Origin of the sequence: Mycobacterium sp. MS1601 (genome assembly GCF_001984215.1) — a bacterium.
Lineage (GTDB): Bacteria > Actinomycetota > Actinomycetes > Mycobacteriales > Mycobacteriaceae > Mycobacterium.
Genome location: NZ_CP019420.1, coordinates 743995 through 974025 on the forward strand (window position 1 = coordinate 743995; position 230031 = coordinate 974025).

The window sequence follows — 230031 nt, forward strand, 5'->3', positions numbered from 1 at the left end:
CGTCGACGTGAACCGGGATGTCCGGGCCTCCGTCGGCGGCCAGCTTGTCCAGCGCGGAGCAGATCTCGGCGATGGGTTCCAGCTCGCCGGTGTACGTGGTGCCCAAGATGCCCACGACGCCGATGGTGTCCTCGTCGACGTGGTCGCGAACCTGCTCCGGGGTGATGACGTACCGGCCCTCCTCCATGGGCAGGTAGCGCGGCTCCACGTCGAAGTAGCGGCAGAACTTCTCCCACACCACCTGGACGTTGGACCCCATCACCAGGTTCGGGGTGCGGCCTCTCCAGTTCTTGCCGACGCGTTCCTTCCACCGCCACTTCAGCGCGAGTCCGCCGAGCATCACGGCTTCGCTGGACCCGACGGTAGAGACCCCGATGGCACTGGACGGGTCGTCGTCACGCAGGTTCTCGGCATGGAACAGGTCCGCCACCATGCAGACACACCGCTGCTCGATGGCGGCGGTGGCCGGGTACTCGTCCTTGTCGATCATGTTCTTGTCGAACGTCTCGGCCATCAGCTTCTCGGCCTCGGGATCCATCCACGTACTCACGAACGTCGCCAGGTTCAGCCGGGAGCTGCCGTCGAGCATCAATTCGTCATGGATGAACCGGTAGGTCGCGGTGGGTTCCATCGACTCGTCGGGCAGGCGCAGCGCCGGAATCGGTGCGGTGAACATCCGTCCGGTGTAGGCCGGAGTGATGGATGACGACGCGCGATTGATGTGCGGCATGGTGTCCTTTTCTCTAGAGGCCGGCGATCGACGTACGAAGGTGAGCAAGGATGCCCGACGCCGAGGTGGGCGCGGGTTGTGGACCTGGATCAGCGGCGGAAAGCCCGGCGGCGCGGGCGTGAACGTACGCGCCTGCGGCGGCGGCCTCCCCCGGCGGCAGGCCCGATGCCAGCAATGCGCCGATGACGCCGGACAACACGTCCCCGGAGCCGGCGGTGGCCGCCCAGGACTGACCGGCCGGGTTGAGGTACACCCGTCCCGCGGGTTCGGCGATGACGGTGACATTGCCCTTGAGCAGCACGGTGACACCCAGCTGCTCGGCCAGCCATCGGGCGGCGCCCATGCGGTCCTCGCCCGGGGCACGGCCTGCCAACCGTGTGTACTCCCCGGCGTGCGGGGTCAGGACAGTCGGGGCGGTGCGCCCCGCAACCAGCTCCGGGTGCGCGGACAGGATGGTCAGCGCGTCGGCGTCGGCGATCACCGGCAGGTCGGTCTCCAACGCGAACATCAGGGCTCGCGCCCCGTCCTCGTCGGTGCCCAAGCCCGGGCCCACCACCCAGGACTGGACCCGCCCGGCGGAGGCCAGGTCCTTGGTGGCGATGACTTCCGGCCAGTGTGAGACCACCTCGGCCGCAGCGGTTCCGGCGTAGCGCACCATGCCAGACGTGGCCGCCACCGCGGCGCCGGTGCACAGGATGGCCGCTCCGGGATAGGTGGCCGAACCGGCCAGGATGCCCGTGACACCCTGGCTGTACTTGTCGTCACTGCGGCCGGGGATGGGCCACCGCTGTCGGACGTCGGCGGCCTCCAAACCCAGGATGTCGGTGTCGGGGAGGTCCAGACCGATGTCGACGAGGTCGACCCGGCCGCAGTCGGCCAGCGCGTGCACGGGTTTGAGGCCGCCGAACGTCACGGTGAGCGCGGCGTGGACGTACGGTCCCGAGGTGGCGCCGGTGTGAACATCGACGCCACTGGGGATGTCCACAGCGACGATCGGCACGGTCACGGTGTCGAAGATCGCCGCGGCGTTTTCCCGCAGCGGGCCGGAGCCGGAGATGCCGACTACCCCGTCGATCACCAGATCGGTTGTCGGCGAGATGGTTTCGACTGTTCTTCCGCCAGCTGCCCGGAACGCCCGCAAACCCTTGGCGTGGGCCTTGTCGGGGTTGAGCAGAATGGCTTCGGCCGCGACGCCGCGCCTGCGCAACAGCGCTGCCGCCCACAGCGCATCGCCGCCGTTGTCCCCGGAGCCGATGACCGCGCTGACCTTGCGGCCCGCGACACCACCGGTACGCCGGCGCAGCTCCCTTGCGATCGCGACGGCCAGCCCGGTGGCGGCCCGGCGCATCAACACCCCGTCGGGCAGGGCGGCCAACAACGGCGCCTCGGCGGCACGGATCGCCTCAGCGGGGTAGTAGTGCCGCATCATCCTCAGTCTCGTCGGCGAGTTCCTGCTCTGATCGGCTCAGATTACGTCCTCGATGTGCGTGACGTCCCGAAGGCATGTCGAACCGACGCCCCGAAAGGTTCACCCGCCGCGGCGGGATCCGGCACGGTGGATCAGCAACCGATGCTCATATCGCTCGGTGGCGTACACCGTGGTCGCAATCTCCAGTGGCACGCCGTCGATGTTGCGGTAGACCCTCTCGACCCGTAGGGTCGGGCGCCCGGCCTGGGTGTACAGCAAATCGGCAAATGATTCAGGCAGTGCGATGGCCGTCACCGTCTCCTCGGCACTGGCCACCGGACCGGCAATCTCTCCCACCGAAGCCACGATGGTTCCGGGCACCCGGCCATGCGGAATTCTGTCCTCGGACACCAGCATGTTGCCCAAGTCGGGCGGCAGGATGATCTCGGTCAGAGCAAATGGGTTGGTATCGACCCACCGGCGCACTGTCAGCCGGGCCACCACGGGAGTGGCGAGCTCGAGACGGTCGGCGTCGTCGGGCGCGCGGGTCAGTGCCAACGGCGTCACGACCTCCATCTCGGTACCGCTCCACTGTTCCAACGCCTCGATCGAACCCGTGGACCGCACCACCCGGCCGGCCCGCGGACGGCTGGTGGGGAATGTGCCTTTGCCGCGGACCCGGTAGACGAGGCCGTCTCCCACCAGCTCCTGGAACGCCCTGCGCACGGTTTGCCGGCCCAGCCCGTACTTCAACATCAGTTCGGTATCGGTCGGTAGAGCCTTCTCCGCTCCGTACAGTCCCGCTTCTATTTCGGCAGCCAGCGCCAACGCGAGCCGACGATATCCCGGCAAGTCGGCATCGCCCTGGAATTCGCCAGCGGTCACGGCTGCGAGCCTAGCTGAACACAACGGCGATGAGGGCAAATAGTCGGCACTTTTATCAAACTTGGCCTCGCGCCACGGCTCTCCGGCGAACGCTCGAAGCCTGGGAGAGTGCGGGGACCGCTTAAGTGCCGACTCTTTGACCCCACAGCGTCGGCCATTTTTCACCAGTAAGGTCCTTCACCAACCTGCGTAAATGCCCAGCTCATCGGGGATTTTTGGAGAATCTGACACATCATCGCTGTGCCTCATGACACTCTTCTATCACCAGGTGAGTCTTGCCATAGTCAAAGTGCCGTGCATATTGTGTGGCCTGGTTTGCATCCTCGAAGACGAGATCACACAGGGAAGGTGCGCGCGTGGACACAACAAAGACAGGGGCACCGCCGAGCCGCGCCCGCGTCGCCGTCGCCGTCGGGATCGGCAACTTCATGGAGTGGTTCGATTTCGCGGTCTACGGGTTCTTCGCGGCGATCATCGGCCAGCTGTTCTTTCCCCCGGACACCTCGCCGTTCGTCGCACTGCTCTCGTCTCTGGCCGTCTTCGCGGTCGGATTCGTCATGCGCCCGCTCGGCGGTTTCGTCCTGGGGCCACTCGGTGACAGGTACGGTCGCCGTACGCAACTGGCTGTCTCGGTTGTGGCCATGGGTGCGGCAACAACACTGATCGGCGTACTGCCGGACTACGCATCGATCGGAGTGGCGGCACCGGCCCTGCTGGTCGTGTTGCGCTGCGTGCAGGGTCTGTCCGCCGGCGGCGAGTGGACAGGTTCGGCGGCCTTCCTCGTCGAGTCCACCCCGGCGAATCGGCGCGGCATCTTCGCAAGTGTGGTGTCCGGGACCGCAGCGCTGGCCACGATTGCCGGCAGCCTGTTCGCACTGTTCCTGAACTCGACACTCACCGAGGCACAGATTCTCGACTGGGGCTGGCGGGTGCCGTTCCTGATGGCCGCACCACTGGCAATTGTCGGTCTCTACATCCGGTCCCGGCTCGACGAGACACCGGTGTTCCAACATCTCAAGGCGCAGAAAGAGACTCAGAAGACTGACCGCCTCGAGCCGTTCCGCGGATTTCGCCGCAATCTCAAGCCCATCTTGTTGACCTTGGCGATTGCCGCCGTCCAAGGTCTCGGCTTCTATTACCTGGCAACCTATGTCGTCAACTATCTGGTCGCGACCGTGGCACTCGACCGCGGCACCGCTCTCGGCCTGGCCGCCGCCGGCCTGGGCGTCTACATGTTCTTGTGCCCCGTCGCCGGCGCACTGTCGGACCGGTACGGCAGGCGCAAACTCAACATCCTCGGCACCGTCGGCTACATCATCCTGCCCTTCCCGGTGTTCATGATGATGTCGGGCGGGCAGAGCCTTGCCGTCGTCGCCGGGATCAGTATCCTCAGCCTCGCCCAATGTCTGGTCAGTGTCACCACTGTCGTCATGCTGGTGGAGCTGTTCCCGGCATCGACCCGGGCTTCCAGCAGCGCACTCGGCTTCAACTTCGCGCTGGCATTCATCGCCGGACCGGGGCCGTTCATCGCAGCCTGGATCGCCGGAGCCACCGGTAGCGCCGTGGCTCCGGCCGGCTACCTCGTACTCGTCGCGGCCATTGCACTGGTGTTCATCGTCAAATGGCTGCCCGAGACGGCTGGCCGCGACATCGCCGCCGACCACGATCATGCAAATCCCGGCGGCTCCGGCAACTTAGCCGCTGAAACGCTTGGGACGAAAGGGCACAGCTGATGACCTCAGACCTCTACACGGTGACCATCGTCAAGTACGGTGAGCGGTCCACGGTGCGCTCGGACGTCTACCTGAATCACCACATCTACGGCGAGGCCGACGGTCCGATCGGCATGGACTACTTCTTCTGGGTGGTCCAGAACGCCGAGCGGACGATCATCGTCGACACCGGCTTCTCGAAACAGGGAGGCCAGATACGCAACCGCACCTTCGGTATCGAGCCGGCGCGCGCCTACGCAGCGCTGGGCGTGGATCCCGCTACCGCACCCGACGTCGTGGTGACCCACGCCCACTACGACCACATCGGCAATCTCGACATCTTCCCAAGATCGCGAATCCTGATCTCGCAGGAGGAATTCGACTTCTGGACAGGCCCACTGGCCGCCCGCAAACAGTTTCACCACTCGGTTCAGGACGAAGAGATCTCCGCTCTGGTCGCGGCCGAGAAGCAAGGACGGGTGACGACGTACTCGGGGACCCTGGAACTGGCACCCGGGGTCAGTCTGCTCGAACTCGGCGGCCACACACCGGGTCTGAGCGTCGTGCTGGTCGCGACGGACGAAGGAACCGTGCTGCTGGCATCCGACGCCCTGCACTACTACGAGGAACTCGAGGCCGATATGCCGTTCGCGTTCGTCGCCGATCTCCCGGCGATGTACACAGGTTTCGATACCATCAACGAACTGGTGTCCTCGGGGCGTGTGGCACATCTGGTGTCCGGTCACGACCCCGACACTCTGTCAAGATTCAAACCTGTCACCGCCGGAGAACTCGCTGGGATCGCGGCCACGATCGGGTCACCCGCATGACGGCCGTGCCCGCCACCGCCGGACGGTTTGCCGGTCGCACCGCCGTTGTCACCGGGGCCGCATCCGGTTTGGGTCGCGCATCCGCGCAACGCCTTGCTGCCGACGGCGCCAACGTCATCGCCGTCGACCTCGACGGTGCCGCAGTCGAAGAGCTGGCCGCCACGCTGCCCACCGAGTCCATCGGCGTCCGAGCGGATATCTCCCAAGCCGCCGACGTCGAAACATACGTCAGCGCAGGACTGGAACGATTCGGTCACATCGACTTGCACCATCTGAATGCCGGCATCTTCGGTAGCTTTGCCGAACTCCCCGATCTGCAGGTCGAGGATTTCGAGCAGGTGATGGCAGTCAACGTGCGCGGCCAATTCCTCGGGCTGCGAGCAGCATTTCGCCTCTATCGCAGCCAAGGCACCCGCGGATCGATCGCGGTGACAGCATCGATTGCCGGACATACCGGTTCGGCCGACCTGTTGCCTTACCAGACCTCGAAACACGCCGTAGTGGGGCTGGTTCACGCAGCAGCGGTCTACGGCGGGCCACTCGGCATCCGCGTCAACGGCGTGGCACCAGGGATCGTGCCCACCGAACTGTTCGCGTCGGCCGCCGCCGCCTCGGGCGGCAAGAACGACATGGTGCGCCGCGCCTCGACCACGCCGCTGCGGCGCGCAGGAACCGCAGCCGAGATCGCCGGCGTGGTGTCGTTCGTGTTGAGTGACGACTCCTCGTACATGACAGGTGAAATTCTCGCGGTCGACGGCGGCGCCTCGATAGTCAACACGGTGCGCCCATCCGGAGGCGCCGGCGCGTGGGACACCGTGGCCGTCGATGGCAATCTCTACGGGAAGGAGTGGGGCCGATGAGCACCAAACCGGCGAGGGTCGGCTTCATCGGGCTGGGAAACATGGGTGGTCGTATGACGGCGTGCCTGACCCGCGCGGGTATCGACGTACTCGGCTTCGACACCCGGCCGGGAGCTGCCGAGGAAAGAGGTGCCACCAGCGCAGCCACCGCAGCCGCAGTGATAGCCGGATCCGGTATTGTGATGCTCTCTCTTCCCGACAGCAAAACCGTTGAGACAGTGATCTATTCAGATCCAGATCTCCTCGCATCGGTGCGCCCCGGGCAAGTGGTTGTCGACCTGTCCACGTCGGCACCGGAGTCGACCCGAAAAATCGCCGCGGACTTCGACTCCCGCGGAGCACGCTACCTCGATGCCGGAATCTCAGGTGGCGCAGCAGCAGCCGAGAAGGGCACCCTCACACTGATGGTCGGAGGGGACACCGACGCACTCGATGTTGCTCGTCCCACACTGGAACTGTTCGCCACCAAGATCTTCTGGTGCGGGGACAGCGGCGCCGGGCACACCGTCAAGCTGCTGAACAACTTCCTCAACGCGGTGACGCTCTCGGCGACAGCCGAAGTCATGGTCGCGGCCAAGAAGGCCAACCTGGACCTCGAGACCGTCCTGGACGTCATCAACGCCAGCTCGGGGGTGAACTTCGCGAGCTTGAATCGCTTCCCGAAGATCATCCACGGCGACTATCTCGAGGGCGGTCTGACCAACACCCTGATGCTCAAAGACGTTGCGCTGTATCTCGATCTGGTGGCGAGACTCGGTGTCGCCAGCCTGAACGCGCCGGGCCCGGTAGCCGCCTTCGGTCTGGCTCGCCAACTCGGCTACGCCGATCAGATCAGCAACACCGTCGTCGACGCCATCGGCGACGTCTCAGGAGGGATCCGACTACACCAACCCAAGGGAGACCCTTCGTGATCATCACGACACCCCAATCACAGGCCGGCAACACAGGCAAGCCGGGTTCGCAATTCACCGGTACCGCGTATCCGTATCTGACCATGCCGGCCACCGACGGCGTCACCATCAACACCGTCAACTTCACCCCAGGAGCCCGGACCCACTGGCACTCCCACGAGCGCGGCCAGATTCTCCAGATCCTGGCCGGCCGCGGCCTCATCCAGGCCGCGGGTGGACCCGTGCACGAACTGCGTGCCGGGGACACCGTATGGGCGCCCCCGGGGGAACGGCACTGGCACGGCGCCGCACCCGACAGCTACATGGTGCACACCGCGATCTCTCTCGGTGTCACCGCGTGGGAAATCCCGGTGACCGACGACGAATACACGACACCCGACAACCAGGAGACACAACAGTGACAAGCGAAGGCTCCCATGAAGCCAGCTACCAGCGCGGAATCTCGATCCGGAAGGCGGTACTCGGCGAAGCCCACGTCCAGAAGTCGCTCGACGCGGTGAGCGACTTCTCCCGGCCCATACAGGAATTGGTGTCGGAGTACTGCTGGGGTGAGGTCTGGTCACGCGAGGGCATCGACCGTAAGACCCGTTCCATGCTGAACCTCGCGATGCTGACGGCACTCAACCGTGGACACGAACTGGGAGTGCACGTCCGCGGAGCGATCAACAACGGTGTGACACCCGCCCAAATCCAGGAGGTGCTCATCCAGTCCGCGATTTACGTCGGAGTGCCGGCCGCACTCGAGTCGTTCCGCGTCGCAGAACGAGTGTTGAAAGAGATGGACATCGATGTCTGAGGCCTCCGCGGAAACGCTGACGATCGGGTTCATCGGACTCGGCAAGATGGGCGGCCCGATGGCTGCACTGCTGGTCGGCGGCGGACACCGGGTTCTCGGTTTTGATGTCTCTGCCCACGCACTCGGGCTCTTGGCCGAGGCCGGCGGCACGGCAGTGCATTCCGCAGCCGAGGCAGCGGCCGCCGATGTGGTGGTGTTGATGCTGCCGGATTCCGATGTCGTCACGGCCGTGCTCCATGACGACGCGGTACTCGCCGCCCTGACCGTCGACAGCATCGTCGTCGACATGAGTTCCTCCGAGCCGCTGCGCACCCGGGAACTCGCCGAGGAACTGGCCAAACACGGCGTCCACCTCGTCGATGCCCCCGTCTCGGGAGGTGTCCGCGGCGCGGAAACCGGTCAACTCACCATCATGGTCGGCGGCGAGATCGACATCGTGGAGCGGATAAAGCCAGTGCTGCAGCTACTCGGCAAGCCCACCCGGGCCGGTGCTGTCGGGGCGGGCCACGCAGTCAAGGCGCTCAACAACCTGATGTCGGCTACCCATCTATGGGTGACGAGCGAGGCTGTCATCGCCGGACGCGAGTTCGGCCTGGACCCCGAGGTGATGCTGGCGATGTTCAACACATCCAGCGGACGCAGCGGGTCGACCGAGAACAAATGGCCCAACTTCATCCTGCCGGGCAGCTTCGACTCCGGATTCGGCCTGCAGCTGATGCTCAAGGACATGAGAATCGCGACGGCGCTGGCCAAGGCAGTCGGAATCGAATCACTGCTGGGCGACAAGGCCGTCGAACTGTGGAGCCGAGCTGCCGACGATCTCGAATCGACCGCAGACCACACCGAGATCGCTCGGTGGATCGCAGCGGCCTCACACGCCACCGATCACTGAGCCCGAATACAACCGCGAGGAACCGCAAGATGGCACTGACACCACACCAACAAGAAGTCAAGGACGAGTTCATCCGCGTTCGCGGCACGTGGAGCGATCTCTGGGAGAGCATCCTGCGACTCGACCCTGCCTTTCTGCAGGCCTACACCACCTTCTCGTCCGTGCCGTGGCGCAGCGGCCACAATCACCTCGACGACAAGACCAAGGAACTGATCTTCATCGCGGTCGACGCCGCCGCGACACACATGTACGCCCCAGGGGTACGACAGCACATCAAGGCCGCCTTCGTCGCCGGCGCGACTCCAGCCGAGATCATGGAGGTCATCGAATTGACCTCCACGCTGGGTATCCACGCCATGAACATCGGTGTGCCGATCCTGGCCCAGGTACTCCTCGAGAAAGGGCTGCGGACCGGACCCGGGCCGCTGGATGCCAACCAGGAACGGATCAAGACCGAGTTCACCGAAAACCGCGGCTACTGGCATTCCTTCTGGGACGAGATGCTCGAACTCGATCCCGACATGTTCGAGGCATACACCAACTTCTCGAGCGTGCCCTGGAAAACCGGGACACTGTCGCCCAAACTCAAGGAGTTCGTCTACATCGCATTCGACACCGCAGCCACCCACCTGTACGTCCCAGGTTTGAAATTGCATATCGAGAACGCGATCGGATACGGCGCGACAGCAGGCGAGATCCTGGAAGTGATGGAGATCGCGAGCGTCATCGGCATCCACGCCGCCACCACCGCGGTACCGATCCTCATCGAGGAAGCCGAGGCAGCGGGGATCGCACTCACCCCGCCCGGCTCCGGTCAGCCGGCGTCCGACCAGAACCGGCGCGCACGCTCGGCGATCTGACACGGATACTCGCCGTTGATCGCATGTGAGGCATCCGGCCACACCTCGATTTCGCCCTTCCGCAACAGCTTTCGTGCATTACTGGCGGCGCGCTCGGCCCGCACGACCACGCTGCGGCCACCCAGCAGCGCCAGCACCGGGATATCCAGGCCCCGCAACTGCGCATCGGTGAACCTCGTGGGCGCCGGAAGCCTCAGCACAAAGTCATTGGTGGCGGCGCTGATCAAGTCGGCCGCCGGCGCCGCCTCACCGATATCCGATCCGCCGGCGATCCAGCTCAGCAGGCGACGCCGGACCCAGTGCGGCACACCGGGAACCACCATCGGGATCGAGGCAGCCAGCATCGGCACGGGAATGCGGTCGAACGTCATCGCCGGGTCCAACAGGACAAGTGTCGCAGCGCGGCCAGGACACCGGACTGCATAGTTGACCGCCGCCCAGCCGCCGATAGAGATGCCGCACAGATGCAGGCGCTCGAGACCCAATCCGGCGAGCGCCTGATCGAGCCAACACGCCTGATCGGCGGCATCGACGATGGGTGCGGTCTGCACCGACAGGCCCGGCTCGCCGAGCAGGTCCAGGCAGTACACGTCGCGGTGTTGCAGCAAGGGCGGCAGATTGGTGCCGTACACCGGGGTGGGTCCGTTGCGTCCCGGTAGCAGCAGCATCGGGGTGCCCGCTCCCCCGGCGAACCGGTAGATGCGCACCGTTCCGAATCCCGTCGGCACATCGTGGATCTCGGCGATCTGCGGCATCGCCGCACAACACGCGCGGTAGTGGCGCAGGAAATGTGCGAAGGCCTGCGCGCTGCGGAAGTGGCCGATGTCATCGGCGCCGGCGATGCGTACGTCAGGAACGTTGAGGTCGATGGGGGCGAGTCTAGACTCTGGGCATGGTCTACGGCATGCCCCCATATCAGCCAGTGGCCCCTGCACCACGCAAGCCACCGATTTCCGGTGTGGATCTGGGCATCTCGATCACCGCGATGATCCTGACGGTCGTCTTCGCCGCATTCGCCGCTTTCATCGGGGTGTTCATGTTGGCGTTCCTGGACACCTGCCCGCCGGCAACGTGCAGCGTCGAGGGTGCCATCGGCTCGGTCGGCGGCACCCTGCTGATCACCGCCGTGACAGGCGTTGTCGGGATTACCTTCACCATCGTGCAGCTGATGCGCCGTAAGCAGGCCTGGCCCATCGCGGTGGGAACGTTCGTGGCATGCGTGGTGATCTGCGTCGTCGGGATCTACGTCTTCGGCGCAGCCGTGGGCGCCGAAGACGGCTGGCTGTTCAGCTGATCCGCCCCACGGCTACTCGACGGTGACGGACTTCGCCGATCCGCCCCACGGACTCCTGCGCTGGGGCTCATACTTCGCCCCGCTCCGTCGTCCTCGGGCTACTCGACGGTGACCCTACGCCGATCCGCCCCACGGACTCCTGCGCTGGGGCTCATACTTCGCCCCGCTCCGTCGTCCTCGGGCTACTCGACGGTGACGGACTTCGCCAGGTTGCGCGGCTTGTCCACGTCGTACCCACGCGCCTGAGCCACCGCCGCGGCGAACACCTGCAGCGGAATGGTGGACAGCAGCGGCTGGAAAAGTGTTGACACCGCCGGGATCTCGATGAGGTGGTCAGCGTATGGCCGTACCGTCTCGTCCCCCTCCTCGGCGATCACGATGGTCAGCGCGCCGCGCGCCTGGATCTCGCGGATGTTGCTCAGCAGTTTGGAGTGCAGCATCGCCGCGCCTTTGGGTGACGGCATCACCACGATCACCGGCAGGCCGTCCTCGATCAGGGCGATCGGGCCGTGCTTGAGTTCGCCGGCGGCGAAGCCCTCGGCGTGCATGTAGGCGAGTTCCTTGAGCTTCAACGCACCTTCGAGCGCCACCGGGTAGCCGACGTGGCGACCCAGGAACAACACCGTGGACGACGGCGCGAACCGGTGGGCGATCTCGTTGACCGGACCCATCCGCGTCAACACCTCGGACACCAGATCCGGCATGGCTTCGAGCTCTTTGTACTCGCGCAGCACCTCGTCGGGGTACTTGGTTCCCCGCGCCTGCGCCAGTGCGAGGCCGACGAGGTAGTTGGCCGCCACCTGCGCCAGGAAGGTCTTGGTGGACGCCACGCCGATCTCCGGCCCGGCGCGGGTGTAGAGCACCGCGTCGCATTCACGAGGGATCTGGCTGCCGTTGGTGTTGCAGACGGCCAGCACCTTGGCCTTCTGCTCCTTGGCGTGACGCACCGCTTCGAGGGTGTCGGCCGTCTCACCGGACTGACTGATGGCGATCACCAGGGTGCTGCGGTCCAACACCGGGTCGCGGTATCTGAATTCACTGGCCAACTCGACCTCGACGGGCAGCCGGGTCCAGTGCTCGATGGCGTACTTGGCCAGCAGCCCCGAGTGGTACGCCGTGCCGCAGGCGACGATGAAGACCTTGTCGATCTCGCGCAGTTCTTGATCGGAGAGGCGCTGCTCGTCGAGCACGATGCGGTTGTCGACGAAGTGGCCCAGCAGCGTGTCGGCGACCGCCGCGGGCTGCTCGGCGATCTCTTTGAGCATGAAGTACTCATAGCCGCCCTTTTCGGCGGCAGCCAGGTCCCAGTCGATGTGAAAGGGCCGGTAGTCGACGTTCGGATCGCCGGTGAAGTCGGTGATGGTGTAGCCGTCGGCGGTAATGACCACGGCCTGGTCCTGGCCCAGCTCGACAGCCTCACGGGTGTATTCGATGAAGGCAGCGACATCGGAGCCCACGAACATCTCACCCTCGCCGACACCCACCACCAGCGGTGTCGAGCGCCGGGCGGCGACGATGGTGCCGGGATCGTCGGCGTTGGCGAACACCAGGGTGAAGTGGCCCTCGAGCCTGGGCAACACGGCGTAGACCGACTGCACGAAGTCGCCGGCGGTGGGCCCGTCGTGATACGCCCTGGCGACCAGGTGCACCGCGACCTCGGTGTCGGTGTCGCTGGCGAACTCGACGCCCGCGTTCTCCAGCTCCTTCCGCAGCATCGCGTAGTTCTCGATGATGCCGTTGTGGACGACCGCGATCTTGCCTGCCGCGTCGCGATGCGGGTGAGCATTGCGGTCGGTGGGACGGCCATGGGTGGCCCAGCGAGTGTGACCGACGCCGGTGCTGCCTTGCAGCGCCGCGGTATCGGTTTCGGCGAGCGCCGCTTCCAGGTTGGCCAGGCGCCCCGCGCGCCGGCGGACTGTCATCCCGCCCTTACCGTCGAGCAGCGCCACACCGGCGGAGTCGTAGCCGCGGTACTCCATCCGGCCGAGCGCGTCGACGACGACGTCGCGGGCGTGACGCGTACCCACGTATCCGACGATTCCGCACATGAGGTACCAGGGTAGTGCAGTCGCCCTTGTCCCCTGTTCCGGAAACACGCGCTATAGGGTCTAGGCGTGGCCAGCACGAAGAAACTCTTCGCCAAACTACGTCGGCGCGGACCTCACCGCGTTCTCCGCGGTGACCTGGCCTTTGCCGGTCTACCAGGGGTGGTGTACACCCCGGAATCCGGTACCAATCTGCCGGGCGTCGCATTCGCCCACGATTGGCTCACACCGGCACACAGCTATGCGGGCACACTGGAACATCTGGCGTCCTGGGGAATCGTCGCCGCCGCCCCGGACACCGAAAAGGGGCTGGCCCCGTCGGTACTGAACCTGGCCTTCGACCTGGGCACCACCCTCGACATCATCTCCGGAGTCCGCCTCGGACCCGGCCAGATCAGCGTGCACCCGAACAAGTTGGGGGCCGCGGGCCACGGGTTCGGCGGATCGGCGGCGGTGTTCGCCGCGGCCGGCGCCCCGTCCCGGATCAAGGCCGTTGCTCCCCTGTTTCCGTCGGTGACCTCGCCGAAGGCCGAACAGCCTGCAGCCGGGTTGGCCGCGCCCGGACTGATACTCACCGCACCGGGCGATCCGATGACCCTGCGGTCCAACGCCGTGGAATTGTCCCGGGCATGGCCGGCGGGGACGTTGCGGCTGGTCAGCGGCGGCAAGGCCGGTGGGTTGGTGGAAGGCCGCCGGTTGGCCCGCGCCGTGGGCCTCCCGGGTGCGGACACGAGCACCCAGAAGATCGTCCGGGCGCTCCTGACTGGGTTCCTGCTGGCCGTACTGGCCGGCAACAGGGACTACGCCGACTTCGCCGACCCCGAGGCAGTGCTGCCGAAGACCGAGCACGACGATCCCACCGAGGATCCGGTGGACCTCGAGAACAAAGTGGTCGCCCTCCTCAAGCCCTGACGCGGCTTCTATCAACCAACTGGTTGGGTGTATAACTCGTTCATGCGCACAGGCATCTTCATGAGCTACTCGGGCGGCTTTCGCCAGGCCGCAGAACAGGTGGTCGAGTTCGAGAAGCTCGGCGTCGACATCGCCCTGGTGGCCGAGGCCTACTCCTACGACGCGATCAGCCAGCTCGGGTACCTGGCGGCCAAGACCTCGACAATCGAACTGGGCAGCGGCGTAGTGCCGATCTACACCCGCACGCCGACGCTGTTGGCGATGACGGCCGCCGGGCTGGACTACGTGTCCGACGGCCGGTTCCGACTCGGCATCGGCACCTCAGGCCCCCAGGTTATGGAGGGCTTCCACGGCGTGCCGTTCGACGCCCCGATGGGGCGCACCCGCGAGGTCGTGGAGATCTGCCGGCAGGTGTGGCGCCGCGAGAAGGTGAACTTCAACGGCAAGCACTACCAGGTGCCGCTGCCCGCCGGCCAGGGCACCGGCCTGGGCAAACCGCTGCGCCTCATCAATCACCCTGTGCGCGAAAGTATTCCGATCACCATCGCTGCTCTCGGACCAAAGAACGTGGAGCTGTCCGCAGAGATCGCCGACGGTTGGCAGCCGGTGTTCTTCTACCCCGAGAAGGCCGACTCGGTGTGGGGCGAGTCGCTGCGCGCCGGTGCTGCCAAGCGGGATCCCGCACTGGGCCCGCTGGATGTCGTGGTGTCGGCCAGCCTGGCGATCGGCGACCATGTCGAAGACCGATTGGCCTGGGCCAAACCACAATTGGCGCTCTACATCGGCGGCATGGGTGCTCGTGGGCAGAACTTCTATCACAAACTGGCCACCCGCTACGGCTACGGCGCCGAGGCCGATCACATCCAGGATCTGTTCCTGGCCGGCCGCAAGGAAGACGCCATCAATGCCGTGCCAGATGACCTGGTGCGCAACGTCTCCCTGGTGGGCCCTGTGTCATTTGTGAAGGAGCGGCTGGCCGCGTTCGCCGAAGCCGGGGTGACCACGATGCTGGTACACCCGCTGGCCGCCGAAGACCGAGAGGCCGTCGGCTTCGTCGAGCAGCTGGTGGCGCTGACATCCTGAACCCGGCTACCACGAAGGCGCCGGGGATCATCACGGTGCACCAGGCCCGACAGCGGCCGGTGACGTAGACCTCGCTTCACACGACGATGCCGATCTTGCCGAGATCGGCCTCGTAGAAACGCAATTGCGTGGGTTTGCCCCAGCCACAATCGCGGTACCGGCCACACCGATGGCCGCCACTCTGCCGCTGTCGCCGGCAGCGCGGACCCGAACAGCCCCTCCATGTCCGGATGGCCCGCCCACCCCACTCATTGAGTGATCCACATCTCCCCGTTGTTGTCACGTGATTGACACCACATCTGCGACTGTATACATTTCTTCTCAATCGTCGACATGGAGAAGAAATGGCATACCAAAGCGCAGCAAGCAGGATTGCCGGGCAGCTCCGCATCGAGATCCTGCACGGCGAGATCGCACCCGGGTCGCGACTGTCCCAGCTGAGCATCGCCGAGCGTTTCGGCGTGAGCCGTATTCCGGTCCGCGATGCCATCCAACTCCTGGCCAGCGAGGGCTTGCTCCATCCGACGGCCAAGGCCACCGCGATCGTCACCGGCATGTCGGTGCACGAACTCCAAGAGCTCTACGAACTGCGCGAAGCGGTCGAACCACTCGCCACCCAGATCGCCGTGCCGAACGTCGGCCGCGCCGACATCTTGATGATGCGCAGGCAGATGGAACTGATGGAGTCCACCACCGAGGCGCCGATCTGGTTGTCCGCCAACGCCGAATTCCATGCCGCCGTGTACAAGCGGGCCAGCAGACCACGGATGATCGAGATTGTCGAGCAGCTCCGTCGCCTCACCGACCGGTATCTGTACATGCATCTGGAGGTGATCGGACAAACCGATCACCTCCACGCCGAACACGTCGGCATCATGCGCGCTGTCGAGAGCGGCGACGCCGCCCTTGCCGCCAGGCTCACCCGCGAACACCTGGCCACCTCACACGATTTCATCCTCTCCTACCTACTCGAACACCCGACTGCCGGCGGCGATGAGGTCATCAGCTTCCACGACGGCGGTCACAAAGAACCCGCACCCGGCGCAAAGAAGCGGCGGGGCGCTCAAATGAAGGGAACAGAATCGTGAACGGTCTGGGACGCCGGCTGACGGCCGCCGTGATAGCCGCCTCGACAGCGGTCGCGATGTCCGGGTGTGTCTCCCGGCCCGATTCGGGCGGAGCCAGTGGTGACGGCGGAACCATCCGCTTCACCTTCGCTCCCGACCCGGTTTGGGACTACATCACCGACCAGGGAATTCTCGCCGAAATGGAGCAGGAGTCCGGGATCAAGATCGAAGCGTCGTCCACCTGGGATGAATTCGGTGTCTTCGCAGGAGGTCACGCCGACATCGTGTCGTCGGCCTCCTATGAGGTGCCGGTGATCGAAGAGGAAACCGGTCGCGACACGATCATCATCGGCAAGTACAACATGGACCGCAGCGTCATCATCGCCCGCGCCGACAATCCGGCGAACACCCTCGCCGACCTCAAGGGCCAGGACATCTCGGCCTTCACCGCGGTCTCGGCCACGCTGGTGTGGGGCGCCTACGCCAAGAAGCTGCATGACGTCGACTTCCGTTCCGGTGGAGGCGATTACAACATCGTCGTCTCGGATCCGCAGCAGCAGGCCGAGCTCGTCGAGAAGGGTGAGGTAGCGGCATGCGTCTGCCTGCCCGAGTTCGCCGCGCCCGGTTTGCGCAGCGGCGAGCTGAAGGTGCTCTACGACGGCAAGGCCTCCTCGGACATGTATTCCGAACTCGTCGTCGAAGGCCACCAGGGGCCCATGATCAACGTCTTCCTCGCCGGCTCGGAGTGGGCCGAGGAGAACCCGGAGCAGGTCGAGTTCTTCCTCGACGTCTGGCAGCGTGGGCTTTCCGAGTGGGAAGCCAACAAAGCCACCATCATCGAGACCTACCCGCAGCACTTCGCCGTCGAGGCGCCTGAGGACATCGCATTCGTCCAGAACTACGTCGACGACCACGACTGGTTCGTCCGCGACATCCGGTTCGACCAGGCCTGGGCCGACAACGAGTCAAAGGTGTTCCCGCTACTGCAGGAGACCGGGTTCATGGACCAGGATCAGGCGCTGCCGAAGTTCCGTCCGTCCGAGCAGGGCGGCGCTTCGTGACCGTCACCACCGACAGGTCCGCCGCGGCGGACACCGCCCCCGACAAGGGGGCGGTGCCCGCCCGCCGGGGCGGTGGCGTGGCGCGGCGGGTCGGTTTGGCCCTCGTCGGTTATGCCGCATTGCTGGCAGTGTGGTCGTTCTGCTCGCTGGTGATGTTCACCGAGTACGTATTGCCCGCACCGTGGACCGTCGGCGCCGAGATGTGGCATCTGGCCGCAGACGGCACCGCCTTTGTCCAATTCGGTTCCAGCATCGTGAAAATCGCACTCGGATTCGTCATCGGCACCGTCATCGGTGTGCCACTGGGCCTGCTGATGGGCCGGGTGCGCTACCAGAAGTACTTCTGGCAACAGCCCATGCTGGTGCTCGGAAATGTGCCGGGTCTGGCCTTCGCGGTGTTCGCACTGATCCTGTTCGGCATCGGCGCCGTCGGCCCCGTCGTGGTGGTCGCGTTCGTCGCACTGCCCTACGTCGCCCTCAATGTCGCCCAGGGTGTCGAGGAGGTGGACCGCCGTCTCGTCGACATGAGCGCCGTCTACGGCCTGGGCCGCGGCGAGATCGTCAAGTCGGTCTACCTGCCCTCGGTGATGCCATTTCTGTTCGCCGCCCTGCGCTACGGCTTCGCCATGGCCTGGAAGGTGGAGGCGCTGACCGAGGTCTTCGGCGGGCGCAGCGGCATCGGATTCATGATTCGCCAGTCTTATCAAGAGTTTTCGGTTGCCGGCGTCTTGGCCTGGACCGGGTTCTTCGTGATCTTCATCCTGTTGATCGAGCGAGTGTTCCTGGCCGGCCTGGAGCGACGGTTCTTCGCATGGAGAGGTGGCCGCTGACATGAGCGCACCCGTCACAGACCGCCCGGCGACGGTCACCCCCCGACGCTCGGCGGCGCCCAGCCGGCTCACCGGCCCCTTTGGCGCCAGTCTTACCGCCGCCGCGGTGTTCCTGGTGTTCTGGCAGCTGGTCGGCATGTTCAGCGACCGCATTCCCGGCCCGGCACCCGTCGTCCAAGCGGCCATGAGTGAGATCGAGCGCGGAGAGTTCTTCTACAACTTCGTCATCAGCATGCAGCGGTTCGCCATCGGCATGGTGATCTCCATCGTGCTCGGCATCGCCATCGGTATCGCCATCGGCTCTTTCCGCACCTTCGACCACTTGTTCGGCGACGTAAACTTGGTGGGCCTGGCGATCCCGGCAGTCATCTGGGCGTTGTTGTGCGCCATGTGGTTCGGTTTTGCCGACACCGCACCGATCGTCACGGTGATCCTGTCGGCCGTGCCGTTTGTTGTGGTGAACGTGGCGGCCGGAGCACGGTCCATTCCTCCTGCGCTGCTGGACATGTCGCAGTCCTATGACGTGCCTCCGGCACGCCGGTTGCGCCACGCCGTCCTACCGGCCCTGACCGGGTACATGGTGGCCGGCATCCGCTTCGGTGTCATGTCCGGTTGGAACGGCCTGCTGCTGTCGGAGTGGTTCGGCTCCGCCGACGGCGTGGGGCACCGCGCCCGTTACTGGTATGACGCCAACCAACTGCCAGGATTTGTCGCCTGGATCGCGTTCTTCATCGTCTTCATGGTGCTCACCGACCGGGTGCTACTCGAACGCCTCTCACGGCGGGCATTCCGTTGGCGCGACGGTGAGTCGACGCCGGGCGAGCCCACCGCGGCCGCCCCGTAACCCCATCATCCACAGGAGATTTCATGGCCAACGTCACCGTCACCAACCTGCTCAAAGTGTTCGGTACCCCGACCGGACCGCAAACCGTCATCGACCACCTCAACTTCGAGATCGCCGACCGCTCCTTCGTCTCCCTGGTGGGGCCGTCCGGCTGCGGAAAAACCACACTGCTGAACATCATCGCCGGAATCGAACCCGCCAGCTCGGGCACCGTCATGATCGGCTCTGCCGCTCAACAGGCCAAGCTGGCCTACGTCTTCCAGGAGCCCCGGCTGCTGCCATGGCGGTCGATCTTCGACAACCTGATGTACGTCCAGAAGGTGCGTGACAACGCCGCCAAGGAGCGCGTGCATGAGGCACTCAAGCGGGTGGGCCTCGGCCACGCCGAGAAGAAGTGGCCGGGTCAGCTCTCCGGCGGCCAGCAACAGCGCGTCGGCATCGCCCGCGCCCTGTCGATCGAACCCGATGTGCTACTGATGGACGAACCGTTCAGCCACCTCGACGCGATCACCGCCCGTGGCCTCCGTGAGCACCTGCAGGAGCTGTGGGCACAAACCCGCAAGACCGTCGTTTTTGTCACCCACGACGTCAAGGAAGCCGCCGAGCTGTCCGACCGCATCCTGATGCTGGCTCCCGGCGGCACCATCCACGAAGACATCACCGTCGACCTTCCCCGCCCCCGCAAGGCCTCCAATGAGGAAGTGGCCGTGCTGGAGTCGTCGATCCTGCGTCGGTTCGAAGACCTAGAAGCCAACTCGCGCCAGCGCGCCGCAACCCCTGCCAGTGCCTGACTCCCGGCCGAAACCAGAGAGAACGTCATACATGTCTGAACTCGCAATGACCCCGATCGCCACCCAGAACGGCGACCTGGTGCACGGTCTGCTGATCCACGGTGAGCACCGCGCCGGTCGCGGCGACATCCTCGAGTTGATCAATCCTGCGACAGCACAGGTGTTCGCGCGCTGTCACAGCGCCAGCATCGAGGACACCGACGACGCTGTGCGCTCGGCCCGTGCGGCATTCGACTCCGGGGTGTGGTCGCAGATGCCGATCCACCAACGCTCCCGCATCCTGAACCGATTCGGTGACCTGCTGGAACGGGACATGCACAAGCTGTACCGCCTCGAGACCGACAACAACGGCAGGCCCATCACCGAGACCAAGGCACAGATCACGCGGCTGCCGGAATGGTACCGCTACAACGCGGCGCTGCTGCTGGCCGGCCGGGACTCCGTGGTACCGATGTCGGGCCAGTACCACTCCTACACTTCGCGATTTCCGCTGGGAGTGGTGGCCACGCTGTCCTCGTTCAACCACCCGTTGATGATCGCCTCGAAGAGCGTGGCGCCGGCGCTAGCTACCGGAAACAGCGTGGTGCTCAAGCCTTCTGAGCAGACTCCGCTGACCGCCCTGCTGATCGGCGACCTCGCGCTTGAGGCCGGCATCCCACCCGGGGTGTTCAACGTCATCCCAGGCCTGGGACCGGTGACCGGTGCGGGACTCTCCGAGCACCCCTTGGTGGACAAGGTGGTGTTCACTGGCGGCACCGAGGTGGGCCGGATCATCTCGGTGGCCACCGCATCGCGATTCGCGAAGTCGACAGTGGAACTGGGCGGCAAAACACCGGTTCTGGTGTTCGATGACGTTCCCGTCGAGGTGTCCTCGCGCGGAGCCGCCTTCGGCGGGTTCGTCGGCGCCGGGCAGACCTGCATCGCCGGCACCCGAATCCTGGTGCAGGAGACGGTGTACGACGAGTTCGTGGCCGCCCTGGTAGCCCAGGCGGAACGCATCCGCATCGGTGACCCCAGTCAAGCCAGCACCCAGCTGGGCCCGGTGATCTCGGAGCGGGCCCGCCAGCGCATCCTCAACTATGTCGACATCGGAGTCTCCGAGGGCGCCACGCTGGCCACCGGAGGTGTGCCCGTCACCGTGCCCGGCCTGGACGGCTACTTCGTCGCCCCCACCGTGTTGTCGAACGTCACCAACCAGATGCGCGTGGCCCGCGAGGAGATCTTCGGTCCTGTGGTCGTGGTGATCCCGTTCAGTGACGAAGCCGACGCGGTGAGCATCGCCAACGACTCCCCCTACGGGCTCGGGTCTTCCATCTGGACCAGGGATGTGGCGCGGGCCCACCGGGTGGCCTCGAAGCTGGAGCACGGCATCGTCTGGGTGAACGACCACCACCGCCTGGACCCGTGCTCACCGTGGGGCGGGGTACGCGAGAGCGGACACGGCCGCGAGGGCGGCACCGAGTCGTTCAACGATTTCACCCACGTACGGGCGGTGACGGTTCGCACGGCACCCGACGACGTGGACTGGTACGGCGGCATCGCGCTGGAAAGGCTGAACTGAGATGACGATGACACACTCGACTGTCGCAGGGCTCGAATTCCACCGCGAGGATGCGGTTCTCACCGTCCGACTCGACAGCGCCGACGGCAACCTGATGACCATGGACATGTGCGACGCGCTGGCGGCGGTGCTGACCAGCCCTCCGGAGGGCGTCCACATCCTGGTGCTGTCCGGGGCAGGCGATCAGTTCTGCATGGGCCGCGAACGCACCGCGGCCACCCCGGATGACCTGCCCAACGAAGTCCGCAGGCTGGTCGCTGTCAACGAGGCACTGGCGTCCACCCCGCTGGTGACCATCGCGCGCGTACAGGGTGACGCGGCCGGTTTCGGCGTGGGGTTGGCAGCACTGTGTGACGTGGCCGTCGCGACCCGCGCGGCGAAGCTGACTTTCCCCGAGGTCCGGATCAACCTGGCTCCGGCGCTGGTGCTGGCGTGGTTACCGCACATGGTCGGCCGCCGGGCCGCCTTCTGGCTGACTGCCAGCGGCGCGCCGGTGTCCGGCGACGAGGCCGTGCGCATCGGGCTTCTCAACGAGGTGGTCGACGGCGTCGAGGCGCTCGACGCCGCCGTGGCCGCGAAGGTGGATGCACTACTGGCTGCGCAACCGCGAGTGCACACCGACATCAGGGCCATGCTGCGTTCGGTGCAGTCACTGTCCGAGGGGCAGTGCTACGAGCTCGCCGCCGACCGCCTGGTCCTCGGCTCGCTGCGCAGACTGCACGCAGCGCCGAGCTGACGCTTCTCGCCGCAGCAATTGACCAGCCCTAAAAGGGGTGGTGGTTCCTGCTATCTGGCGACGAGGGCGTTGTTGCGGGCGCGCTTTGGGGTGATGCGGTAGCCGCGCTGCAGGTGAGGCTGCCGCATTCACACCTGGTCGAGCGTGCGTAAACCGCACACATCCACCGGCGTGTCCGCCGGAGACACCCACCCTCGGCGAAGGTCACTCCCCTACCTGCGGGAGTTCGTCGGCGGCGATTTCGCATGGGGTGGCTGGCGCCTGCTCGGCGACAGGGCTCGGCTCGGCGAGCGGAACCGGTTCGGGCACTGGTGTCGCGGGAACCTCAGTCTCGGGCTCTTCCGTCGCGGGCGGCGGCTCCTCAGGAACTGCCGGATCTTCCTCTGCGGCCGAGTCATCCGGCGTGGTCGCGGCGGCCTCCTCATCGGGTCCCTCGTCCTCGTCCTCCTCCACCGCCCCCTCCTCGGGGTCGTCGGTTTCCTCGGCGGCTTCCGGCACGTCCGGCGCTTCGATCGGCTCGGGCTCCGGCATGCCGGCACTGCTACCAAGGTCCGGTCCCGCGCCGAGCAGCCCACCGAGCGCGTCGGCGAATCCACCAGGCAAGCCGCCGAGTCCAGCGGTCGGGTCCGGAAGCGACGTCGGGGACATCGGTGCGGGAGGCGGTGCAGTCATGGGTTCTGTCGGTTGGGACGGTGCCACACCAGGATTGGGCGGCGAAGGCGCCGTCTGTGGTATCGATCCAGGCACAGCAGCGGCGGGCACTGTGGGCGCAACCGCTGCAGCGGCCGGCACTGCCACCACCGGTGGGACCGACGCGGCAGCGGACACCACAGGCGCCGCCGGGCGAGAGACGAGATCACCTGGAATCTCGAAGAGTACGAACGGGTTCGCGGCCAACGAATCGAGTGCCACCCGGTACGCCGCACCGACGGCGGACACCGACTCGCGCATCGCGGTCAGCCACTCCCCGGCGATCACCGCCACCACATGCGGAGTCATCTCCGAATCAACCACGGCGGCAGCCTCTTCCGAGCCGCCACCGAGCATCGCCCGCGCCGCCGCCAACCAGGAAGGACGCTGCGCGGCAACGCGGTCATCAGCGGCGATGGTGGCTTGCACCTTACCGTCGACTATGCGCCACAGGTCGTCGCGCAACCGCTCGGCAGCACGCGCAGCGGCGTCCACAGAGTCTGCAACCCGGCCCCCATTCCCGACGTGGCGGGATACGAACTCGACCGCCGCGCCGCCACCGTGACCTGACCACGCGGTGCTCACGTCGGCGCTCTGAGAGAGTTGCAGTGCATCAGCCGCGGACCGAGCAGCTGCGTGTAACACCGCACAGTCAGCATCGAGCACGAGAAGATCCAACCCCTCCTCGGTGCGGTACCAGTCGCGCAACTGCGCACTGTGTACCGTCAAATCAGGATGGCTGAACCCACGAAGGGCACACGCCTGCACGTAGAGCTGTGTATTGTCCAGCGCAGCAAGGCCTTCGGCCAACCGTCCCGCGACGTCGAAGGTCATGATCCCAGACCTGTGGCGGCCGCGTCGTCGGCCTCGAGATAGCGGCGGGCCCCGACACGCAGTGCGACACCGATCTCGGCCGACGCACGCGCCCAGCCCTGCAGATCGACCAACAATCCCTCCAAGCGCCGCCGCACCTCGTCGCCCTGACCCGTGTGCGCAAGACCTGCGTAGGCACCGTCGAAAGTCAACCGGCTGCGCGCCGCCCGCTCGAGAGAAGCTGCGGCGTCGTCGAAGCGATCGGCGACGGTGATCAGTGCGGCTGTGTCGACTCTGGCAAAGTTGGAATGTCCCATACCCTAGTCAGTCGCAGGACAGGCCCGATCGGTTCCATCTCAGTTCGTCGCCGTCGGCTTACGCCCGGAACCCTTGGTACCAAAACCTCCGGTCAACCGGTACTGCGCATGTCTGACCAGGTTCATCCGCGGCACCCGCCAGCACTGCAGGGCGTGGTGCTCGTCGTGCATCAGGCAAATGTTGCAGGACACACACGCGGGGCTGGTCTGGCCACCGGACGCCAGTCGGTTCACCAGATCGGGCTCCCGGATAAAGGGCCGCGCCATCGAGATGAAGTCGGCCTGGCCCGCTTCGATGATGGATTCGATGGTGTCGATCCGTCGCAGGCCGCCCACCAGGATGACTGCGGTGTGCACACGAGAGCGCACCGCCCGGGCGAAGCCCAGGAAGTACGCCTCGGCCTCGGGCGACCGATGCACCCGGTGCAGCAGCATGTCACCCAATGCCTGGCGGCGATCGACGGCGATGTACGGGCGGATGGAGGCGCTTACGTAGTCACTCATCAGATTGGATGACACCTCGACACCGTCCAGTCCGGCAGCCACGAAAGCCGCCACCCCCTCCACGGCATCGTCCACCGTCAGCCCGCCGGGTTCATCGACCAGATCAGCGAGCCCAACTTTCATCGTGAACCCTTTGTCGGACGGCACTTCCGCACGGATCGCGCGAATCACCTCGACGGCGAACCTGTCGCGGCCCTGCTGGGTTCCGCCCCAGTCGCCGTCGCGGGTGTTGGTCAGCGGTGAGCGAAACTGGCTGATCAGATACCCGTTGGCACCATGCAGGTGAACGCCGTCGAATCCCGCTTCCATGGCTCGGCGGGCCGCCTGACCGAACGCCGCGACGACCTCCTCGATGTCGGCGGTCGAAGCCGCCTTCACCTTCCGTCCGGTCATCACGTTGTCGACGGCCGATGGTGCCACCGGATCGGTGGCAAACGACATGGATTGACTTCCGGCATGGGCGATCTGGGCAAAAATTCGACCACCGTGCCGGTGCACGGCTTCAGTCACCCGCAGGAAACCAGGGATGCTGTCGTCATCGTGGAGCCCAGCCTGGAGTTCGCCGTACCGTCCCCGCGGCTCGCAGTAGATGTGACCGGTGAACGCGAGGCCGACACCGCCGCGGGCCAGATCCTCGTGCAGCCGCACGTAACTGTCGCCGACTCGCCCGCGCGGATCGGCCATCGACTCCCCGGTTCCGGCACGAATCAACCGGTTGCGGACGGCAACCGGACCCAGCGACGTCGGTTGTAGAGCAGACCGACCGGAATTGAGGTTCACTGAACTCATGCGGCGGATATTAAGCCGCACTGATTCAATGCGCAGCGCGGAAGCGCGTCAGCTCTGTTCGCTCACCGATTCCGCCACCCGCACCGCCAACTGGCGTGCGGTGTCCTCGTCGGCGGCCTCGACCATCACCCGCACCAACTGCTCAGTTCCGGAGGGCCGCAACAGAATTCGACCGGTATCACCCAACTCGGCCTCCACCTCGGCCACCGCACTCTGTACGGCAGGCGCAGCCGCCACGGTGGTCTTGTCGGAGACCTCGACGTTGATCAGCACCTGCGGCAGCGTCTGCATGGGAGCGGCGAGCGTAGCGATGGGGGAACCGGTCTGCGCCATCCGCGACATCAACCGCAGGCCGGTGACAATACCGTCGCCGGTGGTGCCATAGGCGGGAAGCACGATGTGACCGGACTGCTCACCGCCGAGTGTGTACTCACCGGCCCGCAGTTCTTCGAGCACATACCGGTCACCCACACCGGTGGTGCGTACCGCGATCCCCGCATCCCGCATGGCCATGTGCAGGCCCTGGTTGCTCATCACGGTGGTGACCAGGGTGTTGGAGGCGAGTTCGTCGGCGTCCCGCATGGCCAGCGCCAGGATCACCATGATCGCGTCCCCGTCGATCAGCCCACCGGAGGCGTCGACCGCCAGGCACCGATCGGCGTCGCCGTCGTGGGCCAGTCCCAGATCGGCGCCGTGGGCCAGAACCGCAGCCCGCAGACCCTCCATATGGGTGGATCCGCAGCCGTCGTTGATGTTGAGGCCGTTCGGTTCGGCATTGAGCGCGATAACGGTGGCTCCCGCGGCGCGATACGCCGCAGGTGCCGCAGCGAACGCAGCTCCGTTGGCGCAGTCCACCACGACGGTGAGGCCGTCCAGCGGCGCCGACGCCGCCTTGCCGACATGTCGCAGGTAGCGCTGCAACGCATCCTCGGCGTCCACCACGCGGCCGATGCCCGCGCCCACGGGCCGCTCACCAGGACCGGACACCACCAGCTCGGCGATACGGTCCTCAGCGGCGTCGTCGAGCTTGTGCCCGCCGGGACCGAAGATCTTGATGCCGTTGTCGGGCATCGGGTTGTGCGAGGCCGAGATCATGACACCGAAATCAGCGTCGTAGGCGCTGGTCAGACACGCGACCGCGGGTGTGGGCAGCACACCGACCCGTAGCGCGTCCACGCCTTCGCTGGTGAGACCGGCGATGACGGCCGCTTCGAGCATCTCGCCGCTGGCCCGCGGGTCGCGGCCGACGACTGCGACCTGGCGGCGTGCCTGCCCAGGCATGACCAGCCTGCGGGCTGCGGCCGAGCCGAGCGAAATAGCAAGTTCAGCGGTCAGGTCACGGTTGGCGACCCCGCGCACCCCGTCGGTACCGAAAAGTCGCGCCATGGACTCCAACTTCTCACACTTGGGTGCCCCGGAGCCAACTGCCGCTCCGCTCCGGACTCAGTGGAAGCCGAGAAGAACGCCACCGAAGGCGTGAACTTGTCGGCGCCCATCAGCCGTCCCCTCCCGCTACCCGAAGTCGCGGGTCCGGCTGGCACCGGCGGACATCTGCGTCCGTGTGTGTGGGACTGACGAGCGCTCGCCATTACCTACAAGCAGTTGGCGCGTTCTCCACGCCTCACACCACCTCAGTTCTCCGAGGACATGTTGTCCGGCGACGTCGGCAGACTGCTCGAGATCGGATCCGGACCAGACGGAACCGCAGCCGCCTCACCCGATCCCCAGGAAGCCTTCGTGCCCGGCACCACGGGCGACAGCTCCATCGCGGCGGGCAGGTTCTGAGCCAGTACCACGGCCCCGCCGGGGTGGCCTGTGCATGCGGTCTGGCTGCCGCCCGTGTTGTCCACCTGGCTTGCGATCGCATCCAGCGCCGGCTCCGGCACCGCACACATCGAGGCCGCAGCCTGCGCCGCCTGGGCATCAGGCACGCTGTCGAGGACGGTGGCACCGCCGACGACGACATTGACCTCACCGTCGGGCCCGGCCGCCTGTGCCACGCCCAGCCCGGCGGTCAGCATCAGCGACGCTCCGACCACACCGGTCACCATCGCGGATTTGAAGTTCATTTCCAGTCACCTTTCTCCCTGCGCCCCTGAACCCCTGAACCCCTGAACCCCTGAACCCCTGAACCCGATGGTCCTGATGGCATCGCTCGTCGGCAACCTCCAGAGCGCTTTCGCAGGTGCTTCACAACAGAAACACCGCCCGCATCCAGACTGGATGCGGGCGGTGCTGTCGAATCACTTATCCGGCGTCTTCCTCGCCTTCGGCCGGAGCCTCGGCCGAACCAGCGCCCCCGAGGTCACCCTCGGTTCCGGTCTCCTCGGTGTCGGTAGGAGCCTCGGCAGTGCCCTCGGCAGCGCCCTCGACAGCGCTACCGGACTCGGTCTCCGGCACCACCGGCGACGTCGCCTCCGCACTGACGTTCTGCGCCAGCACCAGGTCCCCACCCGGCAGACCGGAGCACACGGTCTGGTTCACGCCCTGGGTGTCCACCTGCTCGGCGAGCGCGCTCACATCGGCGGCCGTGGAGCCACAAATGGCGGCACTTGCGTTGCTGGCCACCTCAGCCGGGACGTTCTCCAGGATGGCCGTGCCGCCGACCGTGACGTTCACCAGGCCATCGGGGACCGGAACAGGAACCGGAACCGGCTCCGCGCCGGCAATACCCATGCCTGCAGTGAACAGAAGTGAGCCGCCGAACAAGGTGCCCACCGTTGCGGCCTTGAAACGAGATGCGGCCGTGAAGTTCTTGCTGATGACCCTCATCAGTTACCCCTTCCGATTCGCGAAGTCGCGGTCCGGCAGCACAAGCGATCTGCTGGCAGCCGGGGCAGGTTCGAATCCTGCCCACGTCTGATCGACGCCCGCGCTTCCGTGTTCGAGGCTTGCGCACAGTGGGATCGAAACTCAACTGTCTGAGGCGGAAACACAGCGGATGGCCACCTGCATCGATTAGCTGAGCGGAGCCTTGCCCAGCGCACGACGGTGCTCGGATTCCCTGAAATCAGAGTGTGTGACAGGTCACACTCGGGCGTATCGGTCTCGAAACGCCGATCGCCGGGCACTGTCGAAAAGTGCCCGGCGACCGGTTGGAGAACTTGCGCAGCAGATCAGCGCTTCGAGTACTGCGGAGCCTTACGGGCCTTCTTGAGGCCGTACTTCTTGCGTTCGATGGCACGCGGATCGCGGGTCAGGAAGCCGGCCTTCTTCAGCGCCGGGCGGTCCTCGGGGGTGACCAGGATCAAGGCCCGGGCGATGGCCAGACGCAGCGCGCCTGCCTGTCCGGACGGGCCGCCACCATCGAGGTGGGCAAAGATGTCGAAGCTCTCCACCCGATCAACGGTGACCAGCGGGGCCTTGATCAGCTGCTGGTGCACCTTGTTCGGGAAGTAGGCCTCGAGGCTGCGGCCGTCCAGGTCGAACTTGCCGGTGCCGGGCACCAGGCGCACCCGGACCACGGCTTCCTTGCGACGGCCGACGGTCTGGATGGGACGGTCGATGTAGATGGGCTCGCGAGCGGCGGGCTCATCCTCGACAGCGGCCTCGTAGGACTCTTCGGCCACAGCGGCGTCTTCTTCGACGACGACGTCGGCGGTGAAGTCTTCGGTGGTATCAGTCGTATCGGTCACTGGCTCACCTGCTTGATCTCGAACGGAATCGGCTGCTGAGCGGCATGCGGATGATCCGGGCCGGCGTAGACCTTCAGCTTCTTCTGGATCTGACGGCTCAGCTTGTTGTGCGGGAGCATCCCGACGATGGCGCGCTCGACCACACGGTCGGCGTGCTTCTGCATCTCATCACCCAGCGCGCGAGCACGCAGACCGCCCGGGAAGCCCGAGTGGCGGTAGGCGAACTTGGTCTGGAGCTTGTCGCCGCTGACGGCGATCTTGTCGGCATTGATGACGATCACGAAATCGCCACCGTCGACATTGGGGGTGAACGTCGGCTTGTGCTTGCCGCGGAGCAGCTTGGCTGCTTCGACGGCGAGCCGGCCGAGCACCACATCCGTGGCGTCGATGACGTACCACGAACGGGTGGTGTCACCGGCCTTCGGCGTGTACGTAGGCACAGCGCTACCTTCTCTTCTCGGGCCCTGACGGGCTGCTGGATCCCGGACATTCCGGGTGTCGGCCCAGCGCGCGATGTCCGCTTCCGGCGACCGACACTGACCCGGAAACGGCGCGTGATGCTGATCGCACGCCGACGAGGGAGCTTACCTGGCAGCGTCCGCGCAGGTCAAAACCCGGATCCGCCGGCAGTTCATCGGCCTGTCCTTAGCCACCGGAATTGGGGGCCGAGATCGGCGGGTGAGGTATGGCGGCGCACAGAACCCGCGGGTCATGCGGCACGGAACTGCGGGTCGAGGCAAAATTCTGCGACCAGTGTGGCCTACCGAACACATCGTCGTATCGTCCGGCGAACTACAAACAGGTGACCGTCCTGTTCGCCGACGTGGTGCGGTCCATGGACATCGCCGCCGCGGTGGACCTCGAGCGGCTACGCGAGATCATGACCCAGCTGGTCGAGCGGTCCGCGGCGGTGGTCCGGCGGTACGGCGGCACCGTGAAACACACCGGCGATGGTGATGGCGCTGTTCGGCGCTCCGGTGGCCCTCGAAGAGTGGCGCTCGAATGCGCGCCGTTCCTGGTGCCGGTGGTCGAACTGTGGTCGGGTGACGGCGCCGGCCCGCCCCTCGTCGGGCCGGTGCTCACCACTTCCTGCATCGTCACCCACTGGTGTTGGAGCGCGTGCAGTAGCGCACCACTGCAATCGCGTCACAACCGATACATCTCGCGGCGCATGGCTGCCTGCTCGAGAAAAACCGCACGCCGTGGCGGGTAGTGCCTAGGCGCCTCAGTGCGGGGCGCAGAACCTTCCGCGGTTTCTTCGGCCGCCGTCGCCGGCACCTCGACGGCCTCCGGTGGACATGCGGATCTTGTTGACAAATCGGTCATTTCGCGCCTTCTCCCCGTCAGCGACATGACCGTGTGATCATCACCCGTGCCGGCACGGGCAGATTCAGTACCGCACTACCGCAATCGCGGCCGACGTCGGATCAGTCGACGCGCGAGCGGATCACCAGCGCACTGAGCTCATCCCGATCGGCGACTCCGGTTTTCGCCATCGCACGGTAGATGTGACTTTCCACCGTGCGCACCGACAGTGTCAGCCGGTCGGCGATAGCCCGGTTGGACAGACCTCGCGCGATGAGGGCAGTGATCTCCGATTCGCGGGCAGTGAGTGGCAACCGCTCGGCTGCGCGGCCGAGAGCGGGGGTCATCGCTGCACCACACTGCTGCGCCAACGTCGCGGCTCGCACCGAGCACGCCAGAGCAGACCCGCGCCGCTCGTCTTTGCGATACGCCACTGCAGCGTGCGCGGCGGCGTCGACAGCGGCGATGATGTCGCCGATCTCCTCGAAACCGGTTGATACCGATGTTAATTCAGCAGCATCACCGGAATGCAGGGCCACGGCGAATCGCGCCGCCAGGACCACACGCGGCCCTTCGACCACTTCCTGGAGTTCCTTGAGCCGAGGCCCACAGCTCCGATCTCCCAGCTGGGTGGCGATCTGCAGACACAGCACCTCAGCCGCAAACTGCCCTGCAGTTGCCGCTCTTTCGGCTGCGGCGAGCGAGATGGCCACGGCGGCACTGACGGCCCCCTCACAGGCGACCAGCCATGCCTGCGCAAGGCTGCGCTCGTAATCGAGCTGTCGAAATGTCCGCGGGTTGTCTTCCAGAGTCGCGTACAGATCGGCGGCTTCGCAGGTGTGGCCGCGCAACGCGAGCGCGGCGACAAGCGGAATCTGGTACCGATGGCCCCAGCCCACAGCATGCGTTATCGAGAGCCCTTCGACGGCCTGCTCCAGCAAGGTCACCGCGGTGTCCAACCTTGCCGCCCCAAGCGCGGCGCGGCCCGCCACCGCGGCACCCAGAAGCCCCGCTGCGCCAGGCATTTCCGCTGCTTCGGCACGGACCCGAGCAGCCACGTCGACCGCCTCCGCCGATCTACCGGCCAGCAGCAGAGCCCCGACATGAGCATCGGCGATGTTGAAACGCATGTGCGGTGCATCCAACGACCGCGCCGCGACGGCATAACCCATTTCCGCCAGCGCTGCGGCGTCGGTCACCCGGCCCGCATCCCCGGCGATCACCGACAGTGCCCATGCCACCTCCGCGCCTGCCACCGCCGGAAGCCCATCGGGGTCAAGGTGTTCCGCCGCTTGCAGTGCGTCAACCGGATGATCGGTGGCAAACCAATACACCGTCAGAAACGCGTCGAGATAGTTGTCCCCCGCCGAGGGCGCAGTGCCTGCCGCCGCGTCGGCGATCGCCTTGGCACTCGCGGGATCCGCCAGCGCCCACAACATGTTGCTGGCGCGCAGGAACGCCAGCCGCATGCGATCACCGGCGCTGAGTTCGTCGACGCCGATGCCGGTCAGCACCACCTCGGCCTCCTCACCTCGACCCAGCCATGACAACGCATGGGCCCTCACGAAACCGGCTTCGGCTCCGCCCCCGGCCCGGTCCGCCGCATGCGCGAGTCTCTCGGCGAGTGCCAGATCCGCCAACCACACCGCGCCGTTGGCCGCCCTGGTGAGCAGCGCACTGTCAGGTGGCAGGTCGGAGTCGAGGCTCAACGCAGCCCGTCGCACCACAGCGTGGATGTCGTCGCGGTCGTCACGGGTGGCCAGTTCGGAGGCGATGAGACCCCGCAGGCGCCGCATCCGGGTCAGCGGAGCCCGCCGACGGCGCACCTCGCCGTAGAGGGGGTGGGCAACACGAACCCGAATCGCTTCTCCGACCTGCTCGAACGTGATGAGTCCGCGGCTGTCGGCGTCCTCGATGGCCTCGGGCTCGGCGATCTGGCGCAGGGCGTTCAGGTCGATCGGCTCGCCGACAGCCAGGAGGTCGACCACGGTGATGACCGGAGCCGGGAGTAGCCCGACGCGGGACTCGACGATCTCGACCAGCGTCGGCGGCAGCACCGGCTCGCCGACCCACCACCATCGGCCGCGCTGCAGCCGGAGCCGGTCGTTGGCCACTTCCTGCTCCACAACGGTGCGCAGGTACAGCAGGTTGCCCCGGGTGAGATCCCAGAGCCGGGCTACCGAGCCTCGGTCGACGGGGGCTTGCAGGACGGCGGCGAGCAAGTCGGCGGTCTCACCGAGTGTCAGGGGTTCCAGCTCCCGGTGATGGAATGCCGTCTTCCAGAGTTCGTGAACCGCAGCCGGAATCGGTTCGCGGTCAAGCACTGTGAAGACGACCTTGGCGGCGCCCCTCTGCACAATCTGGTAAATCACGAAGGCGGAGAGGTCGTCGAGCAGGTGTGCGTCGTCGACGCCGAGAATCAGTCGGGCGCCCGCCGGGGTGGCGGTGAGCGCGTCGATGACACCGCGCGTCAACTGAGTGACATCGGCGGCACCGGGAGTCGCCCAGCCGCTGAGCGCGCCGAGCGGAATAGCCTGCGCCGACGAACTCCCGACCACCAGCTGACTGCGGTGCCCGGCGGATTCGGCAGCCGCGAGCACCTCACGGACCACGCGGCTCTTGCCCACACCCTGGGCTCCGCGGATCACGACTCCGGACACGCCCGGAACCGCGAGCGCGGCATTGATTGTGCGGATCTCCCCGGAACGACCGATCAGGGGCCACGACAAGGCCACCTCAGCAGCCTAGGAGCGACAGCCTCAGTACAACAGGGTTTTGACACCGATGGGGCGGGTGCTCCCGGGGAGGAGAGCACCCGCCCCATCAGGCGGGTCGACGACGCGGCGACGAAGGAGCCGGCGGCAAGGTCCTAGCCGGGAACCCGGCTCAGAAGAAGCCGACCGCGGTGTCGCTGTAGGACACCAGCAGGTTCTTCGTCTGCTGGTAGTGATCCAGCATCATCTTGTGGTTTTCGCGACCGATGCCGGACTGCTTGTAACCACCGAACGCGGCGTGCGCGGGGTACTGGTGGTAGCAGTTGGTCCACACGCGGCCGGCCTTGATGTCACGGCCCGCGCGGTATGCGGTGTTGCCGTTGCGCGACCACACCCCGGCGCCCAGGCCGTAGAGGGTGTCGTTGGCGATGGAGATCGCCTCGTCGTAATCCTTGAATGACGTCACCGCCACCACCGGACCGAAGATCTCCTCCTGGAAGATCCGCATCTTGTTGTGGCCGGTGAAGATCGTCGGCGCCACGTAGTAGCCACCGTTGAGATCACCGCCGAGTTCAGCGCGCTCACCACCGGTGACCACCTGCGCACCTTCGCTCTTGCCGATTTCGATGTAGCTCAGGATCTTCTCGAGCTGATCATTGGACGCCTGAGCACCGATCATGGTCTCGGTGTCCAGCGGATCACCCTGACGCACTGCCTTGGTGCGGATGGCCGCCAATGCCAGGAACTCGTCGTAGATGTCGGCCTGGATCAGCGAGCGCGACGGGCAGGTGCACACCTCGCCCTGGTTGAGGGCGAACATCGTGAAGCCCTCGAGCGCCTTGTCCTGGTAGTTGTCCGCGGCGGCCAGCACATCGCTGAAGAAGATGTTCGGGCTCTTGCCGCCCAGTTCCAGGGTGACCGGGATCAGGTTCTGCGAGGCGTACTGCATGATCAGCCGGCCGGTGGTGGTCTCGCCGGTGAAGGCGATCTTGGCGATCCGGTTGGACGAGGCCAGGGGCTTGCCCGCCTCGACACCGAAGCCGTTGACCACGTTGACCACACCCGCGGGCAGCAGGTCGCCGATGATCTTGATCAGGTACAGGATCGAGACAGGGGTCTGCTCGGCGGGCTTGAGCACAACGGCGTTACCGGCCGCCAGGGCCGGAGCCAGCTTCCACACCGCCATCAGGATCGGGAAGTTCCACGGAATGATCTGTCCGACCACACCGAGCGGCTCGTGGAAGTGGTAGGCGACCGTGTCCTCGTCGATCTGGCTCAGCGACCCTTCCTGCGCCCGCAGCACCCCGCGAAGTAGCGGAAGTGGTCGACGGCCAGCGGGATGTCGGCATTCAGGGTCTCGCGGATGGGCTTGCCGTTGTCCCAGGACTCGGCGAGCGCGATCGATTCGAGGTTTTCCTCGATGCGGTCGGCGATCTTGTTGAGGATCACCGCACGTTCGGCGGGCGAGGTCTTGCCCCAGGCCGGAGCGGCGGCGTGGGCAGCGTCGAGAGCCTTCTCGATGTCACTCTCGTCGGAGCGGGCGACCTCGGTGAACACCTCGCCGGTGACCGGCGTCGGGTTCTGGAAGTAGCGACCCGCGTTCGGCGGTACCCATTCACCGCCGATGTAGTTGTCGTACCGGGCGTCGAAAGACATCAGAGCGCCGTCGGCACCGGGCCGGGCGTAGGTGGTCATGGAATCTCCTGCCGTCAGCTTCACGAGTGTGTCGTGCGTCACCACGATAAGAGTTCAACCGTTGCACCACAGTTGCACGCTCACGGAGCCCGTCTGATCAGGCAGGTTCGGCCAATTCCTCGGGGTCGGTGACCGGGATCAGGCAAGCCGGGTCGCAGAGTTGCAGCACCCGGTTGACGGCAGCGCTCGGGCTCACCGACCATTTTGCGCCGAGTCGCATGACCTGCGCATTGATCGCGTGGAGAGCGGTGCACCCATCAACGGCGAAGAAATCGAGGCCGGACAGATCAACCGTGATGTCGAGAGCGTGTTCACTGATCTCGGCGATGGCCGCGCATACCTGATCAGCGAAGTCCTTGACGTTTCCGGCATCCACCTCGCCCACGGCCGAGACAACGGCTCCGTCTGTACTGACACGCAGCGGCATCTGTCGCGTGACGCGCCGGAACAGCCGAGGCCCGGCAGCGCGCGCGTGTTCACGCGGCTGCGGATGGAGCTGCAGACCTTCCAGGAAGATGATCGCCACCGTTTTCCACCACTCGGTTGGTGCTGCTCGACGCTAGTTTTACGCGCGGGTTCCCGCTCGACGCCACCATCAAACATGAATCGTTCGACAGCGGCACTTCAGCTGAGGTCGAAGTCGATTCCCGCCAGGTGCCCGCCCGCTTGGGCGCGGCGCAGCGGATCGCCGACCGCGCTGTCCCGCAGCACGCGCCAGCCATCCCGGTCGTCGCGGCCCTCCGGCAGCTCGAGCCAGCGTCGCAACAGGTCAGTCCTCCCCCGCGTCGCCTCGGCCAGCACCGCACCGCGCAACGATGCCGACAACTGGGTGCGCAGCCGCGCGATGGCCGGCGAAGCCGACTGCGGCAGCAACGGGCCGGGGTAGCGAGCCAACGCCGATTCCACATCGGAGTCATCGAGCGCGTCGAAGATCTCCCCGATGTCGGAGGTGATGGGCACCAGCAGTCGGTAGGGCCGAGAGGTCAGGTGTTCCGGGCCGATGACCTTGCGCAGTCGCGACATCTCCGCGCGCACGGTGACGACGTCGAGGTCCTTGTCGTCGAGCAACACCGCCAAGTGGTCGGCGGACAACCCTTCCGGGTGCCTGCTGAGCAGTACCAGGATGTCGGCGTGGCGCCCGGTCAGCCCGGTGGCGCGAAGATGACCGAGTTCGTCGGTGGTGACCCACCTGGGGCGGTCGGAGCCCATCACCACCAGATGGGGTTTGCGGGTCGCGGGGGCGGGTCTGTGGTTGCCGGTGAGGCGCAGCAGCGCGAGATGGCTCTCTACGGCTACCACCGTGGCCCGTACCAGGGCCAGTGTCTGAGATGACGCCACATCGTCACCGCCGGTGAGGTCGATGGCGCCCAGGAGTGCGCCGGTGGTGGGGTCGTGTACCGGCGCGGCGGTACAACTCCACGGCTGCACGATCCGGGAGAAGTGTTCGCCGCCGCGGATCTGCAGTTCGCGGTCCAGCGCCAGTGCGGTGCCCGGGGCGTTGGTGCCGGCGCCCCGCTCGCTCCAATCCGCGCCGGGCAGGAAGTTCATGGCTTCGGCCCTACGGCGCATCGCCGGGTCACCTTCGACCCAAAGCAGGGTGCCGTCGGCGGCGCTGACGGCTACCACCACTCCGGATTCCACGGCGTCGTCGACAAGTAGTCGACGGATCACCGGTAGCGCGGGAGCCAGGGGGTGGGTGTCTCTGAGCCTCGCGACGGTCAGTGCCACCGACGATTGTCGGGCTCCGCCGAGGTCGGGGTCGACCCCGCCGGCGAGGCTGCGTCGCCAGCTCTCGGCGATCACCGGACGTACCTGGTTCGCAAGATAGGTGGCGTCGACTTCGCCTGCGAGGAACCTTTCGTGCACAGCAAGCAGTGCGGGGGCGCTGCTCCCGTCGCGTGTGTTGGTCGTTGCTTCCACCGGCGATCACTGGTCCTTGGCAGGCTCCGCGGTTCGGCCCCGCCGTGTGGTCGCCACCATAGTCGCTTCTGACCGCGGCGTGCACCGGTTACTTGCTGTGCGGCCCGGCGGGTTTCTCCAGGCCCACCGGGCCGCACAGGTCTGGGGTGGTCATCGCCAGGCGTTGGCCGCTGCTCGATCGGTGTCGGCGACGGCTCCCGCGCCGTCTCCGACCGCGGCGCCCAGCCGCAGCAGGATCTCGTTGAGTGCGGCCGCCGACTGCTGCCAGGCGGTCTGCTGCACCCGGTAGGCCTCGGCGGCCTCGCGAGTCCATACCTGCTGTAGCGGCGCGATGCGCGACGCCAGGTCCTCGAGCGCGGCGTTGAGGCGCGCCGAGGTGCGCTGGATCTCCTGGCGGACGGCCACCTCTATCTCGCCGAAGTCATAACTGATCTGGTCCATGAGTCTCCTCGAGAAGTCAGCGCCGCAGGTCGGTTGCCGCGGCCGCAATCTGCTGGGTGTGTTGATGAGCGGCTTCCTGCAAGGTTTGTTCGTTGTGACGGATGGTGGCGGCGATGGTGTCCAGTGAGTGGCACAGCTTGGTGGTCTCCGCATTCCACCGGTCCACCACATCGCGAAAGCGCACGGCCGCCGCCCCGCCCCACACGGACGGCGGCACCGCATGCAATCTGCCGATGCAGCCTTGCAGCAGCGCCCGGATCTCGGCATTGCGGGCATCGGTGGCGTCGGCGGCGGCGCGCATGAGCGCGAAGTCCGTACTCAGTGCTGTCATCGGGGCTCCTTTGTGGGTTGTCTATCTGGTTCGTCTGTCGGCGAAGCGTTTCGGTTCCCCGACACACGAAATTCACTCGAGGCGTTGTGCGGTGCGAATTGCGTCATCGCAGGCAGAGGTGATGGCCTCGGCCCGTCCGATGCCGTTCTGGCAGCCGATGCTGATGCGCAGGTCACCGTCCACCAGCACCGTCCATACGATGTCGCGGCCGGGTCGGATCTCGCGGTAGGTGACCGCGGGGCGTCCGGCGCGGTGGCCCGCCGGGTCGAAGTCGACGAACGTTCCCGGAGGTTCTGCGTCGATGGCCACACGCAGCGCCGTTGCCGTGGAGGCGAGATCCGGTTGTGCGATGCGAGATTGGGTCAGGTGCACCACCGCGTCGGGATCCTCGGGTGAAACCACTTGCGCGCGTGCCGATCCCGGTCCGTCCGTCACCCTGTCCACCGTCCAGCCGGCAGGGATCTGCATGGTGACCCGGCCTTCGACCAATGCCCTCGGTGGCGTTCGCGGCTGCCCGTGCGGCCGCGCGATCAGAGTCCCTGCCGCCACCAGCGCCGCCATGACCGCGGCGGCGGCCACCCACCGGGTGGGTATCACCTTCGCAGATCTTGCGGACTCGACGGGCTCGGCGGCGACGATGCATCGATCGGCATGCACCCGCATGCCTCGGCGTGTCAGCGCCGCGGTGAGCGCACCGGCCAGCACCACCGCTCCCGGCACGTCCGCCGGGCCGTCGATCACCACAGGGCCAGCCCGGATCAGGGCTGCCACCCTGCTGACCACCGACTCTCCCGTCCGGTGCACCAGACCGAGCGGACCGTTCGGCCCGACAACCAGCACCGCGTGCGGAGCGATCTCGATGACTGTGTCCGAGTCACCGAGTATCGCTGCCCGGGGTACCAACTCGACTTCGCAGACGACCTCGGCGGCGACGCTGCGCACCAGCTCCAGCTGCGGTGCTGTCCACCACCCGGGATGGATCAACACAGCCTCGTCGGAACCACGCAGCAGCGGCGCCAAGACGTCGCGCCACACGGTGCCCACCGCCGTGGGTTGGCCGTCGACGAGGACAAATCCGCCGGGTCCGGCACTCAAGGCCGCGGATGCCACGTCGGGCTGGGCCGCGGTTGCAGGTGGCGTCTGCCGCGTGATCGAGACCGGGCCGAGGACACAGGTGACGGTCATCGTGGTGGTGTCCATGCCAGTTGCACCAGTTGCTGATCGGGCCCCGCCGTCAGCACCGCCCGCCCTTGCGGCAACACCACGCCGCGACCGGCGTCATCTCCGGCCTGACTCATCTGCAGGACCGCAGCAGCTGTGTCCCGCATCGCGGAGACCAGGGGGTCATAGAGGGTCCGGGCACCCCCTCGACGTGCCGTCACCAACCGCAGGCCGATGTCGCGGGCATGCGGGATGAGTTCGACCAGCGGCTCACACGCCCGGCTGATCAGGTCGTGGTCGTCGATCACCAGGTAGACGACGGGTCCGGTCCACGTCGAGCCCATCCGCGGTTGCAGCAGGACAACCAGATCCGCCACCAGGTCGGCGCAGCGTTGTGCGGTGTCCGCGTATCCGGTGCAGTTCTCCTTGCCCGATGTGCGCCTGGGGTCGAGGACGTGCAGTTCTGCAGACCCGGGCGGCGACGTCCGGTGGATCTCCCGGACGAGGAGCCGAAGCACCGATGTCTTACCGCATGCCGGGTCACCGAACACCAGAAGATGGGGTCGAGCGTCGAAATCCGGTCCCAGCAGCGTCATTCTGTTGTCACCGATCCCGAGCACCGGCTGCGCAGGCAAAGCCAGACCGGCATGGTCCACCCGGGTCGGCAACGTGTGCACGGCCGGCGCCCGCTGCCCGCCATGGCGGGCAGCCGACCGCGCCACCACGGCGGCCAGATCGTCCACAACAGCCACCGTCATCGGAAATCCGTCAGGTGCCAGACCAGCGCCGGGACGATCTTTCGGAACCTGGCGGGCGCGGGCACGGTCGACCTCGGAGTCGATCGGATCCGCCAGCCGCAACTCGATACGCGAACCCAGCTGATCCTTGAGCGCAGCACGGATGTCGGCCCACCGGGTGGCCGTGAGAATCACGTGCACACCGTGCGCCAGGCCTTCGGTGGCCAGAGCCAGCACCGTGTTCTCGAGGTCGTCGAACTCCTGCCGCAGCGTCGCCCACCCGTCGACGATCAGGAAGACCTCACCATCTCGGGTGGCCGAGGCTTCCCGCCGGCGGAGCTCGGCGGCCACCTGTGCCACCGTGCGCCGGACCAGCTCGGGTTGATGGCGCCCCGCGACCACACCCAGATGTGGCAGTCCGCTCAGCAGGCCGAGGGCCCCGCCGCCGAAATCCAGGCAGTAGAACTGCCTCTCGGCAGGACTGTGGTTCAGGCACAGTGCCGTCACGAGGGTGGTCAGCACCGTCGACTTTCCCGACCGCGGAGCTCCGACCACCGCGGCGTTCCCGGCGGAGCCGGACAGGTCCACAAGCACGGGCACCCGCCGTTGCTCGAACACCCGGTCCGACAGCCCGATCGGCACTGTCAACGCTGTCGGTGAGGGCAGCTCGTCCAGTCTCGGTGACACCGTCAACGGCGGCAGCCACACCTGATGTGCGACGGGACCCGGTACGTCCACGGCATCGAGGGTGACGTCGAGAACCGTTCGGCGTTGCCGTGGTTCGATCCCGCTGCGCGCGCGGCCCACCGCCGCGGAGGTGAACACCACCGGATGTCTTGGCGTGTCCACGCGAGGGCGACGAGATCCCACGGAGGGCGCGGAAACACAGGCGGCCCGCAACCGCACGGGATCGTCGGCGCCCACCTTGAGGAAGGCGGCACCCGGGGTGGCGGGCAGGTGATGGGCATCCGGGACTCCCAGCACAGCACGGGACTCGTTGGCGGACAGCGTTTTCAGGCAGATCCGGTACGACAGATGCGACTCGAGACCCCGTAGCCTGCCGTCGTCGAGACGCTGGCTGGCCAACAGCAGGTGTACGCCGAGCGACCTGCCGACGCGACCGATAGCGGTGAAGACATCGATGAAATCCGGATGTCTGCTGAGCAGTTCGGAGAACTCGTCGACGATGACCAACAGGGTGGGCAGCGGCGGAAGGTCCGGACGAGAGTTCCTGAGCTGGGAGTAGTCGGCTGCCTTGGACAGGTTGCCCGCTGAGCGCAGGAGTTGTTGACGACGGTGCATCTCCCCTTGGAGGGCCTCCTGCATGCGGTCCACCAGGTGTGCCTCGTCGGCGAGGTTGGTGATGACAGCCGCGACGTGCGGTGCCCGCCGCAGGTCCAGAAAGGTGGCGCCACCTTTGAAGTCGACCAGGATCAGGTTGAGCTCGTCCACCGGGTGCTGCGCGATCATGCCGACCGCCACAGTTCGCAGCAGCTCGGACTTCCCAGAACCTGTTGCCCCGATGCACAGTCCGTGTGGTCCGTTGCCGCCGAGCGCCGGCTCCCTGATATCGAGGTACACCGGTTCCCCGCTCTCGGCGGTGCCCAGCGGCACCCGCAACGGCTCGACCGGTTCGGCGGGGTGGACGGCCAGCGGAACTCCGCCCGCCAGCTGCCGGGCGCACGCCACTGCCTCCGACACCGTCATCACGTCGGGCCGCACCTCTTTGTTGCCGACGTCCCACACCACCTCACCGGCGCCGGCGACTCCGCCGAGGCACAGCAGGGTGACATCGGCGCGGACGGTGAACTCGGCCGCGACACCGTCCACCAGGATCACCCGATGGCGACCAGCAGCATCGTCGGCCAGCGCGTCCGCCACCGTGTGGTAGGTCAGCCGGGCCGGACCGGCATCGTCGACACCATGCGGATGGCCGTGGTGGGGAAGCCATTTCAGCCATTCCCAGTCCCGCCTGCGGTCACCGGCGCACACGACGGCGATGGCCACGTCCGCCGGGGTGTGAAACGTGGCCAGCTGACAGAGCATTGCGCGCGCCCACGCCGCGGTGTCGGAGATCTCACCCAACAGGCGCAGCAGCGGAGCGGCTCGCAGGTCGACGGTCACCGGCGCATCCGGCACCGTGGCGTAGGTGCTGACCAGCCTCTGCACTGTCGCAGCTGTGACCGGATCGACCTCGGCCAGTTCAGCCGCGGCAGGTGGTATTGGTTGTGCTGCGGCGACCACCGCACCGACACCACACCGAATGCGACAGAATCCGTCGTGCCCTCGGTGACGCTCGAAACGGCGATCGGTCCTCGCCAGCTGCCACAGCGACGTCGGGTCGGGATACTGTTGGATCAGCCACTGATGTTGTGCTGCAGCATGTTCTGACAGTTCCTCACCTACACCGTGCAGATAGCGAAGGTAACGTCGGCGTGTGGCATCGAGGTCGGTGTGGCCGCGCCTACCACCAGCCAGGCTGGCGAGCGCGGACACTGCCATCATCACCGGGAACATCAGGAACATGGGGTTGCTCGACATCGGCGAGCCCACCGCGAACACCACCGCCACCATGGCGGCGGTCACCGCCAGTGTGGACAGCGGGATGAGTCGCGCCGCTGCTCCCACCGGGGGCGCCTCCGGTACCGGCGGCGGCGCGGCCACCGGTACGGTGGCGTGCCGCGGCGGACCCGTCATCGGTTGACTCACACCCCACCTCCCTGTTGATGTGAGAGCGGACGCTAGGCAACGCTGGACGAGTCCGCAATTCAGCTGTGGATGACGGTCGGCGAGCGGGCACGGGTCGGCCTACGGTCCCGGTTGTGAACATGACTCGCGTGACGATCTACGCCGACGGGACCGAGGCGGATGTGGCGGTGCCGGCGGGCATTCCGGTGGCGGCGCTACTGCCGCACCTGCACGATCTCTTGACAGAGGCCGGCGCAGATGTTCGCGGGGCGTGCATGACGGCCGCGAGCGGTCAACGCCTGGATCTATCGAAGAGCTTGCAGGACAACGGCATCAGCGACGGTGGCGTACTGGTCATGGCGTCCACGCCGGTGCGGCACAGAACGCCGCCCGCGCTGGAGCCCGCCGCAGCTCCCGTCCGGTCGGCGGCGTGGCTGGCGCGACCCGAGTCGATGGCATGCACCGGCGTCACCGTCGCCACCTCCATGGCAGTGCTGATCGGCCTGTTCGTGGTGCCGGATATCGGTCTGCCCGACGTGCTGTTGGGTTCGGCGGCCGGTGCGGTGGCGGCGTTGTTGAGCGGGCGGATGTGTGGTGACTGCACGTGGTGGTGGGGTGCGCTGGCATGCCTGACCACGGTGTGGGCGCTGTCGGCGCTGCTGGCCACCGTGGCCGCTGCGGGTGCTGCGACGGCTGCGGTGACGGCCCTGCTGCTGTCACTTGTGCTGCTGACAACGGTGTTTCGGATCGCAGTGAGTGCCTACCGCTTGTCTGAGCCCGATGGGTTAGCGCCACGACTCGCCGCCGCTCAGCGACTGATCACCGCTGTGGCGACAGGGAGTGGCACCGCAGGTGCGATCGCGGTGGTGACGGTGACCCTGGTGTCACCGGGCTGGGCATCCGTCACCCTGGCCGCAGTGGCCGCTGCGGTGTTTGCGCTGCGGATCAGGGCACACCCCCAGGCGGTGCCCGCACTGGCACTGCTGGGTGCGTCACTGGTGTCGGCGATGTCGTCTTTGGTTGCCGTACAGGACTTCTCGCCCAGCACCACAGGGTGGTTGTGCGCCGCCGCCACCACCGTCGGTGCGTTGGGACTACGCCCGCCGAGAATCGCGATGAGCCCATGGCGAATTCGGGCCATACGGATGGTGGAGCTGTCAGTGTCGGCCGCGGTGGTTCCGGTGTGCGGATGGGTGCTGCTGTGATGGTCCGCCAGGTCGCGAGGGCGACGCTGGTCTGCCTGTTGGTGGTGATGGCAACTCCCCTGCCACCGGCGAATGCCCTGACTCCTCCCACCGTCGACACCGCCTTGCTGCCCGCCGCAGGCACCCCGGCCCCACCGGCCCCCAGCGTTCAGACCAACCCCTGCGCGGCGCCCGCCGTGGCCACTCGGCCCCCCGAAGCTCCTGTGTGGGCCGACGTGCACCAGCTCACCCGCGGCGAAGGCCAACGTGTCGCGGTGATCGACACCGGTGTGGCACGCCATCACCGGCTGACCCACCTCGAATCCGGCGGTGACTACGTCTCCACCGGAGATGGCACCCAGGATTGTGACGGGCACGGCACCATGGTCGCGGGCATCATCGCAGCCGCACCGGATACCGACGGCTTCATCGGGATCGCACCCGCAGCAACAATTCTGGCGATCCGGCAGTCCAGCACGATGTTCGCTCCGGCCGCCGACCCGTCGGCCGGAGGGCTCGGCGATGTCGGCACCCTGGCGAAGGCGGTCAGGACCGCGGCGGACATGGGTGCGGGAGTCATCAACATCTCATCGATCGCCTGCGCACCGGGGCCACTCGATGACGGGCCGTTGGGCGCAGCGCTCGCGTACGCGGTGGACGTCAAGGACGCCGTGGTGGTGGCCGCTGCGGGAAACGTCGGCGGGGCCGGACGCTGCCCCCACCAAGCCGAGTCCAGTGACTTGACCTGGGACACCGCAACAGTCGCTGCCAGTCCTGGCTGGTACGACGGTTACGTCCTGACGGTCGGATCCGTCGGCCCCGACGGTGCACCCTCGGATTTCACTCTGCCGGGGCCCTGGGTGGACGTCGCCGCTCCCGGCGAGCAGGTGGTGTCGCTGCATCCGTCGGGCACCGGGCTCGTCGATACGCAGCAGACCTTCGGCCGCGTCATACCGGTTGCCGGCACCAGCTACGCGGCGCCCGTGGTCAGCGGCGTGGTGGCATTGGTGCGCTCACGATTCCCGGAACTGACTGCACGCCAAGTGATGCGGCGTGTCGAGGAGACAGCCCGCCCGGTCGGCGACGACTGGAACCCGGTCACCGGACACGGAGTCGTGGATCCCGTCGCGGCGCTGAGCGCGGAGTCCGCGCCCGCTGCCCCGCAGACCGCCCCGCCACCGCCGACGGCCGACACCGCACCGCAGAGCCCCGACCGTGCCGCACGGACGGCGACGACGGGGGCGATCGGTTGCCTGGCGGTGCTGATGGCGCTGGGTCTCGTCGCGCGGTTACGGCGACGTGATGGTGTCGTGGGCGAGCAGAGCCGCTGACCGACTGAGCACGGGCCCACGCGCAAGCGCGTCCAGCACCGCAGCTGGGGCGAGCACCGGTTCCGGCAGGCCGAGAACACGTGCGGTGTCGGCATCGTCCACCCGGAACCGCACCCCGAGTTCGGTGACCAACCATCCGGCGGTGTCCCCGGAATGTGTACGGACATAGGCGTACCGACCCGCCGGAAGATTCATCTGGTCGAGGTGCGGCCCGTCGCCGTCGGCACCGGCGAGCCGGACGGGGAACCCTTCGAGCGGTACCGGGCCGCAGCGGACGTCAGCGGCACCGCGGTACCACGTTGCGCAGACGCCGGTGTCTGCGCCTCGAACTCTCAGCACCTGCCGGGGGAAATGACCGATCCGGAGCACACCGACATCGGGAAGTCCGACGAGAGCGGCAGGCGCCACCATCGTGACTGCCGCACTCGGGCTCGTGTGCCGGATGATGTCGGCCGCGACAGGGCTCAGCGGTTGCACTCCTGCGGCCAGCACCACGAAGAACTCATCCTGTGTTGCGTTCCGGACGCCGATCACGTCACCGATCCTGAACCCCGGCAGTGCCGAGGGCCCGTGGGCGCCGATATCGGGTATGCGCGGCGTGGCGACCGGTGCCACCTCGGGAAGCAGGCTCAGTAGCGTCGCCGACACCCGCGCGGGTTGAACACTGTCGAGATGCAGCGCCTGCACCACAGCGCGGTCAGTGAGGTCGACGCGAGCCCGTTGTCCGTCATAGAGCAGATACACCTGACCGGACGGAGCCATCGCCAACACCGCATCCACGGGGCCGGTCAGCGGAGCTCCGCCGATCACGGTGGTCGACCCGTCATCACACACCGTCCAGGCGGGCTCGGTGTCCAGTGGTGCGCCGATGACCGGCGGTGCACCCGGAATCCCGAGTAGAGCACCTCGTTTGACCTCACTGAGTGCATCCGCAGACACCACCACCGGGTTGTCAACGGTTCCGGTGATCAGCCGGGCGGAGGTCAGATTCAGCACCGGATGCACGACGTCCTCGACGCGCACGTACAGCGCCCCCGTGCCATCGGCCAGCAGGATCCGTGCCTCACCCAGATCCTCAGCGGGTCGCCATGCTGTGAAGGCCGCGCAGAGACCGACCGCGGCTGCGGTGACGACTGCTCCGATGAGCAGCGAAAGAGTCTGCGCACGTGGAGATTCGTCGTCGGTGTGGATATCGCCGCCGCCCAGCGCGCACTCCATCCGCAGTGCCAGGAATTTCCGACCGCTGAGCATCAGGCGTTTCGAGGTGAGAGCCATCGCTTCACGCTACGAAGCCTGCGATGTCAGGGGCGACGGCTGTCCACAGGTCAGCGCCAGCGGGCCCAGACGTAGGGTACGAGCGAGCGCAGGAAGTCGAGGTCCGGTCCTGGTTGCGCGTCGGCGAAGGCGATCTCGAAGAGATCCTCTGCGACAAGCAGGATGCCCTCGGCATATTCACGGGTGAACGTGATGCTGCCGTAGGTGTCCATCAATTCACGAATGGTGGTGACGATCTCCGGCCCACGTTCGGTGCGGCGCAGGCGCAGGTACTGCCCCACCAGGTCGCGGTCGGCTCCTGTGGCGTTGGCCATCAGATGCACCAGTGACAGGGTGCGTTTGCCCTCATAGAGATCACCCAGGATCTCCTTGCCGTACGTGTGCTCATCGCCGATCAGGTTCAGCAGATCGTCGCGGATCTGGAATGCCGCTCCGAAGTGAAACCCGAAGCGCACCAACGGTCCCAGGTCGACGGTACCGCCGGAACCGACCATGGCCCCGACCCGCAGCGGGTGAATTGTCGTGTACCAGCAGGTCTTGTGCATGATGAGTTCGAGGTAGTCCTCGGGGGTGAGGCTGTCGACGTGATCGCGCTGCCAGCCGATCTCGGTGGCCTGCCCCTCCAGGGTGCGCAGCGCCATCGTGTCGAACTCGGACATCACCAGGTCGGCGAGGTCGCGGTCGAGGCGTCGCACCGCCCGGCGCAACACCTGGCTGGCGACGATGGCCACACCGTCACCGGCGTTCAGCGCTGCGGCCAACCCGTGCTCGGCAGCCAGTGTTGGTCTGCCACGGCGCATTTCGCTGCCATCGGCAATGTCGTCATGCACCAGGAATGCGTTGTGCAGCAGTTCGATGGCCACCGCCATTCCCAGGATATCCTCGGCTTTCGCGCCGAACGCCAGACCCGCCGACAGGCACAGGGCGGGCCGCAACGCCTTTCCGGGCCGGGCCGGGTACTCCCGCATGGGCCGGTACAGCCACTGGTGGGGTTCGCCGTCGGGGATGGCATCGAGCATCGACCGGCGAACAACCTTGCCCACTTGGCGAAGACGGTCTTCGACCTCGACGATGAGGGCACTCCGGTCAGCGGTACCGGTCATGTCGCCGACGAACCGATGACCAACTCGATCGGCAGCCACACGTCGGGGTGGCCGTCGGCCAGAAGTGTGCCGTGATACCTCCCTGCCGACACCGCGTCGGGCAGGTCGACCTCGACGATGATCCCGCGGCTGCACCGCCCCGGCATGGGCACCGCGTCGGGTTCGAATCGCACTGCGGCAGCCTCGATCACCGCGCCGTCATGGGACAGCAGATCACCACAGCGCATCCGAACTTTGCCGAGGTCGGTCGACCCGGTGTTGTGCAACCACACCTCGGCCGTGGCGGTCGCCGAGTCTGCGGAGGATTCCAGCACCACCCGACCGGTGGCCGCCGCACCTACGAGGTCGAATCCGGCAACTCTCTCCGGCTGCGACACCGCGTCCCTGAGGCTCTGCGCAAGTTGACCGATCATCTGCTGCCCCAGCTCCATCACCCGGTCCACCTCGGGCGTGACAGAGGGACGCTCGCCGGCCTGCCCCGATTGCTGCGGATCCTCGGCACCGCTCGGTGGACGTTTCGCTGAGCGAATCAGACGGTCCACCACGTCAGTGGCGGCACGGAATCCGCGTGCCTGGATCTCGCCGATGGCACGCATGTTGTTGTCCGGATCGAACACCGATGCCCACGGCACGTCGGCAATGCTGCCGTCGTCGTAGACCCCCCCATTGACCACCGTTTTCCTCCGAGAAATTGACCCTGCGCTATTGGCGGCTATGGGTATGCTAAAGCTGCCAACTGCGGGAGGCGGGGGAAAATGTCAAAACTTCACTCTGCGATGGTCGTTTACGGCAAGGTTGACGACGCCGTTGCCAAGACACGCGACAAGGCAGTCATCGAGCGCCTACCCGACGAATTCAAGCAATCGAGGGCTTTCGCCGACCGCGGCTGGTACACACAGGTCGAGCAGGTGGCACAGGCCAACAACGGCGCGAGCTTCAAACAACTCGACGATGCGCTCGCCGACCTCACCTCAGTGGGGCTGGCGAATGCGACCACACCCGACGACGACAACCTCACCGCCTACGACCTCCGCCGGTTGTATTACTTCACAGGCATTTTGGAGACGCTGAAGTCCGCGAACCTGATCCAGTTCGACAGTGTCAAGCTGGAGGCGGTGAAGGCGGCGATCAGAGCGACGGGTTCACCGGACTTCGACAAGCCTCCGAGCATTTCCAAGACTTCGGTGCGCGAGGTGAACGGGGAGTACGCGACCGTTCTGCTGACCAGTTCCTACAGTGCTTCGATCAGCGTCGAACAGCTCAAACGTGTGCTGTATCCGGTCAATTGGCCCAAGGTGTCGTCGTTCTTCATCGAGATGACGTCGATACCGACACTGACTCACGACAGCCACGGGTGGCTGCAGCTGGTGGAGGTCATCGGAACGGGTGCCAACGCCGGATTCCAGTTGCGCACACCCTTGAAGTTCTGGATGGGTGAGCACAACGGCACCGCGTTCGTGAACTACGACATGGTGGAGACGCCGGCCGCGTTCATCGACAGCGACCGGCTGGTGGTCGTCGACAACGGCTACATCGTGGCGGTGCCGGACAACCCTTCCGACCCCAGCGCCCCCGGGGTGCGCCTGCACACCAGCAAGGAACTACTGATCCGAGGGATGAGCCCCACGGCTGCCGCCAATCTCGCCGACCGGCTCGGGTGGGCGGATGCGGGCGAGAACATGTTCTTCGAAGCCGCGGGCCGCGCCGACCTCGCCGCGTGGAAACCGTCGTCAATGGCCGACCGGCAGGCCCCGCCTGCTGTCGACACCACAGAACCGCTGTGGACCCTGCCGCCGGGCAACCGCAAGCAGATCATCGACACCGCCCAGAAGACCGCAGGTGAGCTTCTGGACAACGCGGCGAAGGCGTTCGGCACGTTCGCCGACCGGTGGCAGGACGGCATCACGCCGGAGGACATCATCGCGATCAGCACCGACCTGGGGAACGGACTGACGGAGACCTACGAGTCGATGTTCAACACGGCCGTCGACGCGGTGCGCCCCGCTGCAGTGCGGACCAAGGGAGGGCAGTGAGATGACCGATCCGAGAACAGCCGCAGAGAACCTGGCGGCCAGCGCCAAGCGCACCATCGCCGACGCCGTGAAGCTCTTGGAGGACGCGTCGGACAAGGTCGACAAAGCCGGCAGGAAAGACGAGTGCGGCCACGTCGGGTCGTCCTATGACAAGCGGGAACTGTTGGCGACGCTGACCGAGCTCACCGCCAAGTCCATGCTCGGCGGTATGGAGCTCGCCGAGCAGGTGTTGCGCGATCGACAGCGCAGACCCAGTGAGGGTCTGCTGGTGCTGGCCGATCACCTGACCTCCATCGCGCAACGCACGCTGCATCATGCCCGCGGTGTCGCCGAAGAGGCCGTCAAGGAAGTGGGCGGTGACCCGCTCAAGGCGCAGCCGTGGGTGAACGCGGCCACCAAACTCACCGATATCGCTGTGGTCAACGGCATCGAGGCGGCCCAGACGGTGGTCATCGGTCCGGCCCGCTACGCCCCTCGGACATTCGTGTCCGACCCGTTCAAGGTCGACGGTCTGCTCCCCGGAAAACTGGAAGCCCGACCGGATTTCGCACGCCCCGGTGACGACAGGGTCATCCCCGAGGGCGCCATCACGTTCTCGCCGGCCGAGCTCGGCGCCGACCACAAGGAGTACCGGGTGGTGGTCAACGAGACCGGTCTGCCCAGCGGCGTGTACATCGGAACTGTCGCAAGCAAAGGTGGGGGCGAGCAGAAGATCACCCTTCGACTGTGAGCCGCAGACGCCAGCCCGATATCGACGAACTTCTCGACAGGGCGTTCGAAGCGATCAGCGAGGGTGACCGAGAGACTGCCACTCGACTTGCCGGCCAGGTACTGGCCGTGGACCAGAACAACGCCGATGCCGAGGATCTGTTGGCCGCACCTGTCGACCAGGGCGAGATCCGCAGGCTGACAATCATGTTCGCCGACGTTGTGGATTCAACCGTGCTGTCCACCCGGGTGGAGCCCGAGGTGTACCGCACCGTGGTCGGGCGGTACCAGAGCCTGGTGTCGACAGCGGTCAAACGCTACGAAGGGCACATCGCCTCCACCAAGGGCGACGGGCTGCTCGCGGTGTTCGGCCATCCGATCGCCCATGAGAACGACGTCCAGCGCGCCGTCCAGGCAGGGCTGGACATCACCCGCGATGTCGCCCGGCTCAACGAACAGGCCCGCCGCAAGTTCGGGGTAGGCGTCCAGGTCAGGGTCGGTATCCACCGCGGCGTCGTGTATCTCGACATCATGCAGGACGATGTGTACGGCTTCGCCGCCAACTTCACCGCCCGGATATCAGGGCTGGCTGACCCGAACACCGTCGCGGTCTCCGAGGCCGTCGCCCGACTGATCGGCCAACTCTTCGAACTCGAGGAACGCCCACCCAGGACGGTGAAGGGTGTGGACGGTCCCGTGCCTTACTACCTCGTGCTGGCCGAACGCAGTGTCACCACCTATCCCCTTGGTCCGTTGATCGGCAGGCAGGAGGAATTGGCGCATCTGGAGACAACCTGGCCGCTGGCGGCAGCCGGTGCTCTCTCCACACCGGGTGTGGTTCTGCGAGGCGAAGCCGGCATCGGCAAGAGCCGGTTGGCCGGTGCCACCGCCGCCTTGGCTCGCGATACCGGGGCAATCATCCTGGAACTGAGCGGTTCACCCCTGCACACCGATGTCGGATTGCATCCGGTTCGCCGGCTGCTGGAACGCCGCTGCGGGATCGAGCGCACCTCGCACGCCTCTGAACGCCTGCGCTATCTCGGCGCGGAGCTGGAGCGGGTGGGACTGGACCCCGCAGAGTTGATCCCGCTGTTGGCCCCGGTGTTGGGGATCGCCCCGGAAAGCGGTTATGTCCCGGTGGACGCCGACGGCCGGATCCTGTTCGAGAACATCATCAGCGCGGTCGAGAAGTACCTGCGTGCCTGTATGAGCTCGGGTCCGGCGCTGGTGCTCGCCGAGGACATGCACTGGTTCGACGAGGACACCATCGAAGTGGTGCAGGCCCTGCTCAACACGCACACCGGCAGTGAGCTGATCCTGATGACCGGGCGTGACGAGGCACCGCTGCCCGGCGGTGAACTGGTCACCGAGTTCCGGCTGTCGCCACTGACCGCAGAAGAAACCGACGAGTTGATCGTCGCGCTGCATCCCGGGATCACTGCCAGCGGCCGCAAAGCCGTGCGGCATCGCTGCGACGGCGTGCCGCTTTTCATCGAGGAGATTGTGGCCAAGGTCAAGGCCGAACGATCTGCCGCCGAACCGGAACGGGTGCCCGACACCCTCTACGAGGCGCTGTTCGCCCGGTTGCAATCCACCAAAGAGGCATCGCAGGTGATCGAGGCGGCGGCCACCATCGGCAGTCACGCCGACTCCGGACTGCTGCGCTCGGTGGTGAAGCTGAGCGAGCCACGCCTGGACGCCGTGATCGGCCAGCTGATCGACGGCCGGATCCTGGAAGCGGAGGGCAACGGCTGGCGGTTCCGGCATGAGTTGCTGCGCGAGGTCGCAGCGGAATTGTCTCCCCCCAGCGCCCGTCGCAAGCTGCACAGCCGCATCGCCGATGCCATTGCCGCTCTGGCGGCGGACAGCAATCCCGACTGGGTTGCTGCCGCCCAGCACTACACCAACGCCGAGCGGTATCTGGAGGCAGCGCACGCCTACCAACACGCCTCCGACGGTGCTCGGCGGCGCGGCGCGCTCAACGAGGCGCGCAGCCATCTCAGCGCGGCCATCTCCCAGGTCGAGCATCATCAGCCAGGGGCCGAGCGCAACCATGCCGAGGTGGCGATGCGGTTGCGCCACGGCCTGATGATCTATGCGGCGGAGGGAGTCGCCAGCACCGCCGCGGCAGCCGAATTCGAGCGGTGCCTCGAGCTCACCGGCGTGGACTTCACCGACGACATGTTCGCCACATTGGTGGCGTTGTACGCGTACTACGCCATGCGAGCCGACTTGATCCGGGTCGAACAACTGCTGGAGTCGCTGCGCGCCACCCTGGACGGTGGCCGGGAGTGGTTCCGCGCGTACAACACTGGCGGGTTCGGCATGCTGGCGTGGTACCGCGGCGAGTTCAGGCCCGCGATCACCACTCTCGAGGAGGCGGCGGCGGTCCGTGATGACGAGGGCGCCCCCGAGGTGGACGCGGTGTGGTTCATGCCGAACGAGGGCACCGCGTCGATCTACACCCATCTTGCCCTGGCCCGCTATATCCGTGGTGATCTAGCCGGGGCCGAGAAGGAGCTGGACCGGGCGGTGCGGCGATGCGACGAAGTGGACTTCCCACAGGGTGCCTTCAGCCTCGGCTACGCCAAGCAGATGGAGTTCCTGATCCGTATCGAGGCGGGCCAGCTCACCGAGGCAGCGGCGGCGGCAGGTACTCTCACCGCGCTCGGCGAGCAGCACGGCTTCGACTCGCTGACCTTCGCCGGCATGGTGCAGCAGGCCACCGTGGCTGCGCTGCTGGCACTGGCCGAGGGCGCCGAACCTGCCGATCTGGCCGGACACATCGAGACCCTGTCCGGATTCCTGTCCGCGTGGCGCGATCTCGGAGCCGTGGCACTGATCACCTACTACGACGCCGTCCTGGTGCGGCTGCTGCTCGCGGCGGGCCGGGACACCGAGGCGCGCACCCACATCGACGTCGGCTTGGCGTTGTCCGAGGAGTCGGGAATGCGCTTCCACAATGCGGAGCTACTGCGGCTGAGGGCCCGCCTCCACGACAGCTGCGACGGTCGTCGCAGCGACCTGTCGGTCGCTCTGGAACTGGCTCGAGAGCAGGGTGCGACGATCTACGAACTGCGTTGCGCCCTTGATATCTTCGAGCTCGACGGCAATGGCGGTCGAGATGTGTTGGCCCAGGCTGTCAACGGGTTTCCGGCGCAGAGCGGCTGGCCACTGCTGGCACACGCCAGAGAATTGATCGAGTGAGCCACCGCGGGGGCAGGGTTGCGATCCTGGGCGGCGGCATGGCGGGGTTGAGCGCGGCGTGGCGGCTGAGCGAACCCGGCTGGCGTGATCACTACGACTCGATCACCGTGTATCAACGAGGGTGGCGACTGGGCGGCAAAGGAGCGTCGAGCCGGGGAGCACACAATCGCATCGAAGAACACGGCCTGCACATCTGGCTCGGCTCCTACGAGAACGCGTTCACCCTGCTGCGCCAGTGTTATGCCGAAATCAACCGGAACACAAGCGATCCCGCCTGCCCCATCAAAGAGTGGACACAGGCGCTGGTTCCCGCCGACGATCTGGGACTGATGGACTGGTTCGGCGGCGAGTGGCTGCCGTGGCTGGGCACGTTCGGCCGCAACACCATGTCACCGGGCGATCCCCAGGGCTCCGGCCGGGAGATGACGGCCGTGGCCTTTCTGTACCGTGCGGCTGCGCTGGTACTGGATTTCACGGACTCCATCCGCGAGGCCGGACCCGGCGGTCTGGTGATGTCGGCAGGGCCGTCACGGCCTCAGGAACCGTCGTCGCGACCAGTGTCCGCGGTGACCAGGGCCATGTTGGCTGCGGTGCTGGCGATCAACCATGAGGGCGGCGACATCGCTTCTCCTGGTGAGCAACTCGATGCAGCGGTGGCCGCCGTACGTGAGGCCGTCGACTACGAGACCCGGCCCGATCACAGACGCTCCTGGTTGCTGGTCTCGATGGTGACGGCCGTGGTGCGTGGCATCCTGGCCGACTCCCTGGTCACCGACTCGCGCGGGTTCCGCGCCATCGATGACCAGGACTTCGGCGACTGGATTCTGCGGCACGGCGGCCATCCAGATGTGTTGGACTACCCGCTGATCCGCGGTGTCTACGATTTGGTGTTCGGGTATCGGGACGGTGATGTAGACCGACCGGCGTTCGGCGCGGGGCTGATGATCTTCCTGATCGGCATGGTGCTCTTCGAGTACAAAGGCGCCATCTTCTGGAAGATGACCGCGGGCATGGGCGACGTGGTGATCGCTCCGCTCTATCAGGCACTCAAACAGCGCGGCGTGCGATTCGAGTTCTTCCATCGACTCGATGCATTGCACCTCGACCCCGATCACCGTGTGGTCGACACCATCACGATGGCGCGCCAAGCTGCACTGGCCGACGGCCTCGACGAGTACCAGCCCCTGGTCACCGTCGGTGGACTTCCGGTGTTTCCGGCAGCTCCGCGGGCCGAGCAACTTCGTCCCGGTCAGCAGTTGGGCGATCTCGAATCGCACTTCGAGCAGCACGAAGATGTCGAAACACGCACTCTCCGAAGAGGATTCGACTTCGATCACGTCGTGTTGGCCGTCTCCGTCGGCATGGTGCCGATCGTGGCGCGAGAGCTCCTGGCTGACCGGCACGAGTGGCGATCCATGGTGGCCGAGGTGCGAACGGTCGCCACGCAGGCCTTCCAGCTCTGGTTGCGTCCCGACGAACCGTCGCTGGGCTGGCCGCATCCGGGATCGACAGTCAGCGCGTATCTGCGCCCGTTCGAGACCTGGGCGTCCATGCCGCAGACGCTGTGGGCCGAAACCTGGCCCGCCGACGACACCCCCGCTACGGTCGCATACTTCTGCGGCAGCCTCAACGCCGACTGGCCTACCGAGGAACCGTCACAGCGGTATGTCGAGCGTCTGCGCCATCAGGTGCTGACCGAGGTCGAGGCCTATCTCGACAACCTGCGCCTGTACTTTCCGAACGCATTCACCGACGCCGGCTTCGACTTCAGCCTGCTGGCCGGCGCAGGCGGCAAGACCGGAATCGAAGCGGTCGCCACACAACACGTTTCCGTCAACATCGACCCATCCGACCGCTACGTGCAGTCCGTCCCCGGCTCCGACAGGTATCGGTTGCGCCCGGATGAGAGCGGGTACGACAATCTGGTCCTTGCCGGCGACTGGACGGACTGCGGCATGAATGCCGGGTGCATCGAGGCAGCGGTGATGTCAGGCCTGGAAGCGGCCAACGCCGTGGCGGGCCGCGGCAGGTTCCACCGGATCCGCGGTTACTGGCTGCCCTAGCTCGGCCGCCGAGGCGGCGTGGTGGTGCCCCAGCCCGGTGGGGAAACGAACGGGCCGAGCTACAAGTGCCTGCATCAATCCTGGGTGGCGCGGCGCTCTCGGTAGGCGGCGACGTGCTGCCGGTTGCCGCAGTTGCCGGTGTCACAGAACATCCGGGACCGGTTGCGCGACAGATCGATCAGCGCGGCGTCGCAGTCCGGCGCGGCACAGATCTTGAGGCGGCGCAATTCTCCGGCACGGATCAGATCTGCCAGCGACATGGCCATCTCGGCGCCCATGCGCTGGGCCAGTGGATCGTGGATCGACGCCAGATGCAGGTGCCACTCCGGCATCTCGGGGTGGCGGGTCAACCATGGGGCCGCTTTGGTGTCGGACAGCAATGCGTTCACCTGCCCCACCACACGCTCTTCGTCGTCGGCGACACTCCAGATCTTGCCCAGGCGGACGCGCAGGCGGTGCACGTCGTCGAGTTCGGCGGCGTCATGGTCGCGACGCCCGGTCCATCCCCAGCCGACCAGGTACTCGTCGAGTGCGGCTTGGTCCCCCAACTGCTCACCGTCGACTCGATCGGAGTTCACCAACACACACGCTGCACGCAGTGTGAGTTCGGTGTCATGACTGAAAATCATTTGACTCCTGACTCACGTCGGCCGTAGTGTCACTACCAAAGTTCAGTTTACTCATTACACACCTGAGGGGGTGCCTCCATGCTGTTGACGAAACCAGCTGACGCCACGTTCCGGCTCGGTCTGATGTTCGCGTTGAGTTCGGCGTTCATCTTCGGCTTGTCAGGCCCCCTCGCAAAGTCGCTGATGGCAGCCGGCTGGAGCCCCACTGCCGCGGTGACGGCCCGGCTCGCTGGGGGCGCCATCCTGATGGCGGTGTTCGCCACTGCGGTCAAGCCTGGCTGGTTCCGGCTCGCGCTGCAGCACATCCGGCCAGTTCTCCTCTACGGGCTGATCCCGATCGCCGGCGCCCAACTGTGCTACTACAACGCCGTCTCCCACCTCTCGGTGGGCGTGGCACTGCTGCTCGAGTACACCGCCCCGTTGCTGGTGGTCGGTTGGGTCTGGGTCACCACCTCGCGGCGCCCCAGCAACCGCACATTGGCCGGCGTGGGCACCGCGGTCGCGGGAATCATGGTGGTGTTGGGCGTTTTCAACGGCCTTGCCTCGGCGCAGGTCAACACCATGGGAATCTTGTGGGGCCTGGGCGCTGCCGTGTGCGCGGCCTGCTACTTCCTGATGGCCGACTCGGTGAGCACCGACGGCACCGGGCTCGACCCCATCACCCTGTCTGCCGGTGGGTTGATCGTGGGCGCGGCCACCGTCGCCACCCTCGGATTGTCCGGTGTCATGCCACTGACCTACACCACCGGTGACGTGCAGATCGCCGGTTTCACCACGTCATGGCTGGTCCCGGTGGCGCTGTTGGCTCTGCTGCCCACGGCAATTGCCTACACCCTCGGCATCGGCGGTATCGCACGCCTGAAGCCCAGCTTCGCCTCACTGGTGGGCTTGTCGGAGGTGTTGTTCGCGGTGCTGTGGGCCTGGCTGTTGGTCGATGAGGCCATCAGCCCCATCCAGGCCGTCGGCGGACTGGTGGTGCTGGTGGGCCTGGCACTCGCCCGCTCGGGTGACCGTTCGGCCGAGGTGACAGCTGCGACGTGGCCCGACGCCGGGCCGCTGGAGCCGGCTGACCAGAGACGCTGACACCGGCTTCAGCAAATACGGCTGACCGAAGACTGTGGTGACCGGCTAACATGTTTGCTGTGACAAGCGACAAACGCCCCGTGAGCATCTCCCGCATCTTCGGTCCCCTCCTGGGGGCGGCAGTCATGGTGATGGCAGCGCTGGTGGCCGCGCCTTCGGCGAGCATCCCCACCGCCCAGGCCGAACCTGCCTGCCCCGATATCGAGGTGGTGTTTGCGCGCGGCACCGACGAACCACCCGGCCTCGGGCGCGTCGGTTCGGCGTTTGTCGATTCGCTGCGCGGGCAGGTTGGCGGACGATCAGTGGGCACCTACGCGGTGAACTATCCGGCCACGTACGACTTCCTGGCCGCCGCGGGCGGCGCCAACGACGCCAGCGGACACATCCAGTGGATGGTGAACAACTGCCCCCAGACCCGCTTGGTCCTGGGCGGCTACTCACAGGGCGCCGCCATTGTCGACGTCCTGGCCGCCGTGCCGTTCCCGGCGGTCGGCTTCAACGCCCCGCTGCCACCCAACGTCCCCGAGCACATCGCCGCGCTGGCCGTCTTCGGCAACCCCACCACCAAGGTGGGACTGCCGCTGACGATCAGCCCGGTGTACGGCACCCGCTCGATCGACCTCTGCAACGGCGGTGATCCGGTCTGCTCCGGCGGCGACGACATTGCCGCGCACAGCAATTACGGCCCGGCCGGACTGACCAACCAAGCCGCCACCTTCGTCGCGGGACTGGTATGAGCGATTCGATCATGCATCCTCGTTGTGTGACTATGGGCGCCATGAGTATTCCGTCACGTCGGCGCCGGCTGCGCCGGGCCGCAGCGCCGGTTCTGGCGGCGGCAATGTTGTTCGCGGCGCCCATGGGCCTGCCCGCGGCGTCGGCAGAGCCCCCCTGCCCCGACGTCGAGGTGGTCTTTGCCCGCGGCACCAGCGAGGCTCCCGGAATCGGTCGGGTCGGTGTCGCGCTCACCGACGCCATCCGTGCCCAGAGCGGGCTCAACGTCGGCACCTATGGGGTCGTCTATCCGGCCACCTACGACTTTCTGGGCGCTGCCGACGGCGCCCGCGACGCCACCAATCGCATCGCGCTGATGGCGCAGCAGTGCCCAAGCACCCGGATCGTGCTGGGTGGTTACTCACAGGGCGCGGCGATCGTCGACATGCTGGCCGGAATCCCCCCGCTGGGCAACAGGATCGGCGACTTGGGCTCCGCGCCGCCGCTGCCGGGCAATCTCGCCGGGAATGTCGCTGCGGCAGCCGTTTTCGGCAATCCCTCGGCCAAGTTCAGTGTCCCCCTGAACGGCTCGGGCCAGTTCGCCGGAAAAGCGGTCGACATGTGCAGCGACGGTGATCCGATCTGTTCCGACGGCCGGAATCCGTTTGCCCACACCAGCTACGAGAGCGGTCCGCTGGTGCCGCAAGCCGCCGGTTTTGTGGTCGCACGGCTCTGAGAACGCCACGCGGCAGAGTCTCGTCAACGGCTGTGAGCAGCACCGCGCGTTAATATTGACCACATGGGTCACTTCTGTCACAGACAGATTCGACGGTTCCTCGCCTCGGCGGGTGCCGCGATGGCCGTCGCCACGCTGGTGACGGTGGCGCCCGAGACCCAGCTGCCCACGGCGGCGGCCGTTTCATGCCCCGAGGTCGAGGTGATCTTCGCGCGTGGCCGGGAGGAACCCACCGGCACGGGCATCGTGGGTACCGCGTTTGTCAACGCGCTGCGCGCCAAGAGCACCAAGAAGATCGGTTACTACCCCGTCGACTACGACGCCAACATCAGCGTCGACCAGGGCGCCAAAGACATGAGTGCCCACATCCAGTACATGGTGGCCACCTGCCCGGACACCCGACTGGTGCTGGGCGGCTACTCACTGGGAGCCACCGTCACCGACATGGTGCTGGCCACCCCCGGCCCGTTCTTCGGCTACTCCAACCCCTTGCCCCTCGGCAGTGACGAGCATGTCGCCGCCGTGGTGTTCTTCGGCAACGGAGCCCGCAAGGTGCTCGGCTACCCCGTCTCGGAGTTCCTGCCCACCTGGACCAACAAGGTGATCGACCTGTGCAACGCGCAGGATCCGGTCTGCAGCTCCAGCCTGGATGTGAAGACGTTTCCGGCCAACTGGGGCGATCACCTCCAGAAGGGATACCTGGACTCGGGCCTGGTGAATCAGGCCGCGACCTTCGCCGCAGCCAAGCTGTAGCAGGCCGGCCAGTACGATGTGCGTCATGCGAGTCGGGCGCTTCATCGGGTCAATGTGTGCGGTCCTCGGAACTGTTGCTGTCATGGTCGCGGCGCCCACCGTCGCACCACGGTCGGTCAGCACTGTGCCCACTGCGGCGGCGGCGTGCCCACAGGTGGAGGTGATCTTCGCGCGCGGTCGCATCGAGCCTCCCGGCGTGGGACAGATCGGCAACGCATTCGTCAGTGCGCTGCGCCAGAAGACCGACAAGAACATCAATGTCTACGCGGTCAACTACCCCGCTGACAACCAGATCGACGTGGGCGCCAACGACATGAGCGCCCGGATCCAGGACATGGCAGCCCGTTGCCCCGACACCCGACTGGTGCTGGGCGGTTACTCACTGGGCGCCGCGGTGACCGACGTGGTGCTGGCTGTGCCGTTCGGATTCATGGGATTCAAGAATCCACTGCCGGCAGGTATGGACCAGAAGATCGCGGCCGTCGCACTGTTCGGCAACGGCGCGGCCTGGGTGGGCCCCATCACCAACTTCAACCCGCTCTACAGTGAACGCACCATCGAGCTGTGCCACGGCGCGGACCCCATCTGCAACCCGGCCGACCCCAACACCTGGGAGAACAACTGGTCGGATCACCTGCAGCCGGCCTACATCAACAGTGGGATGGTCAACCAGGCCGCCGACTTCGTGGCCGCCCGGATCTGATCTAGCGCGTCCGCACGTCCCTGGTGACGACGTTGCGCGCCCGCAGCTGATCATCCGGGGGATAGTCCACGCCCACCAGGGTCAGTCCGCGTGCAGGCGCGGCGGCAAAATCACTGGAACGCTTGACCTCTGCGAGCAAGCCGCCGAGCCAGTCGACCGGGCGGCGATGCTCGCCGACGGCCAGCAGCGCACCCACCACGGAGCGCACCATGTTCCAACAGAACGCATCCGCGGTGACAGCGGCCGTGATCAGGTCACCATCGCGCTCCCAGGACAACTGCTGCAGATCACGGATGGTGGTGGCACCGTCGCGGTGCCTGCAGAACGCAGCGAAGTCGTTGAGCCCCAACAGGTTCGCCGAAGCGGCGGCCATGGCATCCACATCGAGGCGCCGGGGCCACGGGGTGATGAAGCGGGCCTGGTGCGGTTCCACGCCATAGGGCGCCGTGGACAACCGGTAGCGGTAGTGCCTGCGTAACGCCGAGAACCTGGCATCAAAACCCGCCGGCGCACGGACGATGTCGCGCACTCGGACGTCAGTGGGCAGGAAGCGGCCCAATCGCCGCACCAGGGGCAGGAATTCGGGTTCGTCAGGACGGACAGTGCGCGGGTAGGCATGCCCCAGGGCCGCCAACGGGACATCGACGTGCGCCACCTGTCCGGTGGCGTGCACGCCGGCGTCGGTACGGCCGGCGACGCCGGTCTGCACCGGCGTCCGGAACACCGTCGACAGCGCCTCCTCCAGCACACCGGCCACCGTCCGCTGACCCGTCTGCGCGGCCCAGCCGGCGAATTCGGTTCCGTCGTAAGCGATCTCGAGACGCAAACGAACGTGCCCGCCACCGGAGTCGATGGCGGGCACGTTCATATCGTCGTTGTCAGAGACGTCTGTCGCTAGGACTTCTTGTCATCCTCGGCGGCGTCCTCGACCGTGGCATCCTCGACCGGAGCCTCGTCGGCAGGAGCGTCCTCGACTGCGGCCTCTTCGACTGCGGACTCTTCGACCTTGGCCTCCTCCACCGGAGCCTCCTGCGCGGCAGGCGCCGAGGCAGCCACGCGACGGGCGCGGTCGGCCTCAGAGGTCACGGTCTTCTCCCGGACCAGCTCGATGACCGCCATGGGAGCGTTGTCGCCCTTGCGGTTCTCGACCTTGATGATCCGGGTGTAGCCGCCATTGCGATCCGCGTAGAACGGGCCGATCTCGGCGAAGAGGGTGTGCACGACGTCCTTGTCGCGGATCTTCTTGAGCACCTCACGCCGGTTGTGCAGCGAGCCCTTCTTGGCGTGGGTGATCAGCTTCTCCGCGTAGGGCCGCAGCGCCCGCGCCTTGGGCTCGGTGGTCTTGATGCGACCATGCTCGAACAGCGACGTGGCCAGGTTGGCCAGTAGTGCCTTCTGGTGCGAAGACGACCCGCCGAGGCGAGCACCCTTTGTGGGCTTGGGCATAACGACTACTCCTAAATGGGGCCGGCCCCCGTATCAGGTAGGGCCGGGACGGTTGCTTGTTAGAGCTGTTCGGTTTCGGCGAAGTCCTGGTTGTCGTCCAGGTCGTAGCCGGCATCGCTGTTCCAGGTACCGGTGGCGACGTCATAACCGGCAACCTCGGACGGATCGAAGGTGGCCGGGCTGTCCTTGAGCGACAGACCGAGCTGGTGCAGCTTGATCTTCACCTCGTCGATGGACTTCTGGCCGAAGTTACGGATGTCCAGCAGATCGGACTCCGTGCGGGCGACGAGCTCGCCGACGGTGTGCACACCCTCGCGCTTGAGGCAGTTGTACGACCGCACCGTGAGGTCCAGGTCGTCGATGGGAAGCGCGAACGACGCGATGTGGTCGGCCTCGGCGGGCGACGGCCCGATCTCGATGCCTTCCGCCTCGACGTTGAGTTCCCGTGCCAGACCGAACAATTCGACCAGGGTCTTGCCAGCTGAGGCCAGGGCGTCACGCGGGCTGATCGAGTTCTTGGTCTCGACGTCGAGGATCAGCTTGTCGAAGTCGGTGCGCTGCTCGACGCGGGTGGCCTCCACCTTGTAGGTGACCTTGAGGACCGGCGAGTAGATGGAATCGACCGGGATACGGCCGATCTCGGCGCCGGAGGCCTTGTTCTGCACGGCGGGGACGTAGCCGCGGCCGCGCTCGACGACGAGCTCGACCTCCAGCTTGCCCTTGTCGTTCAGGGTGGCGATGTGCATGTCCGGGTTGTGCACCGTGACGCCGGCAGGCGGCACGATGTCACCGGCGGTGACGGCACCGGGGCCCTGCTTGCGCAGGTACATGGTGACCGGCTCGTCCTCTTCGGAGGACACGACCAGACCCTTGAGGTTCAAGATGATGTCGGTGACGTCTTCCTTGACCCCGGGCACGGTGGTGAACTCGTGCAGAACGCCGTCGATGCGGATGCTGGTGACCGCTGCGCCCGGGATGGACGACAGCAGTGTGCGCCGCAGCGAGTTACCCAGGGTGTAGCCGAAGCCGGGTTCCAGCGGTTCGATGACGAACTGCGAACGGTTCTCGGCGATGACCTCTTCGCCCAGGGTGGGACGCTGAGAAATCAGCATTTCTTGTTTCTCCTTCTCGGCAACCGCTATTTGATGCCGTTAGGTGGCCTGTGGCCCGGGGATCCGGGCACAGGATTACTTCGAGTAGAGCTCGACGATCAGCTGTTCGGTCAGCGGCACGTCGATCTGCGCGCGCTCGGGCAGCTGGTGCACGAGGATGCGCTGACGCTCGCCGACCACCTGCAGCCAGCCCGGGATGGGCCGATCACCGGCGTTGGCTCGAGACAGCTCGAACGGCAGCGTGTTGATCGACTTGTCCTTGATGTCGATGATGTCGTACTGCGACACGCGGTAGCTGGGGATGTCGACCTTCACACCGTTGACGGTGAAGTGGCCGTGGCTGACCAGCTGACGCGCCATCCGGCGGGTACGGGCCAGGCCGGCGCGGTACACCACGTTGTCCAGCCGGCTCTCCAGGATGCGCAGCAGGTTGTCACCGGTCTTGCCCGGAAGACGCACTGCCTCTTCGTAGTAGCGACGGAACTGCTTTTCCATCACGCCGTAGGTGAAGCGGGCCTTCTGCTTCTCCTGCAGCTGGTTGCGGTATTCGCTCTCCTTGATCCGCGCGCGACCGTGCTGGCCGGGCGGGTAGGGGCGCTTCTCGAACGACTGATCTCCACCGACCAGGTCGACGCCGAGGCGACGCGACTTGCGGGTGGCGGGTCCGGTATAACGAGCCATTTCTTAGTTCCCTCTCCCCTAGACCCGGCGCCGCTTGGGCGGACGGCAACCGTTGTGCGGCTGCGGGGTGACGTCGGAAATCGCGCCGACCTCGAGACCGGCAGCCTGCAATGAGCGGATCGCCGTCTCGCGACCCGAACCCGGTCCCTTGACGAACACGTCGACCTTCTTCACACCGTGCTCCTGCGCCTTGCGGGCAGCGTTCTCGGCAGCCAACTGAGCGGCGAACGGGGTCGACTTACGCGAACCCTTGAAGCCGACGTGACCCGAGGAGGCCCAGGCGATGACGTTGCCCTGGGGGTCGGTGATGGAGACGATGGTGTTGTTGAACGTGCTCTTGATGTGAGCAGCGCCGTGCGGAACGTTCTTCTTTTCCTTGCGGCGGGTGGTCTTGCCGCGCCGGGCAGCAGCGCCGCCCGCGGCCTTTTTAGCTGGAGGCATGCTGGTTTACCTGGCCTTCTTCTTGCCGGCGATGGTGCGCTTGGGGCCCTTGCGGGTGCGCGCATTGGTCTTGGTCCGCTGGCCGCGCACCGGCAGACCACGGCGGTGCCGCAGGCCCTGGTAGCAGCCGATCTCGATCTTGCGGCGGATGTCCGCCTGCACCTCGCGACGCAGGTCGCCTTCGACCTTGAGGTTGCCCTCGATGTAGTCGCGGAGCTGGCTCACCTGATCATCGGTGAGGTCCTTGGAACGCTGGTCCCGGCTGATGCCGGTGGCGTCCAGGATCTCCTGGGAGCGGGTACGGCCGATGCCGTAGATGTAGGTCAGCGCGATCTCCATGCGCTTGTCGCGCGGGAGATCAACGCCCATGAGACGTGCCATCAGGCAGTGTTCCTTTTCGTTGCGGAGGTCTGTTCCCAGTCCGTTCCCCTCACGGGGTCCGGCCTCCGTGCCGGACGTGGTGAGTGGCCTATCCACTCAGTGGTACTGGGAGGTCTGCATTCAGTTGTGGGTGCTGCTCTTAAGAGCTGGGGGTTAGCCCTGCCGCTGCTTGTGGCGCGGATCAGAGCAGATCACCATGACCCGCCCGTGCCGGCGGATCACCCTGCACTTGTCGCAGATCGGCTTGACGCTCGGGTTCACCTTCACGGCAGTAACGATCCTTTGTTTCTGGAAGTGGGATTGAAGTCGGACTGTTTACTTGTAGCGGTACACAATGCGGCCACGGGACAGGTCGTAGGGAGACAGCTCCACCACGACGCGGTCCTCCGGCAGGATGCGGATGTAGTGCTGACGCATCTTGCCGCTGATGTGGGCGAGCACCTTGTGTCCGTTCTCCAGCTCAATGCGGAACATCGCATTGGGCAGAGGCTCGACCACGCGGCCCTCGACCTCGATGGCACCGTCTTTCTTGGCCATACGCTTCGGCAATCCTTGCTTTTTGGTTTCGTATCTACTGCGTCCGACTGAGCGCAGCGTTCGTTCCGACTACAAAACGTGGACCGGAAGTGAGACATTCCTGAGGTTCGTGCAGACTGGTCTGCAGAACGGGCACGCAAAGAGTCGGCGCGGCAGCCGCACCATTGGTCTACGATACCCGCTCGTCGCCGATGCTCCAAAACAGCTGAACCGGGGCCGTGACCAGCAAAGGCCCGCGGATGCAAAGATCGTCACAGCAGGCCGATCGCACGTGGAGGGGGTCCAGTGACAGCCGCGTACGTCGCCGCGTTCGCCGTCGGCGCAATCGCACTGCTGACCGCCTTGCTGCTCGCGGACGTCGGCGGCGCGGGCCACGGTATCGAGCACGGGGGTGGACAGGACGGCTTGCCCTTCCTCAGCCTCACCAGCGTGTCGGCCGGGATCCTGGGCGCCGGCACCGGCGGGCTCCTGAGCACGTGGGCCGGCGCCGACGCCGTGGTGGCCGGCATCGTCGCCGTGGTGAGCGCGTGCACGCTGATGCTGGCCCTCAACGGCGTCCTGATGCCCTACCTGCGCAGGCAACAGTCCAACTCCCAGCGCGGTCGCGCCTCCTACATCGGACTGCTCGGCACGGTCACCTTGGACATCCCGCCGGGCGGCTGGGGTGAGGTGTCCTTCGCCGACGCCGACGGAAACCGCGTGCGCGCCAGGGCCGTCACCGCCGAACCCGTTGCCCTGCGTAAATCCACCCGCGTCTACATCGCCGATGTCGACGCCGACCACGTACACGTGGTGTCCGTCCCCGATCTGGAGGGCCAGCCCTGATGTCCACACTGATGATCATCATCGTCGCGGCAATCGCAGCAGTGCTGCTGCTGGTTGTCGTCCCGCTGATCTACGTCAAGAACTACATCAAGGTGCCACCCAACGAAGTGGCCGTCTTCACTGGCCGCGGCGCACCCAAGGTGGTGCGCGGCGGCGCTCGCTTCCGGGTCCCGGGTATCGAGCGCGTCGACATCATGAGCCTGGAACCGTTCAACGTCAGCATCAACCTGCAGAACGCGCTGTCCAACGACGGTGTCCCCGTCAACGTCGAGGCCGTGGGCCTGGTCCGCATCGGCTCGGCCGACGAAGCGGTACAGACCGCGGTACAGCGCTTTTTGACCTCGGACCTCGACGCTCTGCAGAACCAGATCAACGACATCCTGGCCGGCAGCCTGCGCGGTATCACCGCGACCATGACGGTGGAGGACCTCAACTCCAACCGCGACACCCTGGCCCGCAGCGTGGTCGAAGAGGCCGGCGCCGACCTCGCACGCATCGGCATGGAAGTCGACGTCATCAAGATCGCCGGCATCTCCGACAAGAACGGCTATCTGGAGTCCCTCGGCCAGCGGCGCATCGCCGAGGTGAAGCGCGACGCCGCCGTCGGCACCGCCGAAGCCGAACGCGACGCCCAGATCCGCTCGGCCAAGGCCCGCCAGGAAGGTGCCGTCGCACAGGCCGAGGCCGACACCGCGATCGCCACCGCCAACCAGAAACGCGATGTGGAGCTGGCCAGGCTGCGCGCCCAGACCGAGGCCGAGAACGCCGAGGCCGACCAGGCCGGCCCGCTGGCCAACGCCCGCGCGCAGAAGGACGTCGGTATCGCCACCGAGCAGGCCGAAGCCGCCAGGGTGCAGGCCCGCATCGAGGTGGAGCAGCGCCGCGCCGAGCAGGCGCAGGCCGCGCTGCAGGCCGACGTCATCGCCCCCGCCGAAGCGCAGCGTCAGGCCGACATCGCCCGCGCCGAAGGCCAGCGTCAGGCCGCCATCCTGGCCGCCCAGGCCGAAGCCGAGTCCGCCCGCCAGGCCGGCAATGCCGAGGCCGACGCCCGCAAGGCCGCCGCCGACGCTCTGCGGGTGGAACGGCAGGCCGAGGCTGACGGCATCAAGGCCAAGCTGGTGGCCGAGGCGGCCGGCAAGAAGGAGATCGCCGCGGCGCTGAACACCTACTCCCCCGAGGCCGCCCGCCTGCAGACCCTGCCCGACGTGCTGGCGTCGGTGGTCAAGGCCACCGAGGCGGCGGCGATGCCGTTGGCGGAGATCGAGCGGCTCTCGATCATCGGCGGCCCGTCCGACGCCCAGGACGCGATGGGCGGACTGCTCGGCGTGAGCCCGCTGGCGGTGGCCAAGATCGTCGAATCCCTGCGCGCGTCGGGAATCGATCTGGCGCAGCTTCTCGGCCGCACCGACAAACCCTCTCCCGCCACCGACGGTCAACCGGTTTCGCCCACCGAATAACCCTCGAGGTCGGCAGCAGGTTGTCACCGGTCAGGGGCATACTTACTGGCGATGCCCGGATCAGAGTCCCAGACCCGTAAACCCGTCATTCTGAGCGTCGACGACGACCCTGCTGTCTCACGCGCCGTCGCTCGGGATCTGCGTCGCCACTACGGCGAACACTTCAGGATCGTGCGCGCCGAATCCGGTCCGGACGCCCTGGAAACCCTCAACGAACTCAAGCTGCGCGGCGAAACGGTCGCGGTTTTTGTCGCCGACTACCGCATGCCGCAGATGAGCGGTATCGAATTCCTCGAAGCCGCCATGGACATCTTCCCCATGGCCCGGCGCGTGCTGCTCACGGCATACGCCGACACCCACGCCGCCATCGACGCCATCAACGTCGTGGATCTGGACCACTACCTGCTCAAGCCGTGGGATCCGCCGGAAGAGAAGCTGTACCCGGTGATCGACGCGCTGATCGACGCGTGGCGCTCCACCGGCGAGCACGCCATTCCGCACACCAAGATCATCGGACACCCGTGGAACGCCCGCTCCACCGAGGTACGTGAGTTCCTGGCCCGAAACCGGCTGTACTACAGCTGGTTTCGAGCTGACGAGCCCAAGGGCAAGCAGCTGCTGGAGGCCGCGAACCTCGATGAGCTGACGCTGCCGGTGGTGATCACCGAACAGGGCGAGACCCTGGTGGATCCCACCGACGCCGAGCTGGGCGCTGTCCTGGGCCTGACCACCACTCCCGCCGACGACTTCTACGACCTGGTGGTCATCGGCGGCGGTCCCGCCGGACTGGCGGCCGCGGTGTACGGCGCGTCCGAAGGCCTGAAGACCGTGCTGATCGAACGCACCGCCACCGGCGGGCAGGCCGGCCAGAGCTCTCGGATCGAGAACTACCTCGGCTTCCCCGACGGGTTGTCGGGCTCCCAGCTGGCCGAACGGGCCCGCAGGCAGGCCGAGAAGTTCGAGGCCGAGCTGATCACCGCCGCCGAGGTGGTGGGCTTGGACATCGACGGCTCGGCACGCACGGTGAGGCTGTCCGACGGCCGCTCCATCGGCGCCCGGTCGGTGATCCTGGCGATGGGTGTGGAGTATCGCCAGCTGCCAGCCGAGGGGTGCGCGGGGCTGACCGGAGCCGGCGTCTACTACGGCGCCACCGCGTCGGTGGCCGCGGACTGCGACAACGACGAGGTCTACGTCATCGGCGGCGCCAACTCCGCGGGGCAGGCCGCGATGCATTTGTCGCGCACCGCCAAATCGGTCAACATCGTCATCCGGCGCACCCTCGAAGACTCCATGTCCCACTACCTGATCCAGCAGATCCGGGCGCAGGACAACATCAAGGAGCTGCCCAATACCGTGGTCCATGCGGTCAAGGGCGACGGGCATCTCGAAGGCATCTGCCTGGAGAACACCAAGACCGGCGAACGTGACGAGTTCCAGTGCGGGCGCATGTTCATCTTCATCGGCGCCGAGCCACGCACCGACTGGCTCGACGGCGTGGTGGTGCGCGACGACCACGGGTTCATCCTGGCCGGACCGGACCTGCGAGACATCTCCGGGTGGACGCTGGATCGCCCGCCGCACCATCTGGAGACCAGCGTGCCCGGCGTCTTCGTCGCCGGCGACGTGCGCTCCGAGTCCGCCAAACGCGTGGCCGCCGCCGTCGGAGAAGGGTCCATGGCGGTCATGCTGGTGCACCGGTACCTGGCCGAAGCCTGACGGGTGCCGGGCGTGTCAGACCAGTGCGATGTCGATGAACTCCATGCTCTGTTCGTCGTCGAAGGTCTGACCGACCGGCAGTTGCACCGGCTGTGCGCCGACGCCGAGGTGGTGACGCTTCCCCCGGGGGTGCTGTGCGGCGAGGGTGATCCGGCGACCGTCTTCTACGTCCTGCCGGACGGGAAAACCGCGCTGTCCGGTGAGTGCACCGGTCGTGGCCTGGACACCGTGACGCGGATCGTGAATCGCCATCGCGGAAATCTGTGGGTGGAATCAAAACCGGGTGACACTTGTTTCACGGTGTTGCTGCCGTTGACCATCGCGCCGGATGCCGCACTGCCGGACTTCGCACCGCGACCGATCCCAGCACTGAACACCGCCGTGCCCGACACCGACGCGACATAGGAAGGAAGCCCAATGGGCGAGCAATGCCTGGCTGAGGAGTTGCGCACGCTGTTCCTGTTCGAGCATTTGACCGACGAACAGCTCGACATGTTGTGCGCGCACGGCCAGATCGAGACCTTTCCGGCCGGCAAGCTGTGCGCAGAAGGTGAGCCGGCGACGTGTTTCTACGTGCTGATCGACGGTGAGTTGGTGATGTCGAAGCGCTCCGGAGGCGTCGACATCGAGACCAACCGGACCTCACAGCGCGGTGTCTACTGCGGCGCCTGGTCGGCGTACATCCCTGGCGAGGAGCAGATGTACCAGGCCTCGGTGCGGCTCACCCGGGAGTCCCGGATGTTCGTGCTGGACGCCGACGCGTTCGCCCAGTTCATGCAGTCCCAGTTCCCCATGGCCGTGCATCTGCTCGAAGGCCACATGGTCGGCGGATTGCGGCAACGCCAGATCCTCGACCAGCGCGAGAAGTTGTTGGCGCTGGGCACCATCACCGCGGGGCTGACCCATCAGCTCAACAACCCGGCGGCGGCCACCGCTCGCGCGGTCGCCGACCTGCGCGACGGCGTCTGTCACATGCGGCACAAGCTGGCCATGGTGGCCGAAGCCAAGTTCACGCCCGAGGCGCTGCGGGTGCTGATCAACATCCAGGACCAGGTGGCCGAACAGGTCGCCAAGAACCGCGATCTGGAGCTGTCGGCACTGGAAGCCTCCGACCGCGAAGACCAGATCGGCGACTGGTTGGAAGACCACGACATCGGCCACGCGTGGGACTACGCACCCACCTTCGTCGAAGCCGGCTTGGACACCGACTGGCTGGAACGAGTGTCGGCGCTGGTGGACGAGGTGGATGCCTCGGCATCGCTGCAGTCCGCGATCGGCTGGCTGAAGTACACCATCGACAACGAGCTGCGGATGAGTGAGATCGCCGAGGCCAGCAAGCGCATCTCGGCCCTGCTCGCCGGGGCCAAGCAGTATTCGCAGATGGACCGCGGCGCCTACCAGAGCGCCGATGTCCACGACCTACTGCGCAGCACCATGATGATGTTCGGCGACAAGATCGGGATGGCGGGCAAGGACAAACCCGTCACCATCGTCAAGGAATGGGACTCCAGCCTCCCCGAAATCCTCTGCTACCCAGGCGATCTCAACCAGGTCTGGACCAACATCATCGACAACGCCATCCAGGCCATGGACGGCCACGGCACCCTGACGGTGCGGACCATGCGTGAAGGTGACGGCATGGTGCGCATCGAGATCTGCGACGACGGGCCCGGCATACCCGCCGACATCATCGAGCGCATCTTCACCCCGTTCTTCACCACCAAGCCGGTGGGCAAGGGCACCGGACTCGGGCTCGACCTGGCCTGGCGTGTCGTCGTCGAGAAGCACCACGGCAACCTGTCGGTGGAGTCCAAGCCCGGTGACACACGCTTCATCGTGTGCCTGCCGCTGCAGGCGCCCGCCCCGGAGGCCGCCACCCCCATCGAGATCATGGCGAGCGAAACGGAATAGACCCCGCCGCAGGTCAGGTTGTGGCAGGAGTGAGGAAACCCGATCTCGGAATCTACGGCGTTTTCGGCAGTCACTCGATGTGGGCGCAGCTGGACCCACAGCAACTGCGGGACATCGAGGCGCTGGGCTACGGCGCCATCTGGGCCGGCGGGTCGCCTGCCGCCGAACTGTCCTGGGTGGACAGTGTCCTGGAAGTCACCGACAAACTGCAGGTGGCCACCGGAATCGTCAATGTCTGGACCGCCGAGCCGGGGCCTACCGCGGAGTCCTTCCACCGCATCGAGCAGGCCTATCCGGGGCGATTTCTCCTCGGCATCGGTGTCGGGCATCCCGAGGCACACACCGAGTACAAGAAACCGTACGACGCTCTGACCGAGTATCTGGATGCCCTCGATCGGCACGGCGTGCCCAAGGACCGCCGGGTGGTCGCCGCGCTGGGACCGCAGGTTCTCAAACTGTCGGCACGACGCAGCGCCGGTGCGCATCCGTACCTGACAACACCGGCGCACACCGCGCAAGCCCGTGAGCTGATCGGGCCGGAGGCCTTTCTGGCACCCGAACACAAGGTGGTACTGACCACCGACGCGGACGAAGCGCGAAACGTCGGCCGAAGGATGCTGCAGGTGTATCTGGGCCTGGCCAACTACGTCAACAACTGGAAACGTCTCGGCTTCAGTGATGAAGACGTGGCGAAACCGGGTAGTGATTCCTTGATCGACGCCGTGATCGCCTACGGCGAGGTCGACGCCATCGCGGGGAAGCTGAAAGCTCACCTCGACGCCGGCGCCGACCATGTGCCCGTTCAGGTGCTGACCGCACCTGACAAGCTGGTACCCGCACTGGCCGAGCTCGCAGGCCCGTTGGGTCTTCGATAGAGATGGGATTCCCCTGATGACTGACGCCGTTTCGCTCAAGCCCGATCTGGGCCGGTTCGGGGTATGGACCGGCGGGCCGGTCACCCCGGAGCAGGCCAAAGAGATCGAGCAACTGGGCTACGGCGCAGTCTGGGTGGGCGCGTCTCCGCCCGCGGATCTGAGCTTCGTCGAACCCATGCTGGAGCAGACCTCGACTCTGCAGATCGCCACCGGCATCGTCAACATCTGGTCGGCGGACGCCGACACTGTGGCCGACTCCTACCACCGCATCGAGAAGGCCTATCCGGGACGGTTTCTCCTCGGCATCGGCGCCGGACATCCCGAACACACCCAGGAGTACGTCAAACCGTACGACGCGCTGGTGTCCTACCTGGATGCTCTGGACGCCAAGACCGTGCCGACCAGTCGTCGGGTGCTCGCGGCGCTGGGCCCGAAAGTGCTGAAGCTGGCCCGCGACCGCAGCGCGGGTGCCCATCCCTACCTGACCACACCGGAGCACACCGCGCAGGCGCGGGAGCTGGTCGGCAACACCGTGTACCTGGCCCCCGAGCACAAAGTGGTCTTGACCACGGATGTCGAGAAGGCGCGCGAGCTGGGCCGCAAGACCGTCGAGTTCTACCTCGGCCTGAGCAACTACGTGAACAACTGGCGCCGCCTCGGATTCACCTCCGACGACGTCGAGCAGCCCGGCAGCGACAAGCTGATCGATTCCGTGGTGGCCTACGGCACCCCGGAGGCCATCGCCGCCCGGCTCACCGAACACCTCGACGCCGGCGCCGACCACGTCTGTGTCCAGGTGCTGGGCAGCAAGGACGAGTTGGTGCCGACGCTGGCCGAGCTCGCCGGGCCCCTGGGGCTGTCCAGCTGAGCCATTGAGCCTGCCGCTTCCTCCCCTGGGCTCGCCCCTCGCCCACCTCGTCGATCAGGCTAGGGTCTAGCCATGCGGCTGCTCGTCACCGGTGGCGCCGGCTTCATCGGCGCCAACTTCGTCCACGCGGCGGTGCGTGACTATCCGGGTGACCGGGTGACGGTGCTCGACGCGCTTACGTATGCCGGCAGCAGAGATGCACTGGACGGGCTCGGCGTGCGTCTGGTGCAAGGCGATGTCGCCGACGCCGAACTGGTCGATGATCTGGTGGCCGAGTCCGACGCCGTGGTGCACTTCGCCGCCGAGACACACGTGGACAACTCACTGACCGACCCACAGACCTTCCTGCACTCCAATGTGGTCGGCACGTTCACCGTCTTGGAGGCGGTACGCCGGCACGGGTCGCGGCTGCACCACATCTCTACCGACGAGGTGTACGGCGACCTCGAGTTGGACTCCGATCGGCGGTTCACCGAAGCAACGCCGTACAACCCGTCGAGTCCGTACTCGTCGACCAAAGCAGCTTCCGACATGCTGGTTCGGGCCTGGGTGCGCTCCTATGGCGTGCGCGCCACGATCTCCAACTGTTCCAACAACTTCGGGCCGTACCAGCATGTGGAGAAGTTCATCCCCCGCCAGATCACCAACATCCTGACGGGCCGACGCCCCAAGCTCTACGGGATGGGCGCCAACGTGCGCGACTGGATTCACGTCAGTGACCACAACGACGCCGTCCGGCGCATCCTCGAGGACGGCGAACCCGGTCGGACGTACCTGATCGGGGCCGACTGCGAACGCACCAATCTCGCGGTGCTGCAGGAGATCCTGACGTTGATGGGTCGCGATGTCGACGATTTCGACCACGTGGCCGACCGGGCCGGCCATGATCTGCGCTACGCGATCGATCCTTCGTCGGTGCGTGAGCTCGGATGGAAGGCCAGGCATTCGGACTTCCGCGCCGCGCTGAGCGAGACCATCGACTGGTACCGCGACAACCGCCAGTGGTGGGAGCCACTCAAGGACGCTGTCGAAGTCGGCTACTCCGAACGTGGTCAGTGACATGGTGTTTCGTGAGCTCAGGGTGCCGGGCGCGTGGGAGATCATCCCGACGCTGCGTCACGACGATCGCGGCACGTTCTTCGAGTGGTTCACCGACCACGAGTTCAGCGCCACGTTGGGACACCGGTTCGACCTACGCCAGGCCAACTGTTCGGTGTCCTCGGCAGGTGTGGTGCGCGGTCTGCACTACAGCGACGTGCCACCCGGGCAGGCCAAGTATGTGACGTGCGTGCATGGTGCGGTGTTCGACGTGGTGGTCGACGTCCGGGTGGGCTCCCCCACGTTCGGGCTGTGGGATGCGGTGATGCTGGATGACCACGAACATCGCTCGGTGTACCTTGCCGACGGATTGGCACACGGATTCCTTGCCCTGCATGATGATTCGAAGGTGATGTACCTCTGTTCCTCCGAGTACGCCCCCGACCGCGAGCACACCGTGTCACCTCTTGATCCCAGCCTGGGTATCGAGTGGCCGACGACGGTGTTCGGCGCGGAATGGGTGCTCTCGGACCGCGATCGCGACGCGCCGAGCCTGGAGCAGGCCCGCCAGGCGGGCATCCTGCCCACCTGGGCGGCGACACGGGAATTCACCGAGGCGCTGCGCAACCGGTTACGGGACTGAGGAACTCAGAGCATCACATCTCCGGAGTTCGGCCCCAGGGTCTGGCCCACGTACAGATTGCCGCCCGGGTCGCTGGCCAGCAGGACCGCCGACGGAGCCACTTCGTCCGGGATTCCCGACCGGCCCAGTGGCAGGCCGGCCGCTTTCCCGGCCAGGGTCTGCGGGTCCAGGTCGCGGACGAAAGAGGTGTCGACGGGTCCCGGCGCGATGGCATTGACCAGGATGTTTTCCCGGGCGAGTTCACGTCCCAGCGACTTGGTGAGTCCGATGACCCCGGCCTTCGCCGCGGCATACGGAGCAAAACGCTCACCACCCATCTGGCCCACCTGGCTGGCGATGTTGATGATGCGACCGCCGCCGCGGCGGCGCATCACCGGCACCACGGCCTGGCAGGCGTTGAAGACCCCGGTGAGGTTGATCGCGAGGTTGAGCTCCCACAGCGTCGCGCTGATCTCGTCGAGCGGGGCCTCGTGGATGAAGCCGGCGCTGTTGACCAGGATGTCCACTGCGCCCGTTCGTGATTCCACACCCGCCAGCACCGCACGCACCGAGTGGCGGTCGGTGACGTCGATGGGCGCCCGCCATGCTCCCGGGACCTCCGGTGATTCACCGTCGGCGCCGTAGGCTCGGTCGGCCATCGTCACCGCGGCCCCCTCCGCGATGAAGGCGTGCGCTATGGCCCGCCCGATTCCACCTGCCCCTCCGATCACCACCGCGGAGCGGCCTGCGAGCAGCGGTTCACGATCCGACTTCACAAGGTCTCCAGTATCTGCCGGATTCCCTCGTCCAGCGATGTCATGGTCGGTTGCCCGGTGTCGCGCAACAGAGGCGTGACATCGAAGGCGCAGGGATACGGCGGCGGGGCGGCCGCCGATTCGTCGAGAACGATCGTCGATCTCGAGAGTGCTTCTCGTACAACCGTTTCTGCAATCACCCGATGATTCTCCACCCGCTCCACCAGCTCATAACAGGCGGCGGGTTCGGCCACCTCCACCAAACCGGCCAGCAGCGTGCCGCAGTCGTCGATGTGGACCAGGGGTTCGACGGCGCGAGGATCGACCACCACCGGGTCGCCGCCGCGCGCTCGAGCGATCATCTCCATGATGGGGTTCGAGGTGACCCGGCCTGATCCGTACACCGATCCGACCCGCACCGACGTCCAGCGCCGGCGGCCCTGACGGCGGTAGTAGTCGAGCAGGTCCTCACCGAATCGCTTGGTGACGGCATAGATCGAGTCCGGTCCGGCGTTCTCCGACGTGCCGTCCGCATAGGCGGCCACGGACGCGGCGTAGACCACGGTCGGCACCTCGGCACGGTGACTCGCCGCCAGCACGTTCGCGGTGCCGACACAGTTGATGTCGACCACGGCGGCTGGATCGTCGGCCAACAGCATGGGCCCGGACACGCCACCGAGGTGCACCACCGCGTCGGGAGCACCTGCGCCGATCGCGGCGCTCACCGAGCGGGTGTCACGCAGATCCAGTCCGTCGGCGATGTCGGTGCCGATGACATGGTGCCCTCGTTGGCGGAGCGTGCGGGTCACGCGTGAGCCGACGAATCCTGCTACACCGGTGACGAATACGGTGGCCATCAATGCTCCGCGCGTTCGCGCCATGGGAAGGCCCGACGTTCGATCAACGTCAGCACGTAGTTGCTCAGGAGCCCCAGCACACCGATCACCGCGGCAGCGGCGATCATATCGCCGACCCGGAACCAGATCCTCGAGAAGTTGATCAGGTAGCCCAGGCCGCTGTCGGCGGCGATGAACTCCGCACCCACCACCAGGAACCACGCGGTGGCCAGCGCCAGCCGGATCCCCACCAGGACCTGCGGGGCGATACCTCGCACCGTGACGAACCGATAGCTCTGCAGACGCGACATACCGAGGGTCTGCGCGGCGCGCAGCAGCAGTGGGTCGATCCCGCGGATCGCCTCCACGGTGGTGACGTACACGAAGAAGAACGTACTGAACGCGATCAGCATGATCTTCGACCCTTCGCCGATACCGAACCACAGGATGAAGATGGGCAGCAGTGCGAGTGTGGGGACCGGACGCAACACCTCGATCACCGGGTCGATCAGCACGTCGAAGATCCTGGCCGACGTGGTCAACAGTGCCATCGCCACGGCCAGCGGCACCGCGATGGCCAGCCCGGCGAACACCCGGCCCGAGGACGCGGCGATCCCCGCCCACAACTGACCGTCGGCCGACAGTCGCATCAGCGCCTGCCCCACGGCTGCCGGCGAGGGCACCAACATGCCGTTGTAGAAACCGATCCGGTCGTTGATCACCGCGACGGCCTGCCAGAGCGCCACCAGCGCCACCAGTGTGAGCCCCTTGGCCGGAACGCGGATGCCGGATCGACGAGCCGAGATCCCGGGGGCCTGCACCGCGGGTGCTTCACGCAACATGGCGGCCTTCCTGCGGCGCGGCCGCCGCCTGCAACGCGCTGCGCACTGTCCGTTCCAGTTCGACGAACTCGTCGGACAGGTTGTCGCGCGGCCGGTCAAGGGGGTTGGTGATCAGCCTGGGCGCACAATCCGGATGTGCGCCCAGAACCAGGATGCGATCCGAGAGTGCCACCGCTTCCTCGACGCTGTGGGTGACGAAGAGCACCGTGCAGCGCTGTTGCTGCCAGACGGTCAACAGATCGTTCTGCATGCGTTCGCGTGTCTGCGCGTCGAGGGCCCCGAAGGGTTCGTCCATCAGGATCACCTCGGGATCGTTGATCAGGGTGCGGGCGATCGCGACGCGTTGCCGCATGCCGCCGGAGAGTTCTCTGGGAAACATGGACCGCTGCTCATACAGCCCCACCCGGCGCAGCACATCGTCGACCCGGACGCGCCGCTGCTCGGCGGGCAAGCGCCGCACCCGGGGGCCCAGTTCCACGTTCTGCTCGACGGTGAACCACGGGAACAGCGCGTACTGCTGGAACACCACACCGCGGTCGGGACCGGGACCCTTGATCGGCCGGTCTCCCACCCGGATCGTTCCGCCGGTGGGCCGGGCAAAGCCCGCAACCAAATTCAACAGCGTGGACTTTCCGCAGCCGCTGGGCCCGAGGACACAGAGGAACTCATTCGGCGCCACTGTGAGCGAGAGATCGTCGAGCACCGTTGTGGTGACGTTGCTGCGGGAGGTGAACTGCTGCCGCACCCGGTCGAAGGTCAAGGCGGCGTGTGACATCGGATGCTCCTGAAGTGTCTGTGTCAGATCTGGACGGCGTCGGGATCGAGTGTTTCGAACAGCGTGAAGTCGGTCAGGTCCAGGGGATTCCAGCTCTGGCGCAGGAACTGCTGCTGCGGAGCGGCAGCCCAGGTCAGGTAGTCGGTCCAGCCCGCGACGAACCGTTGATCGATCACCGAGTCGTAGCTGTTGGCCTGCAGGATCGGCAGCAACTGGTCCTCGGGAATGTCGAGTGGCCCTGCGATCACCGTGGCAGCCGCCGGGGTGTCGGCGTTGATGGCCTCGGTGGCGGCCAGGCACGCGCGCATCACGGCGGTGATGACCTCGGGCGACTGCTCCATGAACGGCGCCGATGCCGTCAGTCCCGTGGTGAGGTACAGCCAGTCCACCGGGGTCTCCACCCCGGTGATGAAGGACCGGTTACCGGTGAAGTACTTCGTCCCGCCACTATCGACAGCATTCCCGATGAAGGGCTCCCAGCATGCCATCGCGTCGATGTCACCTCGCAGCAGTGCCGACATCTGTTCCGGCGGTTCGAGATTGACAAACTCGATCGCGTTGAAGTCCACTCCGTTGGCCGCGGCCATGTTCAGCACTGCCAGTTCCACAGCGGCGCCCTTGTACATCCCCATGCGTTTGCCCGCCAGCTCGGCGGGGCTGCTGATGCCGGAGTCGGCCGCCAGCACCACACCCTGGGTATTGGAGATCTCGGAGAGCTTCATCAGCCAGCTGAAGTCGACATTCTGTTCCCGCAGCGACGCCACCATGTCCACGGTGGCCGACATCAGACCGATCTCCCCGCTGGCGGCCAGACTCGGAAGATCTGGGCCGTTGACGATGTAGCTGACCTCGACGTCGAGACCCTCCTGCTCGAACAGACCGGTCTCGGCGGCGTAGACCAGCTGTGCGGAGTGTTGGGGGTCCTTGACGCTCCATATCGTCACCTGCCCCGAACCACCCGAACCGCTGCTCGAACCGCCGGCGCAGGCGGACAACCCGATGGGCGCCGCGGCCGCGGCGCCCAGAAGTGCGGCCCCGCGGAAGAAGGAACGTCGGGAAAACGGATCACCGATCATGTCAGACACCGGCTTTCGCGAGTGCCGTATCGCTACCGGTTTCGAAGGACTCGTGATTGTCCAGCCACCATCGCGCGATGTCGGCGCGCGGGGCAACCCAGACGTCACCGAGGGAGAGCACGTACTCGAGAAACATCCGCAGGGCGGATGCACGGTTGGCCTGCCCCATCCAGTGGGCGTGGACGCCGATGGTCATCATCTTCGGATGCGTCTGGCCCTCCATCCGGAGGTAGTCGATTCCGTGCTTGCAGTTCTCGAAGAAGTCGCGAGGTTCGGAGTATCCCTGCGCGATCACGAAGCGGTGGTCGTTGTACACGCTGCTGTAGGGCAGGACAAGATGTCGCTTGTCCCCCACGGTGGTGAAGTAAGGGACGTCATCGGCCACCGAATCCGAGTCGTACCAGAACCCACCCTCCTCGACGACGAGTTCCCGGGTGTTGGTGGATCCACTGTGGCGCGACTGCCAGCCGACCGGACGCCGGCCCACAGCCGATTCGATCATCTCCACCGCGGCCGCGATACGTTCGCGCTCCTCCTCGCGGGACAACAGCCAGGCTTCCTCCCACCGCCAGCCGTGTGAACTGGCCTCGTGATCCGACTCCCCCACGTAGGCGGCCAGTTCCCGGTTGCGGTCGAAAGCGACGGCACAGCCGGAGAAGGTGGCACGGACACCGAGGTCGTCGACAAGTCTTTGCAAACGCCAAATTCCAGCCCTGCCACCGAATTCCGCGACAGACTCCGCAGCCAGGTCCCGGTAGCGGTGGTCGACCTCATAGGGAAACTCGAAGATTCGGTCGTTGCGTCGATCCCCGGAAGGCCAGGATCGTTCCGCGCCGGTCTCGAAGTTGATCACCAGCGCCAGGGCCACCTTGGCGTTGTGCGGCCAGCGCGCGCGGACACCGTGCCGGCCGTAGCCGAGGAGGTCGCGGGTGGGACCGGGGGTGGGTTGGTCAGCCCACGGCAGGCTGCGGGGGTTGTGCATGAAGACGTTCCTCTCGATCGGGTTGAGTGTCAGATGGGGGTGACCAGCGCGGCTACGGCATGCCCGGTGACGGAGCGCGCCGAGATCACCGGGAGCCGGCTCGCCGCAGCCGCATGCGCCTCGGCCGCGCCGAAGCCAAAGCAGTCGAGAACTATTGCTCGTGAATTGCTTTCGCGGGCGCTTCGGGAAATCTCGGCCAGGTGTACCGCAGTGTCGTCACGGTTGGGAGCCACAGCGCTCACCCGTGGGCTGAAGCCCGCGTGACTCCAGTGTTTGGCCGCGTGTTCCCGCTGGCCCGGGTGTGGCACCACCACATCGATGGATCCCTCGGTGATCACCGACGCGGTGAACGCCGGTACCAGCGTGGGCGGTTCGACAAGGGGTACCGGCGCTGTGAACCGACCGAGGTCGGCGGCGCACAGCACCGCGATCAGATCAGCGCCGGCTGTGGCGAGGGTGTCGATGGCACGCTGGGCGTGCGGCCGGATGTCGTTGCGCGGCACGTCTATCGACAGTGCCCCGGTCACCGGGATGTGGACGGGGTAGTCGCCGTCGGGCCGGTGCAGCAGGGCCGCCTCGTCGTCGGACAGCTCGTCGAGCGCACCGGCCACCACCACTGGGATGTCGCGGTCGAGCAGACCGGTGACCACGGACTGGAGGGCGGTTCTGCTTCGCCGGCCCAGGACGGCGAGGCCGACTGTCACGGGGGCGGTCATGCGGTGACCGCCGCGGTGCTGTTGATGCGTCGGTTCATCACCGCCCAGTACCCGACCGCGGCAATGGCGGCACCGATGAACCAGGAGTAGGGCGCGATGTGGGTGAATGCCGGCACCAGTGCGATGATCGCCGAGATCGCCGCGGTGGGAACGAAAATCGCGAGAGCGACGGTGTTGATGCCCTTGTAGTACCGGTACGCGCTTCCGGGCCGGGCGTCGTAGAGATCTCCGATGAGAACGGCGCGCTTCTTGATCAGGTAGTAGTCCACCATCATGATGGCGAACAGCGGACCGAGGAAGGCGCCCAGGGCGCCGAGGAAGTAGTTGATCACCACCGGTGAGGAGTAGAGCTTCCACGGCATGACGACGATCGCCAGGACCGAGGTGATGGCACCGCCCATCCTGAAGGAGATCTTCTGCGGCCAGGCGTTCGACAGGTCGTAGGCGGGCGAGACGAAGTTGGAGACGATGTTCACCCCGATGGTGGCGAAGGCGAACATGAAGACGCCCAGGACCAGCAGAGCGGTGTTCGGAACCTCTGCCAACAGCAGGGCGGGCTCGGAAATCGCCTTGCCGTAAACGGCGACACTGCCCGCCGACACCAGCACGCTGGTGAATGCGAAGGCGGTCCAATTGAGCGGGATACCAAGGATATTGCCGAGCCGTACGGACTTCTCGCTGCGCGCGAACCGCCCGAAGTCGCAGTAGTTCAGCATCAGGGTGGACAGCTGAGCGACCACCAGCGCCGCTCCCGAACACATCAGCAGGATCTGTTGTGAGGTGCTGATGTCCACCACAGACTCGGTGAACGACACCTTGCCGCCGGCACTGATCAGCAGCCAGACCGCCAAGGCGATCATCACGATCCAGAGAATCGGGCCGGCCCATTCCTGGAATCGGCGCACCATGTCCATTCCGAAGCTGATGATCAGCCATTGGCACACCCACAGCGCCAGGAACGAGCACCATCCGAGGTGGTGCAGGCCGAGGAATTCGCGTTGGGTCCATGGTTCGAGGCCGGGGTTGATGCGCAACAGCAGGACGGTGATGGCGACAGACGCCAAGTACGTCTGGATCCCGTACCAGAAGATTGCGATGACACCGCGGATCAGCGCCGGGATGTTGGCCCCGAAGACACCCCAGCTCAACCGCGACACCACGGGGAACGGCACCCCGGTGCGCTGTCCGATGAGCCCCGACATGGTGCAGCCGACGTAGAGCACGAGCGTGCCCACCAGCACGCTGACCAGGACCTGCCAAGCGGACAGGCCAAGGACGAAGAGCCCGGCGGCGAAGGTGTAGCTACCGACGTTGTGCGCCACCGACATCCAGAGCGCGAACAGGCTGTAGGAGCCCCACGTCTTCTCGCTCGGCGGTGTGGGAGCCAGATCGTCGTTGGACAGTCGCGGATCGTGGTGCACAGTCGTTGATGTGCCCGGTTGCGGGGCGATGTTGACCATGGTGGGGGCCCTTCCGTACTGCGCTGGTTGTCCGGGCGAACCTGCCGCCGCGAACCGTTGGCCCAAATGCTGTCGCCAGTCGCCGCAGTCCGTCAAACGTGACGGACTTGGTGGTTCACCTTGAACAGCCTGCGTTTTCGATGAGTTGTGCACGTCAGAGGCAGTGGCCGACGAAGCGCGTTACGTCCCCGTGCCGCATGTTTTACCTCGGATTAACAGCCAAGTCCGTCATCATTGACACACTTGAACTCACCGGTGTGGCCGGGGTTTCCCACACGACAGCGCGAAAGGAGTGCGATGCGCGAGGTGATCTCGGCCCAGGAGTCGGCGTTGCTGCTGAGCCTGCGGGAGAGCGACGCTCCGATGGGTGCCCGCCAGTTGCTCGCCGCGGTGCGACTGCGGGGTGTCGAGGCCTCCGAGTCGACCATTGCGCGCCGGCTGCGAGACCTCGACGAGCAGGGATTGACGGTGCAACACGCCACCCGCGGCAGAACCCTGTCCGCGGCCGGGCATGAGCGCGCCGAGCTGGTGGCCCGGGTGGACAACAGCGCCACCGAACTCCAGGAGGCCACCCGGATTCGCAGTGCACATGATGTACTCCATTTACTGCGCGCCCGCCGCGCCATCGAGCCGGAAGCGATCGCCGATGCCGCTCGCGTGGCCACCCCACACGACATCCAGCGATTGCGGGGCCTCATCGGTGACCATGTGACCCAACTGCACAGCCGGGGGCCCATCCCTCGTGACAAGGCACTCGAATTCCACCGCAACATCACTCGACTGACCACCAATCCCCTGGTGCAGTCCATGCTCGCCGTGGTCCTCGACCCGTCGCTCGATCACATCGAGGGCACCCTCGACATCATCTTGGCGGCCCACGGATCCGACCGGGAGAGCGTCGACGAGCACGAGATGATGGTCGACGCCGTCGCCCGCGGCCAGGGCGAGCGCGCCGCCGAGATCATGCGGCGGCATCTGAGTCGACTCTGCAACGAGGTCGAATCCTTCATGGACCGAAACGATCCCGAGCTGCTGCATCGCCTGCTGCAGTTGCGTGCGCCCCGACTGCCGTCTAACTGAGCTCCAGATCCCCGGGCTTCCAGGACCCGTCGAAGGCGGGCCCGTCAGGGCCGTAGATCCGGAAGTAGGCGAACCAACCGGCACCGGGGACGGTCTTGACCCAGCGGGTCTCGCCACCCTCGGGCGGTTCGGGGCCGAAGTGCAGCGTCACGGAATCGCCCTCTACATCGGACAATTCGAACAGCGACCGCAGCGCTGCCCGACCCTGGTCGGTCTGCACCTGGCTGCGGGTGGTGGCGTCGTACAGTGTCACCGACCAGAACAGTTTGGCGGGCACCGGCAGCGGCACCGTCAGCGTGTAGGAATTGGCACCGTCGAGATAGGCACCGGTGCGATCTGAGAGCGCCAGCCAGTACAGCGATCCGGCTCCGGCGTCTCGACGGAACATCGCCGGCGAGGTTGCAATGGCCTGGAAGAACCACTTGTCCAGGGCGTAGGTATCACGGTAGTTCTCAGCGTCGAATGTGCCGTTCTCCGAACGTAATGCGACCCATTCCCACTGCCGGTCATCCCACACCAGACGCGCCGGTGTGCGGTCGGCAAAAGACTCCACCCGCATCTGCAGGTTCGCCGTCTTGGCCGCCAGCTCCAGGATCCGCGTCATCCGCTCATCGGGTTCGAACGGCTGGCCTTTGGCGATGCCGAGAGCAGCCAGTTCGCCGTACTGCGCACGACTGTCTTCCAGGACAGGCTCGGCATCGATGATGCGGTGCAGGGACTTCCAGAATTCGATGCTGGTCTCGATCGCCAGCGGGGTGGTGTCCTGCCCGCCGTCGGTCATGTCGATCCAGGTCGGTTCGGTCCAGTCTTCCAGCCGCTCCAGGGGGTGGACGTTGACCTTTGTGACGCGCTGCAGCGCGGCCTCGGCGTCTCCGTCGACCGGGATGGAGCGAACCGCCGCCAGGACCCGGTAGGCCTGGGCCCGGCCCACATGAAATCCCTCGGGTATGTCACCGTCGTAGCCGGGCGGCAGGATCAGGTGCTTGCCACCGGCGCCGGCGTCGGGTCCGGGCAGACCGAAGTCCAGGATCCACCGTTGATGGATGTCCAACACTGCGCCCACGAACGACCCCTCGGGCACCTCGAGCACCATCGGGCCGTCGTGCAGGTCCAGCAGGATGGCGCCGTACGGGGTGTCCGAGTTGAGCGTGAAGCCGACGTGACGGGGCTGGGTGTCGAGGTATCCGAATGCGCGGTTGGGCTGCACCCCGGCCGCCGCGGTGCCCTCGAAGATCGCGGCACCGGAGACGGACCGATAGAAGAAGCGGTACGCCTGAACAGCGCGATTGACGTCGACGGCCTCGTAAGCCAGTTGGACGGTGTCGGGCTGCGGGTAGCCACCGCGCAGCGGCTCAGCCGACTCTGGGTGTGCGGTCATGGCCGAAACTCCCTCCGATCTGAGCTGACATTAGCCCCGCGGTGACCGTTGAACGGCGATTGTGACCGGGTGTCGGACGCACCCTTGCGCACCGACACCCGGCATTACTAGGATATGCAAGTATCTTGTTGATCCGTATCGCGGGCGGATACCCGCGCCACTTCCGATCCTGGGATGACTCATGACCACACAGATTCCGCATTTCATCGACGGCAAGCGTTCGACGTTGGGTTCCACCCGCACCGCGGATGTGCTCAACCCCAGCACCGGCCAGGTGCAAGCACAGGTCCTGCTGGCGTCGGCGGCCGATGTCGACACCGCCGTGGCCTCGGCGGTCGAGGCGCAGAAGGACTGGGCCGCCTGGAACCCGCAGCGCCGCGCCCGCGTGATGATGAAGTTCATCGCCCTGGTCAACGACAACGTCGACGAGCTGGCCGAGCTGCTGTCCATCGAGCACGGCAAGACCGTGGCCGATTCCAAGGGCGACATCCAGCGCGGCATCGAGGTCATCGAATTCGCCATCGGCATCCCGCATCTGCTCAAGGGTGAGTTCACCGAGGGCGCGGGCGGCGGCATCGACGTCTACTCCATCCGCCAACCCCTGGGCGTGGTCGCCGGCATCACCCCGTTCAACTTCCCCGCGATGATCCCGCTCTGGAAAGCCGGCCCCGCGCTGGCGTGCGGCAACGCCTTCATCCTCAAGCCGTCCGAGCGCGACCCCTCGGTGCCGCTGCGCCTGGCCGAACTGTTCCTCGAAGCCGGTCTGCCCGCGGGAGTGTTCCAGGTGGTCCAGGGTGACAAGGAAGCGGTGGACGCCATCCTCACCCACCCCGACGTCCAGGCCGTCGGCTTCGTCGGCTCCTCGGACATCGCGCAGTACATCTACTCGACCGCCGCCGCACACGGCAAACGCTCACAATGCTTCGGCGGCGCCAAGAACCACATGATCATCATGCCCGACGCCGACCTCGACCAAGCCGTCGATGCGTTGATCGGCGCCGGCTACGGCAGCGCCGGCGAACGCTGCATGGCCATCAGCGTCGCCGTGCCCGTCGGCGAGGAAACGGCCAACCGGCTGCGAAACCGCTTGGTGGAGCGCGTCAACCAACTCCGGGTGGGCCACAGCCTCGACCCCAAGGCCGACTACGGACCGCTGGTCACCGGCGCCGCACTCGAACGGGTACGCAACTACATCAGCCAAGGCGTCGAAGCCGGAGCCGACCTGGTGATCGACGGCCGCGAACGCACCACCGACGAACTGTCCTTCGACGACCACGACCTCTCCAACGGCTTCTTCATCGGCCCCACCCTGTTCGATCACGTCACCACCGACATGTCCATCTACACCGACGAAATCTTCGGCCCCGTCCTGTGCATCGTGCGCGCCCACGACTACGACGAGGCCCTGCGACTGCCGTCAGAGCACGAATACGGCAACGGCGTGGCCATTTTCACCCGCGACGGTGACGCCGCCCGCGACTTCGTCTCCCGGGTACAGGTCGGCATGGTCGGAGTCAACGTACCGATCCCGGTACCCGTGGCCTACCACACCTTCGGCGGCTGGAAACGCTCCGGCTTCGGCGACCTCAACCAACACGGACCAGCGTCCATCCAGTTCTACACCAAGACCAAAACCGTGACCGAGCGCTGGCCCTCCGGCATCAAGGATGGCGCCGAATTCGTCATCCCGACAATGAAGTAGGGCGCACACATGCAATTGTTCGGACTCGACGACGACGAGCGGGTCATCACCGAGACCGCGGCCGCGTTCGCGACCAAACGGCTGGCCCCGCACGCACTGGATTGGGATGCGGCCAAACACTTCCCGGTCGAGGAGCTGCGCGCGGCCGCCGAGCTGGGGATGGCGGCGGTGTACTGCAGCGAGGATGTCGGCGGCAGTGGCCTGCGGCGCATCGATGCGGTACGCATCTTCGAGCAGTTGGCCGCCGCCGACCCCACCGTGGCGGCGTTCCTGTCGATCCACAACATGTGTGCGTGGATGATCGACACCTACGGCACCCGCGAACAACGCAAGACCTGGGTGCCGAAGCTGGCCTCGATGGAGTCCATCGCCTCGTACTGTCTGACCGAACCGGGTGCGGGTTCGGATGCCTCGGCGTTGCGGACCAGAGCGATCCGGGACGGCGAGCATTACGTCCTGGACGGGGTCAAGCAGTTCATCTCCGGTGCCGGCAGCTCCGATGTCTACGTGGTGATGGCCCGCACGGGAAGTGAAGGCCCGCGCGGCATCTCGACGTTCGTCGTCGAGAAAGACGTACCGGGGCTGTCGTTCGGCCCCGACGAGGTCAAGATGGGCTGGAACGCTCAGCCGACGGCCCAGGTGATCTTCGAGGGCGTCCGGGTGCCGGCCGAGAACCTGCTGGGCGGCGAGGAGGGCACCGGTTTCGGTATCGCCATGAACGGGCTCAACGGCGGTCGGATCAACATCGCCGCCTGCTCCCTGGGTGGCGCGCAGACGGCCTACGAGAAGGCCGCGGCTTATGTCCGGGACCGGGAGGCCTTCGGGGCATCGTTGCTCGACGAGCCGACCATCCGGTTCACCCTGGCGGACATGGCCACCGCGCTGCAGGCCTCACGAACGCTGTTGTGGCAGGCGGCTTCCGCGCTGGATGCCAATGACCCCGCCAAGGTGGAGTTGTGCGCAATGGCCAAGCGGTATGTCACCGACGCCTGTTACGAGGTGGCGGACAAAGCCCTGCAATTGCACGGCGGTTACGGCTATCTCAAGGAATACGGCCTGGAGAAGATCGTCCGCGACCTGCGGGTGCATCGAATCCTCGAGGGCACCAACGAAATCATGCGCGTCGTGATCGGCAGGGCAGAAGCCGCACGCGCGCGAGCGGCGAGTTGAGAGGTAGTCAATGACGACGATCGCGTTCCTGGGCCTGGGCAACATGGGCGGCCCCATGGCGGTGAACCTGGTGGGGGCCGGCCACACGGTGCGGGCCTTCGATCTGGTGCCGGCTCTGCGTGATGCGGTGGAAGCCAAGGGCGCCACGGTGTTCGACAGCGGTGCCGAAGCGGCGTCCGGGGCCGACGTGGTGATCACCTCGCTGCCCAACGGCGCCATCGTGAAGTCCTGTTACGCCGAGGCGCTGCCTGCCGCCAAACCGGGCACCTTGTTCATCGACACGTCCACCATCTCTGTCGACGATGCCCGCGAGATCAATGCCCAGGCCACCGAAGGCGGCTTCCTGCAGATCGACGCCCCGGTCTCCGGTGGGGTCAAGGGCGCCACTGCCGGCACACTGGCCTTCATGGTGGGCGGCAGCGACGAGGCCGTCGAACGCGCCCGCCCGGTGCTGGAGCCCATGGCGGGCAAGATCATTCACTGCGGCGCCTCCGGCACCGGCCAGGCGGCCAAACTGTGCAACAACATGGTGCTGGCGGTGCAGCAGATCGCCATCGGTGAGGCGTTTGTGCTGGCCGAGAAGCTGGGTCTGTCGGATCAGTCGCTGTTCGACGTCATCACCGGCGCCACCGGCAATTGCTGGTCGGTGCACACCAACTGCCCGGTGCCAGGACCGGTGCCGACGTCACCGGCCAACAACGATTTCAAGCCGGGATTCGCCACCGCCCTGATGAACAAAGACCTGGGCCTGGCGATGGCTGCGGTGTCCTCCACCGGATCCAACGCTCCGCTGGGCACCCACGCCGCCGAGATCTACGCGAAGTTCAACGAGGAGCATGCCGGCGAGGACTTCAGCGCCGTCATCAACTCGCTGCGCTGAGCCGTGGTTTCAGAAATCTCCCGCGCTGTGTCGCAGCGTCTCGATCGAGGCAACGAGGCGCTGCGACTCCTCGGCTGACATCCCGATATCGGCGAACACCTTCTCGTTGAGGGTGGCCGTCGCGTCCTCCACTGTGGAGCGACCCAGGTCGGTGATCTCCACCAGCGTGGTGCGCCCGTCGGTGGGGTGCGGCAGCCGTCGCACCAGTCCACCGGCCTCCAGCCGGCGAATGGCGTGCGTGACGCTGGTGACATGTACCTGAAGTCGGTCGGACGCCTTGGTGATGGGTAGCGCGCCGGCTCGGCTGAACGCCAGCAGGCGCAGCAACTCGAACCGCGAGAAGCTCAAATCGTAGGGACGCAAGGCACTTTCGACTCGAGCAAGCAGGATCTGATGCGCCCGCATCACCGACGTCACCGCCACCATGCCCCCGGCGACGTCACCCCATCCGGCTTTCTCCCAGTTCGCGCGGGCGGCAGCTATCGGATCTCTGGGGTCGCCGTGGCTGGAGTCGGGCATCAGCCCATTCAAGCGCATCGCTGCGCGCACATACGCTCAACGCGCGGTGGCGTCGAGGGCACGCTCCAACAGCACCTCACCGGATTCGTCATCCACCACCTGCACTGCGGCGATGTCGTCGACGGCCAGCGAGGTACTGGCATGCGGTGACGCGGTGGTTCCTGCTGTCGCATTCCACGTTGCCAAGCGTGTCCTGGTGCCGTCGTCCCCGACCGCCACCATGACAAGACGGTCGATGTCGGCCGGTTCGTCGGGCCGGTCGGCGTACGTGCAGGACATCATGATCTCGGTGCCCCAGTCATGCTCAGCCAGCCTCACCGTCGCCGAGTACGACGACGGGGTGACCGCTGTGAGTTCCAGCGCCGGCTGTCCGGCCGGCACCGACCGCCACCACACCATCGCCAAGCCCGTCGCCAATCCGATCACCAGCACCGCGGCGGCGGCAGAGGCGAACATCAACCACGACCGGTGGCGCCGGGTCGCCGCCGCCGCCGCCGCCATCAGCGCACCGAAATCCGGCGGCAGGTCCTGGACGGGAGCGTCATCGCCCACGGTCTCGCAGTCCAGCAGCGACAGCAGGGCCGGCATGCCGCTGATCTCGGAAACTGCGGAGCGGCACTGCCGGCACGTCACCAGGTGTGCCTCGTACTCGCGTCGCTCGGCGCTGGACAGCGAACCCAGCACGTAGGCGGCGTCCCACATGGCATAAGGGTCGGCGTTCGTCATCGCGTCACCCCCATCTCCTGCAGGACCAGTCGCAGTGCCCGCACGGCGTAGTGCAGCCGCGATTTCACGGTGCCTTCGGCGATCTGCAGATCGTCGGCGATCTGGGTGGTGGACCAGCCCAAGTAGTACGACCGGCGGATCACCGCCCGGTGGTCGGCGGACAGTTGCGCCATGGCATCGCCCAGCAGCAGCCGGTCCAGCGCCGCATTGACTTCGTCCGGGCCTGGCAGCTCGATGCCGGTGTCCGGTGACTCACGGCGGAAGCGCGCACTGCGGCGTTCGTCGATGATCATGTTGCGGGCCACGGTGAACAGCCAGGCCCTGGCGGGCCGTCGGGTGTCGTCGATCGCCTCGGGATGTTCCCAGGCTCGCAGCAGCGTCTCCTGCACCACGTCTTCGGCGCGGGCCCGATCACCGGTCAAGCGCAGGGCGTATCGCCACAGCGCGGCAGCATGCGCGTCGTACAGCGAGCGCAGCGCAACTCCATCCGCGTCGTCCACGAGGAACCTCCCGAGTTGGACACGACGTAGGTGCCCAATCGGTTCAAGTGTGCTCCTTCAGCCAAGGCAGCCACCTCGGCGGACATGCAGCGGTTCTAGAGCTCGAGGGTCAGGATGCGGGGTCCGTCGTCGGTGGCGGCGACGGTGTGCTCCCAATGCGCGGCGCGTGTTCCGTCGGTGGTGACCACGGTCCAGTCGTCGTCGAGGATCCGGGTCTGCGTGGTGCCCAGCGTCAGCATCGGCTCGATGGCCAGCACCGAGCCGGCCACCAGCATCGGCCCCCGGCCGGGCGGGCCTTCGTTGGCCAGGAACGGGTCCATGTGCATCTGGCGACCGATGCCGTGCCCGCCGTAGCCGGCGACGATTCCGAACTTGCGGTCGTATCTGATCTCGGCTGCTCGGGTGCCGCTCTCGATGGCGTGCGAGACGTCGCCCAGCTTGTTGCCGGGCACCATCGCAGCGATTCCGGCTTCCATGGATTCCCTGGTGGCCGCCGACAGGTTCTCGTCGGCCGCGATCAGCGGGCCGACACCGAAGGTGACGGCGGAGTCACCGTGCCAGCCGTCGACGATCGCACCGCAGTCGATGGACACCAGGTCGCCGGAGCCCAGCACTTCGGCCGCGGACGGGATGCCGTGCACCACGCGGTCGTTGACCGACGAACAGATGCTGCCCGGGTATCCGTGATAGCCCAGAAACGACGGGATGCCACCGCCGTCGCGGATGACGGATTCGGCGATGCGGTCCAGATCCAGCGTCGAGACCCCGGGGACCGCGGCCTCGCGGACCGCGCGCAGTGCCTTGGCGACCAGCGAGCCGGCCACCGCCATGGCGTCGAGTTCACCTGGGCTGCGTTGCGGCACGACCTTTCGCCCGCGCAGCCCGGGGATCGAGACCATTACTTGCCGAGTGCCTGCAGTGCTCGGCCGAACACCTCGTCGAGGGATCCGACGGCGTCAACGGTCTTGAGGTCGGCGCTGTAGTGGTCCAGCAGCGGCGCCGTCTCGTCCCGGTACACCTTGAAGCGGTTGCGGATGACGTCCTCGGTGTCGTCGGCCCGGCCACGCCCTTTGAGGCGCTCCACCAGTTCCTCCTCGGGAACCCGGAACTCCACCACGGCGTCCAGCTTCAGGCCGCGCTTGCGCAGCATCTCCTCGAGCGCCACGGCCTGCTCCACCGAACGCGGGAAGCCGTCGAGGATGAAGCCGGCCGCCGCGTCCTCGTCGTCGAGCCGGTCGTCGACCAGGGCGTTGGTGAGCGAAGCCGGAACCAGATCACCGGCGTCGAGGTACTTCTTGGCCTCGATACCGAGCTCGGTGCCCGTGCTGATGTTGTGCCGGAAGAGGTCGCCGGTCGAGATCTGCGGGACGCCGAGCTTCTCGGCGAGCTTGATGGCCTGGGTGCCCTTGCCGGCGCCGGGCGGTCCGAGCAAAACAATTCTCAACTTACCGAACCCTTCTGTCACTTGAGGAAGCCTTCGTAATTGCGCTGCATGAGCTGACTCTCGATCTGCTTCACGGTGTCCAGGCCGACGCCGATCATGATCAGCACCGCGGTACCACCGAACGGCAGATTCTGTACGCCGCCACCGCTGTTGCCGATGTCCAGGAAGACGTTGGGCAGCACGGCGATGATGCCGAGGTAGATCGAGCCGGGCAGCGTGATCCGGCTCAGCACGTAGCGCAGGTAGTCGGCGGTGGGCTTGCCCGGGCGGATGCCGGGGATGAAGCCACCGAACTTCTTCATCTCGTCGGCGCGCTCGTCGGGGTTGAAGGTGATCGACACATAGAAGTAGGTGAAGAACACGATCAGGCCGAAGTACAGCGCGATGTAAATGGGATCAGACGGGTTGGACAGGTAGTCCGCGACGAACTTCTCCCACCAGCCTTGGCCGGGGTTGCTGCTGCCGCTCTGGATCAACTGCGTGATCAGCTGCGGGATGTAGATCAGCGACGACGCGAAGATGACGGGGATGACGCCGGCCTGGTTGACCTTCAGCGGCAGGTAGGTCGACGTTCCGCCGTACATCTTGCGGCCGACCATGCGCTTGGCGTACTGCACCGGGATGCGGCGCTGGCCCTGCTCCACGAACACCACGCCGATGACGATGATCAGCGCCGCGATGCACACCAGGGTGAACACCATGCCACCGCGGCTGTCGAGGATGTTCTTGCCCTCGCCGGGGATGGCGGCGGCGATACCGGCGAAGATCAGCAGCGACATGCCGTTACCGACGCCGCGCTCGGTGACCAGCTCGCCCATCCACATCACCAGGGCGGCGCCTGCGGTCATGACGATGACGATGACGACCAGGACGAAGATGCTCTGGTCCTGGATGATGTCCAGCGCGCAGCCCTGCAGCAGGCCGCCGTTGGCGGCCAGCGCCACGATCGAGGTGGCCTGCAGAACGGCCAGCGCGATGGCGAGATAACGCGTGTACTGCGTCATCTTGGCCTGGCCCGACTGGCCTTCCTTGCGGAGTTGTTCGAAGCGCGGGATCACCACGGTGAGCAGCTGCACGATGATGCTCGCGGTGATGTAGGGCATTACGCCCACCGCGAACACGGACAGCTGCAACAGGGCGCCGCCGGAGAACAGGTTGATCAGGGAGTAGATCTGGCCGGACTCGCCGCCACTGACCTGCTCGATGCACTGCTGCACGTTGCCGTAGTTCACCCCGGGTGAGGGCAGCGAGGCGCCGACCCGGTACAGGATGACCATCGCCAGTGTGAACAGGATCTTTCGCCTGAGGTCGGCTGTCCGTAGCGCTGAGATGAAAGCCGAGAGCACTCTTCCTCCTGGGCAGCCGGCTCTATGGCGACGTGCCGATGGGGCTGGCCGGGCCAGCGACGGGTAAATCCTGAGTCCTACGCCGAGTACCGGCAGGCCAGAGTGGGTAACCACAGCCAGCGGCCTCGCGCGTCAAATCAGTGTACGAGAGTAACAGCCGGGTCCCCCATCGCCCGCATCGTCATGTCCCCGTCGTTCTCAGGCGCCTGTCAGTTTCACTCGCGTAGTGTCGAGACCATCTTATTAAATCGGCTAATTAACTTCGGGAAGGGACACGACCATGCCGCGCACCGACAACGACACCTGGGACCTCGCCTCCAGCGTGGGCGCCACCGCCACCATGGTGGCCGCGGCGCGGGCCATGGCCACCCAGGCCCCCAACCCGGTGATCGACGATCCGTTCGCCGAGCCTCTGGTACGCGCCGTCGGCGTCGACTTCTTCACCAAGCTGGCCTCCGGTGAGCTCAAGCCCGAGGACCTCGACCCCGGGACCGAGGCGTCGGCCCCGATGGGTGTCATGCGGTTCGTCGACGGCATGGCCGCCCGCACCCGCTTCTTCGACGAGTTCTTCCAGTCCGCCACCCGGGCCGGCGTCCGGCAGGCCGTCATTCTTGCGTCCGGCCTCGACGCGCGCGCCTACCGGCTGACATGGCCGACTGGAACGGTCGTCTACGAGATCGACCAACCCGAGGTCATCGAATTCAAGCGCCGGGCCATCGCCGATCTGGGCGCCCACCCCACCACCGAGCTTCGCCCGGTGGCCATCGATCTGCGCGACGACTGGGTGACGGCGCTTCGCGAGGCCGGACTCGACACCACCGAGCCCATCGCCTGGATCGCCGAGGGACTGCTGGGTTACCTGCCCGGCCAGGCGCAGGACACACTGCTGGACCAGATCACCGAGCTGAGCCCCGCCGGCAGCCGCTTCGCCCTCGAGGTGATGCCGGTCATCAGGGCCGACGAGCAGGAGGCGGCCCGCGAACGGATGCATTCGGTGACCACGAAGTGGCAGGAGCACGGGTTCGATCTGGACTTCTCCGAGCTGACCTTCCTCGGCGAGCGGGCCGACGCCTCGGCCTTTCTGGCCGAGCGTGGCTGGCAGGTGGAGGCGGTGCGGGCAAACGATCTGATCGTCGCGGCCGGCCTCATACCCGTCGAGGACGACCAGGTCGGCTTCGGCGACGTTCACTACATCACTGCGCTGCGGTGACCACACCCGCCGGGCGCTTCGATTCCGACACCTGGGACCTGGCCTCCAGCGTGGGGGCGACGGCCACCATGGTCGCCGCCGCCCGCGCGCTGGCCAGCGCCGAGCCCGACGCCCTGATCAACGACCCGTTCGCCGCTCCCCTGGTGCGTGCCGTCGGGGTGGAGTTCTTCACCAAGATGGTCGACGGTTCATTGCAGGTTCCGGAGGAAGCCGCCGAGGCGGCGACTGCCATGACAACCGTGATGGCGGTCCGCACCCGATTCTTCGACGACTTCTTCATCCACTCGGGCTTGCCGCAGGCGGTCATCTTGGCCTCGGGCCTCGATTCGCGTGCCTACCGCCTGCCATGGGCGCCGGGGGCCGTCGTCTATGAGATCGATCAGCCCGAGGTGATCGACTTCAAGACCAGGACGCTGGCCGAGTTGGGGGCCGAACCCACCACGGATCGCCGCACGGTCTCGGTCGATCTGCGTGACGACTGGCCCGCCGCGTTGCGCGGCGCCGGTTTCGACGACTCTGTGCCCACCGCGTGGAGCGCTGAGGGGCTGTTGATCTATCTGCCACCCGAGGCGCAGGACCGGCTGTTCGACCACATCACCACGCTGTCGGCGCCCGGGTCGACGTTGGCCACCGAGTACCACCGCGACGCCGGAGCCGCCATCGGGCAGCGAGCCGCCGAGATCCGACGCCAGTGGGGTGATCAGGGCTTTGATCTGGACTTCGCCGATCTGTCGTATCCGGGCGAGCGCCATCCGGTCACCGACTACCTGAGCGCCCGCGGATGGGACGTCACCGCCCGCTCGAGACCTGACGTGTTCGCCGACTACGGGCAGTGCTTCCCGACATCGGAGGCCCTCGCTCCGCTGCGCAACTCACTATCCGTGATCGCCACCAGGAGCGCCTAGATGTCGACCGGCCTCTCCGTACCGTCGGTGTGGCCGCAGGCGGCGCTCGCCGCGGACGGTCTCGCGTTCGCCGCCAAGGGTTTTGAGCTTCCCGCCGATCAGCCGGTGGAGTTCGTCGGCGACCACTCCGGCTCTCTGACCGCCGTCCTAGAGTGGAGCCATGGCACGCACTGAAGGCGACTCCTGGGATCCGGCGTCGAGCGTCGGCACCACGGCCACCATGGTGGCGGCGGCCCGCGCCGCGGCCACACAAGCCGGCCGGTTCATCGAGGACCCGTGGGCCGCCCCCCTGGTCCGCGCGGTCGGCATCGACTTCTTCACCAGGATGGTCGACGGCGAGCTCGACATCGCCCAATTCCCTGACTTCACCCCCGAGCGCGCACAGCAGATGATCGACGCAATGGCGTTGCGCACCAAATTCTTCGACGACTACTTCTTGTCCGCGAGCGACGCCGGAATCCAGCAGGCGGTGATCCTGGCCTCGGGCCTGGATTCCCGCGCCTACCGGCTGCCCTGGCCGGGCGGCACCACGGTCTACGAGATCGATCAACCACAGGTCATCGATTTCAAGACATCGACGCTGACGAAGCTGGGCGCACAGCCGTCCGCGCTGCGGCGTGCCATCGGGGTGGATCTGCGCGACGACTGGCCGGCCGCGCTGCTGGATGCGGGCTGGAGTGCCGAGCAACCCACCGCGTGGTGCGCCGAGGGGCTGTTGATCTATCTTCCTGCCGAGGCGCAGGACCGACTGTTCGACACCATCAACGGGCTCAGCGCACCGGGCAGCATGATCGCCACCGAGTTCGCACCCGGCATCCTCGATCTGGACGCCGAGCGCGCCGCCGCGGCCTCTGCCGCGTTCGCCGGGCAGGGTCTGGATCTGGACATGGCGTCGCTGGTCTACAGCGGCCAGCGCCACAGCGCCGCGGACTACCTCGACCAGCGGGGCTGGGATGTCACCGCGGTACCGACGTCGGAGCTGTTCTCCCGCAATGGCCTTCACCCGCCACAGCCCGATGACCGGGATGCTCTCGGTGAGATCGTCTACATCAGCGCGACGTATCCCGGCGCCTGAGGCGCCGGGTTCGCTTACTCGTAGACCCACAAACAACGCTTGACTCTCCCCTTGGGAGAGCCTTGAGGCTGTTGCCGTGGCAAGAAACCGGCGAAGGCGGCTCTTGACAGCAGCGCCATACCGATATGCAATATATTGCGTATCGCGAGAGGTGCATGCCCCATGACAGAACTAATCGGTCGCAGCGTCGAACTCGGCCGGATCACACGCTTTCTCGAACAGACCCAGCACAGCGGCGACGTTCGACTGGTCCGCGGCGAACCTGGTGTCGGCAAGTCCGCGCTGCTCGCCGCCGCAGCAGCCCTGGCGCAGTCCATCGACACCCGAGTCCTACGGGCGTCCGGTTCGGAGTTCGAGGCAGACGTCAGTTACTCCGGGCTCAATCAGTTGCTCCTGCCTCTGCGCACTGAGTTGGACCGCCTGCCGCCGGGAGCTCGCGACGCATTGTCGGTTGCGCTGGGATTCGGCCCCGGTCCCCCGCCGGCTGCACTCCTTGTCTGCAACGCCGCCCTCTCCCTGGTTATCGCGGTCGCTGAGCAGCAACCGATCCTGCTGCTGGTTGACGACATCCAATGGATCGATCGAGCCAGCGCCTTTGTGCTCGGATTCATTGCCAGGCGACTCGAGGGGATTCCCGTCGGACTGGTGATGTCCTGCCGGACGGACAGCGACAGCGTCCTCGACCGGCGCGGACTGTTCGAGCAGGTGGTCGAACCACTCGACCGCGCGGCGGCCGAACAACTGATCGACACTCGGTTTCCGGGGCTGGCGCCGCGCATCAGACAGCGCGCGCTCGACCTCGCCCAGGGAAACCCCCTGGCGCTGACAGAGCTGCCCGTCCCACTGTCCGAGACCCCGCTGCACAACGTCGACCAGCCCGACGTCGTGCCACTGAGCGACCGGCTGCAGAAGCTGTTCGCCTCCCGCATCACGGCTCTGCCGCAAGACACCCGCCGGCTGTTGCTCATCGCCGCCTTCGATGGCGGCAGCGACATCCGAGTGTTGCGCGAGGCGGTGGGTGAAAGTGGCAAACTGACCGACCTCGCTCCGGCCGAGCGGGCACAGTTGGTACTCATCGACGACATAGACCGGCGAATCACGTTCCGGCATCCGCTGATTCGCTCGACCATCGTTGCCATGTCCACCCATGAGGAACGGCGGCACGCCCACCTGATCCTGGCCGATTCGCCGCACACCGAACAGCAACGGCGGGCCTGGCACCTGGCGGCAGCGGCTGTCGGGCCCGACGAAACCGCCGCCGGACTTCTCGACCGGGCCGCATGGCTGTCGATGCGTCGCGGCGATCCGCTGGGAGCCGTCTCAGCACTGGTCCGCGCCGCCGACCTGAGCACCACTACCCACGCGCGAGGACGCCGACTGGCCCAGGCCGCGTCCATCGGCGCGGAATCGGGGGGAACGCTCGGCAATCCGGAAACCCTTCTGGCAGAGGCACGTCGGGCGGGACCGGACTCCTGCGGGTCGTTACACGCAGCGAACGCCGCCACTTACCTGATGCTCAACGGCGACGGCGACGTGGACACCGCGCACCGACTACTCGTGGGGGCCATCGAGACTGCCGACCACGGTTACCGGGCCGACAATGCCGCCCTTGTCGAAGCCTTGCACACCCTGCTGTTGCTGTCCTGGTATGCAGTCACCCCCGCGCACTGGGAACCGTTCTTCCGCGCGCTTGGGAAACTGACCCCCGAGCCGCCGGAGATCCTCGCCCTCGCCAGCACGACGTTCGCAGATCCGCTGCGTGCCGGTGTCACGTCGGCGGCTCGGTTGGACCGAGTCCTGACCGCCCTCCCGAGTGAGCGCGACCCGTCCACCATCATCAGAGTCGGTGCGGCGTCGGTCTATCTGGACCGGATGGCGCAGACACGGGAAGCGCACTGGAGGCTGGTCCACCAGGGGCGCGACGGCTCCTCCCCGCGGCGGCACATCGGCGCCCTGCTGCATCTGTGTCTCGACGACTTCCTCACCGGGCAGTGGGACGAGGCCGAAGAACTCACCCGTGAAGGTCACAAGCTCTGCGCAACCACCGGTTTCACGTTCTTCAACTGGTACTTCCAGTACACCGGCGCTGTCCTGGCCGCCGGTCGCGGTGACGTCGAAAGGGCATACGCGCTGGCAGACGAAATGAGCCGCTGGGCACAGCCACGACGGGTCACCAGCGTCCTTCTCTACGCTCACCACCCCCGCGCGCTCGCCGCGTCGGCTTCCGGCGACTTCGCCGCCGCATTCCGCCACGCCTCGGACATGAGCCCAGCTGGCACCCTCAATCCTTTTGTGCCGCACTGCACCTGGTTGATGTTCGATCTGGTGGAAGCGGCGCTACGCACAGGCCGCGACGCCGACGCGCACGCACACCTCGACGCCATGCGAGAAGCCGACGTGGCCGCGTTGTCGCCCCGGATGACTTTGATCCAGCGCGCAGTCGAGGCCCTCGTCCTCGACGACGACGAGGCAGACGACCGTCTGGACATCATCCTCGAGTCGGCGAACGCCGATCGATGGCTCTTCGAATCCTGTCGCATTCGCCTCGCCCACGCCGAGAACCTGCGAAGGCGCAAGATCGCCGACAAACCCAGACGCCACCTGCTGCTGGCGCGTGATGGTTTCGCTGCCATGGGCGCTCAGCCATGGCTTGCGCGCACCCAACAAGAACTGCGCGCCAACGGTTTGCGTCCGGCACACGCACCGCCACCGACATCAGCCTCGCTGACCGCACAGGAACTCGAAATCGCGAACCTGGCAGCCGGCGGTATGACCAACCGTCAAATCGCCGAACGCCTGTACCTGTCGCCCAGAACCGTGGGCACACACTTGTACCGGCTCTTCCCCAAGTTGGGGGTGTCCTCTCGTGCCGGGCTGCGTGATGCGCTGGCCGCATACGCATCGACGTCCGGCGCCGCCGACCCGTAGCGAAGTCATCCGACTGCACAGCGAAGCGCTTCGCACCCCACAACCTCAGTCGAATGACTGATTCGCTGTCCCGTCGAGAGTGTGACAGTGATGGGGACGGGACCGAAACCGTCTCCGTTCCACGATTCTGACAACAAAAACCGAGGCCATGCAGTGAAACCAACCATCGTGCTCGTTCATGGCGCCTTCGCCGAGTCCGCCAGCTGGAACGGTGTCATCCCGTTGCTGCAAAAAGCGGGCCATCGGGTGATCGCGGCGGCCAACCCACTCCGGACGCTGAGTTCCGATGCCGCCGCCATCTCCGATCTGCTGGCGGCGATCAAAGGTCCCGTGGTGCTCGCAGGCCACTCCTATGGTGGCGCGGTCATCACCAATGCCGCCCGTGGACACAGCGAGGTCACAGCGCTGGTCTACGTCGCAGGACTCGCACCCGACAGCGGCGAGACCACCCCCGATCTGCTGGGCAAGTACCCGGGCGCCACCTTGGGCGAGCATCTCTACGAGGTCCCTCTGCCCGACGGGACTGCCGACGTCTACGTCCACCAGAATGCCTATCACCAGCACTTCTGCGCCGACTTGAGCGCCGAGCAGGCCGCACTGAACGCCGCGACACAGCGCCCCTTCAACACCGCTGCCCTGCACGCAGCATCGGGCGAACCGGCGTGGCGAACCATCCCGTCCTGGTTCATCTACCCGGAACTCGACCTGGCCATCCCGGCGCAGACGTTCCGCTTCATGGCACGACGTGCCGACGCACGCAGCGTCATCGCGGTTCCCGGTGCCTCACATGCACTTCCGGCCTCACGGCCCGACGCGGTGGCCGCCGTCATTCTCGCGGCCGCCACCTGGCAGTCGCAGAGTTCATCCAATACCCGAGGAGCACAATGAAAATCACCTCTACCCTCGCCAGAATGGCCGCAGGCGGCACCGTTGCCGCGTTCATGGTGGGATGCGGCGGCGCTGCCGCCGAGCTGGAACCATCGGCCCCTCCCAATCCGGGCGACCGGCCGACGGTGGTACTGGTGCACGGCGCCTTCGCCGACTCCTCGAGCTGGAACGGTGTGATCGAGGATCTGCAGCGCGACGGCTACCCGGTGATCGCCGCCGCAAATCCCCTGCGTGGCTTGCGCAGTGATGCCGAGTACATCGGTGGTGTGTTGGACAGCGTGAAGGGCCCGGTGGTGGTGGCCGGCCACTCGTACGGCGGATCGGTGATGAGCGAGGCCGCCGTCGGACGCCCGAACGTCAAAGCGCTGGTGTACATCGCGAGTTTCATCCTGGAACCCGGCGAAACGACATCACAGATGGCTGCCAAGTTTCCCGGAGCCGAACTCGGACCGGCCCTCGACGCTGTTGCGACCTCACTTCCCAACGGCGGCAGCACAAATGATCTCTACATCAAACAGGATGAGTTCCGCAGAGTGTTCGCCGCGGATGTGGCGCCGGAGATCACCGAGCTGATGGCCGCCACGCAGCGGCCCATCACGGAATCGGCGCTCAACGAACCCGCCACGGCAGCTGCTTGGAAGGACACCCCGTCCTGGAACATGGTCACCACCGAGGACCTCGCGATTCCGGCGGAGTCCATGCGTTTCATGGGTGAGCGGGCCAACTCCCACACGGTGGAGATCCAGGCGTCCCATGCCGTCACCGTGTCTCACCCCGGGGCGGTGGCCGATGTGATCGACGAGGCTGCGGACTCGGTCGTGGCGTGAGCACCGCCGAGAAGCAGGCGTAGCGAGGCCACCGCGGCTTGGGTCCGGTCGATGTGGTCCTCGAGTCGACGCAGGTGGCCCGCAATCACCTCGGCGCGAAGCCCTGGGTCGTCGGTCTGGAGAATCGCCCGGACCTCGGACAGCGGCACATCGAACTGCCGAAGCTGGTGGATGACCCGCGCGGTGGGAATCTGGTCGAATTCGTAATACCGATAGCCGGTGCGGGGGTGTATCACTGCGGGCTCCAGCAACTCTTGCCGATGGTAGCGCCGCAGTGCCCGCACGCTCAGATGCGTCAGCGCGGCGAACTCCCCGATGCTCAGTTTCGTCTCCACCACCCATGCCTCCTCGACCCTTGACAGCTCGACTTCCCACACACGAAAACGAAAGACAAACAATGACGTTCAGCAGCTACGACTATGTGATCGTGGGCGCCGGATCCGCCGGTTGTGTGATCGCCGCCCGACTCTCCGAGGATCCCGCAACCAAGGTCCTGCTCCTCGAATCGGGCTCGCCCGACGCCCATCCCGGCATCGCCACACCACCGGCGTGGCCGTCGTTGTGGGGGACGGAGATCGACTACGCCTACCGCACGGTCGCCCAGCCGGGCACCGCCGGCGCCAGCCACAGCTGGCCACGCGGGCACACACTTGGCGGCAGTAGCAGTATCAACGCCATGGTGTACTTGCGCGGACACCCCAACGACTTCGACGATTGGGCCAGGTCCGGTTGTGTCGGTTGGGATTACGAATCGGTACTGCCCTACTTCAAGCGCATCGAGACGGTTCGGTCCGGCGATCCGCGCTACCGCGGTACCGACGGGCCGCTCTTCCCCGGGCCCGTGACAACCGCCGCCGCCAATCCTCTCTCCCAGGTTTTCCTGGACGCCGCAACCGCAGCCGGATTCCCCCGCACCGACGACTTCAATGGCGCCCGGGCCGAGGGAGCGGGCTGGCACGACCTCACCATCGCCGATGGGGTTCGACAGAGTACCGCCGCTGCCTACCTGCGACCGATCCGTGACAGAGCCAACCTCACCGTCATGACGAACTCGCGCGCACACAGGTTGCGCTTCATGGGAAACCGCTGCATCGGAGTCGATTTCCGCCACGGCAGTCAACAGTTGACCGCATACTCCGACGCCGAGGTGGTGATCAGCGGCGGTGCGGTGGATTCTCCGCGGTTGTTGCTGCTCTCGGGGATCGGGCCGGCTGCCGAACTGGAAGCCGCCGGCGTGCACGTGATACACGACCTGCCCGGGGTCGGGCGCAATCTGCACGACCATCCGCTGTGCGGCGTCGTCTACGAGTCGCTGCAACAGATCCCGCAGGGCCGCACCAACCACGCCGAGTCGTCGATGCAGTGGCGCAGCTCCGATTCTCTTGCCGGACCGGACATGCAACTGATGTTCATTCACGTGCCGTTCCATCCTCCTCACCTTGTGGCACCGGCGAACAGCTTCACACTGGCGGTCGTGACGGTCCCGGACGCCCGGGGTTCGATACGGTTGTCAGGACCGGATCCGCAGGCTCCGCCTCTGATCGATCCGAACTACCTGGGCACCGAATCGGACATCCGCCGAATGGTCCACGGAATCAGGGTCGCTCGCGAGGTTGCCGCCGCTGAGCCGTTCACCCCGTGGCGCGGCCGCGAAGTACTGCCAGGACCCGACGTCACCGACGATGCGGCGCTGCGGTCCTTCCTGGCCCGGGGCACCAGCACCTACTACCACCCGGTGGGCAGTTGCGCGATGGGCACCGGACCCGACTCGGTGGTGGACCCCCTGCTGAGGGTGCACGGGCTGACCGGACTGCGGGTTGCCGACGCATCGGTGATGCCGAGAATCGTTTCGGTGAACACCAATTCGGCGACAATCATGATCGGCGAGAAAGCTGCCGACCTGCTCCGCCGACACAGCCGGTGAGGTGGCGGCATCCAGACCCTAGCGCGCCTCAGCGGCCGGGCCCGGCAGCGCGACCTCAGATCGTTCGGCCGCCTCGGCACCCCGGCGGGTCTGGTGCACCTTCAGCGCCAGCTGCAGCGGGAACCACTCCGCCGATTCCGAGACGTCGAACCCGCAGAGCCGCGAGGCGCGGGCAAGGCGCTGAGTCAGCGTGTTCCTGTGCACGAAAAGCTCACGGGCGGAGGCACTTTGACTGCGAAAGTGCAGGAACACCGAGACGGTTTCCAGCAGCTCGGTGCCCTTCACCCGGTCATACTCCGCGATCCGCGCGATCGCGGTGGTGTAGCGATCGCGGACCGACGCCACGCTGGAGACCCGGCTGAGCAGGAGGTGCTGCCCCACGTCGTCGAGAGTGAACACCCCGCTCGGATTGTCCAGCGTCGCCCCGATCGCCATCGCCTCCCGCGCCTCGGCCAGCGCACCGGCAAACTCGTCCACCGCCTTGACGGGGCGCGAGATCCCGAACGTCAGCGGCACCCCGGCGCTCGTCCGTACCCGGGAACACAAGGACAGCAGGGCAAGACGCAGGTCGTCGACAAAGCCTTCCGAACCGCTCCAGGGAACGATGGCGACGGTCTGGTGAGCTGTCGTGGCGTAATGGGTCGACCCGGGAACTGCGGGCGACGATGCCAACAGGTCTCGCAGCGACGGTCCGGCCGGGGCCGCGGCCACCGGGACTCCAGGCAATGGTCGGGTGGCGGCGCTCCCCACGACGAAGACGTACCCGCCCGCGGCGTCCAGTCCCACCGCCACCGCGCGCCTGCGCAGCTGGTCTCCGCCGAGATGCCCGGACGACAGGTCACGCAGGAACCAGTTCACCCCGCCGCGTTCTGACGATCCGTCGGACGACAGCGCCAGCTTGAGGGCCACCGCCGCATGGTTGGCGAAGGAGGCCAATGTCGTGGCGTCCACGGTGGTGAACCGGGCCGGCCCGATCCGATAACACACCATGAAGCCGAGTTCGGTGGCACCGGCCCTGACGGGCGCGGTGACCACGGCGCCGACCCTGCCGTCGACGGCGTGAGCCATTGCCTCCATCGCTGCGCGCCAGTTCACCCTGGCGGTCCGAATCTCCTGTTCCACCGCCAGCAGTTCACGACGAACGGAGTCGATCGACGAGTGCATCGGATGCCCGGCTCCCACCGAAGCGGCCTTCAGGAACATCCGGTCACTGCCCGTCTCGTCCGTCGCCACCACGACAGCGAGATCGGCGTTCACTGCCACTCTGGCCAAGTCGACAGCGAACTCCACCGCCGATGACGCCGCTGTGCCCGATGCCAGCATCGACGCCAGTTCTGCTGTACCACTGGCTATTCGGGTCTGCATTTCAGCGACGTTGGCCAGCCGCTCGGTTTCGAAGACCCCCGCGACAAGAGCTGCGACCCGCTCGACGAACGGCACCTCAGCTGGGTCGAATCGATGTCCGTTGGTGGCCCACACCGTCACACAGCCCAGAAGATCGTCGTGTCGCGACACGATCGGTACCGAGAAGATCGCCCCGTAGCGCTCCTCTCCGATGCCGGGATAGGCCAGGAAATGCGGGTCCCCGGCCGGCTCCTCGGCAACCAGATAGCTCTGCCGAGAGGCCGCCACCCATCCGGTCACGCCGTCACCGTAGGCGACCCGCAGGGTGCCCACCTGGCGCGCCGCCGGACTCTCGGTTGCCCCGGTCAACACCAACTCGTTGGCGTCCTGATCGTAGGTGTACACGTACACATCGCGGTTGTCGCGGCCTGCCGCAATCGCCTCCGCGACAGCCTGCAGAATGGTCGCGAGGTCGCCGGCCCCCGCCAGTACCCGCGCGATGTCCCGCAGCACGCGCAGTTCCACTTGCGCCGTCGCATTCTCGATCATGGCCAATCGTAAGCCGGAACACCCGGTCCGGCCGAACTGTGCGGTCATGGGTCACACGCGTTCGAAGTACCGCTTGAGTTCCCAGTCCCCCACCGCCTCGCGGTGCCGGTCGCGTTCCCACAGCCGCGACGCCAGGTAGTGGTCCACGAAGGTGTCTCCGAACGCAGCCCTGGCAACGCCGCCCTTCTCCAACTCCCCGATTGCCTCCGACAGCGACCTGGGCAGCGGAGTGACTGCCTGGTCATAGGCGTTTCCGACAACGGGATCCGGCGGCTGCAGCTCGTTCTCGATCCCGTACAGCGAGCTGGCGACGCATGCTGCCAGCGCCAGGTACGGATTGGCATCCGCTCCCGGCAGCCGGTTCTCCATCCGGCAGGCGCCTTCATTCGTCGAGATCACCCGAAGTGCCGACGTCCGGTTGTCCGATCCCCAGGTAGCCGACACCGGCGACCACGAACCCGGCACGCGGCGCTTGTAGGAGTTCACCGTCGGGCAGTAGAAGACCGTCATCTCGGGCATCGCACTCAACTGCCCGGCCACCATGTGCCACATGGTCTGCGATGGCCCGTCCCCACCCCACATGGCGTTGCGATCAGGGCTGCCGAGTGGCCGCAGGCTCTGATGGATGTGCGCGCTCGAACCGGCCGAATCCGTGGCCACCTTGGCCATGAACGTGGCCAGATAACCGTGCTGTTCGGCAATACGGCGGACGCCGTTCTTGTAGATGGCCACCCGGTCGGCGGTGGTGAGCACATCGCCGTGCTCGATGTTGATCTCGATCTGTCCCGCCCCGTACTCGGTGTTGGACGCCAGAACCGGAATATCGCAGGCGCGCATGCCTTCACGGATCGCGCCGATCACCGGTTCCAGCGCGGCATGGCGTTGCAGACTGAACGTGGCCACGCCGGGGGTGGCGGGCCGCAGGTTGCGGTAACTCTTCTGCGCTGCCGACTCCGATGTCTCCCGGTACAGGTAGAACTCCAGCTCGTAGCCCGCAGAGTAGGTGTAGCCGAGTTCGGCGGCACGTGTCACCTGCTGCTTGAGTACCGTCCTGGGCGCCACCGGCACCGGCTCACCCGAGGTGGTCACCACGTCACACAGGACAATGGCCTGCCCCGGTTCCCACGGAATCGCCCGAATCGTCGAAAGGTCGGGCATCAAAACGATGTCCGAGTATCCCGTCTCCCAACCGGAGAAGCTGAAGCAGTCCATCAAGGTGTCTTCGATGTCCCACCCGAAGACGATGTTGGGTATCGACGAGCCCTGCCGCACAATCGATTCCAGAAAGAATTCGGCCGGCACGAACTTTCCTCGGACCAGGCCGTCGATGTCGGGTGCCCCGAACTGCACGGTCCGGATGTCGTGACGCGCGAAAAGTTTGCGGACCCTGTCGATGTCCTCGGTGCCGATGGTGGCCGCGTTTCCGTTCGTCATTGCTGCCAGTTCCCTTCGTCGATCGTGCGGTATGACTTCCAGGCTTCGTTGCCATGTGTTTCAATTGGGTTACGCAGTGGCGCAAGGTTGAGCCCGCCACGTTGCGTCGGCTAAACGTAACGGCGCCGAACAGCTGTCGGCAGCGTGCAAGTTGTCCACATTTTCATGGCACCTGTGGCCGCCATCGAGTGCGCGAACGTACTTTCTGACCGGGTTCCGGGCATATCGGACCCGGTCCGGCACACACGTCGCCCACGATTCAGCCACTCAGTGAGGTAACCATGAGCATCACGCCCGAAAGCGAACACGACAAACACCCAACACCCAGCCCGCCCCAACCCGGCCCGGGCGGTGATGACCGCGGACAGCTCGAGGACTTCGGCTATCAGGAAGTGCTCAAGCGCACCATGGGTTTCGCACGCGCCACCGCTGTCAACATCTCGACGTCGTCGGTGGCCACTGCCATCTTCACCCTCTTCGCCTACGGAATCACCACCGGCGGAACAGGTTTGTTGGTATGGACGTGGGTCATCGGCTTCGTCGTCATGCTGCTGGTGACGTTGATGTTCGCCGAACTCGGTGCGAGCATGCCGCTGGCCGGTGCGCTCTACCAGTGGTCCAGCAGGTTGATCGGGCCGCGCACCGGATACGTCACGGGTTGGCTGTACGGCGCCTCCCAGATCGCGCTGGTCAGCGCGGTCGCCTACGGGATATCGCCCTTTGTCGCATCCCTTGCCGGTGTGGAACTGACACCGCCGCAACAGCAGGTGGCCGCCATCATCATCATCCTGGCCTCGACGGCGTTGAACCTCGTCGGAGTCATGATCGCCTCGGCCGTCGCCACCATCGGCGCCGTTGCCGAGGTGGGCGGCATGATCGTGTTGATCATCGTCTTGTTCGTCGTCGGGTTCGGCAATCAGCCGGTCACAGTGCTCGTTGAGCCGCAGGGGTTACCAGCCGACACCACGACGCTCGCGGCGTTCGGTGCAGCGATGCTGTTCGGATCCTGGGCGTGGACGGGTCTCGAGATGGCCACGGATATGGCTGAAGAAACCAAAGAGGCGTCGAAAGTCATTCCCAAGGCGGGTATCTCATCCATCGTCACCACCTTTGCCGTCGGCATCGTCTTCCTGGTGGCCGCCGTGCTGGCCATCCCCGGCAGCGTCGACGACGTTGTGGCGTCGGCCAATCCATTGCAGTCGATCATCGAAGGCAACACCGGTTCGGTCTTCTACAAGCTCATCGCCGCCATCATCATCATCGCTGTCTTCGTCTGTGCGATGACCAACCAGGCACTGACCGCCCGGATCTTCTTCTCACTCGCCCGTGACCGGCGGGTCCCGTTCTCCGCGGCCCTGTCCAGGGTTCCCCACCGCACGCAGGTTCCGCACACCGCCACGATTCTGGTCGGCGTAATCGCCTCCGTCATCATCATCTTCATCGACGCGCTGGCGGCCATCACCACCGCCTGCCTCACCGGTTTGTTCGTCTGCTACCTGCTGGTGGTGTGGGCACAGCTGATCCAACGCCTGCGTGGCCGGTGGACCCCGCAGCAGTGGAGCCTTGGACGTTTCTCACTGCCGGTGAATGTGCTTGCCGCAGTGCTCGGTACGGCGCTGACCATCAACCTTGCGTGGCCTCGGGTCGACGACGTCTGGTACAACCGCTACTCCAGTCTGTTGTTCGTTCTGCTGGTCGCCGCCATCGCAGGGGTCTACTACCTGTGTGCCGGAACAGAGGGCCGGCGCGCAATCAATACCGTTGACACGGGCTCGTTTTCAGAACCTTCGAAGCCGTGAGCCAGTTGACCGAAACGAGAGAAGGAACTGCATCATGCCCAACTGGCTGGATATGACCCGCGACGAGGTCGGCGAGGCGGCCCGCTACGGTGCTGTCGCCGTGCTGCCGGTCGGGGCCGTCGAGCAGCACGGACCTCATCTGCCCACCGGCACGGACACACTGCTGGCCGAACACGTGGCAGGGGCTGCCGTGGCGCGCACGAATGACGTTGCGCTACCGGCAGTCAGCTACGGCTGCTCACTGGGACACACCGAATACTGGCCCGGAACCATCTCGTTGTCGGTGTCGACAGTGATCGAGGTGATGAACGACATCGGACGCTGGGTGTACGCATCAGGATTTCGCAAACTCGTCGTGGTCAACTCCCATGCCACCAACGGCCCACCCTGCCAGAGCAGCCTGTTGACACTGCGATACGAGTTCCCCGATATGAACAGTCGCTTCATATCGCTGTACGACGTGACCCCCGCAGCTTCTGCCGGTTATCTCATCGACGCCCAAGATCCGCATGCCAACAGCGCCGAGACATCGATGTTGATGCACATGGCGCCGGAGCTGACCCACCTCGAGCGGGCGGTTGACGAGACCGATCGCACGGTGGGGCGTGTGCTGACCTACCCCATGCCCGCCGTCACCCACAGCGGGGTTGTCGGGCGGCCCACCACTGCCAGCGCCGCGGCCGGTGGCCAGTTGTTGACCGCCATCATCGACGGGGTCACCGATGTACTCGTTCGCGCCAAGGCCGAGACCCGGCCCGAATTCACCAGGAGACAGCCCTGATGACAGTTGCTTTCCAGCTCGAGCTCACCGACGAGCAAGTGGCCGAGTTCCACACGGACGGCTTTGTGGTCGTCCAGCAGATCGCCGACCCCGATCTGGTGGCCCGGGCACTCCAGAAGTTCGAACCGATGTTCCGCGGTGAGTTCGAAACCGGTCTGTATCCCGACGAGTGGAACTGGAAGCCCGGCAGAGACCGTGCTGATCTGACCCGCCAGATCTGTAACGGGTGGAAGGCCGATCGCGACATCGCGCGTCTGGTGTTGGGTGAGGACATCGGCCGGGCCTGCGCGCGCCTCGGGGGTTGGCCGGGCACCCGGATCAGCCAGGACAACGTGTTGTGGAAGCCGGTCGGCGGGCGCCCCTTGGGTTTTCATCAAGATGCCGCCTACGACCGCTGGGCGGTACCCGTGGACTGGGTCAGCTGTTGGATAGCTCTCGACGACACCACTGTTGACGGCGGCACACTGGAACTGGTCAGAGGCTCACACCGGTGGCGTCCCTGGGGAATGATCGAGGAGTTCCACGGTCCCGAGGATCCCGACGCCGAACTGCGGGTCGCAGCGCACACCGAAGGTCGCCAGATCGACAAGGTCGCCGTGGTGGTTCCCGCCGGCGGCGGTGTGTTCCACTCCGGTCGCACCTGGCACGGCTCCGGGGTCAATCACGCAGACCGGCCGCGACGTTCGGTGGTCGCCCACTGCACCACTTCGGAGGCGCGGTTCAGCGAACACGAGGTCGGCTACATCTACAGCCGCTACAAGAAGTTCGGAAGCACCGAGATGGACGAGTCGTTCTTCCCCATCACCTGGCGCGAGGACGGCTATCGCTCACCGTTCCTCGCGGACTTCCTCGCCGAACGTTGCGGCTGGGCCGGCATCTGTTGAGCTAGAGCCGGGTATCGCCCAGCCACAGCACGCTGGCACCGCTGATCGTGCGCTCGGCCTGGGTGATCACCCCGGTGATCGACTGCGTGAGCACTGCGGCCACCGCCTCGGGCAGAGACGCCGCCGCGGGCTGTGACGACTGCTTGGGCCGCAGCACATCCAGCAGCGACGAGCCCGGGTAGCTGGCCAGGGTCACGTCGGCGTCGGCGTCGAAGCCGGCGAGCACCAGTGCCCGCTTGACGGCGGTGCGCAACCCACCGAGTTCGTCGACCAGACCATGCCCCAGGGCGTCGGCACCGGTCCAGATCCGACCGCGCGCCACCGCGTCAACGGCCTCGACCGACAGGTTGCGTCCGGCGGCCACCCGCGCCAGGAAGTCGTTGTAGAACAGGTCTGCCTCGGCTTCGACCTGCTGCTGCTGCGCTTCGGTGAAGGGGGCGTTGACCGACCAGGCGTCGGCATTGGCATTGGTGCGCACCGCATCCGAGCCGATTCCCAGGCGATCCTTGAGATCGCGGGCGATCAGCTTGCCGGTCACCACCCCGATGGATCCGGTGATGGTGCCGGGGTTGGCGACAATGGTGTCGGCAGCCATCGACACGTAGTAGCCGCCGGAGGCGGCAACCGCACCCATGGACGCGACGACGGGCTTACCGGCTTCGGTGGTCCGCACCACTTCCCGCCAGATGGTCTCAGAACCCGTGACCGAACCACCCGGGCTCTCGACGCGTAGCACGATGGCGTCCACCTCGTCGTCGGCGGTGGCCTCGCGCAGCGCGGCGGCAATGATGTCGGCACCGGCGTTCGAGTTGCCGAAGGGGACGCCGGAGCCACCGCGTCCGCTGACAATGGGCCCGGCCAGCGTCACCACCGCCACCTTGGGCTTCTTCTTGCGCCCCGGCACTGGCAGCGTCGGCACGGAGTTCGCAGCAGCGGCCTTGGCGTAGCGCGACAGGTACAGCCGCGGCGGGGCGGTCTCAGCGTCGGCGCTGCCCGTCTCCGGCGAAATACCCTCGGCACCAACCAATTCGGCGATCCGCGCATAGGCCTCGTCGCGGAATCCGATCCGGTCGACAAGCTTGCCCGTCACGGCATCGTCCCGCAGCAGCGGCGCGCGGTCGGCCAGCGCGTCCATGTCCGCCGCCTCGATGCCCCGCGACTGCGCGACGGCCTGCCAGACCTGCTCATGCAGGCTCTGCAGCAGTCGGGTGTCCGCCTCGCGGTGGGCGTCGGTGTAGCTGTCCTGCGTGAAAAGGTTGGCCGCGGACTTGTATTCGCCGCGAGCCACGAACTGGGCCTCGATACCGGCCTTGCCGAGCGCATCACGCAGGAACAGGGCGTTGCTGGCGAAGCCCACCAGTCCGACGGTGCCCGACGGCTGCATCCACACCTCCCCGAACGCCGAGGCCAGGTAGTAGGACAGGGTTCCGGGGAAGGTCTCGGCCCAGGCCAGCGACGGCTTCTCGGCGGTAAAGGCGGCGATGGCCTCCCGCAGTTCCTGTACCGGCCCGGCGGGCGCTGCGGGCACCTGGACTCGGGCGATCAGACCGGCGACCCGCGGATCCTCGGCGGCACGATGGATCGCCGCAACAGCCTGCCGCAGCGTCATCGGCCGGCCGCCGCGGTTGAGCACCACCAGCGGATCGAAGCCGACGGTTTCCGGCGGCACGATGTCGAGGTTCAGCTCGACGATGCAGCCACTGGGCACACCGTGATGCCGTGCGGTGTCGACCTTGCGAGCCAGTGCCCGCACGTCCTGCAGACCGGGAATTCCTGAAAGGGCGAACATCCCTCGAGCGTACCGACCGGTTCTCGCCGGGAAACTAAGCTGGGAAACGACTGTATGCGCCTACCTGGCGCACGGCGTGATGAAGGGAACGGGGACCTCATGGATCTGCTCGTCGGCTACGACGGATCACCGGCTGCCACCACTGCGATCAGAGTCGGAACGAGGTTGTTTCCGAAAGCGCGTGCTCAGATCACCTTCGTGCAGACTCCGCCGTTTGCCAGCCCGGCGCTACGCAAGCGGTTGCGTCTGACCTCGCGCAGTGTCTCCGAGCTGTCCGAGGCCGTCGAGCGTGAGGGGAAGTTCGAGGCCCAACTGATAGCAGACACCGGGGTGGCACTGGCCACGGCCGGCGGCTGGGAGGCCGAAGCGCTGCTGAAGCAGGCCTGGGGTGGCGAAGGAATAGGCCTGGCCCAGCTGGCCGAAACAACCAAGCCCGCCGCGGTGGTGGTCGGCTCCCGCGGCCTCTCCGGCTCCGAAGCCATGCTGGGCAGCGTGTCCGAATTGCTGGTGCTGCACTCGCCGGTGCCGGTGCTGGTGACCAAGCAGACGTTGCTGGCTACCGAGTACCAGGCGCTGGCCACCGGCCCCGTGCTGGTGGGTGTTGACGGCTCCGCGGGCGCGGCCACGGCGGTGGCCGCCGCACAGGCGCTGTTCCCGGGCCGCGAGGTGGTGGCCGTCTCGGTGTCCGACGGCTCCGGCGCCGAAGCCACCGCAGCCGACGGCGTCCGAGTGGTCACCACGGCGCCCAGCCGGGGTCGCGGCGCAGGTGCCACCGCCGACGCGCTGATCGCCTCCGCCGACGAACACGGCGCGGCGGCGCTGGTGGTGGGATCGCGAGGCCGCACCGGCCTCAAGCGGGTGCTGCTCGGCAGCGTCGCCAAGTCGTTGCTGCACACCACCTACCGGCCCGTGGTCGTCGTTCCCTCGTCCTGACACGACGAGAAGCGCCCCGCACACCGAAGTGTGCGGGGCGCTTCTCGTTTCAGTTCTTACAGCTCGGTGGCGGACCCACCGGCGGCGGTGATCGCCTCGCGGGCGCTACCGGAGAACTTGTTGGCGGTGACGTCGACCTTGGCGGCCAACTTGCCGTCGCCCAGGACCTTCACCAGCACGTTCTTGCGGACCAGGCCAGCAGACACCAGATCCTCGACACCGACGATGCCGCCCTCGGGGAACGCCTTGGCGATATCGCCGACGTTGACCACGGCGTACTCGGTACGGAACCGGTTACGGAAGCCCTTGAGCTTCGGCAGCCGCATGTGGATGGGCATCTGGCCACCTTCGAAGGTCACCGGCACGTTCTTGCGTGCCTTGGTGCCCTTGGTACCGCGACCGGCGGTCTTGCCCTTGGAGCCCTCACCGCGGCCGACGCGGGTCTTGGCGGTCTTGGAGCCGGCGGCCGGCTTCAGGTCGTGCAGCTTGATGACACTCACTTGACCTCCTCCACCTCTACCAGGTGATGAACGGCCTTGATGAGGCCACGCGTCTGAGCGTTGTCCTCGAGCACGACCGACTGACGGATCTTGCGCAGCCCCAGGGTGCGCAGGCTCTCCCGAGCCTTCCAGCGGGCGCCGATGACACCCCGCACCTGAGTGATCTTCACTTCAGCCATTATCAGTGACTTCCTTCACGCGCAGCCGCAGCAGCCAGCGCTTCACTTTCGCGACGGGCGCGCAGCATGCCTGCCGGCGCGACGTCCTCGATGGGCAGGCCACGACGGGCCGCCACCTCTTCGGGACGCTGCAGCAGCTTCAGCGCGGCAACGGTGGCGTGCACCACGTTGATCGCGTTGTCGCTGCCCAGCGACTTGGCCAGCACGTCATGCACACCGGCGCATTCCAGCACCGCGCGGCACGCGCCACCGGCGATGACACCGGTACCGGGGCTGGCGGGGCGCAGCATGACCACACCGGCCGCGGCCTCACCCTGCACCGGGTGGGTCACGGTGCTGCCGATCAGCGGCACGCGGAAGAAGTTCTTGCGAGCTTCTTCGACACCCTTGGCGATGGCGGCCGGAACTTCCTTGGCCTTGCCGTAGCCCACGCCGACCATGCCCTTGCCGTCACCGACGATCACCAGGGCGGTGAAGCTGAAGCGCCGACCACCCTTGACGACCTTGGAGACGCGGTTGATGGTGACGACGCGCTCGATGTACTGGCTCTTCTCGCGATCGTCGCGGCCGCCACGGCCACCACGGTCGTCGCCGCGGCCACGGCCGCGGCCACCGCGGTCGTCACGGCCGCCGCGCTGGAAATCGGTACGGGTTCCGGCACTGGGGGCGCCGGTGTTCGAGGCGCTTTCGGCGCCCGAAGTCTGCTCCGCCATCATGCGGTCCTTCCGTTGTCAGTCATTTAGAACTCGAGTCCGTTCTCGCGGGCGGCGTCGGCCAGGGCCGCGATGCGGCCGCCGTAGGTGTAACCACCGCGGTCGAACACGATGGCGTTCACGCCGGCAGCCTTGGCGCGCTCGGCGATCAGCTGCCCGACGCGCACGCTCTGCGCCTTCTTGTCACCCTCGACCGCACGCACGTCGGCCTCGATGGAGGACGCCGCGGCCACGGTGGTGCCGGTCAGGTCGTTCACCAACTGCACGTGGATGTGCCGCGAGGAGCGGTTGACCACCAGGCGCGGCCGCTGCTCGGTGCCGGTGACCTTCTTGCGCAGCCGGTTGTGGCGACGGATGCGCGCCACGCGACGCGTTGCGGAGACGTTCTGGCCCACCGGCTTACGGGCGGCGGCCTGTGTAGCTGTCTGAGCCATGGTTACTTACCTGTCTTTCCGACCTTGCGGCGGATCTGCTCGCCGGCATAGCGGATGCCCTTGCCCTTGTAGGGGTCGCTCTTCCGCAGCCGGCGGATGTTCGCCGCGATCTGGCCGACCTTCTGCTTGTCGATGCCGGTGATCGAGAACTTGGTGGGGGTCTCCACCGCGAAGGTGACGCCCTCGGGAGCCGTGATCAGCACCGGGTGGCTGTAACCGAGGGCGAACTCCAGGTCCGATCCCTTGGCAACGACGCGGTAACCGACGCCGAAGATCTCCATCTTGATGGTGTAGCCCTCGGTCACGCCGGTCACCAGGTTGGCGATCAGCGTGCGGGACAGCCCGTGCAACGAGCGGTTCTCGCGCTCGTCGTTCGGACGGGTGACGACGACTGCGCCGTCATCGTTGCGGGAGACCGAGATCGGCGCTTTGACGTCGAGGGTCAGGGTGCCCTTGGGGCCCTTGACCGCGACGTTCTGGCCGGCGATGGTCACGTCGACACCGCTGGGGATGACGACCGGTTGCTTTCCAATACGCGACATGGTTTCTTCGGCTCCTGTCCCGCTACCAGACGTACGCGAGGACTTCGCCGCCCACGCCCGATCGTGCTGCCTGACGGTCGGTCAGCAGGCCAGAGGACGTGGAGATGATGGCCACGCCCAGGCCGCCGAGAACCCGCGGCAAGTTGGTCGATTTCGCATAGACCCGCAGGCCGGGCTTGGACACCCGTCGCAGGCCGGCGATGCTGCGCTCACGGCTGGGGCCGTACTTGAGCTGCACCACCAAAGACTTGCCCACGCGGGCATCCTCGGTGCGGTAGTCGCTGATGTAACCCTCTTTTTTGAGGATCTCGGCGATGTTCGCCTTGATCTTCGAGTGGGGCAGCGTCACTTCGTCGTGATACGCCGAGTTGGCGTTGCGCAGACGCGTCAAGAAGTCTGCGATCGGATCCGTCATTGTCATGACAGGTGTGTCACCTTTCTCGCGGCGGTTCCGTGCACAGGTGCGCTGGCCTGCCGCGATTTACTTGAGTCAGGAAGGGAGGGGGTTACCAGCTGGACTTCTGCACGCCGGGCAGCTCGCCCGCATGAGCCATCTCACGCAGGCAGATCCGGCAGAGTCCGAACTTGCGGTAAACCGCATGCGGGCGACCGCACCTGTTGCAACGCGTGTAGCCGCGCACCGCGAACTTGGGCTTCTTGTTGGCCTTGTTGACCAGCGCTTTCTTTGCCATCTGCTCAGTTCTCCTTGAACGGGAAACCGAGGGCCCGCAGCAGAGCACGCCCCTCGTCGTCATTGGTCGCCGAGGTGACGACGGTGATGTCCATGCCGCGGGGGCGGTCGATGGAGTCGACGTCGATCTCGTGGAACATCGACTGCTCGTTGAGCCCGAACGTGTAGTTGCCGGTGCCGTCGAACTGCTTGGGGCTCAGCCCGCGGAAGTCGCGGATACGGGGCAGCGCGATGGAGACCAGCCGGTCGAGGAACTCCCACATCCGGTCGTTGCGCAGTGTGACGCGCGCGCCGATCGGCATGCCTTCGCGCAGCTTGAACTGGGCGATGGACTTGCGGGCCTTGCGGATCTCGGGCTTCTGGCCGGTGATCAGCTGCAGGTCGTTGACGGCGCCGTTGATCAGCTTGGCGTCACGGGCGGCGTCACCGACACCCATGTTGACGACGACCTTGACCACGCCGGGGATCTGCATGACGTTGGCGTAGTTGAACTCTTTGTTCAGCGCGTCCTTGATTTCCTCGCGGTAGCGCAGCTTCAGCCGGGGCTGAACCTTGTCGTTGCTCTCTACTGTGGTCATGTCTCTCAGATGTCCTTGCCGTTGGTCTTGGCGGTGCGGACGTTCTTGCCGGTCTCCTCGTCGCGACGGACGGCGACGCGGGTCGGCTTGCCGTCGGAGTCGATGACCATCACGTTCGACACGTGGATGGGAGCTTCCTGGGTGACGATGCCGCCCGAGGATGCACCGCGCTCGTTGGCCGAGACCGCCGTGTGCTTCTTGATGCGGTTGACGCCCTCGACGAGCACACGCTCGCGCTCGGGGTACGCCACCAAAACCTTGCCCTTGGCGCCCTTGTCCTTGCCCGAGATGACGAGCACGGTGTCGCCCTTACGGACCTTCATTTACAAAACCTCCGGAGCCAGCGAGACGATCTTCATGAACTTCTTCTCGCGCAGCTCGCGCCCGACCGGGCCGAAGATGCGGGTACCGCGCGGATCATTGTCGGCCTTGATGATGACAGCCGCGTTCTCGTCGAACTTGATGTAGCTGCCGTCGGCGCGACGACGTTCCTTGACGGTGCGCACCACAACGGCCTTGACGACATCGCCGCGCTTGACGTTGCCGCCGGGGATGGCGTCCTTGACGGTCGCCACGATGACATCACCGATGCCGGCGTAGCGCCGCGACGAGCCACCGAGCACGCGGATGCACAAGATCTCCTTGGCGCCCGTGTTGTCGGCGACCTTGAGCCGCGATTCCTGCTGAATCACTAGATCTCCTCAGACCTGATTTATCTGTGTGCACGCCAGAGAACCCGACCTACCCGAATTCCGGGCAGGCGAATAACCTGTCGTGCGCGGTCTTTGTTACTGAAAGGCACGCAGGGCCATCTCCTGAGAACAGGCGACAGCCGAGGTCTGCCCACGGCAACCCCTAGAGTCTAGGTGACGAGCAGCAATGCTCCAAATTGCCGTTCGCGCCGCCCGCCCTAGCGGTCGGTGAAGATTCGCTGATCGAGCAGGTGCGTACAGCCCTTGCGACGCAGACTGTGTTCCATCAGTGCGCAAGGCACATGGTCGCGCACCCAGTTTCTGACGCCGCCCGCCGACGCTGCACCGGGGCGTCGACCAGGTCGAGCGCACGATTGCGCGCCAACGGCAGGCGCCAGCAGGAACAAGAAGTCGCCATCCCATTTCCCCATTGCGCGATCGACCTACCTCAGCGTACGCATGATCCCCCGGGCGGAAACGGCAGTTTGTAGACATCGCTGGCGCGGCGCTGCCGACAGCGGCCATGACATACCGTTCGTCTCTGCGGTGATGCTGACCGAAATCGAACCCGCCGTCATCGCCGAGGCACGCACCGACCCAGTCCGGTGCGAGCACCTGCGACGCTGCTTCGACAGCACGGTGCTGCCCGTATTCGCCTGTGGCGCAGCACCTTTCGATCCGGCGGCCGCCCGCATCCTGGCCACCAACCGGGTGTCTGGATACGCTCCCCACGACGATACGACTGTCGTAACAGTCTCCCCCACCGCGGCGATGACCTACGGTCATCAACCGGCGGCAGCCGCCACGGCAGCAGCGGCGAGCACCAGGGTGTCGGCGTGTCGGCGGCCGACCAGCTGCAACCCGATGGGCGCTGCGCCGACCACTCCGGCGGGAACCGACACCGCCGGGTGCCCGGAGAGATTGAACGGGAACGTCGCCGCCAATGCACCCCAGTGATCCACGGGTGTTCCCGCGATCTCGGTCGGCATCGGCCCCTCCGCGGCGAACGCGGGTAGCTGCGTCGCGGGTGTCAGCAGCAGGTCGAAACGTTCGAAGGCCTGCGCCAGTACAGCGACCAGCTGCGCCCGGGCGGCGTGGGCGTCGAGCAGCGCCGCGAGGTCGGTGGACTCGGCGGCCTCCACATAGCGGCGCACGGCGGGATGCACGCGCGCCCGTCCGGGTGCGGTCATGACGTCGACGTAGGCGTCCGGAGCGGTCAACGTGCGAAACGCCGGTCCGCACGCCGCGTCGATCCGGACATCGGCGGCCACCCGACGTGCACCCGCCGCGGAGATGAATCGCTGCGCCGCCGCCTCGACGGTGGCCGCAACCTCGGGGTCGCACGGTCCATTGCCCAGACTGGCGGTGTACGCCACCCGCAATCCGCGCAGATCCGTGCTCGCCAGGGCGTCCTCGAACCCGGGCGAGGGCGCGGGCAGGGAGGCCCGGTCGTACGGGTCGTATCCGCATACGCTGTCGAGGAATCGGGCGGTGTCGCGCACCGTGCGGGTGAGCACCCCGTAGTGGTCGTTGTCGCCGACGCCCCGGTGCCGGGGTCCGCGGGGAACCAGACCGAACGTCGGTTTGAATCCCACCAACGCGCAGTAGGACGCCGGTATCCGCAGCGACCCCGCGCCGTCGGTGCCAGTGGCCACCGGCACCATCCCACTGGCCACCGCGGCCGCCGAACCGCCGCTGGATCCGCCCGGGGTCAGCGCGGTGTTCCAGGGGTTGCGGGTCACACCGTGCAATTCGGAGGCGGTGTAGGAGGCGCGGCCGAACTCCGGGGATGCCGTCAGCCCCACCGCAATGGCGCCGGCGGCCACCGCGCGGGACACCAGCGTGCAGGTGTGGTCCGCCACATGACCGGCATAGGACCGACTTCCTTTGCTGTATGGCCAACCGGCCACCGCGTGAAGCTCCTTGACCCCCAAAGGAACTCCTGCCAGTGGCCCGGGATCGACACCGCGGTGCAGCATTCGGTCCAGCTCACGGGCCGCCGCCAGCGCCCCGTCGACGTCCACATGGACGAAGGCGTTGAGTTCCTCATTGCGCGCGGCGATCCGCGTCAGTGCCAGGCCCACCGTCTCCACCGCGCTGACCGCACCGGAACGCACCCGCTCGGCCGTCTCGACCAGGCCGGCATCACTCACAGCAGCACCGCCGCCGCGAACGTGGTGGCCACCACCAAACCGACCACCACCGGCACGAACAACCGGCGAGCCAGATCCATCACCGACACCCCGGTGAGGCCGGCGACCACGATGAGCGACGACCAGATCACCAGGGTGCCACCGCCTGTCCAGCTGGCGCCGTTCTGCGCGATCGCGGCCAGGGTGGCAACGTCGACACCCGCGCTGTCGCCGAGGGAGCCCGCCAACGAACCGGTGAACGGCAGGCCCGGCCAGCCGCTGCCGTCGAGTCCGATCACCATGCCGATCAACAGCATCGCGAACGCGGCGAACACGCCCGTCGACGGGATCAATGGCTCCACCTTCGCCACTGCGTCGAGCAGGAAGGCCGGTGTTTCGCCGTCCTCGGGCACACCCAGGATGGTTCCGGAGTAGTCCGACAGTCCGATGTAGACGAATCCGGCCACCGGGATCACCATGCCCATGGTGCGGAAGGAGAATCCGATGCCCTCGGTGAAATGCTGCCCGACATCACCGAGCCAGTTCTTGCGACTCACCAGTATCGCAACGGCCACCAGTGCCAGCGCCGCGGTGCCGCCCACCAACGGTGCGCCCAGACCTTCGTCGATATTCGGAACCAGTGTGGTGAAACGGCCCAGCAGCATGACCACCAACAGCACCGCGAACACCGCCGGCACCGCAAATGCCACCAAACGCGCTGATCCGCTGGCATTTTCGTCGCCTCCGTCGGCCACCGCCGGCTCCGACGCCGCTTCGACGGGCAACACGACGGCGGCGGCCTGCACCGGGTCCAGCATCTTGGTGCGGACGTCACGCAGGTAAGCGATGGTCAGGGCCACCACACCGGCGATCAGCGCAATGATCGTGGCCCGCAGGGCGATAGCCCCGGCCGGCACATTCGCCCCTTCGGCGGACAAACTGGGGGCCACTCCCATCACCAGGTCCGAGCTCAGTGCCATGCCCTGCCCCGCGATGGCGATCGCCAATGCCGCACCGAACGGCGGCAACCCCACCCGTACGGCGGCGGGCAGCAGGATCGCGGCAATCAGCGGTAACACAGGTGTCGGCCAGAAGGTCAGCGACAGCAGGAATGTGACCACCGCCAGCACCACATAGGAGATGTGTCCGTTGTGGAACAGTCGGCGCAGCGGCCGGATCATCACGGTCTCCGCACCGGCCTGCCGCACGGCGCCCAACATCGCGGTCACCAAGGCGATGATGAGGAAGATGGGCAGGAGTTCGCGGGTGCCCACCATGGCTGCGTTGAACACCGCAGCCAATCCGGTGGTGACGCTGCCGGCGTAGACCAGACCCGTGAGGAACGTGGCGATGATCGCCGGTGCCACCACATTCTTCTTGGCTATCACGGTGACGATGAGCACCACGAGGCCGAGTAGGTACATCCAGTGCGCCGGTGACAATTCGGACCATCCGATCGGTTCGGGGAGAAGGTGAGCTGTTGTGAGAGCCACTGCCCGCCGGTCCGGTTCACGTGAACGATACGCGACGCGGTGGTACCGAACAGCTTGCCGGAAATCCTGTCAGGTCGTTCGGGCCTCGCAACACGAAATACGCTTGGTGGAACCACCTTTGACTGTGCAACATGTCCAGGAACAACCGATTCGCACCTCGACATCAGTTGACGGCGACCACCAACTGGACCTCGACCGGGGCACCCGAGGGCAGCGCCGCCACCCCGATGGCACTGCGGGCCGGGAGTGCCCCCGCACCGAGCAGGTCGGTGATGGCGGCCGATGCGCCGTCGGCCACTGCGGAGAGCGCCGTGAACCCGGGACCGCATGCAATGAACACCGTCATCTGCAGGCATCGCAGCGCGGCGTCCTGGGATGTCACCGATCGCACCGCGGCCAACGCATTGCCCGCCGCCAACCCGGCCGCGCTGCGGGCCTCCTCGACGGTCAGGCTCTCCCCCACGATGCCGCTGACCAGGAGCTTGCCGTCGCGCCGCGGTGTCATCCCGGCGGTGTGGACGATGCCGTCGTGCAGGACAGCGGGGACGTAGTCGCCCTGCGGCGGAGGCGCCTCAGTCGACACCGAGCGCGATGCCTTCCTGGCGAGGGTCGGCGGCGCCCAGCAGGATGCCCCGCTCGTCGCGGGAGATGACCTGCGCGCTTCCGCCGGCGCCGAGCGCGGGCTGGACGACGACGTGGTGGTTCTCCCCCAGTGCCTGCCGCACCGGTTCGGGCAGCGTCTCCTCGACGCGCAGTTCATCGGGAGCGCCGATGACGTCGGCGTCGGAGCCCGGGAAGACGGTGAAGCGCGAGGCGGCGACGGCCTCGGCCGGGTCCAGCCCGTGGTCCAGCAGATGAGACAGCAGCTGCATGTTCCACTGCACCTGCCCGTCGCCGCCCGGGGTGTTGCCCACGTGCAGGAGTTCACCTGCGTCGTCGGTGACGATCCAGGCGTTGAGGGTGTGTAGCGGTTTGCGGCGCGGGCTCACCTCGTTGGGGTGACCGTCGATCAGGTAGGCGCCGCGGCCCAGGCGGTTGTTGAGCACCACGCCGGTTCCGGGCACGGTGATCTTGGCGCCGAAAGTGAAGGCCAGCGAGTGGATGAAGCTGACGGCGCGGCCCTGCGAATCCACCGCGACGGTGGAGGTGGTGTCGCCGGCGCCGACTTCGATGGGTGCCGCATGTTCGGACCGGTCGTCGAGGTCGCGCCGCTGCGCGAGCAGCCGCTCGGGATCGAGGGTGTAGTTCGCGCCGCCATTGTCGCTGCCGCACAAGGCAAATCGATCCGCGAACGCCAGCCGCGCGGCGCGGGCCAGCCGGTCGATGGCCGGCGCGGACAGCCAGCCGTTGAATCCGACCGAGGCATCACAGAGCGCTGCCTGTTGCAGCACCATCCAGCCCGGGGTGGGCAGCGGCGTCTGGTGGATCAGCGCCCCCGCGTATCTCCCGGTGATCGCCGGCTCCGGCGTCACCGCAGCGGTGGCGGCCCACTCGTCCCCGGTGAACGGCGCGCCTGCTGCTTGCAGGGTGGCGACGGCGCGCTGGGCAAAGTCCCCGGTGTAGAACGCGGTGGGATTGTCGGCGAGGCGGCGGATGGTGGCGGCGAGGTCAGGTTGCGGGAGCAGGGTCCCCAGCCGAGCGCTCCGGTACACGGCCGCCAGTCCCTGGTCACCGGCCCGCAGCGCTTCTCCTGCGTCGCCCACCGTGCGCGCCGAGCACGGCAGCCCACGTTCGGCGGTCGCTGCGATCGGAGCCCACAGTTCGGCCAGTGACCGGGTTGCACCACCGGAGTGCAGTGCGGCCAGGGCGGCCGGCGCCCCGGGGACGGCGACGGACAGCGGGCCATCCATCGGGATGCTCGAAAGACCCTGCGCCCGATAGAAATCGGTGGTGCCACCGTCGGGCCCGAAACCGGATCCGTTGACCGTCCAGATACGACCGTCGGGTTCACGGACCACGGCGAAGGCGTCCCCGCCGATGCCGCACTGCCCGGGCAGGGTCAGCCAGGTCATGGCCGCCATCGCCAGGGTGGCGTCGATGGCGTTGCCGCCCGCGGCCAGTACCTGCGTGCCGGCCAGGCTGGCCGCGGGGTGGCTGCTGCTGACCATCGCCGAGGCCGACAATGTGGGTGGACGCATGACAGTCAGTCTCTCCGCCGCTGTCGTCGGGTGGGTCCGGCGGGTGCCTCACCCGGTTTGAGCCCGACGAAGATCTCGCCGTCGCGTTCCTGGCACGGGAAGGTCTTGATGGGCTCGGTGGCCGGCGGGCTGATGGGTTCGCCGGTCTCCAGATCGAATGCGCTGCCGTGACAGGAGCACCCGATGCCGTCGTCGCGGAGCTTGCCCGAGGACAACAGGCAGTCCAGGTGCGTGCAGTAGTTGGAGGTGGCGTAGGCCTTGCCCTTGAGCCGGGCCACCGCGAATTCGTGCTCACCGCAGTGGAACCGGCGCACGATGCCCTCCGGAACCTGCCCGGACCGGGCGACCCGGACGAACTCCGTTGTGGTGTCCTGTATCTGCTCGGTCATGTCACAGTCCTGGGTTGAGATAGACGGTTTTCTCGTTGAGGTAGAACTCGATCATCGACGCGCCCGCCTGCTCCTTGAACGTGGCGGTGGACGAGGCTTTGTAACCCCCGAACGGAGCGTTCATCGCCATGCCGGTGGTGGGCTGGTTGATCTTGACCAGCCCGGTCTTGGAGCTGCGGGAGAATTGTTGCGCCACGCTCAGGTCATTGGTGACGATCGCGGCCGACAACCCGAACTCCGTGGCATTGGCCAGCTCGATCGCGTCGTCGAGGCAGGCTGCGCGTTGCACGGCGACCAGTGGCCCGAACACCTCCTCGTCCACGATGCGCATGCCGGGTTCGGCACCGGTGAAAACGGCTGGGCGAACGAAGAATCCGTCGGCCTCCACAGCGTCGCCGCCACATCTGAGCGTCGCCCCGTCCTCGATTCCGGCCTGCACGTAGCCCAGGAACTTCTTGTGCTGGTCGGCGCTGGCCAGCGCGCCCATGTCGACACCTGGCTGGTCGCCGGGCCCCACCGTGAGCGCCTCGGCCCGGGCGACGAGGGCGGCCACCACCGCGTCGTGGTTGTCGTCGGTGACGATCACCCGGCTGGTTCCGGTGCAGGCCTGCCCCGACAACCCGAACGCGCCCTTGGCGATCAGCGCGGCGGCGCGCTCGGCGTCGGCGTCGGGCGCCACCACCACCGGGTTCTTGCCGCCCATCTCCAACTGCACGCGGCGGTGCGGGCCGACCTGGCTGTGGATCAGCCGCCCCACCGCGGTGGAACCGGTGAACGTCACCGCGGCCACCCGCTCGTCGGCGGCCACGGCTGCACCGGCGGCACCGCCGCCCTGCACCAGCGCGATGACCTCGGGCGGCAGCCCGCCGGCCAGCAGCGCTTCGACCAGTCGTTGCCCCATCAGCGGGGTGATCTCGGACGGTTTGAACAGCACCGGGTTTCCCACCGCCAGGGCGGGGCCGAGTTTGCGTGACGGAATGTTGAGCGGGAAGTTCCACGGGGTGATGGCCCCGACGATGCCGATGGGCTCACGCAGTGTATAGAGCAGCGTCTCCCCCGCCACCGGATAGGTGGCCCCGCAGCTGCGGGTGGCCTCGGCGGCGTAGAACCGCAGGTTCATCGGGGTGCGGCCGACCTCCATGGTGGCCTCGGCCAGCGTCTTGCCCTCTTCGCGGACCAGCTCGCCGATCAGCTGCTCACTGCGCGACTCGAGTTGCGCGGCAGCGGCTTCCAGAATGGTGGCACGACGCTCCGGTGAGGTGGCCGCCCAGGCGGGCGCGGCGGCGGCCAGCTTGTCCACGGCGAGGTGGACGTCGTCGGCGCCGGAGTCCGGGAACCTGCCGATGACGTCACCGGGGTCGGCGGGGTTGCTCCGGGTGAAGGTGGCGCCGGACACCGCCGGAACCCATTGGCCGCCGATGAAGTTCGAACCCTCGATCATGCCGATACCTCTTCGATGTCTTCTTGGTTCTCGGAGTCGTACGCCAGGTCCCAGAGGTCGGTGTCCTCGTCGCCGAGCACCGTGGGGTCCAGCTCGCGTCCGAGGAGTTCGCGAGTCACCGAGATATCCTCTCCCCGTTCGACACTGAACGCGCCACACAGCGTGGAACCGTCGAGGTAGAAGGCGGTGAAGTCCATGCCATCGCGGTCGCCGCGGATCACCGGGGTGCCTCGCAACGCGCCGAGGCACTGGATGTTGCGGCCGAACTGATCTGACCAGAACCAGTGTGGATCGTCGTTCTCCGCGTCGCGGCCCAGCATCGCCGATGCCACCGCGACGCCCTGGCGGCTGGCGTTGTCGAAGTGTTCCACCCGGATGTGGCGGCCCGCCCTGGTCGAGAAGCGCCGGGCCACGTCACCGGCGGCGTAGATGTGGGGCACGGAGGTGCGCCCGGCGGCGTCGACCACGATGCCGTCATCGACATGCAGCCCAGATGCGTTGGCTGCAGCGATGTTCGGGGTGATGCCGATGCCGACCACCACCGCGTCGAACTCCTCGTCACCGATCAGTACCCCGTCGGTGGTGGTGCGCAGGTCCGAGACGGAGGCTCCGGTGCGCACGTCGACACCGTTGTCCCGGTGCAGTTGCGTCACCAGTGTGCCCATGTCTGCGCCGATGGCACGCTCCAGCGGAATGGCAGCGGTCTCGAACACAGTGACGGCCACACCCGCCGCGGTGGCGGTGGCTGCCAGTTCCAGACCGATGAATCCGGCGCCGACGATGGCCAGCCTGCGGCCGGCACGCAGCTGCGGTGCCAGGAGTTTGGCGTCGTCGAGGCTGCGCAGGTAGTGCACCAGGTCGTGGCGCGGGCCGGGCACCGGCAGCCGGCGTGGGCTGCCGCCGGTGGCGAACAACACGGCATCCGCCACGATCGGCAGACGGCCGTCGAGTTCCACTGTGCGCGTGGCGGTATCGACCCTCATCACGGTGGCACCGGTGATCAGTTCGACATCGTTGGCGCTGCGCCACTTCTCCGGCAGGATCCACAACGAGTCTTCGGAATCAGTGCCCGCCAGGAACTCCTTGGACAGCGGCGGGCGCTGATAGGGGGCGTAGGGCTCGTCGCCGATCAGGACGATCCGGCCGTCGAAGCCGTGCCGCCGCAGATTACGGGCGGCCACGGCAGACGTCTGGCCGGCCCCGATCAGGGCGTAGGTGGGGCGGGTCACGCGGTGACCTCCTGCTGAAGTGTCGTGCTCTTCGACGTCAAGGAGATGTAGACGGTGCCGTCGTCGTCGACGCGCACCGGGTAGGTGGGCTGGCAGAGGTCCTGGTCGGCTTCGTAGCCGGTCTGGAGGTCGAACTGCCACTGATGGCCGGGGCAGATGACCTTGCCGTGCAGCAGTGTGCCCTTGAACAGCGAACGATCCTGGTGCACACACAGATCGGCGAAGGCGTAGACCTTGCCTTCGGCGGCGAAGAGCGCGATCGCGGTGCCGTCGACCTCGACGCGCAACTTGCGTCGTCGGCCCAGTTCCTTGGTGGTAGCTACTTCGACCCACTCAGCCATGTTTTTCCAATCCGATTTGGGCGTGATTCCGACCGCTGAGCGGTCGGAATCACGCCGAAATCCCTAAACGGAAGCCAGCTCGGCGGCGACGTAGGTGTCGTAGAGACCCTTGGTGTAGGAGAACCGCATCTCCGCGCCCCAGCGCACCATCTGCAGGCAACGCTGCTGCAGCTGCGGGGTGTCGGCATGGTCGAGCACGATCTGGTAGCCGCGCTCACCGTGCACCACATCGGAAGTGATGTGCAGGTCGAAGAACTCGATCTCGTCCTCGGTGAACTTGTACACCTCACGCAGCGGCACAATCTGCTTCATGTAGATGCTGGGCACCTGCGACTCCAGCCCCACCACCAGAGCAGCGGTGGCGACGACGAAGTGCTCACGCTGCGACACCGCGTAGCACCACGACTGCAGTCCGCGGGTGATGGCGTTCATGTTGTTCGGGTCCTCGATGCGTTCCTTGGTGGTGCCGCACGCTTCGCCGAACTTGATCAGCAGATCGGTGTGCCGGATGTCGGCCAGCTCCTCCTCGTACATGTTCTGCAGCGTGAAATCCTTGGCGCCCGTGTAGTAGTCAGGGGTGTTGGCATAGATGTTGGCCAGGTAGTCGGCGAACGGGCCGACGTAGTGGTAGTGGTTCTCGGCCCAGCGGGCGAAGTGGTGCCGCTCGAGCTTGCCGTCGGCCCAGGCTTTGGAGAACGACGCGTTCTTGGCCTCACGGCCCTTGATGGCGTTCTCGAGCTCGGCGCGGAACTCGTCGCGTCCCAGCAGTGCGGTCATGGATGGGGTCCTTCCTGACAATGAATGATGACGAAATGGGCTGCAGTGGTGGATATTCCGCGACAGTGCGGATACGTCACCGACGTTAGTGAGGTCAGCCGACCGCTGACCAGGTACACAATGACCAGCCAGAGCGCACATCGGCGGTCATGGTGCACACCGTCAGCGAGCGACCGAAGCCGTCAGCGCCTCGAACTCCGCGAGAATGGCCGCGCCGACGGCCTTGTCCTGCTCACCGTTGCCGCCGCTGATGCCCACGCCTCCGACGATCTGACCGTCGAAGACCAGTGGGAATCCGCCGACGAAGATGGCGAACTTGCCGGGCAGCATGTGGCTGATGCCGAACGCCTCGTTGCCGGGCAGTGCCGGACCGTTGGGCGGTTCGTTGAACAGGTGCGTGGCACGCTCGTGGCCGGCGGCGGTGAACGCCTTGGCGATCGCGATGTCGACGCCGGTCAGCCGTGCCCCCGGAAGGCGGTGCAGCGCAAGCACATTGCCACCGTCGTCGACGACACACAAGGTTTGCTTGACGCCGATCTCCTCGGCCTTCGCACGCCCGGCCGCCAGCAGCGGAAGAGCGTCGTCGAGGGTGATCCGGTGGATTTGGTGCATGCGCCTGCCTCGCTTTGATTCGGGGATTGTGCGATCGGTGTGAGAAAAGTTCTACCAACGCACTCCCCTGGGCGGCAGGGCCAAGTTGTCCGGTCGCAACGAGCAAACCAGGTTAAAGTGCACATAGGTCGTGTGCTGAGTTCAGGTGTACCGATTGACACCACACCCAGCCAGGAGGCGACGATTCCGATGACAGCGCAGGTGAGAACAGTGCAGGCAACCAGCGACGACCACCGGCTGACCGTCGCCGGCTTGCTCGACGAGTCACTGATGGCGGGCGCCCAGGTGCTCGCGGGTGCCGACCGGCTGCACGCCGAGTTGCAGTGGGTGCTGCCGCTCAGTGAGGTGCTCTCACGCCACGACCCACTCGACGGGGTGGCTGTCTACAGCCGTCCCGAGGCGCTGTTCGGCAAGCACGGCACGCTGACGGCACTGGCCGCCCGTGGCGCCACCACACTGCTGGTGGACGGCAGCCTGCCTGCGGAGTTCCTGGCGACGGGCCTGCCGCCGAGTCTGGTGGTGATCGAACTGGGTTTCCCCGTCGGGTTCGCCGCCCTCAACCGCCTGCTCGCCGAACGCGCACTGAACCAGGAAGTGCACGTCATGCGCTATTCGACGCACGTGCACGCGTCACTGGCAGGGTTGTTTCACCGCGGCGCCGGCCTGGCGATGCTGATCCGGGAGGTCTCGAACCTGGCCCGCAACCCCGCGATGGCACTCGACGCGCGCGGCAACGTCGTCGCGCACCACGGGCTCGGCGACGACGTGGTGGACGCCCTGAGCGCCTCCATCGTCACCATGCTGTCCACCGAGCTGCCTGCGTCACGACGCCCCATCGGGCACGACACCCGCGTGGAACGTATTGCGGGGCCGAACAACAGCGCCTGGACGGTGATCGCCAGTGCCATCCGGCTCGGCAAGGCGTTCGAAGGTTGGGTGCTGGTTCTGGTGCCCGGCGTCGAGCCAGGCGCGCACGACACCGCCCGTCACATCGTCGTCACCGAGCAGGCCACGGCGATCATCGGCTCGGAGATGCTGCGGCAGCACAGCGTCGACGAGGCCGAGGAGCGGGCCCGAGGCGACTTCGTCCAGGCGCTGGTGCACGGCAGCTTCTCCAGCGACCACGACATGCGGGCCCGCGCCGAGTACCACGAGATCGACATCGACAGCCGCTTCGGCGTATTCGTCGCACCCGGGGTACTGCCCCACGGTGTGGACAACCCCGCGGCCAGCATGGTGCGGCTGGCCCGCTACGCCGCAGGGGTTGCACCCGACCCGCTAGTGCAGTCGTATGTGACCGTCATCGGTGACGTTCTGGTGGTGGTCCGCTCGTTGCGCGGCGCCGACAACGCCGCCATGCGGGCCGAGATGACCGACTACGCCGAGGCGATGACCGCGGAGCTCCAGAAACGCAGGGGCACACCGGTAGCCGTGGCCTATGGCCGGCCGGCGCTCGGGGCGGGCGACGTCTCGGACAGCTACCGCGAGGCGCGGGTGGCACTCGGCATCACGCGGCGGCTGGGCCGCACCGGCGCCACGTCGTATCAGCAGCTGCGCAGCTTCACCGTGCTGGCCGACATCGCCGACACCGAGCACAGCCGCGCCCTGCTGGCCGAGATCGTCGGGCCGTTGCGCGCCACACCGGACCTGTTGGAGACCCTCACCCGGTATCTGGAGCACGGTGGCAACGTCAACGCGACCGCACGTGCGCTCGACGTCCATCGCAACACCATGCTGGCCAAACTCGACCGGGTGTCGCGGATCATCGGCCTCGACATCCGGGCGCCGGAGAACCAGTTCACGGTGTGGCTCGCGATCCGACTCGACATGCTCACCGAGGTGCGCGCAGCCGTCGACCGCGAGGCCAGCTTCCGCTGAGCTACATCTTCTGGAGCCCGGCCCTGTGCCCCCACCCCGGCTCCTCCGTCGCCGCCTCGGCGACCGAGCTCACACGGGCACGGGGTCGGGTCCGAAGAAGGATCCGACGAAACCCAACGCCACCACCACGGCCCCCGCCAGGAACACCAGCGGAAAACCGGAGACGCCCAAGGCAATTGCCACCCAGGCAGCGCCCATGCCCGCTCCGCTGAAACGGATCAGGTTGTACAGCCCCAGCCCGGTGCCCTGCGCCCCCGCCGGTGAGCGGGTGGCGCCGGTGGCTGCGGGTGTCTGGACAAATGCGATACCGACACCGGCGAGCACCAGGATCGCGATCATCAGACCGAGTGAAGCCTGCCCCCGCACAGCCACTCCCAGCCCGATCTGCCCGGCGGCCAACAGCACCAACCCGCTGCGCAGTACCCGGCGCGGGCCGATCCGGTCCATATAGCGTCCCACCAGCGGCCCCAGCAACACCATGGTGGCCGGGACCACCAGCAGCACCAACCCGGCGACGGACGCCGACCGGCCCGCATTCGTCAGGTACAGCGGCACCGACAGCAGAATCGCCCCGAGGCTGAACATCATCGCGAACGCGGCCAGCGAGCTGCGCACGAAACGTGCCTCCACCACCAACCGCACGTCGACGAACGGATGCTCCACCCGCAGGCAGTGCCACCAGAACAGGGCCAGCACCAGCACGGCCGCAGCCATCAGAGCCCAGGCCAACAGAGCACCGGACGGCTGGGGCACCAGCGCGATGCCGAGGATCAGCAGCCCGGAACCGAGGGTCAACGCCGCCGCCCCCAGCAGGTCGAAGCGCATCCGGATGCCCGGGTAGACGGGGACGTGGCGCAGCGTGCCGATCAGTCCGGCCAGCGCCACGGGAACCAGTGGGACGAACACCCAGCGCCAGCCCCAGGCGTCGGCCAGGAAGCCGCCCATCGACGGACCGACTGCCTGCCCGATGCCGTTCACCGATGCCCACAGCCCGACGGCGCGGCCTCGGCGCTCGCCGGTGAACATCCACTGCAGCAACCCCATCACCGCGGGCCCCAGCGCCGCGGCGGCCATCCCGCCCAGACACCGCCACAGAATCAGCACGTCCAGTGACGGCGCGGTCGCGGCACCCACGGCGCACACCGCGGTGCCGATCAGGGACATGCAGTAGATCCGTCGGCGGCCGAAGCGATCACCGATCCAACCCACCAGCGGCATGATGGCGGTGAAGGTGAGCAGAAACCCGACCACCACGAACACCCCACTGCTCAGTGGCGCGTCGAAATCCGCGAGCATGGCCGGCAGCGGCACGTTGACGATGTTGTTGCTGATCGTGCCGAGCAGGGTGCCTGCCAGTAGTGCGGCCAGCCCCAGCGGGGTGCCGTCACCGGTGGTACCCGCAGATTCGGGTCGGGTGTGGGTGTCAGTCATGTCCTGACAACTGTCTCATCCACTACCCGGTGGCGGCGTCCTCCGCCGTGGATAACCTGCACATCAAAAACTTGGTTCCCAGGTGAACACAACCAGTGGCCTGTGTTGCCCACAGCAGCGACGACGTGCCGGAACAGCATGACATTTGGCATGTTTACCTGCATGAAACGCACTGACACACCGCCGTCAAGCTACGCGCATATTGCACATCGTGAAGATCACGAAGATGTGCACTGTGTTCGTTGACCCCTGCGGTCATCGCGCCGAGCATTCCTGAAATCAAACTGCACAGCCCACGAGCAGTTGTAACGAAAGACCTCGCCGATGGACATACACCTGAACGCCGCGCACTGGATATACCTGGCCGGCATCATCGTCATCCTGGCCACGATGGCGCTGCGCAAGAACATCGTCGTCCCGGCGGTGGTCGCCACACTGCTTACCGCGTGGGTGTTCTCCGGCAGCATCGTCACCGGGCTGTCGTCGATCTTCAACGCCAGCCTGGTCGCCGCTCAGGAACTGTTCAACATCTTCCTGATCATCGCTCTGGTCACCGCGATGCTGGGCGCGCTGCGTGAAATGGGCGCCGACAAGCTGATGGTGACGCCGTTTCGGCCGGTAATGCGGGCGGGCACCAGCAGCTTCATCGTGCTGGCGATCGTCACCTACGTCATCTCACTGTTCTTCTGGCCGACGCCGGCGGTACCGCTGGTGGGAGCGGTACTGATCCCGGTGGCGATCCGTGCCGGCCTCAGCCCGCTGTCGGTGGGCATGGTCATCGCGATCGCCGGCCAGGGCATGGCGCTCTCGTCGGACTACATCATCAAGGTGGCGCCGGGCATCTCGGCCAAGGCCGCCGGCGTCGACCCCGACGGTGTCGCGGACAAGGCACTTGCCCTCTCCCTCATCGTCGGTGCGGTGGCGCTGGTCATCACCTACTTCACCCAGCGTCGCACCTGGCGCACGCCGTCGGCGGATCTGCTCACCGAGTGGGAGAACAAGGCCGACAAGCTCGGCGTCACCGACGGCGGCACCGACGTGGGTGGCAACCCCGGCGGCACCCCCAAGCCAGAACCGGCGCCGGCCGGCGACGGCGGCGTCGCCACCGCCACCATGGTCCGCACCGAGCCCGCGCCCGAACCGCCGAAGACGTTCGCCGCCAAGTTCTTTGCCGCCCTGGTACCCACCGCTTACCTGGTGTTCATCGTCTACCTGCTGCTGGGCAAGTTCACCGAACTGGTGCCGCCACTGCAGGGTGGTGACGCCGCGGGCATCGTCGGCGGCATCGCAGCGATGCTGCTGTTCGCCGCCTGTCTGACCAATGACAAGCGCGATTTCCTGGAAAGCTCCTCACGGCACATCATCGACGGCCTGGTGTTCGCATTCAAGGCCATGGGCATCGTGCTGCCCATCGCCGGATTCTTCTTCATCGGCAACGGCGACTTCTCCGCCCGCATTCTGAGCCTCGGTGAGGATGCGACAGGACCGGCATTGCTGTTCGACCTCATCAACGCCGGGCTCTCCCACGTCACACCCAACGCCTTTGTGGTCGGGTTCACCGTCTTGTTCGTCGGCCTCGTCGCGGGCCTGGAAGGTTCGGGGTTCAGTGGGCTGCCGCTGACCGGTTCGTTGTCCGGCGCCCTCGGTCAGGCTGCAGGCATGGACCCCTCGACGCTGGCAGCCATCGGCCAGATGGGCAACATCTGGTCCGGCGGCGGCACGCTGGTCGCGTGGTCCTCACTGGTGGCGGTGGCGGGTTTCGCCCGGGTACCGGTGCTGACGCTGGCCCGCAAGTGCTTCCTGCCTGTGATGTCGGGCCTCATTCTGTCCACCATCTTCGCGATCCTGGTTTTCTGAACGTATGACGCAAGCCAAGCGCGCCCAGACCGCATTAGCCCTGACGATCGCGTTGACCTTCGTCACCGGCATCGTCGATGCGGTCGGGTTCCTGGCTCTGGACCGGGTGTTCACCGGAAACATGACCGGCAACATCGTGATCCTGGGCATGGGTGTCGCCGGCGCGGACGACCTACCGGTGCTGGGCCCGGCGATCGCGCTGGCGGCGTTCACCGCCGCGGCGTGGGTCGCCGGGCTGACGCTGCGCAAACCGCGTGCCGAGAACCCGCCCGGCTGGCATCACCGCGTCACGGTGTTGCTGACGCTGGGCGCGGTGATTCTCGCGCTGTTGACGCTGGCAGCGGTCTGGGTCAGCGACCACGCCGCCCCCGCGGTGGAGATCGTCATGGCGGCGGTGACGGCGGCGGTGATGGGTTCGCAGGCGGTGGTCGCCCGCGCAGTGGCCGTGGCCGATATGACGACGGTGGTCGTGACGTCGACGCTGGCGTCACTGGCCGGCGAGACCTGGACCAAGGGCGGCAAGGGCGCGCTGGTGAACCGCCGGCTGGGAGCCATCGTGGTGATCTTCGCGGGTGCACTCGTGGGCGCACTGCTGCTGAAGTTGCACATCGCCGTGCCTTTCGGGCTGGCGGCGACCGTCACCGCGGTGGTGGCCTGGCGTGGGCACCGGGTGCTGTCACCGCGGGCGTTGGCGACGGCCACCACCTAGGCGACCCAGCGGTCAGTCTTTCGCGAACGCAGTGGCCAGTTCGCGTTCGGTGTCGATGTACGGGGCACCCGAGGTGTCGACGATGACCTTCTCGATGGTTCCCCCGGTGAACGTGAACGGAGCCTTGTAGGCGCTGGACACGGGCTGGCCGTCGTTGCGGCCCACCGCGATTCCCCCGCCGGCCAAACCGAAGGTGCCGGGGTGGGTACGCACTCCATCACGGGTGGCCACCACCGTGTCATCGATGTACAGCGAGACCGTCCCCAACGGGGTATGGCTGCCCTCGACGGTCCCGGTGCGCTCGTACCGCACGCCGAAGACGTGCTGTCCCAACGGAAGTGCGTCAGGTGCGGATACCTGCTGCTCGTCTTCGCCCATGAAGTTGTAGACGTAGTGCAGCCGGCCGTCCTGCACATAGAGCACATGGCCGCCGTGACCAGCGCCCTGCTTGAACAGCACGCCTTCCGCGCCGGTGGAGTCGACGGCCACCTCGGCGAGCACCGAATACGACTGTCCGCGCAGTTCCACGGCCGCACCGATGCCGACCTCCGCCGTGCCGGGGTAGTACTCGAAGTTGGAGCGTTCTCCCGACAGCGTGGGCCGCCATCGCGAAAAGGTCTCCAGGACGTTGAGATCACCGAGCGGCAGGCCGTTGTACTTGTCGGCCTCGGAGAACCACAGCGCCTTGAGCTCCTCGAGCTTCTCGGGGTGCTCGCCGGCCAGGTCATGGCATTGGCTGCGGTCGGACTCGATGTGGAACAGCTCCCAGCGATCCTGGTCGAAGTGACCCCAGCCTGCGGGACTTGCGGCGTGGAGGCTGCTGGCGAACCAGCCCTTGTGCCAGATACCGCGGGTGCCCAGCATGCTGTAGAACTGGGTGTCCTTGCCGGTGGGCAACTCCGGATCCTTCAGTACCGCAGCGAAACTCACTCCGTCGAGCGGCTTCTGCGGAATCCCCTCGACCGTTGCCGGCGGTGTGATGCCCAACAGCTCGTACACCGTCGGGGTGATGTCGGCGACGTTGATGTAGTTGTCCCTGACCTCACCGTGGGCGTCGATTCCCTTGGGCCACGAGATGATCGCCGGGTCGGCGATACCGCCTTCATGGGACGCGTACCGCTTGAACAACTTGTAGGGCGTGTTGAAGGCCATCGCCCAGCCGATGGGATAGTGGCCGTAGGTCTCCGGCCCGCCGAGGTGGTCGATGTACCGCAGGCTCTCCTCGACGGTGTCGATGTATCCGTTGAAGAACTTGACCTCGTTGACCGACCCGTTGGGCCCGCCCTCGCCGCTGGCGCCGTTGTCGGAGATCACCACGATGATGGTGTTGTCGATCTGTCCGGATTCCTCGAGATAGTCCAGGATCCGGCCGATCTGGGCATCGGTGTAGGACAAGAAGCCGGCGAACACCTCCGCCATCCGCGTGAAGAGGCGCTTCTCGTCGTCGTTCAGTGTGTCCCAGGGCCGCACCGTGTCCTGCAGAGGCCACGGCTCGCCGCCCGGGCCGGTGACGTCGGCGTAGGGGTTCACCGGCGACAGCTCGGTGTCCGCCGGGATGATGCCCAGGCGCTTCTGGTTCTCGAAGACGATCTCGCGGTAGGCCTCGTAGCCCATGTCGAAGGTGCCGGCATACTTGTCGGCCCACTCCTTGAACACGTGGTGCGGGGCGTGCCCGGCACCGGGGCAGACATAGGAGAACCACGGTTTGTCGGGGGCGATCACCTTGGCATCGCGGATGAATTCAATGGTCTTGTCGGCCAAGTCTTTCGACAGGTGGTAGCCGTCTTCCGGGGTACCGGGAGGGGCGACGGGGTGGTTGTCGTAGACCAGCTCGGGGTACCACTGGTCGGTCTCGCCCCCCATGAATCCGTAGAACCGCTCGAATCCCCGTGACAACGGCCAATGTCGTTTGGTGCTGGCCAGATTCGACTCCTCCAACGGAGTCAGATGCCACTTGCCGACGCAGTAGGTGTTCCAGCCGTTCTCGGCCAGCACTTCGGGCAGCAGCGCGGTCTCGAACGGGATGCGGCCGCTGCAGTTGGGGAAACCGTCGGTGAACTCCTCGATGGTGGCCATGCCGACGGTGGTGGGGTTACGCCCGGTCAGCAGAGACGCGCGGGTGGGGGAACACAGTGCGGTGGTGTGGAACTGCGACAGGCGCACACCCTTCTCGGCGATGCGTCGCATGGCGGGCATGTCGACCATTCCGCCGAAGCAGTCCCACGTCGCGATACCGGTGTCGTCCCACACCAGATAGAGCACGTTGGGTGCACCCTCGGGTGCGGTGGGGGCTGCGAACGGCGTCCAGTCCGGCTCTGAATCGCGAATGTCGAGCTTGATGGAACCGTTGAACTCCTTGGCCATCTACCGTCTCTTTCTCGTAAACCCAACCACGTGGTGACCTCGACCGCACAGTACACCTCGATGCGTTTGCCGACAGTGTGTTCAACTGCCGTTTGCCCTGTTGAGCGTGTCAGCTGGCGGGCAGCGACTCGTTCACGCGGTAGAGCCGCCAGTTCGGCTGTCCATCACCTGAGTTGGGGATCTCCAGTTCCAGGGTGGCCACGTCGGCGCCGGTGTCGTAGAGCGTCGGATAACGCAGGTTCAGCGCGTCCGCGGCCCCACGTCCGGTGGGAGGTACCGCCAGCATGTACCGCACGCCACTGTCCACCGGATCATTGAGTCGCGCGGTGAAATCGGTGTCGGACGGGATCACGTACACCCGTGGATTGTCAGCGGCGGCCAGCACCGCGAATCCGTACACGGTGTCGGTGATCACCGACCCCTCGGGCAGGCCCAACCCATCGAGATAGTGGGCGATCTCGCGTTCGGTGGAGAAGGTGGCGGCGATGCGGTGTTCATACGCCTTCTGTTCGGTCAGACTGTCCGGCTGCGGGGCCAGGACAGCGCCGAGCGCGAACTCCTGCGGCGCGTACTTCGGCTTGCCCATCCCCCACGCAGCCGCGGGTACCGACAGCGCGAACACCAGCGCGACGGCGACATACCCCCATGGCGAGCGCGGCCCGCGAAACGATGCGGCCGGGTCCACCAGCGCGGGCGGCGCGTACCGCCCCGGCCGCTTGGTCGGCAGGATCACTCCGTCGGGCACCGCCAGCAGTGCCAGGCTCGCCGCCAGCGGGATGGCGATGATGTAGAAGCGCAGGAAACCGAAAGTGGTACCCGTGGCGTAACTGAAGCTCTGGAAGGCCAGCGCGGCACCGTAGACCACCAGCGGCACCAGCACCGTCGGCCAGTACGGCTTGCCCCACCGGCACGCCACGGTCCAACCCGCCAGCGGCAGCAGCGTCGGAGCCAGCAGCGTGATGCACACCGCGGCAAACGACAGGCCGCCGAAGAAGTCAGGTTTCAGCTGCCCGGACTGGGCCAGGATGGCGGCGTTGCCGTACTGAGAGGTGAACTGCGCGAACGCTTCACCGGTGATCAGCCAGCTGACCGCCGCCCACCCCATGAATGAGGCGAATCCCGGCAGACTGACCATCAGCAGGTCCAGCACGGCCCGCTTGATCCGTGGTGCCGACTTGGCGCGAACGTAGGTGGTGATACCGACCAGGAATCCCGCCGCGGCGATACACGCCACCGCGTCATAGCGGGTGAGATACGCCAGCCCCATGGCGATGCCGCCCGCCACCACCAGGTGATGTACGTCGTCGTTGATCATCCACATGATCAACCGGCGCACTGCCCACGTCATGAAGAAGATGAACGGCGCCTCACTCATCCCGTTGGAACCGTAGAAGATGATCATCGGGTTCAGCGCGAACATACAGGCGATGGTCACCGAATAGGCCCGCGGCAGACCGCGATCGGTGCCCATCGACAGGATCTGCACCACGGCCGCGGCCATGAACAGGGCCGACATGATGCTGCCCGAGAATGCGCGTTCGGCCATCTCTGGCCACACCGGGCTCAAGGCGATCGCCGGGATCTGCACCAGAGCCGTCAACGGGGTGAAGATGAAGCCGATGGCCGCCAGGTGCGGGTCCCGGCTGAACAAGACCGACTGGGCCGCCGCGACCCGCGACAGCGAGTCGCCGATGATGAATCCGCATCGCACCTGCAGCCAGTAGCCGGCAATCAGGTAGAGCACGAGGCTTGCGACGAAGAAGGCGACCTTGAGTCGGCGGTTGGTCCAGCGGGCGATCATGTGGCGGGCGCCTCGGCGTCAGCAGCGGAGTCACCGGGCTTCTCCGACAGACCGTGAAAGGTCTTCTCCCAGTAGGACGGCTGGCGGATCATCTGGTAGACGCCCTTGGTGGCGGCCACACTCATCATCAGCCAGAACACCGGGACCGTCAGCGCGGGCAGCAACAGATCGGAACGGTCGTCCTCGCGCAGCGCGATCAGGTTCATGTAGAGGGTGGCCGCGTTGCCCAGCACCAGCGCCACCAGCGCCGGGAAGTAGATGTACATCGGGAACACCTCTTCGACCAGTTGCGGCTGACCGAGGAACCACAACATGGTGATCAACCAGAACAACAGGTTGAGCACCGCGATGATCGGGGTGCCGGCAAGCACCAGGTTGAAACGCACGAAGTTGCGGAACCCGATGGTCCGGTACAGCCGGACCGGCCGACGGATCTGCACCAACCAGCTCTGCAGATAACCCTTGTACCAACGGGACCGCTGCCGGATCCAGTTGATGCCGTCACTGTTGGCTTCCTCGAGCGTGGTGGAATCGATGACGGCGGTGTGGAATCCGGACGACGCGATGCGCATTCCCAGGTCGGCGTCCTCGGTGACGTTGAACGGGTCCCACCCGCCGATCGGGTCCAGCACGTCGCGGCGCAGGTGATTCGACGTGCCGCCCAGGGGAATCGGCGAGTTGGTCCGCATGAACCCAGGCAGCAGGTAGCCGAACCACAGCCCGTACTCGGCGGTGAACCAGCCGGTGAGAATGTTCTGCCGGCCGTTGTGGTAGGCCAGTTTCGCCTGCACACAGGCCACGGTCTCCGGCAGGCTGCGGAAGGCTGTCACCACCCGGCGCAACTGCAGGGGCTCGGGCAGGTCTTCGGCATCGAAGATCGTGATGATCTCACCGGTGGCGAAGTGCAGCCCGTAGTTACAGGCCTTGGGTTTGGTACGCGGATCGGCGGGCGGCACCAGGCAGATGGTGATCGCATCCGATGCGGCGCACGAACGGGCCGCAGTGATGGTGACGTGGTCGTCCTCTTCGAGAAGCAAGAGGATCTGCATCTTGTCCGACGGGTACTCGAGGGCGGCCATGGCCCCGATCAGATCCCCCACCACCTCCGGCTCGTTGTAGGCCGGAACGAGGATGGTGTACAGCGGCAGTTCGTCGTCGGGGATCTCGCGGGCTTCCTCGTCGGTGATCTTGATGGCGCTGGCTGCCAGTCCCTGCCGGAATATCAGTACCCGGTCGAACATGGTGAGCAGATACCCCACGGTGCACAGCCCGATGAGCACCACCGTCGTGCGCAGCGGCTGCCAGAGGACACAGACCACGACGATGGCCAACAGTGACCACAGCACGATCCGCTGCCAGCCCAACACCGGTTTGGCAGCCGAAGCCACCGGGTCGTCGTCACGCAGGCGGTTGATGGCGCGGTTCAGCGCGTAGCGGCGGTCGTCCTCGTTGTGCATGTCGAGCACGCGGTGGTGCGGACTGGCGGTCACCCGGCCTCCCCTGGCGGGGCGAACTGGGCGGCCACCAGTGCCCGGCCGAACTCGGTCAGCAGCTCTTCGTCCTTGAAGGTCGGAGCCTGCTCGTCGAGCACGGCATTGCCACGGAACAGCAGCGTGAACAGGGTGCGCAGAGTGCCGACGGTGGATCCGCTGGGCTGCGGGAACGGGGCGCCGGGATCGTGGTTGTCCACTGCGAAGATGGTGATGCGCTGGGCCAGCTGGTCATCTCCCCAGGCGAAGCGCAACGCGTTCCAGGTGATCAGCAGATTGTCGTCCACCACAGACAGGATCAGTCCCTGCACGCCGTGGCCGAGATCCACCGGGTGTGTCGGACTGGTCCTGGCGCCGGTCATGTCGTACACCGCCCGGGCGGGATAGACGTCGAAGGTGGACGGTCGCTGGCTGACGATGCTGTCCACCATGACGGTGCGCGGCCGGGACAACTTGTCAAAACGCGGATCACCGACGTCGGCCACCATTTCTTGCCGCACCAGCACCGAGTCATTGCTGTAGAACCGGGCGACCGCCCGAAAGTTCTGCCGCGCCACGGTGTTCCAGCCACTTGGTGCCACCACGGGCTGACCGAAGGTCAGCTCCCCCGGCGCGGCACGCTCGATCACCGAACTCTCCGCCCGCGCGGGCAACGGAATCAGCGCCAGAAACACCGCCGCCGCCATCACCAGCGGGATCCCGGCCCACACCTGCTTGGCGGCCAAGGGTTCGACCTTGCGGTTGATCACCGTGAAAGGCGTGCCGTCCTTGCGGATACGCAGCACGAAGGTGACCCCCACCACCAGCAGGAAAGCCCCCACCGCCGGCACACTCTGATAGACGCGCATCGGAGCTTCTCGCCAGAACGTACCCAGCGCGAACAGCAAGCCGACGCCCACCGCCGCCGACACGAAGAAGCCGAACACCCCGCGCCTGCGGGTGTTGCCCACGGCGATCGCGGTACCGAACGAGGAGATCATCAGCGACGCCGCGCCCGCCGCGCCGCGGCCGCCGCCGATGATGAGGACCACCAGGTAGTACGGCAGTGAGAACACCATGAACATCAGTGCCCACACCAGGGCGAACCGGGCCACCGGACGCAGGCCGAACAGCACAATCGACGAGCTCAGCAGAAACAGCACCATCGCCACCAGGTCGAGCCGCAGCAGGTGGAAGTACGTGGCGAAACGAGGCACCAGCACGATCTGGATCAGCACCGCCAGTACCAACCCCATGATGCCGACGATCATGTCGGTCTGGCGATCGTGGATGGGTAGCTCGCTGCGGTACCGCCGGGCCACTGCCGCCGCGGCCATCACCGCGATCACCGGTACCGTCCAGACGTAACCGCCGATACCACCCACCAGGGTGGTGTGCACCAGGCTCAGGATGCTGTGGCGAAACGCGACACCCGCGCACACCAGGATGATCAGCCAGCGCACCGCCACCCGGACGGTCGGATGGAGGCCGAAGTACCAGTTCCCGAGCCGGACCCGGAATTTCTCCCTCGCCGCGACCTCGGTCTCGGCGGTGTCGGTGGTCATGGATCAGGTTCGCTTGCGGCGCATAGACATCCCAGCGCCGATGGCCAGCGCGGCACCCACGATCACGGCCACCGCGACACCCACCCACAGCACCGGGAAGCTCTGCTCTTGGTCGGCAGACTCGAAGGCCTGCTGACCGTCGGCCAGGGTGTCGACCACCACCGGTGCCCGCTGCGGCGCCGAGATCAACGCGTCACCGGACAGCCGGGCCCATCGCTCGGGGTCGGCGGCCAACCAGTTCAGCAGCTCGTCGAGCTGCGAGGCCGCGCCGTTGGAGGTCGCGACCAGCAGGGTGCGGTTGCCGGAGTACAGAGCCTGCAGCGATCCGAAAGCCAGTGCCGGGTCGAGGCGCAATGTGCTGGGCTCACCGTCACCCGCGGCGTTCTGCACGGTGATCTCGCCGTCGGAGTTTCCGGCGACAGGCAGCACGATGTTGTCGTGTGTCCAACTCGTGGCTTCGATGATCACCGCCGGATTCGACGAGGACAACGCGTCGTCCACCGGCACCACCACCGTGTCCATGGGCAGCGAGCTCAGGCGCTGCAGACCCACCAGAATGCCCACCGCACGCCGGGCGTCGTCGAAGCCGTCGGCGATGCCCACCTCGACGCGCGGCATCAGTGCCTGAGGCAGTGACTGGAACCCGCTCGGCACCGGCGGGTCGGCGCGGACGCTCTCGACCGGGCTGTCCCCGTCGATGGTCAATGTGACGGGCTGGAACTCCCCGCACCGTCCGGTGTTGCCGGTGATGTTCATGGCAACGCCGAGATTGGTGTAGCGCTGCAACAGCCGGTCGGGCACGTCGACCCAACGGTCGATGACGCCAGAAGAGTCCACCGTCCATCGGTCGATGGTCTCGCCGCCGATCGAGGCGACCAGTTGACCACCCACGGTGCTGGGCAAGGGGGTGTACGAGCCCTTGAGATGCACGCGCAAATTGTGCGCCGGGCGCCCGAGTCGAGTCTGGTCCAGCGCAATGTTGACCTGGGGTGTCAGCGCGGTGGCACTCGCTCCGCCCTGCCCCAGATCACGCAGGGTGGTGACGTCGGGCGGCAGCTGCGGGCTGGACCGCAGTGGACCGACAACCGCCTGTGAGCTGAGCGCGAGTCGGCCGAGATCGCTGGTGAGCAGCCGGGTCTGGTTCATCAGTTCAGCGGCCGGCCCACCGATGGTCAGGGTTGGCACGCCGGGTCCGTCAGAGAGGCTGACGCCTTGGTCGGCGCTTTCGCTGATCACCACCCGTCGCTGGAACGGCAGCGTCGGACCTTGCGGAGCATCCTGGCCTTGCGCCAAAGGGGAGACGGTGACCAGTGTGTCCTGCTGGCCGTAGCGGGCCACCACGGCGGTCGCCATCCGGATCGCCGCGTCGGTCTCGGTGCTGGTGGGCTCCTGCGGGAGAAACAGGTTCAGTTGCCGCAAGACCGGTGGCAAGAATTCCGCTATGGTCCGCGGGGCCACTTCAGTGCCGAGGTAACGAATGTTGGCATCGGTCAGTCGCAGGGGATTCGTCGGATCCAGGCAATATCCCTCGATCGGCACCAGGTAGCTGCGCACGGTGATCGTCACCGCGTTGTCGACAACCTCCGCACCGAGCAGCGGTAACGACACCGGGACGCGGTCGGCGTTCGGGGGCACAGCGACCCGCGACAGCGTGCGGTCCTGCTGGGAGACGATCAGCGTGCCGGTCGCGACGTTGACCGGCAGTTCCACCAGCACTTCCAACGAGGCGGGCGAAAGTCCCTGCGGGACAGGCAGAGTCAAGGACGTCTGGCCCTGCGCACCGTAAAACGGCAGCACCGGCGGTGAGCCCAGGTCCACCAGGCTCAGGGTGGGTGCATTGGCCGTCAGCACCTCGTCTCCCGGCTCCGCGCGCGCCGGCGCGGCACCCAATCCGACCAACATCGTCGATGCAATTACCGCCGCAATTGCGCTGACACCACCAATTCCACCCGAATTCACGGCGGAATCGTATGCAGGAATGGAGAACTCCGCAAACATTACAACCAAAGGGTCGCCTTTGACGCCTGCACCAACGGCAAAGCCGGCACTCTCTCGTTACTTTAAGTGACCGCTCGTTACGGAGTTCGCCACTCTTATCCGCGCAAGTCCTCGGCAATTAACTGATGCTTGGCCCAGCCCTTTGGTTTAGCGTGGGTTTGGTGACCGCCTCCCTGTCCGGGTTCGACGACTGGCTCAACCGCGCACTCGAACAAAGCGCACTCGACAACGGCGAGGATGTCAGATCCTATGTCACCCGAGCAGTGGCGGCGCAGATGGTAGCCGACCATCGCTTGAAGAACAGCAGTCAACTCCAAGAGTTGGTCGCCCGGCTCGCGGCACTGGACGAGCTTGCCAAACCCCCGATGCCCAGCGTGCGGGCCGCGGTCTGCGATCCCCGACGCCTCCAGGAGTTGTACGCGACAGGCCTACTCGATACACCACCCGACGAGGCGTATGACCGAATCACCCGCGCCGCCGCCGCGGCGCTGGATGCGCCGTTCGCACTGGTCACCCTGATTGACATCGACCGGCAGTTCTTCAAGAGCGCCGTCGGGATGACGTTCGAGTCCGCCCACGACCGGCAGACACCGATCGAACGGTCCGTGTGCCAGTACGCCGTGGCCAGTGGGTCACCGCTGGTGCTCGAGGATGCCCGCACGGATCCGGTGTTCAAGAACCATCCCGCGGTACTGGACGGAACGTTCGTGTCCTATCTCGGCGTTCCACTGATCAGCCCCAATGGCAATGCCGTCGGCACCCTTTGCGTCTTCGACCTGAAGCCACGGCTGTGGGGCAGCGGGCACATCCAGGTCATCAGCGATCTGGCCAACCTCGCAGTTCAGCGCATGTTCAGCGCTGCGCCGTCGACCTCGCGCTGAGCCCGGTCGACGATTTCCGGAATCGCTTGTGCGCGAACCCGGGCAAATCTGCACCGGATCCGACGGTGCCGTCGCTTGGTTTTTATCCAATTAGCCCCCGGACCATCGAATTCGTTCAAAAGTTAGACGAAAATCAGTGCACACCACGCAATTTGGTGACAGATCGCGCACTGAATACGATCTGTAGTACATTTGCTCCCACCGCTGCGACTAGGGGGTGGCAGGTGCATGCAGGGCCGGCGCACGTGGGCTTGATCCCTGATGGATTGCGCCGTTGGGCCCACTCCAACAACACCGGTCTGGCGGAGTCCTATCTGCGTGGCGCGCACAAAGTCACCGAAATTCTGCTGGCTCTGCAGAGGCACGGCGTGCGAACGGTCACCGTATACAACCTCAGCCGGGCAAATCTCGACAGAACGGACGAGGAACTGGATGCGGTCTACGAAGCGTCCACCCATTTCTTCACCACATTGATCCCCCGACATTTTGATCCGGCGATCTGCACGTTGCGTTTGCATGGTAATCGCGAGCTCCTACCGGGTAAGTATGTGTCAGCTGCCCACAAACTGGAGACGACGATGAGCGGTCAGGATTTCAGGATCAACATCCTGGCCGCCTACGACGCCGCCGACGAGTTGCGGAGGGCACATCGCCGCGCCGTGCAGGACAACTGCGACATCGCCGACGCCTTCGACATCGACGCCGTCGACCTCGTCATCCGCACCACCCCCGAACCGCTGCTCAGTGGCTTCCCGCCGCTGCAGAGCCAGTACGCACAGCTGGTCTTCCTGCCGACCCCGCTCAACGACCTCGAACCGAGCTGTATCGACCATTTGCTCACCGAGTTCCAACGCTCGCCCCAGCTGCGGGGTCGGTGAAGCGATGCCGTCGCCGCGTCCTGTCATCATCGGTGCCGGACCAGCCGGTCTGACTGCCGCCCTGACACTGGCCGGCCAAGGCGTCAATGCCCGGATCCTGGAGCAATCCGGTCAGGTGGGTGGACTGGCGCGCACGCCGCAGAAGGGAGATTGGCGCATCGACCCCGGCGGACACCGCTTCTTCACCCGCAACGAGGCGGTGATGGAACTCTGGAAATCGCTGCTGCCCGCCGATCAATGGATCTCGGTGCGGCGCCGCTCGGCCATGCTGATCGACGGCCACTACGTCCCCTATCCCCTGCGGGGTCGCGAACTGCTGACGCAGCTGGGGTTCTGGCGAGGCATGCGGGGCCTGGGAAGCTACGTCAACAGTCGCATGTTCCGCGCTGTCCACACACTCGATGACTCCGCGAGTTTCCGGGAGTGGGGCACCTACCAGTTCGGCCGCTACTGGTATGACATGTTCTTCGACGGCTACGTCCGCAAGACCTGGCGCGCCGATCCCGATGCCATCTCCAGTGACTGGGCCGAACAACGCATCAAACCCATCCGCTGGGACCTGCGACGCAGACCGGCTCCTGCCGGCGACCAGGACGCGTTCCTGTACCCCCGGCGCGGGCCCGGTCAGCTCTGGGAGGCCGCCGCGGCGGCTCTGGCCGACGTGGGGGTCACCCCGTTTTTGGACGCACACGTGGTCAACGTGAGGTTCGGCGGCGGACGCTGGACGGTGGAACTGGACAGCGGCGAGACGGTCACCGGTGACGCCGTCTTCTCCAGCATGCCCCTGCGGTCACTGGTGGAAGCCCTTGATCCCGCTCCTCCTGAGCAGATCAGGCGCGAGGCGGCGACACTGAAGCATCGCGGTTTGGTGACGGTGGCCGTGGCTCTGCGCGACCGCCACGAGATCCCGTTCAACTGGGTGTACACCCCTGGCGACGGGTTTCAGGTCGGCCGCATCCAGAATTACGCCAACTGGTCCAAGGCGCTGGCCCCGAACGGGTTCGACGGGACCTATCTGGGCTTCGAGTACTTCATGGGCCCGGACGACGACCCGCGCCCGGCCATGGAGGAAGATCTCACCACCACAGTCGAGCGCGACCTGCGCACACTGGGCGTGGACTCCTCCCAGGTGGAACACGTCATGGTGGTCCGGTCGCGGTACGCCTACCCGATCCGCAACGCAACCCAGGACAACAGCGTCGCGCACATCAGGGATTACCTACGCGCCAACTACCCGTCGTTGCACCCGATCGGGCGCAACGGTATGCATCGCTACGACAACCAGGACCATGCGATGTTGTCCGCGATGCACAGCGTGGACCGGTACTTCGGCAAGAACGTCGACCCATGGCAGGTGAACACCGATCGCCGCTATCACGAAGCCGGGTTGTTACGCCCCTTGAACTGACATCACTCCGAGCCGCGGAACACCGCGGCCACGGTCAGCAGCAGGATCTTTATATCCAGCGCCAGCGACCAGTTCTCGATGTAGTAATTGTCCCATTCGGCACGGTCTGCGATCGAGGTCTGACCGCGCAGGCCGTGCACCTGTGCCCATCCGGTGACACCGGCCTTCACCCGGTGGCGTTCGCCGTAGCGGCGGATCTGCATCTCGAAGAGCTCCACAAAATCCGGCCGCTCCGGACGAGGGCCCACCAGGCTCATCTCGCCCCTGAGCACGTTGATCAGCTGCGGCAGCTCGTCGAGGGAGGTTGCCCGCATGAACTTGCCGACCTTGGTACGCCGGTCCACTCCCTCGACGCCGCCGGGAGCGGCACCGGTGAGCAGTTCGAACCGGGCGTCGGAGGCGCTCGGCGGACGCATGGAGCGGAACTTGAGGCAGCCGAACACCCGCCCGTCACGACCGACACGCTCCTGCTGGAAGAAGATCGGGCCCGGCGAGCTGAGCTTGACCATCAGCATCAGAGTGAGGAACAGCGGAGAGATGGCCAGCAGCCCGAGTCCGGCGATCACCCGATCGGAGATGTGCTTGGCGGCGAACTGCCAGCCGTTGGGGTTGGTGTAGGACAGCGCCAGCACCGGAAGGCCGCCGATGTGTTCGATCCGCGCCTTCTCGCCGATGGTGTCGAACATGCGTGGTACCACCCAAACCCGTAGCCCCCGGCGGTGGGCAACGTGCACCACCTCGGTGTAAGCCTGGTCCCGGCTCCGCGAGAACGCGATGAAGATGCTCTCCGCGCCGGTCTGGGTGACCGCACGGTCGATGTCCTCGAGCGTGCCGACGTACGGCACGGAGGACTCCGACGGCGCCTCGCTACCGAGGTTGGGCGCCTCGTCGTCGAGCAGTCCCACGGGCCGAAGTCCGTATTCGGGTGACGACTCGAGGCGTTCGATGATCTGGTGGGCCACCCGGCCGTTGCCGATGATCAGCGTGGGTGCACCCGTCGGCCCGTTGCGTTGCATGGCGCGCCGGACGCCGGTCTGAACAAATCGCCCGAGCGGGATCAGCAGCGCGGCGAAGATCCAGGTGTAGACGGCCATCTTGCCGGGCCGGCCGGGCACGTTCAGCAGCACCAGGGTCGCCAGCCAGACAATGGCGGACACCGCGATGGTGGTCTCGATCAGGCCGATCTCGTTGAGGAACTTGCTGTTGAGCCGATGTTGATAGACCCCGCGCAGGCCGAGCAGCACCACCAACACGGGAACGAAGAGGACGGTCAACCAACCCGGAGCGAGGTTCGCGTTCTGCAAAGACGCCCACCACACACCCCCGGCGAGCGACAGGCTCGCCGTTGCCACATCGACCAACAGGGGCACCAGGATGCTGAGCCATTTACGACGGGATTCCGCCGGTGTGATGAGCGCGGAGTCGTCCAGCGCCGCCGTGACTGAGCCACCGGCTACTGGCATCGTGTCGACAAGGTGTGACTGTGACGCCATTCTGCGCTCAATCCGCCAACATGGCGGACAGAGGAGATCCGCTGGTGCGACCGCACGTCAGGGCCTGCAACGTATGCGCACCGCGGCCGGAAAACACGTGGCGATCTTATGCAGAAACCAGCCGCCCCGCAAACAGTTTGGGCGTATCAGACGAAGAATGCCCGTCGCGACAAGATCGCGGCGGGCATTTTCGAATTGAATGGATACTGCCTGTTACTTGGCCTTCTCGAGCACCTCGACCAGACGCCAACGCTTGGAAGCCGACAGCGGCCGGGTCTCCATCAGCGAAACGCGATCGCCGATACCGGCGTCGCCGTTCTCGTCGTGCGCCTTCACCTTGGTGGTGGTGCGGATGATCTTGCCGTACAGCGGGTGACTCTTACGGTCTTCCAGCTCGACGACAATGGTCTTCTGCATCTTGTCGCTGACCACATAGCCGATGGCGGTCTTGCGACGGCCACGGGGCTGCTCGGTCCGGGGGGTGCGCTTGGGACCCTTTTCCTCTGCCATCACGATTCCTCACCATCGGGTCCGGAGGTCAGACCCAGTTCACGTTCCCGCAGCACCGTATAGATGCGTGCGATTTCCCGGCGCACCAAACGCAGCCGACGGTTGTTGTCCAGCTGTCCGGTGGCCATCTGGAAGCGCAGGTTGAACAGCTCTTCCTTCGACTCGCGCAGACGATCGGTGAGCTCTTCCTCGGTGAGCTCCCGCAGTTCGCCCGGCGTAACTCCTACTGCCATCAGAACTGCTCCTCTCGAGTGATGATGCGCGCCTTGATCGGCAGCTTGTGGATCGCGCGGGTCAACGCCTCGCGCGCGGTCTTCTCATCCGGGTAGCTGAGCTCGAAGAGCACGCGGCCCGGCTTGACGTTGGCTACCCACCACTCCGGCGAACCCTTACCGGAACCCATGCGGGTCTCGGCGGGCTTCTTGGTCAGCGGGCGGTCCGGGAAGATGTTGATCCACACCTTGCCGCCACGCTTGATGTGCCGGTTGATGGCGATACGAGCGGACTCGATCTGACGGTTGGTCAGATAGGTGTGCTCCAACGCCTGGATGCCATAGTCACCGAAGCTCACCGAGGTACCACCGCTGGCGATGCCGCGCTGCCTCGGGTGGTGCTGCTTGCGGTGCTTGACCCTGCGAGGGATAAGCATGTCTAGCTCTCCGTTGTCTCAGTCGCGCCGGCTGCTTCGGGAGCAGTGGTGGCGGGAGCTTCTTCCGAAGCAGCCCGTCCGGCGTCAGTGCTGGTGGCGGTGGTGCCCGACGCACCGCTGCGACGCGGGCGGGTGCCCGACGGGCGCTCGCGACGCGGGCGGTCAGCGGCCGGGGCGGCGGCGGCCAGCTCACGCTTGCCACCCACGATGTCGCCCTTGTAGATCCAGACCTTCACGCCGATGCGGCCGAAGGTGGTCTTGGCTTCGTACAGGCCGTAGTCGATGTCGGCGCGCAGCGTGTGCAGCGGCACCCGACCTTCGCGGTAGAACTCCGAGCGGCTCATCTCAGCGCCACCGAGGCGACCCGAGCACTGCACCCGGATGCCCTTGACGTTGGGTTGACGCATCGCCGACTGGATCGCCTTGCGCATCGCACGACGGAACGCCACGCGGTTGCTCAGCTGCTCGGCGACGCCCTGGGCCACCAGCTGCGCCTGGCTCTCGGTGTTCTTCACCTCGAGGATGTTCAGCTGGACCTGCTTGCCGGTCAGCTTCTCCAGGTCGGCGCGGATGCGGTCGGCCTCGGTGCCGCGACGGCCGATCACGATGCCGGGCCGTGCGGTGTGGATGTCGACGCGGACCCGGTCCCGGGTGCGCTCGATCTCCACGTTGGCGATACCCGCGCGCTCCAGGCCGGTGGCCAGCAGCTTGCGGATCGCGACGTCTTCCTTCACGTAATCGGCGTACTGCTTGTCGGCGTACCACCGGGACTTCCAGTCGGTGGTGATACCGAGACGGAAGCCGTGGGGATTGATCTTCTGGCCCACTACTCCGAGCCCTCCTTCGAATCGGCGGTCTTCGCAGAAGCGGCCTTGCTGGCCTGGGCGCGACGGCTGCGTGCCGCGTTGGCCGAGGCACCGCTCTTCTTGGCCGGGCGGCTCTCCACGATCACGGTGATGTGACTGGTGCGCTTGCGGATCCGGTAGGCACGGCCCTGGGCACGCGGCCGGATGCGCTTGGCAGTGGGGCCTTCGTCTGCGTAGACGGTGGCGACCACCAGGGTGTCGGGGTCCAGGCCCTCGTTGTTCTGCGCGTTGGCCGCGGCGCTGGCGATCACCTTGGCGACGGGCTCGCTGGCGCTCTGCGGCGCCCAGCGCAGGATGTCGAGTGCCTCAGCGACCGACTTACCACGCACCAGGTCGATGACGCGACGCGCTTTCGTGGCAGAGATGCCCACGTGGCGGGCGACTGCCTGCGCAGACGGATATTCGATGACTGTTGTCATTACCGGCGCTTCGCTTTCCGGTCATCCTTGATGTGACCCTTGAACGTGCGGGTGGGGGCGAACTCGCCCAGCTTGTGCCCGACCATCGCCTCGGTGACGAACACCGGCACGTGCTTGCGACCGTCGTGGACGGCGAAGGTGTGCCCGATGAAGTCGGGGAGGATGGTGGACCGACGGGACCAGGTCTTGATGACCTGCTTGGTGTTCTTCTCGTTCTGGACGTCGACCTTCTTCAGCAGATGGTCATCGACGAACGGACCCTTTTTAAGGCTGCGTGGCATGGCTCTTTCCTTCCTCGCCTAGCGCTTGTTCTTGCCGGTGCGCCGGCGGCGGACGATGAGCTTGTCGCTCGGCTTGTTCTTGCGGGTGCGGCCTTCCGGCTTGCCCCACGGGCTGACCGGGTGACGGCCACCGGAGGTCTTGCCTTCACCACCACCGTGCGGGTGGTCGACCGGGTTCATCACGACACCACGGACGGTGGGGCGCTTGCCCTTCCAGCGCATACGGCCGGCCTTGCCCCAGTTGATGTTGCCCTGCTCGGCGTTGCCCACCTCGCCGACGGTGGCGCGGCAGCGCACATCGACACGACGGATCTCGCCCGACGGCATACGCAGAGTCGCGTAGGTGCCTTCCTTACCGAGCAGCTGGATGCTGACACCGGCGGAACGGCCGAGCTTGGCACCGCCACCGGGCCGCAGCTCCACAGCGTGGATCACGGTGCCGGCCGGGATGTTGCGCAGCGGCAGGTTGTTGCCCGGCTTGATGTCGGCGTTGGCGCCGGACTCGATGACCGCGCCCTGCTTGAGTCCCTCGGGGGCGATGATGTAGCGCTTCTCGCCGTCCAGGAAGTGCAGCAGCGCGATGTTCGCCGTGCGGTTCGGGTCGTACTCGATGTGCGCGACAGTGGCGTTGACGCCGTCCTTGTCGTGGCGACGGAAGTCGATCACCCGGTAGGCGCGCTTGTGGCCGCCTCCCTTGTGCCGAGTGGTGATGCGACCGTGTGCGTTACGTCCGCCCTTGCCGTGCAGCGGGCGAACCAGCGACTTCTCCGGGTGATCGCGAGTGATCTCTGCGAAGTCGGAGACGCTGGAGCCGCGGCGACCGGGGGTCGTCGGCTTGTACTTACGAATGGCCATTCTTCGTCAATCTCCCTGCCGGCTAGGCCGGCGCTCCGAACAGATCGATGGGCTTGCTTCCCGCGGCCAGCGTGACCAGCGCGCGCTTGGTGCTCTTGCGCTGGCCGTAGCCGGCGCGGGTGCGCTTGCGCTTGCCCTGACGGTTCTGCGTGTTCACCGAATCGACCTTGACCTTGAAGATCTTCTCGATGGCGATCTTGATCTGGGTCTTGTTCGAGTTCGGGTGCACGATGAACGTGTACACGTTGTCCTCGATCAGCCCGTAGCTCTTCTCCGAGATGACCGGGGCCAGGATGATGTCGCGGGGGTCCGTGATGGTAGCCATCAGGCCTTCGCCCCTTCCTTGCTGTTGGCCTCGATGTAGGCGGTCAGCGCCTCGACGCTGAAGACCACGTCGTCGGCGTTGAGCACGTCGTAGGTGTTGAGCTGATCCGGCGAGATGACATGCACACCAGGCAGATTGCGCACGCTCTTGGCGCCCACCTCGTCGGCGCGACCGATCACGATCAGAACCTTCTTGTTCTCGGTCAGAGAACCGAGGAAGGTCTTGGCGCTCTTGGTCGACGGCACCTGGCCGGAGACCAGCTCGGTGACGGCGTGGATGCGCTCGTTGCGGGCGCGGTCGCTCAGGGCGCCACGCAGGGCGGCGGCGATCATCTTCTTCGGGGTGCGCTGGCTGTAGTCGCGCGGCTGCGGGCCGTGCACGATGCCACCACCGGTGAACTGCGGTGCGCGGGTCGAACCCTGACGGGCGCGACCGGTGCCCTTCTGGCGGTACGGCTTCTTGCCGCCGCCGGAGACCTCACCGCGGGTCTTGGTGGCGTGCGTGCCCTGACGCTTGGCGGCCAACTGCGCTGTCACCACCTGGTGCAGCAGCGCGATGTTCGCGTCGACGTCGAACAGCTCGGCGGGCAGCTCGATGCTGTCAGCCGTCTTGCCGTCCGGGGTCTTGACTGTGATTTTCAGATCAGTGGCCATCGTTTACTTCTCACCTCGTTTGATCGCGCTGCGAACCATGACGAGCCCGCCGTTACGGCCAGGGATGGCGCCCTTGATCAGGATGACGCCCTTCTCGGCGTCGACCTTGTGCACCTTCAGGTTCTGCGTGGTGACCTTGTCGCTGCCCATGCGGCCGGACATGCGGGTGCCTTTGAAGACGCGGCCCGGGGTGGCACAGCCACCGATGGAGCCGGGACGACGGTGCACAGCCTGCGCACCGTGGCTGGCGCCCTGGCCGCGGAAGCCGTGCCGCTTCATGGTGCCGGCGAAACCCTTGCCCTTGCTGGTGCCGGTGACGTCGACGAAAGCACCGTCGGCGAAGATCTCGGCGGTCAGCTCCTGGCCGATCTCGTAGTCGGCGGCAGCGGCCTCGTCGTCGAGACGAAGCTCGGCGAGGTGGCGGCGCGGGTTCACCCCTGCGGCGGCGAACTGACCGGTGACCGGCTTGTTCACCTTGCGGGGGCTGATCTCGCCGTACGCGAGCTGCACGGCGCTGTAGCCGTCGCGCTCGGTGGTGCGGATGCGGGTCACCACGTTGGGGCCGGCCTTGACGACCGTCACGGGAACGACCTTGTTGTTCTCGTCGAACACCTGTGTCATGCCCAGCTTGGTGCCCAGAATGCCTTTGCGTGCCATGATTCTTGGGTCTCCTACTGGATGTTCACGTCGACGCTGGCCGGCAGATCGATGCGCATCAGGGCGTCAACGGTCTTCGGCGTCGGGTCGAGGATGTCGATCAACCGCTTGTGTGTACGCATCTCGAAGTGCTCCCGCGAGTCCTTGTACTTGTGCGGGGACCGAATGACGCAGTACACGTTCTTCTCGGTCGGCAGCGGCACAGGTCCGACCACGCTGGCGCCGGTACGGGTCACCGTCTCGACGATCTTGCGCGCCGAGGCGTCAATCGCCTCGTGGTCGTAGGCCTTCAGCCTGATGCGGATCTTTTGTCCCGCCACGCTTCTCCTACCTAACTACTCACGGGGCTCCCCATGGAGCCCCCAACTGTCTCGTCGTTCCGCACGGTGTCCGCACGAAATGCCGCCGCTGTTTACCTGTCTCTGGTTCACCGGTCCACGCGGTCGGGTGTGTCGCCGTCACGCAGCCTCGTCCGCGTCGAAATTCGATCGCGCCTAAGGTTGGACCGGACGCGCCCGTTCGGGCGCAGGTCGGATGCCCGCGCAGAATCCAGCACCCGAAGGCGCCAATCCGGCTCAAGGCAACCCGAACAGTATGCCCTAGATCCCGGCGCGATCCAAATCCCTGGTCAACGGATATTCAGCGGTCGAGCGAGGCCCAGAATTCGCACTGGTGCCCCTGCTCGAATCCGGAGCGCACGTGGCTTCCGTCGGCGTCGAAGGACATCCGCGGCCCACCCGCCTCGTCCACCGGAGGCCAGGCCGGAGCCCCCTCGGCGGCGGGCACTCCCTCGCGGACAAAGGCGCTGAAATAGTCGATCATCTGGTCGGAGAGCTGCTGCTGGACCGGGTCGAGCGCGGGAACTCCACCGATGTCGAACAGATACCTCAACTCCAGTGAGTGGCTGGCGCCCACCGGGAACGGGACTTGGCGCAACGGGTCCGGCGCGGGCGCGGTCCGGTCGGTGAACTCGTAGGAGTAGACAGGCGCCCCCGCTGCGGCCATTCCCTCACCCATTCGGGCGTTCACGCAGGCGAAGGCCCCGTCGGTGACGGCAGCGGAATACGCCAGCGACACGTTGCCGCCGTGGGCGTCCAGTGGGTAGCGCTCCCCCACCGCCACAGCGTCCGGCCCGAAGGTGCGCTCCAGCAGGCCGGGGTAGTCGACCGGTGTCGGCTCGGTGCCGAGTCGCAGGAACTCCAGGGCCATGAACAGGGTGAACTCGTCGCGGGTGGTGCCCATCAGCACCGGGACCTCTCCCACCTCACGCTCGGCCATGGCGCGCACCGGGTCCACCGGCAGGGTCGCTGTTCCGGTGACCGGCCCGGACAGCTTGTCGTCACCGAGCTGGCCGAACCAGACCGGCGTCTGAAGCGTCTCGGCGGGCAACGCACGCAGACAGGCCGGTGCCACCGCCTCGTCGGGACAACTGGCCGCGGCGGCGTAGTCAAGACTGGGCTGACGGGCCGCGGCGACATCGAGTTGGGCCGCACAGGGGCCGCTCATCAAAATGGCAGCCCGGAACAGGCCCTCGGAGTCGGGCGAGACCAGGTGGTCGCACACCGACATCGCGCCCGCCGATTCGCCTGCGACGGTGACCTTGGCCGGATCTCCACCGAACGCGCCGATGTTGTCGCGCACCCAGCGCAGAGCCGCCTGCTGATCGGCCAGGCCGTAGTTGCCCAGTTCGTCTGGCGCACCGAGGGCGGGGTGGGCCAGAAAACCCAGCGCACCCAGCCGATAGTTGACGGTCACCACAACCATCTCGCCGCGCGTCGCCAACCACTGCGAGTTGTAGAGATCGGCGCTGCCGTTGACGAAGGCCCCGCCGTGGATCCACACCATCACCGGCAGGCCCACCGCGTGCGCCGGCGACCAGACGTTCAGCGACAGGCAGTCCTCGCTCATCCCTCGGCCCCAGTCCGGATCGCGGGTGGCGTCCTGGATGCAGCGGGGACCCGACTTGGTGGCGTCGCGCATGCCCTCCCAGGGCGGCACGGCGGCCGGCGGCTGCCAGCGCAACTCGCCCACCGGAGCGGCGGCGTACGGAATGCCCTGGAACAGAACATGATCCGGAGCAACAAGACCGCGCACCGATCCCGAGGCGGTTTCTGCGACGCCGGAACTCAACGTGGCATCCGGAGTCGGCGCCTCGCGCCCTCCGTGCACCTGGGCGCCGCCACCTCCGCAAGCCACCAGCAACATCAGCAGCGCGAGAGCGGCCACCCATCGACAGATCAGCAGACATCCCTTCGTCAAAGAGTCCAAAGTAATCGGACAATAGCCGCAAACCCCTCCCGCCCGCCTCGCCGATCACACACACTGAGACCTGACACCTGTCAAATCAGCCGCGAGGAGTTGTTGTATGAGCACGCCCACCCGGAACCGCAGCACCAGCGAGGACGGCCGCGTGCTGGCCGATCCCACCGCCTACGCCGACGACGACCGGCTGCATGCGGCACTGGCCCGGATGCGCGCCAACGAACCGGTTGCCTGGGTGGACAACAACCCGTACCGCCCGTTCTGGGCCATCACCAAACACGCCGACATCATGGCCATCGAGCGCGACAACAACCTGTTCGTCAGTGGGCCGCGGCCACTGCTGATGCCCGCCGAGGGCGATGACGTGATGAAGCAGCAGCAGGAAGCCGGCATCGGCCTGCGCACACTCATCCACATGGACGACCCGCATCACCGCGATGTACGCAAGATCGGCGCCGACTGGTTCCGCCCGAAAGCCATGCGCGACCTCAAGATCCGCGTCGACGAACTGGCCAAGCGCTACGTGGACAAGATGCTCGACATGGGCCCCGAATGCGATTTCGTGACCGACGTCGCGGTCAACTACCCGCTCTACGTCATTCTCTCGCTGCTCGGGCTGCCCGAGGACGACTTCCCCCGGATGCTGTCGCTGACCCAGGAACTGTTCGGCGGCGACGACACCGAACACAAACGCGGCGAGGGCACCACCGAGGACCTGTTGGCGGTGCTGATGGACTTCTTCACCTACTTTTCCGCACTCACCGCGTCGCGGCGCGCGAACCCGACCGACGACCTGGCCTCGGCCATCGCCAACGGTCTCATCAACGGCGAACCGATGTCCGACATGGACACCGTGTCGTACTACGTCATCGTCGCCACCGCGGGGCACGACACCACCAAGGACGCCATCTCGGGTGGCCTGCGCGCCCTCATCGACAATCCCGACCAGCTGGCCCGGCTGCAATCCGACATGAGCCTGATGCCGCTGGCGGTCGAGGAGATGATCCGCTGGAGCACCCCGGTGAAGGAGTTCATGCGCACCGCCACCGCCGACACCGAGATCCGAGGAGTCCGTATCGCCGAGGGTGAATCGGTCTACCTGGCCTACGTCTCCGGCAATCGCGACGAGGACGTGTTCGACCACCCGTTCCGGTTCGACATCTCCCGCGACCCCAACCGGCACGTGGCCTTCGGCTACGGCGTGCATTTCTGTCTGGGTGCGGCGCTGGCGCGGATGGAGATGAACAGCCTGTTCACCGAACTCGTTCCGCGATTGGAGTCCATCGAGTTGGCGGGTACCCCCGAGTTGTCGGCGACGACGTTCGTCGGCGGGCTCAAGCACCTGCCGATTCGTTACTCACTGAGGTGAACATCGGCGCGCCGGTGGGTGGCCAGAAAACCGTCCACCGCCAGCACCGCGAGGCGGTTGTAGTCCACGTCGGGCAAGGTGCTCAGCCGGGCGAGTGTGATGGGGCCCAGCAGTAGCGCCGCCGCCTCGGCGTGGTCGACGTGACCCAGCTCGGCCACCGCGTCGGGGCCGCCCAGGATCGCGTCGAACGGCGCCGCGTACTGCTCTGCCACCCGCTGGCGCAGCGTGGTCACTTCGTCGCTGTTGGACGAGTTGGCGTGCTCTGAGGACGGGTACTGCTCCATGTCGCCGCCGAGAGAAAGCCAGGAGAGCGCGGTCAGACTCACCGGCGCCTCGGCGATCAGCCCGGCTTGGGCCTGCACCAGGGCGATCAACCGGTCCCGCAGCGAACCCTCGGCAGAAGGAGAGGGTGCGGGCGGGATGAGGGCGTGGAACGCGGCGGCCACCAGGTCGTTACCACTGGGAAAATGCCGGTAGAGCGTGGCGCGGGCGACGTTGGCGCCGCGCAGCACGGCGTCCACGGTGACCGCACTGGGCCCACCGGTGCGCAACAGCGCGGTGGCGGACTCGAGCAGCCGGGCGCGTGAACGTGCCGGCCTCGGGTCGCTACGCCCGGCGGTCATTCCCGCACCTTTCCCGACAACACAACTGCATGCCTGAAACAAGACTGTTAGTCTCGAAAGTACGTCCACCGAAGAGGAGCGACACATGGTCGACACCCTCGCCCGGCCCGATCAGCCTACCGACCCGGCACTGGCAAAGATGTCGACCCGGTCGCGGATCTGGCTGCTGATCGTGTCGTGTTTGGACGTCAGCATCGTCGTGTCGTCGATGATTGCCCTCAACACCGCTCTCGGCGACATCGCCGTCAGCACCTCGGCCACCCAGACCCAACTGACGTGGGTGGTGGACGGCTACACCCTGGCGCTGGCCTGCCTGCTGTTACCCGCCGGCGCCATCGGTGACCGCTACGGCAGGCGCGGCGCCCTGCTGGTCGGGCTGGCGGTCTTCGCAGCGGCTTCGGCGGCACCGCTGATCTGGGACAGTCCGACACAGCTGATCGTGGCGCGCGCGGTCGCGGGCGCGGGCGCGGCCTTCATCATGCCCGCCACCTTGTCGCTGTTGACCGCCGCGTATCCGAAAGAACAGCGCAACAAGGCCGTTGGCGTCTGGGCCGGCGTGGTGGGCTCCGGGGCGGTGGTCGGATTCCTGGGATCGGGTGTGCTACTCGAGAACTGGGCGTGGCAGTCCATCTTCTGGGCGTTCACTGCGGCCGGTGTCGTCATGTTCGTGCTGACCTGCACGGTGTCCTCGTCGAGTGATCCGAACGCCGCACCGCTGGACTGGTTGGGTGCGACGTTGATCGCCACCGCAGTGGCGGTGTTCGTCTTCGGTGTCGTCGAGGCGCCGGTGCGCGGCTGGACCGATCCCCTGGTCTGGGGTTGCCTGGCGGCCGGGCTGGCTCTGGCGGCCGCCTTCACGGTCGTCGAACTGCGACGCAGCCACCCGCTGCTCGACGTCCGACTGTTCGCCAACCCGCAGTTCGCCACCGGGGCCGTCGGGATCACGTTCCTGTTCTTCGCCAACTTCGGCTACTTCTTCGTCTGCATCCAGTACATCCAGTTGGTGATGGGCTACACCGCGCTGGAGACAGCAGTCGCGCTGGTACCGCTGATGGGCCCGGTTCTGCTGCTCAGCGTCACCAACGGCAGGTGGTTGCCACGGGTCGGACTGCGCGTGGCCTTGTTCGTCGGACTGTTGTTGATCGCCGCCGGACTGCTGAGCATGCGATTGCTCGCACTCGACTCCTCGTACCTCGATCTGGCGTGGCCGTTGGTGGTGATGAGCACGGGCATCGGGTTGTGCACCGCTCCCACCACGTCGGCGATCATGATTTCCACCCCCGACGAGAAACAGGGAGTGGCCTCGGCAGTCAACGACGCCACCCGCGAAATCGGCGCCGCCCTGGGCATCGCGGTGGCCGGCTCGCTGCTGGCCGCCCGCTACGGCGACGTGCTGGCCCCTGCGGTGGCCGATCTGCCTGAACAGGCCCGCGGGCCGGCGATGAACTCGCTGGCCGAGGCCATCGAGGTGTCCGCCCAGCTGGGTCCGGCCGGTCCCCAGCTGGTGGAGTTGGCGCGCGGGGCGTTCCTCGATGCCATGGACTCGTCCCTGTTGGCCATGGCTGTGGTCCTGGTGGTGGCCGCGGTGTTCGCCGGTATCTGGGCGCCGGGGCGCGACGGCAGGCAACTGCGGATGGTCAGGGCAGTGCTCACGCGCCGCCGGCGGGCCTCCACCGGCCGGCATCGCGCATGAAACCACTTGCTGTCCAACCAGTTTGCGCGCAACGCGCATCGGCGGTCGGAGGACACTAAACTCGGCTTCGTGCGCCTGCTGCTCATCAACCCGAACACCACCGCGTCGATGACCTCGGCCATCGCCGCCAGCGCGGCATCGGTGGCCCGCCCCGCTACGGTGGTCGAGGCCGTCAACCCGCCCTTCGGGCCTGCCAGCATCGAGAACGACGATGACGAGATTCGTTGCGTTCCAGGATTATTGGCGCAGATCACCGCTGCCGAGCAGCGCCGGGACCGACCCGATGCCTATGTGATCGCCTGCTTCGGCGACCCCGGCCTCGAGGAGGCCCGCCGTCTGGTGTCGGTGCCGGTGCTGGGCATCGCCCAGGCGGCCATGCACGCGGCCGCGCTGGCGGCGGGCACCTTCTCGGTGGTGACGTCCATGTCGGCCACCGTGCCCCGCGGGTGGGAGCTGGCCAAGACCTACACCCCGACGGCATGCCTGGGCGTGTACGCCAGCGACATCCCGGTGCTGCGGATCGATTCGGACCCCACCACCATCAATCCGATCGGCGACCTGTGCGAGAAGGCGCTCGCAGCGGACGGCAGCCGGTCCATCGTGCTGGGCTGCGCGGCCATGGCCCGCTTCGCCGAACCGCTGCGCCAGCGCCTCGGCGTTCCGGTGATCGACGGCGTGGTGGCCGCGACACTGTTGAGCGAAGCACTGGCCCCGCTCGCGGGCTGACTTCTCTGCCCTCGCTCCACTGGGCGCCTCTAGCTCTGCGCCACGAACTCCGCGGCGCGGTGTGCCAGCATCACGATGGTGGCGTGCGGGCCCCGGCTCGGCACGGAGGGCAGTACCGACCCGTCCACCACCCACAGCCCGTCGACACCACGCACGCGGCACTGCGGATCGGTCACGGCGAACGGATCCCCGTCCAGACCCATGGGTGCCGTCGCGCACAGGTGTTGTGATGTGGCCCAGGCGGGTTCACCGATCGAGCCCGCCGCGAGTTCGCGGGCCAGGTCTGCTCCCCGGCGCAGTGCTTGCACATCCGAGGCGTCGCTGTCGTAACGGTGCTCGATGCGCAACGGCACGCCTGCGTCGGCCGAGGTCAGCCAGACCCGGCCCCGTGCGCGTGGTTGCATCAACGCCACCCCCAGGTGGGGCCAGTCCGGGTGCCCGGCGCTGCCGTCGCCCACCATGGCGACAAAGCCGCCGGTGTACGGCCGGATCTCGAGTTCGCCGGGCAGACTCAGCACCACCTCGAGCACCGCGCGGCGCGGTGCCTGTACCCAGTCGGTGGGCAACACCCACTCGGGATGGTCGGCGCAACGCTGTCCGACCGGTGCCGCCACGGTGACGGGAATCCCTGTGCGGCGCAACTGTGTCTCGTCCCCGATTCCGGAGAGCATCAGCAGCTGCGCCGAACCCAGCGCACCACAGCACAATACGATCCGGTCAGCGGTCAACGTCGCGGGTCCTCGCGGGCCCGCCACCTCGACGCCGGTGGCCCGGCCGCCGGTGAAGGTGATACGGCGGGCGCGGGTCCTGGCAAGCACGGTGAGGTTCGGCCTGCTCAGCGCCGGTTCCAGAAACGCGGCCCCGGGTCCGTTGCGTACCCCGTCGACGATGTTCAGCGGCACCGCGCCGATACCTGCGGCATCGAGGTCACCGGCGTTGAGGTCGGGCAGCCAGCTGAACCCGGCCCGCTCCGCGGCCGTGACGAAGGCGGCGGTGCTTCCGGCGAGATCCGCGGTCCGACGGACCCGGATGGGTCCGTCGGCGCCGTGGTCGGGACGATCTCCGAAATCCAGGTCCGTCTCGACGGCGCGGTAGTGCGCCAACACATCGCCCCAACTCCAGCCGGGCAGGCCCCAGCCGGCGACATCCCGGCGCGTCGCTCGACAGAAGTAGCCGCCGTTGACGGCGCCGGAGCCGCCCACCGTTGCGCCCCGGACGATCTGCGCGACGCGCCGGGGTTCGGTGGTGAGCTCGGTCGAGTACCGCGCCACCAGCGGACTGGCCGCACCGATGGGCAGCTGCAACCCGTTGCGGGTCAGTGCGCCCACACCGGTCTCATCCGCGCCGGGGCCGGCCTCCAGTACGGTGACGGTGCGCGCAGGTTCAGCTGAAAGCCGTTCGGCCAGAACAGATCCAGCGCTTCCGGCACCGACGATCAAGATGTCGCTGTGAGCCCTCAAGTCCGGAACTGCGGTTTGAGCGGTCGCAGATTGCGTTCGCGCACCACACCCGTCCACAGCCCGGTGCCGTAGGCCACGTCATCGAGGCGTCTGAGCGCCAGGTAGGCGATGAACCCCAACGGTTTGGCATCGTCTTCGGCGTGGTGGCGACGACTCAGCCAGTCCACGACACCGTCGCACACGGCGGCGATCAGGACGATCCGTCTGCACCGTTGTGAACAGGCAGCCGCCAGCAGCGCCAGCGGCCAATAGTGCCTGCAGATGGCGGACGTCAGTTGCATCGCCGAGGACCCGAGCCAGCGACCCGTCACCGCTACCACCTCACGGTGGCCGGTTTCGGGCGCCTGCATGGCGTTGGCCACCCGGCGTCCGGTGACCGCGATGGCAGCCAGCGACGCGAGGTAACTCAGCCGGGTGCCCATGGCCAGCAGCAGCCACACCACCATGGTGGGGGCCGACACCACCATGGGCGCCGTCTTGTCCGGGTGCCTGCTGGACAACGGTGCAGCCGAGGTTCCGTAGAAAGCCTTGCGCGTCAACCAATCCCGCAACTTGGTGCGGTGTTCGTGCGCCACCAGCGCGATGGGTTCGTAACGCAGCCGGGCGCCCGCTTCGACCAGGCGCCAGCACAGGTCGACATCCTCGCCGGAGTGCATGCTCTCGTCGAAACCACCGAGATCGGCCACCGTGCGACGACGGCAGATGATCGCCGCGCTGGGCACGTAGGACACCGTGCTGTACGGCAACACCGGCGCCTCTCGGTGGCCGAGATCCAAGGAGGAGCGCACGGCTTCATACCGCCCCACCACGTTGTCGGTGGCCGACATCCCGACGATACGAGGCGCCACGAGCGCTACGGCCGGGTCGCAGAAATGGCCCAGCAGCGCCTCGAGCCACCCGCGGCGAGGCACGACGTCGGAGTCCAGGAAGGCCACGAAGTCGGTACTACTGGCGGCCAGCCCGGTGTTCCTGGCGGCGGCCGGACCCCGGCTGACGGGATGCCGCAGCACCTCGACGTCACAGTGGCTGCCGGCGAAGTCGCCGACAGCCACCGGCACCGCCGAACCGTCGTCGACCACCAGGACACGCAGCCCGCGCATCGAGGCCACCAGGCGCTGAACCCCGAACGTGTTGTCACGCACTGGTATAACGACGGTGACGTCGCGGTGACCGGGTCCACCGGCGGGTCGCGGGTGGGCCACGGTGGCGTCCAGCAAAGTCCTGGCGAGCTTGGCGCTGGTGGCGTCGTGCACCTCCAACCGTCCGCCGTCCAACATGTCCTGCGCGGCGGGCGCCAATCTCAGCAACCGGGCAGGTGAGCCGCCCAGCAGCGCGGCACCGGAACCCAGAACCTTGACCCGGCGGTCGATCTGTACCGCGAAGCCGTCCGGCAGGCGGGTCTGGACGACGTCGCGCGCCGTGTCCACGTCGGGGGTCACGTCAGCATCCCGTCCGCGTTCGGCGACCAGCGGACCAGCCGGTCCGAACAGCCTGCCACCATCTCCTGGAACAGACCTTCACCCGCAACTGCCGTCGCCGTGGTCGGATCCCCCAAGACTCCCACCTCACTCACCGCCGCCACTCCCCCGTGCCGCATCCTCGGCATCAACTCTGCCAGCGGCGCGCTGTTGCCCGGGCGGCTCTGGTCCACCAGCACATCAGATGGCGAAAGATACAGCAATACCGACGTTTCGGTGTGCCCCGCGTGTGCGTCTCCGCCACGGACCGAACAGGAGGACCAGGCCACGTCACGGCCCTCGTAGCGCAGCAGCCGGGCGGCGGTGCGCAGCGCGCCGACGTTCCCACCGTGTCCGTTGACGAACAGCACCCGAGGAGCCCAGTGGCAGGCCGAGCGGCCGAACTCCACCAGCAGCCGTTGCAGCACGTCGTCTCCGATGGAGATGGTGCCGGGAAACGATTCATGTTCACCGCTGGCGCCGTAGGCGACGGCGGGCGCCACCAGGTGTCCGCGGTGTTGCCGTGCCAGCGCACGCGACACCGCGGACGCGATCCTGGTGTCGGTGTCCAGCGGCAGGTGCGGTCCGTGCTGCTCGGTCGATCCGACCGGAACGAGCACAGTCGACGAGAATTGGTGCAGCTGACCCGACGTCGAGTTCCCGAGCTCGCTGCGGTGAGGCACTCGCCGATGGTAGGCCGAATTCACCTGGAGCGCCCCGATTGTTGGCGCACCGATTGTTTTTCTTTCACCCCCGCAGCACCGCCTGTAGCATCGAGTTCACCTCAGCCACGTCTGCCTCTCGTGTATCAGGCGCCGAGGGTGCGGGTGAAGCCGTCGGGGATGAGGATGTCGTCGGGGGTCAGGTCGTGGATGGAGGCTTTGCCCAGCCCCATGAGGGCGGAGTCGATGCCGCCGCGCAGGATGTCGAGAACGTTTTCCACGCCGGCCTGGCCTTCGGCGGCCAGGCCCCACAGGTAGGCGCGACCGATCATCACCGCACGGGCCCCGAGGGCGACGGCCTTGACCACGTCGCTGCCGCGGCGGATGCCGCCGTCGAGCAGGACCTCGATCTGATCGCCCACAGCCTCGGCGACGGCGGGCAGGCACCGGATAGCCGCCGGGGTGCCGTCGAGGTTGTTGCCGCCGTGGTTGGACACCGAGATCGCTGAAACTCCGGCATCCACCGCGGCTTTGGCGTCGTCGACGCGGACGATGCCCTTGACCATGAACGGTCCGTCCCAGCGCTCGCGCAGCCAGGCGATGTCCTCCCAGGTCGGCGGCGGGGTACCCATCCATTCGCCGTAGGCCTGGAAGAAGGTCGGCCCGGGCTCGCCTTTGCGGCCCTGATTGGGCACCCGCAGATCCGGTGGGGACAGCTGCTTGCCGAACTCCCACAGCCAACGCGGCTTGGTCAACACCTCGGGGCTCATCTTGAGCATCGTCTTGAGGTTCATCTGTTCGGGGATCTTCGGGCTGCCCCAGTCTCGGCCGTGGGAGAAGCTCCAGTCGGTGGTGGTGATCAACCCGACCGCGCCGGCCTCCTTGGCCCGCTGCGCGCGTTCCAGGATGGCTTCCTTGCTGCCCAGCCAGTAGATCTGGAAGAAGATCTTGTCGTTGACCGCGGTGACGTCCTCGATGGGCTTGGAGGCGAACGACGACAATCCCATGGCGGTGCCGCGGGCAGCCGCGGCGCGGGCCACGGCGACCTCACCGTCGGGGTCGACGGCCTGGACCCCGGTGGGCGAGATGATCACCGGCAACGAGATGTCCTGCCCCATCACCGTTGTGGCCATGTCGCGCTTGGCCGACGCCCCGACGACGTGGGGAGCAAAGCCGAGTTCGGCGAAGGACTCCACATTGTCGGTGACGGTGACGCCTTTCTCACTGGCCGAGATCAGCGACGAGTACACCGAGCGAGGCAACCGTTTCTTGGCCCGCTGCTGGGCGATGGCGACGGTTTCGAACCAGATATCACGAGCCATGACTAGACCGGACTTTCATTGCAGAACTTCTTGGGCGGAGCGGCGAGGGTGAGCATCACCGGATCATTGCGGCCTTTTGTGGTGCGGGAATGATCCCCGGACGGCTTGGGCTTGCTGCGCTCGGCAGCCAGAGCAGGTTCGCCGTAGCCCTGCACACACTCGGGATCCGGGCCATCCAGCGGCAGACCGGTGAAGAATTTGGCGGCCATGCAGCCACCCCGGCACGCGTCGAAGTGGGCGCAACTGGTGCACGCACCTGCGGACTGCGGTTCACGCAGTTCGCGGAACAACGGCGCGTTCTGCCAGACTGACTGGAATCCGTTGTCAGCAACGATGTTTCCGGCCAGGAACTTGTCGTGGATGGCGAAGGGGCACGCGTAGACGTCGCCGATCGGGTCGATCAAACAGACCACCCGCCCCGCGCCGCACAGGTTCAGCCCGGCCAACGCCCCCGGTTCGCCGAGGCCCGAGAGGTGGAAGAACGAATCTCCGGTGAGCACGTTCTCACCCCGCGCCACCAGCCAGTCATAGAGCTGGACCTGCTGGGCCGCGGTCGGATGCAGCTCATCCCAGACGTCGGCGCCGCGGCCTGACGGGCGCAGGCGGGTGATGCGCAGCGTCGCGCCGAAGCGATCGGCCAGGGCCTTGAAATCGTCGAGCTGATCGACATTGTGGCGGGTGACGACCACGGAGATCTTGGCGTCTTTGAACCCGGCATTGGACAGGTTCTCCAACGCCTTGATGGCCATGTCGAACGATCCCCGGCCGCGGACGGCGTCGTTGATCTCCGCGGTGGCGCCGTCGAGGGAGATCTGCACATCCACGTAATCCGAGGCTGCGAGCTTGGCCGCCACCGCTTCGGTGATCCGCACCCCGTTGGTGGAGAACTTCACGCCCACGTGGTGGTCGGTGGCGTAGTCGACCAGCTCCCAGAAGTCGGGGCGCACGGTCGGCTCACCGCCGCCGATGTTGACGTAGAAGACCTGCATGCGTTCGAGCTCGTCGATGATGGCCTTGCACTGCTCGGTGGACAGTTCGCGCGGGTCGCGCTTGCCCGAGGCCGACAGGCAGTGCACACACGCCAGGTTGCAGGCATAGGTCAGTTCCCAGGTCAGGCAGATCGGGGCGTCCAGTCCACGCTCGAACTGGTCGACCAACCGGGGCACCGGCGTCGGTCGCGACAACACAGAAGTCATGAGTTCTCCTTGGGCACAAGCATGTTCGAGGAAGCCAGGGTGGCCAACGCATGCAGGTACGGCTCCTGTGCGTCGTCGTCGACACCGGCGGCGCGACACGCCGCGCGCACGTTGTCGAACCCGTCGAGGGTCTCGACCACGGTCAAAATCGTGCGATTCTTCAGAAATGACAGCTTGCGGGTACCGAAGTGATACAGCAGCGCGCCGAACGGCTCCGGCCGCACAGCCACCTGCGGATGCAACCGCCACCCCAGACTCGGATCAAACGAAACCGCCGGCGCGCTGCTCACGATCAGTAGACCCCGCACATCCCGTCGATGGACACCTCTTCGACCAGCGACTCGGTGACCAACTCGGCGTCGGAATCAACGCGTGAATCGTTATCCATGCTGCACTCCCTTCCTGATGTGACACTCGACACAGCGTCGGGTTCGGAAAACAATATGGCATCGAGTGCCGAAAAGGAAGAGGAGAATCGCCGGTGACTTCTGGGCGGCCCCAACTCGGGCGTAAGCGGTCCACCACGCGCGACCACATCGCCGACGTCGCCATCGACCTGTTCTGCGCACACGGGTTCGCCGCGGTGAGTGTCGACGATGTGGCGCAGGCCGCGGGCATCGCGCGCCGCACCCTGTTCCGCTACTACGCCTCCAAGAGCGCGTTGCCCTGGGGCGACTTCGATGTCCACCTGGCACAACTGCGCGAGTTGTTCGGCAACATCGATCCGTCTGTACCGCTGCGCGACGCCTTGCGCTCAGGCTTGCTCGCATTCAACACGTTTGACGACATGGAGGCGGTACGGCATCGCGAGCGCATGCGACTGATTCTGGAAACCGCTGAACTGCAGGCATATTCGATGACCATGTACGCGGGTTGGCGCGAGGTCATCGCGGAGTTCGTCGCTCATCGCGGGGAACTCAAGGCCACGGACATCGGCCCTCAGGCAATCGGGTGGATGATGCTGGGGGTGGCGTTGTCGGCCTACGAACACTGGCTGGCGGACGGCTCGACGCCCCTCACCGAAGCCCTGGGCCAGGCGTTCGACGCCGTGGCATCAGGGCTCTGAGTCCTAGGCGAGGACCTCGGAGATGGCTGCGCCTGCCGCGATCTTGGCGCGGGCCTTCATCACCTTGCCGGGCATTCCCCCGCCGACCACACCGACCAGGGCACCCTCACGCTCGTAGTACGCCAGGAACTTGCGGCCGTCGTCCTCCACCACGTGCACCACGTCATCGGCCTCCGGCTCTCCGAGGCACTGGATCTTGACGTCGTACTGGTCGCTCCAGAAGTACGGCACCACCACCACTTCAGGCGGTTGCTTGCCCAGCAGCGACGGCACCAGCACACGAGCCTGTTCGGCTACGTTGCTCCAATGTTCCACGCGGGCTTGATGTCCCAGTGCGTCCTGCCATGAGGCGACGTCGCCCAGAGCCCAGATGTGGGCAACGGTGGTGCGTCCGACGTTGTCGCAGATGACACCGTTGTCCACCGCAACACCGGTGTCGGCGAGCCAGTCCGTGGCCGGTCGCGATCCGATGCCCACCACCACCAGATCGGCGTCGATCTCCGCGCCGTCGGAGAGCACCACCTTCTCGACGTGGGTAGTGCCCACGACCTCGGACACCCCGACGCCGGTGCGGACGTCGACGCCCTCTGCACGGTGCAGCCGGCTCACCAGTTCGCCGATCTGGGCGCCCAGCACCGACGCCAGCGGAGCGGGCTGCGGTTCCACCATCACCACATCCACTCCGAGGCCGCGCAGGCTGGCCGCCACTTCACAGCCGATGAAGCCGGCACCGATCACCACGGCCTTGCGCGCTTCCCCGGCGTGCTTGCGCAGAGCCAGGCTCTCGTCGAAAGTGCGCAGTACCCGCACACCCTCGAGATCCGGGAACGACGGTATGCGCCTGGGCACCAGGCCGGTCGCGATAATCAGCTCGTCGTAAGCAATCTCGGTGCCGTTGTCGAGTTTCACCGTCTTGGCGTCGCCGTCGATGGTGGTGGCCGCCGAACCCAGCAGCAGCGTGATGTCGTTCTCGTCGTAGAACTCGAGCGGTTTGAGTGTCACGTCGTCGACCTGGGCCCGCAGCACCTCTTTGGAGAGCGGCGGCCGGTCGTAGGGCAGATGCCTCTCGTCACTGACGATGGTGACGGGTCCGGCGTACTCCGCGCGGCGCAACTGTTCGGCTACTCGGGTCGCGGCCAGCCCACCACCGACAATGACAATTCCCACGCAAGTTGTCTACACGATGGGCCGGGCCGATGGCGGACCACCCTCTGTGCAGCTGCTCGAACTGCGTTCTCAAGCCGGCGGAGTGCGGTCGATCAGGTTGGACAGCACCACGATGCTCTCGCTGCGTTCGATATCGGCGCTGGCCCGGATCTGCTCCAAAGTGGACTCCAGATGCCGCATGTCGCGGGCCAGGACGTGCAGCACCGCGTCCGACGTACCGGTGACGGTGGCCGCCGACACCACCTCCGGCATGTTGACCCAGGCCGCCCGCAGCTGCTCAGGGGAGATGGTGCCGTGGCAGTACACCTGCACGTACGCCTCGGTGGTCCAGCCCAGTGCCTGCCGGTCGATCACGGTGGTGAATCCGCGGATGACGCCGCTGTCGATCATCTTGTCCACACGCCGTTTGACCGCGGGTGCAGACAGGCTGACCCGCTCACCGATCTCGGCGAACGTGGCCCGGGCATGCTCGGCCAGCTCCGCGAGAATCAATTCGTCGGTCTCGTCCAACCGATCCATCGAGGCCAAGCCCTCCTTGTGCAACAAAACGCTGCAATGTTCACGTTTGCGCAACAGATCATATATCGACACGCAATGAGTGAAGATTGATTGCGTCTGGCGGCGAAAATATCCTCATGCCATGACGATTTCCGACATCGCCACGGCGGCTTCCGCCGAGCGCACCGCCACGTTGCGCCGCTACGCCATGACTGCGCCCACCCACTTCACCGTCGAGTACGCGATCAACCCGTGGATGGACACGGCCACGCCCGTCGATCCGGCCCTGGCACACGCCCAGTGGGAGGACCTGCGCCAGACGTACCTGAGCCTCGGCCACACCGTTGACCTGGTGTCCCCGAGGCCGGCCTGCCCGACATGGTGTATGCCGCCAACGGCGGTCTGGTGATCGGTGACACCGCGATCGTCGCCCGCTTCAAGCACGCCGAACGCGCCGGCGAGGCCGCCGCCTACGCGGCGTGGATGAGCTCGGCAGGCTACACCCCGCGCTTTACCGAGCACCTCAACGAAGGCCAGGGCGATCTGCTGGTGGTCGGCCGGAAGATCCTGGCGGGCACCGGATTCCGTACCGACGAGGCCGCCCATGCCGAGGTCGCCAAGCTCACCGGGATGCCGGTGGTGACGCTGCACCTGACCGATCCGCGGTTCTACCACCTCGACACCGCACTGGCCGTGCTGGACGACAACACCGTCGCCTACTACCCGCCGGCCTTCACATCAGCGTCGCGCACGGTGCTGATGGACCTGTTCCCCGACGCCATCGAGGTCGCCTCTGCCGACGCCTATGTGCTGGGGCTCAACGTGGTCTCCGACGGCAGGCACGTGGTCATGCCCGCCGGCGCACACGGTTTCGCCGCGCAGCTGGTCGCCCGTGGTTTCGAGCCCATCGGCGTCGACCTGTCCGAACTGCTCAAGGGCGGCGGATCCGTCAAATGCTGCACGCTGGAGGTCTACCGTGACAATCGCTCCTGACATGGACGTCCTGGCCTTGGAAGACCGGTACACCGCGCACAACTACTCCCCACTGCCGGTGGTGGCGGCACGCGCCGAGGGTGCCTGGATCACCGACGTCGATGGCCGCCGGTATCTGGACTGCCTGGCCGCCTACTCGGCGGTGAACTTCGGACATCGTCATCCCGCGATCATTGCCACAGCGCATGCACAACTGGACGCCGTCACCCTGGTCAGCCGCGCGTTTCATTCCGATCGCCTCGGACCGTTCTGCGCGGCCCTGGCCCGCCTGTGCGGCAAAGACATGGTGCTGCCGATGAACAGCGGCGCCGAAGCCGTCGAGAGCGGCATCAAGGTGGCTCGCAAGTGGGGTACCGACGTCATGGGCGTGCCCGCCGGTCAGGCCAATATCGTGGTGGCGGAGAACAACTTTCACGGTCGAACCATCAGCATCGTGAGCTTCTCCTCCGACCCGACCGCACGCGGCGGGTTCGGACCTTTCACTCCCGGGTTCCGTGCCGTGCCGTTTGGTGACGCTGGGGCCGTGGCGGACGCCATCGACGAGAACACCGTCGCCGTGCTGCTCGAGCCCATCCAGGGCGAGGCGGGCATCGTCGTCCCGCCCGCTGACTACCTGCCGCGGGTGCGTGAGATCTGCACCGCGCACGGAGTCTTGATGATCGCCGACGAGATCCAGTCGGGGCTGGCGCGCACCGGGTACACATTTGCGTGTGATCACTGGGATGTGGTGCCGGACGTGTACCTTCTGGGCAAGGCACTCGGTGGTGGGGTGATGCCGCTGTCGGCCGTAGTGGCCGATCGTGACGTGCTCGGGGTGCTGCACCCCGGTGAGCACGGCTCGACCTTCGGCGGCAATCCCTTGGCCGCCGCCATCGGCAGCACCGTCGTGGGCCTGGTGGAGACCGGTGAATTCCAGCGTCGCTCACAGCTTCTCGGGCAGCGGCTGCACTCCCGGCTGCAGGACCTGGTCGGCCACGGCGTGCTGTCTGTCCGCGGCCTCGGTCTGTGGGCAGGGGTGGACATCGACCCTGCCCTGGGCACCGGCAAGCAGATCAGCGTGCGGTTGGCCGAGCGGGGGGTGCTGGTGAAGGACACCCATGGCTCCACGCTGCGGTTCGCGCCACCCCTGGTGATCACCGAGGACGAAATCGACTGGGCGGCGGAAACGTTCGCGTCGGTACTGCGTGACTGCAGGGCGTAGGCTGCCCACAAGCGCAAGGCGGATCCGGCATTGTGTTGAACTGGCCACACACGCGTCCGTATTGACCGTCGACGAGTTCGACACAGCCGCTGACCGGTTGGCGTACCTGCTCAACCAGGACGGCGACTTCTGTGATGAGGATCGGGTGGCGCAGGCGTACCTGCGGCGCGGCACACAACGCCCGAATGGGTTGATTCCGATCGACGGACTGCTCACCCCACACGCCTGGGCACTACTGGAACCGATCCTGGAAAAACACGCCGCTCCCGGCATGGGCAACCCCAACGACACCACCCCGTGTGTATCGGGAACGCCGAGCGAGGAGCAGAAACGCGCCGACACCCGCACCGGTTGACAAGACAGGTCAACGGCCGACCAGACGCCGTCGTGAGTTCCAGCGCGCAGCGCACTAGTACTTCATGACCCCACGGTCGACAGCGATCTGCGACCCCGAGATCGCCATCGATTGGTCACCGGCCAGCCATGCCACCACGTTTGATACCTCCTCGGGAGACATGAACTCGGACAGCCCTTTCTGGCCTTCGTGATTCACCGGGTGCAGCGGCATCGGGGCGAAGCTGTGCAGATAGGTCGGATGCTTGCCGAACACCTGCATCATCGCCTCACGTTCCACCATGGGGGTGTCGATGGAATACGGATGGATGGAGTTGACCCGAATGCCGTACTCCCCCACCTCGAGTGCCAGCGCGTTGGTGATGGCGACGACACCGTGCTTGGACGCCGAGTAGTGCCCATTGCCCGGGGTGGCCTTCAGACCCGCCGATGAACTGACCATGATGATGGACCCGCCGTTGCCCGCCTCGATCATCGCGGGTACCGCGGCCCGCACCGTACGCCAAGCGCCGGATAGATTGGTGTCGATCACGCTGTCCCACTGCTCTTCTGACATCTCGAACAGCCGCCCCCAGCTCAGGATGCCTGCGTTGACCACCAGCACGTCGAGGCGGCCGAACTGTTCGATGGCGTCGGCCACCACCTGCTGCTGGGCGGCCAGATCGCGGACGTCTACCTCGCGGGCCAGCACCTTGCGGCCCGTCGTCTCGACCTGGCGCACCGTCTCGGCCAGTTCCTCGGATGTGGCGGGTGGGTAGGTGATCGAGTCTGTCACCGGCCCGCAGATGTCGATCGCGATGATGTCGGCACCGTCGCTCGCCAGCCGGACGGCATGAGCCCGTCCCTGCCCACGCGCTGCGCCCGTCACGAACGCAACCCGGCCCTCCAGAGGTCCCGCCATCTGCCTACCGTCCCTTCTGCCGGCGAATTGCACGCTGGCGTCAGGCTAGCAGCCGAACTGGAACGTGTTCTAGTAACTACAGCTCGGCGATGATCTGCTGTCGTTTGGCGGTGTATTCGTCGTCGGAGATGGTGCCCATGGCTCGCAGGGTTTCCAGCTCTTGCAACCGCGCCGCCGTCGACGGCACCGGCGCGGTGGGCATGACCGGTTCCGGCGCTGAGGTCGACACACGCGGCGGACCCGCCGCCCGTCGCACCACGTTCATCACTTGCTGGCGAACCCCGGGATTGGATCGGAGGTCGATGGTGCCGGAGAGCGGGACGTTGTTGGCCTTGAGGATCCGCATGATGTCCATCAGCGGACCTGCCTGCCCGGTGAGGTCATAGGTCCGCTGATCCTCGTCCAAGGTGAACTGGGCAGGCATCATCCCGCTGATCAAAGCGCTTCGGTTCCAGTCGATCTGGTATTCACCGGTGGCTGGGTCGACGAGCACGACCAAGCGGCGGCTGGTGATCATCGGCATCCGAGACACCGAGGCCAACACACCGTCTTGAGCACTGAACGGTGTGATGCCGGGGCCGTCGATGCGCAGGTCCAGCAACACCCGCGGCTGATCGTTGACCCGGGTGCCGGTCTCGTGGATCCCGACCACCTGGGCAGTGCCCAGCACTCCCTGCTGTTCGAGGAACTGCGCTCTGGCGGCCTTGCGTGTTCCGGCGCCGGTGATGGCCAGCGCGATCAGCACATCGAGTGCGGTGACGAACAGCCCCGTCCAGAACATCCACTTCATCATCGGGTCGGCCCCGGCGGCGAAATAGATGCCAAGGAAGATCGGGCCGACGATGCCGCAGACCAGGACGAACGCCTGGATCTTGAGGTAGCGCCAGAAGGTCGACATGCGCCTACCGTAGCGGCAGGAACCTAGACCCCGGGGACGGAAACGGGAGCAGGAGCGGGCAGCGGCACCACCGGCGTCGGCGCCATCGAGACCAGCTGACTCAAGGGAGACACCCAGCTGTAGTCGCCGTTGGCGTAGCTGGTGTGGACGGCGATCGACTGCGCCGATACCTCGTCCTCATCTGCCTCGGGGTCGTAGTCGCACACCGCGTCGCCGAAGTCGCAGACGCTGATGGTGCGGCTTCCCACGGTCGCAGGCAAGGGCCCAGGTGCGTGGGCCAGGATGGGCCAATCCTGTGCGACGCCAAGGCGTTTGCCGGGGACCAGGCTCGCGGTACCCATGTTTAGCGTCGGGTTGTCGGGACGCCGATCGCCGTCGGCGATCAACAGCGCGGCCGAGAGATTGGGACTGGCGTCGAGGGCCTGCAGATTGCGGTGCACCACCATCGCGCCCTGCGAGTAGCCGGCGAGCACCACCTTGCTGCCAGGGCACTGCGCGACGAAGTTGGCGTACTGGGCCGCCAGTGCGCCGGTGCCCTGGTCGACGCTGCCGATGAACCCCGCCCAGTCCAGAATTCCGCCGTCGAGGGGTACTTCGGCGGCCGGGTAGATGACGGGCTCACCGGTCACCGTCTGGCCGGCTGCGGCGGCCTGCTGTTGGAAGTTCAAGTACGACCGGTACATCACCGGGCCCATGCCGCCGTTCATGGTCGCTTCCGGCCCGCGTTCGCCGGAGCCCGCCGCACCGATCCAGTGCACGTCGGGGCACATCGGCTCAGCCGTGGCGGTGGCAGTGGCCATCACCGCACCGGCAAGAGCGACGGCACTGGTGAGGGCAGCAAGACGGCGAAACATACGGACCCTTCGAATGCGGACGTTGCTTGGGTTATCGCAGCCCGGGTCGACAGGTGTTACATCAGTTGAACGCCGTACTGCCATCGATCGGATGGGTGGTACTGACCAATTTGGCGTAACAGTGGTCGCGGTCCAGGCCGTTGTCGCGACACCAAGTCAGCGCCCCTACTTCATCGGGGAAAGTGACCCCAGCGATGGTGATCCACCAGTCTCCCTCCGAGAACGTCGACCATTCCCCACTCCACAACAGCCGGACCTCGGGAAATCTCGCCCGTAGGTCGAGGTGTTCGCGCAGAGTCGAACTGTTGCTCCAGGTGATGCCGTCCGCAACCAGTCCTGGACGTTTCGAGCTCAGCTGCGGAACCCATCGGTCAGCCAACCGGCTCGCGACGAACGGCCGATCTGCCCGGGCGATCGCCCACAGGGAATCGAAGCTGGCTGATTCAGGGTCTCCCACCTCGGGTGGCGCAGGACTGAACCCCGTCGAAGACAGAGCGTCCGGGCCAGTGGTCGCGTCGATCTCGTCGACATCGGCGCCACCCTGCTCGCAATCAATCAGCAGTGTCGACGCGTCGAGATCCACCCGGCCCCGTTGAGAGGCGCCGTTGGTAGGCGCTTCATCGAGCGACACCGGAATGCGCCAGTAAGTGCCTGCGGGAAAGCGGAATTGGTGCGTCACTGACGGATCGCCCCCAGAGCTGTCCGGCGGGATCACGATCGGATGCTTTGAGAGATCGAACATCGCTGATGCGACGTTTTGCCCTTGCGTATTGGTGACGGTAATTCGGGTGGCAGAGCCCGAGAGAATGTCTCCGCCAGGACATTTGGCGACCACTCTGGTAGAGATCACCAGCTCACCCGATTGTCCTTCGACCAGTTTCGGCTCGAAAACCGGCTCGGTACCGCATTTGGTGACCATGCGCACGTCGGTGCCCTCGCCATCCTGCTCAGCAAGATTAGATCCGTATGCGGGAACCGCAGCCGCTGGCCCCGTTGGCGAGAACAGCCCTACCTCGAAGCGGGTGACATAGAGGAGGCCGGCATCGGTGGCGTAGAGAACCAGGCTGTCTCCCTCTGTCGCCGCAAGCGACTCGGTGGCCCACAGCACCGTTCCGTCGTCGATGGAACGGGCCTCGACGACGCCTAGATTCTCCGAAATGAGACTGACGCCGTCGGTGACCGGATCACTACCGAGCCCTGCGGGCGATTGTGTCCACAGGATGTCCCCACTTTCGACGGAAGCCGTGCTGAGCACGTCTGCCTGTCTGCCTTGGGATAGCAAGGTACCGCCGACGAGGGCAGTCCGCGCGGAGCCCGACTGCCAATCTGGCAGCTGCCACGTCTGTTCTCCTGTTTCGGGATCGAGGCCAGCACCGTCAACGGTCAGGAATGGTGTTGCCGCGCCGCCGTTCACGACGAGCAAGTGCGATTGGATTCTGCTGGTGGTGGTGAACAACAAAGAACCGTCGATATCGATCACATCAGTACCCCACGTGTCCACGTCTGTCGTGGAACTGCACCGCTGTGCGCTGATGAAAGGGATGTTGGCGACTGAGACGTTGGTGACGTCGTGCCCGAATATGGCAGACCCGTCCGAAGCCCGCAGTGCGGCGTAGGCGCCGCCGCCCTGGTGGCCCCAGACCAAGCCGTCCCGAACCTCGAGGCCCGACGCGTCACCGCCTGCCAAACCAGCGCATTCCCCGCTCCTGACGACGGTTCGCCACTCCGACAACGGATCCTGTACGGTCCCCTTGGTTACGACGAAGCCATCGGTCTCGTCGTAACTCCCGGTGTAAAGGTAAGCGCCATCGGTGGCCAGCATGTTGACGAAGAAAGGCATCGTCACCGTTGATGTCACTGCCCCACTGTGGATCTCGCGAAGCTCGATGGTGCGTGCGCCGCCTGTCGCGTCCGACCTCTGGCAGACCAGTTGCCCATCGAGCAGACCGCGTGCACAACCGTCGAACAGATTGACTGGTTTCGACCATTGCTGTTCGCCTGTCACCAGGCTGAGCGAAACCAATTGTGCAGATTTGTCCGCTGAGTCCAGAGCAACGTGGACGATTACGCTGTCTCCGACGACGATCGCTCCGGGCGAGGCATAGTACGCAGCCCCGAACACTGGGGTGGCCACGTGTTGTGCGCCTTCTGCATTGAACGTCCATGCGGATTCGGGCGCCGTCGGATATGTGGCGGGCAACATGCCTTCGGGTCGCGCGGAGGACACCGGCGAGTCCCGAAGCCACGCCGCAACCGCCAGCCCTCCCCCGAGCAGGGCCAGTACCAACACAACTGCACCGATGAGGAAAGCTCTCCGATTCGGTTTGGGAGTTGATGGAGTGGGCGATTCGTCATCGGGTTCGAACGGCGGACGGGGGTCGGAGCCGAAAACCGGCCCGCCAAAAGTGGGGGTTCTCGACGCGGTCGGATTCGGTGAGATCTGCGCAGACACCGGGAGCACCACCTGCTCATCGTCATCGGCGCGAGGCCGTGTGGTGTCTGCTTGTACCCAGAACTGCCAGCCAGGTGGGGCGGCAGGCCAGCTGGGGTCTGGCTCCCATCCCGCCGGTGGGCTCCAATCGGGCGGAACCGGCCAATTCGGAGGTGGATTGAACTGCGAGCCTGCCATCACACCCCACAACTCGCCGCGTCGATTCCCTCGAGGCGACAAACGTTGCGCTGGAGGTGTTGTGCACCAAACTAGCCCAGTTGAAGCAAGCCAGATGTCCAGCTGAGCCGCATACCCCCAATGCATCACGATTTCGTACGTTCGGCGGACAGAACGCTCTGAGCGTCGACCGGTGTCGGTCGTTGGGATGACAGCACAGCGGTGACTCGCTTTGAGAACATGTTCTTCCGGCCTCGAATGAGTGACGCAGTCGACTGGGAGCCCCCAAGGATGGGACGAAGCAGACGGTGATCCCCCACAATCCGCCACCCAATTGGCCTCCGTTTCCCGAAGATTCGGAGTCCGAATCGACCTGGATTCCCGGCCAATACAATCCGACCGAGTCCGGGCTCCCGCCATGGGCCTGGCCGGCGGCGGTCGCATCGTGCGTCGTGGCGGTGGCGGTGATGGTTCTCTGTGTGAGCGTGCTTCGGTCCGATTCTGAAAAAAGCATCGAAGCACCGACGGCGACTACAGCTTCTCCGGCGCAGACATCAAATCCGCGTCCCGAGCCCGCCATCACAGACTTCCGCACATGGACGCAGTTCGGCGGCGTCGACGCGTCTCTTTCCGGCAGCGGCGCCACCGTCACGCTGGACACGCACGACTCGGTCCAGACATGGCGTACCAAATGGTCCGGAGCCACGATCGTGAGGCCTCGTGGCTGTGAACTCCACCTGACGGGCCGTGTCCGCGACATCTCCCATTCGACCGGAGTGTCCGGCGGCTTTGGTATCGGGTTGGCCGAATTGAACGCCCAGACTGGTGATAGCGAATTGCTTGGCGCCGCAGTGCAATTCGACTTCGGATTCGGCGGGTACCGACTCACCGAGTACCCGTCAGACGCGGATGCCGGGGTGATCCCCGCCCACCTCGACAATGGCTGGCACGTAATCGATCTGACCATCGACGCTGCTGGCAATGTCGAGATGGATCTCGACGGACATCCCGTCATCCGCTCCGCAATGCCACCCGTGTGTGGTGCGCCCACCATCCGAGTGTGGGCCGGCGCCGCCGAATTCGCGGACTTCGTTGTCGACAGCGGGTAGTGGGGCGTCACTCTCCACCACACAGCCCGACTACGAGCGACGTGACGGACCCCATAACCAAAGCGGCGCCCACCCTCTCGGGTGAGCGCCGCTGTTGGCAGAACTGGCGAAACTCAGATCACTTGTGGATCTTGGTCACGCGGCCGGCGCCGACGGTACGGCCACCCTCGCGGATCGCGAAGCGCAGGCCCTCGTCCATGGCCACCGGCTGGATCAGCTTGACGGAGATGTCGGTGTTGTCACCGGGCATCACCATCTCGGTGCCCTCGGGGAGGGTCACCACGCCGGTCACGTCCGTGGTACGGAAGTAGAACTGCGGGCGGTAGTTGTTGAAGAACGGCGTGTGGCGGCCGCCTTCGTCCTTGGACAGGATGTAGACGCTGCCGTCGAACTCGGTGTGCGGGGTGGTGGTGCCGGGCTTGACCACAACCTGGCCACGCTCGACGTCCTCACGCTTCACACCACGAACCAGCAGACCAACGTTGTCGCCGGCCTGGCCCTGGTCCAGCAGCTTGCGGAACATCTCGACACCGGTGACCGTGGTCTTGGTGGTGCCGGGGCGGATGCCGACGATCTCGACTTCCTCGTTCACGTTGATCACGCCACGCTCGACGCGACCGGTGACCACGGTGCCACGACCGGTGATGGTGAAGACGTCCTCGACGGGCATGAGGAACGGCTTGTCGGTCTCACGAACCGGATCCGGGATGGACTCGTCGACGGCTTCCATCAGGTCCTCGACGGACTTGACCCAGGTCGGGTCACCCTCGAGAGCCTTCAGCGCGGAGACGCGGATGACGGGGGCATCCTCGTCGAAGTCCTGGGCGGCCAGCAGTTCGCGGACCTCCATCTCGACGAGCTCGAGCAGCTCCTCGTCGTCGACCATGTCGGCCTTGTTCAGCGCGACCAGGATGTAGGGCACGCCGACCTGGCGACCCAGCAGCACATGCTCACGGGTCTGCGGCATCGGGCCGTCGGTGGCGGCAACCACCAGGATCGCGCCGTCCATCTGCGCGGCACCGGTGATCATGTTCTTGATGTAGTCAGCGTGGCCGGGGGCGTCAACGTGGGCGTAGTGACGCTTGTCGGTCTGGTACTCCACGTGGGAGATGTTGATCGTGATGCCACGAGCACGCTCTTCGGGCGCATTGTCGATCTGGTCGAATGCGCGCGACTCGTTCAAATCGGGGTACTTGTCGTGCAGAACCTTGGTGATTGCTGCAGTCAGCGTGGTCTTGCCGTGGTCAACGTGACCGATGGTCCCGATGTTGACGTGCGGCTTCGTCCGCTCGAACTTCGCCTTCGCCACTTCTGTGTCCTCCTGGACTTGTTGGTGCTTCGGTTAAAGCAGTGTTGACAATTCAGTTGTGTGGTCCGCCGACCAACGAGGATTACTCCCCGGTGGCCTTCGCGATGATTTCCTTCGACACGTTCGCCGGAACTTCAGCGTACGAATCGAACACCATGGAGTAGTTCGCCCGGCCCTGGGTCTTCGACCGGAGGTCGCCGACGTAGCCGAACATCTCCGACAGCGGCACCTGCGCCTTGACGACGCGCGCACCGCTGCGCTCCTCCATGGCCTGAATCTGACCACGGCGGGAGTTCAGGTCGCCGATCACGTCGCCCATGTAATCCTCGGGCGTGGTGACCTCGACGGCCATGATCGGTTCCAGGATGACCGGCTGCGCCTGACCGGCGGCCTTCTTCAGCGCCTGGGAACCGGCGATCTTGAACGCCATTTCCGACGAGTCGACGTCGTGGTAGGCGCCGTCGAGCAGCGTGACCTTCACGTTCACCAGCGGGTAGCCGGCGAGCACGCCGTACTGCATGGCGTCCTGGGCACCGGCATCCACCGACGGGATGTACTCGCGTGGGATGCGACCGCCGGTGACCTTGTTCTCGAACTCGTAGGTGGCACCGTCCTCGCCGATGAACGGCTCGAGGTTGATGATGACCTTCGCGAACTGGCCCGAGCCACCCGTCTGCTTCTTGTGGGTGAACTCGACGTTGTTGACGGCGCGCTTGATCGTCTCGCGGTAGGCCACCTGCGGCTTGCCGACGTTGGCCTCGACCTTGAACTCGCGGCGCATGCGGTCCACCAGGATGTCCAGGTGCAGCTCGCCCATACCGCCGATGACGGTCTGGCCGGTCTCCTGGTCCAGGTGCACCTTGAAGGTGGGGTCCTCTTCGGCCAGCTTCTGGATGGCCGTGCCCAGCTTCTCCTGGTCGCTCTTGGTCTTGGGCTCGATGGCCACCTGGATCACCGGATCCGGGAAGGTCATCGACTCCAGAACGATCTGGTTGTTCGGGTCGCTCAGGGTGTCACCGGTGGTGGTGTCCTTGAGGCCGATCACCGCGTAGATGTGGCCCGCGGACGCCGACTCGACCGGGTTCTCCTTGTTGGAGTGCATCTGGAACAGCTTGCCCAGACGCTCCTTCTTGCCCTTGGTGGAGTTGACCACCTGGGAGCCGGAGTCGACCTTGCCGGAGTAGACGCGCACATAGGTCAGCTTGCCGAAGAACGGGTGCGTGGCGACCTTGAACGCCAGACCCGAGAACGGCTCGTCGGCCGACGGCTTGCGGGAGATGATCTCCTCTTCCTTGCCCGGGACGTGGCCTTCGGCGGCCGGGACGTCCAGCGGGTTCGGCAGGTAGTCGATCACCGCGTCGAGCATGGGCTGCACGCCCTTGTTCTTGAACGCGGAGCCGCACAGCACCGGGTAGCCGGCGCTGCTGATGGTCAGCTTGCGCAGACCGCTCTTGATCTCTTCGACGGTGAGCTCTTCGCCGCCCAGGTACTTCTCCATGAGGTCGTCGTCGGTCTCGGCGACGGCCTCGATCATGGCGGTGCGGTACTCCTCGGCCTTCTCCTGCAGATCGGCCGGGATGTCGACGACGTCGTACTTCTCACCGAGCTTGGTCTCGCCGCGCCACACCTTGGCCTTCATCTCGACCAGGTCGACGACGCCCTCGAATTCGCTTTCGGAGCCGATCGGCAGCTGGATCGGGACGACGTTGGCGCCCAGGCGGTCCTTCATGGTCTGGACCGAGAAGTAGAAGTCGGCGCCCAGCTTGTCCATCTTGTTGACGAAGCAGATACGCGGGACGTCGTACTTGTCGGCCTGGCGCCACACCTGCTCGGACTGCGGCTCCACGCCCTCTTTGCCGTCGAAGACGGCAACGGCACCGTCGAGCACGCGCAGCGAGCGCTCTACCTCGACGGTGAAGTCGACGTGGCCGGGGGTGTCGATGATGTTGATCTGGTTGTCGTTCCAGAAGCAGGTGGTGGCAGCCGAGGTGATGGTGATACCCCGCTCCTGCTCCTGCTCCATCCAGTCCATCGTGGCGGCACCGTCGTGCACCTCACCGATCTTGTACGAGATACCGGTGTAGAAGAGGATGCGTTCGGTCGTCGTCGTCTTGCCGGCATCGATGTGCGCCATGATGCCGATGTTGCGGACCTTGGTGAGGTCGGTGAGCACGTCCTGTGCCACGCTAGATTCCCAACTTTCGCTTGCTAAAGGTGTATTCGAGTGCGCCCGGCGATCGGCTTCGACCGCCGGGTGACAATCACCAGCGGTAGTGCGCGAAGGCCCGGTTCGCCTCGGCCATCTTGTGGACATCCTCGCGGCGCTTCACAGCGGCACCGAGGCCGTTGCTGGCGTCGAGGATCTCGTTGGCCAGACGCTCGACCATGGTCTTCTCACGACGGTTCTTGGAGAAGCTGACCAGCCAACGCAGCGCCAGCGTCGTGGAGCGCTCGGGGCGCACCTCGACCGGAACCTGGTAGGTGGCGCCACCGACACGACGGCTGCGGACCTCGAGGGCCGGCTTGACGTTGTCCATGGCGCGCTTCAGCGTGACGACCGGATCGGTGCCGGTCTTCTCGCGAGCCTGTTCGAGCGCACCATAAACAATGCGCTCAGCCACAGATTTCTTCCCGTCGAGCAGGACTTTGTTGACCAGCTGGGTGACCAGCTGCGACCCGTAGACGGGATCGTTGACCAGTGGGCGCTTCGGCGCGGGACCCTTGCGCGGCATCAGCTCTTCTCCTTCTTCGCGCCGTAACGGCTGCGGGCCTGCTTGCGGTTCTTGACACCCTGGGTGTCCAGCGAGCCGCGGATGATCTTGTAGCGCACACCGGGAAGGTCCTTCACACGACCGCCGCGCACCAGCACCATGGAGTGCTCCTGCAGGTTGTGGCCCTCGCCCGGGATGTAGGCGGTGACCTCGACCGCGCTGGTCAACCGCACGCGTGCCACCTTCCGAAGCGCCGAGTTCGGCTTCTTCGGGGTGGTGGTGTACACGCGAGTGCACACGCCACGACGCTGCGGGCTGCCCTTGAGGGCCGCGGTCTTGACCTTGGCGATCTTGTCGCGGCGACCCTTGCGGACCAGCTGCTGAATGGTTGGCATTTACCGGCTTCCTCTGTAGTGCTGTGTTGCTGTTCTGTTCTTCAGCGTTTTAATAAGTCTCTGTACTGCAGTTTTGCTCGGTCCACATACCCCGCGGCCGGGCGTGTCGCACACACTCAAGCGTAGGCGCTCTCACGATCGCCCGATGCCTGTAGACATGCGAATTGGCCCGGCGTGCGCGCACAACTGCCGACAAAACGGCCGCATGCGCCCATCTGGGCCAGGCACGAGCTCCCACGATACCAGGGGCGGCCATGGCGACAAAACTGCCGCTGAAGCGCTTACGCAGGTCAACCGACCAGCCGTTTTAATCCCGACGTTCCAGCCCCGTCGTCAGCCGCAACACCATGTCGGAGAACACGGCGTCGGTGTCGATGTCGTCCATCACGCCCGTCATCTCCAACAGCACGAATCCGTGCAGCGCAGACCAGAATTCCAGGGCCGCGTAGTACGCGTCCTGACCTTCGAGTCCGTAGGACATCAGCACGTTGATGACCGGACCGGCCGCTTCCTTCGTGGCCGCCGAGTACTCGGGGTCGTCGTCACCGAACGGCATCCGGGTGAAGGCCGAGTACCGGCCGGGATGGTGGTGGGCGTAACTGCGGTACGCCCCGGCCATCACCAGCACGGCGTCCTCACGCACCCGGCCTTCGCCGACGGTGTTGAGCATGCCGATGATGTCGCCGATCACCCGCATCCGGACGGTGCGACGCAGGTCTTCGAGGCTGTCGACGTGGTTGTAGAGCGAGGGCCCCTTGGTGCCCAGGTGGTTGGCCAGCGCGTTGATGGTCAACGCATCCCAACCCTCGCGGTCCAAGAAGTTCAGCGCCGCGTTGACGATGATGTCGCGGCTCAGTTTCGCCTGCCGGGCTCCGGCACGCGGCCGCGCGCCCGTCGACGACGGGTCAGGCCGTGCTGCCATGAAAGTGCCCCTCAGGTATCCGACCGAACTACGGTCGCCGAGAAACTCTAGTTGACGCGGTCCTGGGACAGTTGGGCCAGTTCTTCGGTGATGCCGCACAGGTCCGGCAGGCTGGCCGGGTTCAGTGTCTGGATGGTCCAGGCGATCACGTCGTCGCCCTTGTCGATGTAGATGCTGCAGGCGTTGACGTCCTCGGCCATGAAGCCCTGGTTACCGGACATCTCCAGCTCGGTGATGGTGCGGCCGGCCTCCTGTTCGAGCCTGCGTTCCACGTCCAGGTCGCTGCCGCGGTACCACCAGGTGGAGATGCCCATGCCGGCGCCGACGGACCCCAGCATCGTCTGTTCCTGCCAGAAGCAGCCGGTTTCGCTGTCGAGGACCTTCTTGAAGATCGCCGTTCCGGCCGCTTCTTCCACCTCGTCGTCGGTGACCCGGTTGCACTCACCGCTGCTGAATCCGCCGGGCGGGACCGCGGCGGGGGTCGCTTCCGGATCCGACGGTGACCCGCAGGCCGTGAGCAGCCCAGCCAGGATCACCAGGACAAAACGCGTCACTCACATCTCCGACGACAAGGTGGCTGCCAGTAGTTTCTCGGCGTCGGCGCACGGGTCGCCGTCCTGGGTGTCGCGATACTGCACCCACCAGCTCAGGACGCCGGGGTTGGCGGACGTGGTGGCAGAGCAGGATGCTCCCGTCACCGACGTCCGGGCCAGGATCGAGGGGTACCGCTGCACCACCTTCTCGGTGATCTCGGCACCGCGCTCCTCGGCGACGGCCCGCTCGCGGTCCAGGGTGCCGGTGTCGAACCAGGAGAAGGTGGCGTCGATGGTGGTGGTGTCACCTTTGAGCAGGACGTACTGGCAGACGGCTCCGCTGTAGGGGCGCACCACGTCGTCAGCCTCGAGGGTGTCTCGCACGGTCTCGTCGGCGAGCCTGCCGCAGCTGTTGTCGAGGTAGCCGAAATTGCGGCCGGAGTCCTCGGCCTGCGGTTCGGCCAGCTCCGCTGTCCCGGAGACAGTGTGCGAACACCCGGTCACCGCTATGCCCGCGGCGACTGCCATCAAAAGAACGTGCCTTTTCACCGCCCCTCACCGTACTGATCTGCGCGGCTTGCTGCGAGCCGGGTAGATGCGATCTTCTCCGATGAGGGCCGACCACCACGTAGGCTCTACCGCACCGATGAGCGGAGGGGCACCATGAAGCTGAAGTCTGCAGGTAGTGCGCTGGTCGGCTGCGCAGTGCTGTCCACCGGTCTGCTCGCCGGTGCGCCCGTCGCGGCCGCCAAGAACGGCGACACCCACATCACCGGGGTGGGGATCACCCGGACAGTGGACTGCAATGACTCCCTGCTGCTGATCAACGGTTACAACAACTTCATCACCGCGCTGGGCAACTGCTGGGCCGTCACCATGCAGGGGTCCTACAACACCGTGGTGGCCGACAACGTCGTCAACGACATCACCGTCTACGGCTTCGAGCAGACGGCTTACTTCAAGAACGGCGCCCCCGCGATCATCGACCGCGGCCGCGAGTTGGGAATGACCAACCGCATCGCTCACGTTCCCGCTTGACCAGGCCGAAAGGACTCTCCATGCTGCGCCGTGTTCCACTCCTCCTCGCTGCCACGGCCCTGGCCCTGGTGGGGTGTGGATCGCAGAGTTCGGACACCACCAGCCCCACCGTCACGGCGGGCACATCGGGTGCGCAGGTCGAGGTCGGCAACACCATCAACTACGGCTCGTTCGGCACCACCGCCGAAATCGACTGTGCCGACGGCAAATCCCTCAACGTCGGCGGCTCCAACAACACCCTGACGGTCTCGGGTGTCTGCGCATCGGTCAACATCGGTGGCGCCGACAACCGGATCACGTTCGACACCGTGGACAACGAGCTGACGGTGGTCGGGATCAACAACACCGTGACCTACACCGATGGTGAGCCGCGGGTGGACAACCTGGGCTCGGGCAACAAGATCGAAAAGGGCTAGGCTTTCTGCCCGTGCCGTCCCGCGCCATCGGCGAACCGTCGCGCACCGGACAGTGATTCGTCCTTCACGCGCGACATGCTGGCGAACTCGACGTCCATCGCCTCCTGCTCGGACAAACCCCACTGACGCAGCGCCGAAAGCCGGTCGGCCCGCAGGCATTGCTGCGGTAGTGCGGCCAGTTCGGCGGCCAGCTTCTCCGCCTCCTGTCGCGAGGTACCCGTGGCGACCACGCGGTTGGCCAGCCCGATCTGCAGGGCCTCGGCGGCTTCGACGGCCCGCCCGGTGAGAATCAGGTCCATGGCGCGACTGTGCCCGATCAGGCGAGGCAACCGCACGGTGCCGCCGTCGATCAACGGCACCCCCAGCGTCGGCAGAACACCCCGAAGACCGCGTCCTGCTCGGCGACCCTCATGTCACACCACAGCGCCAGCTCCAGCCCGCCGGCCACCGCGTAGCCGCTGACGGCCGCAATCACCGGCTTGGACAACGTCATTCGTGTCGGCCCCATCGGCCCGGGCCCGGTGCGGTGCACCGTGTTCGAGTCCGGCGTGCCGAAGGCCTTGAGGTCCGCACCGGCGCAGAAGGTGCCGCCATCACCCCACAGCACCGCCACCGCGGCATCGTCGTCGTTGTCGAACTCCTCGAACGCCGCGTACAGCTCTTCCGCCGCCGGGCCGTTGACGGCGTTACGCGCATGCGGCCGGTTCATGATGACGGTGGTCACCGGGCCAACACGTTCGATCCGCACCCCGCCACTCATATCGCCTCCACGCGATCTCGGCGAGCGGACAGCTCGGCCGCGAATTCCTGGTAACGGGAGCGTAGTTCGTCACCGGGCCAACCGGCGGGAAGCAGCTCGTCAGGCAGCAGCGGGTCGGTGAGCAGGTGCCGCACCATGGCCGCTGCAGTGCCGAACCTGCTCGGGATGTCGCGCGCCTCGGCCATCTCCTTGATCAGCCGGTGCCCAGTCGCGCTCCACTGCGGCAGATCCCACAACAGTCCGGCCAGTTCAGCAGGGGCGTGGTCGTGGCTGGACAGTATCCGCACCCGGGCACCGATCTCTTCGGCAAGCTCGGCACTCAGATTGTCCGGGCGTAGCCACACCCCTTCCCGGAGTTCACCGAACCTGTTTTCCTGCAGCATCTTCCGCTGTGTTGAGCGCGATTTGGCGTCGACCCCCACGGCGGTGATCACCAGTGTGGTCCAGCTGCCGTCCCAGCTGCGCAGTTCGGGCGTCAGTGCGCTGTCCTGTCGGCGCTGGCGGGCGAGCAGCCGGGCTGACAGGCGATAGCCGTCCGCGGACCGGATCAGATCACCGGCCGCCACCATCCGGGTCAGCGCCACCCGCAGCGCATTGTCGTTGATCCCGAAATCAGCGGTCAGCCTGATCAATTCGGCCGCGGTGGCCCACGCCGGATGCGCACCCAGCAGTACCGAGAGCACCACCGACCTGGCCGTCAGCTTCATACGTCGGAGGTCCTGCGACCGTGGTCACCGCGAGGCTCGTCACGGTGCCGTACGGCCTCGCGGAAGCCGTGTTCACGTGCCTGTGCGACAAACGCGTGCCCCTCCGGGGTGTGCCGTGCGACCCCGTCGAACACGGTGCTGACCATCTGGCTGGTGGCCACACCTTGCTGCAGCAGTGCGGTGTTGCACGCCAGCTTGGCCATGATGAGCTGGTTGACGGGCATCGACGCGATTCGGTGCACCAGCCGCTCGGTGCGCTCGTCCAGGTCTTCGGGTTCCGGCGCTTCGACGGCCAGGCCCCAGTCGGCGGCCTGCGCGCCGGTGAGGCAGTCGCCGGTGAACAGCAGGCGTTTGGCCCGCTGGTCACCGAGGCGGTGCGCCCACAGCCCGGCGGCGGGTACCCCCCACACCCGCATCGGCGGGTAGCCGATCTTGGCGTCGGAAGCCGTGATGATCTGGTCGGCGTGCAACGCGATGTCGGTGCCGCCGGCCACGCAGTAGCCGTGGATCTTCACCACGGTCGGCTTGTCGGCCCGCATCAGGCTGGAGAAGCCCCGCACGAAGCGGCTCATCATCTGGTAGTCGATCATCGGGTCCCACGGCTGGTCCGGTAAGTGGTTGATCGCCTGCGTCTTTCCCGACAGCACGGTGTCGCGGTACGGGCTGCCACCACCGGCCGACGACGATCCTTCGGCGTACGCCGACAGGTCGAAGCCCGCGCAGAAGCCTTCTCCCCTACCGGAGATCAGCATCACGTGCACGTCCGGGTCGAGGTCCGCGCGCTCCACCAGGGCGGAGAGTTCCAGCGGCGTGTCGGCAACAATCGCGTTGCCCTTCTCCGGGCGGTTGAACGTGATACGAGCGATGCGGCCGGTGACCTCGTAGGTCATCGTCTTGAGGTTGTCGAAGTCGACGGCCCTGATCGCGTGGGTCATGAGGTCACCCCCTGTCGGCGAGCAGACACAAAATCGAGTGCTGAGGCGGGTTCCAACGCGAGTTTGCGTCTGCTCGGCACGGAAATCAGCCTTTGACCAACGCGCGCTCGATGATCGGGGCCAGGTCCAGGCCCGTCGGCAACGTTCCGTAGGCACCACCCCAGCGGCCGTCGAGCCGGGTGGCCAGGAAGGCTTCGGCCACCGCCGGGTGGCCGTGACGCACCAGCAGCGCCCCCTGCAGCGCCAGGGAGATGTCCTCGGCGATCTGGCGGGCTCGGTACTGGATGTCCTGCAGATCGCCCAACTGGGCCTTGAGTCCCGCGACGTGGGCATCCAGGCGGGGCTCCGAGGTCAGCGAGAGTTCGTCGAACAGCACGTCCACGCATTCGGGTCGAGTTGCCATGGCGCGCAAGGTGTCCAGTGCGCTGACGTTGCCCGAGCCCTCCCAGATGCCCATCAGCGGCGCCTCGCGGTACAGCCGCGGCATTCCACTCTCTTCGGCGTAGCCGTTGCCACCCAGGCATTCCATGGCTTCGGCGGCATGCGCCGTCGCGCGTTTGCATACCCAGAACTTGCTGGCGGCCAGCCCGATCCGGCGCAGCATCGCCTCGCGGTGATCACCACGCACCGCCTTGTCCGTCGCGCCTGCCATGCGCATGGCCACCATGGTCGCCGCTTCGGCCTCCACAGCCAGATCCGCGAGTACGTTGCGCATCAGCGGTTGATCGATCAGATACTCGCCGAAGGCTTTTCGGTGCTGGGCGTGGTGAATGGCCCGGGTGAGCCCAGTGCGCATGCTGGTGGCACTGCCCAGGGTGCAGTCCAGACGGGTGAGGTTGACCATCTCGATGATGGTGGGCACTCCGCGGCCCTCTTCACCCACCAACCACGCTGTGGCGCCGTCGTATTCGACTTCACTGGAGGCATTGGCGTGGTTGCCCAGCTTGTCTTTGAGCCGCTGGATGAACATCCGGTTGCGCGTGCCATCGGGCAGCACGCGGGGCAGGAAGAAGCAGCTCAACCCGCCCGGCGCCTGGGCCAGCACCAGGAAGATGTCACTCATCGGCGCCGAGGTGAACCACTTGTGTCCCGTCAACGAGTACGTTCCGTCCCCGTTGGGGGTGGCCTGCGTGGTTCCCGCGCGGACGTCGGATCCGCCCTGTTTCTCGGTCATCGACATGCCTGCGGTGATACCGGATTTGGCCGCCGGCACCGTCAACTCCGGATCATAGGTGTGGCTGGTCAGCAGCGGTTCGTAGATCGCGGCCAGCTGCGGGTTGGCCCGTAGCGCGGGCACCACCGCGTAGGTCATCGAGATGGGGCAGATATGGCCGGGTTCGGGCGTCCACACCGAGTTCTTGGCGGCGCGGACGACGTGTGAGCCGGCCCGGTCGTCGGCCCACGGGGCGGCGTGCAGTCCGTGCCTCACCGCCACGGTCATGAGCTCGTGATAGGCGGGGTCGTATTCAACCTCGTCGACGCGGTGACCGTAGCGGTCATGGGTGTGCAGGATCGGCACGTTGCGATCGGCGAGCTCACCCCAGCGTTGCGCCTGCGGTGTGCCGGAGAGGGCACCCAGCTCGGTCACCTCGTCGAGGCCCCACTGCCCGCCCTCCCGGATCAGCGCCTCGATCAGGACCGGCGACGACGCCGGATTGTGGTTCTCCAGCGGCGGAACCTGGTTGGTGACGACATGCGTGTCCGACATGACCGCCATTATTACAGTTTCGCGACACTCGTACAATAGTCGTAATACGCTAGATTCTCTGCCGTGCAGCCCAACACCGTCGTCCGTGCCATCTCCACCGCGTTGACGCACGAGCCCGTGCCCGTCGACCAGTCCGTCAGCGGATCGCCCAGCACCGCCACCCGAGAACTCGGCGAGTTCGCGGGCAGCCAGTTCGGCATCTGGGAGATGAGCGTCGGGGTCATGACCGACGTCGAGGCCGACGAACTGTTCGTGGTGCTGTCCGGTTCGGCGACAATCGAATTCGCCGATGGGTCGCCGACGTTGAGCGTCGGTGCCGGCGATGTGGTACGACTGGCCGCCGGCTCCGAGACCACCTGGACGGTCAGCGAAACGCTGCGCAAGGTGTATCTGGTCTGAGTCCGGTTCAGGCCAGCGCCGCCAGCCGGTCCAGCACCCGTTCCGGCGCTGCCGCCGCAGGAATGGTGGACACCAGCACCTCGGCGTCGGGCACCTCGGCCTCCCCGGTCCAGAATTCGCCGGGCAGCACCGCGATCTCGGGATCACCCGGCGCTGTCTCGAATCCTGCTGTGTGCCGCAACGCCAAGGACCACCCGAAATGCGATGCCACATTGGCGATCGCGGTGTAGGCATCCAGCCGCTCCGGCGTCCCGGCGGCCTGCTCGCGCGCATCCAGCAGTACCAGCGCCACCGCCACCGAACCCAGCCGGCCCAGCCACTCGGCGAGGTACATCGACGCGCTGTCGGCCCGGTCCTCGTCCACCCCGTCGAGAGGATTGCCCGCGATATCGTGTGCCCAGGTCAGCCAGACCGCCGGCGACGGGATGGCGAGCACCAGTTCACGCCGGGACGTGCCGGCCACTGTCGCCAGGGCGTCCACCGTGGCGCTCATCAGATCGTCGTCACACAGCAGCGTCCGTAGTGGATAGCCGGTTCGGGTGCGGGCGGCCATCGCGGTCACGAGGTCGGGTCGCGCGGCGAGGTGCGCAGCCTGCAGCCGGCGGAGGTCCACCCACAGCGCATCGGGGTCCAGCAACCCTCGCACCTGCCCGAAGTGTCCGACCAGCGCGGTGGTGTCCGCCCATGGGATGGGCTCACCCTGACGGATCACCGCCGTGGAGTACTCGGCGTCGTCGATCAACAGTGCTCTGCTGCGCCCGCTCGGTGTCGCGGCGACAAGCGATTTCACGCTCATGGGAGTTCCTTCTGGTCGAAAAGTGCGGTGGTGGCGGCCCACCCGCACGTGGGCCGCCACCGGTGTCAGGCCAGGCGCTGGACGTTTTCGCCGTGGCGCTGCTCGAGTTCGGCGATGCGCGCCTCGAGTTTGGCGATCTTGACCTCCCGACGGTCCGGCACCATCACGATCGGGAGGTCGGCGAGCGGGGCGCTCACCCGCTGTGGGCCGTCGATGGTGTACACCGTGGCGGTGATGTCTTCCGAGCCTGGCGCCCAAGCACCCCAGGATCCGTAGTAGGCCAGGTCTTTCGGCGGTTCCGGCTTGACGAACTCCGCGCAGAATTCCTCGAAGGGCTTGCCGCGCTGCAACCGGTCCTGCCGCGCCGCAGTCCGCGCCGCCTCGGTCCCGGTCACGTCCAGCCGCAGCGTCGCCGGGTCATAACGCACACCGAAGATGTCTTCGGCCACCTTCTGACTGATCCGGCCCAGCTCAACATCGCGCAGCACCGACTCCGGCAACCGCTCCAGCGGATCTCCGTATCCGCCGCCGGCGCCCTGGCTGATCATGTAGAGCTCGCCGTCCTTGGCGATGTCGAACTGCAGCCCCATGTGCGAGGTGGAGTACCGGCCATCCGGGAAGGGACGCGAGTTCATCACCTTCTCGATGGACAGGTCGAACTTCGTGTTGTCGGCCCGGAAATGCTCGTAGACGTTGGTGCCCTTGACCATCGCCAGCGGGTAGGTGCCGCAGCCATAACCGCCGTACATGCCGTACACCGACGAGAACTTGGCGCCCGAGGTGACCGTCATGAATCCCCACTGCGGGGTGCCCTCGGCGGCCACGATCATCTCGTAGCCCATGCCGCCGGTGAACTTGCCGAATCCCATGTTGTCCCGGACCAGGCGCTTGGAGACGAGTTGCATGAAGGGCACCTCCTCTTCCATCACCTCCTGCTCGGCGGTGTCGGCCATGGCGCAGAACAGCGGCGAGATGGCGTCTTCACCGTCTCGGAAAGGCTTGGCACCGCCCGGCATTCCGTTCAGGTCGGCGCACAGGTTGCCCACCATGTCGCCGTGCTGGGTCACCCCACCCCACAGGAAGGTGTTGATCTGGTTGAACCAGTTCGCCACCACGTTGCTGTACTTGTGGGGCGTGGAGAACGACATCCGGCTGTAGAGCGCCTGCATGGCCGAAAAGCCCCGGAACGACGCCTGCAGCGACTGCCCCATCGGGGCGTCGTAGGACGCATCCGCCCAGGTGCCCTCGTCGGAGATGATCTCGATGCAGCTCATCGCCGCCGTGCATCGCGGCAGGTCCGGCCACCAGAACGCCAGGATGGCCTGCATCATCATCGATTTCACCGAACACAGCGGTGAGTTGATGGCACGGTTGAGGATCTCCGGTCCGGTTCCGCGCAGGTCGACGGTCATCGTGTCGCCCTTGACGGTGATGGTGCACGCGATCTTGATCAGGATGTTCTCTTTGAGCGTGCTGTCCATGAACTGGTCGAAACGGTAGGTACCGTCCGGGAGTTCGGCGATCCGGCGACGCACCTCGGCGTCGACATCCTCGACCGTGGTGCGCAGCGCGGCCACGAACGTGTCGACACCCACTTCGTCGATCACCGTGTCGATGCGTTCCATGATCTTGCGCACCGCGGTGATCTTGACCTTCAGGTCGGCCAGCTGCAGTTTCGGGTCGCGGACCGAATGCTGAAGGAAGGTCAGCAGATCCCGGCGCAGCTCACCCCGCTCGACGATCTTGAACGGGCTCATCCGCAGTCCGTCGTCGAATGCGGTTTCCGAACCTGACGGCATCCCGCCCGGCTCACATGCGCCGTTCTCCCCCTCGTGGATGGTGGCCGCCACCCAGGCGATGATCTGACCGTCCCGCATGATCGGCATGATCATCGACTGGTCGGTGTTGTGCACGTTGCCGAACCGGGCATCGTTGTGGATGAAGCCGTCACCCTCGTTGATGCCCACGGTGGGTTCGTCCTTCCAGTACTTCATGATGTACCGGATCGGGTGGTGCAGGATCGCGCTGAAGGCGATGACGCCGTGGCAGGACAGGTAGGACACGTCGCCGCTGGCGGTGTAGATCGCGGTGGTGAGGTCACCCCATTTGGCGCCGGGTGCCGCGCCCTGCGCCTCGCACATCTCGTAACCCTCGTCGAGGGCGCCGGCGATCCGCTTGCGAATCCGCTCCACTTGGAGCCGATCCACGCCGGCGGCAATGGCGACCTCTTCGTGCATCGACCGTTCGGAGATGCTGTGGCTGCGCATGATCTCCCGGTCGGGCCCCAGGAACAGCGTGGTTTCATCCATGAACTTGTCGACCCACTCCTGCTCCTCGGCGGTGAGGTCGGCGGCCGGACGTTCGTTGACTGTGGTCATTGTCTGTTGTCCTTCAGTAGTTTTCGGCTGCGATCAGTCCTGCAGGAACCACACGGCGCCCTGCGACGTCGGCTCCAGGCGCCATCCGGGTTCCACCAGGAAGGTGGTGTTCTCGGTGGTGACGATCGCCGGGCCGGCGATCACCCGGTCCGCGGTGAGGGCGCTCTGGTCGAACACCGGGGTCTCTACCGGGGTGTCCACACCGACGAAGTGCGCCTTGCGGCTGCCCACCGGCGACGGGGCGGTGCGGGTGCCGCCGTGTCCCAGCGGCTCGAAGTTCACCACGTCGCCGTCGACGTACGAAGCGACGCGTACGGTGCTGCAGCGGATCCCCGCCTCCGGTGCCGCCGAGGACGCGCCGAACCGGTGGCTGTAGACATCGCCGAAGGTCTTGATGATCTCCAGCACGTCGCCGACGCCGTTGATCCGGTGGATGTCGGACAGCGCCACCGCCTGGGTCAGCAACTGGTTGCCGTAGCGCATGTCGAGTTCGAGGCGGTAACGCACGTCGTCACCGGAGAAGCCCTGCCGGATGAGGTCTTCGCGCCCGCGCTCCTCGAGTTCTGCGACCACGGCGTTGAACTCCGCGTAGTCGTCGTACAACGCGCGGGTGGTCGCGTTGTACATCGTCACGTGTACCCCACGCTCGTGGAAATGCAGCTGCTTCATGTTGCCGGCACCGCACGCCGAGAACACCGACGAAAACGGTGGGGCCAGAACACGTGTGATGCCGGCATGACGGGCCACCCCGCAGGCGTGCAGCGGGCCGTTGCCGCCGTAGGCCAACATGGTGAAGTCCTCGGGCAGGTACCCGCGGACCCGCAGTTCCTTGCCGATCCCGATGGCCATCTGTTCGTCGACCCCGTCTTTGATCACCTTGGCCACGTCGATGGGATCCATGTCCAGGTGGTCGCACAGGTCCTCCTCGATGGCGAACAGCGACCGTTTCGGGTTGAGCTTGATGTAGCCGTTGGCGTAGTTGTCCGGGTCGAGATAGCCCAGCAGCAGATCGGCGTCGGTGACGGTGGGGCGCAACCCACCGCGGTCGTAACACGCCGGGCCCGGGTTGGAGCCGGCCGACATGGGGCCGATCTTGACCGAGTTGTGGATGCGGTCATAGCTGGCGATGGATCCGCCGCCGGCACCCAAGGTGTCCAGGTGCACCATCGGCACCGACACCAGCCACCGGTCGATCGTCGGCAAGAAGTCGTAGTGCTTGACTCCGCCCTCGGGCACCAGGCCGATGTCGAACGAGGTGCCGCCCATGTCGGTGGCGATCACGTGCCCGATTCCGGTTTCGTTCGAAAGGTGTTCGGCCGCACCCACTCCGGCGATCGGTCCGGAGTGGATGGTCTGCAGCGCGTCGGTGGAGTTCATCTGCGCCATGCCGCCGGAGTTGTGGATCACCAGCATCGGCTTGTCGTAGCCGAAGTCGCGCAGGTTGCTCGACAGCTGCGCCAGGGCGTGGAACATGATCTCGTGCAGGTAGCCGTCGATGATGGTCGAGGTGGCACGCACGTACTCACCCTTGCGACCCGACACCTGATGTCCGAGCAACACCGGGATGGCGCCCAGTTCGTGTGGCGGGAACTCGTCGAGGATGATCTCCTGGATCGCCAGCTCGTGATCCGGGTTCTCGGTCGCGTTGACCAGCGACACCACGATGGCTTCTGCTCCCGCATCGACCAGTTCCCGCACCACGGAGCGCACGTCCTCGGGGTCCAGCTCGGCCACCACCTTGCCGGCCGAGTTGATCCGTTCCTTGACCGAGCGGATCATCGCTCGCGGCACCAGCGGCTCGGGGCGCTCGGCGGCCGGCAGGTTCTGCTGCATCGCGTAGTCCAGGCCCTCGCCGTAACCACGACCGCGGGACAGCGGAATGGTGTCCTCGAAACCGTGGGTCACGATAGCGGCCACCCGGGGGCCGTTGCGCTCGATGAGCGCGTTGGTGCCCAAGGTGGTGGCGTAGCGTACCGAGTCCACTTCCGAGAGCACTGTCGAGCGGTCCAGATCGGCTCTCTTGCAGGCCAGGTCCAGCGCCTCGTTGAAGCCGAGGGCGAGGTTGTGGTGGGTGGTCAGCGCTTTGGCGTCGACGTAGATGTCGTCCCACACGAAAAAGCAGTCGGTGAACGTGCCGCCGATGTCGACGGAAATGCGTTTCATATTGTCAGATCTCCAGGGATGAGTCGGATCTCAGTGGGTGTGGCCGATGGCCTTGAGGGCGGCGGTGTACTTCTGGGCGTCCTCGCCGGGGCCGTAGTTGTGCACCTTTTCGGCGTCCAGGCCGCGCACGCGCCACTGTTCGCGCAGCGCGGCGACGTCGATGATGATGTCGACGCTCGGCGGATGCCCCGGCGGCAGGTACTCGCACTCGATCTGGGTGCCGCAGCCCGGGCAGTAGTACTCCAGGATCCGGCAGTAGGTGGGATCCGGGCTGAAGGTGTACTCGTAGCGGTCCGGGTCGATGATCGGTTGGTGGATCTCGCGCGGATCACGGTCGTAGACCAGGGTGCCCGGCTTGTAATTGCCGTGGGCAGAACCCATGTCGTGGGCGCAGACCCGGCACACCCAGCGCTCGGTGTCGAGGTCGATGACAAGGTACTCGGTCATGGGGACTCTCATCGGAATTCCCTTTCTCTGCAAAGGATGTGGTGGGTGGTCAGGCGTTGTCGACGAGCATCAGGTCACCGGCGCGGGTCACCTGGAAGGACCAGCCCGGCAGCACTCGGGCGGTGAAGAACGGCCCCTCGACAATCGCCGGGCCGCAGCCGGTGGCGCCGGGGCTGAGCTGATCGAGCACGTGGACTGCCACCGCGTCCACCTGGTCTGCTGCCGAGCGCACCTGGCGGTCGCCGACCACCGGGGCGGCACATTCGTCTGCCGCCACGTCGGCGGTGAGCTCGGGATGCGGCAGCGGCGCGGCGGCGGTCAGCTGCAGGGACACCACCTGGCCGGGGTAGTCGACCGCGTCGCCGGGCAGGTACGGAATCCGGGTGACTCCGGACTGACCGCCGGTGCCGTCCTCGATGAGCAGCTGCCAGGTGGTCTGGCAATCGGCCAAGCTGCAGCCTTCTTGGAACATGTCGCGCTCCGCGCGCGCGGTCAGGGTGTCGTACGTCGCCTTCACGGATGCGGTTGTGGGTTCGGGCACCACCACCTCGTAGGTCTTGCCGATATCGGAGAAGGAGATGCCGAAGGCGGAGAACACCGCGGCGGTGCGTGGGATCAGCACCCGTTTGACCCCGGCCAGCCGGGCGGCTCCGGTGGCACTCATCGGGCCGGCGCCGCCGAACGCCAGCAAGGTGGTGTCCTCGCGGACCAGTGGAGCAAAGGACTCCGAAAGCGCTTGGAAGTAGGCGTGTTCCATGCGGATCAGCGCTTCTTCCAGCGAGATGCCCAGCGGCTCGGCCACGGTCTGGGTGATCACCGCACGTGACCTGCCGGGATCGAGGGTGAAGGTGCCGTCCAGATAGGTGTCCGGATCGAGGATGCCCAGCAGCAGGTTGACGTCGGTGATGGTGGCCTGCTTGCCGCCGAACCCGAAACAGGCGGGCCCGGGGGCGGCACCCACGGACTGCGGGCCGACGGTGATGTCACCGTCGACCACCTGGATCACCGACGACCCGCCTACACCGGCGGAGGCCACGTCGCTCATCGGGTAGGAGATCTGCACCCCTTCGATACCGCCACGGTCAGCCACGGCAACCACACCGTCTTGCACCACACCGATGTCGGTGGTGGTGCCGCCGATGTCCATCATCAGGGCATGCCCCAGGCCGTAGACCTTGGCCAGCGCCGCGGTGCCTTCCAGCCCACCCCGCGGTCCCGACGAATAGGTCTTGAGCGCAATGGATTTCGCGACGCGCGACGACGCTCCGTCGTTGCGGTACACCAACAGCGGGTTGACCACCTTGTAGGCGCGCAGGCGTCGCTCGGCGGCGTAGAGGAACCGTTCCATGGTGGGGTGCAGAAAGGCGTTGATCACACACGACCACACCCGACGAGCGTCGTTGCGGTCGCCTGCCAGCTCCCAGCTGTAGATCAGCGGCACCGAGCCCAGGAGTTGCCGGGGGAACTTGCGCAACAACACGTGCCGGAGCCGACGCTCCTGCTCCGGGCTGGAGCCGGCCACCACAACTCGGGCCGCGCCGAGCGTGGTCAGCCGGTTGATCCGCTGCACCGCTTCGAACTCGAAGGTGTCGGCGTCGGCATCGGCGTCTATGGTCATGATCCGGTCGCCCACCAGACCGTCGAACATCTCCTGTTCGGCCGCTTCCCGTTGCAGCTCGGCGGACAGCCCGTCGATCGTGGTCAGGATGCCGACCATCGGACCACGCCGCTGCACCAGCGCGTTGGTGCCCTGCGTCGTGGAGTAGCGGATGTGCGCGGTGGCGTGCAGCAACCGGGTGATGTCGGCGTCACCGTAGAGCGCCGCAGAAGCCTTCTCGATGCCGGTGAACAAGCATTCCGAGAGGTCGTGTGGGGTGGTCAGCGTCTTGGTGAAGGTGAAGTTGTCGCCGTCCCACACGCAGATGTCGGTCAGCGTGCCGCCGTTGTCGATGTTGATCAGAGTGTCCATACCGCTCCGTTCGTGGAAAGTGCGTGTGGTCTGCACCACACCGCTTCGAGCTAGCCTGCGGGATGTCCCGGGGCGGACAGACGTCCCAAGTTGGGACATGTGACGGTCTTGGCTGTGACGCAGCTCTCCCCCACACTGGAATCACCTCATCGCCATATGTCGATGCAACCGAGCCAGGAGCTGCGATGCCGAACAGTCCGACCCGCATGTTGCGGGTGGCCGCTGCCCGTGCGGACTTCCTCGAATTCGGCGGCGCCGGCGCGGCAGGGGTGTCCGAGGTTGTCGCGGCGTCGTGGGAGCGCAGCCAGGCCGCCGGAGTCGACGTGTCCCGTCCAGAGGGTGCGTTCACCGATCAGATCAACACCAGTTCCTTGCTGGTCCGCTGCGCGCAGCCGGTTCTGCAGCAGCTGGAGATCGACACCGTCGAGATGCCCATGGTGATCGCCCTGACCGACAGCAAAGCGCGGGTGGTGCGACGCATCGACAGTTCGCCGGCCGTCGCGCGGTTACTGGATCGAGTGCACCTGGCCCCCGGGTTCGACTACTCGGAGTCCACCATGGGCACCAACGGCATCGGTACCGTATTCGAAGCCGGGAAGCCGGTCAGCGTGATCGGGCCCGAGCATTTCAGTGAAAACCTGCACATGTTCGCGTGCACCGGTGCGCCGGTGATCGATCCGATCACCGGACGGGTCGAAGGCGTACTGGACATCTCCACGCTGTCTCAGGCCTGGAGCCCACTGATGCACACGTTGGTCAAGAGCGCGGCCAAGGACATCGGGCACAACCTGTTACTGGATCGCAGCCAGTCCCAGCGAGCGGTGTTCGACACGTATGTGAAGGTGACCTCGCGCTCCAACCGCCAGGCAGTCTTCGCTTTCGGAGATTCGGTGTTCATTGCCAATCCCGCCGCCCAGCAGTTGTTCGACGCTGACGAACAACGAATGCTGAAAGAACACGCGACATTCCTGATGGCCCGCAAGGACCGCGCCAGCGACACGTTGGCATTACCGCGTGGCAACCGCCTGGTGCACATCCGTGGCACTCGGATCCTGGCCGGCACCGAGGTGGCCGGCATGGTGGTGATCGCCGACCTGGTGACGGCGCGTCAGAACGGATCGCCCGGCGATTTCAACGAGCACCGCCTCCCCCAGATCGCGATGGCCGCGCCCGCAACCTCGCAGATCGTCGGCGGACTGTCCCGCTCGCGCGACGCTCTGGCCGACGGCACCTCGCCGGCCTGGGTGCGCGCCTGCGCAGAACTGCGACAAGCTCTTCGGCGCGGCCGGGCCACATTGGTGGTGGGCGAAACCGGAGTCGGGAAGTTCACCTTGGTGGCCGAGCTCTTCCATGCCATCTACCCGAGTGGCCGCAGCATCTCAGTGGATGCATCCCAACTCGGAATCGACGGTCCACCTTCTGATTTGAACACTCTGGTGGCGAATCCCGACGAACCCACCCTGCACATCATCCGCGATATCGACCAGGCCAGCACCGACGGCGTGGAACGGTTGGAGGCCTACTTCACCGCGGTGGAGGCGCTCGACGGGCCGGTCTGGGTGGTGGCCACCGGACTGGATGCGTCCGCGACGGCAGACCTGCCGTTCCGCGAACTCCTGCATCATTTCGAGGAGTCAATCACCGTGCCGCCGCTACGGTGCCGCACCGATGATCTGCCGGCCATCACCGCGGCATTGCTGCGCGGAGCAGCCCCGGACCGCAAGGTCCGCCTCAGCCCCGACGCACAGCGGCTCATCGCCCGATACACCTGGCCCCGCAACATCTTTCAGTTGCGTGAGGCGTTGGTGCATGCGCTGCGCCGCCGCCCCGTCGGCGAAATTCAGGACACCGACCTGCCCGGCTACTGCCAAACCGTGGCACGCCACACGCTGACCCCGCTGGAAACCGTGGAACGCGACGCCATCATCACGGCACTGCGCGAGGCCGGCGGCAATCGGGTTGCGGCGGCATCGCATCTGGGAATGGCTCGTTCCAGCTTGTACCGCAAGCTCAAGACCTACGGAATCACCGCCTGAACAAGGCCTGACGTTCGAGCCCCCGAACACGAAAAGGGCCCCCGCTCGAAAGCGAGGGCCCTTCCCGAATCGACTACCGGTAGTCGGAGTATCCGTAATCGTCCAGCGGCACCGCAGCGCCGGTGGCCTGGCCGAAGTCCGGGCTGTAGTACTGATCCTCGTAGGACGGGATCGTGTACGCCGCAGCGCGGGCCTCTTCGGTCGGCTGCACCCGGATGTCGCGGTAGCGGGCGATGCCCGTACCCGCCGGGATCAGCTTGCCGATGATCACGTTCTCCTTCAGACCCTGCAGCTTGTCGCTGCGGCAGTTGATCGCCGCATCGGTGAGCACGCGAGTGGTCTCCTGGAACGACGCCGCCGACAGCCACGAATCCGTGGCCAGGCTCGCCTTGGTGATACCCATCAGCACCGGACGACCGGCTGCGGGCTCGTTGCCCTCAGCGACCACCCGACGGTTGGCGGATTCGAACTCGGCACGCTCGGTGAGCGATCCGGGCAGGAATTCCGTTGCGCCGGAATCGATGATGGTCACGCGGCGCAGCATCTGCCGGACGATCACCTCGATGTGCTTGTCGTGGATCGACACACCCTGGGCGCGGTAGACCTCCTGCACCTCGTTGACGAGGTGCACCTGGACCTGACGCGGACCCTGGACACGCAGCACCTCGTGCGGGTCTGCCGAGCCTTCCATCAACTGCTGACCGACCTCGATGTGGTCGCCCTCAGCCAACGGACGCTCGGTGCCGTCCTCGTGCTTGAACACCCGCAGACGCTGACGACGCGGCAGCTTGTCGTAGACAACTTCTTCGCCACCGTCGTCGGGAATGAGGGTGATCTTGTAGAACTTGTCGGTCTCCTCCAGGCGAACCCGCCCGGTGGCATCGGCGATCGGGGCACGGTTGCGCGGAACGCGGGCCTCGAACAGCTCCTGCACACGCGGCAGACCACCGGTGATGTCGCCACCGACGCCACCCTGGTGGAAGGTACGCATGGTCAGCTGCGTGCCGGGCTCACCGATGGACTGGGCGGCGACGATGCCGACGGCCTCGCCGATGTCGACCAGCTTGCCGGTGGCCATCGAGCGGCCGTAGCAGGTGGCGCACACGCCGGTGCCGGTGGTGCAGGTCAGCACCGAACGCACCTTGACTTCGGTGATGCCGGCTGCCAGCAGCGCGTCGATGGCCGGGTCACCCAGGTCATGTCCACGCTCGACGACCACGTTGCCGGAGGCGTCGACCGCGTCGGCGGCCAGCGTCCGGGCGAACGCCGAGGTCTCGACATGTGCGTCACGCAGCAGTGCACCGTCGTCGGTCTTCTCGGCGATGGTCACGACGATGCCGCGCTCGGTGCCACAGTCGGTCTCGCGAACGATGACGTCCTGCGACACGTCCACCAGACGACGGGTCAGGTAACCCGAGTCGGCGGTACGAAGAGCGGTGTCGGCCAGACCCTTACGCGCACCGTGGGTGTTGATGAAGTACTCCAGCACCGTCAGGCCCTCGCGGAACGAGGACTTGATGGGACGCGGGATGTACTCACCCTTCGGGTTGGTCACCAGACCCTTCATGCCGGCCAGGTTGCGCACCTGCGTCATGTTGCCGGTGGCACCCGACTTGGGCAGCAGGGTGATCGGGTTGTCCGCCGGGTAGTACTCCTCCAGCGCCTTACCGACCTCATCGGTGGCTTCCTGCCAGATCTTGACCAGCGCTTCACGACGCTCGTCGGCTGTCAGAGCACCACGCTGGTACTTCTTCTCGATGCCGTCGGCTTCGCCCTCGTAACGATCGAGGATCGCCGCCTTCTGCGGCGGCACCAGCACGTCGGCCATCGAGACCGTGACACCCGAACGCGTGGCCCAGTGGAAACCGGCGTCCTTGAGCTTGTCGACGGTCTGCGCGACGACGATCATCGGGTAGCGCTCGGCCAGATCGTTGATGATCGCGGCCTGCACCTTCTTGTGCATCTGCTTGTCCACGAACGGATAACCAACGGGCAGAAGCTCGTTGAACAGCACCCGGCCCAGCGTGGTGTGCGCGGTCCAGGCGTCGCCCGGCTTCCAGCCGTTCGGGAACAGCTGCGCCTCGATCTCGGCCGGCGGACGCAGACGCGTCATCCGGACCTTGATCTTGGCGCGCACGCTCAGCGCACCGCGGTCCATGGCCATGATGGCCTCGGCCGGGCTGCTGTAGGTGCCGGTCTCCGGGGACTCGGACGTCGCGGCGGTGAATTCGCCGAGATCACCGGGCACCTCGGTGGTGAGGAAGTACAGACCGGTCACCATGTCCAGACGGGGCATGGCCAGCGGCCGGCCCGACGCCGGGGACAGGATGTTGTTCGAGGACAGCATCAGGATGCGGGCCTCGGCCTGCGCCTCCGCCGACAGCGGAAGGTGCACGGCCATCTGGTCACCGTCGAAGTCCGCGTTGAACGCCTCGCAGACCAGCGGGTGCAGCTGGATGGCCTTGCCTTCGACCAGCTGCGGCTCGAAGGCCTGGATACCGAGGCGGTGCAGGGTGGGTGCACGGTTGAGCAGCACGGGGTGCTCACCGATGACCTCTTCGAGGACGTCCCACACCTGCGGGCGCTGACGCTCCACCATGCGCTTGGCGCTCTTGATGTTCTGCGCGTGGTTCAGGTCGACAAGACGCTTCATCACGAACGGCTTGAACAGCTCGAGTGCCATCAGCTTGGGCAGACCGCACTGGTGCAGCTTGAGCTGCGGGCCGACCACGATGACCGAACGGCCCGAGTAGTCGACACGCTTGCCGAGCAGGTTCTGACGGAACCGGCCCTGCTTGCCCTTGAGCAGATCGGACAGCGACTTCAGCGGACGGTTGCCCGGTCCGGTGACCGGACGTCCACGGCGGCCGTTGTCGAACAGCGCGTCCACCGACTCCTGAAGCATGCGCTTCTCGTTGTTGACGATGATCTCGGGCGCGCCCAGATCGATCAGTCGCTTGAGCCGGTTGTTGCGGTTGATCACGCGGCGGTACAGGTCGTTGAGATCGGAGGTGGCGAAGCGGCCACCGTCGAGCTGCACCATCGGACGCAGCTCCGGCGGGATCACCGGAACGGCGTTGAGCACCATGCCCATGGGCGAGTTGCGGTTGGTCTGGAACGCCGCGACGACCTTGAGGCGCTTGAGAGCACGCAGCTTCTTCTGGCCCTTGCCGTTCTTGATGGTGTCGCGCAGCGACTCCGCCTCGGCGTCGATGTCGAAGACCTCGATGAGCTTCTGGATGGACTCCGCACCCATGGCACCGGTGAAGTACTCGCCGTAGCGGTCGACGAGCTCGCGGTAGAGGTTCTCGTCCACGATCAGCTGCTTGACGGCCAGCTTGGTGAAGGTGGTCCAGATCTCGTCGAGCCGGTCCAGCTCACGCTGGGCCCGGTCACGCAGCTGACGCATCTCGCGCTCGCCGCCGTCGCGCACCTTGCGGCGCACGTCGGACTTGGCACCTTCGGCCTCCAGCTCGGCCAGGTCGGCCTCGAGCTTCTGGGCACGGGCTTCCAGGTCGGCGTCGCGCTGATCGGCGACCGACTTCTTCTCGACGACCATCTCGGCCTCGAGGGTGGAGAGCTCGTTGTGCCGCATCTCCTCGTCGACGCTGGTGATGACGTAGGCAGCGAAGTAGATGATCTTCTCGAGATCCTTCGGCGCCAGGTCCAGCAGGTAGCCCAGACGCGACGGCACGCCCTTGAAGTACCAGATGTGCGTGACGGGTGCGGCCAGTTCGATGTGGCCCATCCGCTCACGACGCACCTTGGCCCGGGTCACCTCGACGCCGCAGCGCTCGCAGATGATGCCCTTGAACCGGACGCGCTTGTACTTGCCGCAGTAGCACTCCCAGTCGCGAGTCGGTCCGAAGATCTTCTCGCAGAACAGGCCGTCCTTCTCGGGCTTGAGCGTGCGGTAGTTGATGGTCTCCGGCTTCTTGACCTCGCCGTAGGACCAGTTGCGGATGTCGTCCGCGGTCGCGAGACCGATGCGGAGTTCATCGAAGAAGTTGACGTCTAGCACGCAAACTCCCTTTCCCCTTGCGGGATAGATATTCGGACGAGCTCTACGCCAGATCTTCCACAGACGCGGCTTCGTTGCGGGACAGGTTGATTCCGAGGTTGGCAGCAGCACGCTCCAGGTCCTCGTCATCGCCGTCCCGCATCTCGATCGCGGCGCCGTCCGAAGACAGCACCTCGACGTTCAGGCAGAGCGACTGCAGCTCCTTGAGAAGCACCTTGAACGACTCGGGGATACCGGGTTCAGGGATGTTCTCGCCCTTGACGATCGCTTCGTACACCTTGACGCGGCCCACCGTGTCGTCGGACTTGATGGTGAGCAGCTCCTGCAGCGTGTAGGCGGCCCCGTAGGCCTGCATGGCCCAGCACTCCATCTCGCCGAACCGCTGACCACCGAACTGCGCCTTACCACCGAGCGGCTGCTGGGTGATCATCGAGTACGGACCGGTGGAGCGGGCGTGGATCTTGTCGTCCACCAGGTGGTGCAGCTTCAGGATGTACATGTAGCCGACCGTCACCGGGTACGGGAACGGTTCGCCACTGCGTCCGTCGAACAGCGTCGCCTTGCCGTCGCCGTCGACCATCACGTCGCCGTCACGGTTGGGCAGCGTGCTGCCGAGCAGGCCCGTCAACTCGTTCTCACGGGTGCCGTCGAAGACCGGCGTGGCCGTGTTGGTGTCGGCGGGTGCGCTGTAGAGATCCTCGGGCAGGTTGGCCGCCCACTCCGGAACTCCCTGTGCGACGTCGATGTTCCAGCCGGTCTTGGCCACCCACCCGAGGTGGGTCTCCAGGATCTGGCCGATGTTCATACGACGCGGCACACCGTGGGTGTTCAGGATGATGTCGACCGGGGTGCCGTCCGGGAGGAACGGCATGTCCTCGATGGGCAGGATCTTGCCGATGACGCCCTTGTTGCCGTGGCGTCCGGCGAGCTTGTCGCCGTCGGAGATCTTGCGCTTCTGGGCCACGTACACGCGGACCAGCTCGTTGACACCGGCGGGCAGCTCGTCGTCGTCCTCGCGCGAGAACACGCGGATGCCGATGACCTTGCCGGACTCACCGTGGGGCACCTTCAGGGAGGTGTCGCGGACCTCGCGGGCCTTCTCACCGAAGATGGCACGCAGCAGACGCTCTTCCGGGGTCAGCTCGGTTTCACCCTTGGGGGTGACCTTGCCGACCAGGATGTCGCCGTCGCGGACCTCGGCGCCGATGCGGATGATGCCGCGCTCGTCGAGATCGGCCAGCACCTCATCGGAGACGTTCGGGATGTCCCGGGTGATCTCCTCGGCGCCCAGCTTGGTGTCGCGGGCGTCGATCTCGTGCTCCTCGATGTGGATGGACGTCAGGACGTCCTCCTCCACCAGGCGCTGCGAGAGGATGATGGCGTCCTCGTAGTTGTGGCCCTCCCACGGCATGATCGCGACGAGCAGGTTCTTGCCCAGCGCCATCTCGCCGTTCTCGGTGCACGGTCCGTCGGCCAGCACCTGTCCGGACTCGACGCGCTGCCCGGCGTCCACGATCGGACGCTGGTTGGCGCACGTGCCGTGGTTGGAGCGGGCGAACTTGCGCATCCGGTAGGTGTGCCGGGTGCCGTCGTCGGCCATGACGGTGATGTAGTCGGCGGAGACCTCTTCGACCACACCGGCCTTGTCGGTCACCACCACGTCACCGGCGTCGATGGCGGCACGCAGCTCCATGCCGGTACCCACCAGCGGTGCCTCGCTGCGCACCAGCGGAACCGCCTGGCGCTGCATGTTGGCACCCATCAGGGCGCGGTTGGCGTCGTCGTGCTCCAGGAACGGGATCATGGCCGTGGCCACGGACACCATCTGGCGCGGCGAGACGTCCATGTAGTCCACCTGTGCGGGCGAGACGAACTCGACCTCGCCGCCCTTACGACGGACCAGGATGCGCTCTTCGGTGAAGCCACCGCTCTCGTCGGTCGGCGAGTTGGCCTGCGCCACGACGTGGCGGTCCTCTTCGTCGGCGGTGAGGTAGTCGATCTGGTCGGTGACCTTGCCGTCGATGACCTTGCGGTACGGCGTCTCGATGAAGCCGAACGGGTTGACCCGCGCGTACACCGACAGCGAGCCGATCAGGCCGATGTTCGGGCCTTCCGGCGTCTCGATGGGGCACATGCGGCCGTAGTGGCTGGCGTGCACGTCGCGGACCTCGAGGCCGGCGCGCTCACGGGACAGACCGCCGGGGCCCAGCGCCGAGAGACGACGCTTGTGGGTCAGACCCGAGAGCGGGTTGTTCTGGTCCATGAACTGCGACAGCTGCGAGGTTCCGAAGAACTCCTTGATGGCTGCCACGACGGGGCGGATGTTGATCAGGGTCTGCGGCGTGATGGCCTCGACGTCCTGGGTGGTCATCCGCTCGCGGACCACACGCTCCATACGCGAGAGGCCCACCCGGATCTGGTTCTGGATCAGCTCGCCCACGGTGCGCAGACGACGGTTGCCGAAGTGGTCGATGTCGTCGACCTCGACCGGCACCTCGACGCCGCCGGGAGCGGTCATCAGGGTCTGGCCCTCGTGCAGGCGCACCAGGTACTCGATGGTGGCGACGATGTCCTCTTCGGTCAGCGTCGAGCTGGTGATCGGCTGGCCGGCGTTGAGGCCCAGCTTCTTGTTCACCTTGTACCGGCCCACGCGGGCCAGGTCGTAGCGCTTCTCCTTGAAGAACAGGTTCTCCAGCAGGGTCTGCGCGGATTCCTTGGTGGGGGGCTCGCCCGGGCGCAGCTTGCGGTAGATGTCCAGCAGCGCCTCGTCGGTGCCTGCGGTGTTGTCCTTCTCCAGCGTGCTCATCATGATCTCGGAGAAGCCGAAGCGCTCCGAGATCTGCTCGTTGGTCCAGCCGAGCGCCTTCAGCAGCACGGTGACCGGCTGGCGACGCTTGCGGTCGATGCGCACACCCACGGTGTCGCGCTTGTCGACGTCGAACTCGAGCCAGGCGCCGCGGCCCGGAATGACCTTCACCGAGTGCAGGTCCTTCTCGGTGCCCTTGTCGACGCTGTGGTCGAAGTACACACCGGGCGAACGCACGAGCTGCGACACGACGACGCGCTCGGTGCCGTTGATGATGAAGGTGCCCTTTTCGGTCATCATCGGGAAGTCACCCATGAAGACCGTCTGGCTCTTGATCTCGCCGGTGTTGTTGTTGATGAACTCGGCCGTGACGAACAGCGGGGCCGCGTACGTCATGTCCTTGTCTTTGCACTCGTCGACCGGCGCCTTGACTTCGTCGAAGCGCGGGTCGGAGAAGCTCAGCGACATGGAGCCCGAGAAGTCCTCGATGGGCGAGAGTTCCTCGAGGACCTCTTCGAGGCCACCCTTGGGATCAAGCTCGCCGCGCTCGACTGCCTTCTCGCGCCACCGGTCGGAGCCGACCAGCCACTCGAACGATGCGGTCTGCACGTCGAGTAGCCCCGGAACCTCGAGAGGCTCACGGAGCTTGGCGAAAGAAACGCGGTTTGGAGCACCGGGTACGGAGGAATTAGAGCTAATGTTCTGGCGGGAGACTGCCAAGATGCGTCCTTCCAGGCACCTCGTGCGGCGAACCGGTAACCGGTGACCCGGTTTCCGATGCCGCGCTATCTGCTTCGGTTCTGGCTGGTTGACAGCCTGTCCGAATCACAGACACACGGCACGCAACTAGATGACTGAGACGAAACTCAGGCTAGGTACTGCGGTGCGGAAGGTGAGGGTGGGCAGGAGGCAGCCAGCGCAACGTCCAACAATAGCGGACGCGCGCGCATTCCTCAACTAGCCCGTTGCAAGCTGTTCGGCGCTGGCTGGCGGCTGAATCTCTGCGTTGCAAACATGCTGCGAAACAGAGTGACCCCTCGGCGCTGTTCCGTCAAGAGGTGGAGCGCGTGTCAGCGATTCTGCCTCAGAACAGGCCTGATCCGGAAAGGGCCGGGTAACGCCCGCGCCACGCGTCGTTGGGGTGTCCGTCAGCGAACCGCAACAGGAGACGGTGGCGGCCGGGAACTCGGCCCTCCTGTGGATCTGCTGCGACTTTCCCGCCGGGCAGCAGCCGAGAATGATCGCCCTGGCGTCCTGTTCCCTCGACCGAAGTTCGGAGCCTGATGAGCGCACCCGAAGGCGACGTGGTCGCCGTCACCATGTTCTGCCTCAAGCCCGGCGTCGACCCGGCCGAGTTCGAACGCTTCTCCACCGAGCTCGACCAACCCACCTGCCTGGCCGTCGACGTCGTGCTGTCCTTCGATGCCTACCGCGTCACCTCCGCGCCCGACGGCTCCCCCGCCGACGTCCTCGAGGTCATGCACGTGGCCGACTGGGCCGCTTGGGAGCAGCTGCGCGACAACGATCCCGCCTTCGCCCCGGTGATGGACGGCTTCACCAGGCTTGTCGACCTCAGCACCGTCCGCACCTGGTTCACCCACACGATCATCGCAGACACCCACCACTGACGGCCGCCGACGGCCCGAATGCCCAGGTCTAAAAACCGCACGTCACGGGGTGTTTGACCACACAATCAGAAAAGTCGCCTCTGCGATGCGCAATTAGTAGCGTCGGCTCCATGCAGCTGACCCGCTTCACCGATCTGGGGCTGCGGGCGCTGATGTTGCTGGCCACCGGCGACGCCGAAGATCAGCGCGTCACCACCCGCCAGATCGCCGTGAGCGCCGGCGCCTCGGAGAACCACGTCGCCAAGGCGATCTCGCGTCTGGTGGACCTCGGCCTGGTTCACGCTCGCCGCGGTCGTGTCGGCGGCCTGTCGCTCACCGACGCCGGCCGGCAGGTCTCGATCGGCCGGTTGGTGCGCGAACTCGAAGGAGACCGCGAGGTCGTCGAATGTGGCGGCCAGACGCCGTGCCCGCTGATCGCCGGGTGCCGCCTGCGCCGCGCCCTGGCCGAAGCCAAGGCTGCTTTCTACGCCGAACTCGACCGCTACACCGTCGCTGACCTGGTGCGCAGCCCCGCGCTCCAACTCATCTCACTCACCCCGATGGAAGGGACCAACCGATGACCGCACCCACCACAGTGGAGTTGACCCCGCAGCATGCCGAGATCGTCTCGGCAACACTGCCTTTGGTAGGTGCCCACATCGACCAGATCACGACGGAGTTCTACCGCCGACTGTTCGAAGCCCATCCCGAGCTGCTGCGCAACCTGTTCAACCGCGGCAACCAGGCCCGGGGCGCCCAGCAGCGCGCCCTGGCTGCCTCCATCGCCACCTTCGCCGCGCACCTCGTCGACCCCGACCTGCCCCACCCTGCAGAGCTCCTGTCGCGGATCGGCCACCGGCACACGTCACTGGGGGTCACGGCCGATCAGTACCCGATCGTGCACGAGCACCTGTTCGCTGCCATCGTCGAGGTGCTCGGGGCGGACACCGTGACCGCCGAGGTGGCCGCCGCGTGGGACGAGGTGTACTGGATCCTGGCCGACACCCTGATCGCACTGGAGCGCGGCCTGTACGCCGACGCCGGTGTCACCGACGGCGATGTCTACCGGCGGGTGCGGGTGCTGGCCCGGGTCGACGACCCCTGCGGCGCTGTCCTGATCACTGTCTCGAGTCGGCTGGAAACCGCGCCCGGACAGTATGTTTCAGTGGGTGTGACGTTGCCCGACGGAGACCGCCAACTGCGCCAGTACAGCCTGGTGAACGCGCCGCAGGGTGAACTGACCTTCGCCGTGAAACCAGCCGGTGAGGTCTCGGACTGGATCGCCGGCAACGTCCGGGTCGGTGACCTGCTGGACGTCACCGTGCCCTTCGGTGATCTGCCGACACCCCACGACACACCACTGGTCCTGGTATCCGCAGGTATCGGCATCACCCCGATGATCAGCCTGCTGGAATACCTGGTGGCCGCCGACGCCCAAACCCCGGTGCGGGTACTGCACGCCGACCGCGACCAGACCACACACCCGCTGCGTGACCGCCAGCTGGAGCTGGTCACCCAACTGGCCGACGCCACCCTCGAGGTCTGGTACGAAGACGGCCACACCGCAGGCGCGCACACCGGGCGAATGAACCTCGACGATGTGACGCTGGCCCCGGACTCCCATGTATACCTCTGCGGTGCAGACGGTTTCGTGCGTGCCGTCCGGGAGCAGCTGACCGGCCGCGGCATCCCCACCGACCGGGTGCACTGCGAACTGTTCTCCCCCAACGACTGGCTGCTGGGATGAAACGAGTTTCTAGGTGTTTCCTATGAGGCGGGTTATTGACCGCTTCATCCGGTGCATTCCGGCGGGCATGAAGAAACTATTGATCGTCACCCCCGCAGTCCTGGCAGCAGTGCTCGGCACCGCCGGCCACGCAGCAGCGGCCCCGTCCGGCCCCGACGTGCCCCAGGTGGTCGAGGAACTGGAGGCGCAGGGCTACAACGTCCAGCTCAACGGCACCGCAGGTGGGCAGGTGGCGGACTGCTCCGTCAGCGATGTCCGCGGAATCGGTGCCGACAACAACCTGGGCACGGTGTACGTCGATCTGGACTGCACCCATGCCTACCTCACCGATTGATCACCGAGGGGGTGCGCCGCACCCTGCCTGAGCCGCAGTCCGGTACCTACCGTCGGAATGCATGACAACACCGAAACTGCGCCTCCTTGTGTTGCTTCCCGTGGTAGCGGTGCTGGCCGCGTGTTCACCTGCAGGACAGGCCGATTCGACGGTCTCGCACCCGTATGTCGGGATGTGGGTGACCGCCGACGGCCACATCCGCCAGGAACTGCGCGCCGACGGCCGCTACGACGAGGCTCGGGGCACCCGCCAGAGCGCCTACACGGGGTCCTACACGGTTGTGGGCAACCACATCGACTACGTCGACGACACCGGTTTCACCGCGGACGGGACGTTCACCGGCGACGTGCTGGATCACGGTGGTTACGTGTTCTACCGCGAAGGCAGCCAGGCACACCTGCAGGCATCAGGCGGGCAGTAACCGTTCGACAGTGCCCAGCCCGACGGCGACTCCGCGGCCGACCGTCACTGACTCACCTGCTGCCGGGTACACCCCGTCGGACGAGCCGGACAGCATGTCGGTGACCCAGCCGGCGGCGATTCAGGTGGCCGGCCACACGGCATGAAAGCAGATCCGATCCCCACCCTCGCGTTTGGCGCCGCGCATGGCGGTATCGGCCATGTCGAGCACCGACTCGAGAGTCTCGGCATCGCATCCGCAGTGGCAGTACTGCCACGCGACGCCGACACTGGCGGTGACCACATCCGCCACGGAGCCGGCACTGTGTTCCAGTCGCCGGATCAGGTCTGCGACATCCTTGGCGTTACGCAGACTCGCCAGCACCACGAACTCGTCGCCTCCGGTACGGGAGACCACCTCACCTGCCCGAACACACGATTGCAGTGCCTTCGCGACCGCCTGCAACACCCTGTTGCCGTGCTCGCGACCGTGGTTGTCGTTGAGTTCTGCGAATCGGTCGAGGTTGACCACCGCCGCCACCACGATGGCGGGCTTCTGGGCACCGGCGAATCGTTCGACCCCCGCGAACAAACCACTGCGGTTGTACAGCGCGGTTGCCGGTGCCTCTTGTGCGGTTGTTAGCAACATGTGACGTCCTTCTTCAATGACTGCTCGAGCCACGATCAAGCGAGGCTGCGGGCAATCTCGTCGCTGACGTGGCGCGCCCACTGTTCCACGGTGCGCCGCTTCGCCGGCGAACACGCACACACCGTCATATCACGGTCAGCGGGCGAGACGATCGAATAGTGTTTGATGAGTACAGGAGCGATCACCGCCCAGGCGAAAAGTTCTTCACCGTGGTCATTGTCACGGGAGTTCTGCACACTCACGTTCATCTCCTGTCCCCCTCGGAATGGGTCATATCTCCGAACAACATTGTCCGCGAACGCTTTACGTTCATTCGGACCCAGACTGTAAAGAAGCAGCCGCATACACGGCCACGGCAATGCCGGCGGTCCACACGCCGATGGCCAGAGGTACCACCTTGAACCCGCTGTCGACGTCCGGGGAACTGAGCTGATAAGTCAGCCAGGTGGCCGGCACCGAGCCCAGTGCACCGAGAGTCAGCGGTGCAAGAGCACGAAGTCGCCGCTTCACCGGTAGCGCCAACGCGGCCGCCACCCCGATCAGCAGCCCGATGACGACTGCGCCCAGCAGCGTTACGAGCATGTCTTGAACTTTCTCTGGTTGCGTGCGGACATCTTTCGGACCCCACGGTCATTCGAGTCGCCGTCGACCGGTTGCGAGTTTGGGCAGCGCGATGACTGCGCGGACCGCCAGCTCGGGATCCTCCGACACGGACACGATCTGGCGACTCACCTCGTCGGTTGCTGTGGTCGCGGCCTCCACATCACCGGGGTTCTCCACCGTCACCCTCAGTTCGGCAAGGCGGGTCCCGCGGTCGACCACTACCCGACCTCGGGCCTGACGGATGGCAGGTACTCGGTCGAGTTCCTCCGCGGCAGCTGTCAGCACGCTGCTGAGATCAACAGCGAGACAACCATGATCGCCGGGTTCTCGGATCCGGCGGAACACGTCGGGGCGACGTGGCAGGTGGGCCAGGAGCCAGCACGCGGCCAGCACCGTCAGGCCGACTCCGGCGCCTCCCACCGCCCATGTCCACCAATCGGCACCACGCGCGGCTTCCAACCAATCGAAGTTCACCGTCACATCGAACGCATTCAAGCCACCGGCGGGTGCGAGCACAGCCAGCAGGCCGAGGCCCGCCAGCACCACACCCACCAGCAGGGTGACCAGCCGGTCCACGAGCGTGACCACAGATACCCTCACTGCCGTCGTCCTGTCTTGATTCGCACCGTCACCCTCGGCGGCCGCCGAAGCACCCCCAGCGCGGTCACAACGGCAGCTCTGACCTCATCGGGCGACACACCGACGTCACCTTGATCAGCCGTGACACGCACCCTTCTCCGGGTCGCGTCCGAGCGGGCGCGCAGCACTCCTGCTACGCCGCCGGCCGCATCTGAGGCCAGGCGCGCAACATCCGTCGGCGACATCCACTGTGAGGAAGCGGCTTTGAGCTTCATCGCCGTTGTGCGAGCAGGTCGGCATGCACAACTGACCAGCCACCCGCCGATGAGGATGCCCACTGCTCCGATGGGCACCATCCACCACTGATCGTGTCGACCGTCGGCTGCGGTCACGGCGGCATCGATCCAGCGTGTCCCTCGCAGCCATCCGAGTGTGACCGCAGTATCGCGGAGAGCGATCACTCCGAGGGCAAGCATCGCGGCTGCAAGCAGCACACCGACACGACGTACCGTCGGTGTGGGCACCGGACTGCGGTCGGGCACCGATGGCTGCGGCCCCGGCCCGGTCGGATCGAAGCTGGTCACTGCACTCTCCTCGACGACACCCTGCTGACGTGGGCGACGGTGACGTCTACGTCGTCGACGTCGAACCCGGCGAGCCCGCTCAATGCCCTGACCACGTTGCGCTGCACATTTCGGGCAACCTGTACGGCAGGAGCCGGCCATTGCACCGCCACTTTCACGTCCCCACGCACCCTGTTCCCCCGGACCGTCAGCTGCGCGTGCGGCAAAGCCTTACCGGTGATCTTGTCGAGTCCGCTGGAGTGCGGGCACACGTGCTCGGTCTCGAGAGCTGCCTGGACAGCGAGCCGTTGCGCTACCCGGTCGTGGACCACCGTCGATCCCCGGCTGAATTTCTCGTCCTCTCCACCGGGCCCTTTGTCGGTCACGGTGTCTTCGGCCTCCCCCGAGCTCGTCTGGGTGACCACTTGGTCCTCAACCACGGCCGCGACCTCGGAGCAGGGTGATCAGGTCGAATTCACCGTCGCGCTGGCCGCCGATCAGGTATCCGACGGCCCCGAGCACGAGCGCGACGAAGAAGCCGGAGATGCCTCCTGCTGCCGCGGCGACACCGAGCAGCAGTCCGGCGATCAAACCCAGAGTGGACGTTGTCATGAGCTGTACCTTCGTGATCGGGCCGCGGTGCACGCGGCCGCTGGGAGTCAGGAAACGTTGTTGACGTCGACGAATACCCGCCTGCGTTGGACCAGCGCCGTCATCGCAACCAAAACCTTGCGCATCCGGACGCGGCGTGAACGCACGACGACGATCGGTTGGTCGAACTTCGAGAGATGGCCGCCTTCGTCGATCGCGCGCATGGCGTCGATGAAGGCGTCGTGGTCTCCACCCCGGTCCGGGTGCAGAGCGAGTGCCGCGACACGACGCCGGTGCGCCGTCACCGCCGCGTTGTGCGACGCACTGTCAGGCATGGTCACCACCTCACGAAAAAGACTCGGGCACAATGTCTTCGACAGTCACATCAACCGGTAGCGCGACCACTTGCTGCGCGGCGGTTCGGACGGCGGCGGCGGTGTCCAGCACCGGGGCGTCGAGCACCAAACTGACGTGAACGGCAACCCGGCTCTCGCCGATTCGTACACCCACCACGCGCCGACCGGGCAGATAGGTGCCGACCTCGCCGAACATGCCACCGTGCAGACCGGCAACCCCGGGCAGCGAGCAGACCGCGGCCGCGATCTGCTCCGCCCGATCCTGCGCACCGGAGTCGGCGCTCATTGCACGCGGGCAACCGCGGGTTCGGCGTTGTCGTCGCCGTCCCCTTCGAGGTGCACGTCATGCACGGTGATGTTCACCTCGGTCACTTCCAGGCCGGTCATCCGCTCGATGGCGGCAATCACATTGCGCCGGATTCCTGCCGCCAAATCTGCGATCGCCACGCCGTAGTCGGCCACGATGTCGATGTCGATGGCGGTCTGCTTCTCGCCCACCTCGACCGAGACTCCCTGGGCGTGGTTGACGCTGGCTCCGGGGATCCGCTCACGCAGTGCTCCCACCACGCGTGAGGCCCCTCCACCCAGGTCGAAAACGCCACTGACCTCCCGGGCTGCGATTCCGGCGATCTTGGATACCACGGTGTCCGCGATGGCGGTCTTGCCCTGGGCGCTCTCCAACGGCGCACCCGAATACGGCTCGACTGACTGCTTGGTCGAGGCGACCTGCTGAGCGTTTGCCACTTTGCTCTCCTCACGGTTGTCGGGATTGAGAAATGGTTCGTACGTAGAGGTAGTCGGGCAACTGGGCGACAACCGAACGTCATAATGCTGTGACAACAGTCACATCAGCAAACGGACTAGCGTAGCTAGATACTGCCGAGTAACGTCCTCGGCATGGCCTGTCGGGGGTACGGTCGGATTCGATCCGGAGTAGCCAGAAATGAATGCACGTGATCGACGCAGCTGACCAGCGACTCATCACAGCCGACGATGCCGCCTTGGCCGAGGCGGCATCGGTTGGTGACCGAGAAGCCTTTGACGTGTTGGTTCTTCGGCATGGCCCGGCGCTGTACAGGTACGCCCGCCGGATGCTCGCCGTCGAATCGGACGCAGCCGACGTGGTACAGGACACTTTCGTTGCTGCATGGCAGCAGATCACCGTATTTCGCGCCACGTCCACACTTCGCAGTTGGTTGTTTGCGATCTGCTACCGCAAAATCGCTGATAACTACCGCGTCAAGCGCGATCATCCGGTCGAAGACTGGGTGCTCGAACCTCTGCAGGCAGACAGTACTGAAGATCCATTTGCTGCAGCGTCAAATGCCGCGTTCATCGCTGCACTCGAGGAGGCCCTTGCACAGCTGCCTGCTCGTCAACGAGCGTCGTGGATAATGCGCGAGATCGAACAGATGGCCTATCCGGAAATAGGTGAGGTCATGCAGCTGAGTGCCGACGCCGCCCGCGGCCACCACCATCGTGCTACCGCGGCGCTTCGCGTTCTCTTGAGGAGGTGGCAGTGACAGAATCCGATCCACTGATTCGACGTGCCGTCTCGTTTCTGCGCTCCGCACCGGAACCTGGATGGGACGCCATCAGCGCGCGGGTACTCGCCGCGGTTCACGCCGCTCCTCGCCCGGGGTGGCCGGTCCGTGTGAGCAGCATCAAAGATGTCGCCGACCGTGGAGCTGTCTACGTCACCGATCACGCACTGCGCAGCATGTTGGCCAGGGAGCTGCGTCGCCGGTATCTGTGTCAGCCGACCAGCATCACCTTCACCTTGGACGGAACAGCCCTCAAGGCGATCCACATCTGCGTCACGGGTAGCTACAACACGGCTCTGCGAGAATTGGGCGACGACATCCGAATCACCGTCTCCGAGATGATCAGCCGCATCATCGGATCGTCGGCCGCTGAGGATGAGGTAGAGCCGCGGCCCATCGATGTCACGGTCACCGACGTGGTGACCGGGGACCCGTTGCATCCCTGAAGCCGGTCACCGCTCGCGCATCGGTTCTCGACGCCACAGCTACCACAGCGCGGACACCATCGAGATGACCGCGCCAAGGGCTACTAGGCCTCGTGCTGGGCCGGGATGGCTCCGGTGGGCGCGTCGTCGTCGTAGGACTGCGCACGGGTGGTCGTTTCGCTCGGCTGGCGCGAGGGGAACGTCGCGGTGCCGTCGAGATCCGCGCGGATGGCTTCCTGGGCGGCGGGCGGCAGGGTGTGCAGGATCTCGCGCACACGAGCCTGGCGACGCCCGACAGCTTGGCGCTCCGGCATACCCGGGGTGGCGGTCACCTGCGGCGGCACCCCCTCGATCTCTTCGACACCACCGTCGTGGTGACCGGCCTCGATCAGCGCCTGCTCCTCGGCCATCGTCGCTTCGTCCTTCTCCTCGGACATGCCGATGGGACCGATACGACGACCGTTGAGGAACTGCTTGACCACCGGCTCATCCGAAGTCAGCAACACCTCGCGCGGGCCGAACATCACCAGGTGTTTACGGAACAACATGCCGATGTTGTCCGGCACCGTACGGGCGATGTTGATGTTGTGCGTGACGATCAGGATGGTGCAGTCGATCTGCGCGTTGATGTCGATCAGCAACTGCGACAGGTACGCGGTGCGCACCGGGTCCAGACCCGAGTCAGGCTCGTCGCACAGGATGATCTTCGGATCCAGCACCAGCGAGCGAGCCAGCCCGGCGCGCTTGCGCATACCGCCGGAGATCTCACCGGGGAACTTGCCCTCATCCCCGCCCAGACCCACCAAATCCAGCTTCTCCATCACGATCTGACGGATTTCGCTTTCCTTCTTCTTGGTGTGCTCACGCAACGGGAAGGCGGTGTTGTCGAACAGGTTCATCGAGCCGAACAGGGCGCCGTCCTGGAACATCACCCCGAACAGCGTGCGGATCTCGTAGAGCTCCTTGGCTGAGCACTCGATGATGTTGGTGCCGTCGACGATGATCTTGCCGCGCTCGGGGCGCAGCAGCCCGATCAGCGACTTCAAGAACACCGACTTGCCGGTTCCCGACGGGCCCAACAGCACGCTGACCTCGCCGGGCGGCAGATCGAAGGTGACGTCTTCCCAAATTCGCTGGGATCCGAAAGACTTGGTCAGCCCCTCGACCTGGATACCAATACCCACGCGAAATCCTTCCGATTGCCCGGCCTGTGGCTTGAGTCACTGTAGCGCACGGGTTCCCGGACCACTGGCTTTGTGTCATTCCATCAGCGGCGCTTCGCCACCTGGCATCCCGTCGGCGTTTGCTCGGCGCAATCGTGTTTTCTCCCGATACATCAGGCCGTCCACCCGTGCCAGCACATCGGCAACACTGCGATCGGTCGGCTCCGCGGAGACCAGTCCGATACTGACGCCGACACCGAGCTTGTGCCTGGTGGAGTCCACCAAGTCATCAACGCGGGCTCGCACGCGGTGCGTGATGGTGTTGATCTCTGCCGGGTCGGCGTCGACGAGCCCCACACAGAATTCGTCGCCGCCCAGCCGTGCAGCAAAATCGTGGACCTGTATTTCCTGGCGGAGGACGCCGGCGATGGCGATCAACACGTCATCGCCGGCCGAGTGTCCGAACTGGTCGTTGATCGCCTTGAAGTTGTCGACGTCCAACAGCAGTACGGTCAGCGTTCCTTCCCCCTGCGCGACACGTGCCAGTTCCCTGTTCATCCGGTCTTCGAAGCTGCGCCGATTCAGCAAGGAGGTCAGCGAGTCCGTCTGGGCCAGGACTTCCAACTGACGCTGGAGGTCCTTGAGCTGACTGATGTCGCGGGCGGCATTGAGAACTGTCCGCACCGCTGCGTCCTCTCCGAACTCGGGCACCGCCCGGAACAGGAAGTGCCGGACGCCGGTGGGCGTCATGAACTCGAATTCGTCCTCGACCGTTTCACCTGACTCGAACACCGTGCGGTACACCGACTGCCACTTCGTCGTCAGCTCCCGCGGCATATTCAGTTCACTGTGGTCCTTGCCTATGAAGTCGGGCGCTCGAAGAGGTGTTGTCACCGCATCCACGGCAGGGTTGACGTAAAGATGACGGTAGTTCCTGTCGTACCGGGACACGATGTCCGGCAGGTTCTGTACCACGGTGTAGAAGATGTCGTCACGCGTCTGTTGCTGTGTCGGGACCCGCAGCAACACCAGGTACTGCGCTGCCGCGTCGTCGCCGCGCAGCGGCACCGCGACACAGTTCCACGTCTCGTCCTCGGCCCGCATGTGGACTGCCGCGTCGGCACGCGTCCGGGGCAGCGAGCCTCGCACCAGGTCGCGCACGGCGTTCTCGTCAAGTCCCAGCAACCTCCGCGCCATCATCGACTCGAAATCTGGTGTTCGGGCTGTTATCACGATGGTGGTGTCGAGGTGCCGGCACAGGAATGCGGGCACTCCGGCCAAAGCCAGGGTGTCCAGCCACTGTTCACCCGACAGCATGGCGGTACCCTAGCCCGGATCCGGCGGGTGCGCTCAGCGCCCGCCCGTGTTGCGAGTGGGCCTGCCCTTGCCCTGTTTCACCTGGTACATCGACGCGTCCACCCGGGCGATCAGCGCGGCGGCGGAAGCATCGGATTCGACGAACTCCTCTATGCCGATACTGACCTCGACACTCACCTTCGGGGCAGGGCCCACCTGGATGTCGTTGATTGCCAGGCGGATTCGATCGGCCACCGACAGGGCTGCTGATCTGCCCACACCCACCAGAGCCACACAGAACTCGTCGCCACCCAGCCGAGCCGCGATGTGCGCAGAGCCGGTCTCGCTGTGCAACACCCGACCGATCCCCTGCAGTACCTCGTCGCCGGCGATGTGGCCGAAACGATCGTTGATGTCCTTGAAGTTGTCGACGTCGAGCAGCAGCACGCTCAGTGTTGTCCGGCCACCTCGCGCACTCTGCAAGGCCGCGTCGAGATCCTCGACGAACCCGCGGCGGTTCAGCAGCGCGGTCAAGGGATCGGTCCGGGCCAGCTGCGTCAACTGCCCCTGTAGTCGCTTGATCTCGGTGACATCACGCACGATGGACAGGACTGTCTGGACCTGTCCATCGTGATCGAATTCCGGAACCGCCCAGCCGACGTAGTGGCGCAGACCGGTGACTCCGGAGAAGCTGAACTCGTCGACAACAGCCTCACCTGTGGTGAACACGCGCTCATAGGCGGACTCGAAGATCTGCACCAGCTCCGGGGGTGCGCCGAGCTCGCGATGGCTCTTCCCGATCCGTGTGGTGCCCTGAACTCCGGTTGCTGCCTCCGCGGCCGGATTGACGTACACGTAGCGGAACTGCCGATCATGGCGGGTGATCACGTCGGGCAGGTTCTCGACAATCGAGTAGAAGGTGTCATCGCCGGCCTCGACGGTTTCTGCGACTCGCAGCAGAGCGACGCACGTGTCGTCGACGGGCTGTATCACGCATCGCCAGGACGCACCGTCGCCGTCGAGTGCGAAAGGCTGCTGCGCGCCATCTGTGGGCCACTCGCGTTCGATGGACGCGAGCAGGCTCGACTCGTCCAGTTCGCCGGTCAACGCGTGCATTGCCCGTAAGAACTCCGGGGTGCGCGTGTGGGCTACGAAGCCGCGGCCGTCACGTTTGCAGAGCACCGCGGCAACTCCCGCAGCGGCCAGAGCGTCGAGGAGATGCTCTGCCGCCAGCATGAAGCGAAATACTAGTCAAGACTGGTGGTCACACTGCGTGTGGCCGCGGCCGTGCACCCGGCATGGCGGTGACGACGTGCGCAACACCTGCCTGCGAACTGACGCCCAGTTTTCGGAAGCATGCCGCAGTCTGCTTCTTGAGGGTCTCGAGCGAGATGCTCAAGCGGGTGGCGGCCCTCTCGCGGCCCATCCCGGTGGCCAGGAGTACGGCGACTCGAGCCTCTGCCGTGGTGAGGCCGTATACCGCAGACAGCATCTCCGCTTTGGTGTACTGGGGGTGCTCGGGGTCGATGACACTCAACAAGAGGATGGGTTCGGATTCCGGGTCGGCCACGGGCAGGGCGCGATCTCGTGGCAGAAGCGAGAGCAACAGACGTATCTGTGATCTCGAAGTGCGGTCGACGGCAACGGCTTCCGGGATGGTCTCGCCTGCCGCTGCGGCCAGGAACAAAGTTTCCAGCGCCCGGCGGCTTTTCGGTGAAGTTGCCTGCAGGTGCCCATCGCGATCCACGGCCAAGCCGTCGCGTCGATCCACGAGCGTGGCTGCCGCGGCGTTCACTGCGGCGATGCGGCCCGTAGCGGTCACCAGCACAACAGGGTGCGGCGCAGCGTGAATCATGTGGTTGAGCCGCTGCTGCACAATGCGGCCGTGATCGACGCGTTGAGACAGCCACACTGCCCGGTCGAGATGCGGACCCAACTCCCGAAGTAATTCTGCCGCCTCCTCGAGGATCGTCGAGCCGACGTTCGAGAAGTGCACCGCCAGCCCTCCCACACCGGTCGGCCCAGTGAGGCTCGGCAGGCTGAGGTAGACGACGTGGCGGACGGTGGGCGCTTCCGGGATGGCGCACGACGACGGGCGATGGTCGCCTGGGACATCGAGTACCGCAACGTCGCCGAGGGCGAGCTTCTGCGCGGCACGCACCCACGACTTGTCGCCTTGGACGTACCCATTTAGTTCGACCATGTCGAGGTCAGCGCCACCGCCGACGTGGCTGATCGGTTCTTGTTGTCCGACGTTGCGCACCATCGCCGCGCCATCGGCACCCAGGTGCCGGGACAGCGCCGCGACAGCCTCCGGCCAGCACTCGGGTTCGGTTGCCGCGGAATACAACTCGTCGATGATCGCAATGTGATCACTGCGATCGTCGACGCGATCGCCGGTCAAGCTGACAACCCGGCGAAGTACGCGGTGACGGCCAGACGATCCTCGAGTGCGGCGACGGCGCCGATGTAACCATCTGGGCGTACCACCACCACACCGCCCTCAGGCAGTCCGAGTCGACGAGCCGCGAGTTGCTGCTGGTCGGCGATCACCAAGTCATAACCCGCGACGCGAGTGCCGTTGGCAGTGAGCAGGACCTGACGCCCGTGCCCATGGACGGGCACAGGTAACCGATGATTGCCGGCCACCGTCAACGTGGTGTGCCCCGGCCCCCATCCCTTCAGAAGCTGGTGCGCGACGGTGTTGTCGCCGAGATCGGGAAAATGGTCACCGGCGGCAACCGACGCACCTCGAAGCCCGTGGGTTCTCAGCACGATGGGGCTGTCGCGGTAGTTCACGGTGACCTCGGCGAGCCAGCCGGCCACCGCCCGCGGCAGGGGTTTGACGTGTGACACCGCCCGCAGCACCGTATTGCGGACATGCTGACCGGGACCTGACAGGGTGCCGCCTCGGCTCAGTCGTTCGGTCATGGTTATCACTTCTGCTGCTACCGGGTGCCGTTCGGTGTGGTAGCTGTCCAACAAGGCACTACCCGCTTCGTCGTGGACCACGGCAGCCAGCTTCCACGCCAGATTGAACGCGTCCTGCATGCCGGTGTTCATGCCCTGCCCACCCGCGGGACTGTGAATGTGGGCTGCGTCTCCCATCAGAAACACTCGGCCCCAACGATACTGGCGTACCTGGGCATGGCGGAGTTCGAAGACGGTGAGCCAGTGGGAGCGCAACAATGTGATACCGCCTACTCGATTATCGACGATCTCCTGTAGGCCGGCCAGGGTCGGATATCCTTCCGGCGCAGTATCTTCGCCGTGTCTGAGGTGCGCCATGACGCGCATCCGGCCATGACGCAGAGGAATCGCCAACACCGAGCCTGCCGGTGAGAAGAAGGTGTACATCGACTCAGAGTCCAGATCATGGGTGGCGTCGACGTCTCCGAGTACAAACCGTTCGCCGGCAAATGTGCCCTCCAGCCTGCCTCCGACAAGGTGTCGCACCGTGCTCCGAGCCCCGTCGGCACCGATCACCCACGCCACATTGAGATGCTCTTCAGCTCCTCCCTGATGATGCAGGCTCACCCGAACCGAGTCCGCATCTTGCGCCAGTCCCGTCAGTTCGACCGGCCGTTCGACTGTCACGCCCAATGAGGCCAGGTGCTCTGTGAGTACGCGTTCGGTCTCGGTCTGGGGGGTGTTGAGGCTGAACCGGTATGCGGCGTCGACGCTGCCGAGCGGGACACGGAGAAGGCATTTGCCGCCGGAGCGCAGTTCCATGGCGTGCGCTGCCACTCCAGTGTCGAGCAACTGATCGACCACCCCGATGCGGGCCAGCATGTCGAGGCTGCGCGCATGTATCGCGATTGCCCTCGACTCCTGGGTGGGTGCGGGCAACTTGTCGATGATTCGCACCGGAACATGTCGCCGGGCCAGCTCTGCTGCGGCCAACAACCCGACAGGCCCAGCACCAACAACCAACACAGTGGGTACAGCAGCCATCTTGGCTCACCTTTCTTTCACGCTTCGTTGAAACTAGTGTCAACGTACGTTGAAATTAGCGTCCGCACAAGTCTAATTTCACGCTACGATGAAACTCGTGAAGAAGACTTTCACTCTCGGACCACGCGACCAACGAGGTGTCCTTCAGGCGAGGATTCTGGCAGCCGCGCGGTCATCGTTCGCCGAGAGCGGTTCTGCCGGAACGACAATCCGGACCATTGCGCGTTCCGCCGACGTCGACCCGGCCTTGATCTACCACTACTTCGGTTCCAAAGAAGACCTGCTTGACGCGGCCACAGAACCGCCACCACGGTGGCTGGAAGCAGTGGCGGCGTCATGGACCACCCCGACCCCGCATCTGGGTCGAGCCTTGGTCGAGGTGATGCTCGACAGCTGGTCCGATCCCGAGATCGGTCCCGTGCTGCGCGCCACCGTGTTGACCGCAGCCCATGAACCTCGCATCCGGGAGAAGCTGCGCCACGTGGTCGAGCGGAGCCTGATGGGCGTCTCGGGACTCGCCGTCGACGAGCATGAGCGGCAGAAGCGCAGCGCGTTGATCGCCTCACAGATCATCGGCCTGGCACTGATGCGCTTCATCTGGCAGACCGAACCTCTTGCCGGCATGGACCCAGACGAACTCCTCGATGCCGTAGCCCCCAATCTGCAGCGCTATCTCACCGACGATCTTTGTTCACCGACACCCGAGTAACACGATCAGCGGGGCCGACCAACGGCCACCTGGTCGCCGGGCAGGCTGGCGACCAGGTATGCCAGCCCTGCCTGCGATGCCACACCCACTTTGCGAAAACAAGCGGCAGTGTGCCTTTTCACTGTCTCAGGCGAAACATGAAGCCTCTCAGCCACTTTCGCCCTCCCGACTCCGGTGGCCAAGTGCACCGCCACCCGGGCCTCGGCGGTGGTGAGGCCGTACAGCGAAGCGAGCGTGGCAGCCTTGCCGCGCAGAGCTCTTTCCGGATCTATCACGACGATCATCGCCACGGCCTGCGACTGAGGGTCCAAGGCGGGAAGCGCGCGGTTCTGCGGCAGCCGGGTCAGTACCAGCCGCAAACCGTTTCCGGGTGGGCGACCGATACTCAGGGCAAGGGGCCCTGTTCGAGGATCTGCTGCCGGGTCCACCACACGGCGAATCGCGGCCTGCAACACGTCGTCGTCAGCTGGAGTGCCTACGTGCGGCAGGCCGTGATGGTCGACGCTGAGCACAGCCTGTTCGCGCAACAGTTCGTCGGCAGCGGTGTTCATACCGATCACCCGGCGCGCTCTCGAGAGCAGCAAAACGGGCCCCGGAGATACATGCAGCATGTCATCAAAACGCAGATCCAGCGTGCGGGCCCGGTCTACTTGTTGAGACAGCCATACCGCCCGTTGAAGGTGAGCCCTCAAGTCGCGCAGTCGGTCTGCGGCATTCGCGCTGTGGTCGGTGTCAGCAAAGCAGAATGCCAGCCCGCCCACGCTCGACGGCCCTGTGAAACCCGGCAGGCTCAGATAAGCCATGTCCCGGGTGTTCGTAGCCACCAGCACGTCGGAATACCACGGCAGATGACGACCCTCACGCAGGTCGTAGAGCTCGCTCAGTGTCGCAACCTCACCGATCGGCACGGACTCAGCTGCCCGGGTCCACGGATTGTCGGTGTATTGCTCGACATACAGCGCAGAAATCTCCGGACAGATGCGCCCCACCACGCAACTGCTCGACGACGCGTCGGTGGCGTTGCGCACCAACATGCCACCATGGGCCCCGACGTGGTTGGCCAGCAGCGTGATGACGCTCGGCCACTCGTCCGGGTCGGCGGCCGCGCCGTACAACGCATCGAGAAGGTCCAGTTCACCTCGTACACCCACACGGGCCCCCTGTCGCATTTGACTACGCCTCATTTGCGGAAGTCACTTCCCCAAATGGGTTAGTTACAGCCTCGACAATAATTTGTACGCTGCATAACCACGTGGTGTTGACCGAAACAGTCCGATTTCGGCTGCGCAAAACGACTATGTGACCATATTTGCTGGGAGTAACGTGCGGTTAACTTTGAAGTCCTTGGTCGGTGTAGCCGCTGCGGCGATCATCGGCATCGGACCCGTCGTCTTGCCGGTGGGGGCCGAGGCGGCGACGTTGGTTTTCGTCCCACCGACAGGCATGTCTGTCCCGTTGCCGCGGTCCATGACCAACGCACAGAACTACTACCTGGACGGCACCGCCTGCGCGGGCGATCGAACGTGCGATGTCGTGCCCATCAGCTACCCGGCATCGTTCTGGCCGCTGAGTTTCCTTCAGCGCTGGTGCGCCGCAGACTGCCAAAAATGGGACGTCTCAGTGCAAGACGGTATGACCAAGCTTGCCTTCGCGACCGGCGCGGCACTGGCGGCCAGCGATGACGATGTGGTGCTCTACGGCCATTCACAGGGTGCTGCGGTGATCTCGAACACCATGGCGGCCCTGGCCACAACGCTGACCGACGACGAAAAGGCCCGCCTGCAGGTGGTTCTCACCGGCAATATCGACAATCCCGCCGGCGGCCTGTGGTCCCGCTTGGGTTTCCTCGGTCAGATTCCCATCCTGGACGTCACCACCGGATTGCCCACGCCCACCGACACCGGCATCAAGTTCACCTCGATCATCATGCAGTACGACGGTGTTGGTGACGCGCCGAAGTACTGGGGTAACCCCCTCGCGGTTCTCAATGCCGTAACCGGCTTCATGTACCTGCACGGCTCCACGCTGTCCCCGGACAAGTACAGCCCGCCATTGCCGTGCGAAGTTCCCAACTGCCACACCCCGGGTTATTACCCCTCCGTCGAGGAGTTCCTGGCTGCGCTGTATGACCCGGCCAACGCCAAGCAGGACAGCTACGGCAACACCTACATCGTGGTGCCCACCCCGACGCTGCCGATCGTGATGCCCCTCCTGGAACTGGCTTCGAAGACCCACACCACCGCACTTGTGCAGCCGATCGTCAATCTGATCTCGCCCGCGCTTCGAGTTCTGATCGACCTCGGCTACGACCGGGACGAAGCACCGGGCGTCTACGCGCCGCTGTCGATTCTGCCCTTCAGCCCAAGAACCAACCCGTTGGCTGTGCTCGAGGATCTTGCGCACGCTGTGGTCCAGGGCTTTCATGACGCCGTGCACGGGATCTCGGTCAGCACACCGAACGCTGACCGCACAGCCGAGGTTGCTGCTCTGCTGCCGACCCGCGAGGTCACTGACGTCGAAGCACTGACCGAGCAACCAGAGACATCGATCGAGCCGACGTCCTCGACTGGGCCGTCCGAGACCGCACCGCCTGTTGCCGACGAGCCCGATTCCGAGGCGATGGAGGAAGCGCCGGTCGACGACGACACCCCCGACCAGACGACAGCATCGTCGACGGGAAAGACAGACGAGCCCGACGCGGACGACGAGCTCGAGGCGGACGAATCTGAAGACACCACGAACCCGGGCGTGGGCGACGACGCTGCACCCGCATCCGAGCAGCCCGCCGCCGACGACGCCGCCGACGACGAGACGTCGACCGCGACCGATCGCGATTCCGATGCCGGTCGCGACACCACTACGTCGGCAGACGCTGCCGCCGCATGACAAGTAAGGCGAACAAAGAGAGTGGGGACACCGATGTATTCGAATCGATCAGTCACGGCCCGGCGCCCGAGGACGACCGTGCTGCGGCGTATGGCGGTCGCGGGTGTGGTTGCAGCCGGGGTCGTGGGTTTCGCGCCGACCGCGCAGGCCGCGCAGGTCAGTCCGGACGTGGGAAGCGCGCCGGTGTCCGCCCCGGTTAGTGGGCCCCCGTCAATCCAGCCCTTGGATTGCAGCGGGACCACCGGGGTCCGAGGCTGCGGTGGTGGATGGCACTGGCGTGATGGCTGGTACGGCTTCGGCTGCTACCCGTGCTGAGAGGCAATGTGATGAGCAACTCCGCAAATGCGGTTCGTGCGGCGCTGGTGACGGCAATGGTGACGGCGGGGCTGGTCGGGGCCGCTGCCGCGGTGGGTGCAGAGCCGCCCGGCTACGCCGCCCTGCCCGTGGATCCCAACATCATCTCCGACTCGACGGCATACATCGGCCAACCCCCGGTTCTCGACCCTGGCGGGCAGCCTGGGGTTGAGCAGACCTTCGCGCATCGCGATAACTCCCGACAGATCGTCGACACGGTGCTCGTCGCGCCCAACCCGCAAGCCGCAGCTGGCGCGTTGCAGAACATGCAGGCCGAACTGCCGTCACTGGTGGCGGCACCGACCACCGAACCGGTTGACGTCGGCGAGAACGGAAGTGTGTCCACGGGGCTCTCGCCGGACGGTTCACAGTCGGTGAGCGTGCTTCTGTTCACCCGGGGGACCACCGCCACCGAGGTTCAATTCTCCGGCGCTGCAAATGATCCCGTTCCTCTGGACCTGGTGGTGCTGTATGGGCAGCAACAGGACCAGGCCATCAGGCAACAACTCAACCAGTAGGCGAATGACAGGCTGCCCGGGATCGTGCGATCCCGGGCAGCCTGTCGGTTCTCCTGCCTGACCTCGGCAAGCTCTATTCGAAAGCGTGTGCCAGGAACGGCGTCGAGTCCGGCAGCGAGGCCAACACTGTGCCGCTGTGATCCTCTTCGGAGTAGACGTGCAGCACCACGTTCTGGTTGTTGGCCACCAGCTGGTCGTAGAACGTGAGCGTCGACTGCGGCGGCACGTCACGGTCCAGCAGCCCGACTCCGAGGAAAATGGGTCTGTCGAAGCCCGTCGACGGTGTGCCCATGAAGTCGTTGAGTGCTTCTGCGTACCCGGGGAGAGAGTTGACCGGCGCGGTGAAGAACTGGGCCGGCGTCAAGTGCGCCAGTTCGTCACTGAGTTGTTTGACGCAGACGGTCTCCGCGAGGGTCGCCGCCTCCATGCCTGCGGGGCTCAGGACCCGGTTGAGGTCCAGATCAGGTCGGGCTTCGCGCAGCGCGGCAACGATGTATGCCGTGTAGGCGTTGGCAATTGGGCCCAGTTCCGGCAGCTGGAGATCCGGGCCGGCCTGCTGTACCAGCTTGTCGATGTTGGCCGGCGTCCCGGTGGCCACCACGCCGCGGTAGTCCAGGCCGGAGCCCTGGCTGAACTCCGTCGCCCAGCGCGCGCTGCTGATCGCCGCTCCGCCACCCTGAGATTGTCCGACGATGGCCCACTTGGGCGACAACGGCAGCCCCATGTCGTGGGCTGCGATCACCGAGTCGACAACACCGTGCGCAGTGCTGACACTGTTGAGGTAGCTCATCAGCCCGGGTGTACCGAGGCCCACGTAGTCGCTGGCGACCACCGCGTAGCCCTGTTCCAGCCAGTGCGACAGGTATTCGTTGTCGCGCTCGGAACGCGGCAGCGCCGACGGTGTGCAGTCGTCGCCGAGGCCGACGGTGCCGTGCGCCCACGCGATGACAGGAAAGCCGCCCTCGGGTGCGGGGCCCTTCGGCAGAAACACCGCACCGGTGCTGACGGCCGGTTGATCGTGTTGGTTGACCGTCGAGTAGAGGACCCGGTAGGCAGGGCCCGCGCCGGCCACTGAGAGCGCGGGGTCCAGCGGTACCGACTCGATGGTTGTGCCCGCAGGCGGAATCGGGCCGTCGTAGAACCGCGCGTCCAGCCCGGACCAAGCCGGGGCCGCCGCGCCGGCGGTCGCCGCCGAACCCATCAGAAGTACCAAAGCCACCAAGGCCGAGAGCAAGCGCATATGCACTACCTTTCCTGAACATGCCGAACCGCCCGGGATCCACGGATCCCGGGCGGTTCGTGTGAAGCGTGAACTACTTGACGGAGACCGAAGCGCCGGCAGCCTCGAGCTTGGCCTTGGCGTCCTCGGCGGCTTCCTTGCTGACCTTCTCCAGCAGCGGCTTGGGGGCGCTGTCGACCAGGTCCTTGGCTTCCTTGAGGCCCAGGCCGGAGACGATCTCGCGGACGACCTTGATGACGCCGATCTTCTTGTCGCCGGCACCCTCGAGGATGACGTCGAACTCGGACTGCTCTTCAGCAGCCTCGGCGGGGGCGCCACCGACGGGGCCGGCAGCCGCAACGGCGACGGGGGCGGCGGCGGTGACGTCGAAGGTCTCCTCGAACGCCTTCACGAACTCCGAGAGCTCGAGCAGGGTCAGTTCCTTGAACGCGTCGAGCAGTTCTTCAGTGCTGAGCTTGGCCATGATGGTGGTCCTTTCCTAATTTCTTGACCGGGTGGTTGGGGTGGTTATTCGGTTGTCTCGGCGGGCGCGTCGGCCGGAGCCTCGTCCGAGGCGGCAGGCGCCGCGGGGGCACCCTCTTCCTCGGTGCGCTTGTCCTGCAGGGCCTGCGCCAGGCGGGCGACCTGCGACAGCGGTGCCTGGAACAGCGCCGCGGCCTGGCTGGTCTTGGCCTTCATGGCGCCGGCCAGCTTGGCCAGCAGCACCTCGCGCGACTCCAGGTCGGCGATGGCCTGCACCTGCTCGACGGACAGCGCAGCGCCGTCCATGTAGCCGCCCTTGATGACCAGGGCCTTGTTCTCCTTGGCGAAGGCCTTGAGAGCCTTGGCCGCGTCCACCGGCTCACCCTGGATGAAGGCGATGGCGGTGGGGCCGGCGAACAGATCGTCCAGACCTTCGATACCTGCATCGGCCGCGGCACGCTTGACCAGCGTGTTCTTCGCGACCGAGTAGGTGGCGCCCTCGCCCAGCGAGCGACGCAGCTTGGCCAGGCTGGCCACCGTCAGACCGCGGTATTCGGTGACGACGGTGGCAGTCGAGGCCTTGAACTGCTCGGTGATCTCTGCAACGGCGGTGGCCTTGTCAGGCTTGGCCATGCATGCCTCCTCGGTGTGTATGACTGCTTACGTACTGCCACCGGAGCCGGAAACGACGAACGCCCCGACGCAGGATGCGGCCGGGGCGTGAAAGGCACAATGAGTGCCGGGTTCTAACCTCGTCCTCCTGCGTGGGCCGCCGGGATGTTCCCGGACCTTCAACCGATTGCTCGGTGACCGACGGTCTTCGGTGGATCGTCGACCACTGTAGCGCGGCTGTAGGCGATCAGCCAAAACGCGCTTGTTTTCTGCAGCAGGGTGGCGATGCCATTGCGTCCGCAGCCCAGGCGCAGAAAACAAGCCCATCCACAGCCAAGCGTTGATGCACAGCGTGTTGTCGGCGGCCTGCCCACAGGGGTGTATCAGTCGTAGCCCGCCGCGACGCTGCGGTTCATGGAACCTGTGCTCGGCCCCGAGTCCCTGGCCGCGGGCGCCCTCACCCGTGGTGCGCTGAGGTGGAACTACTCGCGGGTGCAGCCGCGCGTGCATCGGCCCAAGGAGGTCGCTGCGACGCTGGCCGTCCGGACTCTCGAAGCCTGGCTGTGGAGCGATCGCAGGGCCATCATCGCGGGCCAGGCGGCCGCGGCTCTGCACGGCGCGAAGTGGGTGACGAGCACGGCGCCAGTCGAGCTGATCACCGAACACACCAGGAAGCGGGCCGGCATCGTCGTACGGGAAGAACGCATCGCCGACGACGAGATCTGCCAAGTCGGCGACTTCCGGGTCACCTCGCCCGCTCGCACCGCACTCGATCTCGCACGGTTCGCCGAACGCAACAACGCTGTGGCACGGGTGGACGCGCTTGCGGCGGCCACCGGGGTCACTGCCCAAGACGCACTGGACATCGCTGGCCGGTACCGGCGGCTACGCCACGTCGGGCGGGCCCGCACAGCGCTCGATCTCATGGACGCGGGCGCACAGTCGCCACAGGAAACCTGGTTGCGGCTGGTTCTCGTCGACGCCGGCTTCCCGCGTCCACGGACACAGATTCCGCTGAGCCACGGCGGCCGATGCGCATATCTGGACATGGGTTGGGAGGAACCGCAGATCGCTCTCGACTATGAAGGCGACCACCACCGCCAGCAGCGGCCGACCTATGTTCGAGACATCGGCCGCTACGACATGATCGAGCGCCTCGGTTGGCTCGACCTTCGCGTGGTCAGGGAGCACAGCAGGGCATTCATCATCCATCGGGTGCGCGAAGCGGCCGCACGCCGGCGCTGGAAATTCTGAGGCGCGGCAGTTGTTTTCTGCAGCCGGGTCGCGGAAATCGTTGGACCGCAGCCGTGGCGTAGAAAACAAGCTTGCTAGGAGCGCAGCAGCGCCGCCGCTCCGATCAATCCGGCGTCGCCGGCCAGGGTGGCGGGCACCACCTGCATGCCGGTCAGGAAATCCAGCCGCGCGTATCCGGCCAGCGCCTCGCGCAGCGGGTCGAACAGCACGTCGCCGGCCAAGGACACCCCACCGCCGATGACAGCGAGGTCCAGATCGCAGACCGCCCCCACCGAGGCGATCATGGCGGCCACCGCATCGGCGGCGCGCTGAAAAGCACGCAGCGCCACGCCTTCTCCCCCACGAGCGGCCTCGGCCAGCTCTCGAGCCCCTGCCGATGGCGGCGCGTCCCAGCCCAGTTCGTGTGCCCACTGCGCCATTCGCGGCCCGGCGGCGATGGCCTCGACGCAGCCGCGCGCGCCGCAGGTGCACAGCGGGCCACCGGGTTCGACGACGACGTGGCCGACGTGTCCGGCGTTGCCGGTGCGCCCCACGTAGGGCTTGCCGTCGAGTACCAGGCCGCCACCGATACCCGTCGAGATGACCATGCCCAGCATGAACGACGACCCCCGACCCGCGCCTCGCCAGTGCTCGCCGAGAGCCATGCACACGCCGTCGCCGGCCATCTGCACACGTACACCGGGCAGGACCGTCGCCACGCGGTCGCGCAGCGGGAACTTAGACCAGGCCGGGATGTTGATCGGGCTGACGGTGCCCGAGGGCAGATCGACGGGTCCCGCTGCGGAGATGCCGACGCCGGTGACATCGCTGTCGGCTGTCATCGCAGAGATGAGGTGCATCAGCACCTCCCACGCCTTCTCGGGGTCATTGCCGCGTGGCGTGGGTTGCCGCGACGACGTGAGCAACGTGCCGTCGGCGTCCACCAGCCCGGCGGCGATCTTGGTGCCGCCGATGTCGAGTGCGAGCGTCAGGCCGGACATCATCGTCGGCGGGGACGGCGGGGGTCCCCGGAGTGTCGGTTGCCGGTATGCAGCAGTTCGGCGCTGCGGGTCTCGAGCCACTGCCGGAACGCGCGCCTGCGGGCGGTGCCCCTCAGGTGTGCGGCAATTGCCGGGCGCACCGCATCCAGTGTGGGCGTTCCTCCGACGCACCTCACCGAGGACACGAAGCGGCGCGGGTTGCGCTCGTGGTAGGCCGCGACTTCCATCTCGCTGACGTCGATGTCCTCGGTGACGTACCAGAACACCGCCCGCGCCAGCGGGTCGGCCAGAGCGGCCGAGGCGATGCTGCCCACCTCGAAGCGCGCGGTGCCGTCGGGCAGCACGTCAGCCAGCGCCGGCGCGTGCTCGGCGTAGATCCCCAGGCGCACGGCTTCGGCGCGCAGCACCCGCTCGGTCAGGATCAATTGCTGTAGCCATTGCCGCAGCTGCCTCCACTGCGAGGTCCCTATCAGGGGTAATGCCGCTCCGGGGGTGTTGGCACGAAACTGCGCTTCGCGCGCGTCGACGTCTTCGACGGAGACCGAGACGGTCGCCATCTGCTGGGTTGGCCGTGCCATGTGGTCTAGCTTGTCGGGCTGAAGCGCCGTTGCCACTGTCCGTTCACCGATCGTGCCCAAGAGTTCATTGGGCTGTGACCAGCGACAGGCATTGTGCGCCGGGCCGCAACCGCGAAGCTGTGTCACAGTGGAGTCATTGTGAAAGCAAACTCGCGAGATCTGATCTCACTGGGATTCGAGGCGCACCGCAGTGTGCTGCTGTTGCGGTTGCGCTGGCACGGAGCAGGTGGAGCCAAGAGGCCCGGCCTACGCCTGCGACACCTGCACAACCAGCGGCCGGTGGTCGGAGATGCTCAGCAGCGGAGTGGAGACGTCGGTACCGCGTAGTGACGGGCCGTCGGTGAGGATGTGATCCAGCTGCCTGGTTGGCACATCGGCGGGAAACGTGGTCGCCGTCGCCAGTGGTCGTAGCCCCGAGGTTCGCCTGGCGGTGCGTGGTGTCATGTTGAGGTCACCCATCAGCACGTGTGGTCCGGGGAAGCCGCGCATGTCGCGGATCAGCCGGCGTAGCTGGGTCAGGTTCCATCCGGGCACAAACGACAGGTGGGTGTTGGCCACGGTCATCGGCCCCAGCGGTGTCTCCAATCGGGCCACCATGGCGGCGCGTGGTTCCTCGTCGACCACCAGCACCTTGCCCGGCTCGTGCAGGTACATGGGGAACCGGAATGGAATGCGCGGCAGTCGCAGCACCTGCCAGCTGATGGCGGGGAACCGCGACAGCAGGGCGATGCCGTAGCCGGAGGTGCCGGGTTGTTCTGTTCCCGTCGCCGCCATCCACGTGGCTCCGGGGGTTCCGGCTATTGCGGCGACAAAGCGGTGGCTCACCGCTCCCATGGCTTCGGCGGCCACCGCAGTCAGATCGGCCATGGCCGAGCGCGGCTGGTCCAGGTCCACCTCTTGCAGAGCCAGCACATCGGCGTCGAGTTCTTTGATGCTGTCGGCCAATCGGTCCAACCGCACCTCGCCGTCGTGCACGCTGCGTCCGTGCAGGATGTTGAAGGTTGCCATCCTCATGGGTACTAGGTACCCATGCTCGCCCGAAATGACGACCTGCGTGATGCGCTGAGGCGTGCGGCCTCGGCGTTCAAGGACCATGGTCCGGGTTTTGCGTTGGCCGGAAGTTACGCGCTGTGGGTGTACGGCGGGCCGGAGCCTGTGCACGACGTGGACTTCCTGGTGGCCGAACAAGACGTCG

226 protein-coding genes and 4 pseudogenes (2 of these 230 cut by a window edge) are annotated in these 230031 nt (G+C 66.1%); 85 read left to right on the forward strand and 145 right to left on the reverse strand.

Translation table 11 applies throughout. From position 1 onward, the window contains the following. The 3 genes from BVC93_RS03475 to BVC93_RS03485 form a co-directional block, all read right to left on the reverse strand. Window positions 1–730, reverse strand: the 5' portion of a protein-coding gene (locus tag BVC93_RS03475; RefSeq protein WP_083735959.1) for a glutamate decarboxylase. 653 nt of this gene lie to the left of the window's left edge; 730 of the gene's 1383 nt are visible here — the first part of the coding sequence; its start codon is at window positions 728–730; its stop codon lies off the left edge, out of view. A gap of 13 nt (window positions 731–743) precedes the next feature. Next, window positions 744–2156 (reverse strand): NAD(P)H-hydrate dehydratase, encoded by a 1413-nt coding sequence (locus BVC93_RS03480; protein ID WP_083740768.1) that lies wholly within the window; start codon window positions 2154–2156, stop codon window positions 744–746. Window positions 2157–2258: 102 nt separating this feature from the next. Next, the gene (locus BVC93_RS03485) at window positions 2259–3023 is read right to left on the reverse strand and encodes a GntR family transcriptional regulator (protein WP_157516753.1); all 765 of its coding nucleotides are present in this window, start codon (window positions 3021–3023) and stop codon (window positions 2259–2261) included. 356 nt (window positions 3024–3379) lie between these two features. On the opposite strand from BVC93_RS03485, the gene BVC93_RS03490 reads away from it, so the two are divergent. Genes BVC93_RS03490 through BVC93_RS03525 form a run of 8 tightly spaced genes read left to right on the forward strand, consistent with a single transcriptional unit; the run spans window position 3380 to window position 9884 of the window. Next, a complete protein-coding gene (locus BVC93_RS03490) occupies window positions 3380–4756 on the forward strand; it encodes an MFS transporter (protein WP_236950232.1) in 1377 nt (458 codons plus the stop codon). Beyond that, entirely contained in the window at window positions 4756–5565 is an 810-nt protein-coding gene (locus BVC93_RS03495; RefSeq protein ID WP_083735961.1) for an N-acyl homoserine lactonase family protein, read from the forward strand. The genes BVC93_RS03490 and BVC93_RS03495 overlap by 1 nt, the downstream gene beginning before the upstream one ends. Further along, window positions 5562–6425: an SDR family NAD(P)-dependent oxidoreductase gene (locus tag BVC93_RS03500; RefSeq protein WP_083735962.1), complete on the forward strand. Its 864-nt coding sequence runs from the start codon at window positions 5562–5564 to the stop codon at window positions 6423–6425. Before BVC93_RS03495 ends, BVC93_RS03500 begins: the two co-directional genes overlap by 4 nt. Further along, on the forward strand, window positions 6422–7336 hold the full coding sequence (locus tag BVC93_RS03505) for an NAD(P)-dependent oxidoreductase (protein ID WP_083735963.1): 915 nt from the start codon (window positions 6422–6424) through the stop codon (window positions 7334–7336). Before BVC93_RS03500 ends, BVC93_RS03505 begins: the two co-directional genes overlap by 4 nt. Continuing rightward, a complete protein-coding gene (locus tag BVC93_RS03510) occupies window positions 7333–7737 on the forward strand; it encodes a cupin domain-containing protein (protein ID WP_236950233.1) in 405 nt (134 codons plus the stop codon). Before BVC93_RS03505 ends, BVC93_RS03510 begins: the two co-directional genes overlap by 4 nt. Beyond that, a complete protein-coding gene (locus BVC93_RS03515; RefSeq protein WP_083735964.1) occupies window positions 7734–8132 on the forward strand; it encodes a carboxymuconolactone decarboxylase family protein in 399 nt (132 codons plus the stop codon). Before BVC93_RS03510 ends, BVC93_RS03515 begins: the two co-directional genes overlap by 4 nt. Continuing rightward, window positions 8125–9024 (forward strand): NAD(P)-dependent oxidoreductase, encoded by a 900-nt coding sequence (locus BVC93_RS03520; RefSeq protein WP_083735965.1) that lies wholly within the window; start codon window positions 8125–8127, stop codon window positions 9022–9024. The genes BVC93_RS03515 and BVC93_RS03520 overlap by 8 nt, the downstream gene beginning before the upstream one ends. A 29-nt stretch (window positions 9025–9053) precedes the next feature. Further along, complete coding sequence (locus BVC93_RS03525; RefSeq protein WP_083735966.1) at window positions 9054–9884, forward strand: carboxymuconolactone decarboxylase family protein; 831 nt, start codon at window positions 9054–9056, stop codon at window positions 9882–9884. On the opposite strand, the gene BVC93_RS03530 is transcribed toward BVC93_RS03525, so the two are convergent. Further along, the gene (locus BVC93_RS03530) at window positions 9839–10798 is read right to left on the reverse strand and encodes an alpha/beta fold hydrolase (RefSeq protein WP_083735967.1); all 960 of its coding nucleotides are present in this window, start codon (window positions 10796–10798) and stop codon (window positions 9839–9841) included. The genes BVC93_RS03525 and BVC93_RS03530 overlap by 46 nt on opposite strands. On the opposite strand from BVC93_RS03530, the gene BVC93_RS03535 reads away from it, so the two are divergent. Continuing rightward, the gene (locus BVC93_RS03535) at window positions 10789–11178 is read left to right on the forward strand and encodes a hypothetical protein (protein WP_083740771.1); all 390 of its coding nucleotides are present in this window, start codon (window positions 10789–10791) and stop codon (window positions 11176–11178) included. The genes BVC93_RS03530 and BVC93_RS03535 overlap by 10 nt on opposite strands. A 182-nt stretch (window positions 11179–11360) precedes the next feature. Here BVC93_RS03535 and glmS read toward each other — a convergent pair whose 3' ends face one another. Then, the gene (gene glmS, locus BVC93_RS03540; protein WP_083735968.1) at window positions 11361–13226 is read right to left on the reverse strand and encodes a glutamine--fructose-6-phosphate transaminase (isomerizing); all 1866 of its coding nucleotides are present in this window, start codon (window positions 13224–13226) and stop codon (window positions 11361–11363) included. Window positions 13227–13292: 66 nt separating this feature from the next. On the opposite strand from glmS, the gene BVC93_RS03545 reads away from it, so the two are divergent. The 9 genes from BVC93_RS03545 (at window position 13293) to BVC93_RS03585 (ending at window position 22108) form a co-directional block, all read left to right on the forward strand. After that, window positions 13293–14135: a dienelactone hydrolase family protein gene (locus tag BVC93_RS03545; protein ID WP_083735969.1), complete on the forward strand. Its 843-nt coding sequence runs from the start codon at window positions 13293–13295 to the stop codon at window positions 14133–14135. Between the two features lie 42 nt (window positions 14136–14177). Continuing rightward, on the forward strand, window positions 14178–15218 hold the full coding sequence (locus BVC93_RS03550) for an LLM class F420-dependent oxidoreductase (RefSeq protein WP_083735970.1): 1041 nt from the start codon (window positions 14178–14180) through the stop codon (window positions 15216–15218). Window positions 15219–15562: 344 nt separating this feature from the next. Further along, entirely contained in the window at window positions 15563–16306 is a 744-nt protein-coding gene (locus BVC93_RS03555) for a GntR family transcriptional regulator (RefSeq protein WP_083735971.1), read from the forward strand. Beyond that, on the forward strand, window positions 16303–17346 hold the full coding sequence (locus BVC93_RS03560; RefSeq protein ID WP_083735972.1) for an ABC transporter substrate-binding protein: 1044 nt from the start codon (window positions 16303–16305) through the stop codon (window positions 17344–17346). Before BVC93_RS03555 ends, BVC93_RS03560 begins: the two co-directional genes overlap by 4 nt. Further along, window positions 17343–18176, forward strand: a complete 834-nt coding sequence (locus tag BVC93_RS03565) for an ABC transporter permease (protein ID WP_083735973.1) — start codon at window positions 17343–17345, stop codon at window positions 18174–18176. Before BVC93_RS03560 ends, BVC93_RS03565 begins: the two co-directional genes overlap by 4 nt. A gap of 1 nt (window position 18177) precedes the next feature. Next, entirely contained in the window at window positions 18178–19020 is an 843-nt protein-coding gene (locus BVC93_RS03570) for an ABC transporter permease (RefSeq protein WP_083740772.1), read from the forward strand. Between the two features lie 23 nt (window positions 19021–19043). Then, window positions 19044–19811 carry an ABC transporter ATP-binding protein gene (locus BVC93_RS03575; RefSeq protein WP_083735974.1) on the forward strand — a complete coding sequence of 256 codons (768 nt, stop codon included), beginning with the start codon at window positions 19044–19046 and terminating at the stop codon, window positions 19809–19811. A 31-nt stretch (window positions 19812–19842) separates the two neighbouring features. Further along, a complete protein-coding gene (locus tag BVC93_RS03580) occupies window positions 19843–21372 on the forward strand; it encodes an aldehyde dehydrogenase (protein ID WP_083735975.1) in 1530 nt (509 codons plus the stop codon). 7 nt (window positions 21373–21379) lie between these two features. Continuing rightward, entirely contained in the window at window positions 21380–22108 is a 729-nt protein-coding gene (locus BVC93_RS03585) for an enoyl-CoA hydratase/isomerase family protein (protein ID WP_083740773.1), read from the forward strand. A 204-nt stretch (window positions 22109–22312) separates the two neighbouring features. On the opposite strand, the gene BVC93_RS03590 is transcribed toward BVC93_RS03585, so the two are convergent. From BVC93_RS03590 to rplM, 8 genes are all read right to left on the reverse strand, one after another. Continuing rightward, window positions 22313–23632 carry a hypothetical protein gene (locus tag BVC93_RS03590; protein WP_083735976.1) on the reverse strand — a complete coding sequence of 440 codons (1320 nt, stop codon included), beginning with the start codon at window positions 23630–23632 and terminating at the stop codon, window positions 22313–22315. Further along, window positions 23629–23928, reverse strand: coding sequence for a type VII secretion target (locus tag BVC93_RS03595; RefSeq protein ID WP_083735977.1), 300 nt, complete (start codon window positions 23926–23928; stop codon window positions 23629–23631). Before BVC93_RS03595 ends, BVC93_RS03590 begins: the two co-directional genes overlap by 4 nt. 39 nt (window positions 23929–23967) lie before the next feature. Then, complete coding sequence (locus BVC93_RS03600; protein ID WP_083735978.1) at window positions 23968–25221, reverse strand: oxidoreductase; 1254 nt, start codon at window positions 25219–25221, stop codon at window positions 23968–23970. 48 nt (window positions 25222–25269) lie between these two features. Further along, complete coding sequence (glmM, locus tag BVC93_RS03605) at window positions 25270–26607, reverse strand: phosphoglucosamine mutase (RefSeq protein WP_083735979.1); 1338 nt, start codon at window positions 26605–26607, stop codon at window positions 25270–25272. A 245-nt stretch (window positions 26608–26852) separates the two neighbouring features. Further along, the gene (locus BVC93_RS03610; protein ID WP_083735980.1) at window positions 26853–27290 is read right to left on the reverse strand and encodes a hypothetical protein; all 438 of its coding nucleotides are present in this window, start codon (window positions 27288–27290) and stop codon (window positions 26853–26855) included. A 178-nt stretch (window positions 27291–27468) separates the two neighbouring features. Next, entirely contained in the window at window positions 27469–27993 is a 525-nt protein-coding gene (locus BVC93_RS03615) for a hypothetical protein (RefSeq protein WP_083735981.1), read from the reverse strand. Between the two features lie 344 nt (window positions 27994–28337). Continuing rightward, entirely contained in the window at window positions 28338–28733 is a 396-nt protein-coding gene (rpsI, locus tag BVC93_RS03620; protein ID WP_236950394.1) for a 30S ribosomal protein S9, read from the reverse strand. 119 nt (window positions 28734–28852) lie between these two features. Continuing rightward, the gene (rplM, locus tag BVC93_RS03625; RefSeq protein WP_083735983.1) at window positions 28853–29296 is read right to left on the reverse strand and encodes a 50S ribosomal protein L13; all 444 of its coding nucleotides are present in this window, start codon (window positions 29294–29296) and stop codon (window positions 28853–28855) included. 245 nt (window positions 29297–29541) lie between these two features. On the opposite strand from rplM, the pseudogene BVC93_RS34685 reads away from it, so the two are divergent. Continuing rightward, window positions 29542–29848, forward strand: a pseudogene (locus BVC93_RS34685) (ATP-binding protein); the annotation flags it as partial. 435 nt (window positions 29849–30283) lie between these two features. On the opposite strand, the gene BVC93_RS03635 reads toward BVC93_RS34685, so the two are convergent. The 8 genes and pseudogenes from BVC93_RS03635 to eccCb all read right to left on the reverse strand — a co-directional run bounded on the left by BVC93_RS03635 (window position 30284) and on the right by eccCb (window position 41869). Then, on the reverse strand, window positions 30284–32896 hold the full coding sequence (locus BVC93_RS03635) for a helix-turn-helix transcriptional regulator (RefSeq protein ID WP_083735984.1): 2613 nt from the start codon (window positions 32894–32896) through the stop codon (window positions 30284–30286). A 151-nt stretch (window positions 32897–33047) separates the two neighbouring features. Further along, window positions 33048–34432, reverse strand: a pseudogene (gene adh, locus BVC93_RS03640) (aldehyde dehydrogenase). A 235-nt stretch (window positions 34433–34667) separates the two neighbouring features. Continuing rightward, the gene (locus BVC93_RS03645; RefSeq protein ID WP_083735985.1) at window positions 34668–35096 is read right to left on the reverse strand and encodes an STAS domain-containing protein; all 429 of its coding nucleotides are present in this window, start codon (window positions 35094–35096) and stop codon (window positions 34668–34670) included. A gap of 98 nt (window positions 35097–35194) precedes the next feature. Continuing rightward, on the reverse strand, window positions 35195–36490 hold the full coding sequence (locus BVC93_RS03650; protein WP_083735986.1) for a helix-turn-helix domain-containing protein: 1296 nt from the start codon (window positions 36488–36490) through the stop codon (window positions 35195–35197). A 150-nt stretch (window positions 36491–36640) separates the two neighbouring features. After that, window positions 36641–36931 (reverse strand): WXG100 family type VII secretion target, encoded by a 291-nt coding sequence (locus tag BVC93_RS03655; RefSeq protein ID WP_083735987.1) that lies wholly within the window; start codon window positions 36929–36931, stop codon window positions 36641–36643. A gap of 16 nt (window positions 36932–36947) precedes the next feature. Further along, the gene (locus tag BVC93_RS03660) at window positions 36948–37262 is read right to left on the reverse strand and encodes a WXG100 family type VII secretion target (RefSeq protein ID WP_192860177.1); all 315 of its coding nucleotides are present in this window, start codon (window positions 37260–37262) and stop codon (window positions 36948–36950) included. A gap of 72 nt (window positions 37263–37334) precedes the next feature. After that, entirely contained in the window at window positions 37335–38462 is a 1128-nt protein-coding gene (locus BVC93_RS03665; protein WP_083735988.1) for a type VII secretion-associated protein, read from the reverse strand. Next, a complete protein-coding gene (eccCb, locus tag BVC93_RS03670) occupies window positions 38444–41869 on the reverse strand; it encodes a type VII secretion protein EccCb (protein WP_083735989.1) in 3426 nt (1141 codons plus the stop codon). The genes BVC93_RS03665 and eccCb overlap by 19 nt, the downstream gene beginning before the upstream one ends. Window positions 41870–41997: 128 nt before the next feature. Between eccCb and BVC93_RS03675 the strand changes: the two genes are divergently transcribed. Beyond that, on the forward strand, window positions 41998–43053 hold the full coding sequence (locus BVC93_RS03675; RefSeq protein WP_192860178.1) for an EsaB/YukD family protein: 1056 nt from the start codon (window positions 41998–42000) through the stop codon (window positions 43051–43053). After that, a complete protein-coding gene (mycP, locus tag BVC93_RS03680; RefSeq protein WP_442929014.1) occupies window positions 43038–44363 on the forward strand; it encodes a type VII secretion-associated serine protease mycosin in 1326 nt (441 codons plus the stop codon). Before BVC93_RS03675 ends, mycP begins: the two co-directional genes overlap by 16 nt. Here the strand turns inward: mycP and eccB are convergent. From eccB to BVC93_RS03695, 3 genes are read right to left on the reverse strand one after another with little or no spacing between them, the layout of a single operon-like run. After that, entirely contained in the window at window positions 44322–45638 is a 1317-nt protein-coding gene (eccB, locus tag BVC93_RS03685) for a type VII secretion protein EccB (RefSeq protein ID WP_083735991.1), read from the reverse strand. The two genes, mycP and eccB, sit on opposite strands and share 42 nt — an antisense overlap. A 50-nt stretch (window positions 45639–45688) precedes the next feature. After that, complete coding sequence (locus BVC93_RS03690) at window positions 45689–46741, reverse strand: polyprenyl synthetase family protein (protein WP_083735992.1); 1053 nt, start codon at window positions 46739–46741, stop codon at window positions 45689–45691. Beyond that, the gene (locus tag BVC93_RS03695) at window positions 46738–47415 is read right to left on the reverse strand and encodes a hypothetical protein (RefSeq protein WP_083735993.1); all 678 of its coding nucleotides are present in this window, start codon (window positions 47413–47415) and stop codon (window positions 46738–46740) included. The genes BVC93_RS03690 and BVC93_RS03695 overlap by 4 nt, the downstream gene beginning before the upstream one ends. 81 nt (window positions 47416–47496) lie before the next feature. Here BVC93_RS03695 and BVC93_RS03700 point away from each other — a divergent pair, with 81 nt between their 5' ends. The 4 genes from BVC93_RS03700 to BVC93_RS03715 are packed head-to-tail and all read left to right on the forward strand — an operon-like array spanning window position 47497 to window position 54752. Continuing rightward, window positions 47497–48774, forward strand: coding sequence for a hypothetical protein (locus BVC93_RS03700; RefSeq protein ID WP_157516754.1), 1278 nt, complete (start codon window positions 47497–47499; stop codon window positions 48772–48774). Between the two features lies 1 nt (window position 48775). Further along, complete coding sequence (locus tag BVC93_RS03705) at window positions 48776–49504, forward strand: hypothetical protein (RefSeq protein WP_083735995.1); 729 nt, start codon at window positions 48776–48778, stop codon at window positions 49502–49504. Continuing rightward, window positions 49501–52689, forward strand: coding sequence for an ATP-binding protein (locus BVC93_RS03710; RefSeq protein WP_083735996.1), 3189 nt, complete (start codon window positions 49501–49503; stop codon window positions 52687–52689). Before BVC93_RS03705 ends, BVC93_RS03710 begins: the two co-directional genes overlap by 4 nt. Next, complete coding sequence (locus BVC93_RS03715; protein WP_157516755.1) at window positions 52686–54752, forward strand: FAD-dependent oxidoreductase; 2067 nt, start codon at window positions 52686–52688, stop codon at window positions 54750–54752. The genes BVC93_RS03710 and BVC93_RS03715 overlap by 4 nt, the downstream gene beginning before the upstream one ends. A gap of 74 nt (window positions 54753–54826) precedes the next feature. Here the strand turns inward: BVC93_RS03715 and BVC93_RS03720 are convergent, their stop codons facing one another. Continuing rightward, window positions 54827–55381 carry a CGNR zinc finger domain-containing protein gene (locus tag BVC93_RS03720; protein ID WP_083735997.1) on the reverse strand — a complete coding sequence of 185 codons (555 nt, stop codon included), beginning with the start codon at window positions 55379–55381 and terminating at the stop codon, window positions 54827–54829. 78 nt (window positions 55382–55459) lie between these two features. Here BVC93_RS03720 and BVC93_RS03725 point away from each other — a divergent pair, with 78 nt between their 5' ends. The 5 genes from BVC93_RS03725 (at window position 55460) to BVC93_RS03745 (ending at window position 59370) form a co-directional block, all read left to right on the forward strand. Beyond that, complete coding sequence (locus BVC93_RS03725) at window positions 55460–56464, forward strand: EamA family transporter (RefSeq protein WP_083735998.1); 1005 nt, start codon at window positions 55460–55462, stop codon at window positions 56462–56464. A gap of 125 nt (window positions 56465–56589) precedes the next feature. Further along, a complete protein-coding gene (locus BVC93_RS03730; protein ID WP_157517175.1) occupies window positions 56590–57201 on the forward strand; it encodes a cutinase family protein in 612 nt (203 codons plus the stop codon). Window positions 57202–57242: 41 nt separating this feature from the next. Next, window positions 57243–57914, forward strand: coding sequence for a cutinase family protein (locus BVC93_RS03735; protein WP_157516756.1), 672 nt, complete (start codon window positions 57243–57245; stop codon window positions 57912–57914). Between the two features lie 63 nt (window positions 57915–57977). Beyond that, on the forward strand, window positions 57978–58667 hold the full coding sequence (locus BVC93_RS03740) for a cutinase family protein (RefSeq protein WP_083736000.1): 690 nt from the start codon (window positions 57978–57980) through the stop codon (window positions 58665–58667). Between the two features lie 82 nt (window positions 58668–58749). Next, window positions 58750–59370, forward strand: coding sequence for a cutinase family protein (locus tag BVC93_RS03745; protein ID WP_236950397.1), 621 nt, complete (start codon window positions 58750–58752; stop codon window positions 59368–59370). A 1-nt stretch (window position 59371) separates the two neighbouring features. Here BVC93_RS03745 and truA read toward each other — a convergent pair whose 3' ends face one another. From truA to infA, 8 genes are all read right to left on the reverse strand, one after another. Continuing rightward, window positions 59372–60238 carry a tRNA pseudouridine(38-40) synthase TruA gene (truA, locus tag BVC93_RS03750; protein ID WP_192860180.1) on the reverse strand — a complete coding sequence of 289 codons (867 nt, stop codon included), beginning with the start codon at window positions 60236–60238 and terminating at the stop codon, window positions 59372–59374. 26 nt (window positions 60239–60264) lie between these two features. Continuing rightward, window positions 60265–60816: a 50S ribosomal protein L17 gene (gene rplQ / locus BVC93_RS03755; RefSeq protein ID WP_083736002.1), complete on the reverse strand. Its 552-nt coding sequence runs from the start codon at window positions 60814–60816 to the stop codon at window positions 60265–60267. 59 nt (window positions 60817–60875) lie between these two features. Then, the gene (locus BVC93_RS03760) at window positions 60876–61928 is read right to left on the reverse strand and encodes a DNA-directed RNA polymerase subunit alpha (protein WP_068915670.1); all 1053 of its coding nucleotides are present in this window, start codon (window positions 61926–61928) and stop codon (window positions 60876–60878) included. Between the two features lie 75 nt (window positions 61929–62003). Continuing rightward, entirely contained in the window at window positions 62004–62609 is a 606-nt protein-coding gene (gene rpsD, locus BVC93_RS03765) for a 30S ribosomal protein S4 (protein WP_083736003.1), read from the reverse strand. An 18-nt stretch (window positions 62610–62627) separates the two neighbouring features. Further along, window positions 62628–63050 (reverse strand): 30S ribosomal protein S11, encoded by a 423-nt coding sequence (gene rpsK / locus BVC93_RS03770; RefSeq protein WP_083736004.1) that lies wholly within the window; start codon window positions 63048–63050, stop codon window positions 62628–62630. A 6-nt stretch (window positions 63051–63056) separates the two neighbouring features. Continuing rightward, window positions 63057–63431, reverse strand: a complete 375-nt coding sequence (gene rpsM / locus BVC93_RS03775; RefSeq protein WP_083740779.1) for a 30S ribosomal protein S13 — start codon at window positions 63429–63431, stop codon at window positions 63057–63059. Between the two features lie 153 nt (window positions 63432–63584). Then, window positions 63585–63698 carry a 50S ribosomal protein L36 gene (gene rpmJ, locus BVC93_RS03780; RefSeq protein WP_003879483.1) on the reverse strand — a complete coding sequence of 38 codons (114 nt, stop codon included), beginning with the start codon at window positions 63696–63698 and terminating at the stop codon, window positions 63585–63587. A 48-nt stretch (window positions 63699–63746) separates the two neighbouring features. Continuing rightward, on the reverse strand, window positions 63747–63968 hold the full coding sequence (gene infA / locus BVC93_RS03785; RefSeq protein WP_003418601.1) for a translation initiation factor IF-1: 222 nt from the start codon (window positions 63966–63968) through the stop codon (window positions 63747–63749). Between the two features lie 285 nt (window positions 63969–64253). Here infA and BVC93_RS03790 point away from each other — a divergent pair, with 285 nt between their 5' ends. The 9 genes from BVC93_RS03790 to rfbC all read left to right on the forward strand — a co-directional run bounded on the left by BVC93_RS03790 (window position 64254) and on the right by rfbC (window position 73301). Continuing rightward, a complete protein-coding gene (locus BVC93_RS03790; protein ID WP_083736005.1) occupies window positions 64254–64793 on the forward strand; it encodes a hypothetical protein in 540 nt (179 codons plus the stop codon). Then, complete coding sequence (locus BVC93_RS03795; RefSeq protein ID WP_083736006.1) at window positions 64793–66250, forward strand: flotillin family protein; 1458 nt, start codon at window positions 64793–64795, stop codon at window positions 66248–66250. Before BVC93_RS03790 ends, BVC93_RS03795 begins: the two co-directional genes overlap by 1 nt. Window positions 66251–66301: 51 nt before the next feature. Further along, complete coding sequence (locus BVC93_RS03800; protein ID WP_083736007.1) at window positions 66302–67966, forward strand: FAD-dependent oxidoreductase; 1665 nt, start codon at window positions 66302–66304, stop codon at window positions 67964–67966. A 12-nt stretch (window positions 67967–67978) separates the two neighbouring features. Then, window positions 67979–68371 (forward strand): hypothetical protein, encoded by a 393-nt coding sequence (locus tag BVC93_RS03805; RefSeq protein ID WP_083736008.1) that lies wholly within the window; start codon window positions 67979–67981, stop codon window positions 68369–68371. Window positions 68372–68383: 12 nt separating this feature from the next. Continuing rightward, window positions 68384–69877 (forward strand): ATP-binding protein, encoded by a 1494-nt coding sequence (locus tag BVC93_RS03810; protein WP_083736009.1) that lies wholly within the window; start codon window positions 68384–68386, stop codon window positions 69875–69877. Window positions 69878–69954: 77 nt separating this feature from the next. Then, entirely contained in the window at window positions 69955–70752 is a 798-nt protein-coding gene (locus tag BVC93_RS03815; protein ID WP_236950398.1) for an LLM class F420-dependent oxidoreductase, read from the forward strand. A gap of 16 nt (window positions 70753–70768) precedes the next feature. Further along, complete coding sequence (locus BVC93_RS03820; RefSeq protein WP_083736011.1) at window positions 70769–71620, forward strand: LLM class F420-dependent oxidoreductase; 852 nt, start codon at window positions 70769–70771, stop codon at window positions 71618–71620. A 72-nt stretch (window positions 71621–71692) separates the two neighbouring features. Further along, complete coding sequence (gene rfbB / locus BVC93_RS03825) at window positions 71693–72679, forward strand: dTDP-glucose 4,6-dehydratase (protein ID WP_083736012.1); 987 nt, start codon at window positions 71693–71695, stop codon at window positions 72677–72679. Window position 72680: 1 nt separating this feature from the next. After that, the gene (gene rfbC, locus BVC93_RS03830; protein WP_083736013.1) at window positions 72681–73301 is read left to right on the forward strand and encodes a dTDP-4-dehydrorhamnose 3,5-epimerase; all 621 of its coding nucleotides are present in this window, start codon (window positions 72681–72683) and stop codon (window positions 73299–73301) included. A 5-nt stretch (window positions 73302–73306) separates the two neighbouring features. Here rfbC and BVC93_RS03835 read toward each other — a convergent pair whose 3' ends face one another. Genes BVC93_RS03835 through BVC93_RS03870 form a run of 8 tightly spaced genes read right to left on the reverse strand, consistent with a single transcriptional unit; the run spans window position 73307 to window position 80722 of the window. Next, window positions 73307–74056 (reverse strand): SDR family NAD(P)-dependent oxidoreductase, encoded by a 750-nt coding sequence (locus BVC93_RS03835; RefSeq protein WP_236950235.1) that lies wholly within the window; start codon window positions 74054–74056, stop codon window positions 73307–73309. Then, window positions 74053–74892: an NAD-dependent epimerase/dehydratase family protein gene (locus BVC93_RS03840; RefSeq protein ID WP_192860181.1), complete on the reverse strand. Its 840-nt coding sequence runs from the start codon at window positions 74890–74892 to the stop codon at window positions 74053–74055. Before BVC93_RS03840 ends, BVC93_RS03835 begins: the two co-directional genes overlap by 4 nt. Continuing rightward, window positions 74892–75713, reverse strand: a complete 822-nt coding sequence (locus BVC93_RS03845) for an ABC transporter permease (RefSeq protein WP_083736015.1) — start codon at window positions 75711–75713, stop codon at window positions 74892–74894. The genes BVC93_RS03840 and BVC93_RS03845 overlap by 1 nt, the downstream gene beginning before the upstream one ends. Then, window positions 75703–76488: an ABC transporter ATP-binding protein gene (locus BVC93_RS03850; protein WP_083736016.1), complete on the reverse strand. Its 786-nt coding sequence runs from the start codon at window positions 76486–76488 to the stop codon at window positions 75703–75705. The genes BVC93_RS03845 and BVC93_RS03850 overlap by 11 nt, the downstream gene beginning before the upstream one ends. 23 nt (window positions 76489–76511) lie before the next feature. Next, complete coding sequence (locus BVC93_RS03855) at window positions 76512–77564, reverse strand: ABC transporter substrate-binding protein (protein ID WP_083736017.1); 1053 nt, start codon at window positions 77562–77564, stop codon at window positions 76512–76514. Between the two features lies 1 nt (window position 77565). Next, the gene (locus BVC93_RS03860; protein ID WP_083736018.1) at window positions 77566–78546 is read right to left on the reverse strand and encodes a polysaccharide deacetylase family protein; all 981 of its coding nucleotides are present in this window, start codon (window positions 78544–78546) and stop codon (window positions 77566–77568) included. 29 nt (window positions 78547–78575) lie between these two features. Further along, window positions 78576–79262: an AroM family protein gene (locus tag BVC93_RS03865; RefSeq protein ID WP_083736019.1), complete on the reverse strand. Its 687-nt coding sequence runs from the start codon at window positions 79260–79262 to the stop codon at window positions 78576–78578. Further along, the gene (locus tag BVC93_RS03870; protein WP_083736020.1) at window positions 79259–80722 is read right to left on the reverse strand and encodes an NCS1 family nucleobase:cation symporter-1; all 1464 of its coding nucleotides are present in this window, start codon (window positions 80720–80722) and stop codon (window positions 79259–79261) included. Before BVC93_RS03870 ends, BVC93_RS03865 begins: the two co-directional genes overlap by 4 nt. A 297-nt stretch (window positions 80723–81019) precedes the next feature. On the opposite strand from BVC93_RS03870, the gene BVC93_RS03875 reads away from it, so the two are divergent. Then, window positions 81020–81802, forward strand: a complete 783-nt coding sequence (locus tag BVC93_RS03875; protein ID WP_083736021.1) for an FCD domain-containing protein — start codon at window positions 81020–81022, stop codon at window positions 81800–81802. On the opposite strand, the gene BVC93_RS03880 is transcribed toward BVC93_RS03875, so the two are convergent. Next, a complete protein-coding gene (locus BVC93_RS03880) occupies window positions 81795–83180 on the reverse strand; it encodes a DUF1254 domain-containing protein (protein ID WP_083736022.1) in 1386 nt (461 codons plus the stop codon). The genes BVC93_RS03875 and BVC93_RS03880 overlap by 8 nt on opposite strands. A 181-nt stretch (window positions 83181–83361) precedes the next feature. Here BVC93_RS03880 and BVC93_RS03885 point away from each other — a divergent pair, with 181 nt between their 5' ends. Genes BVC93_RS03885 through mmsB form a run of 3 tightly spaced genes read left to right on the forward strand, consistent with a single transcriptional unit; the run spans window position 83362 to window position 86932 of the window. Then, entirely contained in the window at window positions 83362–84882 is a 1521-nt protein-coding gene (locus BVC93_RS03885) for a CoA-acylating methylmalonate-semialdehyde dehydrogenase (protein WP_083736023.1), read from the forward strand. A gap of 15 nt (window positions 84883–84897) precedes the next feature. Beyond that, complete coding sequence (locus BVC93_RS03890; protein WP_192860350.1) at window positions 84898–86052, forward strand: acyl-CoA dehydrogenase family protein; 1155 nt, start codon at window positions 84898–84900, stop codon at window positions 86050–86052. Between the two features lie 10 nt (window positions 86053–86062). Then, window positions 86063–86932: a 3-hydroxyisobutyrate dehydrogenase gene (gene mmsB, locus BVC93_RS03895; RefSeq protein ID WP_083736025.1), complete on the forward strand. Its 870-nt coding sequence runs from the start codon at window positions 86063–86065 to the stop codon at window positions 86930–86932. A 9-nt stretch (window positions 86933–86941) separates the two neighbouring features. Here the strand turns inward: mmsB and BVC93_RS03900 are convergent, their stop codons facing one another. From BVC93_RS03900 to secY, 6 genes are all read right to left on the reverse strand, one after another. Beyond that, window positions 86942–87451, reverse strand: a complete 510-nt coding sequence (locus tag BVC93_RS03900) for a MarR family transcriptional regulator (RefSeq protein WP_083740781.1) — start codon at window positions 87449–87451, stop codon at window positions 86942–86944. A gap of 36 nt (window positions 87452–87487) precedes the next feature. Continuing rightward, window positions 87488–88177, reverse strand: a complete 690-nt coding sequence (locus tag BVC93_RS03905; RefSeq protein ID WP_083736026.1) for an anti-sigma factor family protein — start codon at window positions 88175–88177, stop codon at window positions 87488–87490. Next, on the reverse strand, window positions 88174–88677 hold the full coding sequence (locus BVC93_RS03910) for a sigma-70 family RNA polymerase sigma factor (protein ID WP_083736027.1): 504 nt from the start codon (window positions 88675–88677) through the stop codon (window positions 88174–88176). The genes BVC93_RS03905 and BVC93_RS03910 overlap by 4 nt, the downstream gene beginning before the upstream one ends. Before the next feature lie 95 nt (window positions 88678–88772). Then, complete coding sequence (map, locus tag BVC93_RS03915; RefSeq protein ID WP_083736028.1) at window positions 88773–89576, reverse strand: type I methionyl aminopeptidase; 804 nt, start codon at window positions 89574–89576, stop codon at window positions 88773–88775. Next, on the reverse strand, window positions 89576–90121 hold the full coding sequence (locus BVC93_RS03920; protein ID WP_083740782.1) for an adenylate kinase: 546 nt from the start codon (window positions 90119–90121) through the stop codon (window positions 89576–89578). The genes map and BVC93_RS03920 overlap by 1 nt, the downstream gene beginning before the upstream one ends. Before the next feature lie 17 nt (window positions 90122–90138). Next, complete coding sequence (secY, locus tag BVC93_RS03925) at window positions 90139–91467, reverse strand: preprotein translocase subunit SecY (protein ID WP_083736029.1); 1329 nt, start codon at window positions 91465–91467, stop codon at window positions 90139–90141. A 280-nt stretch (window positions 91468–91747) separates the two neighbouring features. Here secY and BVC93_RS03930 point away from each other — a divergent pair, with 280 nt between their 5' ends. The 7 genes from BVC93_RS03930 to BVC93_RS03955 all read left to right on the forward strand — a co-directional run bounded on the left by BVC93_RS03930 (window position 91748) and on the right by BVC93_RS03955 (window position 99300). After that, window positions 91748–92677, forward strand: a complete 930-nt coding sequence (locus BVC93_RS03930) for an SAM-dependent methyltransferase (protein WP_083736030.1) — start codon at window positions 91748–91750, stop codon at window positions 92675–92677. A gap of 68 nt (window positions 92678–92745) precedes the next feature. Then, window positions 92746–93582, forward strand: coding sequence for an SAM-dependent methyltransferase (locus BVC93_RS03935; RefSeq protein WP_083740783.1), 837 nt, complete (start codon window positions 92746–92748; stop codon window positions 93580–93582). Then, window positions 93583–93756, forward strand: coding sequence for a hypothetical protein (locus BVC93_RS32935; RefSeq protein WP_157516759.1), 174 nt, complete (start codon window positions 93583–93585; stop codon window positions 93754–93756). After that, entirely contained in the window at window positions 93743–94657 is a 915-nt protein-coding gene (locus tag BVC93_RS03940) for an SAM-dependent methyltransferase (RefSeq protein WP_083736031.1), read from the forward strand. Before BVC93_RS32935 ends, BVC93_RS03940 begins: the two co-directional genes overlap by 14 nt. A 162-nt stretch (window positions 94658–94819) precedes the next feature. Next, window positions 94820–97585, forward strand: coding sequence for an ATP-binding protein (locus BVC93_RS03945; RefSeq protein ID WP_083736032.1), 2766 nt, complete (start codon window positions 94820–94822; stop codon window positions 97583–97585). A 153-nt stretch (window positions 97586–97738) separates the two neighbouring features. Continuing rightward, a complete protein-coding gene (locus BVC93_RS03950; protein ID WP_197687527.1) occupies window positions 97739–98473 on the forward strand; it encodes an alpha/beta fold hydrolase in 735 nt (244 codons plus the stop codon). Next, window positions 98470–99300, forward strand: a complete 831-nt coding sequence (locus tag BVC93_RS03955; protein WP_083736034.1) for an alpha/beta fold hydrolase — start codon at window positions 98470–98472, stop codon at window positions 99298–99300. The genes BVC93_RS03950 and BVC93_RS03955 overlap by 4 nt, the downstream gene beginning before the upstream one ends. Here the strand turns inward: BVC93_RS03955 and BVC93_RS03960 are convergent. Beyond that, window positions 99243–99638: a MerR family transcriptional regulator gene (locus tag BVC93_RS03960; protein WP_236950236.1), complete on the reverse strand. Its 396-nt coding sequence runs from the start codon at window positions 99636–99638 to the stop codon at window positions 99243–99245. The two genes, BVC93_RS03955 and BVC93_RS03960, sit on opposite strands and share 58 nt — an antisense overlap. Window positions 99639–99697: 59 nt before the next feature. Between BVC93_RS03960 and BVC93_RS03965 the strand changes: the two genes are divergently transcribed. Then, the gene (locus tag BVC93_RS03965) at window positions 99698–101224 is read left to right on the forward strand and encodes a GMC family oxidoreductase (RefSeq protein WP_083736035.1); all 1527 of its coding nucleotides are present in this window, start codon (window positions 99698–99700) and stop codon (window positions 101222–101224) included. An 18-nt stretch (window positions 101225–101242) separates the two neighbouring features. On the opposite strand, the gene BVC93_RS03970 is transcribed toward BVC93_RS03965, so the two are convergent. Both BVC93_RS03970 and BVC93_RS03975 read right to left on the reverse strand, forming a co-directional pair. After that, entirely contained in the window at window positions 101243–103117 is a 1875-nt protein-coding gene (locus tag BVC93_RS03970) for a helix-turn-helix domain-containing protein (protein WP_083740785.1), read from the reverse strand. A gap of 51 nt (window positions 103118–103168) precedes the next feature. After that, window positions 103169–104551, reverse strand: a complete 1383-nt coding sequence (locus tag BVC93_RS03975; protein ID WP_083736036.1) for a glutamine synthetase family protein — start codon at window positions 104549–104551, stop codon at window positions 103169–103171. A 281-nt stretch (window positions 104552–104832) separates the two neighbouring features. Here BVC93_RS03975 and BVC93_RS03980 point away from each other — a divergent pair, with 281 nt between their 5' ends. The 3 genes from BVC93_RS03980 to BVC93_RS03990 are packed head-to-tail and all read left to right on the forward strand — an operon-like array spanning window position 104833 to window position 108015. After that, a complete protein-coding gene (locus tag BVC93_RS03980; RefSeq protein ID WP_083736037.1) occupies window positions 104833–106350 on the forward strand; it encodes an amino acid permease in 1518 nt (505 codons plus the stop codon). 34 nt (window positions 106351–106384) lie between these two features. Continuing rightward, window positions 106385–107131 (forward strand): creatininase family protein, encoded by a 747-nt coding sequence (locus tag BVC93_RS03985; protein WP_083736038.1) that lies wholly within the window; start codon window positions 106385–106387, stop codon window positions 107129–107131. Continuing rightward, complete coding sequence (locus BVC93_RS03990; protein WP_083736039.1) at window positions 107131–108015, forward strand: phytanoyl-CoA dioxygenase family protein; 885 nt, start codon at window positions 107131–107133, stop codon at window positions 108013–108015. Before BVC93_RS03985 ends, BVC93_RS03990 begins: the two co-directional genes overlap by 1 nt. Before the next feature lies 1 nt (window position 108016). On the opposite strand, the gene sppA is transcribed toward BVC93_RS03990, so the two are convergent. After that, entirely contained in the window at window positions 108017–109804 is a 1788-nt protein-coding gene (sppA, locus tag BVC93_RS03995) for a signal peptide peptidase SppA (protein WP_083736040.1), read from the reverse strand. A 99-nt stretch (window positions 109805–109903) separates the two neighbouring features. Between sppA and BVC93_RS04000 the strand changes: the two genes are divergently transcribed. Beyond that, the gene (locus BVC93_RS04000; protein ID WP_083736041.1) at window positions 109904–110737 is read left to right on the forward strand and encodes a universal stress protein; all 834 of its coding nucleotides are present in this window, start codon (window positions 109904–109906) and stop codon (window positions 110735–110737) included. A 56-nt stretch (window positions 110738–110793) separates the two neighbouring features. Here BVC93_RS04000 and rplO read toward each other — a convergent pair whose 3' ends face one another. The 20 genes from rplO to BVC93_RS04100 form a co-directional block, all read right to left on the reverse strand. Further along, window positions 110794–111237 (reverse strand): 50S ribosomal protein L15, encoded by a 444-nt coding sequence (rplO, locus tag BVC93_RS04005; RefSeq protein WP_083736042.1) that lies wholly within the window; start codon window positions 111235–111237, stop codon window positions 110794–110796. Next, window positions 111234–111416 (reverse strand): 50S ribosomal protein L30, encoded by a 183-nt coding sequence (gene rpmD / locus BVC93_RS04010; RefSeq protein WP_083736043.1) that lies wholly within the window; start codon window positions 111414–111416, stop codon window positions 111234–111236. The genes rplO and rpmD overlap by 4 nt, the downstream gene beginning before the upstream one ends. 2 nt (window positions 111417–111418) lie before the next feature. Beyond that, a complete protein-coding gene (gene rpsE / locus BVC93_RS04015) occupies window positions 111419–112129 on the reverse strand; it encodes a 30S ribosomal protein S5 (RefSeq protein WP_192860182.1) in 711 nt (236 codons plus the stop codon). A gap of 26 nt (window positions 112130–112155) precedes the next feature. Beyond that, complete coding sequence (gene rplR / locus BVC93_RS04020; RefSeq protein ID WP_192860351.1) at window positions 112156–112524, reverse strand: 50S ribosomal protein L18; 369 nt, start codon at window positions 112522–112524, stop codon at window positions 112156–112158. Between the two features lie 41 nt (window positions 112525–112565). Further along, on the reverse strand, window positions 112566–113105 hold the full coding sequence (rplF, locus tag BVC93_RS04025) for a 50S ribosomal protein L6 (protein WP_083736046.1): 540 nt from the start codon (window positions 113103–113105) through the stop codon (window positions 112566–112568). Window positions 113106–113127: 22 nt separating this feature from the next. Beyond that, entirely contained in the window at window positions 113128–113526 is a 399-nt protein-coding gene (rpsH, locus tag BVC93_RS04030; RefSeq protein WP_068915635.1) for a 30S ribosomal protein S8, read from the reverse strand. 85 nt (window positions 113527–113611) lie between these two features. Then, window positions 113612–113797, reverse strand: coding sequence for a type Z 30S ribosomal protein S14 (locus BVC93_RS04035; protein WP_083736047.1), 186 nt, complete (start codon window positions 113795–113797; stop codon window positions 113612–113614). 4 nt (window positions 113798–113801) lie between these two features. Then, entirely contained in the window at window positions 113802–114374 is a 573-nt protein-coding gene (gene rplE / locus BVC93_RS04040) for a 50S ribosomal protein L5 (protein ID WP_083736048.1), read from the reverse strand. Between the two features lie 5 nt (window positions 114375–114379). Beyond that, window positions 114380–114697, reverse strand: a complete 318-nt coding sequence (rplX, locus tag BVC93_RS04045; protein ID WP_083736049.1) for a 50S ribosomal protein L24 — start codon at window positions 114695–114697, stop codon at window positions 114380–114382. Beyond that, the gene (gene rplN, locus BVC93_RS04050) at window positions 114698–115066 is read right to left on the reverse strand and encodes a 50S ribosomal protein L14 (protein ID WP_024440402.1); all 369 of its coding nucleotides are present in this window, start codon (window positions 115064–115066) and stop codon (window positions 114698–114700) included. A 785-nt stretch (window positions 115067–115851) separates the two neighbouring features. Further along, window positions 115852–117219 (reverse strand): amidase, encoded by a 1368-nt coding sequence (locus BVC93_RS04055; protein WP_192860183.1) that lies wholly within the window; start codon window positions 117217–117219, stop codon window positions 115852–115854. Continuing rightward, on the reverse strand, window positions 117216–118691 hold the full coding sequence (locus BVC93_RS04060) for a permease (protein WP_335583112.1): 1476 nt from the start codon (window positions 118689–118691) through the stop codon (window positions 117216–117218). The genes BVC93_RS04055 and BVC93_RS04060 overlap by 4 nt, the downstream gene beginning before the upstream one ends. A 163-nt stretch (window positions 118692–118854) precedes the next feature. After that, window positions 118855–119274 (reverse strand): RidA family protein, encoded by a 420-nt coding sequence (locus BVC93_RS04065; protein ID WP_236950237.1) that lies wholly within the window; start codon window positions 119272–119274, stop codon window positions 118855–118857. Next, window positions 119264–120829, reverse strand: a complete 1566-nt coding sequence (locus BVC93_RS33855; RefSeq protein ID WP_083736053.1) for a gamma-glutamyltransferase — start codon at window positions 120827–120829, stop codon at window positions 119264–119266. Before BVC93_RS33855 ends, BVC93_RS04065 begins: the two co-directional genes overlap by 11 nt. A 5-nt stretch (window positions 120830–120834) precedes the next feature. Continuing rightward, on the reverse strand, window positions 120835–121218 hold the full coding sequence (locus BVC93_RS04075) for a Rieske (2Fe-2S) protein (protein WP_083736054.1): 384 nt from the start codon (window positions 121216–121218) through the stop codon (window positions 120835–120837). A 1-nt stretch (window position 121219) separates the two neighbouring features. Continuing rightward, the gene (locus BVC93_RS04080) at window positions 121220–122659 is read right to left on the reverse strand and encodes an aldehyde dehydrogenase family protein (protein ID WP_083736055.1); all 1440 of its coding nucleotides are present in this window, start codon (window positions 122657–122659) and stop codon (window positions 121220–121222) included. Then, complete coding sequence (locus BVC93_RS04085) at window positions 122656–123888, reverse strand: NAD(P)/FAD-dependent oxidoreductase (protein WP_083736056.1); 1233 nt, start codon at window positions 123886–123888, stop codon at window positions 122656–122658. Before BVC93_RS04085 ends, BVC93_RS04080 begins: the two co-directional genes overlap by 4 nt. Then, window positions 123885–124229, reverse strand: coding sequence for a Rieske (2Fe-2S) protein (locus BVC93_RS04090; RefSeq protein ID WP_083736057.1), 345 nt, complete (start codon window positions 124227–124229; stop codon window positions 123885–123887). Before BVC93_RS04090 ends, BVC93_RS04085 begins: the two co-directional genes overlap by 4 nt. Before the next feature lie 63 nt (window positions 124230–124292). Beyond that, window positions 124293–125006: a TenA family transcriptional regulator gene (locus BVC93_RS04095; RefSeq protein ID WP_083736058.1), complete on the reverse strand. Its 714-nt coding sequence runs from the start codon at window positions 125004–125006 to the stop codon at window positions 124293–124295. Between the two features lie 162 nt (window positions 125007–125168). Continuing rightward, complete coding sequence (locus BVC93_RS04100; protein ID WP_083736059.1) at window positions 125169–125618, reverse strand: GlcG/HbpS family heme-binding protein; 450 nt, start codon at window positions 125616–125618, stop codon at window positions 125169–125171. 189 nt (window positions 125619–125807) lie between these two features. Between BVC93_RS04100 and BVC93_RS04105 the strand changes: the two genes are divergently transcribed. Beyond that, window positions 125808–127496: a PucR family transcriptional regulator gene (locus tag BVC93_RS04105; protein ID WP_083736060.1), complete on the forward strand. Its 1689-nt coding sequence runs from the start codon at window positions 125808–125810 to the stop codon at window positions 127494–127496. Window positions 127497–127565: 69 nt separating this feature from the next. On the opposite strand, the gene BVC93_RS04110 is transcribed toward BVC93_RS04105, so the two are convergent. After that, on the reverse strand, window positions 127566–128927 hold the full coding sequence (locus BVC93_RS04110; protein ID WP_083736061.1) for an MFS transporter: 1362 nt from the start codon (window positions 128925–128927) through the stop codon (window positions 127566–127568). Between the two features lie 324 nt (window positions 128928–129251). Between BVC93_RS04110 and BVC93_RS04115 the strand changes: the two genes are divergently transcribed. Next, a complete protein-coding gene (locus BVC93_RS04115) occupies window positions 129252–130784 on the forward strand; it encodes a hypothetical protein (protein ID WP_083736062.1) in 1533 nt (510 codons plus the stop codon). A 4-nt stretch (window positions 130785–130788) separates the two neighbouring features. After that, complete coding sequence (locus tag BVC93_RS04120; protein ID WP_083736063.1) at window positions 130789–131493, forward strand: YoaK family protein; 705 nt, start codon at window positions 130789–130791, stop codon at window positions 131491–131493. Between the two features lie 12 nt (window positions 131494–131505). Here the strand turns inward: BVC93_RS04120 and BVC93_RS04125 are convergent, their stop codons facing one another. From BVC93_RS04125 to BVC93_RS04145, 5 genes are all read right to left on the reverse strand, one after another. Continuing rightward, window positions 131506–133857: an arylsulfatase gene (locus tag BVC93_RS04125; protein WP_083736064.1), complete on the reverse strand. Its 2352-nt coding sequence runs from the start codon at window positions 133855–133857 to the stop codon at window positions 131506–131508. A gap of 109 nt (window positions 133858–133966) precedes the next feature. After that, entirely contained in the window at window positions 133967–135658 is a 1692-nt protein-coding gene (locus BVC93_RS04130; protein ID WP_083736065.1) for an ArnT family glycosyltransferase, read from the reverse strand. Beyond that, on the reverse strand, window positions 135655–137115 hold the full coding sequence (locus tag BVC93_RS04135) for a glycosyltransferase (protein WP_083740786.1): 1461 nt from the start codon (window positions 137113–137115) through the stop codon (window positions 135655–135657). Before BVC93_RS04135 ends, BVC93_RS04130 begins: the two co-directional genes overlap by 4 nt. A 29-nt stretch (window positions 137116–137144) precedes the next feature. Further along, on the reverse strand, window positions 137145–138692 hold the full coding sequence (locus tag BVC93_RS04140) for a hypothetical protein (protein ID WP_083736066.1): 1548 nt from the start codon (window positions 138690–138692) through the stop codon (window positions 137145–137147). A gap of 3 nt (window positions 138693–138695) precedes the next feature. Continuing rightward, window positions 138696–140651: a hypothetical protein gene (locus tag BVC93_RS04145; RefSeq protein WP_236950238.1), complete on the reverse strand. Its 1956-nt coding sequence runs from the start codon at window positions 140649–140651 to the stop codon at window positions 138696–138698. 200 nt (window positions 140652–140851) lie between these two features. Here BVC93_RS04145 and BVC93_RS04150 point away from each other — a divergent pair, with 200 nt between their 5' ends. From BVC93_RS04150 to BVC93_RS04160, 3 genes are all read left to right on the forward strand, one after another. Beyond that, entirely contained in the window at window positions 140852–141571 is a 720-nt protein-coding gene (locus BVC93_RS04150) for a GAF domain-containing protein (protein WP_236950239.1), read from the forward strand. A gap of 224 nt (window positions 141572–141795) precedes the next feature. Continuing rightward, window positions 141796–142449, forward strand: a complete 654-nt coding sequence (locus BVC93_RS04155) for an undecaprenyl diphosphate synthase family protein (RefSeq protein WP_236950240.1) — start codon at window positions 141796–141798, stop codon at window positions 142447–142449. A 4-nt stretch (window positions 142450–142453) separates the two neighbouring features. Continuing rightward, entirely contained in the window at window positions 142454–143857 is a 1404-nt protein-coding gene (locus BVC93_RS04160) for an FAD-dependent oxidoreductase (protein ID WP_083736069.1), read from the forward strand. Between the two features lie 2 nt (window positions 143858–143859). Here BVC93_RS04160 and BVC93_RS04165 read toward each other — a convergent pair whose 3' ends face one another. The 13 genes from BVC93_RS04165 to BVC93_RS04225 form a co-directional block, all read right to left on the reverse strand. Then, the gene (locus BVC93_RS04165) at window positions 143860–145320 is read right to left on the reverse strand and encodes a sugar transferase (RefSeq protein ID WP_236950241.1); all 1461 of its coding nucleotides are present in this window, start codon (window positions 145318–145320) and stop codon (window positions 143860–143862) included. A 243-nt stretch (window positions 145321–145563) separates the two neighbouring features. Then, window positions 145564–145860: a 30S ribosomal protein S17 gene (gene rpsQ / locus BVC93_RS04170; protein WP_083736071.1), complete on the reverse strand. Its 297-nt coding sequence runs from the start codon at window positions 145858–145860 to the stop codon at window positions 145564–145566. Then, entirely contained in the window at window positions 145860–146093 is a 234-nt protein-coding gene (gene rpmC, locus BVC93_RS04175; protein ID WP_083736072.1) for a 50S ribosomal protein L29, read from the reverse strand. Before rpmC ends, rpsQ begins: the two co-directional genes overlap by 1 nt. Then, a complete protein-coding gene (gene rplP, locus BVC93_RS04180; RefSeq protein WP_083736073.1) occupies window positions 146093–146509 on the reverse strand; it encodes a 50S ribosomal protein L16 in 417 nt (138 codons plus the stop codon). The genes rpmC and rplP overlap by 1 nt, the downstream gene beginning before the upstream one ends. Window positions 146510–146511: 2 nt before the next feature. Beyond that, window positions 146512–147336 carry a 30S ribosomal protein S3 gene (gene rpsC / locus BVC93_RS04185; protein ID WP_083736074.1) on the reverse strand — a complete coding sequence of 275 codons (825 nt, stop codon included), beginning with the start codon at window positions 147334–147336 and terminating at the stop codon, window positions 146512–146514. Beyond that, entirely contained in the window at window positions 147336–147794 is a 459-nt protein-coding gene (rplV, locus tag BVC93_RS04190) for a 50S ribosomal protein L22 (protein ID WP_083736075.1), read from the reverse strand. The genes rpsC and rplV overlap by 1 nt, the downstream gene beginning before the upstream one ends. Continuing rightward, window positions 147794–148075, reverse strand: coding sequence for a 30S ribosomal protein S19 (rpsS, locus tag BVC93_RS04195; protein WP_083736076.1), 282 nt, complete (start codon window positions 148073–148075; stop codon window positions 147794–147796). Before rpsS ends, rplV begins: the two co-directional genes overlap by 1 nt. An 18-nt stretch (window positions 148076–148093) precedes the next feature. Continuing rightward, complete coding sequence (rplB, locus tag BVC93_RS04200; protein ID WP_083736077.1) at window positions 148094–148930, reverse strand: 50S ribosomal protein L2; 837 nt, start codon at window positions 148928–148930, stop codon at window positions 148094–148096. Window positions 148931–148952: 22 nt separating this feature from the next. Beyond that, window positions 148953–149255, reverse strand: coding sequence for a 50S ribosomal protein L23 (rplW, locus tag BVC93_RS04205; protein ID WP_083736078.1), 303 nt, complete (start codon window positions 149253–149255; stop codon window positions 148953–148955). Then, window positions 149255–149908 (reverse strand): 50S ribosomal protein L4, encoded by a 654-nt coding sequence (rplD, locus tag BVC93_RS04210; protein WP_083736079.1) that lies wholly within the window; start codon window positions 149906–149908, stop codon window positions 149255–149257. Before rplD ends, rplW begins: the two co-directional genes overlap by 1 nt. A gap of 3 nt (window positions 149909–149911) precedes the next feature. Further along, window positions 149912–150565: a 50S ribosomal protein L3 gene (gene rplC / locus BVC93_RS04215; RefSeq protein ID WP_083736080.1), complete on the reverse strand. Its 654-nt coding sequence runs from the start codon at window positions 150563–150565 to the stop codon at window positions 149912–149914. A gap of 14 nt (window positions 150566–150579) precedes the next feature. After that, window positions 150580–150885 (reverse strand): 30S ribosomal protein S10, encoded by a 306-nt coding sequence (gene rpsJ / locus BVC93_RS04220; protein WP_003883485.1) that lies wholly within the window; start codon window positions 150883–150885, stop codon window positions 150580–150582. 319 nt (window positions 150886–151204) lie between these two features. Beyond that, complete coding sequence (locus BVC93_RS04225) at window positions 151205–152770, reverse strand: carboxylesterase/lipase family protein (protein ID WP_083740788.1); 1566 nt, start codon at window positions 152768–152770, stop codon at window positions 151205–151207. Window positions 152771–152930: 160 nt separating this feature from the next. Here BVC93_RS04225 and BVC93_RS04230 point away from each other — a divergent pair, with 160 nt between their 5' ends. Continuing rightward, window positions 152931–154196: a cytochrome P450 gene (locus BVC93_RS04230; protein WP_083736081.1), complete on the forward strand. Its 1266-nt coding sequence runs from the start codon at window positions 152931–152933 to the stop codon at window positions 154194–154196. Here the strand turns inward: BVC93_RS04230 and BVC93_RS04235 are convergent. Continuing rightward, window positions 154181–154819, reverse strand: a complete 639-nt coding sequence (locus BVC93_RS04235) for a TetR/AcrR family transcriptional regulator (protein ID WP_083736082.1) — start codon at window positions 154817–154819, stop codon at window positions 154181–154183. The two genes, BVC93_RS04230 and BVC93_RS04235, sit on opposite strands and share 16 nt — an antisense overlap. 85 nt (window positions 154820–154904) lie before the next feature. On the opposite strand from BVC93_RS04235, the gene BVC93_RS04240 reads away from it, so the two are divergent. Beyond that, complete coding sequence (locus tag BVC93_RS04240) at window positions 154905–156512, forward strand: MFS transporter (RefSeq protein WP_083736083.1); 1608 nt, start codon at window positions 154905–154907, stop codon at window positions 156510–156512. Window positions 156513–156581: 69 nt separating this feature from the next. Next, window positions 156582–157238, forward strand: a complete 657-nt coding sequence (locus tag BVC93_RS04245; protein ID WP_083740789.1) for an aspartate/glutamate racemase family protein — start codon at window positions 156582–156584, stop codon at window positions 157236–157238. A 29-nt stretch (window positions 157239–157267) separates the two neighbouring features. Here BVC93_RS04245 and mftG read toward each other — a convergent pair whose 3' ends face one another. The 7 genes from mftG to mftA form a co-directional block, all read right to left on the reverse strand. Next, on the reverse strand, window positions 157268–158698 hold the full coding sequence (gene mftG / locus BVC93_RS04250; RefSeq protein ID WP_192860184.1) for a mycofactocin dehydrogenase MftG: 1431 nt from the start codon (window positions 158696–158698) through the stop codon (window positions 157268–157270). Next, window positions 158695–160137 (reverse strand): mycofactocin biosynthesis glycosyltransferase MftF, encoded by a 1443-nt coding sequence (gene mftF / locus BVC93_RS04255; protein WP_236950242.1) that lies wholly within the window; start codon window positions 160135–160137, stop codon window positions 158695–158697. The genes mftG and mftF overlap by 4 nt, the downstream gene beginning before the upstream one ends. Then, a complete protein-coding gene (gene mftE / locus BVC93_RS04260; RefSeq protein WP_083736084.1) occupies window positions 160134–160862 on the reverse strand; it encodes a mycofactocin biosynthesis peptidyl-dipeptidase MftE in 729 nt (242 codons plus the stop codon). Before mftE ends, mftF begins: the two co-directional genes overlap by 4 nt. Window positions 160863–160963: 101 nt before the next feature. Further along, on the reverse strand, window positions 160964–162139 hold the full coding sequence (gene mftD, locus BVC93_RS04265) for a pre-mycofactocin synthase MftD (protein ID WP_083736085.1): 1176 nt from the start codon (window positions 162137–162139) through the stop codon (window positions 160964–160966). 2 nt (window positions 162140–162141) lie between these two features. Next, window positions 162142–163335: a mycofactocin radical SAM maturase gene (mftC, locus tag BVC93_RS04270; RefSeq protein ID WP_083736086.1), complete on the reverse strand. Its 1194-nt coding sequence runs from the start codon at window positions 163333–163335 to the stop codon at window positions 162142–162144. Then, complete coding sequence (mftB, locus tag BVC93_RS04275; protein ID WP_083736087.1) at window positions 163332–163643, reverse strand: mycofactocin biosynthesis chaperone MftB; 312 nt, start codon at window positions 163641–163643, stop codon at window positions 163332–163334. Before mftB ends, mftC begins: the two co-directional genes overlap by 4 nt. Beyond that, the gene (mftA, locus tag BVC93_RS04280) at window positions 163628–163723 is read right to left on the reverse strand and encodes a mycofactocin precursor MftA (RefSeq protein WP_083736088.1); all 96 of its coding nucleotides are present in this window, start codon (window positions 163721–163723) and stop codon (window positions 163628–163630) included. The genes mftB and mftA overlap by 16 nt, the downstream gene beginning before the upstream one ends. Window positions 163724–163816: 93 nt before the next feature. Between mftA and mftR the strand changes: the two genes are divergently transcribed. Beyond that, on the forward strand, window positions 163817–164401 hold the full coding sequence (gene mftR, locus BVC93_RS04285) for a mycofactocin system transcriptional regulator (protein ID WP_083736089.1): 585 nt from the start codon (window positions 163817–163819) through the stop codon (window positions 164399–164401). A 3-nt stretch (window positions 164402–164404) separates the two neighbouring features. Here mftR and BVC93_RS04290 read toward each other — a convergent pair whose 3' ends face one another. Then, on the reverse strand, window positions 164405–165568 hold the full coding sequence (locus BVC93_RS04290; protein ID WP_083736090.1) for an NAD(P)/FAD-dependent oxidoreductase: 1164 nt from the start codon (window positions 165566–165568) through the stop codon (window positions 164405–164407). A 69-nt stretch (window positions 165569–165637) separates the two neighbouring features. Next, window positions 165638–166087: an Lrp/AsnC family transcriptional regulator gene (locus BVC93_RS04295; RefSeq protein ID WP_083736091.1), complete on the reverse strand. Its 450-nt coding sequence runs from the start codon at window positions 166085–166087 to the stop codon at window positions 165638–165640. A 121-nt stretch (window positions 166088–166208) separates the two neighbouring features. Between BVC93_RS04295 and ddaH the strand changes: the two are divergent. The 3 genes and pseudogenes from ddaH to BVC93_RS04310 all read left to right on the forward strand — a co-directional run bounded on the left by ddaH (window position 166209) and on the right by BVC93_RS04310 (window position 168615). Then, window positions 166209–167059, forward strand: a pseudogene (gene ddaH, locus BVC93_RS04300) (dimethylargininase). Between the two features lies 1 nt (window position 167060). Beyond that, a complete protein-coding gene (gene rocD / locus BVC93_RS04305) occupies window positions 167061–168260 on the forward strand; it encodes an ornithine--oxo-acid transaminase (RefSeq protein WP_083736092.1) in 1200 nt (399 codons plus the stop codon). Window positions 168261–168321: 61 nt separating this feature from the next. Further along, window positions 168322–168615, forward strand: coding sequence for a DUF222 domain-containing protein (locus BVC93_RS04310; RefSeq protein ID WP_192860185.1), 294 nt, complete (start codon window positions 168322–168324; stop codon window positions 168613–168615). A 54-nt stretch (window positions 168616–168669) separates the two neighbouring features. On the opposite strand, the gene BVC93_RS04315 is transcribed toward BVC93_RS04310, so the two are convergent. The 4 genes from BVC93_RS04315 to BVC93_RS04330 all read right to left on the reverse strand — a co-directional run bounded on the left by BVC93_RS04315 (window position 168670) and on the right by BVC93_RS04330 (window position 173719). Further along, on the reverse strand, window positions 168670–169515 hold the full coding sequence (locus BVC93_RS04315; RefSeq protein ID WP_083736094.1) for a mycofactocin-coupled SDR family oxidoreductase: 846 nt from the start codon (window positions 169513–169515) through the stop codon (window positions 168670–168672). 76 nt (window positions 169516–169591) lie between these two features. Beyond that, on the reverse strand, window positions 169592–170413 hold the full coding sequence (locus BVC93_RS04320; protein WP_083736095.1) for an SHOCT domain-containing protein: 822 nt from the start codon (window positions 170411–170413) through the stop codon (window positions 169592–169594). Between the two features lie 23 nt (window positions 170414–170436). Next, window positions 170437–171267, reverse strand: a complete 831-nt coding sequence (locus BVC93_RS04325) for a cutinase family protein (RefSeq protein ID WP_083736096.1) — start codon at window positions 171265–171267, stop codon at window positions 170437–170439. Window positions 171268–171328: 61 nt separating this feature from the next. After that, a complete protein-coding gene (locus BVC93_RS04330; protein ID WP_206780393.1) occupies window positions 171329–173719 on the reverse strand; it encodes an outer membrane protein assembly factor BamB family protein in 2391 nt (796 codons plus the stop codon). 635 nt (window positions 173720–174354) lie between these two features. Between BVC93_RS04330 and BVC93_RS33820 the strand changes: the two genes are divergently transcribed. Beyond that, the gene (locus BVC93_RS33820; protein ID WP_157516761.1) at window positions 174355–174984 is read left to right on the forward strand and encodes a hypothetical protein; all 630 of its coding nucleotides are present in this window, start codon (window positions 174355–174357) and stop codon (window positions 174982–174984) included. Window positions 174985–175102: 118 nt separating this feature from the next. Here BVC93_RS33820 and tuf read toward each other — a convergent pair whose 3' ends face one another. The 7 genes from tuf to BVC93_RS33470 all read right to left on the reverse strand — a co-directional run bounded on the left by tuf (window position 175103) and on the right by BVC93_RS33470 (window position 181382). Then, the gene (tuf, locus tag BVC93_RS04340) at window positions 175103–176293 is read right to left on the reverse strand and encodes an elongation factor Tu (protein ID WP_083736099.1); all 1191 of its coding nucleotides are present in this window, start codon (window positions 176291–176293) and stop codon (window positions 175103–175105) included. Between the two features lie 82 nt (window positions 176294–176375). After that, a complete protein-coding gene (gene fusA / locus BVC93_RS04345) occupies window positions 176376–178427 on the reverse strand; it encodes an elongation factor G (RefSeq protein ID WP_236950400.1) in 2052 nt (683 codons plus the stop codon). A 127-nt stretch (window positions 178428–178554) separates the two neighbouring features. Then, complete coding sequence (rpsG, locus tag BVC93_RS04350; protein WP_083736101.1) at window positions 178555–179025, reverse strand: 30S ribosomal protein S7; 471 nt, start codon at window positions 179023–179025, stop codon at window positions 178555–178557. Continuing rightward, window positions 179025–179399: a 30S ribosomal protein S12 gene (gene rpsL / locus BVC93_RS04355; RefSeq protein ID WP_068915583.1), complete on the reverse strand. Its 375-nt coding sequence runs from the start codon at window positions 179397–179399 to the stop codon at window positions 179025–179027. Before rpsL ends, rpsG begins: the two co-directional genes overlap by 1 nt. A gap of 307 nt (window positions 179400–179706) precedes the next feature. Further along, on the reverse strand, window positions 179707–180321 hold the full coding sequence (locus tag BVC93_RS04360) for a TetR/AcrR family transcriptional regulator (RefSeq protein ID WP_083736102.1): 615 nt from the start codon (window positions 180319–180321) through the stop codon (window positions 179707–179709). A gap of 47 nt (window positions 180322–180368) precedes the next feature. Then, window positions 180369–180875 carry a DUF3558 domain-containing protein gene (locus BVC93_RS33465; RefSeq protein WP_192860188.1) on the reverse strand — a complete coding sequence of 169 codons (507 nt, stop codon included), beginning with the start codon at window positions 180873–180875 and terminating at the stop codon, window positions 180369–180371. Further along, a complete protein-coding gene (locus tag BVC93_RS33470) occupies window positions 180876–181382 on the reverse strand; it encodes a DUF3558 domain-containing protein (RefSeq protein WP_192860189.1) in 507 nt (168 codons plus the stop codon). A gap of 135 nt (window positions 181383–181517) precedes the next feature. On the opposite strand from BVC93_RS33470, the gene BVC93_RS04370 reads away from it, so the two are divergent. Both BVC93_RS04370 and BVC93_RS04375 read left to right on the forward strand, forming a co-directional pair. Further along, window positions 181518–181892, forward strand: coding sequence for a DUF3060 domain-containing protein (locus BVC93_RS04370; protein ID WP_083736103.1), 375 nt, complete (start codon window positions 181518–181520; stop codon window positions 181890–181892). A 20-nt stretch (window positions 181893–181912) separates the two neighbouring features. Beyond that, complete coding sequence (locus BVC93_RS04375; protein ID WP_083736104.1) at window positions 181913–182308, forward strand: DUF3060 domain-containing protein; 396 nt, start codon at window positions 181913–181915, stop codon at window positions 182306–182308. On the opposite strand, the pseudogene BVC93_RS04380 reads toward BVC93_RS04375, so the two are convergent. The 4 genes and pseudogenes from BVC93_RS04380 to BVC93_RS04395 form a co-directional block, all read right to left on the reverse strand. Further along, window positions 182305–183068 (reverse strand): annotated as a pseudogene (locus tag BVC93_RS04380) (crotonase/enoyl-CoA hydratase family protein). The gene BVC93_RS04375 and the pseudogene BVC93_RS04380 overlap by 4 nt on opposite strands. Further along, window positions 183065–183775: a PaaX family transcriptional regulator C-terminal domain-containing protein gene (locus BVC93_RS04385; RefSeq protein WP_083736105.1), complete on the reverse strand. Its 711-nt coding sequence runs from the start codon at window positions 183773–183775 to the stop codon at window positions 183065–183067. The pseudogene BVC93_RS04380 and the gene BVC93_RS04385 overlap by 4 nt, the downstream one beginning before the upstream one ends. Continuing rightward, window positions 183772–184710: a crotonase/enoyl-CoA hydratase family protein gene (locus BVC93_RS04390; RefSeq protein ID WP_083736106.1), complete on the reverse strand. Its 939-nt coding sequence runs from the start codon at window positions 184708–184710 to the stop codon at window positions 183772–183774. The genes BVC93_RS04385 and BVC93_RS04390 overlap by 4 nt, the downstream gene beginning before the upstream one ends. Window positions 184711–184795: 85 nt before the next feature. Further along, window positions 184796–186418, reverse strand: coding sequence for an acyl-CoA dehydrogenase family protein (locus tag BVC93_RS04395; protein ID WP_083740792.1), 1623 nt, complete (start codon window positions 186416–186418; stop codon window positions 184796–184798). A 63-nt stretch (window positions 186419–186481) separates the two neighbouring features. On the opposite strand from BVC93_RS04395, the gene BVC93_RS04400 reads away from it, so the two are divergent. After that, the gene (locus BVC93_RS04400) at window positions 186482–186817 is read left to right on the forward strand and encodes a cupin domain-containing protein (RefSeq protein WP_083736107.1); all 336 of its coding nucleotides are present in this window, start codon (window positions 186482–186484) and stop codon (window positions 186815–186817) included. A 7-nt stretch (window positions 186818–186824) separates the two neighbouring features. Here BVC93_RS04400 and BVC93_RS04405 read toward each other — a convergent pair whose 3' ends face one another. The 5 genes from BVC93_RS04405 to BVC93_RS04425 all read right to left on the reverse strand — a co-directional run bounded on the left by BVC93_RS04405 (window position 186825) and on the right by BVC93_RS04425 (window position 194570). Next, on the reverse strand, window positions 186825–187613 hold the full coding sequence (locus tag BVC93_RS04405) for a hypothetical protein (protein ID WP_083736108.1): 789 nt from the start codon (window positions 187611–187613) through the stop codon (window positions 186825–186827). A gap of 65 nt (window positions 187614–187678) precedes the next feature. Beyond that, window positions 187679–189991, reverse strand: a complete 2313-nt coding sequence (locus BVC93_RS04410; protein ID WP_083736109.1) for a hydantoinase B/oxoprolinase family protein — start codon at window positions 189989–189991, stop codon at window positions 187679–187681. 33 nt (window positions 189992–190024) lie between these two features. After that, the gene (locus BVC93_RS04415) at window positions 190025–192154 is read right to left on the reverse strand and encodes a hydantoinase/oxoprolinase family protein (protein WP_083736110.1); all 2130 of its coding nucleotides are present in this window, start codon (window positions 192152–192154) and stop codon (window positions 190025–190027) included. 30 nt (window positions 192155–192184) lie between these two features. Beyond that, on the reverse strand, window positions 192185–192613 hold the full coding sequence (locus BVC93_RS04420) for an acetone carboxylase subunit gamma (RefSeq protein ID WP_083736111.1): 429 nt from the start codon (window positions 192611–192613) through the stop codon (window positions 192185–192187). 37 nt (window positions 192614–192650) lie between these two features. Then, window positions 192651–194570 carry a hydantoinase/oxoprolinase family protein gene (locus BVC93_RS04425; protein WP_083740793.1) on the reverse strand — a complete coding sequence of 640 codons (1920 nt, stop codon included), beginning with the start codon at window positions 194568–194570 and terminating at the stop codon, window positions 192651–192653. 185 nt (window positions 194571–194755) lie between these two features. On the opposite strand from BVC93_RS04425, the gene BVC93_RS04430 reads away from it, so the two are divergent. Then, complete coding sequence (locus tag BVC93_RS04430) at window positions 194756–196606, forward strand: sigma-54-dependent Fis family transcriptional regulator (protein WP_083736112.1); 1851 nt, start codon at window positions 194756–194758, stop codon at window positions 196604–196606. Between the two features lie 73 nt (window positions 196607–196679). On the opposite strand, the gene BVC93_RS04435 is transcribed toward BVC93_RS04430, so the two are convergent. Both BVC93_RS04435 and rpoB read right to left on the reverse strand, forming a co-directional pair. Beyond that, entirely contained in the window at window positions 196680–200627 is a 3948-nt protein-coding gene (locus tag BVC93_RS04435; RefSeq protein WP_083736113.1) for a DNA-directed RNA polymerase subunit beta', read from the reverse strand. 43 nt (window positions 200628–200670) lie between these two features. Further along, window positions 200671–204168 (reverse strand): DNA-directed RNA polymerase subunit beta, encoded by a 3498-nt coding sequence (gene rpoB, locus BVC93_RS04440; RefSeq protein WP_157516762.1) that lies wholly within the window; start codon window positions 204166–204168, stop codon window positions 200671–200673. Between the two features lie 548 nt (window positions 204169–204716). On the opposite strand from rpoB, the gene BVC93_RS04445 reads away from it, so the two are divergent. The 5 genes from BVC93_RS04445 to BVC93_RS04465 all read left to right on the forward strand — a co-directional run bounded on the left by BVC93_RS04445 (window position 204717) and on the right by BVC93_RS04465 (window position 207542). After that, on the forward strand, window positions 204717–205061 hold the full coding sequence (locus BVC93_RS04445) for a hypothetical protein (RefSeq protein WP_083736115.1): 345 nt from the start codon (window positions 204717–204719) through the stop codon (window positions 205059–205061). Window positions 205062–205171: 110 nt separating this feature from the next. Then, the gene (locus BVC93_RS04450; RefSeq protein ID WP_083736116.1) at window positions 205172–205621 is read left to right on the forward strand and encodes an RrF2 family transcriptional regulator; all 450 of its coding nucleotides are present in this window, start codon (window positions 205172–205174) and stop codon (window positions 205619–205621) included. Then, complete coding sequence (locus tag BVC93_RS04455) at window positions 205618–206787, forward strand: globin domain-containing protein (RefSeq protein ID WP_083736117.1); 1170 nt, start codon at window positions 205618–205620, stop codon at window positions 206785–206787. Before BVC93_RS04450 ends, BVC93_RS04455 begins: the two co-directional genes overlap by 4 nt. 67 nt (window positions 206788–206854) lie before the next feature. Further along, window positions 206855–207121: a hypothetical protein gene (locus BVC93_RS04460; protein WP_083736118.1), complete on the forward strand. Its 267-nt coding sequence runs from the start codon at window positions 206855–206857 to the stop codon at window positions 207119–207121. Between the two features lie 61 nt (window positions 207122–207182). After that, a complete protein-coding gene (locus BVC93_RS04465; RefSeq protein ID WP_083736119.1) occupies window positions 207183–207542 on the forward strand; it encodes an Atu4866 domain-containing protein in 360 nt (119 codons plus the stop codon). 120 nt (window positions 207543–207662) lie between these two features. Here the strand turns inward: BVC93_RS04465 and BVC93_RS04470 are convergent, their stop codons facing one another. From BVC93_RS04470 to BVC93_RS04515, 10 genes are all read right to left on the reverse strand, one after another. Continuing rightward, window positions 207663–208169 (reverse strand): GGDEF domain-containing protein, encoded by a 507-nt coding sequence (locus BVC93_RS04470; protein ID WP_083736120.1) that lies wholly within the window; start codon window positions 208167–208169, stop codon window positions 207663–207665. A 35-nt stretch (window positions 208170–208204) separates the two neighbouring features. Next, window positions 208205–208411: a hypothetical protein gene (locus BVC93_RS04475; RefSeq protein WP_157516764.1), complete on the reverse strand. Its 207-nt coding sequence runs from the start codon at window positions 208409–208411 to the stop codon at window positions 208205–208207. A gap of 67 nt (window positions 208412–208478) precedes the next feature. Then, the gene (locus tag BVC93_RS04480) at window positions 208479–208751 is read right to left on the reverse strand and encodes a hypothetical protein (protein ID WP_083736122.1); all 273 of its coding nucleotides are present in this window, start codon (window positions 208749–208751) and stop codon (window positions 208479–208481) included. A gap of 48 nt (window positions 208752–208799) precedes the next feature. Further along, window positions 208800–209360: a hypothetical protein gene (locus BVC93_RS04485; RefSeq protein WP_083736123.1), complete on the reverse strand. Its 561-nt coding sequence runs from the start codon at window positions 209358–209360 to the stop codon at window positions 208800–208802. Window positions 209361–209368: 8 nt separating this feature from the next. Then, a complete protein-coding gene (locus tag BVC93_RS04490; RefSeq protein ID WP_083736124.1) occupies window positions 209369–209935 on the reverse strand; it encodes a DUF6286 domain-containing protein in 567 nt (188 codons plus the stop codon). Continuing rightward, entirely contained in the window at window positions 209932–210354 is a 423-nt protein-coding gene (locus tag BVC93_RS04495; protein ID WP_083736125.1) for an Asp23/Gls24 family envelope stress response protein, read from the reverse strand. Before BVC93_RS04495 ends, BVC93_RS04490 begins: the two co-directional genes overlap by 4 nt. Next, window positions 210347–210526: a hypothetical protein gene (locus BVC93_RS04500; protein ID WP_083740794.1), complete on the reverse strand. Its 180-nt coding sequence runs from the start codon at window positions 210524–210526 to the stop codon at window positions 210347–210349. Before BVC93_RS04500 ends, BVC93_RS04495 begins: the two co-directional genes overlap by 8 nt. Window positions 210527–210573: 47 nt before the next feature. Further along, window positions 210574–210840 carry a hypothetical protein gene (locus BVC93_RS04505; protein WP_157516765.1) on the reverse strand — a complete coding sequence of 89 codons (267 nt, stop codon included), beginning with the start codon at window positions 210838–210840 and terminating at the stop codon, window positions 210574–210576. 10 nt (window positions 210841–210850) lie between these two features. Beyond that, a complete protein-coding gene (locus BVC93_RS04510) occupies window positions 210851–211147 on the reverse strand; it encodes a hypothetical protein (protein WP_083736127.1) in 297 nt (98 codons plus the stop codon). Then, window positions 211144–211542, reverse strand: a complete 399-nt coding sequence (locus tag BVC93_RS04515; protein ID WP_236950401.1) for an Asp23/Gls24 family envelope stress response protein — start codon at window positions 211540–211542, stop codon at window positions 211144–211146. The genes BVC93_RS04510 and BVC93_RS04515 overlap by 4 nt, the downstream gene beginning before the upstream one ends. Window positions 211543–211808: 266 nt before the next feature. Here BVC93_RS04515 and BVC93_RS04520 point away from each other — a divergent pair, with 266 nt between their 5' ends. Together BVC93_RS04520 and BVC93_RS04525 are read left to right on the forward strand one after the other, a co-directional pair. Beyond that, window positions 211809–212384, forward strand: a complete 576-nt coding sequence (locus BVC93_RS04520; protein WP_083736129.1) for an RNA polymerase sigma factor — start codon at window positions 211809–211811, stop codon at window positions 212382–212384. A gap of 131 nt (window positions 212385–212515) precedes the next feature. Beyond that, window positions 212516–212851 (forward strand): hypothetical protein, encoded by a 336-nt coding sequence (locus tag BVC93_RS04525; RefSeq protein WP_157516766.1) that lies wholly within the window; start codon window positions 212516–212518, stop codon window positions 212849–212851. An 83-nt stretch (window positions 212852–212934) separates the two neighbouring features. On the opposite strand, the gene BVC93_RS04530 is transcribed toward BVC93_RS04525, so the two are convergent. The 5 genes from BVC93_RS04530 to BVC93_RS04550 all read right to left on the reverse strand — a co-directional run bounded on the left by BVC93_RS04530 (window position 212935) and on the right by BVC93_RS04550 (window position 219243). Then, window positions 212935–214014 (reverse strand): ABC transporter ATP-binding protein, encoded by a 1080-nt coding sequence (locus tag BVC93_RS04530; RefSeq protein WP_083736131.1) that lies wholly within the window; start codon window positions 214012–214014, stop codon window positions 212935–212937. Between the two features lie 75 nt (window positions 214015–214089). Further along, entirely contained in the window at window positions 214090–215310 is a 1221-nt protein-coding gene (locus BVC93_RS04535) for a GGDEF domain-containing protein (protein ID WP_083736132.1), read from the reverse strand. A 33-nt stretch (window positions 215311–215343) separates the two neighbouring features. Continuing rightward, window positions 215344–216525 (reverse strand): GGDEF domain-containing protein, encoded by a 1182-nt coding sequence (locus BVC93_RS04540; protein WP_083736133.1) that lies wholly within the window; start codon window positions 216523–216525, stop codon window positions 215344–215346. Window positions 216526–216553: 28 nt separating this feature from the next. Then, window positions 216554–217693 carry a helix-turn-helix transcriptional regulator gene (locus BVC93_RS04545; protein WP_083736134.1) on the reverse strand — a complete coding sequence of 380 codons (1140 nt, stop codon included), beginning with the start codon at window positions 217691–217693 and terminating at the stop codon, window positions 216554–216556. Next, window positions 217690–219243 (reverse strand): FAD-dependent monooxygenase, encoded by a 1554-nt coding sequence (locus BVC93_RS04550; protein WP_083736135.1) that lies wholly within the window; start codon window positions 219241–219243, stop codon window positions 217690–217692. Before BVC93_RS04550 ends, BVC93_RS04545 begins: the two co-directional genes overlap by 4 nt. An 88-nt stretch (window positions 219244–219331) precedes the next feature. On the opposite strand from BVC93_RS04550, the gene BVC93_RS04555 reads away from it, so the two are divergent. After that, complete coding sequence (locus tag BVC93_RS04555; protein ID WP_083736136.1) at window positions 219332–219952, forward strand: TetR/AcrR family transcriptional regulator; 621 nt, start codon at window positions 219332–219334, stop codon at window positions 219950–219952. A gap of 5 nt (window positions 219953–219957) precedes the next feature. Here BVC93_RS04555 and BVC93_RS04560 read toward each other — a convergent pair whose 3' ends face one another. Beyond that, on the reverse strand, window positions 219958–221103 hold the full coding sequence (locus BVC93_RS04560; protein WP_192860190.1) for a helix-turn-helix transcriptional regulator: 1146 nt from the start codon (window positions 221101–221103) through the stop codon (window positions 219958–219960). A 193-nt stretch (window positions 221104–221296) separates the two neighbouring features. Between BVC93_RS04560 and BVC93_RS04565 the strand changes: the two genes are divergently transcribed. Both BVC93_RS04565 and BVC93_RS04575 read left to right on the forward strand, forming a co-directional pair. Further along, window positions 221297–222838, forward strand: coding sequence for a PE-PPE domain-containing protein (locus BVC93_RS04565; RefSeq protein WP_083736138.1), 1542 nt, complete (start codon window positions 221297–221299; stop codon window positions 222836–222838). A 326-nt stretch (window positions 222839–223164) separates the two neighbouring features. After that, the gene (locus BVC93_RS04575) at window positions 223165–223710 is read left to right on the forward strand and encodes a hypothetical protein (RefSeq protein WP_083736139.1); all 546 of its coding nucleotides are present in this window, start codon (window positions 223165–223167) and stop codon (window positions 223708–223710) included. A 73-nt stretch (window positions 223711–223783) separates the two neighbouring features. Here the strand turns inward: BVC93_RS04575 and BVC93_RS04580 are convergent, their stop codons facing one another. The 3 genes from BVC93_RS04580 to rplJ form a co-directional block, all read right to left on the reverse strand. Further along, the gene (locus BVC93_RS04580; protein ID WP_083736140.1) at window positions 223784–224950 is read right to left on the reverse strand and encodes an alpha/beta hydrolase family protein; all 1167 of its coding nucleotides are present in this window, start codon (window positions 224948–224950) and stop codon (window positions 223784–223786) included. A 73-nt stretch (window positions 224951–225023) separates the two neighbouring features. After that, the gene (gene rplL / locus BVC93_RS04585; RefSeq protein ID WP_083736141.1) at window positions 225024–225413 is read right to left on the reverse strand and encodes a 50S ribosomal protein L7/L12; all 390 of its coding nucleotides are present in this window, start codon (window positions 225411–225413) and stop codon (window positions 225024–225026) included. Window positions 225414–225457: 44 nt separating this feature from the next. Continuing rightward, the gene (rplJ, locus tag BVC93_RS04590) at window positions 225458–226045 is read right to left on the reverse strand and encodes a 50S ribosomal protein L10 (protein ID WP_083736142.1); all 588 of its coding nucleotides are present in this window, start codon (window positions 226043–226045) and stop codon (window positions 225458–225460) included. A gap of 393 nt (window positions 226046–226438) precedes the next feature. On the opposite strand from rplJ, the gene BVC93_RS04595 reads away from it, so the two are divergent. Continuing rightward, on the forward strand, window positions 226439–227278 hold the full coding sequence (locus BVC93_RS04595) for a hypothetical protein (RefSeq protein WP_083736143.1): 840 nt from the start codon (window positions 226439–226441) through the stop codon (window positions 227276–227278). 74 nt (window positions 227279–227352) lie between these two features. On the opposite strand, the gene BVC93_RS04600 is transcribed toward BVC93_RS04595, so the two are convergent. The 3 genes from BVC93_RS04600 to BVC93_RS04610 all read right to left on the reverse strand — a co-directional run bounded on the left by BVC93_RS04600 (window position 227353) and on the right by BVC93_RS04610 (window position 229850). After that, window positions 227353–228258, reverse strand: a complete 906-nt coding sequence (locus BVC93_RS04600) for an ROK family protein (RefSeq protein ID WP_083740796.1) — start codon at window positions 228256–228258, stop codon at window positions 227353–227355. Then, the gene (locus BVC93_RS04605; RefSeq protein ID WP_083736144.1) at window positions 228258–228836 is read right to left on the reverse strand and encodes a DUF7158 domain-containing protein; all 579 of its coding nucleotides are present in this window, start codon (window positions 228834–228836) and stop codon (window positions 228258–228260) included. The genes BVC93_RS04600 and BVC93_RS04605 overlap by 1 nt, the downstream gene beginning before the upstream one ends. A 246-nt stretch (window positions 228837–229082) precedes the next feature. Next, complete coding sequence (locus tag BVC93_RS04610) at window positions 229083–229850, reverse strand: endonuclease/exonuclease/phosphatase family protein (protein ID WP_083736145.1); 768 nt, start codon at window positions 229848–229850, stop codon at window positions 229083–229085. 15 nt (window positions 229851–229865) lie between these two features. Between BVC93_RS04610 and BVC93_RS04615 the strand changes: the two genes are divergently transcribed. Further along, a protein-coding gene (locus BVC93_RS04615; protein WP_083736146.1) for a hypothetical protein crosses the window boundary here: on the forward strand, window positions 229866–230031 show its 5' end (the start). It continues 383 nt past the right edge of the window; 166 of the gene's 549 nt are visible here — the first part of the coding sequence; the start codon lies at window positions 229866–229868; its stop codon lies beyond the right edge, outside the window.

Coding starts and splice junctions, on each gene's coding strand:
- BVC93_RS03480 (WP_083740768.1), bottom strand. CDS start 2,156: ATGCGGCACTACTACCCCGCTGAGGCGATCCGTGCCGCCGAGGCGCCG.
- BVC93_RS03495 (WP_083735961.1), top strand. CDS start 4,756: ATGACCTCAGACCTCTACACGGTGACCATCGTCAAGTACGGTGAGCGG.
- BVC93_RS03500 (WP_083735962.1), top strand. CDS start 5,562: ATGACGGCCGTGCCCGCCACCGCCGGACGGTTTGCCGGTCGCACCGCC.
- BVC93_RS03505 (WP_083735963.1), top strand. CDS start 6,422: ATGAGCACCAAACCGGCGAGGGTCGGCTTCATCGGGCTGGGAAACATG.
- BVC93_RS03520 (WP_083735965.1), top strand. CDS start 8,125: ATGTCTGAGGCCTCCGCGGAAACGCTGACGATCGGGTTCATCGGACTC.
- BVC93_RS03525 (WP_083735966.1), top strand. CDS start 9,054: ATGGCACTGACACCACACCAACAAGAAGTCAAGGACGAGTTCATCCGC.
- BVC93_RS03535 (WP_083740771.1), top strand. CDS start 10,789: ATGCCCCCATATCAGCCAGTGGCCCCTGCACCACGCAAGCCACCGATT.
- BVC93_RS03530 (WP_083735967.1), bottom strand. CDS start 10,798: ATGGGGGCATGCCGTAGACCATGCCCAGAGTCTAGACTCGCCCCCATC.
- glmS (WP_083735968.1), bottom strand. CDS start 13,226: ATGTGCGGAATCGTCGGATACGTGGGTACGCGTCACGCCCGCGACGTC.
- BVC93_RS03550 (WP_083735970.1), top strand. CDS start 14,178: ATGCGCACAGGCATCTTCATGAGCTACTCGGGCGGCTTTCGCCAGGCC.
- BVC93_RS03555 (WP_083735971.1), top strand. CDS start 15,563: ATGGCATACCAAAGCGCAGCAAGCAGGATTGCCGGGCAGCTCCGCATC.
- BVC93_RS03570 (WP_083740772.1), top strand. CDS start 18,178: ATGAGCGCACCCGTCACAGACCGCCCGGCGACGGTCACCCCCCGACGC.
- BVC93_RS03575 (WP_083735974.1), top strand. CDS start 19,044: ATGGCCAACGTCACCGTCACCAACCTGCTCAAAGTGTTCGGTACCCCG.
- BVC93_RS03580 (WP_083735975.1), top strand. CDS start 19,843: ATGTCTGAACTCGCAATGACCCCGATCGCCACCCAGAACGGCGACCTG.
- BVC93_RS03585 (WP_083740773.1), top strand. CDS start 21,380: ATGACACACTCGACTGTCGCAGGGCTCGAATTCCACCGCGAGGATGCG.
- BVC93_RS03590 (WP_083735976.1), bottom strand. CDS start 23,632: ATGACCTTCGACGTCGCGGGACGGTTGGCCGAAGGCCTTGCTGCGCTG.
- BVC93_RS03595 (WP_083735977.1), bottom strand. CDS start 23,928: ATGGGACATTCCAACTTTGCCAGAGTCGACACAGCCGCACTGATCACC.
- BVC93_RS03600 (WP_083735978.1), bottom strand. CDS start 25,221: ATGAGTTCAGTGAACCTCAATTCCGGTCGGTCTGCTCTACAACCGACG.
- glmM (WP_083735979.1), bottom strand. CDS start 26,607: ATGGCGCGACTTTTCGGTACCGACGGGGTGCGCGGGGTCGCCAACCGT.
- BVC93_RS03610 (WP_083735980.1), bottom strand. CDS start 27,290: ATGAACTTCAAATCCGCGATGGTGACCGGTGTGGTCGGAGCGTCGCTG.
- BVC93_RS03615 (WP_083735981.1), bottom strand. CDS start 27,993: ATGAGGGTCATCAGCAAGAACTTCACGGCCGCATCTCGTTTCAAGGCC.
- BVC93_RS03655 (WP_083735987.1), bottom strand. CDS start 36,931: ATGGACCAGATCAGTTATGACTTCGGCGAGATAGAGGTGGCCGTCCGC.
- BVC93_RS03660 (WP_192860177.1), bottom strand. CDS start 37,262: ATGACAGCACTGAGTACGGACTTCGCGCTCATGCGCGCCGCCGCCGAC.
- BVC93_RS03665 (WP_083735988.1), bottom strand. CDS start 38,462: ATGGACACCACCACGATGACCGTCACCTGTGTCCTCGGCCCGGTCTCG.
- mycP (WP_442929014.1), top strand. CDS start 43,038: ATGGGTGCTGCTGTGATGGTCCGCCAGGTCGCGAGGGCGACGCTGGTC.
- eccB (WP_083735991.1), bottom strand. CDS start 45,638: ATGGCTCTCACCTCGAAACGCCTGATGCTCAGCGGTCGGAAATTCCTG.
- BVC93_RS03690 (WP_083735992.1), bottom strand. CDS start 46,741: ATGACCGGTACCGCTGACCGGAGTGCCCTCATCGTCGAGGTCGAAGAC.
- BVC93_RS03700 (WP_157516754.1), top strand. CDS start 47,497: ATGTCAAAACTTCACTCTGCGATGGTCGTTTACGGCAAGGTTGACGAC.
- BVC93_RS03705 (WP_083735995.1), top strand. CDS start 48,776: ATGACCGATCCGAGAACAGCCGCAGAGAACCTGGCGGCCAGCGCCAAG.
- BVC93_RS03720 (WP_083735997.1), bottom strand. CDS start 55,381: ATGATTTTCAGTCATGACACCGAACTCACACTGCGTGCAGCGTGTGTG.
- BVC93_RS03725 (WP_083735998.1), top strand. CDS start 55,460: ATGCTGTTGACGAAACCAGCTGACGCCACGTTCCGGCTCGGTCTGATG.
- BVC93_RS03730 (WP_157517175.1), top strand. CDS start 56,590: ATGGTGATGGCAGCGCTGGTGGCCGCGCCTTCGGCGAGCATCCCCACC.
- BVC93_RS03735 (WP_157516756.1), top strand. CDS start 57,243: ATGAGTATTCCGTCACGTCGGCGCCGGCTGCGCCGGGCCGCAGCGCCG.
- BVC93_RS03740 (WP_083736000.1), top strand. CDS start 57,978: ATGGGTCACTTCTGTCACAGACAGATTCGACGGTTCCTCGCCTCGGCG.
- BVC93_RS03745 (WP_236950397.1), top strand. CDS start 58,750: ATGGTCGCGGCGCCCACCGTCGCACCACGGTCGGTCAGCACTGTGCCC.
- truA (WP_192860180.1), bottom strand. CDS start 60,238: ATGAACGTGCCCGCCATCGACTCCGGTGGCGGGCACGTTCGTTTGCGT.
- rplQ (WP_083736002.1), bottom strand. CDS start 60,816: ATGCCCAAGCCCACAAAGGGTGCTCGCCTCGGCGGGTCGTCTTCGCAC.
- BVC93_RS03760 (WP_068915670.1), bottom strand. CDS start 61,928: ATGCTGATTTCTCAGCGTCCCACCCTGGGCGAAGAGGTCATCGCCGAG.
- rpsD (WP_083736003.1), bottom strand. CDS start 62,609: ATGGCTCGTTATACCGGACCCGCCACCCGCAAGTCGCGTCGCCTCGGC.
- rpsK (WP_083736004.1), bottom strand. CDS start 63,050: ATGCCTCCAGCTAAAAAGGCCGCGGGCGGCGCTGCTGCCCGGCGCGGC.
- rpsM (WP_083740779.1), bottom strand. CDS start 63,431: ATGGCACGTCTCATGGGCGTTGATCTCCCGCGCGACAAGCGCATGGAG.
- infA (WP_003418601.1), bottom strand. CDS start 63,968: ATGGCCAAGAAAGACGGTGCCATCGAGGTCGAGGGCCGCGTGGTCGAG.
- BVC93_RS03795 (WP_083736006.1), top strand. CDS start 64,793: ATGTCCACACTGATGATCATCATCGTCGCGGCAATCGCAGCAGTGCTG.
- BVC93_RS03800 (WP_083736007.1), top strand. CDS start 66,302: ATGCCCGGATCAGAGTCCCAGACCCGTAAACCCGTCATTCTGAGCGTC.
- BVC93_RS03810 (WP_083736009.1), top strand. CDS start 68,384: ATGGGCGAGCAATGCCTGGCTGAGGAGTTGCGCACGCTGTTCCTGTTC.
- BVC93_RS03815 (WP_236950398.1), top strand. CDS start 69,955: ATGTGGGCGCAGCTGGACCCACAGCAACTGCGGGACATCGAGGCGCTG.
- BVC93_RS03820 (WP_083736011.1), top strand. CDS start 70,769: ATGACTGACGCCGTTTCGCTCAAGCCCGATCTGGGCCGGTTCGGGGTA.
- rfbB (WP_083736012.1), top strand. CDS start 71,693: ATGCGGCTGCTCGTCACCGGTGGCGCCGGCTTCATCGGCGCCAACTTC.
- rfbC (WP_083736013.1), top strand. CDS start 72,681: ATGGTGTTTCGTGAGCTCAGGGTGCCGGGCGCGTGGGAGATCATCCCG.
- BVC93_RS03840 (WP_192860181.1), bottom strand. CDS start 74,892: ATGGCCACCGTATTCGTCACCGGTGTAGCAGGATTCGTCGGCTCACGC.
- BVC93_RS03845 (WP_083736015.1), bottom strand. CDS start 75,713: ATGTTGCGTGAAGCACCCGCGGTGCAGGCCCCCGGGATCTCGGCTCGT.
- BVC93_RS03850 (WP_083736016.1), bottom strand. CDS start 76,488: ATGTCACACGCCGCCTTGACCTTCGACCGGGTGCGGCAGCAGTTCACC.
- BVC93_RS03855 (WP_083736017.1), bottom strand. CDS start 77,564: ATGATCGGTGATCCGTTTTCCCGACGTTCCTTCTTCCGCGGGGCCGCA.
- BVC93_RS03860 (WP_083736018.1), bottom strand. CDS start 78,546: ATGCACAACCCCCGCAGCCTGCCGTGGGCTGACCAACCCACCCCCGGT.
- BVC93_RS03865 (WP_083736019.1), bottom strand. CDS start 79,262: ATGACCGCCCCCGTGACAGTCGGCCTCGCCGTCCTGGGCCGGCGAAGC.
- BVC93_RS03870 (WP_083736020.1), bottom strand. CDS start 80,722: ATGGTCAACATCGCCCCGCAACCGGGCACATCAACGACTGTGCACCAC.
- BVC93_RS03875 (WP_083736021.1), top strand. CDS start 81,020: ATGCGCGAGGTGATCTCGGCCCAGGAGTCGGCGTTGCTGCTGAGCCTG.
- BVC93_RS03880 (WP_083736022.1), bottom strand. CDS start 83,180: ATGACCGCACACCCAGAGTCGGCTGAGCCGCTGCGCGGTGGCTACCCG.
- BVC93_RS03885 (WP_083736023.1), top strand. CDS start 83,362: ATGACCACACAGATTCCGCATTTCATCGACGGCAAGCGTTCGACGTTG.
- mmsB (WP_083736025.1), top strand. CDS start 86,063: ATGACGACGATCGCGTTCCTGGGCCTGGGCAACATGGGCGGCCCCATG.
- BVC93_RS03900 (WP_083740781.1), bottom strand. CDS start 87,451: ATGCCCGACTCCAGCCACGGCGACCCCAGAGATCCGATAGCTGCCGCC.
- BVC93_RS03905 (WP_083736026.1), bottom strand. CDS start 88,177: ATGACGAACGCCGACCCTTATGCCATGTGGGACGCCGCCTACGTGCTG.
- map (WP_083736028.1), bottom strand. CDS start 89,576: ATGGTCTCGATCCCCGGGCTGCGCGGGCGAAAGGTCGTGCCGCAACGC.
- BVC93_RS03930 (WP_083736030.1), top strand. CDS start 91,748: ATGCCGCGCACCGACAACGACACCTGGGACCTCGCCTCCAGCGTGGGC.
- BVC93_RS03935 (WP_083740783.1), top strand. CDS start 92,746: ATGGTCGCCGCCGCCCGCGCGCTGGCCAGCGCCGAGCCCGACGCCCTG.
- BVC93_RS32935 (WP_157516759.1), top strand. CDS start 93,583: ATGTCGACCGGCCTCTCCGTACCGTCGGTGTGGCCGCAGGCGGCGCTC.
- BVC93_RS03940 (WP_083736031.1), top strand. CDS start 93,743: ATGGCACGCACTGAAGGCGACTCCTGGGATCCGGCGTCGAGCGTCGGC.
- BVC93_RS03945 (WP_083736032.1), top strand. CDS start 94,820: ATGACAGAACTAATCGGTCGCAGCGTCGAACTCGGCCGGATCACACGC.
- BVC93_RS03955 (WP_083736034.1), top strand. CDS start 98,470: ATGAAAATCACCTCTACCCTCGCCAGAATGGCCGCAGGCGGCACCGTT.
- BVC93_RS03965 (WP_083736035.1), top strand. CDS start 99,698: ATGACGTTCAGCAGCTACGACTATGTGATCGTGGGCGCCGGATCCGCC.
- BVC93_RS03970 (WP_083740785.1), bottom strand. CDS start 103,117: ATGATCGAGAATGCGACGGCGCAAGTGGAACTGCGCGTGCTGCGGGAC.
- BVC93_RS03975 (WP_083736036.1), bottom strand. CDS start 104,551: ATGACGAACGGAAACGCGGCCACCATCGGCACCGAGGACATCGACAGG.
- BVC93_RS03980 (WP_083736037.1), top strand. CDS start 104,833: ATGAGCATCACGCCCGAAAGCGAACACGACAAACACCCAACACCCAGC.
- BVC93_RS03985 (WP_083736038.1), top strand. CDS start 106,385: ATGCCCAACTGGCTGGATATGACCCGCGACGAGGTCGGCGAGGCGGCC.
- BVC93_RS03990 (WP_083736039.1), top strand. CDS start 107,131: ATGACAGTTGCTTTCCAGCTCGAGCTCACCGACGAGCAAGTGGCCGAG.
- sppA (WP_083736040.1), bottom strand. CDS start 109,804: ATGTTCGCCCTTTCAGGAATTCCCGGTCTGCAGGACGTGCGGGCACTG.
- BVC93_RS04000 (WP_083736041.1), top strand. CDS start 109,904: ATGGATCTGCTCGTCGGCTACGACGGATCACCGGCTGCCACCACTGCG.
- rpmD (WP_083736043.1), bottom strand. CDS start 111,416: ATGGCTGAAGTGAAGATCACTCAGGTGCGGGGTGTCATCGGCGCCCGC.
- rpsE (WP_192860182.1), bottom strand. CDS start 112,129: ATGGCGGAGCAGACTTCGGGCGCCGAAAGCGCCTCGAACACCGGCGCC.
- rplF (WP_083736046.1), bottom strand. CDS start 113,105: ATGTCGCGTATTGGAAAGCAACCGGTCGTCATCCCCAGCGGTGTCGAC.
- rpsH (WP_068915635.1), bottom strand. CDS start 113,526: ATGACAATGACGGATCCGATCGCAGACTTCTTGACGCGTCTGCGCAAC.
- BVC93_RS04035 (WP_083736047.1), bottom strand. CDS start 113,797: ATGGCAAAGAAAGCGCTGGTCAACAAGGCCAACAAGAAGCCCAAGTTC.
- rplE (WP_083736048.1), bottom strand. CDS start 114,374: ATGACCACAGTAGAGAGCAACGACAAGGTTCAGCCCCGGCTGAAGCTG.
- rplX (WP_083736049.1), bottom strand. CDS start 114,697: ATGAAGGTCCGTAAGGGCGACACCGTGCTCGTCATCTCGGGCAAGGAC.
- BVC93_RS33855 (WP_083736053.1), bottom strand. CDS start 120,829: ATGCGTCCACCCACATTGTCGGCCTCGGCGATGGTCAGCAGCAGCCAC.
- BVC93_RS04075 (WP_083736054.1), bottom strand. CDS start 121,218: ATGACCGAGCAGATACAGGACACCACAACGGAGTTCGTCCGGGTCGCC.
- BVC93_RS04080 (WP_083736055.1), bottom strand. CDS start 122,659: ATGATCGAGGGTTCGAACTTCATCGGCGGCCAATGGGTTCCGGCGGTG.
- BVC93_RS04090 (WP_083736057.1), bottom strand. CDS start 124,229: ATGGCTGAGTGGGTCGAAGTAGCTACCACCAAGGAACTGGGCCGACGA.
- BVC93_RS04095 (WP_083736058.1), bottom strand. CDS start 125,006: ATGACCGCACTGCTGGGACGCGACGAGTTCCGCGCCGAGCTCGAGAAC.
- BVC93_RS04100 (WP_083736059.1), bottom strand. CDS start 125,618: ATGCACCAAATCCACCGGATCACCCTCGACGACGCTCTTCCGCTGCTG.
- BVC93_RS04105 (WP_083736060.1), top strand. CDS start 125,808: ATGACAGCGCAGGTGAGAACAGTGCAGGCAACCAGCGACGACCACCGG.
- BVC93_RS04110 (WP_083736061.1), bottom strand. CDS start 128,927: ATGACTGACACCCACACCCGACCCGAATCTGCGGGTACCACCGGTGAC.
- BVC93_RS04115 (WP_083736062.1), top strand. CDS start 129,252: ATGGACATACACCTGAACGCCGCGCACTGGATATACCTGGCCGGCATC.
- BVC93_RS04120 (WP_083736063.1), top strand. CDS start 130,789: ATGACGCAAGCCAAGCGCGCCCAGACCGCATTAGCCCTGACGATCGCG.
- BVC93_RS04125 (WP_083736064.1), bottom strand. CDS start 133,857: ATGGCCAAGGAGTTCAACGGTTCCATCAAGCTCGACATTCGCGATTCA.
- BVC93_RS04130 (WP_083736065.1), bottom strand. CDS start 135,658: ATGATCGCCCGCTGGACCAACCGCCGACTCAAGGTCGCCTTCTTCGTC.
- BVC93_RS04135 (WP_083740786.1), bottom strand. CDS start 137,115: ATGCACAACGAGGACGACCGCCGCTACGCGCTGAACCGCGCCATCAAC.
- BVC93_RS04140 (WP_083736066.1), bottom strand. CDS start 138,692: ATGACCACCGACACCGCCGAGACCGAGGTCGCGGCGAGGGAGAAATTC.
- BVC93_RS04160 (WP_083736069.1), top strand. CDS start 142,454: ATGCCGTCGCCGCGTCCTGTCATCATCGGTGCCGGACCAGCCGGTCTG.
- BVC93_RS04165 (WP_236950241.1), bottom strand. CDS start 145,320: ATGCCAGTAGCCGGTGGCTCAGTCACGGCGGCGCTGGACGACTCCGCG.
- rpsQ (WP_083736071.1), bottom strand. CDS start 145,860: ATGGCAGAGGAAAAGGGTCCCAAGCGCACCCCCCGGACCGAGCAGCCC.
- rpmC (WP_083736072.1), bottom strand. CDS start 146,093: ATGGCAGTAGGAGTTACGCCGGGCGAACTGCGGGAGCTCACCGAGGAA.
- rplP (WP_083736073.1), bottom strand. CDS start 146,509: ATGCTTATCCCTCGCAGGGTCAAGCACCGCAAGCAGCACCACCCGAGG.
- rplV (WP_083736075.1), bottom strand. CDS start 147,794: ATGACAACAGTCATCGAATATCCGTCTGCGCAGGCAGTCGCCCGCCAC.
- rpsS (WP_083736076.1), bottom strand. CDS start 148,075: ATGCCACGCAGCCTTAAAAAGGGTCCGTTCGTCGATGACCATCTGCTG.
- rplB (WP_083736077.1), bottom strand. CDS start 148,930: ATGGCCATTCGTAAGTACAAGCCGACGACCCCCGGTCGCCGCGGCTCC.
- rplW (WP_083736078.1), bottom strand. CDS start 149,255: ATGGCTACCATCACGGACCCCCGCGACATCATCCTGGCCCCGGTCATC.
- rplD (WP_083736079.1), bottom strand. CDS start 149,908: ATGGCCACTGATCTGAAAATCACAGTCAAGACCCCGGACGGCAAGACG.
- rplC (WP_083736080.1), bottom strand. CDS start 150,565: ATGGCACGCAAAGGCATTCTGGGCACCAAGCTGGGCATGACACAGGTG.
- BVC93_RS04225 (WP_083740788.1), bottom strand. CDS start 152,770: ATGTTGCTGGTGGCTTGCGGAGGTGGCGGCGCCCAGGTGCACGGAGGG.
- BVC93_RS04230 (WP_083736081.1), top strand. CDS start 152,931: ATGAGCACGCCCACCCGGAACCGCAGCACCAGCGAGGACGGCCGCGTG.
- BVC93_RS04235 (WP_083736082.1), bottom strand. CDS start 154,819: ATGACCGCCGGGCGTAGCGACCCGAGGCCGGCACGTTCACGCGCCCGG.
- BVC93_RS04240 (WP_083736083.1), top strand. CDS start 154,905: ATGGTCGACACCCTCGCCCGGCCCGATCAGCCTACCGACCCGGCACTG.
- mftD (WP_083736085.1), bottom strand. CDS start 162,139: ATGGCTCGTGATATCTGGTTCGAAACCGTCGCCATCGCCCAGCAGCGG.
- mftC (WP_083736086.1), bottom strand. CDS start 163,335: ATGACTTCTGTGTTGTCGCGACCGACGCCGGTGCCCCGGTTGGTCGAC.
- mftA (WP_083736088.1), bottom strand. CDS start 163,723: ATGGATAACGATTCACGCGTTGATTCCGACGCCGAGTTGGTCACCGAG.
- BVC93_RS04295 (WP_083736091.1), bottom strand. CDS start 166,087: ATGGATCGGTTGGACGAGACCGACGAATTGATTCTCGCGGAGCTGGCC.
- rocD (WP_083736092.1), top strand. CDS start 167,061: ATGGACGTCCTGGCCTTGGAAGACCGGTACACCGCGCACAACTACTCC.
- BVC93_RS04315 (WP_083736094.1), bottom strand. CDS start 169,515: ATGGCGGGACCTCTGGAGGGCCGGGTTGCGTTCGTGACGGGCGCAGCG.
- BVC93_RS04320 (WP_083736095.1), bottom strand. CDS start 170,413: ATGTCGACCTTCTGGCGCTACCTCAAGATCCAGGCGTTCGTCCTGGTC.
- BVC93_RS04325 (WP_083736096.1), bottom strand. CDS start 171,267: ATGTTTCGCCGTCTTGCTGCCCTCACCAGTGCCGTCGCTCTTGCCGGT.
- fusA (WP_236950400.1), bottom strand. CDS start 178,427: ATGGCGCACATCGATGCCGGCAAGACGACGACGACCGAACGCATCCTC.
- rpsG (WP_083736101.1), bottom strand. CDS start 179,025: ATGCCGCGCAAGGGTCCCGCGCCGAAGCGCCCACTGGTCAACGATCCC.
- rpsL (WP_068915583.1), bottom strand. CDS start 179,399: ATGCCAACCATTCAGCAGCTGGTCCGCAAGGGTCGCCGCGACAAGATC.
- BVC93_RS04360 (WP_083736102.1), bottom strand. CDS start 180,321: ATGGCAGCACGGCCTGACCCGTCGTCGACGGGCGCGCGGCCGCGTGCC.
- BVC93_RS33470 (WP_192860189.1), bottom strand. CDS start 181,382: ATGGCAGTCGCCGCGGGCATAGCGGTGACCGGGTGTTCGCACACTGTC.
- BVC93_RS04370 (WP_083736103.1), top strand. CDS start 181,518: ATGAAGCTGAAGTCTGCAGGTAGTGCGCTGGTCGGCTGCGCAGTGCTG.
- BVC93_RS04375 (WP_083736104.1), top strand. CDS start 181,913: ATGCTGCGCCGTGTTCCACTCCTCCTCGCTGCCACGGCCCTGGCCCTG.
- BVC93_RS04385 (WP_083736105.1), bottom strand. CDS start 183,775: ATGAAGCTGACGGCCAGGTCGGTGGTGCTCTCGGTACTGCTGGGTGCG.
- BVC93_RS04390 (WP_083736106.1), bottom strand. CDS start 184,710: ATGACCCACGCGATCAGGGCCGTCGACTTCGACAACCTCAAGACGATG.
- BVC93_RS04395 (WP_083740792.1), bottom strand. CDS start 186,418: ATGTCGGACACGCATGTCGTCACCAACCAGGTTCCGCCGCTGGAGAAC.
- BVC93_RS04405 (WP_083736108.1), bottom strand. CDS start 187,613: ATGAGCGTGAAATCGCTTGTCGCCGCGACACCGAGCGGGCGCAGCAGA.
- BVC93_RS04410 (WP_083736109.1), bottom strand. CDS start 189,991: ATGACCACAGTCAACGAACGTCCGGCCGCCGACCTCACCGCCGAGGAG.
- BVC93_RS04415 (WP_083736110.1), bottom strand. CDS start 192,154: ATGAAACGCATTTCCGTCGACATCGGCGGCACGTTCACCGACTGCTTT.
- BVC93_RS04420 (WP_083736111.1), bottom strand. CDS start 192,613: ATGAGAGTCCCCATGACCGAGTACCTTGTCATCGACCTCGACACCGAG.
- BVC93_RS04425 (WP_083740793.1), bottom strand. CDS start 194,570: ATGGACACTCTGATCAACATCGACAACGGCGGCACGCTGACCGACATC.
- BVC93_RS04430 (WP_083736112.1), top strand. CDS start 194,756: ATGCCGAACAGTCCGACCCGCATGTTGCGGGTGGCCGCTGCCCGTGCG.
- BVC93_RS04445 (WP_083736115.1), top strand. CDS start 204,717: ATGAGCGCACCCGAAGGCGACGTGGTCGCCGTCACCATGTTCTGCCTC.
- BVC93_RS04450 (WP_083736116.1), top strand. CDS start 205,172: ATGCAGCTGACCCGCTTCACCGATCTGGGGCTGCGGGCGCTGATGTTG.
- BVC93_RS04455 (WP_083736117.1), top strand. CDS start 205,618: ATGACCGCACCCACCACAGTGGAGTTGACCCCGCAGCATGCCGAGATC.
- BVC93_RS04460 (WP_083736118.1), top strand. CDS start 206,855: ATGAAGAAACTATTGATCGTCACCCCCGCAGTCCTGGCAGCAGTGCTC.
- BVC93_RS04465 (WP_083736119.1), top strand. CDS start 207,183: ATGACAACACCGAAACTGCGCCTCCTTGTGTTGCTTCCCGTGGTAGCG.
- BVC93_RS04470 (WP_083736120.1), bottom strand. CDS start 208,169: ATGTTGCTAACAACCGCACAAGAGGCACCGGCAACCGCGCTGTACAAC.
- BVC93_RS04480 (WP_083736122.1), bottom strand. CDS start 208,751: ATGCTCGTAACGCTGCTGGGCGCAGTCGTCATCGGGCTGCTGATCGGG.
- BVC93_RS04500 (WP_083740794.1), bottom strand. CDS start 210,526: ATGACAACGTCCACTCTGGGTTTGATCGCCGGACTGCTGCTCGGTGTC.
- BVC93_RS04505 (WP_157516765.1), bottom strand. CDS start 210,840: ATGCCTGACAGTGCGTCGCACAACGCGGCGGTGACGGCGCACCGGCGT.
- BVC93_RS04510 (WP_083736127.1), bottom strand. CDS start 211,147: ATGAGCGCCGACTCCGGTGCGCAGGATCGGGCGGAGCAGATCGCGGCC.
- BVC93_RS04520 (WP_083736129.1), top strand. CDS start 211,809: ATGCACGTGATCGACGCAGCTGACCAGCGACTCATCACAGCCGACGAT.
- BVC93_RS04535 (WP_083736132.1), bottom strand. CDS start 215,310: ATGCTGTCGGGTGAACAGTGGCTGGACACCCTGGCTTTGGCCGGAGTG.
- BVC93_RS04540 (WP_083736133.1), bottom strand. CDS start 216,525: ATGCTGGCGGCAGAGCATCTCCTCGACGCTCTGGCCGCTGCGGGAGTT.
- BVC93_RS04550 (WP_083736135.1), bottom strand. CDS start 219,243: ATGGCTGCTGTACCCACTGTGTTGGTTGTTGGTGCTGGGCCTGTCGGG.
- BVC93_RS04555 (WP_083736136.1), top strand. CDS start 219,332: ATGAAACTCGTGAAGAAGACTTTCACTCTCGGACCACGCGACCAACGA.
- BVC93_RS04575 (WP_083736139.1), top strand. CDS start 223,165: ATGAGCAACTCCGCAAATGCGGTTCGTGCGGCGCTGGTGACGGCAATG.
- BVC93_RS04580 (WP_083736140.1), bottom strand. CDS start 224,950: ATGCGCTTGCTCTCGGCCTTGGTGGCTTTGGTACTTCTGATGGGTTCG.
- rplL (WP_083736141.1), bottom strand. CDS start 225,413: ATGGCCAAGCTCAGCACTGAAGAACTGCTCGACGCGTTCAAGGAACTG.
- rplJ (WP_083736142.1), bottom strand. CDS start 226,045: ATGGCCAAGCCTGACAAGGCCACCGCCGTTGCAGAGATCACCGAGCAG.
- BVC93_RS04595 (WP_083736143.1), top strand. CDS start 226,439: ATGGAACCTGTGCTCGGCCCCGAGTCCCTGGCCGCGGGCGCCCTCACC.
- BVC93_RS04600 (WP_083740796.1), bottom strand. CDS start 228,258: ATGTCCGGCCTGACGCTCGCACTCGACATCGGCGGCACCAAGATCGCC.
- BVC93_RS04605 (WP_083736144.1), bottom strand. CDS start 228,836: ATGGCACGGCCAACCCAGCAGATGGCGACCGTCTCGGTCTCCGTCGAA.
- BVC93_RS04610 (WP_083736145.1), bottom strand. CDS start 229,850: ATGAGGATGGCAACCTTCAACATCCTGCACGGACGCAGCGTGCACGAC.